This window comes from Rhodococcus sp. OK611, assembly GCF_003050885.1.
GTDB lineage: Bacteria > Actinomycetota > Actinomycetes > Mycobacteriales > Mycobacteriaceae > Rhodococcus_G > Rhodococcus_G oryzae.
In genome coordinates this window covers 1-228499 of the sequence record NZ_QAOZ01000006.1, presented here as the reverse complement: position 1 = coordinate 228499, position 228499 = coordinate 1, and the positions used below count along the sequence as shown (strand labels likewise).

The 228499-nt window shown below is 68.8% G+C and carries 223 protein-coding genes and 3 pseudogenes (1 of these 226 cut by a window edge); 87 read left to right on the top strand and 139 right to left on the bottom strand.

Annotated features, from left to right (window positions below; translation table 11 throughout):
* The 3 genes from C8K38_RS09680 to C8K38_RS09670 all read left to right on the top strand — a co-directional run.
* A protein-coding gene (locus C8K38_RS09680; protein WP_097211277.1) for an ABC transporter permease crosses the window boundary here: on the top strand, positions 1 to 163 show its end. Its footprint begins 677 nt before the window's first position; only the last 163 of its 840 coding nucleotides appear in the window; its start codon lies beyond the left edge, outside the window; the stop codon is at positions 161 to 163.
* Positions 160 to 804 (top strand): SIMPL domain-containing protein, encoded by a 645-nt coding sequence (locus tag C8K38_RS09675; protein ID WP_257017367.1) that lies wholly within the window; start codon positions 160 to 162, stop codon positions 802 to 804. The genes C8K38_RS09680 and C8K38_RS09675 overlap by 4 nt, the downstream gene beginning before the upstream one ends.
* A 93-nt stretch (positions 805 to 897) precedes the next feature.
* Positions 898 to 1113 carry a hypothetical protein gene (locus C8K38_RS09670; RefSeq protein ID WP_143548429.1) on the top strand — a complete coding sequence of 72 codons (216 nt, stop codon included), beginning with the start codon at positions 898 to 900 and terminating at the stop codon, positions 1111 to 1113.
* A gap of 104 nt (positions 1114 to 1217) precedes the next feature.
* Here C8K38_RS09670 and C8K38_RS09665 read toward each other — a convergent pair whose 3' ends face one another.
* From C8K38_RS09665 to C8K38_RS09650, 4 genes are all read right to left on the bottom strand, one after another.
* Positions 1218 to 2807, bottom strand: coding sequence for an MDR family MFS transporter (locus tag C8K38_RS09665; RefSeq protein ID WP_097211276.1), 1590 nt, complete (start codon positions 2805 to 2807; stop codon positions 1218 to 1220).
* Positions 2804 to 3295, bottom strand: a complete 492-nt coding sequence (locus C8K38_RS09660; protein WP_097211275.1) for a MarR family winged helix-turn-helix transcriptional regulator — start codon at positions 3293 to 3295, stop codon at positions 2804 to 2806. The genes C8K38_RS09665 and C8K38_RS09660 overlap by 4 nt, the downstream gene beginning before the upstream one ends.
* A 296-nt stretch (positions 3296 to 3591) precedes the next feature.
* Positions 3592 to 4860, bottom strand: coding sequence for a class I SAM-dependent RNA methyltransferase (locus C8K38_RS09655; RefSeq protein ID WP_097211274.1), 1269 nt, complete (start codon positions 4858 to 4860; stop codon positions 3592 to 3594).
* Complete coding sequence (locus tag C8K38_RS09650) at positions 4857 to 6860, bottom strand: APC family permease (protein ID WP_097211348.1); 2004 nt, start codon at positions 6858 to 6860, stop codon at positions 4857 to 4859. The genes C8K38_RS09655 and C8K38_RS09650 overlap by 4 nt, the downstream gene beginning before the upstream one ends.
* A 171-nt stretch (positions 6861 to 7031) precedes the next feature.
* Between C8K38_RS09650 and C8K38_RS09645 the strand changes: the two genes are divergently transcribed.
* Positions 7032 to 7697, top strand: coding sequence for a potassium channel family protein (locus tag C8K38_RS09645; RefSeq protein WP_097211347.1), 666 nt, complete (start codon positions 7032 to 7034; stop codon positions 7695 to 7697).
* Between the two features lie 70 nt (positions 7698 to 7767).
* Positions 7768 to 8430, top strand: a complete 663-nt coding sequence (locus C8K38_RS09640; RefSeq protein ID WP_097211346.1) for a potassium channel family protein — start codon at positions 7768 to 7770, stop codon at positions 8428 to 8430.
* Between the two features lie 192 nt (positions 8431 to 8622).
* Here the strand turns inward: C8K38_RS09640 and C8K38_RS09635 are convergent, their stop codons facing one another.
* Entirely contained in the window at positions 8623 to 9327 is a 705-nt protein-coding gene (locus C8K38_RS09635; protein ID WP_179800509.1) for a DUF3159 domain-containing protein, read from the bottom strand.
* A gap of 31 nt (positions 9328 to 9358) precedes the next feature.
* The gene (locus tag C8K38_RS09630; RefSeq protein WP_097211272.1) at positions 9359 to 9736 is read right to left on the bottom strand and encodes an OB-fold nucleic acid binding domain-containing protein; all 378 of its coding nucleotides are present in this window, start codon (positions 9734 to 9736) and stop codon (positions 9359 to 9361) included.
* 194 nt (positions 9737 to 9930) lie between these two features.
* Here C8K38_RS09630 and C8K38_RS09625 point away from each other — a divergent pair, with 194 nt between their 5' ends.
* Positions 9931 to 10632: a hypothetical protein gene (locus tag C8K38_RS09625; RefSeq protein ID WP_097211271.1), complete on the top strand. Its 702-nt coding sequence runs from the start codon at positions 9931 to 9933 to the stop codon at positions 10630 to 10632.
* Positions 10633 to 10648: 16 nt separating this feature from the next.
* Here C8K38_RS09625 and C8K38_RS09620 read toward each other — a convergent pair whose 3' ends face one another.
* Both C8K38_RS09620 and dut read right to left on the bottom strand, forming a co-directional pair.
* The gene (locus C8K38_RS09620) at positions 10649 to 11506 is read right to left on the bottom strand and encodes a DUF3710 domain-containing protein (RefSeq protein WP_257017386.1); all 858 of its coding nucleotides are present in this window, start codon (positions 11504 to 11506) and stop codon (positions 10649 to 10651) included.
* A complete protein-coding gene (gene dut, locus C8K38_RS09615) occupies positions 11506 to 11997 on the bottom strand; it encodes a dUTP diphosphatase (RefSeq protein WP_097211344.1) in 492 nt (163 codons plus the stop codon). Before dut ends, C8K38_RS09620 begins: the two co-directional genes overlap by 1 nt.
* A 90-nt stretch (positions 11998 to 12087) precedes the next feature.
* Between dut and C8K38_RS09610 the strand changes: the two genes are divergently transcribed.
* Positions 12088 to 12531 carry a DUF3093 domain-containing protein gene (locus C8K38_RS09610; protein WP_097211345.1) on the top strand — a complete coding sequence of 148 codons (444 nt, stop codon included), beginning with the start codon at positions 12088 to 12090 and terminating at the stop codon, positions 12529 to 12531.
* A 118-nt stretch (positions 12532 to 12649) separates the two neighbouring features.
* On the opposite strand, the gene C8K38_RS09605 is transcribed toward C8K38_RS09610, so the two are convergent.
* Complete coding sequence (locus tag C8K38_RS09605) at positions 12650 to 12952, bottom strand: DUF4193 domain-containing protein (RefSeq protein ID WP_027499550.1); 303 nt, start codon at positions 12950 to 12952, stop codon at positions 12650 to 12652.
* 420 nt (positions 12953 to 13372) lie between these two features.
* On the opposite strand from C8K38_RS09605, the gene cei reads away from it, so the two are divergent.
* Positions 13373 to 14065, top strand: coding sequence for an envelope integrity protein Cei (cei, locus tag C8K38_RS09600; RefSeq protein ID WP_097211269.1), 693 nt, complete (start codon positions 13373 to 13375; stop codon positions 14063 to 14065).
* A gap of 4 nt (positions 14066 to 14069) precedes the next feature.
* On the opposite strand, the gene C8K38_RS09595 is transcribed toward cei, so the two are convergent.
* Positions 14070 to 14978 carry an inositol monophosphatase family protein gene (locus tag C8K38_RS09595; protein WP_373560243.1) on the bottom strand — a complete coding sequence of 303 codons (909 nt, stop codon included), beginning with the start codon at positions 14976 to 14978 and terminating at the stop codon, positions 14070 to 14072.
* 70 nt (positions 14979 to 15048) lie between these two features.
* Between C8K38_RS09595 and ppgK the strand changes: the two genes are divergently transcribed.
* From ppgK to C8K38_RS09575, 4 genes are all read left to right on the top strand, one after another.
* Entirely contained in the window at positions 15049 to 15846 is a 798-nt protein-coding gene (gene ppgK / locus C8K38_RS09590; RefSeq protein ID WP_097211267.1) for a polyphosphate--glucose phosphotransferase, read from the top strand.
* A 120-nt stretch (positions 15847 to 15966) separates the two neighbouring features.
* Positions 15967 to 17334 carry an RNA polymerase sigma factor gene (locus C8K38_RS09585; RefSeq protein ID WP_097211266.1) on the top strand — a complete coding sequence of 456 codons (1368 nt, stop codon included), beginning with the start codon at positions 15967 to 15969 and terminating at the stop codon, positions 17332 to 17334.
* A gap of 141 nt (positions 17335 to 17475) precedes the next feature.
* On the top strand, positions 17476 to 19449 hold the full coding sequence (locus tag C8K38_RS09580; RefSeq protein WP_097211265.1) for an alkaline phosphatase D family protein: 1974 nt from the start codon (positions 17476 to 17478) through the stop codon (positions 19447 to 19449).
* 33 nt (positions 19450 to 19482) lie between these two features.
* Positions 19483 to 19830 carry a hypothetical protein gene (locus C8K38_RS09575; RefSeq protein WP_097211264.1) on the top strand — a complete coding sequence of 116 codons (348 nt, stop codon included), beginning with the start codon at positions 19483 to 19485 and terminating at the stop codon, positions 19828 to 19830.
* Between the two features lie 15 nt (positions 19831 to 19845).
* Here C8K38_RS09575 and C8K38_RS09570 read toward each other — a convergent pair whose 3' ends face one another.
* Genes C8K38_RS09570 through C8K38_RS09560 form a run of 3 tightly spaced genes read right to left on the bottom strand, consistent with a single transcriptional unit; the run spans position 19846 to position 22346 of the window.
* The gene (locus tag C8K38_RS09570) at positions 19846 to 21048 is read right to left on the bottom strand and encodes a cation:proton antiporter (RefSeq protein WP_097211263.1); all 1203 of its coding nucleotides are present in this window, start codon (positions 21046 to 21048) and stop codon (positions 19846 to 19848) included.
* Between the two features lie 54 nt (positions 21049 to 21102).
* Positions 21103 to 21585: a cation:proton antiporter regulatory subunit gene (locus C8K38_RS09565; protein ID WP_077041413.1), complete on the bottom strand. Its 483-nt coding sequence runs from the start codon at positions 21583 to 21585 to the stop codon at positions 21103 to 21105.
* Between the two features lie 59 nt (positions 21586 to 21644).
* Entirely contained in the window at positions 21645 to 22346 is a 702-nt protein-coding gene (locus C8K38_RS09560) for a GAP family protein (RefSeq protein ID WP_097211262.1), read from the bottom strand.
* 109 nt (positions 22347 to 22455) lie between these two features.
* Here C8K38_RS09560 and C8K38_RS09555 point away from each other — a divergent pair, with 109 nt between their 5' ends.
* A complete protein-coding gene (locus C8K38_RS09555) occupies positions 22456 to 23643 on the top strand; it encodes a sensor histidine kinase (RefSeq protein WP_179800507.1) in 1188 nt (395 codons plus the stop codon).
* Positions 23640 to 24281, top strand: coding sequence for a response regulator (locus C8K38_RS09550; protein WP_097211260.1), 642 nt, complete (start codon positions 23640 to 23642; stop codon positions 24279 to 24281). The genes C8K38_RS09555 and C8K38_RS09550 overlap by 4 nt, the downstream gene beginning before the upstream one ends.
* Here C8K38_RS09550 and C8K38_RS09545 read toward each other — a convergent pair.
* Positions 24234 to 24638, bottom strand: a complete 405-nt coding sequence (locus C8K38_RS09545) for a DUF952 domain-containing protein (protein ID WP_097211259.1) — start codon at positions 24636 to 24638, stop codon at positions 24234 to 24236. The two genes, C8K38_RS09550 and C8K38_RS09545, sit on opposite strands and share 48 nt — an antisense overlap.
* A 204-nt stretch (positions 24639 to 24842) precedes the next feature.
* On the opposite strand from C8K38_RS09545, the gene C8K38_RS27590 reads away from it, so the two are divergent.
* Positions 24843 to 25046, top strand: a complete 204-nt coding sequence (locus C8K38_RS27590; protein ID WP_097211258.1) for a DUF7455 domain-containing protein — start codon at positions 24843 to 24845, stop codon at positions 25044 to 25046.
* Between the two features lie 111 nt (positions 25047 to 25157).
* Here C8K38_RS27590 and C8K38_RS09535 read toward each other — a convergent pair whose 3' ends face one another.
* Entirely contained in the window at positions 25158 to 26885 is a 1728-nt protein-coding gene (locus C8K38_RS09535) for a DEAD/DEAH box helicase (RefSeq protein WP_097211257.1), read from the bottom strand.
* A 223-nt stretch (positions 26886 to 27108) separates the two neighbouring features.
* Between C8K38_RS09535 and C8K38_RS09530 the strand changes: the two genes are divergently transcribed.
* Complete coding sequence (locus tag C8K38_RS09530; protein WP_097211256.1) at positions 27109 to 28290, top strand: YihY/virulence factor BrkB family protein; 1182 nt, start codon at positions 27109 to 27111, stop codon at positions 28288 to 28290.
* Here C8K38_RS09530 and C8K38_RS09525 read toward each other — a convergent pair.
* Complete coding sequence (locus tag C8K38_RS09525; protein ID WP_077041408.1) at positions 28263 to 28499, bottom strand: DUF3039 domain-containing protein; 237 nt, start codon at positions 28497 to 28499, stop codon at positions 28263 to 28265. The genes C8K38_RS09530 and C8K38_RS09525 overlap by 28 nt on opposite strands.
* A gap of 80 nt (positions 28500 to 28579) precedes the next feature.
* Between C8K38_RS09525 and C8K38_RS09520 the strand changes: the two genes are divergently transcribed.
* The 3 genes from C8K38_RS09520 (at position 28580) to C8K38_RS09510 (ending at position 31611) form a co-directional block, all read left to right on the top strand.
* Complete coding sequence (locus tag C8K38_RS09520; RefSeq protein WP_097211255.1) at positions 28580 to 28942, top strand: DUF3099 domain-containing protein; 363 nt, start codon at positions 28580 to 28582, stop codon at positions 28940 to 28942.
* A 52-nt stretch (positions 28943 to 28994) separates the two neighbouring features.
* The gene (locus C8K38_RS09515) at positions 28995 to 30482 is read left to right on the top strand and encodes a DUF7782 domain-containing protein (RefSeq protein ID WP_097211343.1); all 1488 of its coding nucleotides are present in this window, start codon (positions 28995 to 28997) and stop codon (positions 30480 to 30482) included.
* Between the two features lie 157 nt (positions 30483 to 30639).
* Entirely contained in the window at positions 30640 to 31611 is a 972-nt protein-coding gene (locus C8K38_RS09510; protein ID WP_077041406.1) for a sigma-70 family RNA polymerase sigma factor, read from the top strand.
* Between the two features lie 165 nt (positions 31612 to 31776).
* Here the strand turns inward: C8K38_RS09510 and C8K38_RS09505 are convergent, their stop codons facing one another.
* Both C8K38_RS09505 and C8K38_RS09500 read right to left on the bottom strand, forming a co-directional pair.
* The gene (locus tag C8K38_RS09505) at positions 31777 to 34458 is read right to left on the bottom strand and encodes a bifunctional acetate--CoA ligase family protein/GNAT family N-acetyltransferase (RefSeq protein WP_097211254.1); all 2682 of its coding nucleotides are present in this window, start codon (positions 34456 to 34458) and stop codon (positions 31777 to 31779) included.
* Entirely contained in the window at positions 34451 to 35737 is a 1287-nt protein-coding gene (locus tag C8K38_RS09500; RefSeq protein WP_097211253.1) for an acetoin utilization protein AcuC, read from the bottom strand. The genes C8K38_RS09505 and C8K38_RS09500 overlap by 8 nt, the downstream gene beginning before the upstream one ends.
* 125 nt (positions 35738 to 35862) lie before the next feature.
* On the opposite strand from C8K38_RS09500, the gene C8K38_RS09495 reads away from it, so the two are divergent.
* The 3 genes from C8K38_RS09495 to C8K38_RS09485 all read left to right on the top strand — a co-directional run bounded on the left by C8K38_RS09495 (position 35863) and on the right by C8K38_RS09485 (position 38629).
* Positions 35863 to 36549, top strand: a complete 687-nt coding sequence (locus C8K38_RS09495) for a metal-dependent transcriptional regulator (protein WP_077043633.1) — start codon at positions 35863 to 35865, stop codon at positions 36547 to 36549.
* Positions 36550 to 36553: 4 nt separating this feature from the next.
* On the top strand, positions 36554 to 37549 hold the full coding sequence (galE, locus tag C8K38_RS09490) for a UDP-glucose 4-epimerase GalE (RefSeq protein WP_097211252.1): 996 nt from the start codon (positions 36554 to 36556) through the stop codon (positions 37547 to 37549).
* A gap of 69 nt (positions 37550 to 37618) precedes the next feature.
* Positions 37619 to 38629 carry a phosphatidylinositol-specific phospholipase C gene (locus tag C8K38_RS09485; protein ID WP_245220906.1) on the top strand — a complete coding sequence of 337 codons (1011 nt, stop codon included), beginning with the start codon at positions 37619 to 37621 and terminating at the stop codon, positions 38627 to 38629.
* Positions 38630 to 38642: 13 nt separating this feature from the next.
* Here the strand turns inward: C8K38_RS09485 and C8K38_RS09480 are convergent, their stop codons facing one another.
* A complete protein-coding gene (locus tag C8K38_RS09480; RefSeq protein ID WP_097211341.1) occupies positions 38643 to 39680 on the bottom strand; it encodes a DUF4192 domain-containing protein in 1038 nt (345 codons plus the stop codon).
* 100 nt (positions 39681 to 39780) lie between these two features.
* Positions 39781 to 40488, bottom strand: a complete 708-nt coding sequence (locus C8K38_RS09475; RefSeq protein WP_097211340.1) for a DUF5642 family protein — start codon at positions 40486 to 40488, stop codon at positions 39781 to 39783.
* Positions 40489 to 40761: 273 nt separating this feature from the next.
* Here C8K38_RS09475 and C8K38_RS09470 point away from each other — a divergent pair, with 273 nt between their 5' ends.
* From C8K38_RS09470 to C8K38_RS09455, 4 genes are all read left to right on the top strand, one after another.
* Entirely contained in the window at positions 40762 to 41712 is a 951-nt protein-coding gene (locus C8K38_RS09470) for a proteasome assembly chaperone family protein (protein WP_097211251.1), read from the top strand.
* A 99-nt stretch (positions 41713 to 41811) separates the two neighbouring features.
* Positions 41812 to 42849 carry an alpha/beta fold hydrolase gene (locus tag C8K38_RS09465; protein ID WP_097211250.1) on the top strand — a complete coding sequence of 346 codons (1038 nt, stop codon included), beginning with the start codon at positions 41812 to 41814 and terminating at the stop codon, positions 42847 to 42849.
* Between the two features lie 26 nt (positions 42850 to 42875).
* A complete protein-coding gene (locus C8K38_RS09460) occupies positions 42876 to 45380 on the top strand; it encodes a DEAD/DEAH box helicase (protein ID WP_097211249.1) in 2505 nt (834 codons plus the stop codon).
* A 5-nt stretch (positions 45381 to 45385) separates the two neighbouring features.
* Complete coding sequence (locus tag C8K38_RS09455) at positions 45386 to 46816, top strand: amidohydrolase (protein WP_097211339.1); 1431 nt, start codon at positions 45386 to 45388, stop codon at positions 46814 to 46816.
* On the opposite strand, the gene C8K38_RS09450 is transcribed toward C8K38_RS09455, so the two are convergent.
* Positions 46813 to 47250 (bottom strand): DUF5997 family protein, encoded by a 438-nt coding sequence (locus C8K38_RS09450; RefSeq protein ID WP_097211248.1) that lies wholly within the window; start codon positions 47248 to 47250, stop codon positions 46813 to 46815. The two genes, C8K38_RS09455 and C8K38_RS09450, sit on opposite strands and share 4 nt — an antisense overlap.
* 55 nt (positions 47251 to 47305) lie before the next feature.
* Between C8K38_RS09450 and C8K38_RS09445 the strand changes: the two genes are divergently transcribed.
* Complete coding sequence (locus tag C8K38_RS09445) at positions 47306 to 48052, top strand: LysR substrate-binding domain-containing protein (RefSeq protein WP_097211247.1); 747 nt, start codon at positions 47306 to 47308, stop codon at positions 48050 to 48052.
* Positions 48053 to 48114: 62 nt separating this feature from the next.
* Here C8K38_RS09445 and C8K38_RS09440 read toward each other — a convergent pair whose 3' ends face one another.
* The 4 genes from C8K38_RS09440 to C8K38_RS09425 all read right to left on the bottom strand — a co-directional run bounded on the left by C8K38_RS09440 (position 48115) and on the right by C8K38_RS09425 (position 52879).
* On the bottom strand, positions 48115 to 49293 hold the full coding sequence (locus C8K38_RS09440; protein ID WP_097211246.1) for an acetyl-CoA C-acyltransferase: 1179 nt from the start codon (positions 49291 to 49293) through the stop codon (positions 48115 to 48117).
* A gap of 99 nt (positions 49294 to 49392) precedes the next feature.
* Entirely contained in the window at positions 49393 to 51582 is a 2190-nt protein-coding gene (locus C8K38_RS09435; protein WP_097211245.1) for a heavy metal translocating P-type ATPase, read from the bottom strand.
* A 6-nt stretch (positions 51583 to 51588) separates the two neighbouring features.
* The gene (locus tag C8K38_RS09430; protein ID WP_077041399.1) at positions 51589 to 51873 is read right to left on the bottom strand and encodes a DUF1490 family protein; all 285 of its coding nucleotides are present in this window, start codon (positions 51871 to 51873) and stop codon (positions 51589 to 51591) included.
* 64 nt (positions 51874 to 51937) lie between these two features.
* Positions 51938 to 52879, bottom strand: a complete 942-nt coding sequence (locus C8K38_RS09425) for a LysR substrate-binding domain-containing protein (RefSeq protein ID WP_097211244.1) — start codon at positions 52877 to 52879, stop codon at positions 51938 to 51940.
* A gap of 188 nt (positions 52880 to 53067) precedes the next feature.
* On the opposite strand from C8K38_RS09425, the gene C8K38_RS09420 reads away from it, so the two are divergent.
* The 3 genes from C8K38_RS09420 to C8K38_RS09410 all read left to right on the top strand — a co-directional run bounded on the left by C8K38_RS09420 (position 53068) and on the right by C8K38_RS09410 (position 54965).
* The gene (locus C8K38_RS09420; protein ID WP_077041398.1) at positions 53068 to 53655 is read left to right on the top strand and encodes a peroxiredoxin; all 588 of its coding nucleotides are present in this window, start codon (positions 53068 to 53070) and stop codon (positions 53653 to 53655) included.
* Between the two features lie 2 nt (positions 53656 to 53657).
* Complete coding sequence (locus C8K38_RS09415) at positions 53658 to 54197, top strand: carboxymuconolactone decarboxylase family protein (RefSeq protein WP_097211243.1); 540 nt, start codon at positions 53658 to 53660, stop codon at positions 54195 to 54197.
* Between the two features lie 93 nt (positions 54198 to 54290).
* A complete protein-coding gene (locus tag C8K38_RS09410) occupies positions 54291 to 54965 on the top strand; it encodes a PhzF family phenazine biosynthesis protein (protein ID WP_097211242.1) in 675 nt (224 codons plus the stop codon).
* A gap of 9 nt (positions 54966 to 54974) precedes the next feature.
* On the opposite strand, the gene C8K38_RS09405 is transcribed toward C8K38_RS09410, so the two are convergent.
* Complete coding sequence (locus C8K38_RS09405; protein WP_097211241.1) at positions 54975 to 55547, bottom strand: TetR/AcrR family transcriptional regulator; 573 nt, start codon at positions 55545 to 55547, stop codon at positions 54975 to 54977.
* A 70-nt stretch (positions 55548 to 55617) separates the two neighbouring features.
* Here C8K38_RS09405 and C8K38_RS09400 point away from each other — a divergent pair, with 70 nt between their 5' ends.
* Positions 55618 to 56196, top strand: a complete 579-nt coding sequence (locus C8K38_RS09400) for a dihydrofolate reductase family protein (RefSeq protein WP_097211240.1) — start codon at positions 55618 to 55620, stop codon at positions 56194 to 56196.
* Positions 56197 to 56218: 22 nt separating this feature from the next.
* Here the strand turns inward: C8K38_RS09400 and C8K38_RS09395 are convergent, their stop codons facing one another.
* Positions 56219 to 56917, bottom strand: coding sequence for a hypothetical protein (locus C8K38_RS09395; RefSeq protein ID WP_097211239.1), 699 nt, complete (start codon positions 56915 to 56917; stop codon positions 56219 to 56221).
* Between the two features lie 17 nt (positions 56918 to 56934).
* On the opposite strand from C8K38_RS09395, the gene C8K38_RS09390 reads away from it, so the two are divergent.
* The 4 genes from C8K38_RS09390 to C8K38_RS09380 all read left to right on the top strand — a co-directional run bounded on the left by C8K38_RS09390 (position 56935) and on the right by C8K38_RS09380 (position 59211).
* Positions 56935 to 57201: a hypothetical protein gene (locus tag C8K38_RS09390; RefSeq protein ID WP_097211238.1), complete on the top strand. Its 267-nt coding sequence runs from the start codon at positions 56935 to 56937 to the stop codon at positions 57199 to 57201.
* Between the two features lies 1 nt (position 57202).
* Entirely contained in the window at positions 57203 to 57517 is a 315-nt protein-coding gene (locus tag C8K38_RS27585) for a hypothetical protein (RefSeq protein WP_257017362.1), read from the top strand.
* Complete coding sequence (locus C8K38_RS09385) at positions 57514 to 58161, top strand: TauD/TfdA family dioxygenase (RefSeq protein WP_257017361.1); 648 nt, start codon at positions 57514 to 57516, stop codon at positions 58159 to 58161. Before C8K38_RS27585 ends, C8K38_RS09385 begins: the two co-directional genes overlap by 4 nt.
* Positions 58162 to 58233: 72 nt before the next feature.
* Positions 58234 to 59211: an Acg family FMN-binding oxidoreductase gene (locus C8K38_RS09380; RefSeq protein ID WP_097211237.1), complete on the top strand. Its 978-nt coding sequence runs from the start codon at positions 58234 to 58236 to the stop codon at positions 59209 to 59211.
* A gap of 25 nt (positions 59212 to 59236) precedes the next feature.
* Here C8K38_RS09380 and C8K38_RS09375 read toward each other — a convergent pair whose 3' ends face one another.
* A complete protein-coding gene (locus C8K38_RS09375) occupies positions 59237 to 60430 on the bottom strand; it encodes an aminotransferase family protein (RefSeq protein WP_097211338.1) in 1194 nt (397 codons plus the stop codon).
* A 35-nt stretch (positions 60431 to 60465) separates the two neighbouring features.
* Positions 60466 to 61167: a Pr6Pr family membrane protein gene (locus tag C8K38_RS09370; protein ID WP_097211236.1), complete on the bottom strand. Its 702-nt coding sequence runs from the start codon at positions 61165 to 61167 to the stop codon at positions 60466 to 60468.
* A gap of 73 nt (positions 61168 to 61240) precedes the next feature.
* On the opposite strand from C8K38_RS09370, the gene hrpA reads away from it, so the two are divergent.
* Positions 61241 to 65149, top strand: a complete 3909-nt coding sequence (gene hrpA, locus C8K38_RS09365; RefSeq protein ID WP_097211235.1) for an ATP-dependent RNA helicase HrpA — start codon at positions 61241 to 61243, stop codon at positions 65147 to 65149.
* 3 nt (positions 65150 to 65152) lie between these two features.
* On the opposite strand, the gene nrdR is transcribed toward hrpA, so the two are convergent.
* Together nrdR and C8K38_RS09355 are read right to left on the bottom strand one after the other, a co-directional pair.
* Positions 65153 to 65617, bottom strand: coding sequence for a transcriptional regulator NrdR (gene nrdR / locus C8K38_RS09360; RefSeq protein ID WP_077041388.1), 465 nt, complete (start codon positions 65615 to 65617; stop codon positions 65153 to 65155).
* A 108-nt stretch (positions 65618 to 65725) separates the two neighbouring features.
* Entirely contained in the window at positions 65726 to 66193 is a 468-nt protein-coding gene (locus tag C8K38_RS09355; protein ID WP_143548428.1) for a LysM peptidoglycan-binding domain-containing protein, read from the bottom strand.
* A 187-nt stretch (positions 66194 to 66380) separates the two neighbouring features.
* Between C8K38_RS09355 and lexA the strand changes: the two genes are divergently transcribed.
* Positions 66381 to 67112 (top strand): transcriptional repressor LexA, encoded by a 732-nt coding sequence (gene lexA / locus C8K38_RS09350; RefSeq protein WP_097211233.1) that lies wholly within the window; start codon positions 66381 to 66383, stop codon positions 67110 to 67112.
* Between the two features lie 78 nt (positions 67113 to 67190).
* Here the strand turns inward: lexA and C8K38_RS09345 are convergent, their stop codons facing one another.
* A complete protein-coding gene (locus C8K38_RS09345) occupies positions 67191 to 68336 on the bottom strand; it encodes an acyl-CoA dehydrogenase family protein (protein ID WP_027499503.1) in 1146 nt (381 codons plus the stop codon).
* Between the two features lie 122 nt (positions 68337 to 68458).
* Positions 68459 to 69736 carry a uracil-xanthine permease family protein gene (locus C8K38_RS09340; RefSeq protein ID WP_373560242.1) on the bottom strand — a complete coding sequence of 426 codons (1278 nt, stop codon included), beginning with the start codon at positions 69734 to 69736 and terminating at the stop codon, positions 68459 to 68461.
* A gap of 147 nt (positions 69737 to 69883) precedes the next feature.
* Between C8K38_RS09340 and C8K38_RS27580 the strand changes: the two are divergent.
* Positions 69884 to 70543: pseudogene (locus tag C8K38_RS27580) on the top strand (pyridoxamine 5'-phosphate oxidase family protein); the annotation flags it as partial.
* Between the two features lie 282 nt (positions 70544 to 70825).
* Here the strand turns inward: C8K38_RS27580 and C8K38_RS09330 are convergent.
* The 3 genes from C8K38_RS09330 to C8K38_RS09320 all read right to left on the bottom strand — a co-directional run bounded on the left by C8K38_RS09330 (position 70826) and on the right by C8K38_RS09320 (position 73842).
* Positions 70826 to 71836, bottom strand: coding sequence for a PHP domain-containing protein (locus C8K38_RS09330; RefSeq protein WP_097211231.1), 1011 nt, complete (start codon positions 71834 to 71836; stop codon positions 70826 to 70828).
* A 60-nt stretch (positions 71837 to 71896) separates the two neighbouring features.
* The gene (locus tag C8K38_RS09325) at positions 71897 to 73225 is read right to left on the bottom strand and encodes an alpha/beta hydrolase (RefSeq protein WP_097211230.1); all 1329 of its coding nucleotides are present in this window, start codon (positions 73223 to 73225) and stop codon (positions 71897 to 71899) included.
* 83 nt (positions 73226 to 73308) lie between these two features.
* Positions 73309 to 73842, bottom strand: a complete 534-nt coding sequence (locus C8K38_RS09320) for a PadR family transcriptional regulator (protein WP_097211229.1) — start codon at positions 73840 to 73842, stop codon at positions 73309 to 73311.
* Positions 73843 to 73939: 97 nt separating this feature from the next.
* Here C8K38_RS09320 and C8K38_RS09315 point away from each other — a divergent pair, with 97 nt between their 5' ends.
* Positions 73940 to 74500 carry a hypothetical protein gene (locus C8K38_RS09315; RefSeq protein WP_097211228.1) on the top strand — a complete coding sequence of 187 codons (561 nt, stop codon included), beginning with the start codon at positions 73940 to 73942 and terminating at the stop codon, positions 74498 to 74500.
* Between the two features lie 37 nt (positions 74501 to 74537).
* On the top strand, positions 74538 to 75833 hold the full coding sequence (locus tag C8K38_RS09310; RefSeq protein ID WP_097211227.1) for a carotenoid oxygenase family protein: 1296 nt from the start codon (positions 74538 to 74540) through the stop codon (positions 75831 to 75833).
* 26 nt (positions 75834 to 75859) lie between these two features.
* Here C8K38_RS09310 and C8K38_RS09305 read toward each other — a convergent pair whose 3' ends face one another.
* The 8 genes from C8K38_RS09305 to C8K38_RS09270 form a co-directional block, all read right to left on the bottom strand.
* Positions 75860 to 76918 carry a beta-ketoacyl-ACP synthase 3 gene (locus C8K38_RS09305; protein WP_077043629.1) on the bottom strand — a complete coding sequence of 353 codons (1059 nt, stop codon included), beginning with the start codon at positions 76916 to 76918 and terminating at the stop codon, positions 75860 to 75862.
* A gap of 94 nt (positions 76919 to 77012) precedes the next feature.
* Complete coding sequence (locus C8K38_RS09300) at positions 77013 to 78068, bottom strand: hypothetical protein (RefSeq protein WP_257017357.1); 1056 nt, start codon at positions 78066 to 78068, stop codon at positions 77013 to 77015.
* Entirely contained in the window at positions 78061 to 79002 is a 942-nt protein-coding gene (locus C8K38_RS09295; RefSeq protein WP_097211226.1) for a hypothetical protein, read from the bottom strand. The genes C8K38_RS09300 and C8K38_RS09295 overlap by 8 nt, the downstream gene beginning before the upstream one ends.
* A gap of 86 nt (positions 79003 to 79088) precedes the next feature.
* Positions 79089 to 80588, bottom strand: coding sequence for a GTPase HflX (hflX, locus tag C8K38_RS09290; protein ID WP_097211225.1), 1500 nt, complete (start codon positions 80586 to 80588; stop codon positions 79089 to 79091).
* 45 nt (positions 80589 to 80633) lie between these two features.
* Positions 80634 to 81503 (bottom strand): diaminopimelate epimerase, encoded by an 870-nt coding sequence (gene dapF / locus C8K38_RS09285; protein WP_097211335.1) that lies wholly within the window; start codon positions 81501 to 81503, stop codon positions 80634 to 80636.
* A 134-nt stretch (positions 81504 to 81637) separates the two neighbouring features.
* Positions 81638 to 82483, bottom strand: a complete 846-nt coding sequence (locus tag C8K38_RS09280; protein WP_097211224.1) for a TrmH family RNA methyltransferase — start codon at positions 82481 to 82483, stop codon at positions 81638 to 81640.
* On the bottom strand, positions 82480 to 83397 hold the full coding sequence (gene miaA, locus C8K38_RS09275) for a tRNA (adenosine(37)-N6)-dimethylallyltransferase MiaA (RefSeq protein ID WP_097211223.1): 918 nt from the start codon (positions 83395 to 83397) through the stop codon (positions 82480 to 82482). Before miaA ends, C8K38_RS09280 begins: the two co-directional genes overlap by 4 nt.
* Positions 83394 to 84107, bottom strand: a complete 714-nt coding sequence (locus C8K38_RS09270) for a class III extradiol dioxygenase subunit B-like domain-containing protein (RefSeq protein WP_097211222.1) — start codon at positions 84105 to 84107, stop codon at positions 83394 to 83396. The genes miaA and C8K38_RS09270 overlap by 4 nt, the downstream gene beginning before the upstream one ends.
* 161 nt (positions 84108 to 84268) lie before the next feature.
* On the opposite strand from C8K38_RS09270, the gene C8K38_RS09265 reads away from it, so the two are divergent.
* On the top strand, positions 84269 to 85618 hold the full coding sequence (locus C8K38_RS09265) for a DUF349 domain-containing protein (protein ID WP_097211221.1): 1350 nt from the start codon (positions 84269 to 84271) through the stop codon (positions 85616 to 85618).
* On the opposite strand, the gene C8K38_RS09260 is transcribed toward C8K38_RS09265, so the two are convergent.
* The 4 genes from C8K38_RS09260 to C8K38_RS09245 all read right to left on the bottom strand — a co-directional run bounded on the left by C8K38_RS09260 (position 85615) and on the right by C8K38_RS09245 (position 89265).
* Positions 85615 to 86556: a tellurite resistance/C4-dicarboxylate transporter family protein gene (locus C8K38_RS09260; RefSeq protein WP_097211220.1), complete on the bottom strand. Its 942-nt coding sequence runs from the start codon at positions 86554 to 86556 to the stop codon at positions 85615 to 85617. The genes C8K38_RS09265 and C8K38_RS09260 overlap by 4 nt on opposite strands.
* A 97-nt stretch (positions 86557 to 86653) precedes the next feature.
* On the bottom strand, positions 86654 to 87229 hold the full coding sequence (locus tag C8K38_RS09255) for an Rv2732c family membrane protein (RefSeq protein ID WP_097211219.1): 576 nt from the start codon (positions 87227 to 87229) through the stop codon (positions 86654 to 86656).
* Positions 87226 to 88776 carry a tRNA (N6-isopentenyl adenosine(37)-C2)-methylthiotransferase MiaB gene (miaB, locus tag C8K38_RS09250; protein WP_097211218.1) on the bottom strand — a complete coding sequence of 517 codons (1551 nt, stop codon included), beginning with the start codon at positions 88774 to 88776 and terminating at the stop codon, positions 87226 to 87228. The genes C8K38_RS09255 and miaB overlap by 4 nt, the downstream gene beginning before the upstream one ends.
* A 57-nt stretch (positions 88777 to 88833) precedes the next feature.
* Positions 88834 to 89265 carry a group III truncated hemoglobin gene (locus tag C8K38_RS09245; protein WP_097211217.1) on the bottom strand — a complete coding sequence of 144 codons (432 nt, stop codon included), beginning with the start codon at positions 89263 to 89265 and terminating at the stop codon, positions 88834 to 88836.
* A gap of 167 nt (positions 89266 to 89432) precedes the next feature.
* On the opposite strand from C8K38_RS09245, the gene C8K38_RS09240 reads away from it, so the two are divergent.
* The 4 genes from C8K38_RS09240 to C8K38_RS09225 all read left to right on the top strand — a co-directional run bounded on the left by C8K38_RS09240 (position 89433) and on the right by C8K38_RS09225 (position 92754).
* Positions 89433 to 90161, top strand: coding sequence for an amino acid ABC transporter ATP-binding protein (locus tag C8K38_RS09240; protein WP_097211334.1), 729 nt, complete (start codon positions 89433 to 89435; stop codon positions 90159 to 90161).
* 73 nt (positions 90162 to 90234) lie between these two features.
* Positions 90235 to 91068, top strand: a complete 834-nt coding sequence (locus C8K38_RS09235) for a glutamate ABC transporter substrate-binding protein (protein ID WP_097211216.1) — start codon at positions 90235 to 90237, stop codon at positions 91066 to 91068.
* A gap of 100 nt (positions 91069 to 91168) precedes the next feature.
* Entirely contained in the window at positions 91169 to 91849 is a 681-nt protein-coding gene (locus C8K38_RS09230) for an amino acid ABC transporter permease (protein WP_097211215.1), read from the top strand.
* The gene (locus tag C8K38_RS09225; RefSeq protein ID WP_097211214.1) at positions 91846 to 92754 is read left to right on the top strand and encodes an amino acid ABC transporter permease; all 909 of its coding nucleotides are present in this window, start codon (positions 91846 to 91848) and stop codon (positions 92752 to 92754) included. The genes C8K38_RS09230 and C8K38_RS09225 overlap by 4 nt, the downstream gene beginning before the upstream one ends.
* 20 nt (positions 92755 to 92774) lie before the next feature.
* On the opposite strand, the gene C8K38_RS09220 is transcribed toward C8K38_RS09225, so the two are convergent.
* A complete protein-coding gene (locus C8K38_RS09220; RefSeq protein WP_097211213.1) occupies positions 92775 to 93476 on the bottom strand; it encodes an alpha/beta fold hydrolase in 702 nt (233 codons plus the stop codon).
* 165 nt (positions 93477 to 93641) lie between these two features.
* Here C8K38_RS09220 and C8K38_RS09215 point away from each other — a divergent pair, with 165 nt between their 5' ends.
* The 3 genes from C8K38_RS09215 (at position 93642) to C8K38_RS09205 (ending at position 95238) form a co-directional block, all read left to right on the top strand.
* Positions 93642 to 94100 carry a pyridoxamine 5'-phosphate oxidase family protein gene (locus tag C8K38_RS09215; RefSeq protein ID WP_097211212.1) on the top strand — a complete coding sequence of 153 codons (459 nt, stop codon included), beginning with the start codon at positions 93642 to 93644 and terminating at the stop codon, positions 94098 to 94100.
* 50 nt (positions 94101 to 94150) lie between these two features.
* A complete protein-coding gene (locus C8K38_RS09210; protein WP_097211211.1) occupies positions 94151 to 94633 on the top strand; it encodes a hypothetical protein in 483 nt (160 codons plus the stop codon).
* Positions 94634 to 94797: 164 nt separating this feature from the next.
* Positions 94798 to 95238, top strand: coding sequence for a hypothetical protein (locus tag C8K38_RS09205; RefSeq protein ID WP_097211210.1), 441 nt, complete (start codon positions 94798 to 94800; stop codon positions 95236 to 95238).
* Here C8K38_RS09205 and recX read toward each other — a convergent pair.
* From recX to C8K38_RS09175, 6 genes are all read right to left on the bottom strand, one after another.
* Positions 95235 to 95795 carry a recombination regulator RecX gene (gene recX, locus C8K38_RS09200; RefSeq protein ID WP_097211209.1) on the bottom strand — a complete coding sequence of 187 codons (561 nt, stop codon included), beginning with the start codon at positions 95793 to 95795 and terminating at the stop codon, positions 95235 to 95237. The two genes, C8K38_RS09205 and recX, sit on opposite strands and share 4 nt — an antisense overlap.
* 7 nt (positions 95796 to 95802) lie before the next feature.
* On the bottom strand, positions 95803 to 96846 hold the full coding sequence (recA, locus tag C8K38_RS09195) for a recombinase RecA (protein WP_077041372.1): 1044 nt from the start codon (positions 96844 to 96846) through the stop codon (positions 95803 to 95805).
* A 234-nt stretch (positions 96847 to 97080) separates the two neighbouring features.
* The gene (locus C8K38_RS09190; protein WP_097211208.1) at positions 97081 to 97275 is read right to left on the bottom strand and encodes a DUF3046 domain-containing protein; all 195 of its coding nucleotides are present in this window, start codon (positions 97273 to 97275) and stop codon (positions 97081 to 97083) included.
* A gap of 22 nt (positions 97276 to 97297) precedes the next feature.
* Positions 97298 to 98446: a glycosyltransferase gene (locus tag C8K38_RS09185; protein ID WP_097211207.1), complete on the bottom strand. Its 1149-nt coding sequence runs from the start codon at positions 98444 to 98446 to the stop codon at positions 97298 to 97300.
* A gap of 37 nt (positions 98447 to 98483) precedes the next feature.
* Complete coding sequence (locus C8K38_RS09180; RefSeq protein ID WP_257017355.1) at positions 98484 to 98717, bottom strand: hypothetical protein; 234 nt, start codon at positions 98715 to 98717, stop codon at positions 98484 to 98486.
* A 28-nt stretch (positions 98718 to 98745) separates the two neighbouring features.
* Positions 98746 to 99729, bottom strand: coding sequence for an LLM class F420-dependent oxidoreductase (locus tag C8K38_RS09175; protein ID WP_179800505.1), 984 nt, complete (start codon positions 99727 to 99729; stop codon positions 98746 to 98748).
* A gap of 165 nt (positions 99730 to 99894) precedes the next feature.
* On the opposite strand from C8K38_RS09175, the gene C8K38_RS09170 reads away from it, so the two are divergent.
* A complete protein-coding gene (locus C8K38_RS09170; protein ID WP_097211205.1) occupies positions 99895 to 100515 on the top strand; it encodes a pyridoxamine 5'-phosphate oxidase family protein in 621 nt (206 codons plus the stop codon).
* On the opposite strand, the gene C8K38_RS09165 is transcribed toward C8K38_RS09170, so the two are convergent.
* The 3 genes from C8K38_RS09165 to C8K38_RS09155 all read right to left on the bottom strand — a co-directional run bounded on the left by C8K38_RS09165 (position 100512) and on the right by C8K38_RS09155 (position 103309).
* Positions 100512 to 101066 carry a DinB family protein gene (locus C8K38_RS09165; protein WP_097211204.1) on the bottom strand — a complete coding sequence of 185 codons (555 nt, stop codon included), beginning with the start codon at positions 101064 to 101066 and terminating at the stop codon, positions 100512 to 100514. The two genes, C8K38_RS09170 and C8K38_RS09165, sit on opposite strands and share 4 nt — an antisense overlap.
* A 123-nt stretch (positions 101067 to 101189) precedes the next feature.
* Positions 101190 to 102695, bottom strand: a complete 1506-nt coding sequence (locus tag C8K38_RS09160; protein ID WP_097211203.1) for a glycerol-3-phosphate dehydrogenase/oxidase — start codon at positions 102693 to 102695, stop codon at positions 101190 to 101192.
* An 8-nt stretch (positions 102696 to 102703) separates the two neighbouring features.
* A complete protein-coding gene (locus C8K38_RS09155) occupies positions 102704 to 103309 on the bottom strand; it encodes a TetR/AcrR family transcriptional regulator (protein ID WP_097211202.1) in 606 nt (201 codons plus the stop codon).
* Positions 103310 to 103395: 86 nt separating this feature from the next.
* Here C8K38_RS09155 and C8K38_RS09150 point away from each other — a divergent pair, with 86 nt between their 5' ends.
* Positions 103396 to 104976 (top strand): FAD-binding oxidoreductase, encoded by a 1581-nt coding sequence (locus C8K38_RS09150; protein ID WP_257017382.1) that lies wholly within the window; start codon positions 103396 to 103398, stop codon positions 104974 to 104976.
* Positions 104973 to 105857 carry a diacylglycerol kinase gene (locus C8K38_RS09145; protein ID WP_097211200.1) on the top strand — a complete coding sequence of 295 codons (885 nt, stop codon included), beginning with the start codon at positions 104973 to 104975 and terminating at the stop codon, positions 105855 to 105857. Before C8K38_RS09150 ends, C8K38_RS09145 begins: the two co-directional genes overlap by 4 nt.
* Positions 105858 to 105919: 62 nt before the next feature.
* On the opposite strand, the gene C8K38_RS09140 is transcribed toward C8K38_RS09145, so the two are convergent.
* The 3 genes from C8K38_RS09140 to C8K38_RS27090 all read right to left on the bottom strand — a co-directional run bounded on the left by C8K38_RS09140 (position 105920) and on the right by C8K38_RS27090 (position 107362).
* Complete coding sequence (locus tag C8K38_RS09140; protein WP_097211199.1) at positions 105920 to 106351, bottom strand: hypothetical protein; 432 nt, start codon at positions 106349 to 106351, stop codon at positions 105920 to 105922.
* Between the two features lie 84 nt (positions 106352 to 106435).
* Entirely contained in the window at positions 106436 to 107143 is a 708-nt protein-coding gene (locus C8K38_RS09135) for a PIG-L deacetylase family protein (protein WP_097211198.1), read from the bottom strand.
* Between the two features lie 45 nt (positions 107144 to 107188).
* A complete protein-coding gene (locus C8K38_RS27090) occupies positions 107189 to 107362 on the bottom strand; it encodes a hypothetical protein (RefSeq protein ID WP_169310579.1) in 174 nt (57 codons plus the stop codon).
* A gap of 227 nt (positions 107363 to 107589) precedes the next feature.
* Here C8K38_RS27090 and C8K38_RS09130 point away from each other — a divergent pair, with 227 nt between their 5' ends.
* The 3 genes from C8K38_RS09130 to C8K38_RS09120 are packed head-to-tail and all read left to right on the top strand — an operon-like array spanning position 107590 to position 109486.
* Positions 107590 to 108195, top strand: a complete 606-nt coding sequence (locus tag C8K38_RS09130; protein WP_097211197.1) for a biotin transporter BioY — start codon at positions 107590 to 107592, stop codon at positions 108193 to 108195.
* Positions 108196 to 108203: 8 nt separating this feature from the next.
* On the top strand, positions 108204 to 108884 hold the full coding sequence (locus C8K38_RS09125) for an energy-coupling factor ABC transporter ATP-binding protein (protein ID WP_097211196.1): 681 nt from the start codon (positions 108204 to 108206) through the stop codon (positions 108882 to 108884).
* The gene (locus tag C8K38_RS09120; RefSeq protein ID WP_097211195.1) at positions 108881 to 109486 is read left to right on the top strand and encodes an energy-coupling factor transporter transmembrane component T family protein; all 606 of its coding nucleotides are present in this window, start codon (positions 108881 to 108883) and stop codon (positions 109484 to 109486) included. Before C8K38_RS09125 ends, C8K38_RS09120 begins: the two co-directional genes overlap by 4 nt.
* Here the strand turns inward: C8K38_RS09120 and pspM are convergent.
* The 5 genes from pspM to pgsA all read right to left on the bottom strand — a co-directional run bounded on the left by pspM (position 109483) and on the right by pgsA (position 112985).
* Positions 109483 to 110334 carry a phage shock envelope stress response protein PspM gene (pspM, locus tag C8K38_RS09115; protein ID WP_245220902.1) on the bottom strand — a complete coding sequence of 284 codons (852 nt, stop codon included), beginning with the start codon at positions 110332 to 110334 and terminating at the stop codon, positions 109483 to 109485. The two genes, C8K38_RS09120 and pspM, sit on opposite strands and share 4 nt — an antisense overlap.
* A 23-nt stretch (positions 110335 to 110357) precedes the next feature.
* Positions 110358 to 111191: a PspA/IM30 family protein gene (locus C8K38_RS09110; RefSeq protein WP_097211193.1), complete on the bottom strand. Its 834-nt coding sequence runs from the start codon at positions 111189 to 111191 to the stop codon at positions 110358 to 110360.
* A gap of 186 nt (positions 111192 to 111377) precedes the next feature.
* On the bottom strand, positions 111378 to 111755 hold the full coding sequence (locus C8K38_RS09105) for a helix-turn-helix domain-containing protein (RefSeq protein ID WP_097211192.1): 378 nt from the start codon (positions 111753 to 111755) through the stop codon (positions 111378 to 111380).
* A gap of 91 nt (positions 111756 to 111846) precedes the next feature.
* Entirely contained in the window at positions 111847 to 112347 is a 501-nt protein-coding gene (locus C8K38_RS09100; RefSeq protein ID WP_097211191.1) for a CinA family protein, read from the bottom strand.
* The gene (gene pgsA, locus C8K38_RS09095) at positions 112344 to 112985 is read right to left on the bottom strand and encodes a CDP-diacylglycerol--glycerol-3-phosphate 3-phosphatidyltransferase (protein ID WP_097211333.1); all 642 of its coding nucleotides are present in this window, start codon (positions 112983 to 112985) and stop codon (positions 112344 to 112346) included. Before pgsA ends, C8K38_RS09100 begins: the two co-directional genes overlap by 4 nt.
* Positions 112986 to 113132: 147 nt before the next feature.
* Between pgsA and C8K38_RS09090 the strand changes: the two genes are divergently transcribed.
* Positions 113133 to 113657, top strand: a complete 525-nt coding sequence (locus C8K38_RS09090; protein ID WP_077041355.1) for an amino-acid N-acetyltransferase — start codon at positions 113133 to 113135, stop codon at positions 113655 to 113657.
* Between the two features lie 34 nt (positions 113658 to 113691).
* The gene (locus C8K38_RS09085; RefSeq protein WP_097211190.1) at positions 113692 to 113973 is read left to right on the top strand and encodes a YciI family protein; all 282 of its coding nucleotides are present in this window, start codon (positions 113692 to 113694) and stop codon (positions 113971 to 113973) included.
* An 81-nt stretch (positions 113974 to 114054) separates the two neighbouring features.
* On the opposite strand, the gene C8K38_RS09080 is transcribed toward C8K38_RS09085, so the two are convergent.
* The 3 genes from C8K38_RS09080 to C8K38_RS09065 form a co-directional block, all read right to left on the bottom strand.
* Positions 114055 to 115035, bottom strand: a complete 981-nt coding sequence (locus C8K38_RS09080) for a TerC family protein (protein WP_097211189.1) — start codon at positions 115033 to 115035, stop codon at positions 114055 to 114057.
* A gap of 202 nt (positions 115036 to 115237) precedes the next feature.
* Positions 115238 to 117898: a DNA translocase FtsK gene (locus C8K38_RS09075; RefSeq protein ID WP_179800504.1), complete on the bottom strand. Its 2661-nt coding sequence runs from the start codon at positions 117896 to 117898 to the stop codon at positions 115238 to 115240.
* A 61-nt stretch (positions 117899 to 117959) separates the two neighbouring features.
* Positions 117960 to 118583, bottom strand: coding sequence for a TIGR03085 family metal-binding protein (locus C8K38_RS09065; RefSeq protein ID WP_097211188.1), 624 nt, complete (start codon positions 118581 to 118583; stop codon positions 117960 to 117962).
* Between the two features lie 80 nt (positions 118584 to 118663).
* Between C8K38_RS09065 and C8K38_RS09060 the strand changes: the two genes are divergently transcribed.
* The gene (locus C8K38_RS09060; RefSeq protein WP_179800513.1) at positions 118664 to 119428 is read left to right on the top strand and encodes a sulfite exporter TauE/SafE family protein; all 765 of its coding nucleotides are present in this window, start codon (positions 118664 to 118666) and stop codon (positions 119426 to 119428) included.
* A 67-nt stretch (positions 119429 to 119495) separates the two neighbouring features.
* On the opposite strand, the gene C8K38_RS09055 is transcribed toward C8K38_RS09060, so the two are convergent.
* The 3 genes from C8K38_RS09055 to thyX form a co-directional block, all read right to left on the bottom strand.
* Positions 119496 to 121526 carry a ribonuclease J gene (locus C8K38_RS09055; RefSeq protein ID WP_097211186.1) on the bottom strand — a complete coding sequence of 677 codons (2031 nt, stop codon included), beginning with the start codon at positions 121524 to 121526 and terminating at the stop codon, positions 119496 to 119498.
* Positions 121523 to 122428 carry a 4-hydroxy-tetrahydrodipicolinate synthase gene (gene dapA, locus C8K38_RS09050; protein ID WP_097211185.1) on the bottom strand — a complete coding sequence of 302 codons (906 nt, stop codon included), beginning with the start codon at positions 122426 to 122428 and terminating at the stop codon, positions 121523 to 121525. Before dapA ends, C8K38_RS09055 begins: the two co-directional genes overlap by 4 nt.
* A gap of 67 nt (positions 122429 to 122495) precedes the next feature.
* The gene (gene thyX / locus C8K38_RS09045) at positions 122496 to 123248 is read right to left on the bottom strand and encodes an FAD-dependent thymidylate synthase (RefSeq protein WP_097211184.1); all 753 of its coding nucleotides are present in this window, start codon (positions 123246 to 123248) and stop codon (positions 122496 to 122498) included.
* A 166-nt stretch (positions 123249 to 123414) separates the two neighbouring features.
* Between thyX and C8K38_RS09040 the strand changes: the two genes are divergently transcribed.
* The 3 genes from C8K38_RS09040 (at position 123415) to C8K38_RS09030 (ending at position 125269) form a co-directional block, all read left to right on the top strand.
* Positions 123415 to 124221, top strand: a complete 807-nt coding sequence (locus tag C8K38_RS09040) for a tyrosine-protein phosphatase (protein WP_218840961.1) — start codon at positions 123415 to 123417, stop codon at positions 124219 to 124221.
* Positions 124222 to 124268: 47 nt separating this feature from the next.
* The gene (locus tag C8K38_RS09035) at positions 124269 to 124745 is read left to right on the top strand and encodes a toxin-antitoxin system HicB family antitoxin (protein ID WP_097211183.1); all 477 of its coding nucleotides are present in this window, start codon (positions 124269 to 124271) and stop codon (positions 124743 to 124745) included.
* An 89-nt stretch (positions 124746 to 124834) separates the two neighbouring features.
* The gene (locus C8K38_RS09030) at positions 124835 to 125269 is read left to right on the top strand and encodes an SRPBCC family protein (protein ID WP_097211330.1); all 435 of its coding nucleotides are present in this window, start codon (positions 124835 to 124837) and stop codon (positions 125267 to 125269) included.
* Between the two features lie 27 nt (positions 125270 to 125296).
* Here the strand turns inward: C8K38_RS09030 and C8K38_RS09025 are convergent, their stop codons facing one another.
* A complete protein-coding gene (locus tag C8K38_RS09025) occupies positions 125297 to 126511 on the bottom strand; it encodes a winged helix-turn-helix domain-containing protein (RefSeq protein WP_097211182.1) in 1215 nt (404 codons plus the stop codon).
* Between the two features lie 195 nt (positions 126512 to 126706).
* On the opposite strand from C8K38_RS09025, the gene C8K38_RS09020 reads away from it, so the two are divergent.
* Complete coding sequence (locus C8K38_RS09020) at positions 126707 to 127225, top strand: DUF2231 domain-containing protein (protein WP_097211181.1); 519 nt, start codon at positions 126707 to 126709, stop codon at positions 127223 to 127225.
* 135 nt (positions 127226 to 127360) lie between these two features.
* On the opposite strand, the pseudogene C8K38_RS27575 reads toward C8K38_RS09020, so the two are convergent.
* Positions 127361 to 127582 (bottom strand): annotated as a pseudogene (locus tag C8K38_RS27575) (glutathione-dependent formaldehyde dehydrogenase); the annotation flags it as partial.
* A 164-nt stretch (positions 127583 to 127746) separates the two neighbouring features.
* A complete protein-coding gene (locus C8K38_RS09015; protein WP_097211180.1) occupies positions 127747 to 128079 on the bottom strand; it encodes a MerR family transcriptional regulator in 333 nt (110 codons plus the stop codon).
* A 393-nt stretch (positions 128080 to 128472) separates the two neighbouring features.
* Between C8K38_RS09015 and C8K38_RS09010 the strand changes: the two genes are divergently transcribed.
* The 4 genes from C8K38_RS09010 (at position 128473) to C8K38_RS08995 (ending at position 130799) form a co-directional block, all read left to right on the top strand.
* Positions 128473 to 128919, top strand: coding sequence for an STAS domain-containing protein (locus C8K38_RS09010; protein WP_097211179.1), 447 nt, complete (start codon positions 128473 to 128475; stop codon positions 128917 to 128919).
* A gap of 21 nt (positions 128920 to 128940) precedes the next feature.
* Positions 128941 to 129123, top strand: a complete 183-nt coding sequence (locus tag C8K38_RS27370) for a hypothetical protein (protein ID WP_097211178.1) — start codon at positions 128941 to 128943, stop codon at positions 129121 to 129123.
* 216 nt (positions 129124 to 129339) lie between these two features.
* Complete coding sequence (locus tag C8K38_RS09000) at positions 129340 to 129873, top strand: phosphodiesterase (RefSeq protein ID WP_257017337.1); 534 nt, start codon at positions 129340 to 129342, stop codon at positions 129871 to 129873.
* Between the two features lie 503 nt (positions 129874 to 130376).
* Complete coding sequence (locus C8K38_RS08995) at positions 130377 to 130799, top strand: Hsp20/alpha crystallin family protein (RefSeq protein WP_097211329.1); 423 nt, start codon at positions 130377 to 130379, stop codon at positions 130797 to 130799.
* Between the two features lie 522 nt (positions 130800 to 131321).
* Here C8K38_RS08995 and C8K38_RS08990 read toward each other — a convergent pair.
* From C8K38_RS08990 to C8K38_RS08960, 7 genes are all read right to left on the bottom strand, one after another.
* Positions 131322 to 131957, bottom strand: a complete 636-nt coding sequence (locus tag C8K38_RS08990; protein WP_097211176.1) for a superoxide dismutase family protein — start codon at positions 131955 to 131957, stop codon at positions 131322 to 131324.
* Between the two features lie 46 nt (positions 131958 to 132003).
* Positions 132004 to 133152, bottom strand: coding sequence for a carboxylate-amine ligase (locus C8K38_RS08985; protein WP_097211175.1), 1149 nt, complete (start codon positions 133150 to 133152; stop codon positions 132004 to 132006).
* 81 nt (positions 133153 to 133233) lie between these two features.
* The gene (locus tag C8K38_RS08980; protein ID WP_097211174.1) at positions 133234 to 133716 is read right to left on the bottom strand and encodes a CinA family protein; all 483 of its coding nucleotides are present in this window, start codon (positions 133714 to 133716) and stop codon (positions 133234 to 133236) included.
* Positions 133706 to 134215, bottom strand: coding sequence for a flavodoxin family protein (locus C8K38_RS08975; protein ID WP_097211173.1), 510 nt, complete (start codon positions 134213 to 134215; stop codon positions 133706 to 133708). Before C8K38_RS08975 ends, C8K38_RS08980 begins: the two co-directional genes overlap by 11 nt.
* A 40-nt stretch (positions 134216 to 134255) precedes the next feature.
* Positions 134256 to 134726: a hypothetical protein gene (locus C8K38_RS08970; protein ID WP_097211172.1), complete on the bottom strand. Its 471-nt coding sequence runs from the start codon at positions 134724 to 134726 to the stop codon at positions 134256 to 134258.
* Positions 134723 to 135466: a 4-hydroxy-tetrahydrodipicolinate reductase gene (dapB, locus tag C8K38_RS08965; protein ID WP_097211328.1), complete on the bottom strand. Its 744-nt coding sequence runs from the start codon at positions 135464 to 135466 to the stop codon at positions 134723 to 134725. Before dapB ends, C8K38_RS08970 begins: the two co-directional genes overlap by 4 nt.
* 79 nt (positions 135467 to 135545) lie before the next feature.
* Entirely contained in the window at positions 135546 to 135995 is a 450-nt protein-coding gene (locus C8K38_RS08960) for an SgcJ/EcaC family oxidoreductase (protein ID WP_097211171.1), read from the bottom strand.
* A 91-nt stretch (positions 135996 to 136086) separates the two neighbouring features.
* Here C8K38_RS08960 and C8K38_RS08955 point away from each other — a divergent pair, with 91 nt between their 5' ends.
* Positions 136087 to 136590 (top strand): MarR family winged helix-turn-helix transcriptional regulator, encoded by a 504-nt coding sequence (locus C8K38_RS08955; protein ID WP_097211170.1) that lies wholly within the window; start codon positions 136087 to 136089, stop codon positions 136588 to 136590.
* Here C8K38_RS08955 and C8K38_RS08950 read toward each other — a convergent pair.
* The 8 genes from C8K38_RS08950 to C8K38_RS08915 all read right to left on the bottom strand — a co-directional run bounded on the left by C8K38_RS08950 (position 136538) and on the right by C8K38_RS08915 (position 145300).
* Positions 136538 to 137461, bottom strand: a complete 924-nt coding sequence (locus C8K38_RS08950; RefSeq protein ID WP_257017335.1) for an esterase/lipase family protein — start codon at positions 137459 to 137461, stop codon at positions 136538 to 136540. The genes C8K38_RS08955 and C8K38_RS08950 overlap by 53 nt on opposite strands.
* A gap of 58 nt (positions 137462 to 137519) precedes the next feature.
* Complete coding sequence (locus C8K38_RS08945) at positions 137520 to 138626, bottom strand: alcohol dehydrogenase catalytic domain-containing protein (RefSeq protein ID WP_097211168.1); 1107 nt, start codon at positions 138624 to 138626, stop codon at positions 137520 to 137522.
* A gap of 4 nt (positions 138627 to 138630) precedes the next feature.
* Positions 138631 to 139008 (bottom strand): VanZ family protein, encoded by a 378-nt coding sequence (locus tag C8K38_RS08940; protein WP_257017334.1) that lies wholly within the window; start codon positions 139006 to 139008, stop codon positions 138631 to 138633.
* A gap of 3 nt (positions 139009 to 139011) precedes the next feature.
* Positions 139012 to 140343, bottom strand: a complete 1332-nt coding sequence (locus C8K38_RS08935; RefSeq protein WP_097211167.1) for a M16 family metallopeptidase — start codon at positions 140341 to 140343, stop codon at positions 139012 to 139014.
* A 136-nt stretch (positions 140344 to 140479) separates the two neighbouring features.
* Complete coding sequence (locus tag C8K38_RS08930; protein WP_097211166.1) at positions 140480 to 142762, bottom strand: polyribonucleotide nucleotidyltransferase; 2283 nt, start codon at positions 142760 to 142762, stop codon at positions 140480 to 140482.
* Between the two features lie 374 nt (positions 142763 to 143136).
* Positions 143137 to 143406: a 30S ribosomal protein S15 gene (rpsO, locus tag C8K38_RS08925; protein ID WP_097211165.1), complete on the bottom strand. Its 270-nt coding sequence runs from the start codon at positions 143404 to 143406 to the stop codon at positions 143137 to 143139.
* A gap of 135 nt (positions 143407 to 143541) precedes the next feature.
* Positions 143542 to 144522: a bifunctional riboflavin kinase/FAD synthetase gene (locus C8K38_RS08920; RefSeq protein ID WP_179800502.1), complete on the bottom strand. Its 981-nt coding sequence runs from the start codon at positions 144520 to 144522 to the stop codon at positions 143542 to 143544.
* A gap of 43 nt (positions 144523 to 144565) precedes the next feature.
* Complete coding sequence (locus tag C8K38_RS08915) at positions 144566 to 145300, bottom strand: TetR/AcrR family transcriptional regulator (protein ID WP_245220901.1); 735 nt, start codon at positions 145298 to 145300, stop codon at positions 144566 to 144568.
* A 177-nt stretch (positions 145301 to 145477) separates the two neighbouring features.
* On the opposite strand from C8K38_RS08915, the gene C8K38_RS08910 reads away from it, so the two are divergent.
* The 4 genes from C8K38_RS08910 to C8K38_RS08895 all read left to right on the top strand — a co-directional run bounded on the left by C8K38_RS08910 (position 145478) and on the right by C8K38_RS08895 (position 148327).
* Positions 145478 to 146203 carry a metal-dependent transcriptional regulator gene (locus tag C8K38_RS08910; RefSeq protein ID WP_097211163.1) on the top strand — a complete coding sequence of 242 codons (726 nt, stop codon included), beginning with the start codon at positions 145478 to 145480 and terminating at the stop codon, positions 146201 to 146203.
* 13 nt (positions 146204 to 146216) lie between these two features.
* The gene (locus C8K38_RS08905; protein ID WP_143548427.1) at positions 146217 to 146588 is read left to right on the top strand and encodes a hypothetical protein; all 372 of its coding nucleotides are present in this window, start codon (positions 146217 to 146219) and stop codon (positions 146586 to 146588) included.
* A 123-nt stretch (positions 146589 to 146711) separates the two neighbouring features.
* On the top strand, positions 146712 to 147476 hold the full coding sequence (locus tag C8K38_RS08900; protein WP_097211161.1) for a DsbA family protein: 765 nt from the start codon (positions 146712 to 146714) through the stop codon (positions 147474 to 147476).
* Positions 147476 to 148327 carry a cytochrome c biogenesis CcdA family protein gene (locus C8K38_RS08895; protein ID WP_097211160.1) on the top strand — a complete coding sequence of 284 codons (852 nt, stop codon included), beginning with the start codon at positions 147476 to 147478 and terminating at the stop codon, positions 148325 to 148327. Before C8K38_RS08900 ends, C8K38_RS08895 begins: the two co-directional genes overlap by 1 nt.
* Positions 148328 to 148343: 16 nt before the next feature.
* Here C8K38_RS08895 and C8K38_RS08890 read toward each other — a convergent pair whose 3' ends face one another.
* Positions 148344 to 150293 carry a BTAD domain-containing putative transcriptional regulator gene (locus tag C8K38_RS08890; protein ID WP_257017331.1) on the bottom strand — a complete coding sequence of 650 codons (1950 nt, stop codon included), beginning with the start codon at positions 150291 to 150293 and terminating at the stop codon, positions 148344 to 148346.
* A 111-nt stretch (positions 150294 to 150404) separates the two neighbouring features.
* Here C8K38_RS08890 and C8K38_RS08885 point away from each other — a divergent pair, with 111 nt between their 5' ends.
* Positions 150405 to 151283 (top strand): alpha/beta fold hydrolase, encoded by an 879-nt coding sequence (locus tag C8K38_RS08885; protein ID WP_097211325.1) that lies wholly within the window; start codon positions 150405 to 150407, stop codon positions 151281 to 151283.
* A 3-nt stretch (positions 151284 to 151286) separates the two neighbouring features.
* Here the strand turns inward: C8K38_RS08885 and truB are convergent, their stop codons facing one another.
* The 11 genes from truB to rimP all read right to left on the bottom strand — a co-directional run bounded on the left by truB (position 151287) and on the right by rimP (position 162052).
* A complete protein-coding gene (gene truB / locus C8K38_RS08880; protein WP_097211158.1) occupies positions 151287 to 152207 on the bottom strand; it encodes a tRNA pseudouridine(55) synthase TruB in 921 nt (306 codons plus the stop codon).
* 11 nt (positions 152208 to 152218) lie between these two features.
* Positions 152219 to 152887: a 4'-phosphopantetheinyl transferase Npt gene (npt, locus tag C8K38_RS08875; protein WP_097211157.1), complete on the bottom strand. Its 669-nt coding sequence runs from the start codon at positions 152885 to 152887 to the stop codon at positions 152219 to 152221.
* Positions 152884 to 153810 (bottom strand): metallophosphoesterase family protein, encoded by a 927-nt coding sequence (locus C8K38_RS08870; RefSeq protein ID WP_097211324.1) that lies wholly within the window; start codon positions 153808 to 153810, stop codon positions 152884 to 152886. Before C8K38_RS08870 ends, npt begins: the two co-directional genes overlap by 4 nt.
* Before the next feature lie 5 nt (positions 153811 to 153815).
* Positions 153816 to 155183, bottom strand: coding sequence for an MATE family efflux transporter (locus C8K38_RS08865; protein WP_097211156.1), 1368 nt, complete (start codon positions 155181 to 155183; stop codon positions 153816 to 153818).
* Between the two features lie 6 nt (positions 155184 to 155189).
* Complete coding sequence (locus C8K38_RS08860) at positions 155190 to 156170, bottom strand: DHH family phosphoesterase (RefSeq protein ID WP_097211155.1); 981 nt, start codon at positions 156168 to 156170, stop codon at positions 155190 to 155192.
* 8 nt (positions 156171 to 156178) lie between these two features.
* Positions 156179 to 156652: a 30S ribosome-binding factor RbfA gene (gene rbfA / locus C8K38_RS08855; RefSeq protein WP_077041329.1), complete on the bottom strand. Its 474-nt coding sequence runs from the start codon at positions 156650 to 156652 to the stop codon at positions 156179 to 156181.
* 76 nt (positions 156653 to 156728) lie between these two features.
* Entirely contained in the window at positions 156729 to 157019 is a 291-nt protein-coding gene (locus C8K38_RS08850) for a DUF503 domain-containing protein (RefSeq protein WP_097211154.1), read from the bottom strand.
* Positions 157020 to 157096: 77 nt separating this feature from the next.
* Entirely contained in the window at positions 157097 to 159958 is a 2862-nt protein-coding gene (infB, locus tag C8K38_RS08845; RefSeq protein WP_077041327.1) for a translation initiation factor IF-2, read from the bottom strand.
* Positions 159959 to 160027: 69 nt separating this feature from the next.
* A complete protein-coding gene (locus tag C8K38_RS08840; protein WP_097211153.1) occupies positions 160028 to 160402 on the bottom strand; it encodes a YlxR family protein in 375 nt (124 codons plus the stop codon).
* A 44-nt stretch (positions 160403 to 160446) separates the two neighbouring features.
* Entirely contained in the window at positions 160447 to 161478 is a 1032-nt protein-coding gene (gene nusA / locus C8K38_RS08835) for a transcription termination factor NusA (RefSeq protein ID WP_097211152.1), read from the bottom strand.
* Positions 161479 to 161482: 4 nt separating this feature from the next.
* Positions 161483 to 162052, bottom strand: coding sequence for a ribosome maturation factor RimP (rimP, locus tag C8K38_RS08830; protein ID WP_097211151.1), 570 nt, complete (start codon positions 162050 to 162052; stop codon positions 161483 to 161485).
* A 164-nt stretch (positions 162053 to 162216) separates the two neighbouring features.
* Here rimP and C8K38_RS08825 point away from each other — a divergent pair, with 164 nt between their 5' ends.
* Together C8K38_RS08825 and C8K38_RS08820 are read left to right on the top strand one after the other, a co-directional pair.
* Positions 162217 to 162732: a hypothetical protein gene (locus tag C8K38_RS08825; RefSeq protein ID WP_097211150.1), complete on the top strand. Its 516-nt coding sequence runs from the start codon at positions 162217 to 162219 to the stop codon at positions 162730 to 162732.
* A complete protein-coding gene (locus C8K38_RS08820; protein ID WP_097211149.1) occupies positions 162729 to 163187 on the top strand; it encodes a ferritin-like domain-containing protein in 459 nt (152 codons plus the stop codon). The genes C8K38_RS08825 and C8K38_RS08820 overlap by 4 nt, the downstream gene beginning before the upstream one ends.
* A gap of 11 nt (positions 163188 to 163198) precedes the next feature.
* Here the strand turns inward: C8K38_RS08820 and C8K38_RS08815 are convergent, their stop codons facing one another.
* On the bottom strand, positions 163199 to 164632 hold the full coding sequence (locus C8K38_RS08815) for a DHA2 family efflux MFS transporter permease subunit (protein ID WP_097211323.1): 1434 nt from the start codon (positions 164630 to 164632) through the stop codon (positions 163199 to 163201).
* 146 nt (positions 164633 to 164778) lie between these two features.
* On the opposite strand from C8K38_RS08815, the gene C8K38_RS08810 reads away from it, so the two are divergent.
* Positions 164779 to 165405: a TetR/AcrR family transcriptional regulator gene (locus C8K38_RS08810; RefSeq protein WP_097211148.1), complete on the top strand. Its 627-nt coding sequence runs from the start codon at positions 164779 to 164781 to the stop codon at positions 165403 to 165405.
* Between the two features lie 58 nt (positions 165406 to 165463).
* A pseudogene (locus C8K38_RS28065) lies at positions 165464 to 165939 on the top strand (IS21 family transposase); the annotation flags it as partial.
* Here the strand turns inward: C8K38_RS28065 and C8K38_RS26850 are convergent.
* From C8K38_RS26850 to C8K38_RS26840, 21 genes are all read right to left on the bottom strand, one after another.
* The gene (locus C8K38_RS26850; protein ID WP_143548426.1) at positions 165915 to 166706 is read right to left on the bottom strand and encodes a hypothetical protein; all 792 of its coding nucleotides are present in this window, start codon (positions 166704 to 166706) and stop codon (positions 165915 to 165917) included. The pseudogene C8K38_RS28065 and the gene C8K38_RS26850 overlap by 25 nt on opposite strands.
* A 278-nt stretch (positions 166707 to 166984) precedes the next feature.
* A complete protein-coding gene (locus C8K38_RS08800; RefSeq protein ID WP_097211147.1) occupies positions 166985 to 167428 on the bottom strand; it encodes a hypothetical protein in 444 nt (147 codons plus the stop codon).
* Between the two features lie 26 nt (positions 167429 to 167454).
* Positions 167455 to 167805 carry a phage tail fiber protein gene (locus C8K38_RS08795; RefSeq protein ID WP_097211146.1) on the bottom strand — a complete coding sequence of 117 codons (351 nt, stop codon included), beginning with the start codon at positions 167803 to 167805 and terminating at the stop codon, positions 167455 to 167457.
* 63 nt (positions 167806 to 167868) lie between these two features.
* Positions 167869 to 168204 carry an LtfC-like domain-containing protein gene (locus C8K38_RS08790; protein WP_097211145.1) on the bottom strand — a complete coding sequence of 112 codons (336 nt, stop codon included), beginning with the start codon at positions 168202 to 168204 and terminating at the stop codon, positions 167869 to 167871.
* On the bottom strand, positions 168201 to 168593 hold the full coding sequence (locus C8K38_RS08785; protein WP_097211144.1) for a hypothetical protein: 393 nt from the start codon (positions 168591 to 168593) through the stop codon (positions 168201 to 168203). The genes C8K38_RS08790 and C8K38_RS08785 overlap by 4 nt, the downstream gene beginning before the upstream one ends.
* Before the next feature lie 139 nt (positions 168594 to 168732).
* Entirely contained in the window at positions 168733 to 170091 is a 1359-nt protein-coding gene (locus C8K38_RS08780) for a DUF7257 domain-containing protein (protein ID WP_108168810.1), read from the bottom strand.
* Positions 170092 to 170103: 12 nt separating this feature from the next.
* Positions 170104 to 171456, bottom strand: a complete 1353-nt coding sequence (locus C8K38_RS08775) for a hypothetical protein (protein ID WP_097211142.1) — start codon at positions 171454 to 171456, stop codon at positions 170104 to 170106.
* Entirely contained in the window at positions 171453 to 171773 is a 321-nt protein-coding gene (locus C8K38_RS08770; RefSeq protein WP_143548425.1) for a hypothetical protein, read from the bottom strand. The genes C8K38_RS08775 and C8K38_RS08770 overlap by 4 nt, the downstream gene beginning before the upstream one ends.
* 188 nt (positions 171774 to 171961) lie before the next feature.
* On the bottom strand, positions 171962 to 172375 hold the full coding sequence (locus C8K38_RS08765; RefSeq protein WP_097211140.1) for a phage gene 29 protein family protein: 414 nt from the start codon (positions 172373 to 172375) through the stop codon (positions 171962 to 171964).
* 41 nt (positions 172376 to 172416) lie between these two features.
* The gene (locus C8K38_RS08760) at positions 172417 to 174087 is read right to left on the bottom strand and encodes a Gp37-like protein (protein ID WP_143548424.1); all 1671 of its coding nucleotides are present in this window, start codon (positions 174085 to 174087) and stop codon (positions 172417 to 172419) included.
* Between the two features lie 5 nt (positions 174088 to 174092).
* Positions 174093 to 174863 carry a phage tail protein gene (locus C8K38_RS08755; RefSeq protein ID WP_258195858.1) on the bottom strand — a complete coding sequence of 257 codons (771 nt, stop codon included), beginning with the start codon at positions 174861 to 174863 and terminating at the stop codon, positions 174093 to 174095.
* A gap of 148 nt (positions 174864 to 175011) precedes the next feature.
* Positions 175012 to 175410 carry a hypothetical protein gene (locus C8K38_RS26845; RefSeq protein WP_143548423.1) on the bottom strand — a complete coding sequence of 133 codons (399 nt, stop codon included), beginning with the start codon at positions 175408 to 175410 and terminating at the stop codon, positions 175012 to 175014.
* A gap of 27 nt (positions 175411 to 175437) precedes the next feature.
* Complete coding sequence (locus C8K38_RS08745) at positions 175438 to 175827, bottom strand: hypothetical protein (protein WP_097211136.1); 390 nt, start codon at positions 175825 to 175827, stop codon at positions 175438 to 175440.
* Entirely contained in the window at positions 175824 to 176270 is a 447-nt protein-coding gene (locus tag C8K38_RS08740) for a hypothetical protein (protein ID WP_097211135.1), read from the bottom strand. The genes C8K38_RS08745 and C8K38_RS08740 overlap by 4 nt, the downstream gene beginning before the upstream one ends.
* Positions 176271 to 176308: 38 nt before the next feature.
* Positions 176309 to 176641, bottom strand: a complete 333-nt coding sequence (locus tag C8K38_RS08735; RefSeq protein ID WP_097211134.1) for a hypothetical protein — start codon at positions 176639 to 176641, stop codon at positions 176309 to 176311.
* A 27-nt stretch (positions 176642 to 176668) separates the two neighbouring features.
* Positions 176669 to 176842, bottom strand: a complete 174-nt coding sequence (locus C8K38_RS27085) for a hypothetical protein (protein ID WP_179800501.1) — start codon at positions 176840 to 176842, stop codon at positions 176669 to 176671.
* A gap of 140 nt (positions 176843 to 176982) precedes the next feature.
* The gene (locus tag C8K38_RS08730; RefSeq protein WP_097211133.1) at positions 176983 to 177645 is read right to left on the bottom strand and encodes a phage tail tube protein; all 663 of its coding nucleotides are present in this window, start codon (positions 177643 to 177645) and stop codon (positions 176983 to 176985) included.
* A gap of 101 nt (positions 177646 to 177746) precedes the next feature.
* Entirely contained in the window at positions 177747 to 178196 is a 450-nt protein-coding gene (locus C8K38_RS08725; protein WP_097211132.1) for a phage tail termination protein, read from the bottom strand.
* Positions 178196 to 178429 carry a hypothetical protein gene (locus C8K38_RS08720; protein WP_143548421.1) on the bottom strand — a complete coding sequence of 78 codons (234 nt, stop codon included), beginning with the start codon at positions 178427 to 178429 and terminating at the stop codon, positions 178196 to 178198. The genes C8K38_RS08725 and C8K38_RS08720 overlap by 1 nt, the downstream gene beginning before the upstream one ends.
* 243 nt (positions 178430 to 178672) lie before the next feature.
* Complete coding sequence (locus tag C8K38_RS08715) at positions 178673 to 179338, bottom strand: hypothetical protein (protein WP_143548420.1); 666 nt, start codon at positions 179336 to 179338, stop codon at positions 178673 to 178675.
* Positions 179339 to 179487: 149 nt separating this feature from the next.
* Entirely contained in the window at positions 179488 to 179895 is a 408-nt protein-coding gene (locus C8K38_RS26840) for a hypothetical protein (RefSeq protein WP_143548419.1), read from the bottom strand.
* A gap of 490 nt (positions 179896 to 180385) precedes the next feature.
* Here C8K38_RS26840 and C8K38_RS26835 point away from each other — a divergent pair, with 490 nt between their 5' ends.
* Complete coding sequence (locus C8K38_RS26835; protein WP_143548418.1) at positions 180386 to 180562, top strand: transposase; 177 nt, start codon at positions 180386 to 180388, stop codon at positions 180560 to 180562.
* Positions 180563 to 181039: 477 nt separating this feature from the next.
* On the opposite strand, the gene C8K38_RS08705 is transcribed toward C8K38_RS26835, so the two are convergent.
* The 3 genes from C8K38_RS08705 to C8K38_RS08695 all read right to left on the bottom strand — a co-directional run bounded on the left by C8K38_RS08705 (position 181040) and on the right by C8K38_RS08695 (position 186260).
* Positions 181040 to 181540, bottom strand: coding sequence for a DUF6301 family protein (locus tag C8K38_RS08705; protein ID WP_097211128.1), 501 nt, complete (start codon positions 181538 to 181540; stop codon positions 181040 to 181042).
* Positions 181541 to 181570: 30 nt separating this feature from the next.
* On the bottom strand, positions 181571 to 184333 hold the full coding sequence (locus C8K38_RS08700) for a hypothetical protein (RefSeq protein WP_143548417.1): 2763 nt from the start codon (positions 184331 to 184333) through the stop codon (positions 181571 to 181573).
* 1147 nt (positions 184334 to 185480) lie between these two features.
* Positions 185481 to 186260 carry a peptidoglycan recognition protein family protein gene (locus tag C8K38_RS08695; RefSeq protein WP_097211126.1) on the bottom strand — a complete coding sequence of 260 codons (780 nt, stop codon included), beginning with the start codon at positions 186258 to 186260 and terminating at the stop codon, positions 185481 to 185483.
* A 391-nt stretch (positions 186261 to 186651) separates the two neighbouring features.
* Between C8K38_RS08695 and C8K38_RS08690 the strand changes: the two genes are divergently transcribed.
* Together C8K38_RS08690 and C8K38_RS26830 are read left to right on the top strand one after the other, a co-directional pair.
* Positions 186652 to 186867, top strand: coding sequence for a hypothetical protein (locus C8K38_RS08690; RefSeq protein ID WP_097211125.1), 216 nt, complete (start codon positions 186652 to 186654; stop codon positions 186865 to 186867).
* Positions 186864 to 187106 (top strand): DDE-type integrase/transposase/recombinase, encoded by a 243-nt coding sequence (locus C8K38_RS26830; RefSeq protein WP_143548416.1) that lies wholly within the window; start codon positions 186864 to 186866, stop codon positions 187104 to 187106. Before C8K38_RS08690 ends, C8K38_RS26830 begins: the two co-directional genes overlap by 4 nt.
* A gap of 41 nt (positions 187107 to 187147) precedes the next feature.
* Here the strand turns inward: C8K38_RS26830 and C8K38_RS27560 are convergent, their stop codons facing one another.
* Positions 187148 to 187297 carry a hypothetical protein gene (locus tag C8K38_RS27560; protein WP_245220898.1) on the bottom strand — a complete coding sequence of 50 codons (150 nt, stop codon included), beginning with the start codon at positions 187295 to 187297 and terminating at the stop codon, positions 187148 to 187150.
* On the opposite strand from C8K38_RS27560, the gene C8K38_RS28060 reads away from it, so the two are divergent.
* From C8K38_RS28060 to C8K38_RS08670, 3 genes are all read left to right on the top strand, one after another.
* Entirely contained in the window at positions 187272 to 187610 is a 339-nt protein-coding gene (locus tag C8K38_RS28060; RefSeq protein WP_373560241.1) for an integrase core domain-containing protein, read from the top strand. The two genes, C8K38_RS27560 and C8K38_RS28060, sit on opposite strands and share 26 nt — an antisense overlap.
* A 135-nt stretch (positions 187611 to 187745) precedes the next feature.
* Complete coding sequence (locus C8K38_RS08675; RefSeq protein ID WP_097211122.1) at positions 187746 to 187940, top strand: hypothetical protein; 195 nt, start codon at positions 187746 to 187748, stop codon at positions 187938 to 187940.
* A gap of 76 nt (positions 187941 to 188016) precedes the next feature.
* On the top strand, positions 188017 to 188577 hold the full coding sequence (locus C8K38_RS08670) for an ImmA/IrrE family metallo-endopeptidase (RefSeq protein WP_097211121.1): 561 nt from the start codon (positions 188017 to 188019) through the stop codon (positions 188575 to 188577).
* Positions 188578 to 188613: 36 nt separating this feature from the next.
* On the opposite strand, the gene C8K38_RS08665 is transcribed toward C8K38_RS08670, so the two are convergent.
* The 3 genes from C8K38_RS08665 to C8K38_RS26825 are packed head-to-tail and all read right to left on the bottom strand — an operon-like array spanning position 188614 to position 189640.
* Entirely contained in the window at positions 188614 to 189144 is a 531-nt protein-coding gene (locus C8K38_RS08665; protein WP_097211120.1) for a DNA-binding protein, read from the bottom strand.
* 60 nt (positions 189145 to 189204) lie between these two features.
* The gene (locus C8K38_RS27080) at positions 189205 to 189357 is read right to left on the bottom strand and encodes a hypothetical protein (protein WP_179800500.1); all 153 of its coding nucleotides are present in this window, start codon (positions 189355 to 189357) and stop codon (positions 189205 to 189207) included.
* A gap of 13 nt (positions 189358 to 189370) precedes the next feature.
* Complete coding sequence (locus C8K38_RS26825) at positions 189371 to 189640, bottom strand: hypothetical protein (protein ID WP_143548415.1); 270 nt, start codon at positions 189638 to 189640, stop codon at positions 189371 to 189373.
* A gap of 254 nt (positions 189641 to 189894) precedes the next feature.
* On the opposite strand from C8K38_RS26825, the gene C8K38_RS08660 reads away from it, so the two are divergent.
* Positions 189895 to 190275, top strand: coding sequence for a helix-turn-helix domain-containing protein (locus C8K38_RS08660; RefSeq protein WP_097211119.1), 381 nt, complete (start codon positions 189895 to 189897; stop codon positions 190273 to 190275).
* Between the two features lie 167 nt (positions 190276 to 190442).
* Here C8K38_RS08660 and C8K38_RS08655 read toward each other — a convergent pair whose 3' ends face one another.
* On the bottom strand, positions 190443 to 191546 hold the full coding sequence (locus C8K38_RS08655; RefSeq protein WP_097211118.1) for an AMP-binding protein: 1104 nt from the start codon (positions 191544 to 191546) through the stop codon (positions 190443 to 190445).
* 463 nt (positions 191547 to 192009) lie between these two features.
* Between C8K38_RS08655 and C8K38_RS08645 the strand changes: the two genes are divergently transcribed.
* The 3 genes from C8K38_RS08645 (at position 192010) to C8K38_RS08635 (ending at position 194813) form a co-directional block, all read left to right on the top strand.
* The gene (locus C8K38_RS08645; protein ID WP_097211117.1) at positions 192010 to 192510 is read left to right on the top strand and encodes a nuclear transport factor 2 family protein; all 501 of its coding nucleotides are present in this window, start codon (positions 192010 to 192012) and stop codon (positions 192508 to 192510) included.
* A complete protein-coding gene (locus C8K38_RS08640; RefSeq protein ID WP_373560239.1) occupies positions 192507 to 193355 on the top strand; it encodes an SDR family NAD(P)-dependent oxidoreductase in 849 nt (282 codons plus the stop codon). The genes C8K38_RS08645 and C8K38_RS08640 overlap by 4 nt, the downstream gene beginning before the upstream one ends.
* 147 nt (positions 193356 to 193502) lie before the next feature.
* The gene (locus C8K38_RS08635) at positions 193503 to 194813 is read left to right on the top strand and encodes a condensation domain-containing protein (protein WP_097211116.1); all 1311 of its coding nucleotides are present in this window, start codon (positions 193503 to 193505) and stop codon (positions 194811 to 194813) included.
* Between the two features lie 38 nt (positions 194814 to 194851).
* Here C8K38_RS08635 and C8K38_RS27075 read toward each other — a convergent pair whose 3' ends face one another.
* Both C8K38_RS27075 and C8K38_RS08630 read right to left on the bottom strand, forming a co-directional pair.
* Positions 194852 to 195013 (bottom strand): hypothetical protein, encoded by a 162-nt coding sequence (locus C8K38_RS27075; protein ID WP_179800499.1) that lies wholly within the window; start codon positions 195011 to 195013, stop codon positions 194852 to 194854.
* Positions 195014 to 195255: 242 nt separating this feature from the next.
* Positions 195256 to 196677, bottom strand: a complete 1422-nt coding sequence (locus tag C8K38_RS08630) for an MFS transporter (protein ID WP_257017319.1) — start codon at positions 196675 to 196677, stop codon at positions 195256 to 195258.
* 100 nt (positions 196678 to 196777) lie between these two features.
* Here C8K38_RS08630 and C8K38_RS08625 point away from each other — a divergent pair, with 100 nt between their 5' ends.
* The gene (locus C8K38_RS08625) at positions 196778 to 197434 is read left to right on the top strand and encodes a TetR/AcrR family transcriptional regulator (RefSeq protein WP_245220896.1); all 657 of its coding nucleotides are present in this window, start codon (positions 196778 to 196780) and stop codon (positions 197432 to 197434) included.
* 118 nt (positions 197435 to 197552) lie between these two features.
* Here C8K38_RS08625 and C8K38_RS08620 read toward each other — a convergent pair whose 3' ends face one another.
* Genes C8K38_RS08620 through C8K38_RS27070 form a run of 3 tightly spaced genes read right to left on the bottom strand, consistent with a single transcriptional unit; the run spans position 197553 to position 224999 of the window.
* Positions 197553 to 224390, bottom strand: a complete 26838-nt coding sequence (locus C8K38_RS08620; RefSeq protein WP_257017318.1) for a non-ribosomal peptide synthase/polyketide synthase — start codon at positions 224388 to 224390, stop codon at positions 197553 to 197555.
* Positions 224391 to 224403: 13 nt separating this feature from the next.
* Positions 224404 to 224844, bottom strand: a complete 441-nt coding sequence (locus C8K38_RS08615; RefSeq protein ID WP_257017317.1) for a tail fiber domain-containing protein — start codon at positions 224842 to 224844, stop codon at positions 224404 to 224406.
* Between the two features lie 14 nt (positions 224845 to 224858).
* Positions 224859 to 224999, bottom strand: a complete 141-nt coding sequence (locus C8K38_RS27070) for a hypothetical protein (protein WP_169310410.1) — start codon at positions 224997 to 224999, stop codon at positions 224859 to 224861.
* A 576-nt stretch (positions 225000 to 225575) separates the two neighbouring features.
* Between C8K38_RS27070 and C8K38_RS08610 the strand changes: the two genes are divergently transcribed.
* Complete coding sequence (locus C8K38_RS08610) at positions 225576 to 226220, top strand: FHA domain-containing protein (RefSeq protein WP_097211113.1); 645 nt, start codon at positions 225576 to 225578, stop codon at positions 226218 to 226220.
* Here the strand turns inward: C8K38_RS08610 and C8K38_RS08605 are convergent, their stop codons facing one another.
* Positions 226221 to 227189: an alpha/beta fold hydrolase gene (locus C8K38_RS08605; protein ID WP_097211112.1), complete on the bottom strand. Its 969-nt coding sequence runs from the start codon at positions 227187 to 227189 to the stop codon at positions 226221 to 226223.
* Between the two features lie 200 nt (positions 227190 to 227389).
* On the bottom strand, positions 227390 to 228499 hold a 1110-nt coding region (locus C8K38_RS08600; protein WP_218840960.1), incomplete at its 5' end, for an HNH endonuclease signature motif containing protein.

The following is a 228499-nucleotide window of genomic DNA, read 5'->3' as shown; positions in this document are numbered from 1 at the left end:
CTTCGTGAACGTCAATCCGATCAGCAAGTTGGTGACCGCGATCCGCGGATTGATGGCGGGCACCGTCGAGCTCGGCGATCTGGCCATCGTGCTCGGCTGGTGTGCCGGTTTCATCCTGATCTTCGGGCCCATCACGATGCGCCTGTACAACCGGAAGTCGTGACCGCGCAGATGACATCGTCCGTCACCGTCCTCGGCCACGGCTCGGCGGCCGCCTCCCCCGATATCATGCGGATCACGGTGTCCGTGGAGGCGCGCAGGCCCGAGGTGACCAGTGCGTTCGACCAGGCTGGGCACGCGGCTCGGGCGGTGTCCGAGGCGCTCCGCGCGGCCGGGGTGTCCCCCACCGACGTCTCCACCACGGGACTGTCCGTGCACGCGGACACCGTGTGGCAGGAGAACCAGGGCCAGCAGGTGGTCGGCTACATCGCCAGTACCGCGCTGTCGGTGACGCTGCGCGATCTGTCGGACCCCGGTCGGGTCATCGCCGACTGCGTCGGCGCGGGCGGGGACGACGTCCGGCTCGGCGGTCTCGAGCTGGGGATCGCCGACCAGGCCGGGCTGCTGGGTCAGGCCAGGGACGCGGCCTTCGCCGACGCCCTCGCGAAGGCGAAACAGTACGCGGGCCTGTCGGGGCGCGAGCTCGGCACGGTCGTCGAGGTCTCCGAGGACGTCGATTCTCCGCCGATGCCGATGCCGAGGCCGATGGTGCGGGCGATGAAGGCGTCCGCCGATGCCATGCCGATCGAACGCGGCGAGACCGAGCTGTCGGCGACGGTGCGGGTGCGCTGGACCCTGATCTGAACCCCCGAAAGTGCCCGTGACCTGCATCACCTGTGCCGAAGATCTCGTTCCCAGAGTTTGGGAAGGTGCGGGTCGGTCGGCGACACTGGTGACGTGATCCCCTACCTCGTTCTTTCCTCGGTATTGATCGCGCTCATGGGCGTGGTCGTCATCGGCCGCCGGACCAACGGCGGGCAGGCCTTCAACCTCGACCAGTTCCGCTCGCAGGCTCCGCTGGCCGGCGTCCTGCCCGCGGACAACCGCCCGCGACGCGAGTACCACGATCTGGTGGCGGCATACATCAATGCCGACGTGTTCCGGGCGGCCTGAGCCGGCCGCCATCTGAGCCACGACGCAACAGTGCGGCCCACCCGATCGGGTGGGCCGCACTGTTGTGTCGTGTCCCGGACTGTGTCGTGTCCCGGACGGGCCGACTAGACCTTCTCGTACTCCACGTCCGCGACGGACGGCTTGAGGTCGATCGTGGTGCGGAGCGGCTTGTTCGGCAGGAAGATCACCGCGATGACGGTGACCACCGCAACGGCCGCCGCGATGAGGAAGATCCGACCGGTCGCGTCGCCGTAGGCCATCCGGATCACGTCCTGCACGGGAGCGGGCAGCGCCTTCAGGTTCAGGTTGCCACCGCCACCGGGCGTGTGCGAGTCGATGCCGAGCTTCGCGAATCCCTCCGCGGTGAGGTCGGTGACCCGGGTGGCCAGCACCGAGCCGAGCACCGAGACACCGATCGCGCCGCCGAAGGTCCGGAAGAAGGCGACCACACTGCTGGCGGCACCGATGTTGTGGACGCTCACCGTGTTCTGCACCGCCAGGACGACGTTCTGCATCAGCATGCCGGTACCGAGGCCGAGCAGGGCGATCATCAGCCCGATCAGCCACATGTGCGTCTCGTGGTCGATCGTGCTCAGCAGCAGGAAGCCGATGAGCTGCAGGATGGAGCCCGCGACGACGAAGCCCTTCCACTTGCCGAACTTGGTGATCAGCTGGCCCGAGCCGACGGTGCCCACCAGCATGCCGAACACCATCGGGATGGTCAGCAGGCCGGCCTCGGTCGGGGTGTGCCCGCGCGCGGTCTGGAAGTACTGGCCGAGGAACGTGGTGGCACCGAAGAGTCCGACACCGACCGCGACCGAGGAGATGATGGCGAGTGCGGTGGTCCGCTCGGTGACGATCTTGAGCGGGATGATCGGCGAGGTTGCCTTGCTCTCGACGAAAACGGTGGCGATCAGCAGCAGGACACCGACGCCCACCAGCGCCGCCGACTCGGCGGAGATCCAGTCGTAGTAGGTGGCCTTGCCCGCGAAGGACACCCAGATCAGCAGCACCGAGACGCCCGCCGTCAGCAGGGTCGCGCCGAGCCAGTCGATGGTGACGCCCTCCTTGCGGTCGGTCTCGATGTGCAGCGTCTTCTGCAGCAGGACGAGCGCGATCACGGCGAGCGGGACGCAGACGAAGAAGCACCAGCGCCAGCCGAGCCCGTCGGCGATCACGCCGCCGAGGACTGGGCCGCCTGCCATCGACACCGCCATGACCCCACCCATGTATCCGGAGTACCGGCCGCGATCGCGCGGCGGGATGATGCTGCCGATGATGGCGACGACGAGCGCGGTCAGACCGCCCATGCCGATGCCCTGGATCACGCGGGCACCCAACAGGACCGGCACGTTCGGAGCGAAGCCGGCGATGATCGAGCCGACCACGAAGATCACGATCGCCGACTGGACCAGGACCTTCTTGTTGTAGAGATCGGAGAGCTTGCCCCAGATCGGCGTCGACGCCGCGGTGGCCAGCAGCGCCGTGGTGATGACCCAGGCGAACTGGGTCTGGCTGCCGTTGAGATCACCGATGATCGTGGGCAGGGCCGTCGAGACGATCGTCGAGCTGAGCAGCGCGGTGAACAGCGCCGCGAGCAGCCCCGCGAGGACCTCGAGGATCTCGCGGTGAGTCATCAGCACCTCATCGCCCGGCGGGGCGGCGTGGCTTGGCTTGTTTTCGGTTTCGGTCATAGGTGTGTTCTCCCCTGGTTCTGAGAAACGGCGTCGGACACGGCTCTCCGTACCGGCGGGGTCATGAAGGTGTGCTTGAGTCGACGGAGCGATGTCACGGCCTCGTGGGCCTCTTCCTCGCTCCATTCGCCCAACAGGGTGCGTAGGCGTTCGGCCCGGCGTTCTCTGTTCGCCCTCAGCAGCTCTGTCCCGGACTCCGACAGCCGCACGAGCGAGACCCGCCCGTCTTCCGGATCGGCGTGCCGCTCGACGAACCCGGCATCCACCAGATCCGCGATCTGTCGACTGAGCGACGACTGACTGACACACAGGTTGGAGGCGAGCTCCATCTGTCTGCACTGGCCGACGGTGGCCAGCACGTGCAGCACCCCGAGAAGTGCAGGCGGAAGTCCGCTCGTGTCGGCGCCGCCGAGAATATTGCGCAACGCCCTCCCGAAGAGAAAGACCTCCTCGACGAGGTCCTCCGCGGTGGCGGTCTGCACGGCCATGGGCTCCCCTGAACAGAGTGATTGATGCTTGCGGTCTGCAACTATATATTGGTTGCATTACCCATGCAATTTATTTGCCACGAGACTTGAGTCACTTCCGGACGCCGTGGCCCCAGTAGAATCGGTGGTGCACACGATCATGTGCGAGTGGATCACCACCACCGGGAGCGGAGGTGAGACACATGATGTGGCAGGAAATGATGGACATGTTCATGTCCTGGATGCAGCAGATGGGCTGGCAGATGCCCATGATGCCGATGAAGTGACGCCTTGCCAGGGTCCGCGCGGAGCGACCGCTACCGCACCAGCAGCGCGAGGCACTCCACGTGATGGGTCATCGGGAAGGCGTCGAAGGCGCGCACCTGCTCGAGCCGGTACCCCTGCGCGAGGTACAGCCCGACATCGCGCCCGAATGCCGACGGATCGCAGCCGATGTGGATCACCCGGCCCGGGCCCGCGGTCGCGAGCGCGTCGATGACCTCACGGCCCGCCCCGGACCGCGGCGGGTCGAGCACCACCGTGCCCACCGGAACCGGCAACTCCCCCACCACCTTCTCCACCCGGGCCGCCCGCAGGTGCACCTGCCCGAGATCCGCCAGCGCGCGCCTGCCGTCGTCGACCGCGCCGCGGCCCGACTCGACCGACACCACCTCGCCGTCCGGCCCCACCTGGTCGGCCAGCTCGGCGGCGAACACGCCGACCCCGCCGTACAGATCCCAGGCGATCGAGCCGTGAGCGGCCTCCGCCCACTCCCCGACCACCGTCGAATAAGTCTGTGCCGCACCACGATGCGCCTGCCAGAAGCCGGTCGCCGACAGCTCCCACGAACGCCCACCGACCCGCTCCACGGCGCGGCCGCTGCCCTCCACCACATGCTCGCGGCGCGGACCCGCCTGTGCGGCGCGCCTCGCGGTGGCACCGCGTCGGCCCGGACTTCGGCGGCCGGTGCTCGAGACCTTCGCGGGCTCGATCTCCACCACGTGCCGGGCTCCGTCGCCGTCGACCGTCACCTGGATCTCGCCGCCCGGTCGCCAGTCACGCTCGGCCAGGCCCTGGTACGTGCCCAGTACCGGCTGCGGGCACAGCAGGTCAGTGATCACCTGGGAGCTGCGGTAGCCATGGAAACCGGCCCGTCCCGCAGGGTCGACCGCGAGCCGGAGCCTTGTTCGCCACCCGGTGCCGTCTCCGGTGCCGGGCAGCTCCTCGACCTCGACCTCCCGCTCGACGCCTGCGATCCTGCGGAGCTGCTCGGCGACCACCGACGATTTCATCGCGCGCTGGGCGTCCGGGGTGGCGTGCGAGAAGTCGCAGCAGCCGGCCCCGCCGGGCCCGGAGATCGGGCATCGTGCCGTCACTCGCGCCGCTGAGGCCTCCACGATCTCGACCGCGTCCGCGCGGCAGAACGAGCCGCCGCGATCCTCGGTGATCTCGGCCCGGACGAGCTCACCCGGCAACCCGTGCCGGACGAACACCACCCGGCCCTCGTGCCTGGCGACACAGAAACCGCCGTGACCCGGGTTCCCGAGCCGAACCTCGATGCTGCGGCCGTACCAGCTCTCGCTCATCGACGGCCGTCCTCTGGGGCGTCGAAACCACGCCTGGTGCCGCCGGGCACCGCCTGGATGCGCTCGCGCTTGGCCCGCTCCGAGGAGCTGAGCTGCCACGGCACGCTCGTCACCATCACGCCCGGCTGGAACAGCAGGCGACTCTTCAGTCGCAGCGCACTCTGGTTGTGCAGGATCTGCTCCCACCAGTGCCCCACCACGTACTCCGGGATGAACACCGTCACGACCTCACGGGGCGAATCGCGTCGCACCCGCCTGACGTAATCGAGGACAGGCTTGGTGATCTCGCGGTAGGGCGACTCGATCACCTTGAGCGGCACGGTGATGTCGCTGTTCTGCCACTCGCGGACCAGAGTCCGGGTGTCGGCCTCGTCGACGTTCACCGTGACCGCCTCCAGGGTGTCCGGTCGGGTGGCACGGGCGTAGGCGATGGCGCGCATCGTCGGCATGTGCAGCTTCGACACCAGCACGATCGAATGGGTCCGACTCGGCAGCACGCCGTCCCACTCCTGCTCGTCCAGCTCTGCCGCGACGCTGTCGTAGTGCCTGCGGATCGACTTCATCACGACAAAGATCGCGATCATGGCGACGATCGCGATCCAGGCGCCTGCCGCGAACTTGGTGAGCAACACGATGACCAGCACGGTTGCGGTCATGGCGAGACCGATGGAGTTGATGACCCGCGAGCGCTTCATGCGGCGCCGCGCCGCGGGGTCGGTCTCGCTCTTCAGGTGCCGGGTCCAGTGCCTGATCATGCCCGTCTGGCTCAGCACGAACGAGACGAACACGCCCACGATGTAGAGCTGGATCAGCTTCGTGACCTCGGCCCCGAAGAAGACGACGAAGGCGATCGCGGCGCCGGACAGGAACAGGATGCCGTTGCTGAAGGCCAACCGGTCGCCGCGCGTGTGCAGCTGCCGGGGCAGGTAGCGGTCCTGCGCGAGGATCGAGCCGAGCACCGGGAATCCGTTGAAGGCGGTGTTCGCCGCGAGCACCAGGATCAGCGCCGTGACGATAGCGATGAAGTAGAAGCCGATCGGGAAACCGGAGAAGACGGCCTCGGCGATCTGTGCGATCAGCGTCTTCTGCTGATAACCCTCCGGCGCTCCGGTGAGCTGCGTGGCCGGGTCGTGCGCGTACACGATCCCGATCTTCTGGGCCAGCGTGATGATGCCCATCAGGAGCACGATCGCGATCGCGCCGAGCAGGAACAGCGTGGTGGCCGCATTGCGGGACTTGGGCTTCTGGAAGGCCGGCACCCCGTTGCTGATCGCCTCGACACCGGTCAGCGCCGCACAACCCGACGAGAACGCGCGGGCGATGAGGAAGGCGAACGCGACACCGTAGAGCTGAGTGTTCTCGGCGTGCAGGTCGAAGCCCGCCGACTCGGCCTTGACGTCGTCGCCGAGCACGAAGATCCGGAAAAGCCCCCACCCGAGCATCAGGAACATGCCGACGATGAACGCGTAGGTGGGAATGGCGAACGCGGTCCCGGACTCTCGGATACCACGCAGATTGATCGCGGTCAGGATCACGATGGCGGCGACCGCGAAGAGCACCTTGTGCGTGGCGACGAACGGTACCGCGGAACCGATGTTCGATGCGGCCGAGGAGATCGAGACGGCCACGGTGAGCACGTAATCGACCATCAGCGCGCTACCGACCGTCAGGCCGGCCGTCGGCCCGAGATTCGTGGTCGCCACCTCGTAGTCGCCGCCGCCCGAGGGGTAGGCGTGCACGTTCTGTCGGTAGCTGGCCACCACGACCGCCATCACCGCGCAAACGGCCAGGCCGATCCAGGGCGTGTACATGTACGCGGAGATACCCGCCACGGACAGGACGAGGAAGATCTCCTCCGGCGCATAGGCGACCGAGGACATCGCATCGGAGGCGAAGACCGGCAGGGCGATTCGCTTGGGTAGCAGTGTGTGCCCCAGCTTGTCGCTGCGGAACGGTCTACCTACCAGCAGCCGCTTGGCAGCGGTCGAGAGCTTTGACACCGGCAAAGCGTAATCCGTCCGAACCGATCCAGTGCCATCCGCCGCCCACTTCGCCAAATCGCGATGTGCGCGGACGGCACGGAACCGGGGACGGTACCGTTCGAATCGATGGTTGCCGCCGCCGCGGCGACCGCGGCACAGCGTCGGAACGCCGACGAGCGGAGGCAAGCGGTGTACGTAGTCGTGATGGGGTGCGGCCGGGTCGGATCGGCCCTCGCGGCCGGGCTGAACCGGATCGGCCACGAGGTCGCGATCATCGACCGCGACCCCGACGCGTTCCGACGCCTTGACCCCGGATTCACCGGGCACCGCATCGTCGGCATGGGATTCGACCGCGATGTCCTGCTCAAGGCGGGCATCGAACGGGCCGAGGCATTCGCGGCGGTCTCCTCCGGCGACAACTCGAACATCATCTCCGCCAGGGTGGCCAGGGAGAACTTCGGCGTGAGCCGGGTCGTCGCGCGGATCTACGACGCCAAGCGCGCGGCCGTGTACGAACGCCTCGGCATCCCGACCGTGGCCACGGTGCCGTGGACCACCGACCGCTTCCTGCACCATCTCACCCGCGAGAGTCACACCACCAAGTGGCGCGATCCCTCCGGCACCGTCGCGGTCGCGGAACTCGATCTGCACGAGGACTGGGTCGGCCACCAGGTCACCGAGCTCGAGGAGCACACCGGGTCCAGGGTCGCCTTCCTCATCCGTTTCGGCACCGGGGTGCTCCCCGACCGCCGCACGATGATCCAGGCCGACGACCAGGTCTATGTCGCCGCGGTCTCCGGGACCGTGGCCGAGGCGGTCGCGCTGGCCGCAACCCCGCCACCCGCGGACTCCTGATGAACACCGTCCCTCAGGCGTCGCCGACCGCGGCGCACGATTCGACCACAGACCCGAACGGATGGACCCGATGAGAGTCGCAATCGCCGGAGCAGGCGCGGTCGGCCGATCGATCGCGCGCGAGCTGATCCGAGGCGACCACCACGTGATGCTGCTCGAGCGCAATCTCGAACACGTCGACCCCGAGGCGATCCCGGACGCCGTGTGGGTTCACGCCGATGCCTGCGAGCTGGCCCTTCTGGAGTCCGCCGAACTCGAGTCCTACGACGTCGTGATCGCCGCGACCGGCGACGACAAGGTCAACATCGTGGTCAGCCTCCTGGCCAAGACCGAGTTCGCAGTGCGGCGCGTCGTCGCCCGGGTGAACGACCCCCGCAACGAATGGCTCTTCGACGACTCGTGGGGCGTGGACGTCGCCGTGTCCACCCCGCGGATGCTCGCCTCGCTGGTCGAGGAGGCCGTCTCGGTCGGCGACCTGGTCCGCTTGATGACCTTCAGGCAGGGTCAGGCGAACCTGGTGGAGATCACCCTGCCCGACGACACCGAACTGGCAGGCAAGCCGGTCCGCAAGATCCAGCTGCCCCGCGACGCCGCCCTTGTGACCATCCTGCGGGGCGGCCGGGTGATCGTCCCGCAGCAGGACGACCCGATCGAGGGCGGCGACGAGCTGCTCTTCGTCGCCTCCGTCGAGGTCGAGGACGAGCTCCGCGCGGCGGTCGGCGTCAAGCGCTGATACAAAAGTTCCGAATTGTCACGTAACTGAATTTGATGACCGCATTGTCCGGAATCGGGCAATGCGGTCATCAATTTTGAGAACCGGTGAATTTCGGCGGATGCAATTCACGGAACGTGCGGAAGGTCACAACCGATGCGACGGCGCACACAATTGCGGTGCACCCATTACCGGTGACCCGGGCGCCGTTCGCTAGGAACGCTCGTCACCCGCACCATTCGGCTCGGCGCCGCGATCCTCCGACTCCACCACGGCGTCCGGCTCGGTCTCGGTGTCGGGCCCTGCCTCCACCACGGCCTCGGCAGCACGGTCGGCGCGCCGGACCAGCCAGACCGTCGTCACCAGGACCAGCGCCGTCAGCGGCCAGCCCATCGCGATACGCGTGACCGCGAGCCACCCGGTGTGATCGGTGTCGTAGAGCTGAGACTGGACCAGATAGCGAGCCCCGAACACCAGCGCCCACGCGGCGGTGGCCAGGTCGTAGGCCCTGACCGCGGCTTTGCTGCCCCGCCACGAGTTGCCATGACCGTTGAGGAAGCCCCACAGGACGCCGACCAGCGGCCACCGGACCACGATCGAGAGCAGGAAGACCCCGGCGTAGGCGAGGCTCGTGTAGATCCCGAACAGGAAGTACCCCTTGGCATCCCCGGTCCGGTACGCGATGAACGCGCAGATACCGACGCCCAGGAAGCCCGAGATCGCGGGCTGGATGGCGCCCTTCGCGATCACCCGCCACACGAGGATTGCGGCCGCCACACCCAGGGCGGCCCAGATGGCCGCGGTGAGGCCCCAGAAGCTGTTGATCGGGACGAAGACCAGGACCGGCAGGGTCGAGTAGACCAGCCCACTGACTCCACCGAGCTGTTCGAGTACGGACTGCTGCTGCCTGTCGGTCACCCGACGAGACTGCCACATGTACCGGCGATGACTACGAATCCCCTCGAAGCTCGTAGTACGGGTTGTAGATCACCTTCTGGCCGTTGCGCTCACCGACGCGTCCGCGGACGAGCAGGGTCTTGCCCGGCTCGATCCCCGCGATCCGGCGCCTGCCGATCCACACCAGCGTCACGGCGTCGGTTCCGTCGAAGAACTCGGCCTCCATGTTCGCGGTCGAGGCCTTGGGACATGTCTCGACGCTGCGCAGCCGCCCGAGCATGGTGACCTCCTCACCGCGACTACAGTCGCAGGCGCGCTGTGCGCCCGATGCCTGCGACGATTCCACCATTGCCTCTGCATCGAGTTGATCGAGGTCCTCGGTGAGCCGGCGGGTCAGCCGACGAAAATAGCCTGTGGCCGCGAGTGCCATAGCGCGCTCCTGGAGCAGGTGCGGTGCGACTGTCGCCCCGCTTGTAGGTCTGTGTGATCGCCACTGTAGACCCATCCCGAACCGGGAACCACACGACTGTGAGGAGTGTCCCGGCCACCGGGCGGATAGCCCGTTCGCGGCCCCGACAGCACCCGTATGGCACCCGCCCCCGGCCTCGGTGCGACCATCGACGGATGCAGGAGATGACATGGCCGCAGGCGGCGGTGGTGCTGCCGGGAACCGGGTCAGACGCACACTTCGCAGAAAAGGCGTTCTCGGGCGCGTTGACGCAGGTCGGGGTGGAGATCATCGCCGTGGAACCCGACCCGCGGCGGGTGGTCGAGAGCTACCTCGAGGCGATGGACGCGGCCGCGGACCGGTATGGGCGGATCCTCGTCGGCGGCGTGTCGATCGGTGCCGCGGTGGCGGCACAGTGGGCCGCTCGCAACGAGTCCCGTGCGGCCGGGGTGCTCGCGGCGCTGCCCGCCTGGATCGGCGACCCGGCCGAGGCCCCAGCGGCGCTGAGCGCGACGATGACCGCGCGCATGCTCCGCGCGGACGGCCTCGACGCGGTGACCAGCGCGATGATCGAGACCAGCCCGGCGTGGCTCGGCGGTGAACTCGAGCGGTCATGGCGATCGCAGTGGCCGCACCTGCCCAATGCCCTCGAGGAGGCCGCGGCCTACCACGGCCTCGTCGAGGAACACCTCGCAGGGATCACGGTGCCGGTGGGCATCTGCGCCGCCACCGACGACCCGGTGCACCCCATCGCCGTCGCCCGGCGATGGGTGACGGTGCTCCGGTCGGCCACGCTGGCCACCGTCACCCTCGACGAGATCGGCGCCGACGCCGGCATCCTCGGCCGGTCCTGTCTGGCAGCCCTGACCTCGCCCTGATCGGCCGCGGGCCGGATCAGCGACGCAGCTGCTGCATCGCCGACCCAGAGCCGCCGGGACGCTCCTCCGGCGGCACGGTGTGATCCTGGGCGGCGGCCGCTGCTGCCTCGGCGGCGGCCGCGGCCTCGGCGACGGCGGCCTGCTGGACCTCGGTTGTCTGCTCGGCCTGCGCGGCCTGCTGCTGCGCCTGCATCTGCTGCTGCTGGGCCGCGATCAGCTGCTCGGCCAGCATCTGCGGGAGCACGACCGGGAGGGGCGTACGCACCGGGTACGGCTCGGCGCCGCGGTTGACCACCGTGCCGGCGAGGATCTCCCTGGCGATCGCGGTCAGCGGCGCCTCGAGGCCGGCCGATCCGACCGGGCCGGCCACCACGCACCGGATCATCCAGCGCGGGCCGTCGACGCCGATGAAGCGCAGGTCGGCGTTCGGGGTGACCGCGTGCAACTCGCGACCCCATGGACCGGTCTGCACACTGATCTCCGCCTGATCGGCACGCAGCGACTCGGCCAGGTCGCCCGCGACCTCGCGCCACTGTCCCGGCGACTTCGGCGCGGCGTACGCGGCGATCGTGACCCGACCGTGCTCGGTCACCAGGTGCACCGCCTGCGGGGTGCCGTCCTGGGCCATCTCCACCTGGATCTGTCCGCCCTCGGGCAGCGGGACCTGCACCGACCCGAGGTCGAGCCGCGATTGCGCGGCACCCTCCGGGTCGTCGAGTTCGTCCCGGTCGTACGGCCCGCCCTCGGGCCGCTCCTCGACATCGAACTCGTCGACCTCGAACTCGTCGCCCTCGGCCTGCGCGTCGACGTCGTCGCGGAGGTCCTCGAACTGATCGAGGTCCTCGTCCACGGCCTTCTTCTTGCGTCCGAAAATCATCGTGCCCCTTCCTCGGGGAGTGCCGACACCGCGTGCAGGCTGGCATGTCCACCACTGGATCCGTATCCACCCGCGCCCCGCGTCGTCTCGTCGAGCGACTCGACCTCCACGAACGAGACCAACTCCACCCGCTGCACCAGCAGCTGAGCGATCCGGTCACCGCGAGTGATCGCAATGGGCGTGCGCGGATCGTGATTGATCAGACACACCTTGATCTCCCCGCGGTATCCCGCGTCGACCGTCCCCGGCGTGTTCACCACGGACAGACCGGACTTGGCCGCCAGTCCCGACCTGGGGTGGATCAGCCCGACGGTGCCGACCGGGAGCGCGACGGCGATTCCGGTCCCCACCAGGGTCCGCTCCCCCGGCTCGATGGTCACGTCGACTGTGGAACAGAGGTCGACACCCGCGTCGCCCGCGTGGGCACGCTGTGGGATCGGCATGTCGGGATCAAGGCGCAGCAGCTCGATGGCTGGAAGATCGCTCACGCGCACCGAGACTACTCTGGATACGTGCCCGAGAACCCTCAACCTGCCTCGACCGCCGCCACCGGTGGCAAGACCGACCCCACCGCACCGATCTACTCGGAGCGACTGTGGGTACCGCTGTGGTGGTGGGCCGCCGGCCTCGCCGTCGCCGGTCTGCTCGCCGCGGAGGTTCACATGGGCAACCCCGGCCTGCTGGCCTGGTTGCCGTACGTGCTGCTGCTGCCCTTCCCGGTGTGGGTCCTGCTCTGGTTGAGCCGGCTCCGGATCGAGGTCGCCGACGGCCCTGGCCGCGGTGAACTGCGCGTCGGCCGGGCGAACCTGCCGCTGGACGTGATCTCCCGGGTCGCGGTGGTTCCCGCCACCGCCAAGTCGGCGGCGCTGGGCAGGCAGCTGGACCCAGCCGCCTATGTGCAGCACCGGACCTGGATCAAGACGATGGTCCTGATCGTTCTCGACGATCCGGAGGATCCCACCCCGTACTGGCTGGTCAGCACCCGCAGGCCCGCCGAGCTGGCAGCACTACTGACTCCCTGACGGGTCCGGGTGCCCCGGAAACCACTGTGCCCGGCCTGCGAACAGGCCGGGCACGACTTTTGATACCAGGCCGGGGCAACTCGGTGCCCCGGTCGGATCCACTACCTCAGTAGCGCTGTCAGGCTGCGCAATCCATGCAGATGAGCACGCCACCGGCGTCGCTGGCGAGCCTGCTCCGGTGATGCACCAGGAAGCAGCTCGAACACGTGAACTCATCGGCCTGCTTCGGAACGACCCGGACCGACAGTTCCTCGCCGGACAGATCTGCTCCGGGCAGCTCGAACGACTCCGCGGTGTCCGACTCGTCGACGTCGACGACCGCGGACTGCGCCTCATTGCGCCGGGCCTTCAACTCTTCGAGCGAATCCTCCGAAACCTCGTCGGATTCCGAACGCCTCGGTGCGTCATAGTCGGTTGCCATCTCGTCTTCCCCTCGTCTTCTCTCGTCATCGATTCCCCCGGCCACACACCACAGCCGAATACACGAATCAACCCGTGTGGCTGCATAACGCTCGGGGGCGCCGAATAGTGCCCAAAAGTTAGCGCAGGTAATATGATCTGCACCACATTTGACCCTTCCGTCCGGTCCTCCAAACGCCTGTCGTGTACGACTGCGGCCGCCAGACAATAGCCGAACTCTGGAGAAAAGTCGCGGGCCATTCACCACACGTCGGAAACTGTCTGAAAATCGACACAAACGGCGGGTCGACCGTGACATTTCCGCGACATTCCGAGTCGCGACCGCGTCGACGACGATCCCGGCGCCGCACTCTAGAGTGGGTGCGCACCGGCGCCACAATGGCGCCGATCGGCGGGCGCGGCGGAGAGGTCGGGACGAATCGTGGTTTCACTGATCACACAGGGTCACTCCACCGATGAGCAGGGCCGTCCGTTCCGCAGGCGGCGCGCCATGCCCGTCGTCGTGCTGATCAGCATCCTCGCCCTGCTCGGCTCGGTGCTGTGGGTTCGCATCCTCACCAAGGACGAGGAGGTCTCCGCCGCGGTGACGTGCAACATCCCGAGGCCGGCCTCACAGTCCGCTGACCCGAACGACCCCGCACCGCAGCCGCTCGGCCAGAAAATGGACCCGACGACGCTGATGGACGTGGAACCCACCACCCTCGCGGCGACCAGGGTCCGCGTCTTCAATGCCAACGGCGAACGCGGCCAGGCCGCACAGGTGGCCGCGCAGCTCAGTGAGTACGGCTACGCCAGCGCCCCCGACGTCCAGGTCGGCAACGACCCCGTCTACGTCGACCAGAACATGCAGTGCCACGGCCAGATCCGTTTCGGCGCAAACGGTCTCGCCGCCGCCAGTGCCCTGTGGCTGGTTGCGCCGTGCGCGGAGCTGATCGAGGACCAGCGCCAGGATGACACCGTCGACCTGGCGCTGGGCACCTACTTCAACGAGCTGCGCCCGAACACCGACGCCGAAGAGGTGCTGGCCGTACTGAAGGAGCCCGCGCCAGGAGGCATGGCCGCAGCGCCGGTCGACATCAGCCTCCTCAAGGCCGCCCGCACCGCTCGCTGCTGACGGCTCAGTCCGGGATCGGGTCGAACACACCCGCCTCGGCGAAGACCTCGTCCAACTCCGCCGCGATCCCCGGGGCCGCCGCGACCACCACCTCGCCTTCGGCGCTCATCGAATGCGGCGCGGGCGTGCGGACCCGGGCACCAGCCTCGCTCGCTATCAGCGCTCCCGCCGCCCAGTCCCACGGGCTGAGCCCGTGCTCGAAATGCGCATCGACGCGTCCCGAGGCCACCATGCACAGGTCGAGGGCCGCGGAGCCGATCCGTCGGATGTCGCGCACCTGGGGCAGCACCCGCCCGATCAATGCGCCCTGCGCCTGCCTGCGGGCCCGTCCGTAGCCGAATCCCGTCGCGAGCAGGGCCACCGACACGTCAGACACCGGGTTACACCGCAGCGCGTGCTCGGTGCCGTCCGCCTCGAGCAGCGTCGCGCCGTGGCCGAGGGCGGCCGAGTAGACCGCATCGGCCGGGACGTCCACCACCGCACCCGCCACGGAGACACCGTCGATCTGCGCGGCGACCGACACCGCAAACGCGGGGATGCCGTACAAGAAGTTCACCGTCCCGTCGATGGGGTCGACCACCCAGCGCACGCCCCGGATCTGCTCGGCCTGTCCCCCGCCCTCCTCACCGAGGATGGCGTCGTCCGGGCGCAGGCCCGCGAGCAGTCCGCGGATCAGTTCCTCGGTCTCGGTGTCCACGACGGTGACCGGATCGGTCGGGTGGCTCTTGGTGGCGACCGAGCTGTCCTCCGCGAGGACGCCCGTCGCGGCGAACACCTCTGGGCGGCGGGCACGCACGTGCCTGGCGGCGGCGACGGCCACCCGGACCGCAACGTCGCGCAGCGTGCGCGGATCGTCAGGACCGCCGGTGGCGTCATGTTGGGGGGTGGTGGGGACAGGAGCATCTGACCGCAAAGAAGGCACGCCCCATGGTGCCTCATCTCCCCACTCCCGCGTCGTCGTCCCGACGATTAGGGTTTGCGCCATGACTGAATCGACCCCAGCCCTGCCCTCCGACGACAGCAACGGCAGCAGCCGACGCGGGTTCGGCGTCGACGTCGGCGGAAGCGGAGTCAAGGGCGGCCTGGTCGATCTGCAGACCGGCGAGCTGATCGGCGACCGGATCAAGATCGAGACCCCGAAGCCCGCCACCCCCGAGGCCATCGCGGACACCGTCGCGGAGATCGTCACCCGGGCCGGCTGGGACGGGGCGGTCGGAATCACGCTGCCCGCCGTGGTCACCGGCGGGGTCGCGCGGACCGCGGCGAACATCGACAAGTCCTGGATCGGAACGGACGCGGCGGCCCTGTTCGGGCAGGCGCTCGGCGGCAGGCCCGTCACGGTGCTCAACGACGCGGACGCCGCGGGCGTGGCCGAGGACACCTACGGCGCGGGCAAGGACGTCGACGGCGTGGTCGTGCTGCTGACGTTCGGCACCGGGATCGGATCCGCGATCCTGCACCGGGGCGTCCTGCTCCCCAACACCGAGTTCGGGCATATGGAGGTCGGCGGCAAGGAAGCCGAGCACCGCGCCGCGTCCTCGGTGAAGGAGACCAAGGATCTGTCCTACAAGCAGTGGGCGGCGGAGGTCTCCCGGGTGCTCAGCACGTTCGAGGATCTGCTCTGGCCCGACCTGTTCATCGCGGGCGGCGGGATCAGCCGCAAGAGCGAGAAATGGATCCCGTTGCTGACCAATCGCACCCCCGTCGTGCCCGCTGCGCTGCTGAACACGGCGGGCATCGTGGGCGCCGCACTCGCCGCGCAGACCAGCATCGCGTCGTAACCCCCGTTGCGATAGTTACAATGGACACGTCCGGCTCTCAGCCGGCCGAACTCAACTGACCTCTCCGCCGGAAAATCACTCTGGCGTGACGCCGCACGACACCGTCACGAAAGGGCGTACGTGGCCGCCTCCGATACAAGTCAGACCGCTGAACCGAGCACCGAATCGGCGTCCGCCGCGGCGACCAACGGCACCGCCCCCGCGAAGAAGGCCGCGGCGAAGAAGGCTCCAGCCAAGAAGGCCGCTGCTAAGAAGGCCCCGGCCAAGAAGGCCGCAGCCAAGGCCCCGGCCAAGAAGGCCGCGGCGAAGAAGTCCCCCGCCAAGAAGGCGAGCAGCAAGGCCGACGGCGTCGATCTCGAGGACGCGCCCGACGAAGCCGACATGGCCGATCTCGAGGTACCCGAGGGTGACCTCGCCGTCGACGAGGTGGTCGAGGTCGTCGCCGTCGGCGAGGACGAGGAAGAAGCCGCGGAGCCGACCGACAAGGACAAGGCCTCCGGGGACTTCGTCTGGGACGAGGAGGAGTCCGAGGCGCTCCGGCAAGCCCGCAAGGACGCCGAGCTCACCGCCTCCGCCGACTCGGTCCGCGCCTACCTCAAGCAGATCGGCAAGGTCGCCCTTCTCAACGCCGAGGAGGAGGTCGAGCTGGCCAAGCGCATCGAGGCCGGCCTCTACGCCACCCAGTTGATGGCCGAGCACGCCGAGAAGGGCGAGAAGCTCCCCGTCGCGCAGCGCCGCGACATGAACTGGATCTGCCGCGACGGCAACCGCGCGAAGAACCACCTGCTCGAGGCCAACCTGCGACTGGTCGTCTCGCTGGCCAAGCGCTACACCGGTCGTGGCATGGCGTTCCTCGACCTGATCCAGGAGGGCAACCTCGGCCTGATCCGCGCGGTCGAGAAGTTCGACTACACCAAGGGCTACAAGTTCTCCACGTACGCCACCTGGTGGATCCGCCAGGCCATCACCCGCGCGATGGCCGACCAGGCCCGCACCATCCGCATCCCGGTGCACATGGTCGAGGTCATCAACAAGCTCGGCCGCATCCAGCGCGAACTGCTCCAGGACCTGGGCCGCGAGCCCACGCCAGAAGAGCTCGCCAAGGAAATGGACATCACGCCGGAGAAGGTGCTGGAGATCCAGCAGTACGCGCGTGAGCCCATCTCCCTCGACCAGACGATCGGCGACGAGGGCGACAGCCAGCTCGGCGACTTCATCGAGGACTCCGAGGCCGTGGTGGCCGTCGACGCGGTGTCGTTCACCCTGCTGCAGGATCAGCTGCAGTCGGTGCTCGAGACGCTGTCCGAGCGCGAGGCGGGCGTGGTCCGGCTGCGCTTCGGCCTGACCGACGGCCAGCCCCGCACCCTCGACGAGATCGGCCAGGTCTACGGCGTGACGCGTGAGCGGATCCGTCAGATCGAGTCGAAGACGATGTCGAAGCTGCGGCACCCGTCGCGTTCGCAGGTGCTCCGGGACTACCTGGACTAGTCGGTCCCGACCAGACGACGAATGCCCCGTCACCTCGAAGGTGGCGGGGCATTCGTGTGTCCACCGACAGTTCACCCGGCACACGCCGGGCCGTCATCGGATCCCCACCGTGCACGCCCCGCGGTGGGCGAAACTTGCCGGATGAGTGAGCAGTCCCCTCTCGCCCCGACCTCCCCGCGCGGCCCCTCCCGCCGCACGTTCCTGCGCGGCTCCGCCCTCGGCGGCTTCGCGGTCGCCGGTCTCCGACACGCCCCGTCCGCGGCCGCCGCGGCGCCGTCCGCCGATGCCGCCCGTGTCGACTACCCCACGTGCTGCCCCGGACCGTTCGCCAACGGCGTCGCCAGCGGCGACCCGCTGCCCGACCGCGTCATCCTCTGGACCCGTCTCATGCCCGAGCGCGTGGCCGGCGCCCCCGGCCCCGTGCGGTGGGAGGTGGCCACCGACCCAGCCGTGACGGCCCTCGTCCGCTCCGGTGAGCAGACCCCGGTGGCGGAGCACGACTTCACGGTGAAGGTCGACGTCACCGGCCTGGCCCCGGCCGCGACGTACTACTACCGCTTCACGCATTCCGGCGCCCACTCGATCACCGGGCGAACGCGCACGGCGCCTGCCCCGGGTGCCGCCGTCGACCGGGTGCGCATCGCCGCGATGTCGTGCAGCTCCTACTGGTCTTCGTACTGGAGCGGGTTCGAGCACATCGCCGCCAGGGACGACCTCGATCTCGTGCTGCACGTGGGCGACTACATCTACGACTTCCCCGACAAGGACGAGCTGGTGCGCTCGCGCGTCGGCTTCGCCGACATGGACCACCCGGACAACCGGGATTGGCTCGACCTCGCCGAGGTGCGCAGGCGGTACGCGCTGTGGCGCTCGGACCCCCAGTTCATCCGGGCCCACCAGCAGCACCCGTGGATGATCGTGTGGGACAACCACGACATCGACGTCGCCTACGGCAACGAGGTGAACGCGCCCTTGACCGACCCGGCGTCGGCGACCACGACCCTCTCCGACACGGTGCGCGCGTTCCACGAGTGGACTCCGACCCGGCCCGTGCGCGCCGACGGCAGCGGCGAGTTCGTGCTCGTCGACGACGGCTCCTATCCCACACCGGAGGACCCGTTGCTCGTCTACCGGACGCTGCGTTACGGCGACCTCGTCGACATCGTCGGGATCGACGCCGAGTTGCGCGACGTGCGCGGGCAAACTGCCGACTCCTCGCATCTGCCCCCCGGGCAGCGGAGCCTCCTCGGTCGGCGGCAGTACGAGTGGCTCACGGCCACGCTCACCGACTCGTCGCACCGGAATACCCGGTGGCGGGTCATCGGGAACCAGGGGTGGTTCGCTCCGACCGACATCCCGGAGGTCGTGCAGGGGGTGAAGATGCCGAAGCTCGGCATCGGCCGCTGGGGCAAGTACGCCGCCGAGCGCGAGGCGATCGTCGACCACCTCAGGGGCGCACGCGGCGAGCGGATCTGGCGGAACGTCATGGTGACCGGCGACGCGCACGGGAATTTCGCATCCGACGTGATCTCCACGGAGTACCTCGGCGACGGGTATCTCTCGGGGATACCCGGCCGCAACACCCGTAACGGTGCCGAACCGCATAACCACGGCGCCGGGGCGCTGCGGATGAGCACCGGCAACGGTGGCCCGGTGCCCACAGGCGCGGACGACCCCGCCGACGTCCGAGGCCTGTCCGTCGGTGTCGAGTTCGCCCCCACCTCGATGGGACGCGGCGGCGCCGACGACATGATCCGCGGCGCCACCGGCCTCGGGCCGGCGGAGTCCACCGAGATCGCGCGCGCCGCCGAGGCTTCGATCCTCACGCTCAACCGCAACGCCCAGTTCGTCGAGTGGGTCGACCACGGCTACGGGATCATCGACCTCGACCGCGACCGCGCCGTGTTCGAGTTCTGGTGGCAGGACAAGCACGTGCCGCGCTCGCCGGACGTCCTCGGCCACCAGATGGTGGCGTTCGCCGAGGAGGACCGATCGGCGGTGCCGCCGCGGTTCCGGGATCAGATCGATGGCGTCGAGCTGCACGGGCTGCCGTATGCGCCGACCTCCGGGGCGCCGCACGGCCCGCCTGCGCCGTGGTTCCCGCCGGAGGCCTAGACCGACCTAGACTGGATCGCGAGGTGACCCGAGATGACGACCGAAGACCGGCGGCACGACCACCCGGACACGGTGGTGTTCGGCAACACGCGGGAGATCGCCGATCGCATCATGGCGTTGCCCGATCGGGTGGTGCGGGCGCTCACGGTCGCGAAGGACCGCTGCGCCCACGGCAGCCTGAGGCTGCAGATCTTCCACAACCTCTACAACCCCGAACTCGGCATCGGCCGCTACCTCTTCGTCCCCGGCGACGACACCGAGCCGCACTGGGTGGAGACGCTCGACGGCACCGTGACGCTCCGTTGCCCGTGCTGCCAGGACGAGGTCGCGAAGGTCGGCGACGTCGTCGAGCGGTTCCGCAACGCGCGGCACAAGCGGTGAGCCCGGCGGACGACGTCAGGTCGTGAGGTAGGGGTCGCTCGACTCCCCTGACGGCTTCTGCGGCCGCCGCAACGCACTGACGAGTGGCTCGACCACCCGCGCCGCAACCGGGCCGAGGATCGCCATCAGCAGCACGTACGCGGTCGCCAGCGCCGCGAGCTCGCCCTCGACCGCGCCCGCCGCCACCGCGAGGCCCGCGATGACGATCGAGAACTCGCCGCGGGCGACCAGGGCGGCGCCCGCCCTCGCCCGGCCCATCACGGCGACGCCCTGCCTGCGGGCGGCCCACCATCCCGTCGCGATCTTGGTCGCGGTCGTCGCCACCGCCAGCAGGACCGCCCAACCGAGGACAGGCGGAATGGTGCCCGGATCGGTGTTCAGGCCGAACACCACGAAGAACATCGCCGCGAACAGGTCCCGGAGGGGCTCGAGCACCTTCGCCGCGTTGCGGGCGGTGGACCCGGAGATCGCGATGCCGAGCAGGAACGCCCCGACCGCGGCCGACACCTGCATCGCCGAGGCGATCCCGGCGACCAACAGTGCCGCGCCCAGCAGCTTGAGGAGGAAGACCTCCTTGTCCTTGCTGTCGACGATCGCCGACACGTAGTGGCCGTAGCGCAGCGCGATCACCAGCACCAGGGTGACCACGCACAACGAGATCGCCAGCGCCTGCAGGCCGCCGAAGAAGCCGACCCCGGCCAGGATCGCCGTCAGGATCGGCAGGTAGACGGCCATGGTCAGGTCCTCGAACACGAGGATCGCCAGCACGACAGGGGTTTCGCGGTTGCCGAGCCTGCCCAGGTCGCTGAGGACCTTCGCGATGATGCCCGAGGACGAGATGTAGGTGACGCCGCCCATCACGAGGGCACCGACCGGCCCCCACCCGAGCATGAACGCGACGATCACGCCCGGCACCGCGTTGAGCACGATGTCCACCGCACCCGCCATCCACGACTTGCGCAGCCCGGTGACCAGCTCGCTCGCGGTGTACTCGAGGCCGAGCAGCAGGAGCAGCAGGACCACGCCGATCTCACCGGCGAGGTGCCCGAAGTCGCCGATGCCGTCGAGCGTGAAGAACCCACCCTCGCCGAAGCAGAGGCCACCAACCAGATAGAGCGGGATCGGCGACATCCCGATTCGGCCCGCCAGGCGCCCGAGGACACCCAACGCGAAGAACACCGCGCCGAGCTGGATCAGCGAGAGCGCGGTGCTAGTCATGGTGCCCCGGGTGGTTGCCGGAGCTCATCCGGTTGTCTTGGTCTTCGCCGGAGCTCATCCGTGGTGCAGGATCTTGGCCGCACCGTCGAGCCCGTCCGAGGTACCCACTGCGACCAAGAGGTCTCCCTCGGTGAGGTTGAAATCCGGATTCGGCGACGGGTACACCTGTCCGGCCCGCATCACCGCCACCACCGAGACCCCGGTCCTGGTTCGCATCGCGGTCTCCCCCAGCGTCCGGCCGTCGAAGGGCGAGTCCTCGGTGATCGGCAGTTGCCGGGTGTTGATCCCCGGCAGGTCACGGTGTTCCTCCCGCAACTGCGAGACCAGCTGCGGGGCGCCGAGCAGATTGCCCAGTACAGCGGCCTCCTCGTCGGTCAGCGGCACCGAGGCGGCACAGGCATCGGGATCGTCCTTCTTCGAGACGATGAGGTCCGTCCCGCCGTCCCGATGGGTGACCACGCCGATGCGCCTGCCGGTCGACAGCTCGAAATCCTTCCGGATGCCGATCCCAGGAAGGGGAGTCACTTCCACGTTCATGACTCAACGGTAGCGCCGCGCGCGGGATCGGTGCCGCGACGCGCGATATTCGCAGGTGATCAGCGAAAGAAGAGCTGGACGGCGGCATCGCGGGCGATCAGGAATCCCGCGATGCCGAGCACCCAGCCCAGTGCACTGTCCGCATGTCTGGACAGGAAGCCGTCCGCGCGCGCCAGCCAGGGCTCGACCCGCGTGTGCGCCACGGTCCTGGCGAGGATCAGCAGGCAGGCGGGGAGCACCATCACGACGCAATAGCCGGCCAGCAGCCCCGCCGAGACCGCTGGGGACAGCCCACTCGAGATCATCAACCCGATCGCCGCGAGGTACGGCAGCATCGTGACCAGTTCGAGGGCGCCCGCGCTCATCGCCAGGACCGCGACGCCTGATCCGGAGGACTGCGCATCCAGAGCCCTTGCCCGCCACCGGGTCACCCGACCGCCATCGCCACCGCCGGCCTTCGCCCTGGAGTCGAATCGCCAGCTGATGGCGAACAGGCCGGCACCGAGCGCCAACTGCACACCGAGCGCGACGGGTCCGCGCAGCACAGACCCTGCCGCGGCGATTCCGGTCGACGCCGTCAGCAGGACCAGCACCCCCACCGCGAAGTAGAAGCCCGCGATCGCGCCCAGGTACGCGACCATCCGGCGCACCGGCGGCCGCTCCGGGGACATCAACAGCCACAGCGGGATCACCAGCGTCCCCAGGCTGGTGCTGTCCACCAGAGCGAGCGCGACGAGCCCGAGCACGAGTGCCATCTCCATGCAGACGATCATCACCAGCGCGACACCGCCGCGACATCGCCCGTACGCCGGATCCGGCGTCCTCCCTTGGGAGGACGTCACGGGGTTCTCGGTGTGCTGTGATGATGGCGTGTCACGTTGGACCGCCCTGTCCTCATTCGCGCAGAGTGCCCTGATCGCGCTCCTCGCGTTCGCCGCGGGCACCGTGCTCTACTCGACCGCCCTGTACTCGCTCGCGCCGATCTCCGCCGGGGTCCCCGTCCCGATCAGACTGGCGCTGCTGGCCGCGATCTGCGGTGCGGCCGTGTTCCGGCGGGACCGCCCGGTACTGGCGATCTGGCTCGCCACGATCCCCCTCGGCATCGATTTCGCGCTCGGGCCGACCCTGCCGATCTGGCTGGTCTTTTCCGACCTCGTGTACGCGGTCGTGCTGTACGGCACCGCCAGGCAGTCCCGCGCCATGGTCGGCGTGGCAGCGGCGGGCACGACCGTGTGCCTGGCCATCGTGCTGGTCCTCACCAGGAGCTGGCAGCCGTTGGTGATCGGCACGATCGCGGCCTTCGCGTTCGTCGGCACCCCGCTGTGGTGGGGGCGCGCGGTGCGGCTGCACAAGGACGTCGCCGACTCCGAGCGTGCCCGAGCCGAGGCGCTGACCACCATCGCGGCCCTGGATCGGCAGGCGGCGATCGCGGACGAGCGGAATCGGATGGCCCGGGATCTGCACGACGTCATCGCGGGCCACCTGTCCGCGATCGCCATCCAGTCCGAGGCCGCCCTCGGCATCACCGGCCAGGAGTCCGACGAGCGCCTGCTCCGGATCCTGGAATCGGTGCGCGGCAACAGCATCGACGCGCTCGAGGAGATGCGCTCGATGATCGGCCTGCTCCGGACGGACATCGTCGACGAGGCGGCGGCGCCTGGCCGTCTCCGCCAGCTCGCCAAGCTGGTCGACTCCGCACAGGCCGCGGGCACCGAGGTCGCGGTGCTCGACGACCTCGCACCCGGCCAGCTCCCCACCGCGGTGGACCACACCGCCTATCGGATCGCCCAGGAGGCCCTCACCAATGCCATCAAGCACGCACCGGGCCATCCGGTCGAGCTCACCCTTCGGTCGCAGTCCGGGCAGTTGCTGATGACGGTCAGCAATCCGCTTCCTCCGCGAGGGTTCCCGTCGGATCCGCCACGCCAACGCACCGGGCTCACCAACATGCGCGAGCGCACCGAGCTGCTCGGTGGCCGGTTCAGCGCGGGACCTGCCCCCGACGGCTGGCGGGTCGCGGTGTCCATCCCGGTCGACGGACCGGCGGCGGGCGCATGATCCGGGTGGTGGTCGCCGACGACCACGCCGCGATCCGGTCCGGGTTGTCGATGATCCTCGGGTCCGCCGATGACATCGAGGTGGTCGGCGAGGCCGCCGACGGCGAGGTGGCGCTCGGCCAGGCCCGCGCGTTGCGGCCCGACGTGGTGCTGATGGACATCCGGATGCCCGGCACCGACGGCATCGCGGCGACTCGGGAGATCACCGCGGCCGGCCTGGCCCATGTTCTGGTGCTGACCACCTTCGACATCGACGAGTACGTGTTCGGGGCGCTGCAGGCGGGCGCCTCCGGGTTCCTCTTGAAATCGGCGACGGCCGCGGAGTTGACGGCGGCCGTCCGCGCGGTCGCCGCCGGGGACGGCGTGCTGGCCCCACAGGTGACGCGCACCCTGATCGACGCCTTCGCGGCGGTCCCGCCGACCCCGGCGCCCCGGCCCGCGGGCCTCGAGGACCTCACCGACCGAGAGCGGGAGGTGCTCGATTGTCTGGGCGACGGTCTGACGAACCAGCAGATCGCCGGGCGCCTGTTCATCGGGGAGACCACCGTCAAGACCCATGTGTCCCGGGTGCTCACCAAGCTCGGTGTCAGCTCACGCGTCCAGGCCGCGATCATCGCCAGGGAACTCCCCGCGTCCTGAGTCCTCCTGCGTCCCGAACCTGCCGTCGGGACCGGGTCGATACGCGCGCACCCCGATGATCGCCACCGCCGGGAGCGGCCCGTACAGATGCGGGAACCGCATCGACTCCGGGTCCGTCGGCACGCCCGGTTCCCAGCGGACCTCGGCCCCGAGTCGCTCCCGGTCCAGGTACAACAGCACGAGATCGGTGCGGCCGGCGAACAGCCGGTTGGCAGGCAGGTGCACCTGTTCGATGCTCGAGAGGTGCACGAACCCGTCGGCGTCATAGGTCTCGGGCAGCCGCGCCCCCGCCCGCTGCGCCTGCCGCCACTGTTCGGCGGTGCAGATGTGTACCAGGGTGCTGTCCGGATGAGTCACCCCCGCAGGCTATCCGGGCACCCCGGCAGTGATCTACGTCACGCGCGAGGCCCGTGTTCCCTGTTAGTGAAACCACAAAGAAACGCCGACGGGAACAACTCCTGAAGCCCAAACGTCTGACAGAGTGGATTCACCGCGCCATCCCGGTGCGGCGGACCAGGCCCCAGGCACCCGGCTTCGGCCGAACGCCAGTACGGAGGAGTCATGCCCGGAACACTGACCAGCCCCCCATTGACCGCTGCCGACCGGTGCGACCGGTGTGGTGCGGGAGCCCGCGTGCGCGCGGTCCTCTCGACTGGTGGAGAACTTCTCTTCTGCCAGCACCACGCCAATGAGCACGAGGATCGACTCCGCGCGATGAACGCCACCATCGTCTCCGATGCCGTACTCGATGAGGCGACGATCTAGGCCGTCAGCCAAACCGGGCGCCCGTTCGGGGCACCCCAGTCAGCACAGAGCCCGCACCTCCCGGTGCGGGCTCTGTCCGGTTTTCAGCGTTGCCGTCTCACCACTGCCGTCTCACCACTGGCGGAGCATCGCGATCCGTTCGGTGAGCTGCTCGACCGTGGCGATCGCCGTCGGCGGACCGCCGCAGACCCGACGCAGCTCACCGTGGATCCACCCGTGCGGCTTGCCGGTCCGATGGTGCTGCATCGCGACGAGTCCGTTGAGCTCCTTGCGCAGCTCCGCCAGCTTGCTCGCGGACGAGACCCGGTCGGCCACCGCGGCCGGCGCCTGGACCGGCGCCGGCTCCCTTGCCCCCTTGTCCAGCTGACCGGCCTGACGCTCACGCAGCAGGGCCCGCATCTGGTCGGCATCGAGCAGCCCCGGCAGGCCAAGGTAGTCCGCCTCCTCGTCGCTACCCGAGAAGGTCGCCGTCCCGAACGAGGATCCGTCGTAGATCACCTGGTCGAGCTCTGCGTCGGCACCGAGCGAGGTGAACGCCTTCTCCTCCTCGCCCGGTTCGTCCTTCTGCTTGTTGGCGTCGACGAGCAGTTCGTCGTCGAGGCCGTCCTTCTCCCTGTGCGGCTTGCCGAGCACGTGGTCGCGCTGCAGCTCGAGCTGGCTGGCGAGGTCGAGCAGCACCGGCACGGAGGGCACGAAGACGCTCGCCGTCTCGCCCTTGGCCCGCATGCGCACGAACCGGCCGATGGCCTGCGCGAAGAACAGGGGGGTCGAGGAGCTGGTGGCGTAGACGCCGACGGCCAGGCGCGGCACGTCGACACCCTCGGACACCATCCGCACCGCCACCATCCACGGCTCGGAGCTCTCGCTGAACTCGGCGATCTTCTTCGAGGCGGTCGGGTCGTCGGACAGCACGACGGTCGGCGCCCGCCCGGTGCCTGCCTCGAGGATCTTCGCGTACGCCCGCGCCACCGTCTGGTCCGTCGCGATGACCAGACCGCCCGCATCGGGCATGCCACCGGCGCGCAGCTGCTGCAGCCGGGTGTTGGCGGCGGTGAGCACCGACGGGATCCAGTCGCCGTTCGGGTCGAGAGCGGTCCGCCACGCACGCGCGGTCTGCTCGGCGGACAGCGGCTCGCCGAGCCGGGCGGCGAACTCCTCACCGGCGTTGTTGCGCCAGCGCGCCTCCCCCGAGTACGCCAGGAAGACCACGGGCCGCACGACGCCGTCGGCGAGGGCGTCCGAGTAGCCGTAGGAATGGTCGGCCTTCGACCGCATCAGACCCTCGCGGTCCGGCTCGTACTGCACGAACGGGATCGCGCTGTCGTCGCTGCGGAACGGGGTACCGGTCAGGGCCAGCCGGCGGGTGGCGGGCTCGTACGCCTCCCGGATCGCGTCGCCCCAGCTCTTGGCGTCGCCGCCGTGGTGGATCTCGTCGAGGATCACCAGGGTGCGCCGGTTCTCGGTACGCACCCGATGCTTGGTCGGATGCGAGGCCACCTGCGCGTAGGTGACGACCACGCCGTGATACTCGGCGGACGTCTGCCCCGTCGAGTTGGTGAAGTTCGAGTCCAGCGCGATGCCAACCCGGGCGGCGGCCCCCGACCACTGGTGCTTGAGGTGCTCGGTGGGTGCGACGACGGTCACCTGGTCGATGGTGCGGTCGCGCAGCAGCTCCGCGGCGACCCGGAGCGCGAATGTCGTCTTGCCTGCGCCGGGCGTCGCCACCGCGAGGAAGTCGCGGGGCCCGGTGGCCAGGTATTTGGTCAGCGCGCGACGCTGCCACGCTCGGAGGGTGGCGACGGGTGCGGGTGGTGTCGATTCGGTACTACCCGTGAGCACTGTCGCTGCCGCTCCTTCTGCACTGTGTCGTGATGCGATCGGTCGCCGTGATTCGATCCTGGAGGAGCCTAACGCCGACCACCGACGTTCCCCGCATCACCGGCGACCGCGCGTCGCGGCGTGGTCGCGGACCGGCGGCGATCTCTGGTAGCGGCAGATTTCTCCCGACACGGGGGGCCTCAATGCGCGGCGATGTGGCCGCGTCGGGAATGCTGGAACCATCATGGACGAGCCGAGCAACGGAGAGCCGGGCGGCGACCAGCCTGCCGGGCGTGCCGATGCGCGCTCGGGATTCCATCCGTTCCACCGGGCCTGGCAGGTCATCGCGAGAACCGCGACGAAGGCCTGGGGCGACTCGATCTTCGGCAAGGCCGCGACGGCCGCCTTCTGGCAGACCCTGTCGCTGCCTCCCCTGCTGCTCGGACTGCTCGGCAGCATCGGCTACGTGGGCGGCTGGTTCGGCCCCGACACGGTCGAGATCATCGAGTCGAAGATCATCACCTTCAGCCGCACGGCCTTCAGCGAGAGCGTCGTCGACCAGCTCATCAGCCCGACGGTGAACGATGTCCTCGGCCAGGGCCGCCCCGAGATCGTCTCGGCCGGTTTCCTGCTGTCGCTGTGGGCGGGCTCGTCGGCGATCTCCACGTTCGTCGACTCCATCGTCGAGGCGCATGGTCAGAAGGACGTGAGACACCCCGTCTGGCAACGTATCTTCGCGCTGCTGCTCTATGTGATGTTTCTCATCGTCGCGGTGTTCGTGCTGCCGCTCGTCGCACTGGGACCCACCCTGATCGGGCAGGTGCTGCCACGATCCTGGTACTCGTTCGGGACCGAGGCGGTGGATGCCTTCTACTACCCGGCCGTCGGCCTGCTCCTGATCATCGGCCTGACCACCCTGTACAAGGTGGCGCTGGCCAAGTCCCTGCCCTGGCACCGACTACTCGGCGGATCGCTGCTCGCGGGCGTCTTCTTCATGGGCGCGAGCACCGTCCTGCGCTGGTATCTCTCCTGGATCACCCAGACCGGCTACACCTACGGCGCGCTGGCTGCGCCGATCGCCTTCTTGCTGTTCACGTTCTTCCTCGGCTTCGCGGTGGTCCTCGGCGCCGAGTTCAACGCGACCATCCAGGAGTTCTGGCCGGCCAGGGCCACCCGGATGGAGCAGATGCGGGAGTGGCTCGCCGCACAGGCCGCGGCGGCCGCACGGGCGCCAGACGGCGCGTCCGTCGGGCCCGTCACGAATCTCACCAGGCGCCTCGCCGGCGGCCCGATGCGGATCACCGGACCGGACCGGGGCAAGCACGAGGCCGCCGAGGACGCGCCCACCGTCGACGAGGCCGAGGGCACCGACGGCGGCCGCTGTCCGGTCGTGGCGGCTCAGTCGCCCGCGCGCAACCCGTCGTAGATCTTCTTGCATTCGGGGCACACCGGCGAGCCGGGCTTGGCCGATTTGGTCACCGGGAAGACCTCACCGCACAACGCGACGACGTGGGTACCCATCACCGCGCTCTCGGCGATCTTGTTCTTCTTCACATAGTGGAAGAACTTGGGGCGGTCGTCATCGGTGGACTCGTCGGTGGTGGTGTCGGGACGTTCCTTGGTCTGAGTGCTCACCCGTCCATGATGACGCACTCCCGCGCGGTGGGCGAGCCCCCGGTAGTGCATTCGACTGCGGAGAGTGGGAAGGTGGACAGATGGCATCGAGTTCGGATTTCGACCGCGCGAAGGGCAACGACGACGCGTCGGGAAACCCGGTTCTCATCACCGATGCGGCCCAGTCGTTCTACGACGAACAGCGCATCCGGGTCCGCAAGTACACGATCCTGATGGCGATCCGGATCCCGGCACTGGTGCTGGCCGCGCTGGCCTACAGCGAATGGGCCAACCCCTGGATCAGCCTCGCCATCATCGGCATCTCCGTCCCGTTGCCGTGGATCGCGGTGCTGGTCGCGAACGACCGCCCGCCGCGCAAGTCCGACGAGCCGCGCCGCTACGACCACCAGGCCCCGACCCCGCCCGCGATCGAATCACAGCAGCACCCCACGATCGAGGGCTGACGTTTCGGCGTCGACCGCCGGCCCCGCCGCCACGAGCTGACAAACTGTGGCGGTGAACCGAGAACTGCTCTCCGCCTGCGCTCCGCTCCGCGAGGCCCTGCACCGCACCGAGTACACCGCCGACGCCCTGCTGGAGATGCTCGGCTCCGACGCCCACGACGCGCTCGGCCGCAGCGAGCCCGTTCCTGTCCGCCTGGCCAGCCGCAGCGCGGGCGATCTCGGGGTACTGACGAGGCTCTTCCTTTTGACCGATCCCTGCCCCGCGGCGGAGGTCGCGCACGCGCTGCGGCCGCTCGATCTGGACCGGGCCGTGGCGGTGGGACTGCTCGAGCGCTCGGGCGACGAGGTCCGGGCGGCGCTCGACCTGCGGCCGCTCGATCTCGGCGCGGGCAACCGATGGGTGCTCTCCGACCTGGACGGCAGCATGGGTCCGCGGACCACGGCGCCCGATCACGTCCTCGGCGTCGGGCACGCGTCGCTGTCCCTGCTCCGCGCCACCCCGACGACCCCGACCGGGTCGGTGCTGGACCTGGGCACCGGCTGCGGCATCCAGGCGCTGCACGCCGCCGGGTACGCGCGGTCGGTCACGGCCACCGACATCAACCTGCGCGCGCTCGACCTGTCGGCTGCGACGTTCGCGCTCAACGAGATCGACGTCGAGGTGCTCGGCGGTCCGTGGTTCGAGCCGGTCGACGGCCGCCGATTCGACCGGGTGGTCGCCAACCCGCCGTTCGTGGTCGGCCGCGGCCGGGTCGAGCACACCTACCGCGATTCCGGGCTCGATCTCGACGGCGCAAGCGAACTGATGGTCTCGAACGTGCTCGACCACCTCGAGCCGGGCGGCACCGCCTCCATGCTGGCGTCCTGGGTGCACGCGCACGGCGAGGACTGGCGGTCGCGGATCGCGTCCTGGCTGCCCGCGCACGGCGTGGACGCCTGGATCGTGCAGCGCGACGTCGCCGACCCCGCGCTGTACGTGGGCACGTGGATGCGCGACGGCGGCCTGGATCCGCGGGATCCGGCGACCGCGGCGCAGGCCGAGGCATGGTTGGCCCATTTCGAGGCGGCCGACGTCGAGGGCATCGGCTTCGGCTTCGTCTACCTGCGCCGCACGGACGAGCCGAGCGATGTGCTCGCGGAGGACCTGCGGCACGGCTTCACCGATCCGCTCGGCGGCGAGGCGCTCGGCTATTTCGACCGGCTGGCCTGGTTGCGCGAGCGTGACGTGCTCGAACGGCGCTTCAGGCTCGAGCCGACGACCGCCCTCGAACGGGTGTCGCTGCCGGGCGAGGAGGGCTGGCAGCAGGTCGTGGCCCGGGTGCACCGCGGCAGTGGGCCGAACTGGCAGCACGAGGTGGACGACCTGACCGCCGCGCTGCTCGGCGGAATGCGGCCGGACTCGCTGGCGTTGAACGAGCTGCTCGAACTGCTGGCGGCCGCGAACGGCGAGGATCCCGACGAACTCGCCGCCGCCGCCATCCCGCTGGTGCACTCGCTGGTTCGGCACGGGCTGGTGCTGCCCGCAGAGTTCCCGCGGTAGTTCCCGGCCGGTTCCCCCGGCCCGTCTTCTCAGCAACTTCTCAGGACCGCCGGCGCAAAAATGCAGGTCAGAAGGAATTCCGTGGATCACACGCGGGAACTTTGCACGGTGGCGCGGCGTTGAGCCATATGAGACACCACCGATGAGGAGGCAGGTCATGACAAGCCCCACCACCACCCGCCGGCTGCGCCCCAGCGCCGAGGATCTGGACGCCCAGAGCCCCGCTGCGGACCTGGTTCGCGTCTATCTGAACGGGATCGGCCGCACCGCGCTGCTGACCGCCGCGGATGAGGTCGAGCTGGCCAAGCGGATCGAGGCGGGTCTGTACGCCGCACACGTGCTCGAGACCGGTAAGAGGCTGACCGCCGCCAAGAAGCGTGACCTCGCCACCATCGTCCGCGAAGGCCAGTCGGCGCGCAGCCACCTCCTCGAAGCGAACCTGCGGCTGGTGGTGTCACTGGCCAAGCGGTACACCGGGCGCGGAATGCCGCTGCTGGACCTGATCCAGGAGGGCAACCTGGGCCTGATCCGCGCGATGGAGAAGTTCGACTACGCCAAGGGCTTCAAGTTCTCCACCTATGCGACCTGGTGGATCCGCCAGGCCATCACCCGTGGCATGGCCGATCAGAGCCGCACGATCCGGCTGCCAGTGCACCTGGTGGAGCAGGTCAACAAGCTGGCCAGGATCAAGCGTGAACTGCATCAGCAGCTCGGCCGCGAGGCCACCGACGAGGAGCTCTCGAACGAATCGGGCATCGCGGTCGCGAAGATCGCGGACCTGCTCGACCACAGCCGGGACCCGGTCAGCCTCGACATGCCGGTCGGCAGCGACGAGGAGGCGCCGCTCGGCGACTTCATCGAGGACGCCGAGGCCACGTCTGCCGAGAATGCGGTGATCGCGGGGCTGTTGCACAGCGACATCCGGTCCGTACTCGCCACCCTCGACGAGCGCGAGCAGCAGGTGATCCGGTTCCGGTACGGTCTCGACGACGGCCAGCCCCGCACCCTCGATCAGATCGGCAAGATCTTCGGGCTCTCGCGCGAGCGCGTCCGCCAGATCGAGCGTGAGGTGATGGGCAAGCTCCGCGAGGGCGACCGCGCCGAGCGGCTGCGCTCCTACGCGAGCTGATCCCCACCCGGGCACTCACAGTCCGGTGCGCTGACCATCCCCCTGAGTGTCAGCGCACCCCGCGCCGGTCGATCCGACCCGCTCCTCCCCCTCGGAGCGCAAGGATCGGCCGGCGCGACTACGTTGCGGCGCTGTCGGTTGCGGGGCCCTATCGGTCGCGGGGCCCTAGCGCAGCCGGCGTGGACCCAGGTCGGCCCGGCTCGGCTCCGGGCCGATCCGAACCCGGGTGTCGGTGATCTCGGCCCCCATCGCACTGGCCAGCACCGGCTCGCAGACGAGCTCGCGCACCTCGGGCAGGTCGTCGGCGAGCGCGGAGACCCGCTGCACCAGATCCACAAGGGCGCTCTTGTCGACCGGCGCCGCGTTCCGGTAGCCGGACAGCAGCGGCGCCGCCTTCGGGGCGTCGATCAGTTCGGTCGCCTCGTCCTCCGTCAGCGGCAGCACGCGGTAGGCGCGGTCACCGAGAAGATCCGAGATCACCCCCGCGAGTCCGAACGAGATCAGCGAACCGAAGGACGGGTCGTCCTGCACCCCGACGACGCAGCCGATTCCCTTGGTCGCCATCTTCTGCACGTGCAGGAGCGGTTCCGCCGACGCCACCGAGAGCGCGCGATAGGCGTCGCGCACCGCGTCTGGGGTGCTGACGTCCAACCGCACCCCGCTGAGGTCGGGGCGGTGCCGCCACCCCTCGCGGGTCGCCTTGACCGCGACGGGGAAGCCGAGCGCCTGCGCCGCGGCGACCGCCTCGTCCTCGGACCGTGCCAGCGTGAAATCCACCACCCGCAGGCCGTAGCAGGCCAGCAACTCCGACGCCTCGAAATCGGTCAGCCAGCGCCCCTCGCCCGCGCCAAGCCACGACTGCACCAACGCCTCCGCGCGGTCGGAGTCGATACCGCTGGGGCGGACCACCTTCGAGGCAGGCCGCGACTTCCACTGGGCGTAACGCCAGGCGCGTGAAAGCGCCAGGGCGGCACGCTCCGGCCCGGGATACGACGGGACCGATCCCCTGGTGGGATGACCGTCCTCCCCTCGGACCGCCAGCACATCCGGGATACCCTCCGCGGCAAGAAATGTCGTCACGATCGGCTTGCTGCTGTCCCGGGCGGCATCGCGCAGCGCCTTCGCGTACGGCTCGACGTCCACGCTCACCGGCGGCACGAACACCGCGAAGACCGAGTCCACCTCGGCCGACTCCAGCGCGGCGCTCACCGCACCGGCGAACTCCGCCGGCGTGGACTGCGCGGCCAGGTCGACGGGCTTCGCAGGCTCGAGTCCCTCGCTGCGCGCCGCTCCCGCGGCCAGCACACCGAGCGCCGACGAGTTGCCCACCACCGCGACCCTCGGCCCCGCGGGCAAAGGCTGGTAGCCGAGCAGCACCGCGCAGTCGAAGAGCTGGGCGATCGAGCCGACCTGCACGACACCCGCCTGGTCGAACAGTGCCGACACCACCGAGTCGTCGATCTCGACCCCGTTCGCGGCGAGCGCCTCGGGCACGGCATGCCTGCCGGACTTCACCGCCACGATCGGCTTGTTCCTGCCGACCCGGCGCGCGATCCGGGAGAACTTGCGCGGGTTGCCGAAGCTCTCCAGGTACAGCAGCACCACCTCGGTCTCGGGGTCCGAGTCCCAGTACTGCAGTAGATCGTTGCCGGAGACGTCTGCGCGGTTGCCCGCCGAGACGAAGGTGGACAGACCGAGCTGACGGCGCGCCGCCTCGTCGAGGATCGCGATGCCGAGCGCGCCGGACTGGCAGAAGAACCCGACCCGGCCCGGCGGCGGCAGCTCGGGCGCGAGGGTGGCGTTGAGCCGTACGGCCGCGCTGGTGTTCGCGACGCCGAGTGCGTTGGGACCGACCAGTCGCATCCCGTGCGCTCGTGCTGCGTGCACCAGCCGTCGCTCGGACTGGCGTCCGTCCGGTCCCGCGTCGCTGAACCCACCGGACACCACGACCAGCGCCTTGACGCCCTTCGCGAGGCAGTCGTCCAGGACCGAGTCGATGGCCTCCGCAGGAACCGCCACCACCGCGAGGTCCACGTCGTCGGGAATGTCGTGCACCGTCGGGTAGGCCCGCACCCCGCGCACGGAGCGGTTCTCGGCATTGACCGGGTAGACCGGACCGGTGAACCCGGCCCCGAGCAGGTTGCGCAGCACCGCGTTGCCCACCTTCGCAGCGTCGGTCGACGCGCCGATCAGTGCGACCGACTGCGGGCTCAGCAGGTTGCGGACGCTCCGGGCCTCCGTGGCCCTCTCGCGAGAGTTACGAACCGCGACAAGGGTTTCAGTCGGATCGATGGCGAACTCGAGCCGCAGCACTCCCCCCTCGTAGGTCCGGCTGACCTGATACCCGGCCTCCCGGAACACGGTCACCATGTTCCGGTTCTCGGCGAGCACCTCGGCCACGAACATGGTCAGGCCGTTCTCGGCGGCGGCCGCGGCCAGGTGCTCGAGCAGGATCGGTCCGAGCCCGCGCCCCTGGTGCGCGTCGGCGACCACGAACGCGACCTCCGCGGACCTGCCGTCACCGACGTCGAGCAGCCGCTCGTACCGGCCGACCGCGATGATCTCGTCGCCGAGCACGGCCACGAACGCGACCCGGTCCTTGTGGTCGACGGTGGTGAACCGCTTGAGGTCACGCTGCGACATCGTCGGGTACGGACCGAAATAGCGCAGGTAACGGGTGCGCTCGGACAACTTGGCGTGGAACGCGATCAGCCGGTCTGCGTCGTCCGGCGAGATCGGCCGCAGGGCCGCGACTCCGCCGTCGGTGAGCAGCACGTCCGCCAGCCAGTGCTTGGGGAACGGTACACGCGGTTCGGCGTCGGTACCCCCGGTCGCGGGCTCAGTCACGGGGATCCTCCGGGTCGAGGCCGAGCAGCGGGAAGGCAGCGCGACGGGTTGCGGCGATCGCCGAATCCACCCGGACCAGAGCGCGATCCATCGATTCGACGCCGGTCTCCGGGGTGCCGCCGGGTCCGTCCCAGGACAGGTAGGTCGCCTCGCTGCCGTCGCCCATCGTCTCCGGCAGCTCGACGCTCGGCGCCAGCGTCGAGACCCGGTCGCGCCAGGACTGCGGCACCGCGAGCGCGGGATCGATGTCGCGGTCGAGCGCCGCGGCGATCAGGTGCGTCCACGCGCGCGGGACCACCCGCACCAGCCCGTAGCCGCCGCCGCCGACGGCCAGCCAGCGACCCTCCGCGTACCGATCCGCGAGCTGCCGCATCGCCAGGAACGCCGCCCGCTGCCCGTCGACCGTCAGCGAGAGGTCCGCCAGCGGGTCCTCCCTGTGGCTGTCCACGCCGCACTGGCTGATCACGATCTGGGGCTTGAATGCCGCCATCGCCGCCGGAACGACGGCGTGAAAACCCCTCAGCCACACCGAGTCCACGGTTCCGGGCAGTACCGGCAGGTTGATCGTCGCACCCTCGGCCGCGCCCGATCCGACCTCGCTCGACCATCCGGTGTTCGGCCACAGCGTGGCCGGGTGCTGATGGATGGACACGGTCAGGACCCTGGGGTCACCGAGGAAGGCATGCTGGACGCCGTCCCCGTGATGGGCGTCCACGTCGATATAGGCGATGCGATCGAAACCGTTGTCGAGCAACCAGGAGATCGCGATCGCGGCGTCGTTGTAGACGCAGAACCCGGAGGCCCAGTCGGACATCGCGTGGTGCATCCCGCCGCCGATGCTGACGGCCCTGCGGGCCCGGCCCGACGCGATCTCCTTCGCCGCGGTGAGCGTTCCACCTGCGAGAATCGCGCTCGCCTCGTGCATTCTGGGGAAGATCGGGTTGTCCTCGGTACCCAGTCCGTGCGGGGCCACATCGCCGTCCGCGCGGGCGTCCGCCAGTCCCTGCAGCGGCCCGGCTCCTGCTGCCTTGACCGCGGCGACATAGGCGGGGGTGTGGATCCGCAGCAGGTCCGCGTCGGTGGCGGCGGCGGGGCGGACCAGCTCGGCACCCTCGATGAGACCCAGGCTCCGCGCGAGGTTCATCGTCAGCTCGAGTCGGGTGGGGTTCATCGGGTGGTCGGCGCTCCACCGGTAACTGAGATAGTCCGGACTCCAGACCACGGCCCGGTCCGAATTCGGGTGCGCATGCCCCACCGGGGGGCTGGAGGTCGAGGCCATACGATCCACGCTACTTGCGCGCCGCGGGAAGAGGCGAGGGGCGGGTGGCGTTGCGTCAGAGTGAGTGCAACGCCGATTCCCGCACGCATGCCGGTAGAATCGGCCACAGACGAAGGGGCGTGCAGGTGAAGGATCTTGTCGACACGACGGAGATGTACCTCCGTACCATCTACGACCTTGAAGAGGAAGGCGTGGTGCCGCTGCGGGCACGTATTGCCGAGCGGCTCGAGCAGAGCGGTCCCACGGTGAGCCAGACGGTCGCCAGGATGGAACGCGACGGTCTCCTACTGGTGGCCGGTGACCGCCATCTCGAGTTGACCGACAAGGGTCGTGGACTCGCGATCGCCGTGATGCGCAAGCACCGGCTCGCCGAGCGACTGCTCGTCGATGTCATCGGACTCGACTGGGACCAGGTGCATGCCGAGGCCTGCCGCTGGGAGCACGTGATGAGCGAGGAGGTCGAGCGCCGTCTGGTCGAGGTGCTCAACAACCCCACCACCTCGCCCTATGGCAACCCGATCCCCGGCCTGGACGAACTCGGGCTGAACCGGCCCGCCGACAACGGCGAAACCCTGATCCGCCTGACCGATGTGCCGCCCGGGCAGCCCACCGCCGTGGTGGTGCGCAGGCTGGCCGAGCACGTGCAGTCCGATCCGGAGGTGATCGGCCGCCTCCGCGAGGCGGGCGTCGTCCCCGACGCACGCGTGACGGTGGAGACCAAGCCGGGTTCGGTGACGATCACCGTTCCTGGACACGAGGGTTTCGACCTGTCCGAGGAGATGGCGCACGCAGTCCAGGTCAAGCAGGTCTAGCGGCGTGCGACTCCTGGTCACCGGCGGTGCCGGCTATGTCGGCAGCGTGTGTGCCACCGTCCTGCTCGAACGCGGCCACGAGGTGGTCGTCGTCGACGATCTGTCCACCGGGAACGCGGATGCGGTACCGACCGGGGCCGAGTTCGTCGAGGGCGACGTCGCCGAGGTCGCCTCGTCCGTTCTCGGCGACGGGTCGACGGAGCCCCGCTTCGACGGCGTGCTGCACTTCGCGGCGCAGTCGCTCGTCGGCGAATCGGTCGTCGCGCCCGAAAAGTACTGGCGCGGAAACGTCGTCGCCACGATCGAACTCCTCGAGGCGATCCGGGTCTCCCGCACACCGAAGCTGGTCTTCTCCTCGACGGCCGCCACGTACGGCGAACCGGAGCGCTCCCCGATCACCGAGACGGATCCGACGAGGCCGACGAACCCCTACGGTGCCACGAAGCTGGCGATCGACCACGCGATCACCTCGTATGCCAACGCGTACGGGCTCGCCGCAACCAGCCTTCGCTACTTCAATGTCGCGGGAGCGTACCGAGGCGCCGGCGAAAACCGGTTGGTGGAAACACATCTCATCCCGCTCGTGCTGCAGGTTGCCCTCGGTCAGCGGGACAAGATCTCGGTCTTCGGCACCGACTGGCCGACCCAGGACGGCACCGCGGTCCGCGATTACATCCACGTCCTGGACCTCGCCGAGGCGCACCTGCTGGCGCTGGGGGCCGCGACCCCGGGCACACACAGCATCTACAACCTCGGCAGTGGGGCCGGTTTCAGTGTCCGCGAGGTGATCTCGGCCTGCCAGCGCGTCACCGGACTGCCGATCACCGTGGAGGACGCCCCGCGCCGTGCGGGCGATCCGGCGGTCCTCATCGCCTCCAGCGAGCGGGCCATCGCCGACCTCGGCTGGCAGCCGAAGCACACCGACCTCGACGAGATCGTCGCGGATGCCTGGGAGTTCTTGCAGCAGTTGGGCGACAGGTCGCACGCACACCGCGGCTGACCCACCCGTTCGGCCTCCGATCACGCCGATACCACCCCACGGGCGGTATCGGCGTGCCAGGCTGCCACGATGAGTTTCTCCGTCCGCAGGCGCGGGTTCGTCCGCGCCCTGGTGGGTATCGCGATCGCGACCGTGGTGCTGCCGGCCCCGCTCGCGTCCGCGACCACCGGATCCGATGCCGGATCGACCACCGGATCGCTGCACTCGAGCGGGCTGGCCGAGGCCGTCCACCCGGACTGGATGGCCGGACTACCCGACGGGGCCGGGCTCGCGGATTTGTCGCTCCCCGGCACCCACGACACGATGGCCTCCGGGGCCTCCGTCTTCGCCCTCACCCAGGACGCCGATCTGCCGACCCAGCTGAGCGCCGGGGTCCGCGTCGTCGACATCCGCACCCGGCATTTCCGGAATGTCTTCCCCATCCATCACGGGATCGAGTACCTGAACTCGAACTTCACCGACGTGGTGGTCGCGCTCACCGACTTCCTGCGCGCCCATCCCTCCGAGGCGATCGTCATGCGACTCAAGGAGGAGGACACCCCGGCGGAGAACACTCGTAGCTATGAGGACACGCTGAACTGGTACATCGACGAGAACCCCGGGACCCGGGATCGGTTGCGCGAGCATCTGTGGCGCCCGTCCGATGGATACAGCGGAGGCCTGCCCGGCCTCGGCGAGGCCCGCGGCAAGCTCGTCGTGCTCCGGGACTTCGACGCGGTCGCGTGGCCAGGGCCGCGGTTCGGCGATGCGAGCATGGCGATCCAGGACACTTACGAGCTGACCGGCCTGGGCGACGTCGGCCGCAAGTGGGACCTGATCCGCGCACAGTTCGAACGAGCCCGCACCGGGTCCCCCGACCTCCTCTTCATCAACCACCTCAGCGCCACCGGGAACCCCGCCGCCCTGGTGACAGGCACGGTCCCGGTCACGGTCGCGCGCGGCATCCCCGGCGTCGTCGGGATCCTCCCCCGCACCCAGGAGTACCTGGAGACCGTCGGCCCCGGACGGCTGGGCGCGGTGATGGCCGACTTCCCAACCGCCGCACTTGTGACCGAGATCATCGAGCACAACTTCCGCTGACCTGCCACGACACTCAACCGCCGTCGATCGGCGGCGGCATCTGCACCCCGATCCTCGCCGCCTCCTCGAACCCGGTCACCGCGAGCCCCGAGATGGTCTCCGGCCGCATGCCGGACTGCAACGCGGCGTCGAGCATGCCCGCCAGCCGGTGCCGCGGGTTCGCCTCCAGCGCCGCGACGAGGGCCACCCCCGCCATCGGCCCGTCCCCGCGCGCGTAGGCGCTGTAGCCGAGCAGCGCCGCGGGCTCGGCCCGCTCCGGATCGGGCAGCGCCCGTGCCAGCAGGATCCACAGCTGCTCGGCCGCGTCGGCCTCGGCGGTCACCGCGAGCGACAGCAAGGCGTCGCGCACCCGCGGGTCCGACAGCGCCCTGGCCAGGTCCGCGAGGTCGTCGAGGTGCGGCGCCTGTCCGGAGGCCAGCTCCGCGATCCGGGTGAGCACCAGCCGCAGCGCGTCGCGCGGGCGCGAACGGCCGGTGGGCCGGCCGCGCAGCAGCTCCGCGACACGGGCGCGCTCCGACTCCGGCCGCGGGGCCACGACCGCCTCCAGTTCCTCGCGCGAGGACCGGATCGCGCGCCCGCCGAGCACCTGGGCGAGCGCGACGCCGGACGCGGCCGGGTCCGGGAGCCGTCCGCGACGGGGGTCGCCGCACAGCCCTCGCCATGGGCGTCCCGCCACGATCTCGGGGACGACGAGTGCTCCCACCAGAACGACGCCGCGAGCGCTCAGGTACAGCTCGAGTTCACCGACCACGGCGCGGTGCACGCCGGTCACCCGCCGCTCGTCGATGATCACCGCGATGACCGAGCCGATGTCCTCTCGCGCGCAGACGAGGGACATCCGTTCGATGGCCTCCCGGTCGAGCGGGCCGACCGCGCAGTCCGGCAGGTCGTGCCGCATCACCGCCCGCACCCTGGCAGGCCCGTCGCCGCCGTCGAGGCAGACGAGGACCAGCGAATGTGCGGGCCGAAAGCCCAGCATCGCGGGGATCGCCGCGATCAGGTCACCGGGGTCGCCGATTCGGACCGGCTGGCCCGGATGCATGGTTGTCATGGCCAGGACCATGCCGCCCCGATCCGACCGGGCCGCGGTCGCGACCTGCGGCTTCGCCGGGCCTGTGGACGGAAACCGGACTATCCACAGGCGCGGCCGGTCAGGCCGCGTTGACCCGCTGCACAGCCTCCGTGAACACCTGGTCCAGCACCACCGTGTCGGGCTTGCCGTCGCCGAACGACATGTAGGTCGCCGAAACCCGCACGTCATCGATCTGCGCGACGAGCGTGAGCATCGACTGGGTCACCTTCCCGGCACCCTTGCCCGAGGTCACGGTCTGTCGCATGGCGATGGTGTCGTCCGCGTTCAGCGGCGGCGCGGGCAGGATCTCGGTCCGCACGACCGCCTCGGCGCCGTCCTTGGTGGTGGTCACCTCCAGGCACCGCTCGATCTCCGTGGTGCGCTTGTCGAGCGGCAGATCCGATCGCATCAGCTCCACCGAGATGGTGGACCGGTTCGCGTTGTCGGTGCCGACGATCATCGCGGTACCGTCCGGGCCGTAGTCCTGGGCGGGCGGCTTGCACCCGGGCGGGTCGACCTTCGCACCCGGCGGGATCCCATCCAGGTCCGCGGCGGCCTGTGAGACTGCGTGTGGCGGCAACACGATCGCCTGGTAAGGCGCCGGAAAATCGGTGGGGGTCAACAACATCGACTCCAGGGTCGCATCCACCCGGCCGTCCTCGCCGGTCCCGTCGGCACCCGCCGACGACGAGGGGCCGGATGCGGACGAGGGGCCGGCGGCGGCCACCGGGCTCGCCATGCCGTCCACCGTGGACGAACACCCGGCGACACCCAGGCATGCGCCCATGGCGAGGCCCGCGATCAGGATGCGGCGCTTCAACGGAAAGTCCTCCAGTACTCGCGGGACACTGCCCCACCACTGTGCCACCTCCGCAGGCCGGGCCGCCGCAGGCCGGCTGCGGTGTCGTCGAACGGCAGTTCGCTGTCAGCACAAAACGCACACAAAATGCCGGTTCCGGGAATGAATGTGACGCCACGGCACGTTTTTCCGATATCGGATGTGGGTGCTCGCAGCCGGGTGGGGGACACTGAGAGTGAACGAAACGCGAAGGGATCACTGATGGACGATCAGTCGAGGATGTACGAGCTGGAATTCCCGGCGCCCCAGGTGTCCGCGGGCGACGGCCGAGGGCCGGTGCTGGTGCATGGTCTCGAGGGATTCTCCGACGCGGGACACGCGGTGAAGATCGCCACCACCCACCTGCGCGAGAGCCTGGAGACCGAACTCGTCGCGTCGTTCTCCGTGGATGAGCTGATCGATTATCGATCCCGTCGACCCACGATGACCTTCAAGGCGGATCACTTCTCCGACTACGACCAGCCGGAGCTCAACCTGTACGCGCTCCGCGACACCGCCGGAACGCCGTTTCTGCTGCTCGCGGGCCTGGAGCCCGATCTGAAGTGGGAACGGTTCACGACGGCGGTGCGGCTGCTCGCCGAGCAGCTCGGGGTGCGGCGCACCATCTCCCTCGGCGCGATCCCGATGGCGATCCCGCACACCCGCCCGCTCGGGGTGACGGCACATTCGACGAACAAGGACCTGATCGGCGAGAACCAGAGCTGGTCAGGGGAACTGCAGATCCCGGGCAGCGCCTCCGCGCTGCTGGAGCTGCGGATGGCTCAGCACGGTCACGAGTCGATGGGCTACTCGGTGCACGTGCCGCACTACCTGGCACAGACGGACTATCCGGCGGCCGCGGAGACGCTGCTGGAGAACCTCGGCGAGATCGCCGACCTGGAGCTGCCGCTGGCCGCCCTCGGCGAGGCGGCCGCCCGCGTCCGCGAGCAGGTCGACGCGCAGATCACCGGCAATGACGAGGTCCAGTCCGTCGTCTCCGCCCTCGAACGCCAGTACGACTCGTTCGTCGCGGCGCAGGAGCGCCAGTCCACCCTGCTCGCCGGGGAGGCCGACCTGCCCAGCGGCGACGAACTCGGCGCGGAATTCGAGAAATTCCTCGCTGAACAGGCCGGACTGGACGAGAAGACCGACCGAGACGAGCCTGATCTGTGACTCGGTTGCACAGTTACCCGGCGGGCCGACCCCCTGAACTATACGATCGCCCAAGTCAGTGACTTAGGGGTCGGCACAGCCGGCGACAGAGGAGGCGACATGAGTGAACGCAAGGGCCGCGCCTTGCGGCCGGTTCCGAACACCGAACCGCGCCTCGTCTTCCGGACCGTGCACGGGTACCGGCGGGCCTTCCGGATGGCGGGCGAGGGTCCGCCGATCCTGCTGATCCACGGCATCGGCGACAACTCGTCGACCTGGAACGACATCATCCCGCACCTCGCCAAGCACTTCACGGTGATCGCGCCCGACCTGCTCGGCCACGGTCGTTCGGACAAGCCGCGTGCCGACTACTCCATCGCGGCCTACGCGAACGGGATGCGGGATCTGCTCACCGTGCTCGGCTACGACCGCGTCACGGTCATCGGCCATTCGCTTGGCGGCGGCGTCGCGCTGCAGTTCGCCTACCAGTTCCCGCAGATGATCGAACGCCTCGTGGTGGTCTCCACCGGGGGCGTGACCAAGGACGTCAACCCCGCGCTGCGCTTCGCCTCGCTGCCGATCGCGAACCAGTCGCTGCGCCTGCTGCAGGTCCCCGGCACCATCTCCGCCCTCGGGGTGCTCGGCAAGATCGCCGACCAGTTGTACCGCGGGCCCTTCAAGGCGGTGCGGGTCTTCCACGACGCACCCGACCTGGTGCGGGTACTCAGCGACCTGCCCGATCCCACCGCACGGGAGGCCTTCCTGCGCACCCTGCGCGCGGCCGTGGACTGGCGGGGACAGGCGATCACCATGTTGGATCGCTGTTACCTGACGGCCGACCTGCCGGTGCAGATCATCTGGGGCGACGTCGACTCGGTGATCCCGGTCAGCCACGCCCACCTCGCCCACTCCGCGATGCCGGGCTCACGCCTGGAGATCTTCCGCGGTAGCGGCCATTTCCCGTACCACGACGATCCCATCCGGTTCCTGCAGGTGGTCGAGGACTTCATCGCGAGCACCGCGCCGCTGGAGTTCGATCCGGCAAAGTGGCGGCAGATGCTCGTCGACGGCGTCGGCGAATCGCAGATCACCGGCACCGATTCCACCCGCGAGGCCGTGCTGGAGGCGATGGGCTCGGACGAGCGCAGCGCGACCTGACTCCGGCCAGGCCGTAACCTGGGTCGGTGCTGCTCTCCGACCTGGTCCCCACGAGTCCCGATGCCGACTCGCTCTTCGACGCCTTCTCACGGTGGACTGCCGAACAGGGCCTGACCCTGTATCCGGCGCAGGAGGAGTCGCTGATCGAGGTCGTCTCGGGCGCGAACGTCATCCTGTCGACACCGACGGGGTCCGGCAAGTCGATGGTCGCGATCGGCGCCCATTTCGCGGCGCTCGCCGAGGGCAGGCGGACCTACTACACCGCACCGATCAAGGCGCTGGTGAGCGAGAAGTTCTTCGCCCTCTGCGAGGTGTTCGGCGCCGAGAACGTGGGCATGATGACCGGCGACGCCTCGGTCAACGCAGGCGCGCCGATCATCTGCGCCACCGCGGAGATCGTGGCGAACCTGGCGCTGCGGCAGGGCGCCGACTCCGACATCGGCCAGGTCGTGATGGACGAGTTCCACTACTACTCCGAGCCGGACCGCGGATGGGCCTGGCAGGTCCCGCTGATCGAACTCCCGCACGCCCAGTTCCTGCTGATGTCCGCGACGCTCGGTGACGTCTCGTTCTTCCAGGAGGACCTGACCCGCCGGACCGGGCGCCCGACAACGCTGGTCGGCGGCACCGAACGGCCGGTGCCGCTGTCCTTCTCGTATGCCCGCTCCCCCATCGGCGAGACCATCGAGGAGCTGGCCACCACCAACCAGGCGCCCGTGTACGTGGTGCACTTCACCCAGGCCGCGGCGCTCGAACGGGCGCAGGCGTTGACCAGTGTCAACATGAGCAGCCGGGAGGAAAAGGACGCCATCGCGGAGGCGATCGGGAGTTTCCGGTTCAGCACTGGCTTCGGAAAGACGTTGTCCCGCTTGGTCCGGCACGGCATCGGCGTGCACCACGCAGGCATGCTGCCCAAGTACCGCCGACTCATCGAGAAGCTCGCACAGGACGGGCTGCTCAAGGTCATCTGCGGAACCGACACCCTCGGCGTCGGCATCAACGTGCCGATCCGGACCGTGCTGCTGACCGGGCTCACCAAGTACGACGGCACCCGGACGCGGCACCTGCGGGCCCGCGAGTTCCATCAGATCGCGGGCCGGGCGGGCCGGGCCGGCTACGACACCATGGGCACCGTGGTGGTGCAGGCCCCGGAGTACGAGATCGAGAACCACCGGCTCGTGGCGCGGGCGGGCGACGACCCGAAGAAGCTCAAGAAGATCCAGCGCAAGAAGCCGCCGGAGGGCTTTGTGTCCTGGGGAGAACCGACGTTCGAGCGACTCGTCTCCGCGTCCCCCGAGCAGCTCACGTCCCGGTTCCGGGTCTCGAACTCGATGCTGCTCAACGTGATCGCCCGCCCGGGCAACTGCTTCGACGCGATGCGTCACCTCCTCGAGGACAGCCACGAGACCCGTCCCCAGCAGCGCAAGCACATCCTCCGGGCGATCGCGCTGTACCGGGGGCTGCTCCAGGCCGGCATCGTCGAGCAGCTCGATGCGCCGGACCCGGACGGGTCATGGGCCAGGCTGACGGTGGACCTGCAGCGCGACTTCGCACTCAACCAGCCGCTGTCGCCCTTCGCGCTTGCCGCGATCGAACTGCTCGACCAGGAGTCGGTGACCTACGCCCTCGACGTGGTGTCGGTGATCGAGTCCACCCTGGACGACCCCCGCCAGATCCTGATGGGCCAGCAGCACCACGCCCGCGGTGAGGCGGTCGCGCAGATGAAGGCCGACGGCATCGAGTACGACGAGCGGATGGAGCTGCTCGAGGAGATCACCTGGCCGAAACCGTTGGAGGAACTGCTCTATCCCGCGTTCGAGATGTACCGCGGCGGGCACCCATGGGTCTCCGAGTTCTCCCTCTCCCCCAAGTCGGTGGTGCGGGACATGGTGGAGAACGTGATGACCTTCGCCGAGCTGGTCAGCCACTACGGGCTGGCCCGCTCCGAGGGCCTGGTGCTGCGCTATCTCGCCGACGCCTACCGGGCGCTGCGTCAGACCGTGCCCGACGCGGCCCGCACCGAGGAACTCGAGGACATCACCGAGTGGCTGGGCGAGCTGATCCGCCAGGTCGACTCGTCGCTGCTGGACGAGTGGGAGCAGCTCACCAATCCCGGCGTGGAGTCCGACGATCAGCAGATCGCGTTCGGCGCCGACGTCCCGCGCCCGGTCTCCGCGAACACCAGGGCCTTCAAGGTGATGATCCGCAACGCGATGTTCAAGCGGATCGAGCTGGCCTCGCGCAAGCGCTGGGACGCGCTCGCCGAACTCGGCGACGGACTGGAGTCTGAGGACTGGTCCGATCTCATGGAGCTGTACTTCGACGAGTACGACGAGATCGGCACCGGACCCGATGCCAGGGGACCGCAACTGTTCTCGGTCCAGGTGGAGCCGGAGCTGTGGCGGGTGCGCCAGACCATCGCCGATCCGCAGGGCGATCACGGTTGGGCGCTGGTCGGCGAGGTGAACCTGGCGGAGTCGGACGCGGCAGGCGAGGTGGTGTTCGACGAGTTCGAGGTCGTCGAGGGGTGAGCGCGATGCTGCTGCGGGGGGCTCGGTTGGCGCCCGGCGAGGCGCCGACGGATCTGATGGTCATCGGCGACCGGATCGCCGGCGACGGTTCCGCCGCGTCGGACGTCGTCGATCTCGGTGGGCGGCTGGTGCTCCCGGGTCTGTGGGACGCGCACGTGCACCTCGACCAGTGGGCACTCTCGCGCGCCGCGCTCGACGTGTCGGGGGCGACCTCGGCCGCGCACGCCGTTCGACTGATCGCGGAGCATCTGCCGTCCGCCGACACCGACGTCGTCGTCGCGCACGGGTTCCGGGACGGCCTGTGGCCGGACTCCCCCACCGCCGCGCTGCTGGACGCGGCCACCGCGGACCGCCCGGTCGTCGCGTTGAGCGGCGACCTGCACAGCGGGTGGTTCAACACCGCTGCGCTGCGGCGCTTCTCGCTCGCGCCGCACCCGAGCGGCCTGCTCACCGAGACCGAGTTCATGCCCATCATGAACGACGTGCAGCGCGTCGACCCGGCGGTGCTCGATCGCCGGGTCGACGCTGCGGTACGGGCCGCGGCCGCGCGCGGGGTGGTCGGGGTGACGGACTTCGAGATCGCCGACAACCGCGCGGTGTGGGCGCGGCGGATCGCCGCGGGCACCGACCTCCTGCGGGTTCGGTGCGGCGTCTGGCCGCGGTGGCTCGACCAGGCGATCGCCGACGGTGCGGGCACCGGGGACCCGGTGCCGGGCACCCGCGGGCTGGCGACGGTCGGGCCGCTGAAGGTGATCGTGGACGGATCGCTCGGCACCAGGACCGCGTACTGCCACGACCCGTATCCGGGCGGCGGGCACGGGGTGCTGTCGGTCCCGCCGCGCGAGTTGATCGGGCTGATGTCGCGGGCCACCGGTCACGGGCTCGAGTGCGCGATCCACGCGATCGGCGACCAGGCCTGCGAGCACGTACTCGACGCCTTCGCGGCCACGGGTGCACGCGGGTCCGTCGAGCACGCGCAACTGGTGGCGGAGAAGGACTTTCGGCGCTTCGCCGAACTGGGCGTGACCGCGAGCGTCCAGCCCGCCCACGTACACGACGACGCGGACCTGGCCGAACGCTACTGGCCCGGCCGCACCGGCCGGGCGTTCCCGTACGGCACGCTGCTGTCCTCGGGCGTGCGGTTGGCGCTGGGCTCGGATGCCCCGGTGGCGCCGCTGGACCCGTGGCTGACCCTCGCCGCCGCGGTGGACCGCACCCTGCCGGACGGCCGGGCGTGGCACCGCGAGCACGAGATCCCGTGGGAGGTTGCCCTCGCCGCCTCGACCGGCGGCCGCGTGCGGGTCACGACCGGCGACCTCGCGGACCTGGTGGTGCTGGACACCGACGATCTTCCGACCACCGGCGCCCGCCTGGCCTCGATGCCCGTGTGGGGCACGATGCTCGGCGGGCGGTGGACCTACGAACCGGCGGCCTAGTCCTCGTTCGGGTGGTGGATCGGCTTCGCGAACCGCTGCTTGCGGTTCGACTGCTCGCGCCGGGTCGCCTGCTGCTCCTTGATCCGCTTCTCGTCCTTGCGGACCTCCACCAGCGACTTGCGCTCGGCCTGCAGCCAGTCCGGCTGATCGGCGAGCAGCGCCTCGATCTGAGCGGTGGTCAGCGCCTCCTCCACGCCGCCGCGGGCCAGTCCGGCGATCGAGACACCGAGCTTGTCGGCGACCACGGACTTCGGGTGCGGGCCCTCGGCGCGCAGGTCGATCAGCCACTGCGGCGGGTTGGTACGCAGCTCGGCGAGCTCGTCGCGAGTCACCACACCGTCGCGGAACTCGGCGGGGGTTGCCTCGAGGTAGACGTCCAGCTTCTTCGCGGCGGTCGCCGGCTTCATCGTCTGGGGTGTCTTCTGCGCGCTCATGGGGTTCAGCCTATCGAGCTGCCACCCGAGCTCCCCGCCCCGGTAGCCTGGCGGAATGACCGAGCCCGATGCACCCACCCCGTTCCGGCTCGCCTATGTGCCCGGCGTCACGCCGTCCAAGTGGGTGCGGATCTGGGGCGAACGCCACCCCGACGTCCGGCTGGAGCTGGTCGTCACCACCGCCGCCGACGCGCCGACCTTGCTGCGTGACGGCCTCGCGGACGCCGGCCTGGTGCGGCTGCCGATCGACAGCGGCGGCCTGAGCGTGATCGCGCTCTACGAGGAGACCCCGGTCGTGGTGGTGCCGAAGGACCACGTGGTCACCGCTGCCGACGCCGTGTCGACGGCGGACCTGGAGGGCGAGATCGTGCTGCACCCGCTCGACGACGCCCTGGACTGGGAGTCGCTGCCGGGGACGCCCGCGGCCCAGCGGCCCGCCACCACCGCCGACGCGATCGAGCTGGTCGCGGCCGGGATCGGGGTGCTGGTGCTGCCGCAGTCGCTGGCCCGGCTGCACCACCGCAAGGATCTCACCTACCGCACCGTCACCGATGCGCCGGAGTCGCCCGTCGCGCTGGCCTGGCCGCAGGACGCGACCACGGACCGGGTTGAGGAGTTCGTCGGGATCGTGCGCGGGCGCAGCGTCAACAGCTCCCGCGGTCGCGACGCGCAGGAGCCCGCCCCCAAGCGCACCGCCTCCCAGAAGGCCGCCGCGAAACAAGCCGCGCGCGTCAAGGCGGGCAAGAACCCGACCCCCCGGAACACCAAGGGCGGCAAGCCCGCCAAGCGCGGCAGGCGCTGACGCGCCCGTGCGCGGTTGACGAGTCCTGACACTCGTCAACCGCGCACAGGCGGCGCAGCCGCCTAGACCTCGATGATCATCGCGATGCCCTGGCCACCGCCGCCACAGAGGGCCGCCGCGCCCTTGCCGCCGCCGCGCGCCTTGAGCGAATGCGCCAGGGAGAGGACGATCCGCGCGCCGGACATGCCGACCGGGTGCCCGACCGCGATGGCACCGCCGTGGATGTTGACCTTGTCCGCGGCGACGCCGAGCTGACGCATCGACGCGATCGCGACACCGGCGAAGGCCTCGTTGATCTCGAGCAGGTCGAGGTCGGCGACGGTGGTCTCGCCGTCACGCTTCAGCGCCGCCTCGATGGCGTTGGCGGGCTGGTGCAGCAGGGAGGTGTCGGGGCCCGCGACGAGGGCGTGCGCCTTGATCTCCGCGATCCACTCGATGCCGCGGGCCTCCGCGACGTCCTTGCGCATCACGATGACCGCGGCTGCGCCGTCAGACAGCTGCGAGGACGCGCCCGCGGTGATGGTGCCGTCCTTCGCGAACGCCGGACGGAGCTTGCCAAGGGAGTCCACGGTGGTCCCCGCGCGGATGCCCTCGTCGTCGGCGACGGTGACGGCGCCCTTGCGGGACGCGATCTCCACCGGCGCGATCTCGGCCGCGAACGCGCCCGACTCGGTCGCGGCGGCGGCGAGGCGGTGCGACCGGGCCGCGAACTCGTCCTGCTCGGCGCGGCTGATGTTCTCCGAGGCCTGGTAGCTCTCGGTGGACGCGCCCATCGACACGCCGTCGAACGCGCACACCAGAGCGTCGCGGTCGAGGGCGTCCTCGAAGCCGGTGGTGCCGTACTTCAGTCCGGTCCTTGCGCCGCGCACCAGGTACGGCGCGTTCGTCATCGACTCCATGCCGCCCGCGACCACGACATCGGCGGCGCCGGTGGCGATCAGCCGGTCGGCCTGCATGATCGCCTCGAGGCCGGACAGGCAGAGGTTGTTCACGGTGGTGGCGGGCACCGTCATCGGCAGGCCTGCTGCGACCGCCGCCTGCCGCGCCGGGTTCGGGCCGACACCGGCCTGCACCACGGTGCCCATCACCACTGCGTCGACACCGTCGGTACCGAGGCCGCTGCGTTCGAGGGCGGCGGCGATCGCCCGCCCACCCAACTCCGCCGCCGTCAGCGACGCCAGCGCGCCGGAGAGCTTGCCGATCGGGGTCCTGGCCCCTGCCACGATGACACTGGTGCTCACGCCTGAATCTCCTTCGTCGTTCGATCACCGCACACGGGTGCGGGTTCGATCCATCGTCCCATCCGCTCCCCTGGGCGACCGTCGTGGGCGGTGACGGCCTCAGCGTTCCCCGTCGACGCGGTAGCGGATCAGGCGGGAACTGTTGGCGACCACGGCGACCGAGGACGCGTTGTGCAGGATCGCCGCGAACACCGGGGACAACGCGCCGCCCGCCCCGACCAGCAGGCCGAGCGCGTTGACGGCGATGGACATCGAGTAGTTCTGCCGGATCAGGCGGACCGCGTGACCGCCGAGGTCGCGGACCTCGAGCAGTCGGGTCAGATCGTCGCTCGCGAGCGCGACGTCGGCGGTCTCGACGGCGACGTCCGTACCCGCCAGGCCCATCGCTATCCCGATGTCGGCCGCGGCGAGCGCCGGTGCGTCATTGGTGCCGTCGCCGACCATCGCGACCACATGGCCCTCCGCCCGCAGCCGCTGCACGACCTCGAGCTTGTCGTCGGGGAGCACCTCGGCCCGCCACTCCTCGATACCCAGCTCCGTGGCGACCGCGGCGGCCGTCTCCGGATGGTCGCCGGTGAGCATGATCACCCGCCGCGCCCCGGTGGCCCGCAATCGGTCCAGGACCGACTGCGCCTCCGGTCGCAGCTCGTCGCGCAGGCTGATCAGGCCGACCAGCCTGCCGTCGACGGCCAGCAGCAGCGGAGTCTCCGCCCGGCGACGTAACCTGCCGACCCAGTCGGCGGCCCGTTTCGACACCCGCACGTTCTCCGATTCGAGCAGCGACACGCTGCCGAGCAGCAGTGTCCTGCCGTCGGCCCAGGTGCGCATGCCCAGCCCGACGAGCACCTCGCACTCCTGGTGCGGCGGGATCTCGATGTGCCGTTCCGCCGTCGATCGCAGCACCGCCTCGGCCAGCGGATGCCGCGAGTGGATCTCGGAGCTCGCGGCGTAGGCCAGCACCTGATCGGGTCGCCAGTCCCTCGCCAACGCGACGATATTGGTCACCACGGGCCTGCCGACGGTCAGGGTTCCCGTCTTGTCGAAGACGAACGCGTCCACCCGGCCTGCGTCCTCGAGGTGCGAGCCGCCCTTGATGAGGATCCCCCGCCGGGCGCCGTTGCCGATGGCCGCGCTGATCGCCGTCGGCGTCGCGAGCCCGACCGCGCACGGGCAGGCGACCAGCAGCATGGTCATCGCCCGGCGTACGTCCCGCGTCACCGCCAGTGTCAGCGCGGAGAGTACGAAGGAGGCGGGGACGAACCGGCGCGAGAAGTTCTCCCCCACCGTCTGGATCGCGGCCCGGTCCTCCTGCGCCTCCTCGACGCGGGTGATGATCCGACCGATGGTGGTGTCATCACCGACCGCGTCCGCCCGCACCAGCAGCCTGCCCCGCATCACGACCGAGCCGGCGTGCACCCTCGCCCCCGCGACGATGCTCGCGGGCAGCGTCTCGCCGGTGATCGCGGACCGGTCGACGATGGCCTCACCCTCGATCACGATCCCGTCGACCGCGAGGGCGACGTGCTCGTGCACGATCACCTCGTCGCCGATCTCCAGTGCGTCGATCCCGACCTGGACCTCGCTCCCGTCGGCGGTCCGGACCCAGGCGGTGTCCTGGGTGCCCTTGAGCAGGTCCGAGATGGCGCGTCGGGTGCGGCGCAGGGTCAGATCCTGAAGGTACTCACCGATGTTCAGGAGCCACAGCACGGTGAGGGCGACGACGTTCTCGCGGAGCACGAGGCTGGCGACGGTCGCGGCCGAGACCAGCGCGTCGGTGCCGGGCGCCCTGCTGCCGCGCAGCGCCCGCAGCGCCCCACGCAGGAAGGGGTATCCCGTGAACACCGTCGCCCCGGTGGCCACGGCGCGTCCGGTGGGGCCGAGCAGCGCGGGCCTCCCGAGTGCGTACCCGCGGAAACCGAGCAGCACCAGCGCCACCCCGCCGACCGCCATCCGCACGACGTCGGCGTTGCCGATGTCGGCGGAGGTGGGCGCCCGATCCGGCACCAGGGCGTCGGGGATGAGCCTGCTGTCGCGGATGGCCGCCGCGAATCCGTCCCGGTCGGCGGTGCGGGGCGAGTACCAGATGACAATCGAGGCGGTGCGCGGATAGGCGTGCACGGCCCGCACCCCGGTCAGGGCGCCGACGGCGTCCTCGACTGCGACCGCCCGTGGCCTGCTGCCCCGCAGCCACGGCGCGTGCATCCGCACGCGCCCACCGGCATCGGAGAGGACGGTCAGGTCTCCGACTGCGGTCGGAACCTGATGCAGGACTGCCGGTTCCGCGGACATCTCACCCTAGTGAGCGTGCCCGTGGCCCGCGTCCGCAACCCCTGGCGGCGGCACCTCTTCGCCGAGCCGCTCGCGCGCTTCGGCCACCACGTCTGCCATCGTGAGGCGGGCGGACTCCGCGCCTTCCTCCGCCTTGCGCGCTCCGCGCAGGCCCCACTCGGTGGCCGTCACGGCGGCCTCCCGCAACGGCGCCCTCGCGACGATCCGCCGCGCCCCGTTGTAGGCGGCGACCCCCACGGCCCCGGTGACCACGGTCGAGGCGGCCTTGATGATCAGTCCGTGCAGAGGCATCGTCGTTCCTCCTGCTGGTGCGGCGTACGTCCATTGTGACGCACCGACCCGCGATCGCGGAGCCCTATCGGGAACCCACGGACGGCGTCGCGGCAGCGCCCGGCGCGACCGACCGCACCACATCGGCGAGCCTGCGGTAGCCGTCGACGCGCCCGCTGGAGGAGCGGAACACCAGGCCGATCGTCCGGCCCGGCGCCGGGCTCGCGAACCGGGCGGTGGCGAGGTCGCCGCGGCGGGTCTCCACCGGGACCGCCGAGTCCGGCACCAGGGTCACCCCGAGGCCGCCGGCGACGCACTGCACCACGGTCGCGAGCGAGGTAGCCCTTGTGTCCCCGGACGACGGGTGCGCGTCCACCGAGCGGCACAGGTCGAGGGTCTGGTCGCGGAGGCAGTGCCCCTCGTCGAGCAGCAGCAGCGGCAGGTCGTCGAGCACCTGTGGCGACAGGTCGACCCGACCGGCCAGCTCGTGGTCACCGGGCACCACCATCACGAAATCCTCTGTGTAGAGGGGGATCTCCACCAACCCGGTCGCCTCCGACGGGAGCGCAAGGACCGCGACGTCCAGCACGCCCGCGCGCAGCGAATCCAACAGCCGGGCGGTCTGGTCCTCGATCACCTGGGGCACCACGGCCGGCAGCTCCGCACGCATCGCAGGCAGCAGGGCGGGCAGGACGTACGGCGCGACGGTCGGGATCAGACCCATGCGAAGCGGGCCGCCGAGCCGGTCCCCCACGCCGGCCGCTGTGGCGACGAACCCGTCCGCGGCCTCGAGGATCATCTTCGCCTGCGCGAGCAGCTGGGTGCCGGCGTCCGTCACGAGCACCCGACGGGTGCTGCGCTCGATCAGCTGCACCCCGAGCCCGTTCTCGAGCGCCGCCAGCGCCTGCGACAACGTGGGCTGGCTCACATTCAATCGCGCTGCCGCGGTACCGAAGTGGCGGTATTCGGCCACCGCGACGAAGGCACGCAGCTGCGACAGTGTGGGTTGATAAGTCTGATCAGCCATGCCTATCAGTGTAGTGGCATATATCGCCTTTACCTTTTGAAAGGTTTCGGGCACTATGGACTCATACCAAAGAGCGCAGGTCAGCGGGGAACCGCGAGACCCGCTCCCGGTATCGAAATCACCCCGGCGCAGCCACCAGTGTGGTTGCCCGTGCCCGAAGATCCATCACAAGTAGGAGGACGAGACATATGGCTCTGCTGACCATCGGCGACCAGTTCCCGGCGTACAACCTCAAGGCCGTCATCGGCGGGGACCTGTCCAAGGTCGACGCCCAGCAGCCCGACGACTACTTCACCCAGGTCACCAGCGACGACTACGCGGGCAAGTGGCGGATCGTGTTCTTCTGGCCCAAGGACTTCACCTTCGTGTGCCCCACCGAGATCGCCGCGTTCGGCAAGCTGAACGAGGAGTTCGCGGATCGCGACGCCCAGGTGCTCGGCGCCTCGGTCGACAACGAGTTCGTGCACTTCCAGTGGCGCGCACAGCACGACGAGCTCAAGACCCTCCCCTTCCCGATGCTCTCGGACCTCAAGCGTGAGCTGGCCGAGGCCACCGGCGTCCTCAACGCCGACGGTGTCGCGGACCGCGCCACCTTCATCGTGGACCCGAACAACGAGATCCAGTTCGTCTCCGTGACCGCCGGTTCCGTCGGCCGCAACGTCGACGAGGTGCTGCGCGTGCTCGACGCACTGCAGTCCGACGAGCTGTGCGCCTGCAACTGGAAGAAGGGCGACCCGACCATCAACGCCGGCGAGCTGCTGGCCGAGAGCGTCTAGTCATGAGCGTCGAGAACCTGAAGAACTCGCTGCCCGAGTACGCCAAGGACCTCAAGCTGAACCTCAGCTCGCTGTCCCGGTCCACCGAGCTGAACGAGCAGCAGCTCTGGGGCACGTTCCTCGCCGCAGCGGCCGCCACTCGGTCCGCGACCGTGTTGCGGGAGATCGCGGAAGAGGCCGCCGACAACCTGTCGGCGGAGGCATACAACGCCGCCCTCGGCGCCGCGTCGATCATGGGCATGAACAACGTCGCGTACCGCGCAAAGGGCTACCTCGGTGAGGATTACACCCAGGTGCGCATGGGCCTTCGCATGAACATCATCGGCAGCCCCGGCGTCGAGAAGGCCGACTTCGAGCTGTGGTCGCTCGCCGTGTCGACCATCAACGGCTGCGACCATTGCACCGGCGCCCACGACGCGGTCGTCCGCAAGGAGGGCCTGACCAAGGAACAGGTCTGGGAAGCCGTCAAGGTCGCCGCGACCCTCCAGGGCGTGGCCCAGGCGGTCACCGCCAGCGAGGCCCTCGCGGGCGCGAGCGTTTAGCCCGGCTTCACCCGTCACATCCCGAAGGTGTCTTTTGTGCGATCGGATAGCACAAAAGGCACCTTCGGTCGTTACCGGCGGTATCGTTTAACGATGAGTATCGAGGTTGACGTCGTCAGGGTCTTCACCGATGCGAACGGCCACCACGGCAACGCATTGGGCATCGTGGATGCGGCACTGGTGCCGGCGGATCGCAGGCAGGGCCTGGCCGCCGAACTCGGGTTCAGCGAGACGATTTTCGTCGAGCTGCCCGGCCCGGGCGCCGCGAGCACGCGGGCGCAGATCTTCACCCCAGCCACCGAACTGCCCTTCGCCGGGCACCCGACGGTGGGCCTGTCCTGGTGGCTGCGCGAACGGGGCGCGGCGGTCGACGTCCTCGAGGTCCCGGCGGGCCCGGTCACGACCTACGTCGATCACGGGATGACCTGGGTACGCGCCAAACCCGACTGGGCGCCCGAGTTCACCCTGCACCCGAAACCCGACTCCGCCGCGGTGGTCTCCACCAGGGCGGACTCGTTCGACTCCGGACACCACTACGTCTGGGCCTGGGCCGGCGAGGGTGCGATCAGATCCCGAATGTTCGCCCCGCTCATGGGGATTCCGGAGGACGAGGCCACCGGTGCGGCTGCGGTCCGGATCACCGAGCACCTGCGTCGAAGCCTGCACATCACCCAGGGGCGCGGCTCGCAGATCTACACCGTCTACTCGAAGGACGGATGGGTCGACGTCGGTGGACGCGTACACCCGGACCGCACGCTGAGCGCGTAGACCGACCGGCTACCCGGACAACGCGCGATCGACCGCGGCCTCGATGAGTTCGTCGATCTCGCTCTCCGAGAACAACTCCGGCAGCGTCAGCCGATCGACGATCAGCCAGTTCAGCGCGAGGTAGAGCAGGCGGACCGTGGTGGCGTCGCCCGGCATGCCCGCCTGCAGGTGGTTGGTGACGTTGAAGTCCAGGTCGGCCCGGATCCGTTCGGTCAGCACCGCGCGCAACTCGGGTCGCCGGGTCGCCTCGAGCCTGAGCTCGAGCAGGGCGAGGAAGCCCGTGCGGAACTCGGTGATCCTGCCGACGACCTCGCGCATCAGCCCGACCAGATGATCACGGTCGTGCGGACCCCCGAGGCTCTGCGCCAAGGACTCGTCGTCGGGGGTCAGCCGCTCGTAGAACCGGCCTCCCGCCTGAGCCAACAGGTCGTCGCGGTTGGCGAAGTAGTTCGACGCCGTACCCGGCGGCACCCCCGCTCGCGAATCGACGGCCCGGAAGGTGAGCCCGCGCGCACCCAGTTCCGCCAGGACCTCTATCGCGGCGTCGACCAATGCCGCTCGTCTCTCCGGATTACTCCGCACTTGACACCACTCCATCCGTAGTACTACGTTCAGACCACTCCAAACAGAGTACTACGGACGGAGCAGCTGTATGCGCAAGCTTGTGTACTACGTGGGAATCTCGCTCGACGGTTACATCGCCGGCCCGGGCGGCGAGTGGGACTTCATGCTCTTGGACGACGTGACGACATGGATCACCCAGCGATACCCCGACACCGTCCCCACCCACATCCGCCCGCACGTCGGCCTCGAGGGCACCGACCGCCAGGCGTTCGACACGGTGGTCATGGGCCTCGGGACCTATCAGCCCGGACTCGACGTCGGAGTCACCAGCCCCTACGCCCACCTGAAGCAGCATGTGGTCTCGACCACCCTCGGCGAGATCGCCGACCCGGCGGTCGAGCTGGTCACCGGCGACCCGCTCGGCCTCGTCCGCGAGCTCAAGGCCCAGGAGGGGATGGACATCTGGCTCGCGGGCGGCGGAAAGCTGGCGGGCACCCTGCTGCCCGAGATCGACGAGCTCGTCATCAAGCGCTACCCCGTGATCGCGGGGGCAGGCATCCCGGCGTTCGACGGGGCGTTCCTGCCGACGCGGTTCACCCCGACCCGCACCGAGTCCTTCGACAGCGGCGCCTCGGTCAGCTGGTTCTCCCGGACCCCGGCGGCCTGACCCGACACGGGGCCGGTCGCCGTCAGCTCTCCGGCGACCGGCCCGCCGCCAGATCGGCATCGCTGAGCAGCACCTCGATCTCCCCGCCCAGCGTCACCCCCGGGGCCAGCGGCAACCGGTCGCCGCTCCAGAATCGGCCCGGGTCATACCAATTCGTCTTGCGGCGCTCGGTGAGCAGCCCCATGGACTCGTAGGTCTGCGCGACCACCTCGGCGCAGTACGCGCTCTCGAGCCCGGCCGAAGCCTCCGCGGAATCCCGGGCCGAACTGCGCCGCAGCGACGGCAGCCGGCCGCCGAACCAACGGGTGACCAGCTTGGCCGTGGACGGGAACGGCGTGCCGTCCAGCCGCGCGACGGTGCGCATCAACGCGTCCTCCTGCTCCCGGGTCACCGGCTCCTCGAGCTGCCGCAGCCAGCCGCGCTGACCGTACTTCGCACCCCACACCTGAACCGCCTGCCGCAGGTCGTGCAGCTGTACCCCGCGCTGGAACCGTCCGGTCCACATGTCCTGCAAGGAATGTCCGAGCTCCGCGTGCCACATCAGCGGCGGCATGTCGTCGAGAACCACCGACATCCCGACGTGGTTCACCGGGCTGTTCGTCAGCGTCTGGATCGCCCGATCGGCGCCCGAGTGCCCGCGGAAGATCCAGATGTCCCCGGTTCGGGTGGCATCCACGGCCTCGTCGAGGCTCACCTGCGATTCGTGCATCCGGCGACTCATGCACCTAGCCTAGAGCGATGCGCATGGACGGCAGGAACGTGTGGAAGCTCGTCGGACTCGCGGGCGTCGTCGGGGTCGCGGCAACGGGGGCACTCGCCGCGCGCGCCGAACGCAAGCGCCGCGCCTACACCCCCGACGAGGTCCGGTCCCAGCTGCACGCCCGTTTCGCGCAGGCCACCGCCGCGGCCGACCTCCCCCGGGTGGATCTGATCGAGGTGAAACCCACTCTGCGCGAACGCCTGTCGGGCCTCTTCCGGCGAGTTCCCCGACCAGGCGGGAAATGACATGACCGATCGTATGGCCCGAACGCCGCAGGTTTCCGACGCGGTCTGGGATAGATCGGACTTCCCCGACGGTTCGACATGGACCGTGGTCCTCACCGGAGCCGAGCGGTCGGAGATCGTCGGGGCGGCTAGATCCGACGCCGCCGACGCCTCACGCCTGTTCCCCACCCTTCGGGCCCGGTGCGCCCAGTGGGCGCACACGCTGAACTCGGGATGCGGATTCGTACTGCTGCGCGGATTCCCGCTCGACGAACTCGGAACCGACGAGATCGAGCGGGCCTACCTCGCGCTGGGTCCAAGCTCGGAGATCCGGTGAGTCAGGATCGCGACGGCTCGGTGCTCACCCACATCCGCGACGAGCGGATCGAGCGAACCGATCCCACCGTCAGGCTCTACCGGACCAGGGAGCGCCAGGATTTCCACACCGACGGTTCCGATCTCGTCGCGCTGCTGTGCCTGGCCAAGGCGGCCACCGGAGGCGAGAGCTGGATCGCCAGCTCGGCAGCGATCTACAACGAGGTGCTGCGGCGGCGGCCGGATCTGCTCGAGGTCCTCTACTCCCCCATGCCCTGGGATCGCAACGGCGAGGAGGCCGCGGGCGACCCCCAGTACTTCGAACTCGCCCCACTCAATGACATCGGCGGATCACCCCGCCTGTTCTACATCAGCTGGTACATCCGCGACTCCCAACGGCACCCGCAGGCCCCACGCCTGACGGCCGAGCAATACGAGGCCATCGAACTCATCGAGGCCATCGCCAACGAGCCGCGCTTCCACGTCGAGATGGTCTTCGAACCCGGCGACGTCCAGATCCTGAACAACGGGCGCATCCTGCACGCCCGCAACACCTACCAGGACCATCCCGATCTCGACAGGCGCAGGCACCTGCTGCGATTGTGGCTGTCGGCCGCCAGCGCACACAGCGTCGCGGAACCGCTGCGATCGGGCATCCCGCGCTGACCCAGGCGGCGATCCCGGCAGGGGGTCGTAAGGCCCTAGCCGTGCCCGATCCCCGGGCAGATAATTGGCTGCATGGACTACGCGGTACCGGACACCGGCGTCATTCAGAGCGCGGTCGATCTTGCGTGCCGCGCGCCATCGGTGCACAACAGCCAGCCCTGGCGGTGGCGATACTCCGCGGGTCGGCTCGACCTGTTCAGCGAGCGCACCCGGCTCCTGCCCTCCGCCGATCCGTCCGGACGCCAGCTGCACATCAGCTGCGGCGCCGCGCTCCATCACGTGGAGGTCGCCCTCACCTCGCTGCGCTGGCGATCGGACATCGCCCTCCTGCCGGAGCCCAGCCTGCCCCGGCTCGTCGCCGCCATCCACTGTCACAGGGACGCGACCCCGCGCTCACACGACTTCGACCTGGTCACCGCCATCCGCCACCGCCGCACCGATCGCAGACCCTTCGGCCCACTCGCCCCGGAGACGGGGCCGGCCGCGCGGCTGGGCGATCAGGCGGGCAGGTTCGGCATCACGCTGACGGTCCTCGCGCCCGAGGCGAGGACAGCGCTGGCCGCCGCGACCGATGCCAGCTCCGCGGCCAGGCGCTACGACGCCGATTACCAGGCCGAACTGCACTGGTGGGCCGGGCACTCCCTCACCGGTGAGGGGATACCTCCCGAGTCGCTGGCGACCACCGGCGAGAGCGCACACGTCCCGATCGGACGAGCGTTCCCTCGCCCCGGCAGGCAGGAGTCGACGCCCCGGCCGGGTGTCGACGAGTCCACCGTGCTGATGCTGAGCACCGATTCCGACTCACCTGCGTCCTGGACGCGGTGCGGGCAGGCGCTGTCCGCGGTCCTGCTCGAGGCGACATCGAGAGGGATCGCGACCTGCCCGCTGACGCACCTCACCGAGGTCGGTCGGAGCCGGGACATGATCGCGGCGCTTGCGCCCGGCGCCGGACTCCCCCAGGTCCTGCTGCGGATCGGCTCGGTCACCGGCTCGCCCCCGGCGGGGCGCACGCCGCGCCGATCGACCGCAGAGGTTCTCACCCTGCACTGAACCGTCGACCGGCCGGCGCGAGCGCTCAGCCGAGCGCCTTGAGGACCCCCGCCGCCATCTCGGCCACCTCGTCGTCGGTCATCACGAAGGACGGCGAGAACTGCATGGCGCCGACGCCCGCCGCGCGACCCGAGATGCCGTGCTCCCGAAGGGTCTTGACGAACGGCAACGCCTCCGCGGGGTCCGCGAGCTGCACCGCCGCCACCGCACCGAGACCGCTGCGCACCTCCGCGACCCGCGGGTGTTCGGCCAGCGGGGACAGGTGCTCGTGCAGCGAACGCTCGAGCCGGGCGGACTCCTCGAGGAGGTTCTCCCGCTCGAGGATATCGAGGTTCGCCAGCGCCGCGGCTGCCGCGCCCGCGTGCCCGCCATAGGTGTACCCGTGCCGCCACCACACGCCACCGGAGAAGAAGGGCTCGGCGACCCGGGGCGCGATGAAAACCGCACCCATCGGGACGTATCCGGAGGTGAGGCCCTTCGCCGTGGTCACCATGTCCGGCTGCAGGTCGAAACGCGTCGAGGCGAACCACGACCCACCGATCCGGCCGAAGCCCGTGACCACCTCGTCGACGACGAACAGGATGTCGTGCTCGCGGCAGATCTGCCGAACCTCGGAGAGGTAGCCCTCCGGCGGCAGGTAGATCCCCCCCGCGCCGATGATCGGCTCGACGAAGAAGGCCGCGATCGTGTCCGCGCCCTCCCGCTCGATGAGTTCGAGCAGGCTCTTGCCGTTGTCCCACTCCACCGTCCTGGCATCCGGCATCAGCTCGCCGTAGCCTTCCCGGTTCACCGGGATGCCTGCCAGCGCGGTGCCTGCAACGTGCATGCCGTGGTAGGCCTTCTGCCGCCCGACCACGATCCGCTTGTTCGGCTTGCCCATCTCGTGCCAGTAGCGCCGGGCCAGCTTTGCCGCGGTGTCGACGGAGTCCGAGCCGCCCGAGGTGAAGAAGATCTTGCTACCGGGCACCGGCGCGATCGCGGACAGGCGCTCGGCGAGCGCGAATGTGGTCTCAGGCGCGAAGTCGCCGAAGTTGGAGAAGTGCGCGATCGACCGGAGCTGCGTCGCGACCGCGTCCGCGATCTCGGCGCGGCCGTGCCCGACGTTGGTGAACCACAGGCCCGCTGTCGCGTCCAGGTAGCGGTTGCCTTTGTCGTCCCAGATGTACGCGCCCTCGCCGCGGCTGACGACAAACGGACCGCCCTCGCTCACCGCGCCCATGTCCGCGAATCCGTGCCACAGTGCCTGGGTGTTCGTCACGCCATCTCCTCGCTCTCGCCGGTGGCGATCCCTTCCGCCGCCATCCGGCGCTCGGTTCCACCGTATCGCCACCGCTGGGCGAGCCTGCCCGCGGCGTTGACCGCGAACGACATCAGCACCATGGCCAACAGCAGCACCACCAGCCCGATGGACATCTGCAGGTAGCCCTGCACGCGGGGATCGATGAACGGATACGGGTACCAGTCGACGATCGGGCCGCGGACGAGTGTGTAGACGCCGTAGACGACCGGGAACGTCAGCCAGGTCATCGACTGCCCGTCGGTGATCCGCATCCGCGGCGGGTTGATCAGCCAATCGAGGAAGATCGCGAGCGGCAGGATCTCGTGAAGGAGGACGTTGATCCATTTGTCCTGCAGCATCACATCGACGTTGGCGAGCAGGACCGCGTAGATGATCCCGGTGATGACCATGTACACGGTGGTCGCGCCGCGAAAGAGCTGCCAATTCCGCGACTGCGGGTCCCCGAACGCCCCGGCGAGGAACACGATCACCGTCAACACGTTGCTGAGGATGGTGAAGTAGCTGAAGTAATTGGTGGTCGAGAACGTCTCGCTGTCGATGTTGCGCAGCGGGATCCAGACCAGCGCGAGGATCCCGAGACCGGCGAACACCAGCCGCAGCGCCCGCCAGACCGGATTCGTGTGTGGGTAGACCGGGGTATCCGTGGCAGCAGTCACCCGCAGATGTTCGCACAGGGCAACAACGGGCTGCGGTATTTGAGTGGCGGCCTTTCGATAGGCTGGTCCGAGCATGTCCACCACACCTTCGCCCGAGCTGCCCGACGTCGACCGGCGCGAGCTCAAGCGCCGCCTGGCCCACCTCTCCCTCCGAGACGAGCACCGACTCCGACGCCGTCTCGACCGCGCCTCGAACCCCGAGGCCCTCACCGGGGTCCTCCGGGAGGTGTCGCAGGCGGAGGCGCGCATCGCCACTCGCCGCGCCAACACCCCGAAGACCAGCTACCCGGACAACCTTCCGGTCAGCCTGCGCCGTGACGACATCGCCGCCGCGATCGCGGCGAACCAGGTCGTCATCGTGGCCGGCGAGACCGGATCCGGTAAGACAACCCAGATCCCGAAGATCTGTCTCGACCTCGGGCGTGGGGTGCGCGGGCTGATCGGGCACACCCAGCCGCGCCGGATCGCGGCGCGCACCGTCGCCGAGCGCATCGCCGAGGAGTTGGACACCCCGCTCGGCGGGGCCGTGGGGTACACGGTCCGCTTCACCGACCAGGTGTCGGACGGCACCCTGATCAAGCTGATGACCGACGGCATCCTGCTCGCCGAGATCCAGCGCGACCGGATGCTGCGCCGGTACGACACCCTCATCATCGACGAGGCGCACGAACGCAGCCTCAACATCGACTTCATCCTCGGCTACCTCAGGGAACTGTTGCCGCGGCGGCCCGATCTGAAGGTGATCATCACCTCCGCGACGATCGACCCGGAGCGCTTCGCACAGCATTTCGCCGTGAACGGGGTGCCCGCACCGATCGTGGAGGTCTCGGGACGCACCTTCCCGGTCGAGGTCCGGTACCGGCCCCTGAGCGTCGACGTCGGCGAGCAGACCATCGATCGCGACCCCGTCGACGCGGTCGGCGAGGCGGTCGAGGAACTGCTCGGTGAAGGCGACGGCGACATCCTGGTGTTCCTCTCCGGCGAACGCGAGATCCGCGACACCGCCGACGCGCTGCGGGACCGCAAGCTGCGCGGCACAGAGATCCTGCCCCTGTACGCCCGGCTGTCCGCGGCCGAGCAGCACCGGGTCTTCGAGCGGCACACGGGCCGCCGGGTGGTGCTCTCGACCAACGTCGCGGAGACCTCGCTGACGGTCCCCGGCATCCGGTATGTCATCGATCCCGGCACCGCCCGCATCTCCCGGTACTCCGTGCGCACCAAGGTCCAGCGGCTGCCGATCGAGGAGATCTCGCAGGCCTCGGCCCGCCAGCGGGCCGGACGCTGTGGCCGTGTCGCAGACGGCATCTGCATCCGCCTCTACTCCGAGGACGACTTCGAGTCACGTCCGGCCTTCACCGAACCCGAGATCCTGCGCACCAACCTGGCGTCGGTGGTGCTGCAGATGACCGCCCTCGGCCTCGGCGACATCGCCGCCTTCCCGTTCGTGGAGGCGCCGGATCCGCGCGCCATCCGTGATGGCGTCGCGTTGCTCGAGGAACTCGGGGCGATCAAGCCGGGCGCCAAGGACGGCGTCACCGAGCTGACACCGGTGGGGCGGGAGCTCGCCCAGTTGCCGGTGGACCCCCGGATGGCCCGGATGCTCGCTCATGCGCACAACACCGGGTGCCTGCGCGAGACCCTCATCATCGTCGCCGCGCTGTCGATCCAAGACGTGCGCGAGCGGCCGGCCGAACACCAGCAGGCCGCCGACGAGAAGCACGCCAGGTTCACCGTGGGCGGCTCCGATTTCCTCGCCTACCTGAAGCTGTGGGAATACCTCGGCGAGCAGCGGAAGGAGCTGTCCTCCAACCAGTTCCGGAAGATGTGCAAGAACGAGTTCTTGCACTGGCTGCGGATCAGGGAGTGGCAGGACCTGCACGGCCAGCTCGCGCAGATCACCCGTGGGCTCGGCTGGACCGGCAACGACCAGCCCGCCGGCGAGGCCTCGGTGCACCAGGCGCTCCTGTCCGGGCTGCTCTCCCACATCGGCCTGCGCGAGGGCGACAAGCGAGACTTCCTCGGCGCCCGTGGCGCCCGGTTCGCGGTGTTCCCCGGTTCCTCGCTGTTCAAGAAGCCGCCACGCTGGGTGATGGCCGCCGAACTGGTGGAAACCTCCAGGCTCTGGGGCCGGATGGCGGCCGGCATCGAGCCCGAGTGGGCGGAGAAGCTGGCGCCGCACCTGATCAAGCGCACCTACTCCGAGCCGCACTGGTCGACCAAGCGCGCCTGCGCGATGGCGTACGAGCGGGTCACGCTGTACGGCATCCCGCTGGTCGCCAAGCGGGCGGTCACCTACAGCTCGATCGACCCAGAGACCTCGCGGGAGCTGTTCATCCGGCACGCGCTGGTCCAGGGCGAATGGCAGACCCAGCACAAGTTCTTCCATCAGAACCGGGCCCTGCTCGAGGACGTCGAGGAGATGGAGACCAGGGCACGCAGGCGCGACATCCTGGTCGACGACGAGGCCCTCTACGAGTTCTACGACCAACGCGTCGGCCAGGAAGCCGTGTCCGCCAGGCACTTCGACACCTGGTGGAAGCGCGCCAGGCGCACGGAACCGGACCTGCTGAACTTCACCGCGTCGACCATCGTGAACGCCGATGCCGCCGGGGTGCTCGGCGGTGATTATCCGAACACCTGGCGCCAGGGCGAGATCTCGTTCCCGCTGACCTACCAGTTCGAACCCGGGACCGAGGACGACGGCGTCACCGCACGCATCCCCGTCGCGCTGCTCGCCCAGGTCCGCCCGGTCGGCTTCGACTGGCTGGTGCCCGGCATGCGCGAGGACCTGGTCACCGCGCTCATCAAGACGCTGCCGAAACCGTTGCGCCGCACCGTGGTCCCCGCGCCCGACTACGCCAGGGCGGCGCTGTCGGCCGTCAAACCGCGATCCGAGGCGTTGACCATGGCGATCGCCAGGGAACTGTCCCGAATGGCAGGCGTCCCGATCTCGCCCCGCGACTTCGACCTGAGCGCGGTCCCCGATCACCTGCGGATGACCTTCGCCGCGGTCGACGGTTCGGGCAAGGTACTGGGCCGGAGCAAGAGCCTGACCGGGCTCTCCGCCTCGCTCTCGCCCCGCGTCGACGTCGAGGTGGCCAAGGCCGCCTCGAGCACCGAGCGTCCGGCCGCCGCGGTCTGGACGTCGGAGACACTCGGTACCCTGCCGGACAGCGTGACCCGCACCATCGCGGGCCAGAAGGTGGTCGGATACCCGGCGCTCGTCCCCGAGAAGGAGGGCGTCGCGGTCCGGGTCCTCAGCACCCCGCTCGCGCAGCGCCAGGCGATGCGCGAGGGCACAAGGGCCCTGCTGCTGAGCGCCATCGTCACCCCGACCAAGTCCGCGATCTCCGGCCTCGGCACCCGGGATCGGCTGGCCCTGAGCCAGAATCCGCACGGCAGCGTGGAGGCCCTCGTCGAGGACTGCCGGGCCTGCGCGGTGAATGAGCTGATGGACGCGAACGGCGGGCCGACCCGTACCCCTGAGGCGTTCGAGAAGCTGCAGGCCGCGGTGCGAGCCCAGCTCGCCACCCGGGTGGCGGTACTGGTCCGGTTGGTGGTCCCCGCGCTGTCCCGTGCCCAGGAGCTGCGCGTGATCCTCGATCGCGCCACGGGAGAGGCCGCCGACGATGTGCGCGAGCAGCTCGAGACGCTGATGTATGCCGGATTCGTCACCGACACCGGCACCGACCGGCTGCGGGAGCTGCCCCGGTACCTGGAGGGCGCCATCCGCCGTCTCGAGGCGCTCCCCGCGAGCGCGGGGCGCGACAGCCAGGGCTTGGTGATGCTGGACGCGGTGTACGAGGACTATGGCCGGTTGCTCGCCCGTCTGGACGAGCGCAGACACCACGACCCGGATGTGGACGCGGTCCGCTGGATGATCGAGGAACTGAGGGTCGGCCTGTTCGCGCAGTCGCTCGGTACCCCGTACCCCGTGTCCGAGAAGCGGATCCGAAAGGCGATCGCCGCGATCACCAGGTGACGGTCAGTCGGTCGCGGATTCTTCGCGATGCACGCGCAGGTCCTTGATCTCGCGCTCGAAATCCTCGGCGGAGCTGAAAGAGCGGTACACCGAGGCGAATCGCAGGTAGGCCACCTCGTCGAGGTCGCGGAGCGGGCCGAGGATCGCCAACCCGACCTCGTTGCTGGGGATCTCGGCCGATCCGGCCGCGCGCACGGCCTCCTCGACCTTCTGGGCGAGCTTGTAGAGCGCGTCCTCGTCCACCGCCCGGCCCTGGCAGGCGCGCCGGACGCCGCGGACCACCTTCTCGCGGCTGAACGGCTCGGTCACGCCGCTGCGCTTGACCACCGAGAGCACCGCGGTCTCGACGGTGGTGAACCGCCGACCGCATTCCGGGCACGATCGCCGCCTGCGAATGGCGTTGCCCTCGTCGGCTTCACGAGAGTCGACCACGCGCGAATCGGGATGCCTACAGAACGGGCAATGCATGGCGAATCCTTCGTCGGAACCGAGGAGCCCTGTACGACCACTGGATGTGGTGGGGCTGACAGGGTTCGAGGATACCGCCGCCGGGCGCCCGAGGGCGCGCATCGGGGTTCAGTCCACCGGTCCGACGGGCACCACCAGCGATTGTCCCGCCTGCACCGAGGCTCCTGACATGGCGTTCAGGTCGAGAATCCGCGCCACGACCTGCTCGACACGGCCCTCCGGTGCGACGCGCGACGCGACGTCGCTGAGCGTCTCTCCGCCCTGCACCTGCACCACCGCGGTCTCGCCGAGGGCGAACTGCGGGTTCGACCGGGCCTGCGCGATCCCGAGCAGGCCGGCCACGGCGACCGCCGACAGCAGCATCCCCACGACCAGCGCGCCGAGTCCGCTCTCCCGCTCGCTCTTGCCGTGAACCGCCCTCGACACCGGCATCGGCGCCCGGCCGTATTCGACGAAGCCGTCCACCCGGCGCCTGCGTGCGACCACCTGTCGCGATCTGCCGCCGTTCGGGACCGTGTTCTTCGGGACCGCCCTGCTCGTGGGAACTGCCATGCTCATGGGGACTGCCATGCTCATCGGAACCTCCGCCGGTGATGGTTTCGCTTCATTCGTTCACACGTTCGAGTGAACGCATGTTCGATTTCTACCACGACGGTCCGACAAAGTCTCGACTTGACGCGACACATCTCGAACAGATGTTTGAAACATGCTGGAATCCGGTCTAGATTCGTGTCAGAACCCACATCGACACGGGAGGCCCTCCATGAAGGACGACAGCTCCAACGACGGCTCGGCCGCCACCCCAGGCGGAACCGACCTCGCGGCGGGGCTCACGGATCGACAGCGCCGGGTGCTGGAGGTGATCCGCGCCTCGGTCAGCGAACGCGGCTACCCGCCGAGCATCCGCGAGATCGGCGACGCGGTCGGGCTCACCTCGACCTCGTCGGTCGCGCACCAGCTCCGCACGCTCGAACGCAAGGGATTCCTGCGACGCGATCCCAACCGTCCGCGCGCCGTGGACGTCCGCGGGCTGGACGACGGTGTGGCGGCCTCCGACACCGAGGCCGGATTCGAGCACGCGGCGCAGCCCGCGGGCGAGGGCACCGAGACCCAGCTGCCGAAGCCGACTTTCGTCCCCGTGCTCGGACGGATCGCCGCAGGCGGTCCGATCCTCGCCGAGGAGGCCGTCGAGGACGTGTTCCCCCTCCCCCGCGAGCTCGTCGGCCAGGGATCGTTGTTCCTGCTGAAGGTGGTCGGCGAATCGATGATCGAGGCGGCGATCTGCGACGGCGACTGGGTGGTCGTCCGGCAGCAGAGCGTGGCCGACAACGGCGACATCGTGGCCGCGATGATCGACGGCGAGGCGACCGTCAAGACATTCAAGCGGAGCAAGGGCGAGGTGTGGCTGATGCCGCACAATCCGCTGTTCGAACCGATCCCCGGCAACGACGCGGCCATTCTCGGCAAGGTCGTCACGGTGATGCGCAAGATCTGATCGGCCGAGACCGAACCCCGGTACGCACGAGAAAGGCCGCGGCACCCGGTGCCGCGGCCTTTCTCGTGTCCGGTCCGATCAGGACAGGTTCAGTCCCCGGCCGATGATCTCCTTCATGATCTCGGTGGTGCCGCCGTAGATGGTCTGCACGCGAGAGTCCATGTACGCCTTGGCGATCGGGTACTCGCGCATGTAGCCGTAGCCGCCGTGCAGCTGAAGGCAGCGATCGATCAGCTTGACCTGCGCCTCGGTGGTCCACCACTTGGCCATCGCGGCCTCCTGGACGGTGAGCTTGCCTTCGTTGAGCTGCTCGATGAACTTGTCCACGAGGATCCGCACGGCGGTGGTCTCGGTGGCGAGCTCGGCGAGCACGAAGCGGGTGTTCTGGAAGCTGCCGATCGGCTTGCCGAACGCCTTGCGGTCGCGGACGTACTGCATCGTCATCTCGAGGCAGGATTCCATCGCTGCGGCGGCGACGACGGCGATCGACATGCGCTCCTGCGGCAGGTTCTGCATCAGGTAGATGAAGCCCATGCCCTCCTCGCCGAGGAGGTTGGCAGCGGGGACCCGCACGTCGGTGAAGCTGAGCTCGGCAGTGTCCTGCGCCTTGAGGCCGATCTTGTCCAGATTACGACCGCGCTCGAAGCCCTCCATGCCGCGCTCGACGACGAGGAGCGAGAAGCCCTGGGCGCCCTTGTCCGGGTCCGTGCACGCGACCACGACCACCAGGTCGGCGTTGATCCCGTTGGTGATGAAGGTCTTCGAGCCGTTGAGGACCCAGTGGTCGCCGTCGCGCACCGCGCGGGTCTTGATGTTCTGCAGGTCGCTGCCGGTTCCTGGCTCGGTCATCGCGATCGCGGTGATGATCTCACCGGAACAGAAACCGGGCAGCCAGCGCTTCTTCTGCTCCTCGTTGGCCAGCTTGAGCAGGTACGGCGCCACCACGTCGTTGTGGAGCATGAAACCGACGCCACTGAAACCACCACGGGTGGTCTCCTCGGTGATGATGGCGTTGTAGCGGAAGTCCTCGACGCCGCCGCCGCCGTACTCCTCGGGCACGTCCATGCCGAGGAAGCCCTGCTCGCCCGCCTTCTTCCAGACCTCACGGTCGACGATGTTCTGCTCTTCCCACTTGTCGTGGTTGGGAGCGACCTCCTGCTCGAGGAACTTCTGGTAGGACTCCCGGAAGAGAAGGTGCTCGGGCTCGAAAAGCGTGCGTTCCATCAAGGCTCCTGTGTGTCGACGTAGCTGCCTGCCAGGCTAGGCGTCGTCCGACTCGGCGGTCGATGACCCTAGCGAGCGCAATCTGTGACCAACAGCGACTCCCGGCCGCGGCGACGAGTGGGTCACCGACGCAGCCGCGCCAGCGCCCGCATCAGCGGGTACCCGACGAGGATCCCGACCGAGCCCCACGCGATGCCGCCGAGCTCAACCGAGCCGACCATCAGGGTGAGGTTTCCGATGCCTGCCACCAGCGCCGCGGCGACCACCGTGAGATTCACCGGATCGGTGAAGTCGACCATGGCCTCCATCCAGATCCGCACGCCGAGAATGCCGATGAGCCCGTAGAGCACCAGCGTCGCGCCGCCGATCACGCCGTCCGGCACGGTGAACACGAGGGCACCGAACTTCGGCGAGAACGCGAGCACGATCGCCGTCGCCGCCGCCACCCAGTAGGCGGCGGTGGAGTACACCCTGGTCGCCGCCATCACGCCGATGTTCTCCGCATAGGTGGTGGTGCCGGAGCCACCGCCCGCGCCGGCGAGGGTGGTGGCGAGACCGTCCGCGAAGAGCGCGTCGCCCGCGACGTCGTCGAGCGACCGACCGGTCATCGCCGCGACCGCCTTGACGTGACCGACGTTCTCGGCGATCAGCACGATCACCACTGGGAGCGCGAGCGCGATCGCCGACCACTGGAAGCTCGGCCCCCGCAGGTGCGGCAGGCCCACCCAGGCCGCCTCACGCAGCGCGTCCACCCGCTCGGTCGACAGGCCGCCGGTGACCGCCGCGAACACCCACCCGATCACCACGCCGACGAGGATTCCCAGCCTGCCGAGCAGCCCAGGACCGGCGGCGGTGACGACGAGGATCGCGACGAGGGTGACGGCCGCGATCAGCGGCTGGGCCTGAAACGAGCCGACCGCCGCAGGCGCCAGGTTCAATCCGATCAGCATGACCACGGCACCGGTCACCACCGGCGGCATCACGGCGTCGAGCACCCTGGCGCCCGCGAGCTTGACCACGATGCCGACCAGCATCAGCACGACGCCGACGGCCAGCACCGCGCCGAGCTGCGCGGCGGGTCCGTCGGCCGCCGAGGCGGTGAGCGGAGCGATGAAGGCGAACGACGAACCGAGATAGCTCGGGATCCGGCCCCTGGTGATGACGAGAAACAGCACGGTGCCGATCCCCGAGAACAAGAGCGTGGTCGTCACCGGGAATCCGGTGATCGTCGGCACCAACAATGTCGCGCCGAACATCGCGATCACGTGCTGCATGCCGATTCCGACCGTGCGGGGCCACGACAGCCGCTCGTCGGGTGCCACGACAGCACCGTCTGCGATTCGCTTGCCGTCGCCGTGCATCTGCCAGCGGAATCGGGATCCGCCGGCGCCCGTCGTCATCTCCTGCTCAGTCACGGGGGCCAATTCTAGGACGCGACACCGCATTCGCGCCCATGGAGGAAACGGTGCGATCGATCGGCCCCTCGGCTAGCGTTACCGCCCATGAACGGGCCAGCTGGTCCGTGACTTCCGTTCCCGAGGAGTTCCATGTCTATTCGTCCCACTTTGGGGAGTGTTGGCGAACATGAACTGCAGAACGAATTCGGCACGACAGAACGTGCCGAGCGGTTCTATTCCGATCAGATGCTCAATCACCTGAACCCGACAATGATCGAGTTCGTAGCCCGGCAGGAAATGGCGTTCATCGCGACCGCCGATGCACACGGCGAATGCGACTCCACATTCCGGGCGGGTGAACCGGGCTTCATCCACGTCATCGACCCGCGGACCGTCGCGTATCCGGAGTATCGCGGCAACGGGGTGATGGCCAGCCTCGGCAACATCAGGGAGAACCCTCATGTCGGGATCCTGATGATGGATTTTGTCCGCGACCTGATCGGTCTCCACGTCAACGGTTCGGCCCGCATCGTCGAGGACGTCGACCTCCGTGCCCAGCTGGCCGACCTGCCCGACACACACGCCAACGGCCGCACGCCCGAACGCTGGGTGGTCGTGGATGTCGAAGAGGCATACATTCACTGCCGCAAGCACATTCCACGGATGGCGCCCGTCGACCGGGATCGGTCCTGGGGCACCGATGACGTGCGCCGAAAGGGTGGCGACTACTTCGACGCCAAGGGAACCCCGCACGAGCTGCCGGAGCCGGTCGCGCCGGCCGCAGAGATCCCGGCCGAGCCCGCGAAGGCGCCCGCGCGGAAGCGGACCTCGAAGAAGGCGGCCAGCGGAAAAGCCCCTGCCAGCAAGACGACTCCGGCGACCAAGACTCCGGCCACAAAGACACCGGCGGCCAAGACACCAGCCAAGAAGGCCCCCGCACGAAAGGCCGCTCCACGAAAGGCGGTCGCCGCGACGGCTGCCACCTCACGGACCCCGGTCAAGAAGAGCGTCACCCAGAAGACCACCGCCGCACGCATTGCGGCGAAGCGGGCGGGCGCTTCGGAGCCGGCCGTCAAGGAGTGACCGGAGGATCTACTGCCGGGTCCAGGCGATCAGATCGTCGGCGGTCCACGTGTTGACCACCCGGTCGGTCCCGATCCCGGCCGCCTGAGCCCGCTCACACCCGTATCCCTGGAAGTCGAGCTGGCCGGGCGCGTGCGCGTCGGTGTCGATCGCGAACAGGCAGTCGCGTTCGAGTGCCAGCTCGATCAGGCGCGCGGGCGGATCACGACGCTCGGGCCTGCTGTTGATCTCCACCGCCGTGCCGAACTGGCGGCACGCCTCGAACACGACCTCCGCGTTGAACTTCGACTCCGGCCTGGTCCCTCGGGTGCCCTCGACCAGCCTGCCGGTGCAGTGCCCGAGCACGTCCACATGCGGGTTCGCGACGGCCCGCACCATCCGTCTGGTCATCGCGTCGGACTCCATCGCGAGCTTCGAGTGCACGCTCGCGACAACGATGTCGAGTTCGGCGAGCAACTCCTCCTCCTGATCCAGGGAGCCGTCATCGAGGATGTCCACCTCGATCCCGGTCAGGATGCGGAACGGCGCGAGCTCCGAGTTCAACTCCGCCACCACCTCGAGCTGTCGGCGCAACCGCTCCGCGGATAGTCCGTTCGCCACCGTCAGCCGCGGCGAATGGTCGGTCAGTGCGCAGTACTCGTGACCGACCATCGCGGCCCGGCGCATCATCTCCCCGATGGGGCTACCGCCATCGGACCAGTCCGAGTGCGTGTGCAGGTCGCCGCGCAGCGCCGCGAGCAGCGCCCGCCCACCCTCACCGATCTGGCCGGCCTTCGACTTCACCTCGGTCAGGTAGGCGGGCACCCCGCCCGTATACGCCTCCGCGATCACCGCGGCCGTCTTGGGCCCGATCCCGCTCAGCGCGGCCCAGGTCCCGGTGCGGCCGAGCCGGTCCCGCTGCTCGTCGCTCAGTGCCTCGACGATGTCCGCGGCGCGGCGGTAGGCCTTGACGCGGTGCGTCTCGGCCCGCGATCGCTCGAGCCAGTATGCGATCTCCCGCAACGCCTCGACAGGGTCCATGTGTACATCCTGAGCCTTCGGTGGTGGCCTGGCCACCGATTACGAACAACGCCCGTCGTTCTACTGCGCGAGCAAGCCCGTGCGCTCGGCGACCCAGTCGAGCTCGCGGGCCAGCGCTGGTCCCCACACCTGCGGGCTGTGGCCCCCGGGCAGCTCGTAGTAGCGGACGTTCATCCCGGCGGACCTCGCTGCCGCGAACATGCGCTGCTGTTGGGGTCGGTACTCCTCGTCACCGCTGCCCGACACGAACACCCCGGCCAGCTGCGGCATGGAGGTCACGGCCAGCAGGTCGCGCGCGTTCACCGCAGCGAACGCGGACTCGTCGCCCCCGAACGTCGCGGCAACCGTGCTCGCGTGGTCACCGAGGGACGGCTCGTCCTGGCCCGAAATGTCCACGAAGGTCGGATAGACGTCCGGGTGGCGGACCGCCAGCTGGACCGAGCAGGTCCCGCCATAGGAGAAGCCCCCGATCGCCCGGTGCTCGGGATCGTTGTCCACCTGGAGGTGGCCTGCGATCCAGTCCGGCACGTCCCGCGCCAGATAGGTGTCCACGTTTCCGAGCTGTGAATCCAGGCACAGCGGCAACGCATCGGTGGCGCCGAGCGCGTCCGGGACCACGACGACCGGGGCGAGTCCGTCGTGTTCGGCGGCGAATGCGGTGACCGTCTCGGCCAAAGCGCCGAGGGTGAGCCAGTCGTCCGGCTTCCCGGGATTGCCCGCCACGAGTACCAGCACAGGAAGCATCGCCCGCGGGGAATCCAGATAGGCGGGCGGCAGGTAGAGCAGCGCGGGCCGTGACGCGAAACCCGACACCGCGCCAGGGATCTCGACGTGCGTGAGCATCCCGTCCCGGGTCGAGCGCAACGGCCGTCGCCAGACACTGGCCACGGGATCACCCGTCTGGACCGCGGCCTGTGGTCCTGGCACCGCGGCGAAATCCGTCGCCAGAGCGCCGGGGGGCGCACGATGGCCGATCACCGCACCGAGGGTGGGAAAGGTGCCGAGATCCTCGTTCACCACTCCTGCACCGCACGCGAGAAGCGCCGTGGCCGTCGCGAACGCAAGCGCCACCCTCCCACGACCCCGGGGACGAAGCAGGCAGACCGCTGCCGCGAACACGCCGAAGAGGCCGACTGCGATCCCCAGACAGCTCTGCACCGACAATTGAGGTGGCAGCGGTCGCAGTGCCGACCACACCGCGACCGCGATGCAAGCGGATGTCGCCACGGCGAGGCCCGCGACCGTCCCACGCACCCGAATCGAGACCCCTCGCAGCGCCGTGCTCGCGCCGACAAGCCCTCCCACCCCAAGAACGACAACAGCGGTCGCTGCAAGGGCGCCGGTCATCGACACCTGCGAGAGCGCGCTCAACACGGCATTGGCGTACATCGGACCAGTATCACGAGCGGTCCGGTCCCGACACCAATCGGACAATCGTGGCCGCCTGCGCCGGCGTGGCGCTCGGCGTCGAATCAGGTCCGACGACTGGCGCGGGGCGGTAGCTGAGTTTGCGCCCACTCCGCCCACTCGCGGTTCATGGTGTGGAAGCGTTCGCCCCACTCCATGGCGATCCGACCGTAGACCGACAGATCGGTGTCGTCCCAGTCGATGGTGGTCTTCAGTGCGGCCAGCTCGCCGTGTGCTTTGAGTGAGCGATCCTCGACATCGCGGAGGTACTGGCGAGCATGCTCCTGGGAGTCGACGCCGAGGAAGAACACGCGCAGCAGCATTTCGTTCCGCGCCACCCGCTTGGGTTTCGTGGTGGTGAGCCAGGTGCGCAGGTCGTCGAGCCCGGCGTCGGTGATCGTGTATTCCTTGCGCCCGCGCGGACCCTCGTCGGTGACGGCGATCAGTCCGGTATCGGCGAGTTTGGTGAGCTCGGTATAGATCTGGCTCTGGGTCGCGGGCCATACGTTCGCGAGGGACTCCTTGAAGCGCCGTAGCAGGTCGTAGCCGCTGGCCGGTCGATCGGACAGCAGCCCTAGCAGCGCGTAGCGGAGACTCATGACATTCACTCTACATTCCAGTATTGACATGTCGAGACTGGAGGCTCATTGTTTGACATGTCAGAACTGGAATGTCAACGGCTAGGAGCCTGACGAGATGACGTACCTTCGCACTTTCGCCCCGTGGATCGTCTACGCCGTGATTCCGTCGCAACACTGGCAGTGGTCCGCGGTGATCGCGCTCGTCATCGCGCTGGCCGGTATCGCCCAGCAGATCCGCGCCGGGCAGCGATGGGACGCGCTGATCATCGATATCGGATCGGCGGTGTTCTTCACCGCACTGACGGTCCTGGCGCTCACCGATCCGGACACCGCGCTGCATCCGTACATGCCCGCCATCTCTTCCGGGGTGCTCGCGCTGATCGCCGGCGTCTCGCTGCTCGTGCGGGTGCCGTTCACCCTGCCGATCGCCAAACAGACTACGCCGCAGGAGTTCTGGGATCAGCCGATGTTCATCCGGACCGCCTACATCCTGACCTCGGTGTGGACGGCGAGCTTCGCGATCGGCTGCATCGCGCTGACCGCGCTCGCCCATTCCTCCTCGGGCCTGCGCACCACGGTGCAGGTGCTCGCCTTCGTCGTCCCGGTGTTGTTCACCCTCCGCTACGTCGCCCACATCCAGGCCAAGGCGAAGCTACTCGGCCAGCCCGCAGCCTGACCCTTCGCGAATCCCTTCGAAAGAACAGGTACGGATCATGACCGTCCCACATCTGACCGGCAATTACGCACCGGTCACCGAGGAACTCACCGCCTACGATTTGCCCGTCACCGGAACCATCCCGGCCGAGTTGACCGGCTGGTACCTGCGCAACGGCCCCAACCCACACGCCGCGGCCTCCAAACACTGGTTCCTCGGCGACGGCATGGTGCACGGCGTGCGTCTCGAAGGCGGACGTTCAGTCTCCTACCGCAACCGGTGGGTCCGCACCACGACCTTCACCGAGGGCGCACACGGTCGTGACAGTCGGGGCAATCGGGATCTCGTTGCCGGCGTGGCCAATACCCACGTCATCCGGCACGCGGGGCGCACCCTCGCACTGGTCGAATCCTCGTACCCGTACGAATTGACCTGCGACCTCGACACTGTCGGCCCGCACGACTTCGACGGCAAACTGACGACCGCCATGACCGCGCACCCCAAGACGTGCCTGATCACCGGTGAACTGCACTTCGTCGGCTACGACGTCTTCGAGCCGTATCTGACCTATCACCGCGCCGATGCCGCAGGCAACCTCGACGTGAGTCGAGCGGTCGAGGTGCCGGCCGCCACCATGCATCACGACTTCAATCTCACCGCGCAGCACGTCGTATTCATGGATCTCCCGGTGTGTTTCGACCTGGAGTCCGCGCAAGCCGGAACGGGTATGCCGTTCCGGTGGAACGACGACCATCAGGCCCGGCTGGGCGTACTGCGCCGCGATGATCCATACGGTGAGATCCGCTGGTTCCCGATCGACCCTTGCTATGTCTTCCACGCGCTCAACGCGCACGACGAGCCCGGACGAATCGTCCTGCACGTCATGCGGTATCCGAGCATGTGGCGGGCCGATTCGCACGACTTCGAGCAGGCCACACTGTGGCGGTGGACCATCGATCTGGTCGCCGAAACGGTTCAGGAGGAGCAGCTCGACGACCGTGTCGCGGAATTTCCTCGGATCGACGATCGGCTCGCCGGTCTCGACACCCGATTCGGACATGCCAGCGTCTCGGGCAGCAGTGGCGCACTGATCCGTTACGACTTGCACAAGGGGTTCAGCTCGGCTCACGAATTCGGCCCCGGCCGGATTCCGGCCGAGGCGTCATTCGTCGCCGCCGATGAAAACCCCGGCGGCGACGGCTACCTCATGACCTATCTCTACAACGCCGACAGCGATCGCAGTGATCTGGTCATCCTCGATGCGGGCGATCTCGCCGCACCGGCGGTTGCGACCATTCACCTACCGAGCCGGGTGCCCTACGGGTTCCACGGTAATTGGCTCGCCGACAACTGAGGTCGATCGGCGCGCTGCGTGTCAGCTCAGAAGCTCGTTTCGACGGGCACCGGCGGCAAGGTGACGACCTGGCCCGCGTAGCTCAGCCCGGCGCCGAAGCCGAGCAGCAGGGCCAGCTGTCCGCCCTTCGCCTTGCCCGTCACCAGCATCTCCTCCATCGCGAGCGGAATCGACGCGGCGGACGTGTTGCCGGTGTTCTCGATGTCGTTCGCGACGGGCACGTCGTCCCCGAGGCCCAGGTTCTTCTTCATGAGGTCGTTGATCCGGGCGTTCGCCTGGTGAGGGACGAAGACCTCGATGTCCTCGATCGCGACGCCGGACTCCGACAGGATGCTGCCGAGGGCCTTGGGCAGGGTGATTGCGGCCCATCGGAAAACCCGGGGGCCCTCCATCGACACCACCATGCGGCCGATCTGCTCGGCGTCCGCGCCCTGGGCCTGCAGGGCCTCCGCGCGGTCCATGTAGGCGGGGATGTCGTAGTTCTGGCTGATGGCGGCGGAGTTCTCGCCGTCGCTACCCCACACCGTCGGCGAGATGCCGTTCCGCTCGCTGGGGCCGACCACCACCGCACCCGCGCCGTCGCCGAAGATGAAGGCGGTGTTGCGGTCGGTCGGTTCCATCACCACGGACATGGTCTCGACACCGATGACCAGGACATACTCGGCCGAGCCGGACCGGATCATGTCGGTGGCCACGCCCAGCCCGTAGCCGAAGCCGCCACAGCCGGACGCGAGGTCGAACGCCGCGATGCCGTTGATCCCCAGCTCGTGCGCCACCTGCGGGGCGCCGTGCGGGATCTTCGTCTTCCAGCTGCCGGTGGCGAGGACGAGCGCGCCGATCTGCTCCTTGTCGATGCCGCTGTTCTTGATCGCCCGCTCGGCCGCGGCAACGGCCATCGACTTCGCGGTCTCGTCGCCGCTGATCCAACGACGGTTGCGGATCCCGCTGCGCTCGTAGATCCACTCGTCCGACGAGTCGAGTACCTCGCACACCTCGGCGTTGCTGACGATCCGCTGGGGCCGGTAGGCGCCGATACCGAGCAGCGACACGTTCTCGTGCCCCTTCTTGACCGCAATGTTGAACATCTGGAGCTTGCCCCTTCGCCGCTGTGAGAGTTGTCCGCCGTTCGGCTGACGTGTGAATCGGCATGGAGCCTACCGACCCGAACCCGACAACTGTTCAGTTCCGTCGACGCCGCGAGCGGATCCGCCACCACAGCACGCCGCCGACGATGACCACGAGCCCGGTGCCGACGGCCGCGGCGATCAGCGCCGCGGGGTCCACCTGCAGCGCGTACCCCACCGACACGGCCCCGGGGGTGACCAGCCCCTCCGCCCCGTACAGGACCCGGATCGGTGGCAGCGGTCCGCCGTTCGCCTCGGACGCGCTGAGCAGGTCGCCTGCCGGGGTGAAGGCGATGGCCTCACCCTGCGGCTGGTCCGGCATCGGCACCCGGGTCGGTTCGGCACCGGTCAGCGCCGCCACGACGTCGCCGTCCGGCGCCGGGTACAGGTACACGTCGGTGTAGGTGCGCAGCGCCACCACTGTGCCGTCCGCGCTGACCGCGCCGCCGGTGATCATGGTCGAGGCAGCGAACGGGATCGGGCCGCCGGGCGTCTCGGTGGGCTCGAATCCGATCTGCCCCACCCGTTCCAACGCGGTGGGTCCCGGGCTCGGCAACTGCTCGGCGCGTAGTGCGCCGGCGGGACGGTAGATGCCGCTCGCGCCGAACAATTCCTTCGTCACGAGCACCGGGACCCCGTCGCTGCCAAGGAGGATCGCCTCCGCGTCGTGAGCGCCGTCCGGGTAGGTGAGCCGGCGCAAGGTGCCTGCGCCGGTGCCGGTGTCCATGTCGGTCAGCGCGACGGTGGTCCGCGCACCGGCGTTGTCGCCGGTGTCCGAAAGCCACAACCGCCCGCCGGCCTGGGCGAGGTCTTCCACGTCGAACGGGTCGACGGGCAGGGGCAACGTGCCGGTCACCCGGCACTGATCGTCGAGGACCCGGATCGCATCGTCCGTCCCGCTGTCGGCTGCCGCGTAGATCCCGTCGTCGGTGACGGCCAGACCGGACACCTCCTCCAACGCGGGATCCGTTGGAGTGCAGAGGTTCTCCCACGCGACATCGACGGTCTCGATGGGCCCGGGCGCCGAGCTCGGCTGGGCCGCCGCGGGCAGCGTGCTGAGAACGGCCGAACCAAGGACAGTGACGGCCACCGCCGCGAGGCGGCTACGCACCGAGGTCGACCAGTCCGGTGGCGCCGCGCAGGACCTGAATCGGCGGCAGCGGACCGCCGTTCGTCTCGGACGCGCTGAGCAGGTCGCCGTCCGGGGTGAACGCGATGGCCTCACCCTGCGGCTGATCCGGCATCGGGACCCGCACCGGCGTCGCGCCGGTCAGCGCGGCCGCGATGTCGCCGTCGGGCGCAGGGTAGAGGTAGACGTCGGTGTAGGTGCGCACCGCGACGACCCGGCCGTCGGCGCTGACCGCGCCACCGGTGACCAGGATCGACCCCGCGACCGGCATCGGGCTGCCGGGAGTGTCGGTGGGCGCGTACGCGATCTGCCCGATGCGTTGCAGCGGCGCCGGGCCGGGGCCGAGCTGGTCCAGGGTTGCGCCGCTCGCCGGTCGGTAGATACCGCTGGCCGCGAGGATCTCCTTGGTGACGATCAACGGTCGGCCGTCGTGGCCGACCAGCAGCGTCTCCGCGTCGTGCGCGCCGTCCGGGTAGGTGAGCAGGTGCCTCGCGCCTGCGCCGGTGACGGGGTCCACGTCGGTCAGCGACACCTGCTGGCGGACCTTGGTGTTGTCGCCGGTGTCCGAGAGCCAGAGCCGACCGCCCACCATGGCCATGTCCTCGACGTCGACCGGGGTCGGCGGCACGGCCACCGTGCCTGTGACCCGGCACTGGTTGTCGAGCACCCACACGACGTCGTCGGTGCCACTGTCACCGATGGCGTAGATCGTCTCACCGGTAGAGACCAGCCCGGAGATCTCCGCGAGCCCGGGATCGGTTGGGGTGCAGAGCGTCTCGAAACGCGCGTCGGACGCCTCGGAACCGGTCGAGGAGCCGGCGGACCCGCTCGAGCCCGGCGCGGCCCCGGCCGAGGCCGCGGTCACCACGGCCGACGCGACCACCGCCAGCGCGAGTACCGCCAGCCTGCTATGCATCGGCGCAGCAGCAGGATCCGGCCGCGGTGCCCGCAGCCTCGAGACAGGCAGCAGCGCCCGGTTCCGTCATGTCCGTTCCCGTCCGGTCAGGCGCTGTGTCGGTACTCCTGGAGTGCGGAGGCCAGCGCCTCCGGCACCTTCGCGCGCACCAGTGTGCCTTCCGCCTCGTGCGAAGACCCGAGAATTCGCCCATCCGAGTGGATGCGGGCCACCAGGTCGCCGCGGGTGTACGGCACCAGCACGGTGACCTCCACCTCCGGCGCCTTCACGATCTCGGCGAGGCACTCCCTCAGCTCGGCGATCCCCTCACCGGTCCGCGCGGAGACGAACACCGCACCGGGCAGCAGCCCCCGCAACTGGGTGAGCATCACCGGATCCGCGGCGTCGATCTTGTTGACCACCAACAGCTCGGGCGGCGCAGGCGAATCGGTCTCGCGGAGCACCTCGGTGACCACCTCGCGCACCGCCTTGATCTGATCGGTCGGCAGCGGGTCGGAGCCGTCGACGACGTGCAGCAGCAGGTCGGCGTCGGCGACCTCCTCCAGCGTCGACCGGAACGCCTCGACCAGCTGGGTCGGCAGGTGCCGGACGAAGCCGACGGTGTCGGTCAGCACGTACTGGCGGCCGTCCTCGAACTCCGCCTTGCGGGTGGTCGGGTCGAGGGTGGCGAACAGTGCGTTCTGCACCAGCACGCCCGCCCCGGTGAGCGAGTTGAGCAGGCTGGACTTGCCGGCGTTGGTGTATCCGATGATCGCGACCGAGGGCACCTCGTTGCGCAGACGCTGGGTGCGTTTGGTGTCGCGGGCGCCCTTCATCTCCTTGATCTCGCGGCGCAGCTTCGCCATCCGCTCGCGGATCCGGCGGCGGTCGGTCTCGATCTTGGTCTCGCCCGGTCCGCGCGTTCCCACGCCGCCGTCCTTGCCCGCGCGGCCACCCGCCTGCCGGGACATCGACTCACCCCAGCCGCGCAGCCGCGGCAGCATGTACTGCATCTGCGCGAGCGCGACCTGCGCCTTGCCCTCGCTGGAGGTGGCGTGCTGGGCGAAGATGTCGAGGATCAGCGCGGTCCGGTCGATGACCTTGACCTTCACGACCTTCTCCAGCGCGTTGAGCTGCGCGGGGGTCAGCTCGCCGTCGGCGATGACGGTGTCGGCGCCGGTGGCGAGCACCACCTCACGCAGTTCGTTGGCCTTGCCGGAGCCGATGTAGGTGGCGGCATCGGGCTTGTCGCGGCGCTGCACCAGCCCCTCGAGCACCTCCGAACCCGCGGTCTCGGCGAGCGCGGCCAGCTCGGCCATGCTCGCCTCGGCCTGCTCGGCCGTGCCGTGGGTCCAGACGCCGACCAGCACCACCCGCTCGAGGCGGAGTTGTCGGTACTCGACCTCGGTGACGTCGGTGAGCTCGGTGGACAGTCCGGCGACCCGGCGCAGCGCCGCGCGCTCGTCCAACTGCATCTCGCCGACCGAGGGGTCATGGCCCGCCCAGTCGGTGTCGCGGTCGGTGGCGTCGTGGCCATCGGCGCCGTCGTGCTCGGCGTCGATGTGATCGAGGATCGGTGTCTTCGTGATACGCGGTGTTTTCGTCATACAAGACCCATGGTCCCACGACCGACCCTCCTGGTGCACGCGCATTTACGCGAGCGCGTTCCACCAGTCGTCGTCGATGCGCCCGGAGCCGACCAGAACCGACGGCCCCCGCAGTTCGGCGGCGCCGTCGCGCACGGCGACCAGGACCTCCCCGCCCGGCACCCGCACCCGGACCTCGCCCTCCTCGCGCCCGTCGGCCCGCAGCGCAGCGGCGGCGGCCGCGACGGTGCCGGTACCGCAGGACCGCGTCTCGCCGACCCCGCGCTCGTACACGCGCATGTCGACGACGCCGTCGACGAGCGGCGTGAGGATCTCGATGTTGACCCCGTGTGGGAAGAAGTCCGCCGCGAACTCGGGCGCGGCGGTCAGGTCGAGCGCGGCGAGCTTGTCGGCGGTGAGCGACTCCTCGACGCAGGCCAGGTGCGGATTGCCCACGTCGATGCCCAGCCCGGTGAACGTCTGGCCGCCCACGGTGGCGCTGGAGGACCCGAGCTCGGTGACCGTGCCCATGCCGACGCTCACATCAGCCGTCCATCCGTCGCAGCGGTGCACGACCACGGGCCTGGCACCCGCGCGGCTGCCGACCACGAATTCCGCGGCTCCCTCGAGGCCGGTGGCCCGGAGGTAGTGCGCGAACACCCGGACCCCGTTGCCGCACATCTCGGCGATCGAACCGTCGCCGTTGCGGTAGTCCATGAACCAGTCGTCCTCGCCGACGCCCTCGGGCAGCGCGTCGAGGACGCCTGCCGCGCGCAGGGCGCCCGCCCTGGCGACCCGCAGGACGCCGTCGGCGCCGAGTCCTCGACGCCTGTCGCACAGCGCGGCCACCCGATCGGCGCGAAGGTCAAGGCGCACGTCGAGGTCTGGCAGCACCACGAAGTCGTTCTCGGTGCCGTGGCCCTTGCTGAATTCCATGCCGATCATGCTACCGAGCGGCGGGTACGGTTCGCCGACCCCGGCGAACAGCGCCATCCGCGCGGCGAGCCGGCCCGCGAGGGCCGCCGACGACCCGTCCGGGTGCGACGTCCAGTCCGAATCCCACTCGTCGCTCATCCGCGCTGCCTCGCAATCTCGTAGAGGCAGACCGCGCCCGCGCTCGGCGCGCCGAGGGAGCTGGCCGCACCGCCGATCGGGATGCTCACGGTGACGTCGCAGGCCGCGCGCCAGGAGGCGCTCATCCCGCGGGTCTCGTTGCCGATGACCAGGATCGTGCCCCCGGTGAAGTCGTGCTCGAAGATCGGCACGTCGCCGTCCTCGTCGGTGCCGACGATCCGCAGCTCGGTGCCGCCGTCGCGGACCCGCGCCCGGTAGGCCAGCACCTCGTCGGCGTCGGAGGCCGTCAGCACGGGTACGGCGAACAACGATCCCGTCGAGGCGCGAACGCACTGCGGGTCGTAAGGATCGGCCGCGTGCCCGGCGACGATCACCGCGTCCGCGCCGAAGGCATTGGCCGACCTGATGAGGGTGCCAAGGTTGCCGGGCGAGGAGGGCCGGTCGAACACCACGAGCAGGGGCGACGCACCGGTGAGGTCAAGCGAACCCAGCCCGCGATGCCGCTGCTTCGCGACCGCGATCAGTTCGGGTGAGGCGTCCTTCTCCCCCAGCTCCGCCATGAGTTCGCCACTGACGCCGACCTTCTCGTGCTGCCAACCGTCGAGCACCCCGCGGGCCCAGGACGAGAGCGGTGGCCCGTCGATCCGGTACAGCAGAGCCTCCAACGGCCAGTCGTGCTCGATCGCGAGCGTCAGCGGTCGCACGCCCTGAATCAGGAACCGCGCCGACTTCGTCCGCTTGGCGCGGGTGTTCAGGTACGACTCCCACTGCTGAAAGCGCGCATTGCGCACCGTGACCCGCGCCTCACGGGCCGCGAGTCTGCTCACCGGCTTCTTGCTCACTGGCTCCCCACAATCGTCATTGCTCTAGAGATCACATCGCGGTCACCGCCGTCGAGCCAGTGCACCCGCTGGTCGCGCCGGAACCAGGAACGCTGCCTGCGGACGTACCGCCTGGTCCCGATCAGGGTCCGCTCCCTGGCCTCGTCCATGTCGTACTCGCCGTCGAGGGCGGCCAGCACCTGGGCGTAGCCGATGGCCCGCGGGGCCGTCACACCCTCGCGCAGTCCCACCTCGATGAGGCCGAGAACCTCCTCGACGAGACCGCCGTCGAACATCAACCGGGTGCGCAACCCGATTCGTTCGTCGAGCTCCGCGGTGTCGCGATCCACACCGAGAATAACCGTCCCCCAACGCGGTTCGCCGATGGCCGGTGCGGAGGCCGCGAACGGCCTGCCGGTGAGCTCGACGACCTCGAGGGCCCGGACCATCCGCCTGCCGTCGGTCGGCAGGATCGTCGCGGCGGCCTCGGGGTCCGCCTTGAGGAGTTCCGCGTGCACCCCCGCCACCCCGCGCTCGGCCAGCACGGCCTCCCAGCGTGCCCGCACGGTGGGATCGGTTGCGGGGAACGACCAGTCGTCGAGCAGGGACTGCACGTACATCATCGAGCCGCCGACGATGATAGGCACCGCACCGCGGGCTGCGATCTCCTCCACGTCCGCCCTCGCCGAACTCTGGTAGTTCGCGACGGTGGCCGTCTCCGTGACGTCGAGCACGTCGAGCTGGTGGTGCGGGATGCCGCGGCGCTGATCCGGTGGCAGCTTGGCGGTCCCGATGTCCATGCCGCGGTACTGCTGCATCGCGTCGATGTTGACGATCTCACCGCCGAGCCGCTCCGCGAGGTCGAGTCCGAGGTCCGACTTCCCGGTCGCGGTCGGGCCGACCACCGCGACCGGTACGGGTGTGCGCTCGCTCACGGCAACCACATGCCCACGTGGTAGCCGACGCCGAACGGCGCGCCCCGGTAGTAGGTCCGGCACTCGCTCGGAGCGCCCCTGAACAGCCCGGCCAGCACCTGCCAGGCCGCGCGCCCCTCGATCCCGATGTCGAGGCAGACCACCGGATCGAGTTCCGCCAGGTACTCGGCGTCGCCGGAGTCCAGTGCCCGGTCCAGCTCGGCCTGCGCCTCGGGCGCCCGCTCGTCGAACGAGCCCGGCGCCTTGGCCGTGAGCGTCCGGGCGCCGTCGGCTACCACCAGCACGCCGTGGGGTCGGGGGTCGGCCTCGAGGCGATCACGCAGCCGGGCGCCGAGTTCGGCGCAGTACACCGGCGAGGTGTCCTCGGCCACGATGATCGCGTCCACGACGGTCTCGGCGGGCGCCGCGGCTCGCAGCCAGCCGGCCATCAACGCGGCCAGCGGCAGCTCCGGGTCCAGGCCCGCGGCGGCGGGCGACAGCGCGACGCGCACGTCCGCCCCGTAGCCGCGGAAGGTGCCCGCCGCGGTCGCCGGGATCTCGCATTCGGTGCGTCCGACGCCGATCGCGGTCCAGCGGGTCGCGAGCGCGCCGAGCCGCGCGGCCACGTGCTTCGAGGCCAGTCGCAGCTCGTCCGTCTCGGTCGCCGCGCCGCCCGCCAACTCGGGTATCAGCAGGGGTGGCGAGGGGATGAGAGCCGCGGCGGTGAACACACTGGGCCACGGTAGTCGACGGCGGAATCCCCGACTTCGGGGTCTGACCTGTTTCAATAGTCCTGGCCACGTGCAGCGGGTTGAATGGAACCCACATGTACGAGTGGCACTGAGACCTACGACGCAACGGCAGCCGTGACGCGCGGCAGAGATGAGGAGTCATGACCGACAGCAGCGCACCCAAGCCAGGCGCCCCGAAGCCAGGAGCGCCCAAGCCCGGCGCCCCCAAGCCCGGCGCGATCAAGCCGTCGGCCGCCGCCCCCGCCGTGGCGCACCCGCCCACCCTGGCTCCGCCGAGCGACCCGAGCCTCTTCGGCCGGGTGGACGAGGACGGCACCGCCTGGGTCAAGACCACCGACGGCGAGCGCCAGATCGGTTCCTGGCAGGCCGGTGACGCGGCCGAGGGCCTTGCCCACTTCGGTCGCCGATACGACGACCTTGCCACCGAGGTCGGATTGCTGGAGGCCCGGCTCGCCTCGGGCGCCGGCGACGCGAAGAAGACCAAGGCCGCCGCCGTCGCGCTCGCGGAGTCGCTGCCGACGGCCTCGGTGATCGGCGACATCGATGCGCTCGCCCGCAGGCTGGACGTGATCGTCGCCGAATCCGATCAGGCCGCGGCGGCCGCGAAGGTCGAACGCGAGCACGAGCGGGAGGAGCACACCCACCGCAAGGAGGAGCTCGCCGCTGAGGCCGAGCAGATCGGCGCCGAGTCCACCCAGTGGAAGGCCGCGGGCGATCGGCTGCGCGAGATCCTCGACGAGTGGAAGACGATCCGCGGCGTGGACCGCAAGATCGACGACGCGCTCTGGAAGCGGTACTCGAAGGCCAGGGAGGCGTTCAACCGGCGTCGCGGCGCGCATTTCGCGGAACTCGACCGCGACCGTGCCTCCGCGAAGGTCGTCAAGGAGGAGCTCGTGGTCCGCGCCGAGGCGCTGTCCGACTCCACCGATTGGGGCCCGACGGCCGCCGCCTTCCGCGATCTGCTCACCGAGTGGAAGGCCGCGGGCCGGGCGCCGCGCGACGCCGACGACGCCCTGTGGAAGCGGTTCAAGGGCGCCCAGGACGTGTTCTTCGCAGCCCGCAACGCCGCGGCGTCCGAGCGCGACGCCGAGTTCGACGAGAACGCCACCGCGAAGGAGGCGTTGCTGCGCGAGTTCGGCGACATCAATCCCGAGAAGGACCTCGAGGCCGCCCGCGCCGCGCTGCGGGACCTGCAGGACAAGTGGGACGCCATCGGGAAGGTGCCGCGCGAGCGCATGCACGATCTCGAGGGCAAGCTGCGCGCGATCGAGAAGAAGGTCCGCGACGCCGTCGATTCCCAGTGGCGCCGGACCGATCCCGAGGCCATGGCCAGGGCCGCGCAGTTCCGCGAGCGGGTCGCGCAGTTCGAGGACCAGGCCGCGAAGGCGACCGCCGCGGGCAAGACCAAGGACGCGGAGAAGGCCCTCGCCCAGGCACAGCAGTGGCGCGAGTGGGCCGAGGCCGCCGAGGGCGCGGTCAACGGGCTCTAGCCGGCGCTGGTGTCCGCGGATCCCGCGGACACCAGGTGCCCGGCCGAGGCCACCAGCAGGATCACGCACACCACCGCCGCGGGCCAGATCAGCACCAGCCCGATCGATCTGAGCCAGGGCGCTCCGATCGCGTCGGCGACCGTGATCGTGGCCGCGGCGGTCATCCCCATCGGAAACGCGGTTGACCAGCGCCGCACGTCGAATCCCAGGCGTGGCCACCGCACCTCACAGATCACCAGCGCCACGTACCCGGCGAGGTCCAGGGCCAGGATCACCGCCGCGGCGACCCGGATCACGGTGTGCGGCCAGCCATTCCAGCCGGCCGCGTCCATCGCGACGATGAGCTTGCCCGCCGCGAGCGCGCTGATGGCCAGTCCACCCGCGCACACCCAGTGGTCACCCGCGCCGGTCTTGAACTGCGCGAACGAGAACCGCGAGAGCACCACGAGGTACGCGATCAGTCCGAGGACGAAGGTCGCCGCCGCCACCGGGGTGAGCCAGGACGCCGGGAGCGCCACCGCGAGGGTCGCGCCGAGGACCACCAGTCCCTGCGTCGCCACGCACAGCAGGAAGTGCGCCCCGACGGTCGGTCCGGTCCAGTGCCCGATCACGGCGGGCATCAACACCGCCCAGACGAGAGCGGCCAGGCACAGCGCGAGCACCGCGATCGCGTCCCAGCCGAGCGGGGCGACCCGGGTGCCGAGGACCGTGGTCGCCGCGACCGCCGTCAGGGCTGCCGGGGTGTCGGCCTCCGCCACCCAGCGGGCCCGGTCCCCGACCAGTCGCGTGAGGAAGACGCCGACGAGCACCGCCCAGATGCCGGCCCCGATGACCAGCCAGATCCTGGAGAACCACTCGATGTCGGCCAGGTGCAGCGCGACCGACACGATCCCGGTCGCCATGGCGGCGGCACCGGCCCCAGGCGGCACGGCGCTCATGGCGCGGTCCGCGGCGACTACATCGTGATGGTGACTGCGCACCGACCCAGCATGACGGCAGCCACGGCGCCGCGCCGGACGAATCCGGTCGGGCCGGTCAATCCTTCTGGTCGCCCCAGATCGTCCGCTGCTCTGCCTCGGCCGTCTTCTGCCTGCGTTCCTGCTCCGCGGCCAGCTGCAGCGAGGTGCGGCTCCAGACCACCTTGAGCCAGTGGAAGGTCAGCACCAGCACCGCGATCCAGCCGAGGATCAGGCCGATGCCGGGCCCGCCGCCCGTGCTGGTCGGGGGCAGCGTCTGCCGCGACCAGATGGCCAGCATGCCGAACACGAAGGCCACCGCGCAGCCGGCCGACGCGATCCAGGCCAGCGCCCAGCGGCGGGTGACCAGAGCAAGCACGCTCACCCCGACGCCGAACACCATGGCGAGCCACACGAATATGCGGGACGGCAGCGCGATCGACTCGGCGATGGCGGTGTCGTCGCCCGCGAGCACGTCCCACCCGTTCGCGGACCCGGCGTGGGGCAGCATGAACGAGAGCAGGAGCACCAGCACGGCCACCGCGACGACGACAGCGCGCATCCCGGGGTCGATCTCCCCGGCGACCTTCCGCTCGGCCGCGTCGATGTCCTTGCGGTACTGCTCGATGGGGTCCTCGTGCGCGTCTTTGCTCATGCTCCACATCCGGTTGCGGTGGGCAGCGGCGCGGGCGCGCCGATCTGCGGTAGGCCCAGCCCCACGCCGATGGGCGGCGTCTTGGGGGTGATGCCACGTTCGTGCGAGTCGCCCGCCCTGGTGCGGCGGTGGCTGAGCACCGGGCCGTCGGCGATCAGGTGGTGCGGGGCGGCGCCGGTGATCGTCGCGGTGATCACGTCGCCGGGGCGGATGACGCCGTCGAGCCTGCCCTCCGGGCGGAAGTGCACCAGCCGGCCGTCGCGGGCGCGCCCGCTCATCCGCTGGGTCGCCTCGTTCTTGCGGCCCTCGCCCGCGGCGACGAGCAGCTCGACCTCGGCGCCGAGCAGCTTCTGGTTCTCCTCGAGGGTGATCTGCTCCTGCAGCGCGATCAGCCGCTCGTACCGTTCCTGGACGACCGCCTTCGACAGCTGGCCCTCCATCTCGGCGGCGGGGGTACCGGGACGCTTGGAGTACTGGAAGGTGAAGGCGCTGGTGAAGCGGGCCTTCCGGACCACGTCGAGGGTCTCCTGGAAGTCCTCCTCGGTCTCCCCGGGGAAGCCCACGATGATGTCGGTGGTGATCGCGGCGTGCGGCATGGCCGCCCGGACCTTCTCGATGATGCCGAGGAACTTGGTCATGCGGTAGGAGCGGCGCATCGCCTTGAGCACGCGGTCGGAGCCGGACTGCAGCGGCATGTGCAGCTGGGGGCACACGTTGGGGGTGGTGGCCATCGCCTCGATCACGTCGTCGGTGAACTCGGCGGGGTGCGGGGAGGTGAAGCGGACCCGCTCCAGACCCTCGATGTTCCCGCAGGCGCTGAGCAGGGCGGCGAAGGCGCCCCGATCCCGGGGGACCTCGGGGTCGGCGAAGGAGACGCCGTAGGAGTTGACGTTCTGGCCGAGCAGGGTGACCTCGAGGACACCCTCGTCGACCAGGGCCTGCACCTCGGCGAGGATGTCGCCGGGACGGCGGTCCACCTCCTTGCCGCGAAGCGCGGGCACGATGCAGAACGTGCAGGTGTTGTTGCAGCCGACCGAGATGGACACCCAGCCCGCGTAGGCGGACTCCCGCTTGGCGGGCAGGGTGGAGGGGAAGGCCTCGAGCGACTCGAGGATCTCCACCTCGGCCCTCTGGTTGTGCCTGGCCCGGTCGAGCAGGGTGGGCAGCGAGCCGATGTTGTGGGTGCCGAACACCACGTCCACCCAGGGCGCCTTCTTGACCACGGTCTCGCGGTCCTTCTGAGCCAGGCAGCCCCCGACGGCGATCTGCATGCCCGGGTGCGATGCCTTGGTGGGTCGGAGCATGCCGAGGGTGCCGTACAGCTTGTTGTCGGCGTTCTCGCGGACGGCGCAGGTGTTGAACACCAGCAGGTCGGGCTCGGCCCCCGGCTCCGCCTTGGTGTATCCGGCGTCCTCGAGCAGACCGGACAGGCGCTCGGAGTCGTGCACGTTCATCTGGCAGCCGAACGTGCGTACCTCGTAGCTACGCGCCACCTGGTCGTCGGAGTCGCTGTACGCCGCGGGGGTCTCTCGGTCGATCGTGTCCACGTCAACAAGGGTACGGCCCCGTCAGGGGGCGCTCGCACGCCCACGTTTGCCTGCGGCTCAGGCCGGCGGGGCCGACCCCGGTACGCCGAGCCGCAGTGCTTCCGCGGCGACGCTCGGCAGCCCCGACAACCGCCGGTTCATCGAGGTCGCGATCCCGGCGCCCTGGACCTTGGCCCGGTCCGCGTGCGGACCCGCGAACATCTCGTCGACGGTGCGGTGCCAGAGCTCGAGCCAGCGGTCGAAGTGGGCGGCCCCGAACGGATGCTGTGACCGGACCCGCTGGTGCACCCGGAACGCGCTCCCCCGGTACGTCCCGGCGCCGAACAACACCGTCTCCCAGAAGTCGCACATCACCGGCAGGTGGGACTCGAGGCCCTGTTCGCGCACCTCCGTGAACGGCTCCGCGAGCAGGTCGTCGACCAGGGCCCGGCCGTAGAACCGTCGGAGCAGGGCCTCCACGTCGGCCCGGCAGGTCAGGTCCCCGGTCATGCGCTCCCCTTTGCTTCCTGGCGTGTTCGGCCCGGCAAACCTACCGGGACCACGGCGCGGCGCGGCCCGCAAAGGTCGCGGTGCGCCGTCCCGACCCCCTAGGGTCTTGGGCTATGACGAACGCGGGTGAATCGGGGGCTGCCACCTCGGTGGCCGACTCCCCCACCATGATCTCGATGAAGTCGGTCCAGAAACACTTCGGTGACCTGCACGTGCTTCGCGACATCGACCTGGAGGTCCCGACCGGTCAGGTCGTGATCGTGCTCGGGCCGTCGGGGTCAGGAAAGTCCACGCTGTGCCGAACGATCAACCGGCTCGAGCCGATCGACTCCGGAACGATCGCGATCGACGGCAAGGAGTTACCCGCCGAGGGCCGGGCGCTCGCCGCGCTGCGGGCCGACGTCGGGATGGTGTTCCAGTCCTTCAACCTGTTCGCGCACAAGACGATTCTCGAGAACGTGATGCTCGGGCCGATGAAGGTGCGCAAGAAGAGCAAGAGCGAGGCCAAGCAGCGGGCGACGGAACTGCTCGAGCGGGTCGGCATCGCCAACCAGGCGGACAAGTATCCGGCCCAGCTCTCGGGCGGGCAGCAGCAGCGGGTGGCGATCGCGCGGGCGCTCGCGATGAACCCCAAGGTGATGCTGTTCGACGAGCCGACCTCCGCGCTGGATCCCGAGATGGTCAGCGAGGTCCTCGAGGTGATGATCTCGCTGGCGAAGGAGGGCATGACGATGCTCGTGGTCACCCACGAGATGGGGTTCGCGCGCCGCGCGGGCAATCGCGTCCTGTTCATGGCCGACGGCCTGATCGTCGAGGACACCGATCCCGAGACCTTCTTCACCGCACCGGAGACCGACCGCGCCAAGGACTTCCTTGGCAAGATCCTGGGCCACTGAGCTCGGGACACTCCTCCTGGCAGGGCCCCACCCGCCACCCTTCACCACCGTTCTGACCACAGAGAGGAACACCATGAGGATCACTCGCGCACTACGACTCGGCGTCGGCATGGTCGCGATCGCCGTCGTCGCCACCGCATGCGGAGGCGACGAGCAGAAGAACGCCTCGGAGAGCGCCGAGAGCGGCAAGCTGACCGTCGGCATCAAGTTCGACCAGCCCGGACTCGGCCTGCGCAATCCGGACGGCACGTTCACCGGCTTCGACGTCGACGTCGCCACCTACGTGGCCGACAAGCTGGGAGTGCCCGCCAGCGGGATCACCTTCAAGGAGTCCCCCTCCGCCCAGCGCGAGACCCTGATCCAGAACGGCGAGGTCGACTACATCGTCGCGACGTACTCGATCACCGATGCCCGCAAGGAGAAGGTCGACTTCGCAGGCCCGTACCTGACCACCGGCCAGTCCCTGCTGGTGCGCTCGGACAACACCGACATCACCGGCCCCGAGTCCCTCAACGGCGGCAAGAAGCTGTGCTCGGTGACCGGTTCGACGCCCGCACAGAAGGTCAAGGACAACTACGCCAAGGACGTGCAGCTGCAGGAGTTCGACACCTACTCGGCCTGTGTCGAGGCGCTCCGCAACGGCGCGGTGGACGCGGTGACGACCGACGCGGTCATCCTGGCCGGCTACGCCGCCCAGTACCCCGGCCAGCTCAAGGTCGTCGGGCAGCCGTTCACCACGGAGAACTACGGCATCGGACTCGCCAAGGGCGACACCGAGACCCGCAACAAGATCAACGACGCGATCGAGGCGATGATCGCGGACGGCTCCTGGCAGGCGGCGCTGGAGAAGAACGTCGGCCCGTCCGGCTACCCGATCCCGGCTCCGCCCACCGTCGACCGCTACTAGCCGGCGCTACGCGCCAGTGGTGCGGTTACGGAGGGCCTGCTCTCTGTAACCGCACCACTGCGGCGCAGCCGCATCATCTTCACGACTCGGGAGAGGCCGCGTGGACATACTCAGTGAGTATTGGGATCAACTGATCTCCGCATTCTGGATGACGATCAAACTGACCGCTCTGTCCGCGGTTGGCGCGCTCGTCCTCGGCACGATTCTGGCCGCCATGCGTGTCTCCCCCATCCCGGTGGCCCGGTGGATCGGCACCGCCTACGTGACCATCTTCCGCAACACCCCGCTGACGCTGATCATCATCTTCTGCTCGTTCGGCCTGTATCAGACGATGGGCGTCAGCCTGGCCCCGGAGAACTCACCGACCTTCCTCGTCGACAACAACATTCGGCTCGCAATCCTGGGCCTGAGCGTGTACACCGCCGCGTTCGTCTGCGAGTCGCTGCGCGCCGGGATCAACACCGTGCACGTCGGACAGGCCGAGGCCGGGCGCTCGCTCGGCCTCACCTTCGCGCAGAACCTCCGGTTGATCGTGCTGCCGCAGGCGTTCCGGTCCGTGATCGCGCCCCTGGGCAGCGTCCTGATCGCGCTGACCAAGAACTCGACGATCGCCTCGGTGATCGGTGTCGCCGAGGCGTCGCTGCTGATGAAGTCGATGATCGAGAACGAGGCCGCGATCTTCGTGGTCGGCGGCATCTTCGCCCTCGGGTTCGTGATCCTGACACTGCCGATGGGACTGCTCTTCGGCTATCTGGGCAAGCGGCTGGAGGTCGCCCGATGAGAGCCGAACCGACCCTCCTCTACGACGTGCCCGGCCCGAAGGCACGCAATCTGTACCGACTGCTGTCGGTGGCGGTGGCGGTGGCGCTTGGCGTCATCGGATACCTCGTCTACCGCGCGCTGGACTCCAAGGGCCAGCTCACTTCCGAGAAGTGGAGCCCCTTCACCGAATCCACCTCGTGGACGACGTACCTGCTCCCCGGAATCCGAGGCACCCTGATCGCCGCTGCCCTCTCGATCGTGCTGGCGCTGATCCTCGGCGCGGTGCTCGGCATCGCCCGACTGTCCGATCATCGGGTGATCCGGAGCGCGGCCGGTTTCTTCGTCGAGCTGTTCCGCGCGATCCCGGTGCTGATCCTGATGATCTTCGCCTACCAGCTGTTCGCCGACTACCAGGTCTTCAAGGCGAAATATCTGGCGCTCGCGGCCGTGGTCACCGGACTGACGCTCTACAACGGCTCGGTCATCGCCGAGATCGTCCGCGCGGGCATCAAGTCGCTCCCGAAGGGTCAGACCGAGGCCGCGAAGGCGCTCGGCATGCGCAAGAGCATGATCATGCGGACCATCCTGTTGCCGCAGGCGGTGACCGCGATGCTGCCCGCACTCATCTCCCAGATGGTGGTCGCGCTGAAGGACTCCGCGCTCGGTTACCTCATCGGCTACGTCGAGGTGGTCCGCTCGGGGCAGCAGCTCGGCTCGTTCTATGGCAACTATCTACCGGCCCTGCTGGTGGTGGCCGCGATCATGATCGTGCTGAACTCGGCGCTGACCCTCCTCGCCACCCGGGTCGAGAAGCGGTTGCGCACCGGCAGGCGCGGCCGCGCCGCTGTGGTCCCGACCGCCGTCCCTGTCACCGCTGTACCGGGGATGGACCTGACCGGCAACGAACCCGAGGTTCGCGGCTAGCCGGCGAACCCGAGACTCGTTCAGTTCGACTCCGGCGCAAGATCGTTCGCCACCAGCGCGAGAATGTCGTCCGCATGGCTGACGGCGATGAAATGGCCACCTGCGTCGATCGGGTGCCAGAGCGCCCCCGGGGTCTTCTCCGCCACCGTCTTGTTGATGATCTCGGGCACCAGGGCGTCATCGCTGCCCTGCCAGAAATGCACCGGGCGCGTCACGCTGGTCATGTCGAACGGCCAGGCCTCGTAGAGCATGGTGGCGTCTACCACGAGGCCGTCCGCGCCGTGCAGGAAGCACTCCCGGCTCGCGCCGAGAAACAGCCCGAGGACGTCCTCATCGGCCAACACCTCCCGATCCGCGATGCAGGCGACGTGGACGAGGCGCGCGGGGTCCAGGTACGCGGCGGCCGCGAGGGCCCACGGTCCACCCTCGGACCAGCCGGTCACCGCGAATCGGTGTGCGCCCAGGGAGTCGGCCAGTAACAGGAGGTCATCGGTCCAGCCCTCGAAGGTGCGGCCGGGCTGAGGATCGGACCCGCCCATGCCCGGCCGATCCGCGCACACGAATCTCACTCCGTTGGCCTTCGCGGACGAATCGAACAGCTCGGCCTCGAGTCGACTCGAGGGTCCACCGTGGTTGTGCAGGACGAGCGGGCCGCCCGGGTCACCGACTTCGAGATAGGTGACGGTCCGGTTGCCTGTCCGGATACTTCCCTCTCGAGTCATGTGGACGCCTCACAGTGTTGGCCGGACACTCCCACTGGGGTGGTCAGGCGTCGAAACTGCAGGTACTCCGATCTCCTCCATCGTAGGCACCACCGAGGCCCTGGTCGGACCTCCGGAGGGTGAGGTTGTCGGAATACCTGGGCGCACACGAAAGTTGACCACGTCATGGCTCAAGGTCCAGCACCCCGCACCCTGTCCGACGACGCACTCTCCGAGCTGCTGCGCACTCAGCAGTTCGGCACCCTTGCCACCAATAAGCGCAGTGGCCATCCCCATCTCACGACCATGCTCTACAACTGGGACGCCGAAGCGCGCATCGTGCGGTTCTCCACCACGGCCGACCGCATCAAGGTCACGCAACTTCGACGTGACCCGCGCGCGGCCGTACATGTTCCTGGCGGCGACGTATGGTCGTTCGCCGTGGCCGAGGGCGAGGCCGAGATCTCCGAGATCACCACGACGCCGGGTGATGCGATCGGGCGAGAGCTACTCGCGATGGTTCCCGAGGCCGCGAAGCCGGAGGATGAGGATGCGTTCCTCGAGCAGTTGGTCGCCGAGCGTCGCGTGGTGATCCGGCTGAAGGTGGATCGGCTGTACGGGACGGCACTCGACATCGACGGCTAGGAGACCTAGTCGTCGAGCCCCGAACCGGCCTACCCACCTAGAGTTGGATCGTGAGCAACATCGATCTGAGTTTGCAGGTGGACGAGGACGGTTTCGTCTGTGTAGTCGCACCGGATACCTATCGCGGGTTCGTAGATGAGGATTGGGCACTCGACGACCTCCTTGCGCGTTTTGTGGAGCAGATGAACCGAGGTTCACTATTCGTCGCTTATCCTGGCTCCGACAACGCGAACAGCAACCTGATTGTTGAGTCCGAGCCTTCGCCCGTGCAGGCACTCCGCGAAGCTTCTGGCATTGTGCAAGTCGGCGCTGAAGGCCTCTGGGTCACGGACTACACCCAGTTGTCGATGGCCGCTCAGTTCGCAGATGAGTCGCCGCTCGCAGGATATTCGCAGCGACTTCCGGCAGAGCCTGGGATGTATAGGGTCACTCTGCGCGAGGACGCCGAGAACGGCTCCACATTCTTGCTCACCATATCGCTGACAAGCGCGGACACGGCCTTGGAGCACCTCTCGGTCCCCTGGTTCGACTAGATCAATCAGCGACTGCGTCGCTCGCAGCGTGAGCAACGATCTGAGGAACGATTCGCCCAAGGTTCGCGCACGATGAGTGTCGATGACCTTAGGCACTTCTTCACTAGCCGCAGTGCGGCGCGCCTAACGCCGAATCGTCTTCCGCCACGGTATAATTAGAGTGCATGCAATCATGCGATTCTGCTCAGATCGAAGCCTTCCTCGCGCGCTACGCCAACGCTGACAGCGCCGAACAATTCGCGCCGCTCTACGAAGACCAGGTACTGGTCGGAGATCCGGACGGCAACCAGCACATCAGCCGCGAACAGTTGCTCGCCGGCATCTCCGCACGTTCGGAGCTGTTCGAGGCGATCGGCTACGGCGGCACCACCCTCGCCTCGCACTCCGCTACCTGGCTGGGCGAGCACTACTGTCTCGCCAGCACCACCTGGTCCATCCCGCTACGGCCACGCTCCTCGGACCCCGTCACCCTCACGATGGCTTCGGACTTCCTGCTGCGCCGACGCGGCGATGAACTGCGGATTGCGGCGTACCTGACCCGCACGTCGATGCTGGACGAGCTCAGGAGGGTGGGGGTCCTCCCGGCCGCGGGAGGGACGCCCTAGCCGTCCACCAGGCCGTCGAGCTCCGAACCGGCCTGCGCGAGTTCGCTCTTCACCACATCGAAGGCCATCGACTGCGGGTAGCCGCGGCGGGCCAGCATGGACACCAGCCGGCGTACGGCCCGGTCCCGTTCGCTGCTGCGCCCGCCAGGTCCGTCCACCTCGAAGTCCAGGGACATGGTGCGCAGCTTCCGCTGCACCAGTTCGATGGCGCGGGCACGCTCGTCGTCACCGTCGATCTGGTCGAGCGCCTGCGCGGCGATCTCCGGCGCGACCCCCTTGGTGCGCAGTTCCATCGCAAGCGCGCGCTTCCCCTTGCCGGAGAAGGTGTGCCGCGAATGCACCCATTGGGCGGCGAAGGACGCATCGTCGATCAGGCCGACCACGGTGAGCCGATCGAGCACCCGCACGGCGACATCCTCGTCGAAGCCCTTGTCCGCGAGCTTCTTCGCCAGCTCCGCCCGGCTACGCGCCCGATCCGTCAAGAGGCGCAGGCACACATCCTTTGCCTGCGCCTCCTGAGCGGCGGGAGTCCGGGGGGCATCGTCACCGGAGCGCACGGTGGTCCTAGAAGTCGACCGGGGCAGCAGGCGCCGCGTCCGCCGTCACGTCGGCGCCGATGCCCAGCTTTTCCTTGATCTTCTTCTCGATCTCGTCGCGGATGTCGGTGTTCTCCAGCAGGAACTTCCGGGCGTTCTCCTTGCCCTGGCCCAGCTGGTCGCCCTCATAGGTGAACCAGGAGCCCGACTTCCGGATGAAGCCATGCTCGACGCCCATGTCGATCAGCGAGCCTTCCTTGCTGATCCCGTGACCGTAGAGGATGTCGAACTCGGCCTGCTTGAACGGCGGCGCCATCTTGTTCTTGACGACCTTGATGCGGGTGCGGTTACCGACCGCGTCGGAGCCGTCCTTCAACGTCTCGATTCGCCGGATGTCCATGCGGACGGACGCATAGAACTTCAGCGCCTTACCACCGGTGGTGGTCTCCGGCGAGCCGAACATGACACCGATCTTCTCGCGCAGCTGGTTGATGAAGATGACGGTGGTGCCGGAGTTGCTCATCGCACCCGTGATCTTGCGCAGCGCCTGGCTCATCAGGCGGGCCTGCAGACCGACGTGGCTGTCGCCCATCTCGCCCTCGATCTCGGCGCGCGGCACCAGCGCCGCCACCGAGTCGACTACCAGGATGTCGAGCGCGCCGGAACGGATCAGCATGTCCGTGATCTCCAGCGCCTGCTCACCGGTGTCCGGCTGGGAGACCAGCAGCGCATCGGTGTCGACGCCGAGCTTCTTGGCGTAATCCGGATCGAGCGCGTGCTCGGCGTCGATGAAGGCCGCGATTCCGCCGTTGGCCTGTGCGTTGGCGACCGCGTGCAGGGCGACCGTGGTCTTACCGGAGGATTCCGGACCGTAGATCTCGATCACACGACCGCGCGGCAGACCGCCGATGCCGAGGGCGACATCCAGCGCGATCGAGCCGGTCGGGATCACCGCGATGGGCTGACGAGACTCGTCCCCGAGGCGCATCACCGAACCCTTGCCGAAGTTCTTGTCGATTTGCGCCAGTGCGAGCTCGAGCGCCTTGTCGCGATCGTGTGCCTGTGGTGCCATCTTCGGTTCTCCTTAAGTCAACGACTCGTCCAGCGATCTGGGATTCATCAGCGATCTGTTTCAAGCGATGCCGTCACGTTAGAGCGGGGTACCGACAAGTTCGTGATCAGTCGACTTGTCCAGGGACAAGGTCACCGATCCGGGCGATCACCGAACACACCCCAGCATAGGGGAACACCTGTTCGAGTCAACATCCGCGGCGGCGTGGCGCCGGACCGATCGACGGATCCGGTTTCACCAGCGGGCGCGCGGGACCTCGAACTCGGCACACAGCGCGCGCCAGACCTCGCGGGGATCGCGACCTGCCTCGATGGCCTCGGCCGCGGTCTTGCCGTCGAGGCTGATCAGGACGTGGTCCAACAGCAGCGAGTCGCCGTACAGTCGGCCGAACTCGCTGTGGACCATCTCGTTGAACTCGGTCAGTCGCACACGGCAACGGTAGCGCGCACCGTCACCGGGCCGCCGCCCTGCACACCGCCACCGGGTCCGCCACCTCGGTCAGGCCTGCCGCCGCGCCCGCCGCGGCCGCTCCGAACCCGGGTTCGGACAGCACGCGCAGGACGGCCTCGCGCAGGGCGTCCACCCCGAGCGGGCGCACCACCACCGCGCTGCCCTGCCTGGACGCGCGGTTCGCCAGTTCCCATTGGTCCCCTCCGCCGGGCACCGTGACCGCGGGAACCCCGGCCAGCAGGGTCTTGGCGAGCATGCCGTGCCCGCCGCCGCACACGACAGCGGCGGACTGCGCGAGCAACGCGTCCTGCCTGCCCAGCCCGGCTCGGGCCCAGTCGGGCAGGTCGGTCGGCGGCGCGTCGAGCATCGAGGCGACCACCCGCACGCCCGCGCCGTCGAGGGCCTTCAGCGCCGTCTCCAGCATGCCCTCGGCGCCGGTGAACGCGGTCGAGGGCGCGATCATCACCAGCGGCTCGTCGCCCGGCGGCGGCGTCAGCAGGTCCGAGGTCGGCTCCCACAGCAGCGGGCCGACCACGTGCGCGTTCTCCGGCCAGTCCGGCCGCGGTACCTCCAGCGCGGGCAGGGTGGCGATCAGCCGGGCGACCGGGCCGGGGTCCGTCGCGGGCAGCCCGACGCCGACCCGGGCGGCGGATCGCTGGCGTGCGCCCTGGCGGATCGAGCGCGCGGTGGCCGCGCGCATCAGCGCGTCCCTGGCCTGGCCACGCAGGCCCTCGCCCGGCGCGAGGCCGCTGCCGATGGGCGGCAGCCCCTTCGATGCCGAGTACAGGGGGTGCGGCGACAGCTCCACCCATGGCACGTCGAGGCGTTCGGCCGCCATCCCGCCGCCCGCGGTGAGGATGTCGGACACCACCAGGTCAGGGAGCATCGCGCTCAGGTCCGGCAGCACCTCGGTCGAGATGTGCGCCGCCCGCGAGTGGATGCGCTGACCCGCGTCCATGTCGTCGTCCTCGGGGCGCGGCGCCAGGCCCTTGAGCTTGCGCGCGGTGATGCCGGCCTCCCGCGCCGCCTCCAACCAGCGGACCCCGGTGAAGAGAACGGGATCGTCACCGGCCGCAATGAATCTCAGGCAGAGCGCAATGGCTGGAATGGCATGACCCGGATCCGGTCCGGCGACGACGGCGACTCGCATCCGATCAGCGTGCCACAGCGGCCAGAGCGCCCCGACCTCAGTGACGTGCTTCGAGTCCGACGGCGTCGCGGAGCCGTGTCGCCGCCTCACGCAGCGCCGGGTCGTGCGCCGCGGACGAGTCCATCAGCGCGGCCAACGCCTCGGCGATGACGTTGAGCTTCTCCTGCGCGGCCTCGTCTGCCCGGCGGCTCGCATTCTCCAGCAGCACAACCAGTAACAGGGTGAAGACGCTCGCGACGGTATGGATGGCGACCTGGGTCTGTGCCGTCACTCCTGCGCTCCACCCCGCTCGCCTCCTCTCAGCGGCGCACCAACCCGCCCAGGGTCCGGCCCGCCAGCTCGACGATGCCCGGCTCGTGGCCGTTCGCGACCAGGTTGATGATGACGCCGTCGATCCCGCGATCGAGGACCCGCGACGCGATCTGCTCGGCCACGTCGTCGGGATCGCCGACGAACTGCCGGTCCGTCGCGGCGGCGCGTTCGTCCTCGTCGAGCGCGCTCAGGTCGATGCCGCGGGCGAGCAGGAAGTCCCGTTGCAGGCGGCGGGCGCGATCGCCGTCCTCGTCGATCATCACGAACGCCAGGAAGCTCGTCTCCAGCGTGCTGCGGTCCCGGCCGATCTCCGCGCAGCGCGCCTCGAGCGCGTCGAGTTTGCGGGGCAGCTCGGATGCGTTGCAGATGACGTTGAGATGGTCGGCGAACCGGGCGGCATATGCGAAGGTCTTCTTCTCTCCGCTGCCGCCGATCAGGATGGGGAGATCGTCGCGGATCCGCGGTTCGTTGATCGCCGCCTCGGTCCGGTACCACTTGCCCTCGAACGTCGGCCGCTGCCCGCGCAGCATCGGCACGATGATCTCCAACGCCTCGCCGAGCCGCTCGAAGCGATCGGTGAAAGTGCCGAACTCATAACCGAACTGGCGGTGTTCGAGCTCGAACCAGCCGGCTCCGATGCCCAGCACGGCCCGCCCGCCGCTGACGACGTCCAGGGTCGTCACCGTCTTGGCGAGCATGGGCGGGTTGCGATAGGTGTTGCCGGTGACGAGCGCCGAGAGCTGGATGCTCTGGGTCGACGCCGCCAGCCCTGCCAGCGCGGTGTAGGCCTCGAGCATCGGTTCGTCGGGCTCCCCGATGCCGGGCAGCTGATAGAAGTGGTCCATCACGAACGCGGTGTCGAATCCGGCCGCCTCGGCCTCGCGGGCTTGGGCGATCACGGTGGGGAACAGCTCCCGCACCGACCGCGAGTAGCTGAAGTTGGGCATCTGATATCCGAGTCGAATGCTCACGAACTCCGACGCTACTCCCGGCGGGCCCGATCCGCGCGGCACCGAGGCGGGCCACCCCGAGGGTGGCGGATCGTCACCCCAGGGTCGGTGGTGGCGGACCCTGGGGCGGACGGAGCATGAGGGTGATCGCTTCGCACCACATGCCTCGACTCGAGGAGAACCACGATGTCCAGCGCCGAACTCCCGGCGAACGGAACCAACGGCGAGCGGACGATGCAGGACGACCTGGGGACCTCGTTCCGCGCCGACCGTTTCTACGACCGCCAGATGTGCGCCCACCTGAACCCCGCGATGATCGAGTTCATCGCGAGAATGGACCTGCTGTTCGTCGGCACGTCCGCGTCGGATGGAACCTGCGATGTGTCGCTGCGGGCCGGCCCACCGGGCTTCGTCCAGGTCTTCGCCACGGACCTCGTCGGATATCCCGAGTACCAGGGCAACGGCGTGATGGCCAGCCTGGGAAATATCGTCGAGAACCCGCACATCGGGCTGTTCATGGCGGATTTCGTCACCGATCTGATCGGCCTGCACGTCAACGGCACGGCGCAGATCGTCGCCGATGACGAGCTGCGCCGCGCGCACCCGGACATTCCGACGGAGCGGGTGCGCGGCCGCCGCGCGGAGCGGTGGGTCCTCGTTCACGTCGAGGAGGCATACATCCACTGCCGCAAGCACATCCCCCGATTGGTGCCGATCGACAGGGTCCGCGCGTGGGGCACCCACAACCCGGAGCACAAGGGCGGCGACTACTTCGGAGTCGCCGCCGAGCGCGACCTCCCCCGCTAGAACTCCATGCCTGCGTCGGCCCCCATCTGCATGGTGGTGTTCCCGCCGTCGAGCGACTCGCGGATGATGTCCGCGTGACCCGAGTGCTGCGCGGTCTCCCGGAGGATGTGCAGCAGGATCTTTCGGGCCGTCCACCACTCGCGCTCGGGGGCCCACGGCGCGGTCGGCATCGGGATGAGCGCGCCCAGGTCCGGCACCCCCGACACCGCGGCCTCCGTCGCGCGCGCGACTGCCGCGTAGTCCTCGAGCAGCGAGGCCAAGGTCTCGTCCTCGCCCACGGTCCACGCCGCGGTGGCGGTCTCCATGTCGAACTCGGCGTTCTCGTCGGGCTCGAGCATCGTCTCGATCCAGTGCCGCTCCACGGTGGCGACGTGCTTGACGAGGGCGATCAAGGTGAGTTCGCTCGCCGTCGACCGCGTCCGAGCCTGCGCGTCGTCGAGTCCCCGAAATGTGATGAGGAACGTCTGGCGCTGATCGGCCAGCATCGCCAGGATGTCGGCATGCTCTCCGGTGACGGTGGACTGTGCGGCGGCGTTCTGAACGGTGCTCATGTGATCGGCCTTCCCTTGTCTGTTGGTAGGGATGACGCTACGAGCAATTGCGGTCAGAAACGGTCCTCAATTGCCGGGGTCGCGGAGAAAACCCGAAGATCCTCGCCGTCAGCCGTTCAGCCGTCAGCCGTTGAGCGCGGCCTCGGCCGCCTCCGTTGCACGTTCGCGATCCGCGGGCACCAGCCCGATCCGGGTCCGCCGGTCCAGCAGGTCGTCGACGTCGAGGGCGCCCTCGTGGCTGACCGCGAAGGCCAGCTCGGCGTGCGTGACGTCGATGCCCTCCGCGATCGGGGTGAGCTCGCCCGCAGCCGCCACCTGTGCCGACTCGCTGCCGTAGCGGGCGACGAGCGAGGCGGGCAGGTCGCCGGTGACCGGCCCCGCGCCGACCACCGGGAGCTTCGTGGTCACACACGGCCGCGCCACGAGACCTCCCGCGCGGACGGCCGCGTCGACCGCGTCCTGCGCCATCTTCCGATAGGTGGTGAGCTTGCCGCCGACCACGCTGATGACGCCGTTCGACGAGCGGAGCACCGCGTGGTTGCGCGAGAGATCGGCGGTGGAGCCCTCACCGGTGTCGAGAAGCGGCCGCAGGCCCGAATAGGTCGCCAGCACGTCCGCTCGGGTCAGCGGCGTACCCAGCGCGGTGTTCACCGTGTCGAGCAGGAAGTCGATCTCGAAGTCCGCCGCCTGTGGCACGTCGGGGATCTCGCCCTCGATCGCCTCGTCGGTCAGGCCGAGGTAGACCCGCCCGAGCTGCGCGGGCAGCGCGAACACGAAGCGGTTGGTCTCGCCCGGGATCGGCACCGTCAGCGCAGCGGTGGGATTCCCCAGCGCCTGCGCAGGCAACACCAGGTGGGTTCCCCGGCTCGGCTTCAGCCGGATGTCGGGATCGACCTGCCCGGCCCAGACCCCCGCCGCGTTCACCACCGCGCGCGCCCGGATCGTCAGTTCCTCGCCGGTCTGCTCATCGCGCAGCCGCGCCGAGGTACCGGTCACGTCGTACGCGCCCACCCGGGTCAGCACGGTGGCGCCGTGCTGCGCAGCGGTGCGCGCGATGGCCACCACCAGCCTGGCATCGTCGATCAGCTGGCCGTCGAACGCCAGCAGCCCGCCGCGCAGGCCGTCCCGCCGGACCGCGGGCGCGAGCTCCGCGGCGCGGTCGGCGGACACCCGGCGCGAGCGCGGCAACACCTTCGTCGACGTCCGGGCCGTCGCCCGCAGCACGTCGCCCGCCAGGAATCCGGTTCGCACCAGGGTCTTCTCGAAGGCCCCGACCGACGGCAGCAGCGGAACGAGCTGCGGCATCGCCCGCACCAGGTGCGGCGCGGTGCTCGTCATCAGGATCCCGCGCTCGACGGCGCTCTCCCGCGCGATGCCGACATTTCCCGAGGCCAGGTAGCGCAACCCGCCGTGGGCGAGCTTGGAACTCCACCGGCTCGTCCCGAACGCCAGGTCGTGCTTGTCGACGAGCACCACCCGCAGGCCGCGCGAGGCGGCGTCGAGGGCGGTACCGACACCGGTGATGCCGCCGCCGACGACGAGCACGTCCACCGCGGTCCCGTCGCCGAGCCCGGACAGTTCCCGGCTGCGCCGGTCCGCGTTCAGCACCGACTTCGATTGCTGGTTCACCGTTGCTCCTATGTGAGGGGTGGTCTGAGGTACGCGTCGACCGCGTGCGCAAGCTCCGCGATCAGCGCCTTCGGCGGCAGGATCTCCGCGACCATGCCGGCGGACTGCACGGCCGACTGCGCCATCAGCAGGATCATGGTGGCGATGCCGGTGGCATCACCCGCGCGAATCGAGCCGTCGCGTTGCCCGACCAGAACGACCGGGGTGAGCGTCTCGACGATCGCCCGCTGGCTCGCCCCGAGCCGGTCGACGATGTAGGTGATGAGCAGTTCGGGGTCCGAGCGCAGGATCTTGACGAACAGCGGGTGGGTCCGGACCGTCTCGGCGGTCTCCGCCACGCCGCGCACCAACAGCTCACGCGCATTCCCCGACCCGGACATCTCCGGCAGCGCCTGCTCGATCTCCCTGGTCAGCAGGTCCGCGACGACGGCCTTGGTGTCGGGCCAGCGGCGGTACACGGTGGGTCGGCTCACCCCCGCGCGGCGGGCGATCTCGGCCAGGGTGGTCCGTCTCAGGCCGAACTCGAGCACGCAGGCTCGGGTTGCGTCGAGAATGAGGTCGTCGACGGTGGGCGCTGCAGCTGCAGTCTGCGGATCAGCGTTACGGATAGACATCGTATGTAACACTGTAACGCATGTCCGACACCGCAGCTCCGCAATCAGCCTCCACTCCGCAGTTCCCCGACACCGCGGCACCCACCATGGAGTGGGACGCCTGGGGAGTCGCCGAGTTCCGCAAGCAGCTCTCGCCGCAGGTGCTCACCCTGCTCCGATCCGCACTCGGCGTCAGCGCCGAGCAGTCGCCGCCGCCCGAGGAGTCGGCCGCGGTGCTGCGCCCGACCAGCCTGACCGAGGGCCACCGCACCGACCTCGACGAGCTGATCGGCTCCGAGCACGTGCACACCGACGACGCGACCCGGCTCCGCCATGCCGGCGGCAAGAGCACGCCGGACCTGTTGCGCCGCAAGGATACCGAGCCGCAGGATGCCCCCGACGCGGTGGTCATGCCCGGCTCACACGACGAGGTGCTCGCCCTGCTGCGGTACTGCGCGGCCGAGTCGATCGCGGTGGTGCCCTTCGGCGGTGGCACCAGCGTCGTCGGCGGCGTCGACCCGGCGCGCGGCGGATTCGACGAGGTGATCGCCCTCGACCTGCGCCGCCTGGACGCGCTGCTCGAGCTCGACACCGTGTCCGGCATCGCGACCCTGCAGGCAGGCGTCACCGGCCCGCAGGCCGAGCAACTCCTCGGCACGCACGGCTTCTCGCTCGGCCACTTCCCGCAGAGCTTCCAGTTCGCCACGATCGGCGGGTTCGCCGCGACCAGGTCCTCCGGCCAGGCCTCCGCCGGTTACGGCCGCTTCGACGACATGGTCCAGCGGATCCGGGTCGCCACCCCCACCGGCGATCTCGATCTCGGCCGGGCGCCCGCGTCCGCCGCCGGACCGGACCTGCGCGAGCTGTTCGTCGGGTCGGAGGGCGCGTTCGGGATCATCACCGAGGTCGCCGTTCGGGTGCACCCGGTCCCCGAGACCACCGCCTACCGGGCCTGGTCGTTCCCCGATTTCGAGACCGGTGCCGCCGCGCTGCGCACGGTGATCCAGACCGGCGCGACCCCGACCGTGATGCGACTGTCCGACGAGGCCGAGACCGGCCTCAACCTGGCGCTGGCGGGCGACGTCGGCGGCGAGAGCCCCGCGGCGGGCTGCCTGGCGATCACCACCTTCGAGGGCACCACAGCGCACGTCGAGTCCCGGCACACAGAGGCGAGCGCACTGCTCGCCGCCGCGGGCGGCACCGACCTGGGCGAGCAGCCCGCCAGGTCCTGGGAGCACGGCCGCTACGACGCGCCGTACCTGCGCGATGCGCTGCTCAACGCGGGCGCCATCGTGGAGACCCTGGAGACGGCCACCACCTGGTCGAACCTGTCGAACCTGCGCACCGCCGTCACCAGCGCGATCACCGAATCGCTGACCGCACAGGGCACCCCGGCGTTGGTGATGTGCCACATCTCGCACACCTACCCGACCGGCGCCTCCCTCTACTTCACCGTGGTCTGCGCACAGACGGCCGATCCGCTGCCCCAGTGGGCGGCGGCGAAGAAGGCCGCGGGCGACGCGATCGTCTCCGTCGGCGCCACCATCACCCACCACCACGCCGTCGGGCGCGATCACCGTCCGTGGATGTCGGACGAGGTCGGCGAGCTGGGCGGACGGGTGCTCCAGGCAGTCAAGGACGCCGTTGATCCCACCGGAATCCTCAACCCTGGCAAGCTGATTCCATGAGATCAGTCACGGTTCTGACGAACCCCGCCGCAGGCAATGGCCACGCCCCTGAGGCCGCCGCGGCCGCGATCGCCCGACTACGCGAGCTCGGCGTGCAGGTCTCCGAGATCGAGGGAGACTCCGCGGCCGAGGCACTCGAGCTGGCACGGAAGGCGGTCGCCGACGGCACCGACGCATTGGTCGCGGCCGGCGGCGACGGGCTGATCAGCATCGCCTGGCAGGCCCTGGCCCAGAGCGGCATCCCGCTCGGCATCATCCCCGGCGGCACCGGCAACGACCACGCCCGGCTGTTCCACATCCCGGTCGACGACCCGGCCGCCGCCGCCGATGTCATCGCCCGCGGCACCACCGAGACGATCGATCTCGGCAAGATCGGCGACCGCTGGTTCGGCACCGTGCTCTCCAGCGGCTTCGACTCGCTTGTCACCGACCGGGCGAACCGGCTGCGGTGGCCCCGCGGTCCGATGCGCTACAACGTCGCGATGCTCGTCGAGCTGGCGCAGCTGCGCCCGATCCCCTACCGGATCGTGCTCGACGACCAGACGATCGAGCTGGACGCGGCGATGGTCACGGTCGGCAACGGCACCTCCTATGGCGGCGGCATGCTGATCACCCCGAACGCGGAGGTCACCGACGGACTGCTGGACGTCACCGTGGTGGCGGCGAGCAGCCGGTTGCGGCTGGTTCGCCTGTTCCCGACGGTCTATAAGGGCACCCACGTCGACCTGGACGAGGTTCAGACGTTCCGGTCCCGCCGGGTCCGGCTCGAGGCGGCGGGCATCACCGCGTACGCCGACGGCGAGCGGGTCGCCCCGCTGCCGATCGACATCGAGGCGGTCCCCGGCGCCGGATCCGTCATCGTCGGGGCACCGATCCGCTGACGGTCCGCTCGCCGAGGTGGGCGTTCAATCCACCTCGGCGAGTGCATCGGCCGACTGGTCGATCAGGAATCCCGCGGACGGATGGCGGTGGCGATTTCCTCAGCGCTGGGGTCATACCAGTCTCCGCCCGGACTTCGGCGACGGTTGAACAGCTGTGGACGGTATCGGGTGCAATTTCGACGCAACAGCGCGGCATACCAGCGATCGAGATACGGACCGAAGCTGCCGGCGAAACCGTCTGCGATGGGCACCGGGTGTGTCATCGCCCGGTGAACCAGTGTTGTCAGCTCGGCATATGAGATGTCTTCCACGACTGGCGGATCCGGGAGACTGAGCCGAAAGGCGAGGACCTCCTCGCCTTCGCTTTCCCATGCGTAGAGAAGCTCGGAAGGCTCGACCGTCTTGGACGTGAGCCGTCTGATGTCTTCTGCGGCGCGTTCAGACGCCGGTCCCCCATCACCGTGCTCGTCGACCTCGCGCATCAACTGCGTCATGCGGGCGAGAACCCTTGGATACAACCTCTCTGCTTCGTCCATGTTCGGTTCGAGTTCCACACGCAGTTGCCCATCCACTGGTCGTCAGAACTGGAACAGCTCGAAACCGACGGCACGATCGGCCGCGAAACCGTCCCTCGGACCGGTCGCCATCTCGATCTGCGCCCGCGCCTGGTCCAGCACCGGGACGTCGCTGAGCGCCTGCAGGTAACGGCTGTGTTCGGCGAGCGACGCCACCGCGGTGTCGATCGCGGCGCTGACGTCGACGGCGTGCGTGGCCCCGACCATGACGTTGACCGCCACCCACTGCACGCCCGTCCACTGCGGTTCGGTGAGCTCGGGAAAGATCCACTCGTTGGCCGCGTCGGACACCGCGTCGAGCACGCTCTGCCCGAGCGCCCGATGGTCAGCACTGTTGAGGAAGCCCGGCCCCCAGGTCTCGCGATGATTCATGGTGAGCACGAACTCGGGCCGATGCCGCCGGATCGCCCCCGCCAGATCGCGTCGCAGGTCCAGCCCCTCCTGGAGTCTGCCGTCGGGGTGGCCAAGGAATTCGACCTCGTCGACACCGACGACGGCCGCCGAGCGACGTTCCTCCTCCTCGCGCAGCGGCCCACACTCGGCGGGCGGCAGGCCCGCGATGCCCGCCTCACCGCTGGTCGCGAGGACGTACCGGATGTCCTTGCCCTGTCCGGTCCAGCGGGCCACCGCCGCGGCGGCCCCGTACTCGATGTCGTCGGGGTGGGCGACGATGACGACGCCCCGCTTCCAGTCCTCGGGAATCGGCTCCATGCGCCTCAGCATGCCCGGCCCCGGGCGGTACCGCGCGGCGCCGCGCTAGAGCCGGGTGACGTCCTTCGTGTCGCTGTCGGACATCGCCTTGAAGAGCAGGTACAGCCCGAATACCACCGCACCGACGACCAGAACCCAGAACAGCCCCTTGACCAGCGCGCCGACCACGGCGAGCGCGATCCAGACGAGGGCGACAATACCTACGATCTTCCAGAACACCGGGTTCTCCGTTCACTCGATCCGACCGCCGCACTTGACGGCCCGATGCGTCCAGCCTGGCAGGACTCGATAAGAAAAGCACCAGCTCAGAGGCAAGATCAGGGAAAGATCAGGGTGATCCCTTAGGGCGCCGACGTCGCGGCGGTCCGGGTGAACACCGCGGGTACCTGCCGCTGGCATAGGCTCAGCGGGTTGTCCCCACGTACTCGCAAGGAGCTCGACCGCTCGTGTCTACACGCACCGCAGGCGCCCCCCGCAACACCGCTCGTGACCTCGCCCAGGTCGCGGTGTTCGCCGCCCTGATCATCGCCCTCGGGCTGCCCGGCACGATCACCATCGGCTCCTCCGGCGTCCCCATCACGCTGCAGACGCTGGGCGTGATGGTCGCGGGCGCGCTGCTGGGACCCCGCAAGGGCGTCCTGACCGTGCTCACCGTCATCGTGCTCGGTCTGGCCCTGCCGGTGCTCGCGGGCGGCCGGACCTCGCTCACCTCGCTGTCCAGCGTCACCGGTGGATTCCTCATCGGCTGGATTCCGGCTGTCGCGCTGATCGGCTGGCTCACCGTCAAGATGCTGCCCCGCTACAACGTCTTCATCGGCATCGTCATCAACGCGCTCGGCGGGATCGTGGTGATCTACGCCTTCGGCATCGCGGGCATGATGCTCCGCAGCGACCTCACCTTCTGGCAGGCGCTGAGCGCCAACGGCACCTTCGTCCCCGGCGACCTCCTCAAGGCCGTCATCGCGGCGGTCGTGGCCGCCCAGGTGCATCGCGCCTACCCGGCGTTGCTGACGTCGGCGGCACCCGCCCGCACGCCCGCCGACGTCGTCTAGTCCCGCCGATGCCCGAGATCCGCTTCGAGTCCGTCGCCCACCACTACGGTGAGCGCGCCGTGCTCGCGGATGTCGATCTGGTCCTCACCGAGGCGCGGATCGGGGTCATCGGCGCGAACGGCAGCGGCAAGTCCACCCTGGCCCGGATGATCAATGGCCTGGTGACACCGAGTGGCGGTCGGGTCACGGTGGACGGCCTCGACACCGCGCGCGAGGGCCGCAAGGTGAGGCGCAAGGTCGGCTTCGTGTTCACCGACCCTGACCATCAGATCATCATGCCGACGGTCGCGGAGGACATCGCGTTCTCGTTGCGCCGCAGCTCGATTCCCGCTGCCGATCGGGCGGCCCGGGTCGCGACGGTGCTCGAGACGTTCGGGCTGGCCGGGCACGCCGAGCACCCGACACATCTGCTCTCCGGTGGCCAGAAGCAGCTGCTCGCCCTCGCCGCGATCATGGTCACCGACCCCGAGCTGATCGTTGCCGACGAGCCGACCACACTGCTCGACCTGCGCAACACCAGACTGGTCGCCGAGACCTTTGCGACGCTGAGCCAGCAGGTGATCGCGGTGACCCACCAGCTAGACCTGCTCGGCGACTTCGACCGGGTGCTGGTGATCGATTCGGGCCGCGTGGTCGCGGACGGCGCCCCGGACGAGGCGATCGGCTTCTACCGGCGACTGATCGGATGACCACGCTCGGCATCTACCACCCTGGCTCCTCGCTCCTGCACCGAGCGCCCGCAGGAGCCAAGCTCGCCTGCCTCGTCGTGGCGCTCATCGCGCTCGCGGCGGCGGTGCGCTCCCCCTGGCAACTCGTCCCCGCCGCGCTGCTGGTGGCGGCGGGATTCGCGACGGCGCGCATCCCATGGCGGCTCACCCTCGGGCAGCTGCGCCCGGCCATCTGGATGCTCCTGTTCGTCGGCGCCTTCCAGGTGATCTTCACCGGTTGGCAGCGCGCACTGGTGGTGTGCGGGGTGCTGCTGCTGTCGGTGGCGCTCGCCGCGCTGGTCACGCTCACCACGAGGGTGATGGACATGCTGGACGCGGTGGCGCGAATGCTGGCCCCGCTGAGGCGGTTCGGCGTCAACCCGGAGCGGGTGGGACTCGTGCTCGCCATGACCCTCCGGTGCATCCCCCTGCTCAGCGGCCTCGTCTCCGACGTGACGGAGGCGAGAAAGGCCAGGGGCCTGGGATTCTCGCTGCGCGCACTCGCGGTGCCGGTCGTGGTGGGCGCGCTGCGCACGGCCGACGCGATGGGCGAGGCACTGGCCGCGCGCGGCGTCGACGACTAGGCGCGGTGCCTGCGCCTGATCGCCTCGATCTCCTCGAGCGCCCCGGCCAACCCCTCCAAACGATCCGACGCCGACAGCATCTCGGACCGCTGCCTTTCGAGGGCTCCGAGCGAATCGGCCGTGGCAGGCACCGTCATCTTCGCCACGGAGGCGAGGAGCTCCTCGTACTGCTCCACGCCTGCCGACAGCCGGGCCGCCGTGGCCTCGATCGCGTCGCCGAGCTGCAGCCCGGCCGTCGTCGCACCCGCCCGTTCCATCGCGATGACGTCATCGGCGACCGCGAACAGCGCCTCGGCGGCCGACGCCGCGGTCTCGCCGATCTGCTCGATGTCCTCCTCCGCGACCAGCGCGGACCTGGTGAGCACTCCCAGCAGCTCCTGCAGACCCGTCTGTGCGCCGAGCAGCCGACCAACCGGCTCGCGTGCCGCCGACCCGACCGGTGGCAGTGCCCGTCGCGCCGGGGCGCGCGCGGGCAACGGAATCTCGTTGAGCCGCCGGTAGGTTCGCCATGCGGCGACCGCAGGAACCGCGAACAGCGCGGTGGCGCCGCCACCCACGATCAGCGACCATTCCGGCGCCGACGCCACGGCCAGGCCCACCGTGCCCACCGCCGAGGCACCCGAGACGGTGCCGTACCGCATCCGACGCCGATTGGCGCGGCGCCGCCTGCGGAGCAACTTCGCACGGGGATCGGACCATTTCCGCACGGCCGACGCCACCGACCCGCTCACGGTGCGGGCCGCCTCGGAGGCCGCGACCACGCTGGAGGCGCCGTTCGCCGCGACGGCGAAAAAGGCAGCGGCCGAACGGGAATCACTTCCCGCTCGGCCGCGCCTCGAACTCGTCATCTCACCCTCATCGGACCACGCGACTACTGCGCGGCAGGTCCCGCTGCATCGGGCTTGGCCGCCGGGGTGGCGGGTGCTGCCGGGGTGGCGGGGGCTGCGGCGGGGGTCGCCGTGCCGCCGGTGGGCAGCGCGTCGCCCTTCATCGAGGCCCGGATCTGCTCGAGCCGGCTGTGCCCGGCCATCTGGACGCTGGCCTGCTGGACCTCCATCATGCGGCCCTGCACCGAGTTCTGCGCCAGCTCGGCGGAACCGAGCGCATCCGCGTAACGACGCTCGATCTTGTCGCGGACCTCGTCCAGGTTCGGGGTGTTGCCCGGCGCGGAGAGCGTGCTGTCCATGGAGCGCAGCGAGTCGCTGACCTTCTCCTGCATCTTCGCCTGCTCGAGCTGGCTCAGCAGCTTGGTCCGCTCGGCGACCTTGGCCTGCAGGGCCATCGCGTTCTGCTCGACGGCCTTCTTGGCCTGGGTGGCGGCCTGCAGCGACTGGTCGTGCAGCGCCTTGAGGTCCTCGACGCCCTGCTCGGCGGTGACGAGCTGCGCGGCGAACGCCTCGGCGGCATTGGTGTACTGGGTGGCCTTCTCGACGTCACCGGCCGTGGCGGCCTGATCCGCCAACGTGACCGCCTGACGGGCATTGGCGTTGAGCTTCTCCACCTCGTCGAGCTGGCGGCTGAGCTTCATCTCCAGCTGGCGCTGGTTACCGATCACCGACGCGGCCTGCTGGGAAAGTGCCTGGTGCTGACGCTGCGCGTCCTCGATCGCCTGCTGAATCTGAACCTTCGGGTCGGCCTTCTCGTCGATCTTCGCATTGAAGAGCGCCATCAGGTACTTCCATGCCTTGACGAACGGATTAGCCATGGGTTGATCCTGCCTCCATTTGATGCGCCGCGCGATGCGCGACCCGATGCGCGACCGTCACGCACCGGAACACGGGCACTGCCCTACCTGCTGGTCGGACCCACCAGTCGAGCACTGGTGGTCACACACAAATCTATCGGTTCGGACGACCGCTGGCATCCTCGCCACGGCCCAATTGTCAAGAACTTATGCGGCGGCGAGCGCGGTGGCGTTCGGAGCCGGGATCACCATGCGGGTGTCCTCGGCGATGCGTGGCGAACCGCCTGCCACACCGGGGGTCGCGCTCGCGGGGGCCACGTTGGAGTTCGCCGGGGCGCCGCGATCGGCGGCGGAATCCGACAGCGACTCGCTGACGTCGTACAGAACCTCGGACAGGGGCACTTCGAGGGCATCGCAAATGGCCGCCAGCAGCTCGCTGGAGGCCTCCTTGCGCCCGCGTTCCACCTCGGAGAGATAGCCCAGGCTCACCCGCGCCGTGCCCGAGACCTCACGCAGGGTTCGGCTCTGCGAGACCCTCGCACGCCGCAGACTGTCACCGATTGCTTCACGCAACAGCACCGCCATGTGGCTCCTCCTTCATCTCCGCCCAACAGCTTGTTCAACGCCCGAGGGTTCCGAAATGGTTCCCGGTGGCCGCGGCTTGAGCAAACCGAGCCTATCCCGCCGCGGCCGCGCGCATGCGGACTAGGAGTGCCGACACGGCCGATCTGACCGCGCCGCTCCGAATCGCCCACCGATCACCGGCGAGTTCGAGCCGCTCCGCCGAGACCCCGTCGGGTCCGGCGATACCGAGGTAGACCGTGCCGACCGGCCTGCCATCCTGCGGGTCGGGTCCCGCGACACCGGTCAAACCCACACCCCAGTCGGCCCCGCACCGGGCCTGCGCGCCCACCGCCAGCGCCCTGGCCGTGCTCGCGGCGACAGGACCGTCCGAGGCCAGCACCGCGGGATCGACGCCCGCGAGGCCGGCCTTGAGATCTGTCGCGTACACCACCAGGCCGCCGCGCAGCACCAGGCTCGCGCCCGGAATACCGGCGATGGTGGCCGCGAGCAGCCCCGCGGTCAGCGACTCCGCGGTGGCGACCGTCTGGCCCCGCGAGGTGAGAGCGGACACCAGATCAGCCGCCTCGGTCCCGGCGACCAAGGGGTCGGTCATCGCCCGGGTTCGTGCGGGTGAACGCCTGCCCTGAGGCGAACCGCCTGGATCACGTAGTCCAGTCCGGTCACGACCGTGAGGAAGACCGCCAGGCCCATCGCGATCGCGCTCACCGTCGCCCAACCGGCGGGCAGCGGCAGCAGATACATGCCGATGGCAAGGGATTGCACGAGCGTCTTGAGCTTGCCGCCCCGTCCCGCGGGAATCACTCCGTGCCGCAGGACCGCGAAACGCATCAGGGTGATCCCGAGTTCGCGGGCCGCGATGATCGCCGTGACCCACCAGCTGAGATCGCCGAGCACCGACAGCCCCACCAGTGCGGCACCGATCAGGGCCTTGTCGGCGATGGGATCGGCGAGCTTGCCGAAGTCGGTGACGAGTCCGTACTTCCGCGCGAGCTGGCCGTCGATCCGGTCTGTGATCGCCGCGACCGCGAAGACGATCGTGGCGATGATCCGCCAGAAGGTCGAGTGCCCGCCGTCCATGAACAGCGTCACCAGGAAGACCGGGACCAGGAAGATGCGGAGCACGGTGAGGATGTTGGCGATGTTGACCACGGGCACCGGCTTCTCGTGCGGCACGCCGCCGGAGACCGGTGCCACCTCAGTCCCCGAGTCCCGGCGCCCGCCGGACGCCATCTCGTCGTGCGACTGCGCGGTCACCGGGCCGCCACCCACGCAGCGCGAGACGCCACCCCGTAGAAGAGGGTTTCGTCGCGGGAGCTGTCCAATCGGGCGGGCACATGGCTAAGAATATCGGTTGGCTCCATGACTACTCTTCACCACATGACCTCTGGGCCCATGACCTCCGATCCAGACGCTCCGACCGTCCGCCGCGCGCGAACCTCCGACGTGCCGCAGATCAAGCGCCTGATCGACATCTACGCGGGCCGGATCCTGCTCGAGAAGAACCTCGTGACCCTCTACGAGGCCGTTCAGGAGTTCTGGATCGTCGAACTCGACGGCGAGGTGATCGGTTGTGGCGCACTGCATGTCCTGTGGGCCGACCTCGGCGAGGTACGCACGGTCGCCGTCGACCCGAAGGTCAAGGGCCGCGGCATCGGGCACCTCGTGGTCGCACAGCTCGTCCAGGTCGCGCGCGAGCTCGAACTCGGGCGCGTGTTCGTGCTCACCTTCGAGGTCGACTTCTTCGGCAAGCACGGTTTCGTGGAGATCGAGGGGACCCCGGTGACCGCGGAGGTGTTCGGCGAGATGTGCCGGTCCTACGACACCGGCGTGGCGGAGTTCCTCGACCTCAGCTACGTGAAGCCGAACACGCTCGGCAACACCCGCATGCTCCTCACCCTCTAGAGACCCGCCAACCCCTCACCGAAAGCGAGCCCCCATGCCCATCGTCGCCGTCGAGTACACCTACAGCGAGGCCACCACCGCCGCCAGGGACGAGATCCGGCCCGACCACCGCGCGTGGCTGTCCGGACTGGTCGAGCGCGGCACCGTGCTGACCACGGGACCGTTCGCGGACGGCAGCGGCGCACTGATCCTGGCGACGGCCGAGGACGTCGCGGCCGTGCGCTCGCTCTTCACCAACGACCCGTTCGCCAAGGCCGGCCTCGTCGAGGCCGCACGGTTCACCGAATGGACGCCGGTGATGGGCGCATTCTCCTGATACAGCTGCGCCGCGGGTGGTGCGGTCACGAGTCCTCGGACTCCGTGATCGCGCCACCGCGGCGTCAGCGTATTGCTCGGCTTACTTGGCGGCGGTGTTGCGGGTCTTGAGCAGGCTCGCCACCGCGGTCACCACCAGCACACCGAGGATCACGAGCAGCGAGAATCCCGTGGAGATCACGGGGACGCTCACGGGCTCGCCGCCGTTGATGAACGGCAGGGTGTTCTCGTGCAGCGCGTGCAGCACCAGCTTCACGCCGATGAACGCGAGGATGATCGAGAGGCCGTAGGACAGGTACACCAGCCGCTCGAGCAGCCCGCCGATCAGGAAGTACAGCTGCCGCAGGCCCATCAGCGCGAACGCGTTCGCGGTGAACACGATGTACGGCTCCTTGGTGAGGCCGTAGATCGCCGGGATGGAGTCGAGCGCGAACAGGATGTCGGTGAACCCGATGGCGACGAGAGCCAGGAACAGGGGCGTGACCAGACGCTTGCCGTCGATCCTGGTGGTCAGCCGGTCGCCGTCGAACTCCTCGGTGGTCGGCAGGAACCGCTTGGCCAACGCGATGATCTTGCTCTCGCGTTCCTCCTCGACCTCCGCCTCGTGACCTGCCTCGCGGATCAGCTTGTACGCGGTGTAGACGAGGAAGATGCCGAACAGGTAGAAGACCCAGCTGTACGCGTTGATCGCCGCCGCGCCGACGGCGATGAAGGCACCGCGCATCACCAGGGCCATCACGATGCCGATCAGCAGCACCTTTTGTTGGTACTGACGGGGAATGGCGAAGGTCGACATGATGATCACGAACACGAACAGGTTGTCGACCGAGAGGGCCTTCTCGGTGACGTACCCGGCGAAATACTCACCGCCGTAGGTGCCGCCCCAGCCCCAGATGATCACGAAGCCGAACAGGATCGCGATGCAGATGTAGACGGCCGACCAGAAGGCGGATTCGCGGAAGGTGGGCTCGTGGGGGGTGCGCACGTGCGCGAAGAAGTCGAATACGAAGAGCCCCAGGATCACCAAGATGGTGACGATCCAGATGAGCGGAGTGACATGCATCAGCCAACGACCTCCGGTTGCCGATAGGTAGGGCACCGGAGGTCTCTCCCGCCGACGGTGCAGTCGACCGGCAACCCCGGAGCGGCAATGGTGCCGTTCGTGCTGACGAGGTTGCCACAGGAATGGGGGATACTCCCCTCCAAGGCCCGTTCATTCAACCACAACGCGGCCGGCCCGCCGGTCAGGCGCGAGCCGTTCCGACTCAGTCCTCCGGCTCGGACTCCGGGTCCCCGCCGCGGATCGACCACAGCAGCCCGTCCAGCTCGTCAGGCTTGATCAGCACGTCGCGGGCCTTGGAGCCCTCGCTGGGGCCGACCACTCCCCTGGTCTCCATCAGGTCCATCAGGCGACCCGCCTTGGCGAAGCCGACCCGGAGCTTGCGCTGCAGCATGGAGGTCGACCCGAACTGGCTGGTGACCACCAGTTCGACCGCCTGCAGCAGCACGTCCATGTCGTCACCGATGTCGGGATCGACGTCCTTCTTGTCTGCCGCCTTCGAGGCCGTGACGCCCTCGGTGTACTCGGGCTCGGCCTGGTTCTTGGAGAAGTCGACGATCGCGGAGATCTCTTCGTCGGTGATGAAGGCGCCCTGCAGACGGGTCGGCTTGCCTGCCCCCATCGGCAGGAACAGCGCGTCGCCCATACCGATCAGCTTCTCCGCCCCCGGCTGGTCGAGAATGACCCGCGAGTCCGTGAGCGAGGACGTCGCGAACGCAAGGCGGGAGGGCACGTTGGTCTTGATCAGTCCGGTGACCACGTCCACCGACGGACGTTGGGTGGCCAGCACCAGGTGGATGCCCGCCGCGCGCGCCTTCTGCGTGATCCGGACGATCGCCTCCTCCACGTCCCTCGGCGCCGTCATCATCAGGTCCGCGAGCTCGTCGACGATGGCGAGGATGTACGGGTACGGCCGGTACACGCGCTCGCTACCGAGCGGCGCCGTGATCTCCCCCGAGCGGACCTTCTTGTTGAAGTCGTCGACGTGCCGGACCTTGTTGGCCTGCATGTCCTGGTAGCGCTGCTCCATCTCCTCGACCAGCCACGCCAGCGCGGCCGCCGCCTTCTTCGGCTGGGTGATGATCGGGGTGATGAGGTGCGGGATGCCCTCGTACGGGGTCAGTTCCACCATCTTCGGGTCGATCAGGATCATCCGGATCTCGTCCGGGGTGGCCCGGGCGAGCAGCGAGACCAGCATGGAGTTCACGAAGCTGGACTTACCGGAGCCCGTCGAACCCGCAACCAGCAGGTGTGGCATCTTCGCCAGGTTGGCGCTGACGAAGTTGCCCTCGATGTCCTTGCCGAGGCCGATCACCAACGGGTGGTGATCCTTCCGGGTCGACGGCGCCGACAGCACATCCGCCAGGCGCACCATCTCCCGGTCCGAGTTCGGCACCTCGATGCCCACCGCGGACTTGCCGGGAATCGGCGCGAGCAACCGGACGTTGTCGGTCGCCACGGCGTACGCGATGTTGCGGGCCAGGGCGGTGATCTTCTCGACCTTGACGCCGGGACCGAGCTCCACCTCGTATCGGGTGACCGTCGGGCCGCGGGTGAAACCGGTGACCGCGGCGTCGATCTTGAACTGCTCGAGCACCTCGGTGATGGCCTCGATCATGGTGTCGTTGGCCGAACTGCGGGTCTTCGGCGGATCGCCCTCGATCAGCAGCGACGTCGGCGGCAACGTGTAGTCGCCCTCGATGACGCGGTCCGGGATCAGCATCGCGGGCGTCGTGTCCTCGGCCGCGGCCGGGGCGGGGGTCGGCTTCGGCTTCGGCCGCGGTCGGGCCGGGGGCGCCGGAGCGGCGGGCGGCGCCGCGATGACCTCGGTGACCGCCTCGTTCGCGGTCTCCCCGACCGGGTAGTTCGCGGCGGGCCCCACCGGCTCCTCCACCGGGTAGCCGTCGGCGTCGAACAGGGCCGGGTCGAAGTCCGACGGGTCCTGGCGCGCCCGACGGGATCGGCGCGCCGGCCGCAGGTTTCGCAGGTCCTCGAGGTCGTCGTGCCCCAGGTCGTCGTGCCCGTGGTCGTAGCCGTCCTCCGGGTCGTACGGCTCGTACTCGTCGGCGTGCCCGTGCACGCCGAACAGCGTCCGCATCCGCTCCGGGACCTCACGGACGGTGGTGCCGGTGACAAGCAGGACCCCGAACCCCATCGCCAGGATCAGCAGCGGGATGGAGAGCCACATGGTGAGGCCGTCGGTCAGCGGTCCACCGATGACATATCCGAGGAACCCCGCCGCGCCGGCCCTGCCCTCCGCATCGACGGGCGCCCCGCTGATGACGTGCCACACGCCCAGCGCGGGCAAGCCGATCAGCAGCGAACCGAGGATCAGCCGTGGCCGCACCTCCGGGTGCGGTTCCGAACGCATCAGCACCACCGCGATCGCGCCCGCGATGATCGGCAGGACCGCGCCCGCGCCACCGAAAAGCGCCCGCACCCCGGTCTCGATCCAGTCCCCGACCGGGCCGCCCGCGGCGAACCACATGGCGGCCGCGACGATCGCGCTGCCCGCGACGAGGCCGAGCGCGATTCCGTCCCTGCGGTGTCCCGGCTCGATGTCGGCGGCCTTGCTGACCGTCCTCGTCGTCGCGCCGACGCCGCGCGCCATCAGGGCCCAGCCGCGGCCCAGCCCTCGCCCGGCGGCCTTGAGCGGGCTCACCGGCGCCTTGGCGGCCGGCTTGCGCCTCGCCGCCTGTGCGTTGCTGCGCGGCGCCGTCGGCCTCCGCGGGGTGGTCACCGTCTTGGTGGTCCGGCCGCCCGACCGCGCCTTCGAACCACCCGACGCCGACGATCCCGAGCTCGCGGAGGACCGCGGCGAGGATGACGCGCTCTTGGTAGTTCTGGTCCCGGTCTTACCTGCCATGCACGTCAGGTTAGTCGCTGAGGCCCCATCGGGACCATCCGCAACACCCGCAACAGGGCTTCTAGATGCCGCGATCGAGCGACATCACACCCTGGACGGCCTGATCGGGGCCGGTGGCCTCGAGCCGGACCGCGTCGCGCCCGAAGGCGTGCAGGGCGAGCTCCGCGGGGTCACCGCGCAGCACCACGGTCTCGCCGCCTGCGCTGCGCACCGTGGCCCGACGTCCGTCCGGGCGCTCCAGCACGACCGAGCAGGACGCCAGTCGATATGCGCGCCTGCCCATCCGCCGGGCAACCGCCCACAGCGGACCCGCCCAGGCCGGATCGAGGATCCGGGGCTCCCAGTCCGGACCACCGCGCCGCACGTCCTCGTGGTGGACGAACATCTCGGCCAGATTCAGCTGCTCGTCGAAGGGCCGCATCAGCGACCACACGGGCGGACCCGTCCTGATCTGCTCGAGGAGGTCCTCGAAGGAACCGCGGGCGATCGACGCCTGCACCCGCTCGGTGTACCCGGAAAGGGCGGAGACCATGATGCCCGCGGCCGCATCGGGCCGTCGTTCGCGGAGCACCAGGTGTGCGGCCAGATCCCGGACGGTCCACTCGCCGCACAGCGTTGGCGCGTCGGGCCCGAACTCGGCCATCGTGACCACGAGCGCGAGACGCTCGTCGTGGGCCAGCTTCATGCCCGCCACGCTACTGCCGCGGCGGCCCGTCCGCGCGCTGACACGCACCCAGTACCGTCCCTGCGGTGCCCATCACCGAGATGATCGTCATCGCCCTCGCCGGTTTCGGCGCGGGCGCGATCAACGCCCTCGTCGGCTCGGGAACCCTGATCACCTTTCCCACCCTCGTCGCGTTCGGCTATCCGCCGGTGGTCGCCACGATGTCGAATGCGGTCGGCCTCGTTGCGGGTGGCGTGTCGAGCACCTGGGGATACCGCCGCGAGCTCCGCGGCCAATGGGACCGGCTGCGCTGGCAGATCCCGGCATCGCTGGTGGGAGCGGGCCTCGGCGCCTGGCTGCTGCTGCACCTGCCCGAGAAGGCGTTCGTCACGATCGTGCCGGTGCTGTTGGCACTCGCACTGATCCTGGTGGTCGCCGGTCCGCGGATCCAGGCCTGGGCCCGCGAGCGCGCGGAGGCCCAGGGCCGGGACGCCGAGCACGTCGGGCCTGGCCGGATGGCCGCACTGACCGCGGGTACCTTCGCGGTCGGGGTGTACGGCGGCTACTTCACGGCCGCACAGGGAATCCTGCTGGTGGGCGTGATGGGCGCCCTGCTGCCGGAGTCGATGCAGCGGATGAACGCCGCGAAGAACCTGCTCTCACTGCTGGTCAACATCGTTGCCGCCACGGCGTACACCCTGGTGGCCTTCGACCGGATCAGTTGGGCCGCAGCGGGACTCATCGCCGTCGGATCGCTCATCGGCGGAGCCATCGGCGCCAGGTACGGCCGACACCTCTCCCCGACGGCGCTCCGCGCCGTCATCGTCGTCGTCGGCCTGATCGGACTGTGGCGACTACTGTTCTGACACCCGCGCGCGGGCCGGCCCGGTGATCGAACCGGGCCGGCCGTCGCGAGGAGTGGTGGTGCGGCGGCTAGACGCCGATGACGGTCGGCACGATCATCGGCCGACGCCGGTACTTGTCCGCCACCCAGCGACCGACCACGCGCCGAACCGCCTGCGCGATCCGATGGGTGTCGGTGATGCCCTCGGACGCGAGCCGGGCGAGCTCCGCCTCGACGAGCACCGCGGCCTCCTTGAGCGCCGCCGGGTCGTCGGAGAAGCCGCGCCCGTGCACCTCGGGGGTGCTGACGGCCTTGCCGGTGTGCGTGTCCACGGCGAGCGAGATCGAGATGAATCCGCCCTCGCCGAGCACGAGCCGGTCCGAGAGGGTCGAGTCACCGACGTCGCCGACGGAGTTCCCGTCCACGTAGACCATGCCGACCGGGACCCGGCCCACGATCTCCGCGAGGCCGTCGACCATGTCCACCACGACGCCGTCCTCGGCGAGCACGATGCGCTCCTCCGGGACACCGGTGGCCTTGGCCAGCGCCGCATTGGCCCGCAGGTGCCGCCACTCGCCGTGCACGGGCATCGCGTTGGTCGGCCGCACCGCGTTGTACAGGTACAGCAGCTCGCCCGCCGAGGCGTGACCCGAGACGTGCACCTTCGCGCTCTGCTGGGTGACGACGGTGGCGCCGCGCTTGGCGAGGCCGTTGACCACCGCGAACACCGAGTTCTCGTTGCCGGGGATCAGTGAGGACGCGAGGACCACGAGGTCGTTCGCGCGGACGTTGATCTGCCGGTGCTCCCCGCGGGCCATCCGCGACAGCGCGGAGAGCGGTTCGCCCTGCGAGCCGGTGGAGATGAGCACCAGCCGGTCGTCGGGCAGGTTCGCCGCGGTGTCGACGTCGACGACGACGCCGTCGGGAACGGACAGATAGCCGAGGTCCTGGGCGATCTGCATGTTGCGGACCATGGACCGGCCGACGAACGCGATCCGGCGGTTGTACCGCACCGCGACGTCCACCACCTGTTGGATGCGGTGCACGTGGCTGGCGAACGACGCGACGATGACGCGCTGTTTGGCCTTGCCGATGACGTTGTCCAGGACACCGCCGATCTCCCGCTCGGGAGTGACGAAGCCGGGCACCTCGGCGTTGGTGGAGTCCACCAGGAACAGGTCGACACCCTCGTCGCCGAGCCGCGAGAAGCCCGCGAGGTCGGTCAGGCGGCCGTCGAGCGGCAGCTGGTCCAGCTTGATGTCGCCGGTGTGCAGCACGACGCCCGCGTCGGTGCGGATGGCGATGGCGATGGCGTCCGGAATCGAGTGGTTGACGGCGAAGTACTCGCACTCGAACGGGCCGTGCGTGGTGCGCTGACCCTCGATGACCTCGATCAGGTTCGGCCGCTGCCGGTGCTCGCGGCACTTGGCGGCGACCAGCGCGAGGGTGAACTTCGAGCCGATGACCGGCAGATCCGGGCGCAGGCGCAGCAGGAACGGGATCGCGCCGATGTGGTCCTCGTGACCGTGCGTGAGCACCACGGCCTCGACGTCCGCCATCCGGTCCTCGATGTACGCGAAGTCCGGGAGGATCAGGTCGACACCGGGCTGCTGGTCCTCGGGGAAGAGGACGCCGCAGTCGACGATGAGGATCTTGCCCTTGTGCTCGAAGACCGTCATGTTCCGGCCGATCTCGCCGATGCCGCCCAGCGCGACGACCCGCAGGCCGTTACGGGGCGCCTTCGGCGGGAGGCCGAGCCGTTCGGTCGGGTCGACGCCGACGCGGCCGTCCGGGCGCTGCCCACCGCCCGCGTTCTTCGGCTGCCGCTGCGGACGTCCCGAACCGCCCTGCGAACGAGACTTGGGGGCGTTGCCACCCTGCGACTTGGCGGCGGCGCCGCCCTGCGACTTCGCGCCACCGCGGCGACGCTTGGGTGCCTGCTCCTGCGCCGCAGGTGCCGACTCGGCCGGTGCCTGCTGCTGCGGCTGTTCGGGAGCAGGGGCCGGCGCCTGCTGCTGCGGGGCGGGGGCCTGCTGCTTCGGGGCGGCCTCGGGAGCCGCTGTGGGAGCCGGGGGTCCGGCCTGACGGCTGGCGCTGCGACGACGCGGCGGGCGAGTCATGACAGCACCCCTGCCGCGCGCAGGTCGGCGGCGAGGACCTCGACCTGATCCGGGCTCGGCGGCACCTGTGGCAATCGTGGGTCACCGACGTCGATGCCCTGCAGTCGCAGCCCGGCCTTCGAGGCCGAGACGCCACCGAGCAGGCCGAGCGAACGGATCAGCGGGAGCAGGCTCACGTTGATCTCACGGGCGCGGTCGTTGTCGCCCGCCAGGAACGCATCGCGCAGCTCGCGCAGGCGCCCCGGGACGAGGTGACCGATCACGCTGACGAAACCGGTGGCTCCGACGGAGAGCCACGGCAGGTTCAGCGGGTCATCGCCGGAGAAGAACTGCAGGTCCGTGTTCGCGATCAGCTCCGCGCCCGCGTTCAGGTCGCCCTTCGCGTCCTTGACCGCCAGGATCCGCGGGTGCTCGGCGAGCCGGTAGATCGTCTCGGTCTCGATCGGCACCACCGAGCGCGGCGGGATGTCGTACAGCATCACGGGCAGGTCCGTCGCGTCGGCGACCGCGGTGAAATGCGCCAGCAGGCCGGCCTGCGGCGGCTTCGAGTAGTACGGGGTGACGACGAGCAGTCCGTGCGCGCCCGCCCGAGCGGCGTCACGCGCCAGCTCGACGCTGTGTGCGGTGTCGTTGCTGCCCGCGCCCGCGATGATCCGGGCCCGGCTGCCGACGGCGTCGATGACCGCGCGCATCAGCTCGAGCTTCTCGTTCTCCGTGGTGGTGGGAGATTCACCGGTGGTGCCCGCGAGCACCAACCCGTCGCAGCCGCCGTCGACGAGGTGCGTCGCCAGCCGAACGCCCGCATCGACGTCCAGCTTCCCGTCGCCGGTAAACGGGGTCACCATCGCGGTCAGGATGGTGCCGAACGGATGCTCGACGGGGGCGGATTCACCGTTGGTCATGGTCAGAAGGTTACCCGGTGGGCAGGTGAAGATTGAACACCGCAGTGCCCGTGCCGAATCGCCCCGCTCAGTCGCGGTTGTCGAACTCGCTCACCGCGACCTCGGTGCCGTCCGGCAGTGTCGCGATCTCGAAGTCTCCGAACACATTCGGTGCTGCCTCCGTGAGCTGACGAAGGCATTCGATTGCCAGGCTGCGAATCTCCACGTCGGCATGCTCGGAGGCACGCATCGCGATGAAATGCCGCCACGCCCGGTAGTTGCCGGTGACGACCACCCGGGTCTCGGTCGCATTGGGCAGCACGGACCTCGCCGCCTGCCGTGCCAGGCGCGCCCGCAGCGACCCGTTCGGGACGTGCGCGAGCTTGGTCTCGAGCGCCTCGAGCAGTTCCACGTAGGCGGCGCGGCTGGCATCGGTCGCCGCCACGAACAGCGCTTCGAGTTCGGGGTCGCCGACCACGGCGGGCGGCACCACGACGTTCGCGTCCCGCTCGGTGACCGATCGCTGCGAGAGCTGCGAGTACGACAGGTGCCGATGCCGGATCAGCTCGTGCGTGCAGGAGCGCGAGATCCCCGTGATGTAGAAGCTCACGCTGCCGTGTTCGAGGACCGACAGGTGCCCGACCTCGAGCAGGTGACGCAGGTAGCCGGCATTGGTCGCGGTTCTCGGGTTCGGCTTCGACCAGCTCTGATAGCAGGCCCGACCGGCGAACTCGACGAGCGCCTCGCCGCCGTCGGCATCGGTCTCCCACGGCACGTCCGCCGGTGGGGCGAACTCCGTCTTCGCGATGAGTTGCACTTTCAGGGACACCGCTTGCCGCACTGCGTTCCTTCCTTGTCCTGCTCGTCCTGCTGAGTACTGCTCGCCGAATCACCGCACCCTATCGGCGCGACTCCTCGCGTTCACCTGAACGGTGTACCAACTCCTGTGTCCGAACGTCTTGGATCACCGCGCCGTGATCCGCGCCGACCCCCCATGGAGACACCTCGTGGCCCTCACCCCGAACCGTGCCCGCGTCCTGCGCGCGGCCGCCGCCCTCGCCGTCGGAACCTCGATCTTCGTCGGTTCCGCCGCAGGCACCGCACTCGCCGCGGCACCGGCGGCCGTCGAGCAGTCGACCTTCGACCGGTCTCTGCACCTCGAGGGCGCCAAGAACGCCCGCGACGTCGGCGGATACACCACCGTCGACGGCCGCACGGTCAAGACCGGGCTCGTCTTCCGCACCGATGCGCTGAACAAGCTGTCCCCCGCCGACCTCGCCAGGCTCGAGGGCCGCAACGTCAAGGCCGTCGACGACCTGCGCACCGTCTACGAGCGGGCCCTGCAGCCCGACCTCGTACCCGCAGGCGCCAAGGCCAACTGGTACGACGTGCTCGGCGCCTCACCCGTCACCACGCTGGTCGACCTGAACTCGGCGTACCGCGCCTTCATCACCGGCCCCGGTGCCAACCAGGCCTTCGCCGCCGTGCTCCGCGACATCCGCGACACCGACGGCGCGGTGCTCTTCCACTGCAGCGCGGGCAAGGACCGGACCGGCTGGACCGCGGCGGTGCTGCTGACGATCCTCGGTGTCGACCGCGCGACGGTGAACGCCGACTTCATGCTCAGCAACGTCTACCGCGGGGTCGACGCAACCAGCCCCACCGCGATGCTCGACGGCGTCAAGCAGGAATGGCTCGACAGCGCCTTCGCCACCGCCGACGAGCGGTACGGCAGCTTCGACAACTACGTGTACCAGGGCCTCGGTCTGACCGACTCCGACATCGCCGCACTCAAGGCGAAGCTGCTCGCCTGACGCCATGGCATCTTGACCGACGTCAACAATGGCGTCACACTGACGTCATGGAACTGTCGGAGTACACCACCACCCTGCGTGACGACCTGATCGCGGCGGCCGCCCTCGGCGACGAGAACACCAAGAGGATCGCCGAGGCGCTGGCCGTCGCGGCCGAGAACTCGGCGCGATTGATGCTGCTGTCCGCGCTCTCCGACCTGGCGGCGGAGGTGTCGACCGCGCTCGGCGACCGGACGGTGCACGTGCGACTCGACGGCGATCGAACGCATGTCGAGGTGGCTCGCCGTGCGCGGCCCGGATCCGGCCCGCGCGGCGAGAGCACGACGAGCGACTACATCAATGACGCCGTTGATGACGTCACCGGTGACATCTCCCGGGTGACCCTGCGCCTGGTGGATCAGATGAAGTCACGCGCGGAGGAGGCGGCATCCGAGAACGGGATGTCACTGAATTCCTGGGTGTCGCAGGCCGTCCAGGGCGCGCTCCGGGACCAGGTGCGCAAGGGCAGGCGTACGGAGGAATGACCTGGACGCGCGTCCGCAACCCAGGACGGTCCCGGAGTGATGTAATGACGCACTGAGTTTGGACGCAATCGCATTAAGGGGTGGGCTCGATGGCCGTGTCAGGCAACAAGGAATTCCACATCAAGGCCGATCCGGCCAAGGTGATGGAGGCGATCGTCGCGGTGGAGCGAGTACCGGAGTGGTCGTCCTCGCACAAGTCGGTGATCGTCGAGAGCACCCACCCCGACGGCCGTCCGCTGCGCGTGCGCATGAAGGTCTCGGTGCTGGGCGTCAACGACGAGCAGGTCGTGGACTACCAGTGGGTCGGCGACGAGAAGGTGAGCTGGAGCCTCGTGGAGAGCGACCAGCAGAAGACCCAGGACGGCTCGTACACGCTCGTCGCGGACGGCGACGGCACGAACGTGACCTTCGATCTGACCGTCGACCTGAAGATCCCGATGCCCGGGTTCATCGTCAAGCGCGGCCAGAAGATCGCCCTCGAAACCGCCTCGAAGGGCCTGACGAAGTTCGTCGAAACCCTCTGACCGACAACCGGATCCGATCCGGCGTGATCAGACCCGATCGGCGAGCGCGGCGGCGAGATCGCCGCGCTCGCCGACCCTGACGTCCGAGAGCCCGAGCCAGTCCGCCATCTCGCGCAGCGACGAGGCCAGCGACTCCACCACGCGCCCGTCCCCGCCCTCGCCCTCCGCGAAGGCGCCGTGCACCTGGAGCGCGTCGGCGCCGCGATCGGCCTTCAGATCCACGCGGGCGACCAACTCGCCGTCGAGCAGGAACGGGAACACGTAGTACCCGTGCACCCGCTTGTGCTGGGGCGTGTAGATCTCGAGCCGGTAGTGGAAGTCGAAGATCCGTTCGGTTCGCGGACGGAAGAACACCAACGGGTCGAACGGGCACAGCAACGCCGCTCCGGTGATCCGACGCGGCGTCCGCGCCTCGACGTGGCGGTAGGCGGGCGCTCCCCAGCCGCGCACGGTCACCGGGACCAGAGTCCCCTCGTCCACCAGGTCCGCGATCGCGGCGGCGGCCTGGGCGCGCGAGAGCCGGTAGTAATCGCGCAGGTCCGGCTCCGTTCCGACGCCGAGTGACCGCGCGGCGCGACGGATCAGTTCGCGCACCGCGTCCGCGTCGTCGATCCGGCTGGACACGACGCCTGCCGGGAGCACCCGGTCGGCGAGGTCGTAGTGCCGGACGAAGCCGACCCGCCTGTCCACCGACAGCGCACCCGCCGCAAAGAGTTGCTCGCAGATGACCTTCGTATCGCTGCGATCCCACCACGGCCCGGCCCTGCGACCGCGGTCGATCTCGAGGTGCCGCTCGATGTCGCCCGCGCTCGCCGACCCGACAGCCGAGATCACGTCGACGACGTCGCGAATCAGGGCCGGGTTCCGCTCGAGCACCTGACGTTCCCCGGCCCAGCGACCGCCCTCGTAGGCGCGCATCCGCCAGCGCAGCAGCGGCCAGTCCCCCACCGGGATCAGCGCGGCCTCGTGGGCCCAATACTCGACCAGCGCACGGGGCTTCGCGGCGGTGTGCCGCCACGCGGCGTCGTCCAGGAGGCCCCGGTCGTAGGCGCCGATCCGGCTGAACACCGGCATGTAGTGCGCCCGTACGGCCACCGCGACCGAATCGATCTGCAGTAGCGAGGTCGTACCGACCGCCTTGAGCAGGTGCCTGCGGGTGGGCGCGGTGGTCGGGCGCGCGTCGGCGAACCCCTGCGCGGCCAGCGCGGTTCGCCTGGCGGCGGCGGCCGTCATCTCGAGCATGTCCCCACCCTGCCATCGGGGTCCGACATCAGCCCGAGAGCGAGGGGCAGATTCACCGCTGCAGACGGGATCTCAGGTTGGACAAGGGTAAGGGTCGTGAGGATTACCGAACGTCGGTGTGGGTACCCGCTGGAAGGCCAATGGTGATGTGACGGTGGCCCTGACCGGGCCGGCCCCGAACAGAAAGTCGATGTGATGAAGGTTCATGAACTCCTCGACCTGCCCGAGTCGGTCGACGCGCTGGATCGGGTCAGCGCACCTCTTCAGCAGCGTCTCGACGGACTGCTCGATCACGGTCCGACCGCCGGGTTCCTGCGCGGTTCCTGGCTGGGCCACCCGATACACCCGATGGCGGTCACCGTCCCCGTCGGCGCATGGACAGCGGCGGTCGTACTGGAGACCGTCATGCGCGACCACCACGCGGCGCGGCGCCTGATCGGTCTCGGGCTCGCCGGAGCGCCATTCGCGGTCGTGACCGGATGGGCGGATTGGGTGGAGCGTGACGAGGCAGACCGCCGGGCCGGGCTGATCCATGCGCTCGGCAATACGGCGGCGGCCACCGCGATGCTCGTCTCGTTTCGGCTGCGCAGGCGCGCACCGAGCGTCCGCGCGCAGGCCTGGAGCTGGACGGGTCTGGCGGCAGCTGCGGCCAGCGGCGCCCTCGGCGGTCACATCGCGTTCGGGTCGTCCCGTCGGGCAACGGCCTCCGAGTAGGCAGGGTGCGGGTCGACAAAGCTCCCGCGCGCGACATCAACGGGGCTGCCACGCCAGAGGGCAGCAGTCCTGCCGCCGTTACACCGGTTCCATCCCCGCTATACCGCCCGTCGCAGGCGATCGGGCACCAGATCACCCGGGCACGGCGACGGCATCGTCGGCCGGGATGTCTGCGTCCTCGACTGCCTGAAATACGGTCGGCAACACGTCCGAGAGGAATCGAATCGAGAATCTTGTGGGCCCTCGGACACCAGGACGTGGGTCGAGTCCGCGAACGGGTTTCTGGGGTACTCCGAAAAGCGCTGCCCCAGTGCCATACTCGCGAACCTGGGTGGTCTCGCACTGTGATTGCAGTCCTCGCGCAGAATCCGATCGTTTCGGCACCACCGCACGGGAGGCCGAGTTCGGTGAGACCCTCGATGAGCGGCTCGCCCAGGAGGAGCCCAAGGACGGGTGATTTTAGGTGGCGCGCCCTGTCAGGTCGACGTCTTGCTGATGCAGTTCATGACCGTCTGGACCACTCATTTGACGCGCTCGTTGTCGACCGGCCGGGCTTCGCGCTCTGCCCGTAGGTCTGCGTTCTCGATCTCCAGTCGGAGTTTTTCGGCCTCGAGCTGCAGGATCCGCGCAATTCCCGCAAGGTTGATTCCGCCGGCGACGAGTTCGGCGATATGACGCAAGGCCATCAGGTCGTCGTCACTGTAACGCCGAGTGCCGCCCTCGGTCCGGGCCGGGGCGAGCAGTCCCCGCTGCTCGTACAGACGCAATGTCTGCGGATCGATGCCCGACAGTTCAGACGCGACCGAGATGCCGTAGACGCCCAGCCGCGAACGAGGGGTGGACTCTTGCGTCATTGCGGTACCTCCAGCGTCTGATGTCCTCTTGCACCAGGCTAGCAGCAGTGGCACCATAATCTGTGCCCGCGATGAGAGATAACTTTACACTTGAAGCTTTGATTATCCAGAGCCGCTTCCATCAGTATTGACCCGCCTGGAGGTAACGGTGATGTTGATGCCCGCAGACCAGTTTCGCGGAAGCGACCGCCTCGCTCGGCAGAAGGTGCAGAGGGTGGCTCGTCCGGCAGTGATACCAGCGGACATGTGGCGCACCGCGCACAGGACCTGACTCCGATCGCATTTCAGCGCTATTCGATCTCGCGGCTACTCACGCACGATCCCTGACCCTGTTCGGCTACCGATGCCTGCTACTCGCTCTCACAGCGCGACCCGAGTGGAGGAGGTCTGGAAATGCACATTCACATTCGTCAGTACAGCCGCTTGGATGACTGTCTCTGCGAAGCACGGGGCCGAAGCCGGGGCCCTGGATCAACTGTTGTCGAAGTCGGCGGTGAACTCGACTACACGTCCGTCGAAGCTCTGCGATCGGCCCTCGAAACCGGCATCGACACAGCGGTCATGAGCCTGATACTGGATCTGACCCACACGACTTTTCTCGGGATTTCTGGTGCACAGTTGCTGGCGCGAGCGAACATCCGCGCCTCCGCCAATGGCCTCCAACTCCTTCTCGTCGCACCTGCGCGCGGTGTCGTGCGCGCGCTTGATGTGGCCGGCTTGGCGAACCAGTTCCGAATCTTCACGACGATTCAGGACGCGGTCGATGAGAACCGGCGCCTACGCCTGGCTCCAGCCGAAACGCCAGAAGTGCAACTTTTCCCAGCCCCAAGAGGGGCATGAGATCGCCCTGGCAGACTCGACCTGATCTGGTTCACGGAAGCGTGTCTGACCAATGCACTCGAGATGGATTCCTTCATCTCTGATGCCGAACGTTGCGGCGACACGGAAGTGGCCGACTTCTTCCGACGCGCGCAGGCAGACAGCAGGAAGGGCGCGGAGCAAGGCAAGCAACTGATGCTCAGCAGACTTGGCGCCACTGGCTGAGTCCTTCGGCTCCCGAACTCCGGCATGCTCGCCCGATTGCATCCCGCTTTCGCGGGTACCCGGTCTGGCATGAAGGAACTCGATGCAGTGCTAGGTGCCCCGTTCACGTTCGCCTCAGCGTTCCGCCGAGCGCGTATCTTCCACCCGCGTGGGGTGCTCACCCAGGGGCACGCGGAACTGGGAGCGCACTGGTGGCCGGTTCAAGGACGGATACCGGTGACCGCCCGACTCTCCCGGGGAATCGGTCTCCCCGGCGTGCTACCGGACATGATGGGTCTCGCAATTCGTTTACACCTGATCGGTGGGCCGTGGGACCTGCTGCTGGTGTCGGCCCAGCTGTCCACGCGGGTGGTGCTGTGGCCGGCCCGCGGCTGGTCCAGCGCAAGATACAGCAGCGTCACCGCCTATTGCGCGGAGGACGGACCTGCCACCTGGGTTTTCGCCGTGCCGGACCACGGGCAACCACGAACGGGTTCGACGTCGGCGCTGATCGACGGCGGCCCCTTGCACTTCACGCTCTCCCTGGCGACTGCCCGCGGCAAGGCGACCCCGGCGGGCCGGATCTGGCTGGACTCTCCGAGCGCAGTCGCCGACGACGCGCAGCCCGCGTTCGATCCCGTGATCAACCTCCCGCCCGAGCTGCGGATGTGGCCGGAATGGCTTGCCACCCCGCGGAGGACGGCGTACTGGGCGAGCCGAGTCGGGCGCGGCGCCGCGCTCCCCGTACCCGAAGCCGAACCGCGCGCGTAGCGCGCCCTCCCGGCACTGCTTACCGCCAGCCCGCGCGTCCGGAACAACACTCATAGAGGTCGTTCCCACACCACCGCGCCCTGCTCACTTGAGGTCGCCTCTGTGCAGTGAAGTGTCATCTTCGGGTGAGTCGTCACCGCTCGAACCGTCGATTCCCTCTTCTGCTTGCTCTCCATTGCCCACGATGTCCCCGTCCATGAAGAGGATCCCGTGTGCGACAGCCCTCCATTTCGGAATCGATCGCAGAAGAAATCCAGGTCCATGCTGAAGTGCTGGTCAAATCGCATGCTGGCTCCTCTGGATGTGCACCCGCACTCGAGGGTTCCATGGGCGTCCCGCGGCGCGTCAGCGGTATCGGGAGGGCGAGTACGCGGGAGGCTCCTGCATCTCTTGCACCAGGAAGGTGAGGAGTGCCAAAATAATCTGTGGTGGGAATAGAAGATAACCTAAGTACGTTGACACTGGTATCAACTGTTCATTTGGGAAGTTGCCTGGAGGTGACGATGATGTCGATGCGTACTGATCCCTTCCGTGACTTCGACCGGCTCGCCCAGCAGGTCTTCGGCACAGTGGCGCGTCCGGCTGCGATGCCGCTGGATGCATGGCGCGACGGCGACAGGTTCATCGCCGAATTCGACCTTCCCGGTATTGAGGCCGACTCGATCGATCTCGACGTCGAGCGAAACGTACTCACCGTTCACGCGGAACGCCCAGAGTTGAGCGGGGATTGCGAACTGGTCTCCGCCGAGCGGCCCCGTGGCGTGTTCAGTCGACAGCTGTTCCTCCGCGAAACCCTGGATACCGACGGCATCGAGGCGAGCTATGAGGATGGCGTCCTGAGGTTGTCCATCCCGGTGGCGGAGAAGGCGAAGCCCCGCAAGATCGAGATCGCAGGCAAACATGAACAGAAGGTGATCGACGCCTGACAGGCGCGTTGTCCCCAACAGTCCAGGTGCTCTTGAAGTTCAGGCGAATGCGGAATCGAAACCATCGCCGCGGCTCCCCTGGCACTGCCCTGGCGGCTGGAGCCGGTTTGAGCGGTGCCATACGAGGGCATTCCCAGCTTCGATCGATTCGCCACGGATGCTGCGGAATTCACTTCCCGCGCTTGGTTCTTTGCATTGTGCGCGTTCCTCGTGGTCTTCTGGGTGCCGTCGATTGCCGGTGCCACCCACGTGGCTGTTGCGCGCCGCTATCAGATTTACGCGAACCTTCTCCCGGAATGTCGGACGGGCCGTCGTGATCGAAAACCACCCGAGACCACCACCGGTCGAGGGGGCTCGATTCCGGCCAGATCACTGAGTCCTGGGCTGTCTCTGGCTGGCGTCGCTCACCCGTACGGGACGACCGATGCGTTGTACGGTCCACAACCTCGCCTCCCCATCTACCCCGCGCAGAAATACCATCGTTCGCCGGTTCGGAACCGGCACAGCGGCTTTGGCGAACCGTCACAGATCCTCGTCGATACAGGCCAGGCGGTCACCGGCCATGCCGGCCACGCCGGGACCGGTCATGGTGCGCTGTGCGTGGAGGACGACGGAATTGGCCTCGTCGTCGCGAAACTCCCAGTTGACGGCCGTCGACGACTGCGCGTTGCCGTTCCCATCGGTGGTGACGTCGAGCCAGATCTCGTTCTGTGGGTTCGCGTAGGCAGGATCCGACGACGGCGATTCCGGGGTGGCCATCGGATCGACATCGTTCTGATAATGCGGACCCGAATCCGACGGTTCCCGCCCACACGCCCGCGTGTGCACGTGCACGCCGAAGTCGCGGTTGGGCGCGAGGCCGGTCGCGCTGAATGTGACCGTGGTGCGGCCATCCTGCTCCTCGGAGTCGACGTTCACCGACGAACCCACCGGGACGGCGGCTTCGTCGTAGGTGAAGGCATTGTCGGTGCCGCCTTCCACCGGCAAAGTGAAGCCGCCGCGGGGGGTGAGCAGGCTGGTGGTCGCCGTTTCGAGCGACGTCGGAGGCGTCTCGACTGTCGCGCTGTCGTCAGTCGATTCATCGTCGTTGCCGCACCCCGCGACGACGAGGACAGTCACGGAAGCCCCTGCAATCAAGGTCGCGCATCGTGTGTACATGACTAGGCACTACCCACAATGCGGGGTGCTGAACCACGACCGGCGCTCACCAGCGTGCGATGTCCTGAACCGTGCGGGTGACCGCGAGTTTCACGACCTGCGTGAGGTCACCGGATCGGAGCAGGGTTCGATGCTGCCAGTCGGCGCCGTTGCCGTCCTCGAGCCGGTTCGCGAGGGCCGACTTCACCCGTCGATATTCGCCGAGCTCGTCGAGCGCATCGTGTACGTGATCGAGCAGGGCTCCTACGAGGGCGGCCGGCGTCTTCGGTCTACCGGTGTGCGGGTCCAGGGCCGTTCCGGACACTCCCACCCGCGCGGCCGCCCAGCTTGCCGCGCGCAGTGTCTCGAGCGCAACCGGCGGCGCACCTGCGCCACGTTCGATCGCGCGAGTCGCAGTCATCACGAGCGCCCGGACGATGGTGGCCAGAAGCACGGCGTCATCGACCGTCGGCTGCACGTCACTGACCCGGACCTCGACCGTCGGAAGATGACTGGACGGTCGAACGTCCCAATACACCATCCGTTCATCCATGATCGTCCCGCTGTCGACCAGCATGTCGACGAGTGCCTCATAGTGTCGCCGTGAGTCGAAGTAGGGTGGCGGCCCCGACACCGGCCATCGAGACCACAGGATCCATCGCCAACTGGCGAAACCGGTGTCCAGGTCCCGGTGGATCCGTGAGTTTCCTCCGAGGGCGAGGAGAATCGGCAGCCACGGCCGCACATGGTTGCAGACCTCGATCGCCGTCTCGCGCTCCGGGACGTCCACATGGACGTGGCAACCACAGATGCCCTGCTCGAGTGCAAGCGCGCCATACCTCTCCGCCATGGCGCGATAACGATCGGAGTCGGTGACACTGATCCGCCACGGACCGATCAGGGGTGCCGCCGTGGCCACCAGCCGGCAGTCGTGGCGCAGAGCTGCGGCCGCGGCCACTGTGCGCATCCGAAGTAGGTGCGCGCGCAGTTCGCGGGCATCGTGGCAGATGGGGGTGTTCGTCTCGACCTGGCATTGGGTGAGCTCGAGTTGCAGCTCGAGTCCGAGTTCGGAAGCGCTACGGGCGACGGCAGCGTTGTCCATACGCAGCATTGCCGTGTGTGCGTCGACGAGCAGGAATTCCTCCTCGACGCCGATCGTCGGGCCACTCGAACCCTGCCGAGATGCCCGGGAACCGCTGCCCAGAATTCTGCTCATCCCCGCGACTACCCGCCCGAAAGGTCCCGGAAACGTGATCGGCGATGTTTGAAGGGACGCCTGTTCAAGCGCTGTGGTTGATCATCCGATCGCACACTGCGCCAGCAATTCCAGTGCCCGCTCCAGCGATGCCTGCACCACCTCCGCAGGTGTCCCATCGAAGCGGCTCATCTCGCAGAACTCGGCGACGGGCGAGGTCACCGCCAGCCAGACGGTGCCGGGTTCCTGCCCGTCTTGCCCCTCGGGCCCACCCGCGCCCGTCACGCTCACAGCAAGATCGGCGCCGAGCAATCGGGCGACCCCCGTGGCCATACTGCGCGCCGCGGCCTCCGATACCACCGGCCCGTCGGGCACCCCGAGCACCGACCGCTTCACGTCGCTCGAGTAGGCAACGACTCCACCACGGAACCACAACGAGGCATCGGGCGCCGCGCCGAGTGCGGCCGCCACCTGTCCCGAGGTGAGGGATTCCGCGGTAGCGACGGTCCAGCCCCGTCCGGAGACTGAGCCGGCGACCCGTTCCGCCAGATCACTGACCGAGACCGATTTCGATTCATTTCCCATCGCGACCTCCCGATCGGCGTGCCGCCTGGGCTTCCGCCAGCGTCACCGCAACGGTCGCCCCCAGCTCGTAACAGAGTTCGCGGGCGCGGGCATCGATCCCGTCGGTGACCTCCACCGTCTGCGCCACCTTCGTCAGCGCGAGCCCGGCGACGATCTTGTCCACCGACCGCACCGCCCCGGCGGTGTCGTTGTTGCCGTGCACCCACAGCCCGTACGGGCGGCCCGCGACGGCGTCGAGGCACGGGTAGTAGACGGTGTCGAAGAAATGCTTGAGCGCCCCCGACATGTAGCCGAAGTTCGCCGAGGTGCCGAAGACGTAGCCGTCCGCGGCCAGCACATCCGGGATGGTGGCCCCGAGCGCGGGCAGCGAGCGCACGGTGACCCCCTCGATCTCCGGGTCGTTGGCACCGCCCAGCACCGATTCGAGCAACTCGCGGGTGGCGGGCGAGGGCGTGTGGTGCACGACCAAAAGGGTTGGCTGCCTGCGCTCGTCCGTCACGCGGTCCAGAGTACGGCCGAGGCGGGACCGACGGTGCGGGTCAGCCCTGCTCCCGCTCGGCCTGCTCCAGCGCGACGGCCCGGCGCATGGTGTCGCGGGCCCGGCCGCGATCGCCCGCGTAGTCGTACGCCCGCGCGAGCCGGTAGGAGTTGCGCCAGTTGTCCGGATCGGCCTCCCACTCCGACTTCACCTGTGCGAAAAGCTCATCCGCGGCATCCCTGTCGATCCGACCCGAGGGCCGCCTCGGCAGCTCCGACACATCGAGCTCGAGTCCCTCGTCCGCGATGCGCTGCGCGAGGTGCTGGTGCTGGAATCCGGCACGCAGCGTCACCACCACGATCCAGACCCCCAGCACCGGCAGCAGGAGCACGCCGATGCCCAGTCCGATCGGCGCCACTCCCCCCTCCCGGATCAGGTCGAGGCCGCGCTGGCCGAGCAGCACGAAGTAGAAGCCGAGCGCGAGGACGATCGCCGCGATGGTGACGACGACCTTGGTGGTGCCGTTCTTCACAGGTCGAGCAGGGGGTCGATGCCGACGGTGAGCCCCGGACGACCCGCGATCTCCCGGACACCGAGCAGGACGCCGGGCGCGAAGGAGTTGCGGTCGATCGAATCGTGCCGGATGGTCAGCGTCTCGCCCTGGGTTCCGAGCAGGACCTCCTGGTGCGCAACGAGTCCCGCGAGGCGGACCGAGTGAACCCGGACCCCGTTCACGTCGGCGCCGCGCGCACCCTCGAGCTCGGTGGAGGTCGCGTCCGGGCTCGGCCCGCGGCCGGCCTTCTCGCGTGCCGCCGCGATCAGCGCGGCGGTGCGGTAGGCGGTGCCCGACGGGGCATCCGCCTTGTTCGGGTGGTGCAGCTCGATGACCTCGACCGAGTCGAAGAAGCGCGCTGCCTGCTCGGCGAACCGCATGGACAGCACGGCGCCGATGGCGAAGTTCGGCGCGATCAGCACGCCCACCTCGGGGTTCTCCACCAGCCAGGACTGCACGGTGGCCAGCCGTGCGTCATCGAAACCGGTGGTCCCGACGACCGCGTGGATGCGGTTGGCCACCAGGAACTCCAGGTTGCCCATCACCACGTCGGGGTGGGTGAAGTCGACCACGACCTGTGTACGGGTGTCGACGAACGTCTCGATCCGGTCGCCCTGGTCGACCTGCGCGACGAGTTCCAGATCGGGCGCGGCCTCCACTGCCTCGCAGATGGCGCGGCCGACCTTGCCGCTGGCACCAAGAACACCGACCCGGATCATCGTCACTCGATTCACTCTCCGTCTATCACGTTGACTCTCGAAGGAAGCCTACGCAATCGCACCGGGGGTGCGAACGGCGCTACCGATCCGCCGCGGGCACCAGGCCGGGCGCGGTCCGGAACGAGATCCGCTCCATCAGCGGCCTGCGCTTGGTGTTGTGAAACGCCGCGATCCGCCACCGCCCGTCGGCCTCGCGGACCATCGCGTACGTCTGGACCTTGCTGAGCTTCGCGGGCGGATCGCCCTTGTAGGTGTCGCCGCGGCCGGTGACCACGGCGGCGTCCGCGCCGAGGAACCTGACGTCGAGCACCCGGTCCGCCAGGCGGGTCCCCTTGACGAACTTGTCGAACAGCACCCGATGGCTCTCGACGATGTCGGCGCGGCCCCGGTAGTAGGTGCCGACATAGGTGACGTAGGTGGCGTCGTCGGTGAACTGCGCGCCGTAGGCATCGGCGTCGTGGCGCCCCCACGCGTCGACGAGCGCATCGATGACCTGATCGATCGCGGCGCGATCCTCGGTGGTGCCCATACCGTCCTCCTCCTCGTTAGACTGGAGCAGATACTGCACATGAGCATTATCTGCATACGTGCAGATATAATACTAGGAGGGATGCACGGTCATGGCAAGCGACACCGAGGCGAACCGGCATGCGATCTTCCGCGAATACCTCGACGCCGTCGGCCTCAACGGCCTTGCCGGCGCGGAAGCGGCGGGGCTGCACACCTCCGAATGGCACGCCATGAGCAGGATCGGCCTGCACGGCAGCCTGACCTCGGGTCAACTGGCGGCCGAAACCGGCCTCACCACGGGCGCCACCACCCGCCTGATCGACCGACTCGAACGCGCCGGGTACGTGCGGCGCGCGGCCGATCCCGCCGACCGCAGGCGGGTGATCATCGAACCGGTCGCGGAGGCCCTACCCGAGATCGACGAGGTGGTGGGCCCGGCCCGCCGACACCTGGCCGAGGTCCTCACCCGATACTCCCCCGAGCAGCTCGACCTGCTGTTCGATTACTTCGCGCACGCCGCGCCCGCCTTTCGCGCGGCCACCGAGGAGATCCGCGCCGCGACTACTTCCCGGAACAGCGGTCCGCGGAGAAGCTCGGGTCCAGCGCCTTCCTGACGATATAGGCGGCCGTCGGCGAGGTGGCGAGCGCGATGTGATCGGAGTGGTCCGCGGCGCACAGGTCCTGGATCCACAGATTCTCGACCGTGGCACCGGGGCCCGCGGCGAGGAAGGTCGCCTCGGGCGGCGTGGAGATCGAGTCGTTCCGGCTGGCGACTACCGTGTAGTCGATCCCGGGCATGGTGTCACCACCGGAGTTCAGTGCGGTGATCACCGGGCTGTCCACGAGCTGCTGGACCGAGGCCTTGCCCGCGACGCCCTCGGCCACACCGACCATCGGCGGGATCCGCTTCGCCAGCTCGGACATCCCGGACATCGTGGTGCCGTGGTTGGTCGCGCCCAGCGTGATCAGATTGCGCACCTTGTTGCGCGATGGATCCTCGGCGTTCGCGCCGCCCTCGAACTTGAGGAACTGGCGGGCGACCACCCCGCCCTGCGAATGCGCGACGACGTCCACCTGATCGGCGCCGGTGCTCTGCAACACCCGACCGACGAACGCACCGACCTGCCTGGCCGACGTCGGGATGTCGCCGGTCGCGTACATGCCCATCGCGCCCATCATGCTCGTCGGGTCCTTGCCGTAGTTCAGCGTGAAGACGCAGTACCCGTCCGCCGCGAGTTCGGGCGAGAGACCGTCCCAGCTGTTCTGGTTGCTCATGGTGCCGTGCAACAGGACGACGGGACGCGGATGATCGGCGGTGGGCCTGCACTCCCAGAGGTTTGCGCCGGGCGGTGCCTCCGCGGGCTCGGAATCGCCGACCGACCCGGCGCCCGCCGGTCCCGCGATGGCAAACGTCAACGCGCCCAGTGTGATCAACGCTGTTCCGGCCCGACGGATCAGGGTCCAGGCGCTCGTAGGTCTTGTCACGGCTGGACAGTAACGGAGATCACAGCATCTCGCGCGCCGGAGCGGCCGGCTCGCCGGCTCAGTCGAAGACGATCACCTGACGGATCGCCCGGCCCTCGGCCAGCTCGTCCATGCCGCGATTGATGTCGTCGAGCGTGATCTGCGAGGAGATCAGCCGCTCGACGGGCAGTCGGCCCTCGCGCCACATCTGCGCGTACCTCGGGATATCCCTCGAGGGCACGGCCGATCCGAGGTAGCTGCCGACGATGGTCCTGGCCTCGGCGACCAGCAACAGCGGCGAAACCGAGGACCTGGCCTCGGGACTGGGCAGCCCGACCGTGACGGTGGTGCCGCCGGGGGCCGTCGCCGCCACCGCGGACTCGAAGGCGCGCGCGTTGCCCGCCGCCTCCACCACCAGCGATGCCCGCACGCCGCGCTCCGCCAGCTCGCCCGGGGTGTACACCTGCGTGGCGCCGAGTTCGGTTGCCACCGCGAGCTTCTCGGGCATCGCGTCGACGCCGATCACCTCGCCGAGGCCGAGCGACACCGCGGTCAATATCGCGGCCATCCCTACCCCGCCGAGGCCGACCACCATGATCGAATCCCCCGGCGCTGTCCGTGCCGCGTTCAGCACCGCGCCGCCGCCGGTCAAGACGGCGCACCCGAGCACCGCCGCGACCGCGGGTGGCACGTCGTCGCCCACCGGGACCACCGACCGGCGGTCGACCACCGCATGCGTCGCGAACCCCGACACCCCGAGATGGTGGTGCACCGGCTCGCCGTCGCGGTGCAGGCGCTCGCCCCCGCCGAGCAGTGTGCCCGCGTTGTTCGCGGCACCGCCCGCGCTGCAGGGCATCCGGCCGTCGGTCGCGCAGCCCGCACACTCACCGCAGCGCGGCAGGAAGGTCATCACCACGCGCTCGCCGACCCGGACGTCGGTGACGCCGTCGCCGACCCTCTCGACGCGGCCCGCGGCCTCGTGACCGAGCAGCATCGGCACCGGACGCACCCGGTTCCCGTCCACCACGGACAGGTCCGAGTGGCACAGGCCCGCCGCCTCGATGCGGACCAGCAGCTCGCCGGGGCCGGGCCCGTCCAGCTCGAGCTCCGAGATCGAGATGGGCCGCGACTGTGCGAACGGACGCTCCCGACCGATCTCCTCCAGCACCGCACCACGAATCCGCATGCCGCTACCTCTCTTCGTCGCGACCGCCCGTCGCCGGTCGCCCCCGTCCAGCCTGCCACGCCCGGAAGATCAACAGCCCGACTGCCACACCCACGATGTCCGCGACCCAGTCCCAGACCGACGCGCTCCGGTGGATCGGCAGCAGGCCCTGCAGAACCTCCGACGCCGCCGCGTAGAGCCCGGCCCAGACGATCACCGCCGTGACCCCGACGCCCGCGAACCGCGCGCTGTAGGCCAGTGCCGCGAACATCAGCAGGTGGGTCACCTTGTCGATGTTCGGCGGCCCGCTCGGCACCGTGGAACCGGGAGAGAACAGCATCACGAGGGTGATGAGCGTGACGACGGCCAGCGGCACAGCACGCCGCGACCGGAAAAGCGCCACCGGTCAGACGATTCCGCGGACGGCGGCGGGCAGGTCCCTCTTGCGCTTGTATGGGCCGACGACCGAGGCGCCGTACGGGCGGCTCAGCAGCATCGCGGCGACCTCACGCACCTCCTCGGTGGTGACCTCGTCGATCCGGGCCAGCGTCTCCGTGATGCTGCGATGGTTGCCGTAGTTCAGTTCGCTTCGGCCGATCCGGTGCATCCGGGAGCCGGAATCCTCCAGTCCGAGAACCAGTCCCCCGCGGATCGAACCCTTGGCCCGCGCGCATTCGTCGTCGGTGATGCCGTTGGCCGCGACGTTCGCGAGCACCTCGCGGATCACCGTCGTGACCTCGCCGAGGTTCTCCGGCTGGCATCCGGCGTACACCGAGAACGCCCCACTGTCCGCGAACGTGTCGATGCTCGAGTACACCGAGTACGCGAGGCCCCGCGACTCCCGGATCTCCTGGAACAGACGGGAACTGAGCCCACCACCGACGGCGGTGTTCAGCACGGACAGCGCCCAGCGGTGACCCTCGTGCCGCCCGAAGGCGCGCACACCCATGCACAGGTGCGCCTGCTCGCTGTCGCGCCCACGCAGGGTGAGCTCGGGGACCGTGCGCAGCCGCAGCCGGCCCTCGCGCCGCTCCGCCGGTTTCGGCCCCCTCGTCAGGTGCCCCTTGAAACTGCGCTTCACCAGTGCGACGGTCTCGTCGTGGTCCACGTTGCCCGCCACCGCGACGACCATCCGCGGCGGCGTGTACCGGCGGACGTGGAACGAGTGCAGCTGGGTCCGGGACATCGACTCGATCGACTCGACGCTGCCGATCACCGGGCGGCCCACCGGGTGGTCACCGAAGAGCGCGGTCAGGAAGTCGTCGCCGAGCAGGTCCTCGGGGTCGTCGTCGCGCATCGAGATCTCCTCGAGCACCACCTGGCGCTCGACGTCGACGTCGTCGGAGCGGCAGCGTCCCCGCAGCACGACATCGCTGACCAGGTCGATGGCCAGCGGCAGGTCGTCGTCGAGCACGTGCGCGTAGAAGCAGGTGTGCTCGCGGGAGGTGAAGGCGTTGAGCTCGCCGCCGATGCCGTCGACCACCTGGGCGATCTCCAGCGCGCTTCGGGTCGGCGTCGACTTGAAGAGCAGGTGCTCGAGGAAGTGCGCGGCCCCCGCCACCGACGGTTGCTCGTCGCGAGACCCCACGCCCACCCACACGCCCACCGATGCGGAGCGGACGCCCGGCATGTGCTCGGTGACCACCCGGAGACCGCCGGGGAGCACGGTGCGTCGGACTCCGAAGTCCTCGGATCTGGTCGTCAATGCGGAGGTTCGACTGCGATTGTGTGCGGCCATGAAGTGGGTCTACGGTCCTCGTCAGCTGTGCGGGTGTGAGGCTCAAACAGTACACACCGGGCGGGATACGAAAACACCGGTGCTCCCGCGCGAGCGCGCGGGAGCACCGGTGTTCAACCAGCCGATAGGGCCGGATCTACTCCGAGTCGGTCGCCTCGTCGGCGGCCGCGTCAGCAGGCGCGTCCGATGCCGAGGACTCGTCCTCGACGGGGATCAGCGAGATCTTGCCACGGTTGTCGATGTCGGCGATCTCGACGCGGAGCTTGGAGCCCACGTTGACCACGTCCTCGACCTTGGCGATCCGCTTGCCGTTGCCCAGCTTCGAGATGTGCACCAGCCCGTCGCGGCCCGGGAGCAGCGAGACGAACGCGCCGAAGGCGGTGGTCTTGACGACCGTACCGAGGAAACGCTCGCCCACCTTGGGCAGCTGCGGGTTGGCGATGGCGTTGATCATGTCGATCGCGGCCTGCGCAGACGGACCATCGGTGGCGCCGACGAACACGGTGCCGTCGTCCTCGATGGAGATGTTCGCACCGGTCTGCTCGGTGATCGAGTTGATCATCTTGCCCTTGGGCCCGATGACCTCGCCGATCTTGTCCACCGGCACCTTGATGGCCGTGACGCGCGGGGCGTACGGGCTCATCTCGTCCGGGGTGTCGATGGCCTCGGCCATGACCTCGAGGATCGTGGTGCGGGCATCGTGCGCCTGCGAGAGCGCGCCTGCCAGCACCTTGGACGGGATGCCGTCGAGCTTCGTGTCCAGCTGCAGCGCCGTGACGAAGTCCTTCGTGCCCGCGACCTTGAAGTCCATGTCGCCGAACGCATCCTCGGCACCGAGGATGTCGGTCAGCGCCACGTACCGGGTCTCACCGTCGACCTGGTCGGAGACCAGGCCCATGGCGATGCCCGCGACCGGAGCCTTCAGCGGCACACCGGCGTTGAGCAGCGACAGGGTCGAGGCACAGACGGAACCCATCGAGGTGGAACCGTTGGAGCTCAACGCTTCCGAGACCTGACGGATCGCGTACGGGAACTCGTCCTGGCTCGGCAGCACCGGCATCAGGGCGCGCTCGGCGAGGGCGCCGTGGCCGATCTCGCGACGCTTCGGCGAGCCGACGCGACCGGTCTCACCGGTGGAGTACGGCGGGAAGTTGTAGTGGTGCATGTAGCGCTTGCTGGTCTCGGGCCCCAGCGAGTCGATCTGCTGCGCCATCTTGACCATGTCGAGGGTGGTGACGCCCATGATCTGGGTCTCGCCACGCTCGAACAGCGCGGAGCCGTGGGCCCGCGGGATGACCGCGACCTCGGCCGACAGCGAACGGATGTCCGTGATGCCGCGGCCGTCGATCCGGAAGTGGTCCTTGAGGATCCGCTGGCGCACGAGCTTCTTGGTCAGCGAGCGGAACGCCGCGCCGATCTCCTTCTCGCGACCCTCGAAGTTCGGGGCGACCAGCTCGAGGACCTCGACCTTGATCTCGTCGGTCTTGTCGTCGCGCTCCTGCTTGCCCGCGATGGTCAGTGCGGCGCTGAGCTTGTCGGCTGCGGCCTTCTCCACGGCGGCGAAGACGTCGTCCTGGTAGGCCGGGAACACCGGGTAGTCGCCGGTCGGCTTGGCGGCCTTGACGGCGAGTGCCTGCTGAGCGGTGCACAGACGCGCGATGAACGGCTTGGCCGCCTCGAGGCCCTCGGCCACGATCGCCTCGGTCGGCGCCTGCGCGCCGCCCTCGATCAGCTCGATCACGTGTGCGGGCGCCTCGGCCTCGACCATCATGATCGCGACGTCGGCGTCGTCACCGGAACCGGAGACGATACGGCCGGCGACGACCATGTCGAAGACCGCGGTCTCGAGCTGCTCGACGGTCGGGAAGGCGACCCACTGGCCCTTCTTGTTCTCCTCCGAGGTGAGCAGCGCGACACGAACGCCACCGACCGGGCCGGAGAACGGCAGGCCCGCGATCTGCGTCGACGCCGAGGCGGCGTTGATCGCGACCACGTCGTACAGGTCCTTCGGGTCCAGGCTCAGGACCGTCACGACGACCTGGATCTCGTTGCGCAGACCGTCGACGAAGGACGGGCGCAGCGGCCGGTCGATCAGGCGGCAGGTCAGGATCGCGTCCGTGGAGGGGCGGCCCTCACGACGGAAGAAGGAGCCGGGGATGCGGCCCGCGGCGTACATACGCTCCTCGACGTCCACCGTGAGGGGGAAGAAGTCGAAGTGCTCCTTGGGGTGCTTGCTGGCCGTGGTGGCCGACAGCAGCATGGTCTCGTCGTCCAGGTAGGCGACGACCGCGCCTGCGGCCTGCTGTGCGAGACGACCGGTCTCGAAACGGATGGTGCGGGTGCCGTAGCTCCCGTTGTCGATCACGGCGGTGGATTCGAACACGCCCTCGTCGACCTCTACTGCGGAATTCTCTGTCATCTTTTCTCTTCTCGTCCTCTCGTCTTTTGCCGTATCCGTGTGTGGGCGTCGCAGCCCTCCTGGCTGCGACGCGCACCATCACGACGGTCCAGCGCCCGAGGCGGGCGGGAACATCGCTGCGCGGAGGCGGTCATCGATCGAAGCCCTCCGGATTGGCGCCGTCGTGAGATCGACGCGTCCGAGTGACCACTACCGAGGACCGACGCCACGGCTTCAGGTACGTACGGCTGGATCCCGTGGATCCGATGCTAAAGCTGCGGCGTGAAAAACGCCGGTAGCCAGCGAGGCCAAGTCTATGCACTCGGCTCGCTGGCTACCGGGAAGTTCACGTCCAGATGACCCGCAACGTGTCGCGGGTCACCGTGTACGCCGAATTATCGACGCAGGCCCAGACGCTCGATCAGCGAGCGGTAACGCGCGATGTCGACCTTCTGGACGTACTTGAGCAGACGACGACGGCGTCCGACCAGCAGCAGCAGGCCGCGGCGGGAGTGGTGGTCGTGCTTGTGCTTCTTCAGGTGCTCGGTGAGGTCGACGATGCGCTTGGTGAGCATCGCCACCTGCGCCTCCGGCGAACCGGTGTCGGTCTCGTGCAGTCCGTACTCGCCGAGTACGGCCTTCTTCTCTTCGGTGGTCAATGCCACTGTGAATCTCCTGTAACTGACGTCCGCGTGATTGGAACCGGGGCTCACACCCGAAGATGTTCGCCCCAGTTGGTGCGGCCACCGCGGACCGCAGCACACACCGACAGGAGATACTACCAGGGCATACGAGGCGAACTACTCGCCGTGACGCAGGTCGGCCTCGATCAGGATCTCGCGCGAGCGATCCGCGTCCCGGCCCATCTCCGCGACGAGTTCGTCGACCGAGTCGAACTTCTCCATGCCGCGCAGTCGCTCCACGAAGTCGACCGCTACGTGCTGGCCGTACAGGTCGGCCTCACCGTCGAGCACGAACGCCTCGACCGTGCGGGTGCGTCCGGAGAAGGTCGGGTTGGTGCCCACCGACACCGCCGCCTGGTGCCGCTCGCCGGGAACGACGGTTCCGGTCAGTGGTCCGGCGCCCAGGACGGTGAACCAGGCCGCGTACACGCCGTCCGCGGGGATCGCCGAGTACATCGGGGGCGCGATGTTCGCCGTGGGGAAGCCGAGCTGGCGGCCGCGCCCGTCGCCGTGGACCACCACACCCTCGACCCGGTGTGGTCGACCCAGTGCCTCGGAGGCGGCCGCGACATCGCCCGCGTCCACGCACGAGCGGATGTACGTCGACGAGAAGGTCACCGCGTGTTCGGCCAGCAGGCTGACCCCGTCGACCGCGAAGCCGAACCGTTCGCCGGTCTTGCGCAGCAGGTCCACGTTGCCTGCCGCCTTGCGCCCGAAGGTGAAGTTCTCGCCGACCACCACCTCCGCGACGTGCAGCCGCTCCACGAGGATCTCGTGCACGTAGCGCTCGGGGGTCAGCTTCATGAACTCCGGGGTGAACGGCATCACGCAGAAGACGTCGATACCGAGTTCCTCGGCCAGTTCCGCCCTGCGCGCGAGCGTCGTCAACTGCGCGGGGTGACTGCCCGCGCGCACCACCTCGGCCGGATGCGGATCGAAAGTCATGAGCACACTTGCGATTCCACGCTCGCTGGCAGCCTTGACCGCCCTGCTGATCAGTTGCGCGTGCCCACGGTGCACGCCATCGAAAACGCCGATCGTGAGAACGCAACGACCCCAGTCGGCAGGCACTTCGTCGAGACCACGCCATCTCTGCACGAGTGGCAGCCTACGGCCCCGGTCCGAGTGCGTCACCTTCGGCTCAGGACTCGACGGCCTTCGCGGCGATCGCATTCGCGACCTCGGCGAGCCCGAGGGCGATCGCATCAGTATCCCGATCGACCAACCAGCGCAGCACCAGACCGTCGACGATGGACAGGCTGCGGTGCGCGATCGACGCGACCGGCTCCGTCCAGACCATCCCGGTGCGGTCCGCACACTCGACGAGAAACGCCGTGACCTCGCGGTCCATCATCCGGTACTGCTCGCCGACGACATCGCCCGCATCCGGCGATCCCGCCTCGCGCAGGCGCATGGCATGCGTGGCGATCTCATAGGTCAGCAACCTGCGGTTCGGATTGGCCTCGACGATCGACCACATGGCCTTCAGCCCGATCCGGACCAGCTCACGCAGGCCCGCCCGGCCGTCCGCCTGCGTTGCATCGCCCACCGCGGCCAGCACCATCTGCGAAGCAGTGCTCAGCTCGTACACCAACCGCTCCGCCATCTCCGTGAGGAGCGCTTCCTTGCTCGCGAAGCAGTAGTGCACCATCCCCAGGGATATGCCCGCCTCCCGTGCGATCGCCCGCACCGTGACCGCGCCGATGCCGCCGCGCTCGGCGACGTCCAGCGCGCACTCGATCAGTTGGCGGCGGCGCTCGTCAGCGGAGAGCCGGGCTGTCGAGACCGGGGCGGAAGCCGCGGGGCCACCCGAGGGCGCCGACTGAAGCGTCACCGCGCCGGTCGCCATCGTGTCGGTCATCATCGTGGAGGTCATCGCATATTGATACCAGCGCTAAGGGGCTCTGGTGGGATGCCGGACACGCGTTAGGGGTCGAATAGGGGCAGGCCCGTGTCCCCAGCCCCTATCCCCCGCGAATCCCCCTGTCCGGTCCCCCGACCCCGGGTCCCGAGAGTGTCGGCTCACACCCGCAGGCGTGCATTGCCTAAGCTCATGATCGTGGCCGAGAGCAAGAGTGGACCAAGCGAGACCGGGAGCGCGGCGGCGCCGGAATCCCTGACCACCGTCGCGCAGGACTACCTCAAGGTGATCTGGACGGCCGGCGAATGGTCCGGCGAGCACGTCTCGACGAAGATGCTCTCCGAGAAGATCGGGGTGTCTGCCTCCACCGTGTCCGAGGCGATCCGCAAGCTCGCCGGCCAGGGTCTGGTCGACCACGCCCGTTACGGATCGATCGCGCTGACCGACCGGGGCAGGACCGCCGCGATCGGCATGGTCCGCAGGCATCGGCTGATCGAGACCTTCCTGGTCAACGAGCTCGGCTACGGCTGGGACGAGGTCCACGACGAGGCCGAGGTCCTCGAGCACGCGGTCTCGGAGCTGATGATCGCCCGGATCGACGCCAAGCTGGGCCATCCGGAGCGGGACCCGCACGGCGACCCGATCCCGACCGCCGACGGCGCCATCCCGACCCCGCCCGCCCGGCAGCTCAGCGATTTCGCGGACGGCGAGAGCGGCCGGGTTGCACGGATCTCCGACTCCGACCCGGCGATGCTCCGGTACTTCGACACGGTGGGGATCGCCCTCGACCTGACGATCACGGTGGTCGAGCGGCGCGATTTCGCAGGCACCGTCTCGGTCCGTCTCGGGGACGGCGTCGACGACACCGTGGACCTGGGCAATCCGGCCGCCGAGGCGATCTGGCTCGTCGAGGGCTGACCGGGTGCGGCGAGTGAGGACCATGCGGCTCGGCGGCGTGCTGACCGCGATCATCGGACTGTTCATCGGGATCATCGCGGCCTGCCCGCTCGCCGAGCGGACCGTGCTCGCCGAGGGTTCTCCGCTCGCTCATACCGCGCCGGCCACCGCCGACCAACGCGATGCCATCGGCAAGTCGCCCGGCTGCCGCAAGGACCCGGCCGCACCGGTCGCGCCGATCCAGGCGGGGGTTCCCCATCGCGAGGACCTTCGGATTCCGCTCGCCGCCCACCACGCACCCGCGCCGGTGATGCTCGGGCGCTCGATCCGCACCGGCTCCGGACCGGTCGACACCAACGGTCCGCCGTCGCCTGCCCTGGACCTGACCACAATTCTGCGAATTTAGACGACCGTTCCCGGCCTCGACGTCGCCCCGATGGGCGGTGCTCGGGCCGGGCTTCGTCATGTCCTCAATTCGCGGTTTCGCGTGCCAACCGAGTCGGCGCGCGCCCAGTCAGGAGCCAGCCCCATGTCCAACCGTTCCCAGAGTCGTGCCAGAAAGTCCACTCCCGCACCAGTTCGCAAGATCGGCGCGGCGCTCGCCCTCCTCGCGGCAGTCGGATTGCTCTTCCTCGCGATCTCACAGATCGGTGATCGCACCGAGTCCGAACAGCCGGACAAGGCCGCGGCGACGCAGTCCGGCGACAGCGAGATGTACCGACAGCTGGCCGCATTCGCGCGCCGCGATGCGGCCGATCCGATGGCACGGGGCTCGGTGACCGCACCCGTGGTCATGATCGAGTACTCCGATTTCCAGTGCCCGTTCTGCCGCCAGTTCGCACAGAACACCGAGCCCGAGCTGATCGAGAAGTACGTCGACAGCGGCCAGTTGCGGATCGAATGGCGCAACCTCGCCATCTTCGGCGAGGAATCCGAACTCGCGGCGCGCGCCGCCTGGGCGGCCGGGCAGCAGGGCAAGTTCCCGGAAATGCACGCGATCATGTTCGAGCACTCGCCCGCCAAGAAGAACACCGGCGTCTACACCGCCGATCAGCTGACCGAATGGGCCGGGCAGGCCGGAGTCGCGGACCTGACCAGGTTCCGCGCCGACATGGATTCCGACGCCGCACGCGCCTCCGTGAACACCGATGTCGACGAGGCGGTCGGCATCGGCATCAATTCCACCCCCGCTTTCCTGATCAACGGCAGGCCGGTCCTCGGCGCGCGTCCGATCGAGCAGATGATCGCGGTCATCGAAGCCGGACTCAAGGACGACACCGAGGCGGGCCGGTAGTGGGCTTCGGAATCGGATACGGCGCGGCCTTCCTCGGCGGGCTGCTCGCCCTGCTGAGCCCGTGCAGCGCGCTGCTGCTGCCCAGCTTCTTTGCCTACTCCTTCAACTCCACCGGCAAGCTGCTCACCCGCACCGGCACGTTCTACCTGGGCCTGTGCACAACGCTCGTACCGCTGGGCGCGGCCGGTTCCCTCCTGGGAGGGGTGCTCACCCGGCACCGCGACACGGTGATCACCATCGGCGGGGTGACCATCATCGTGCTGGGCATCCTCCAGATCCTCGGCCGCGGTTTCTCATTCGAGTTCGCGCAGCGCACGATGGCCGAGCACGGCCGCTCCGACAGGGGTGGCGCCGTCTATCTGCTCGGCATGGTCTACGGCCTGTCCGGGTTCTGTGTCGGGCCCATTCTCGGCTCGATCCTCACCGTTGCTGCGCTGAGTTCCTCTCCCCTCCACGGTGGTTCGCTGCTGGCCGTCTACGCCCTCGGGATGGCCATGCCGCTGTTCCTGATGGCGATCCTCTGGGACCGCTTCGATCTGGGTCATCGCCGCTGGCTGCGAGGTCGCGCCATCACGGTCGGCCGCTTCCACCTGCACACCACATCGCTGATCTCCGGCGTCTTCTTCATTGCCGTCGGCGTCCTGTTCCTCGTGTCCGACGGCACCTCCGCCCTGGCCGGAACCGTCGGAGCCGATACCGGTTTCACGCTGGAGACCCAGGTCATGCGGCTCGGTGATGCCGTCCCGACGACGGCCCTCCTGCTCCTGCTCGGCGTCGCGGCGCTGCTGGTGCTGGCCTGGCGACTGCTGCGGCCGGGGGTGCGGGTCGAGGATTCGCCCGATTCGGGCTAGCGGTCGCGCGGCGCCGTCAGCACCCCAGCCGCGCGAGCCAGTCCGCGACCGGTCCGAACGTCAGCATCCCGCTGCCCGCGCCCGCGACCTCGTCCCGCGCGGGGGCGAGGGCCGCGCGTGCGCGGTCCGCCGCGCCGTCGTGACCCGTCTCCAGCGCCGCCTGCGCGACGACGCACCACAGCGCCTCGAGCAGCAGACCGGGCGGCGGGTCGGCGAGGCCGTCGAGCAGCGTCCACGCCGAATCCGGGTCGCCGCCGCGCGCCACTGCGAGCGGTCGCACCCACGGGGCGTACGGTCCCCAGCCGTCGGTCGCGACTTCGGTTGTGCGCCCGCGGATCATGTCGAGCCCCAGCAACGCGAGCGGGAGCAGGCCGTCCGCGACGCCGGGCATCCCCGCTCCCCGGAGCGTCCGGTCGGCCAGGGCAAAGCGGTCCGCGGCATCCGGCGCCCCGTCCTGTGCCGCGCGCATCGCGCGGTACCAGGCGACGAGGACGGGTGCGCGCGGGCGCTCGTGGCGGGCCGAGACGGCCTCGATCTCACGGGCGAGGGCGTCGCCGTCGTCTGGCCTGCCAAGGGCCCCCGCCGCCTGTAGGCGCAGCAGCAGCCCCTGCACCTCCGGGGTCGGGAGGTCGTGCGTGCGTGCGAGCGGAATGATCTCCGCGCCGATCCGGTCGCGCTCGGCGGCGAGACCGGCGCGGCTGCAGGTGTGCACGGCGAGGGCGCCGAGGGCGGAGCACAGCAGCGCCGGGTTGTGCAGCTCACGGGCGAGGCGGACCGCTTCCTCGGCGTGGGCGCGGCCCGATGTCCCTGGCAGTCCGCGCGTCTCGACGGCGGCCAGCACGTGCAGCCGCGCCCGCGCGGTCGGCGCGGCGTCGTCGGGCAGGGCCGCCAGGGTGCGCCCGGCGAGCGCGGCGAGCTGCCCGGAGCGTTCCGGGTCGTCGCTGCGCGGCCAGACGCTCGGCACGTCGAAGCCCCCGAGGACCCGCGCGGTGAGGGCCGGGTCCCCGAGCTCCTCCGCGGCCGTCCCGGCGGCGAGCAGATCCTCGTGCGGCTCGGCGGGAGCGGGGGCGGACACGGCCATCCGGCGGAGCATGCTCACGGTGGTCTCGAGCCGGGCACGCGATCCAGGGCCGAGCACGCGCAACGAGTCGTCCGCGACGCGCCGGAACACGTCCTCCGGCCCCCGCACCCGCGGGTCGTGCCGCAGGATGTCCGCCTCCAGGCCGGTGAGCGCCGCGGACGGGTCGAGGCCGAGCTCGTCGCGCAGGACCGCCCGCGCGCGGCGCAGGACGTCGAGGGCGTCGGCCTGCCGTCCCGCGCGGTAGAGGGCCAGGGCCAGCAACCGCCAGCCCTCCTCGCGCCACGGGGACGCGCCGACGTACGGGGTCGCCAGCGTCACGGCCTCGTCGGCGCGCCCGGTCTCCGTGAGCGCGCCGACCAGCCGCTCGACCGCGGTCGCGCGCAGCGCTGCGAGGCGCACCTGCTCGGGCCCCGCCCATGCACGGTCCGCCACGTCGGGGTAGGCGTCGACGGGCCAGTCTGCGACGACCGGCCCGAGCGCACGCACCACGCGCTCGGCGGGGGCGTCCACGGAACCGGCCACCGCGGCGTCGGCACGCCAGGCGTCCACGGCCGAGTCGGGCAGCCGCAGGGCGTACCCGCTGCCCTCGGTCACCAGGACGCGCGCGGGAGAGCGGGCCGGCCGCGCGGGCTCGAGAGCCGCCCTCAGGTCCGCGACGAACGTGCGCACGGTCCCCACGGCGCGGACCGGAGGCGAGTCGCCCCACAGGTCGTCGACCAGGCTCGCCACCGGCACGACGCGTCCGTGCGCGGCAACCAGCCGGGCCAGGAGCTCCCGGTGCCGCGGACCGCGCAGGTCGATTCGGGCCCCGTCGTCGTCCCAGGCGGCGGTCGGCCCGAGGACACGGACCCGGGCCACGCCGCTCGCCCGCCCGTCGTCCCGCACCTCGCCAGCGTAAACGCGGGACCCGGCGGACATGCCCGCCGGACCGGCACTGATCCGGTGCTGATCGGCGCGCCGGAGGCTCGTGCCACCCCCCTCGACGGAAGGAACTCCATGACCACCACCATCCCCGGCTTCGAGACTCGACGCGTGCCCACGGCCGACGGCGTCGCGCTCCACACCGCGGTCGGAGGACAGGGCGACCCGATCGTCCTGCTGCACGGCTTCCCACAGACGCACCTCATGTGGCGGCACGTCGCCGCCGACCTGGCGCGCGACCACACGGTCATCTGCCCCGACCTGCGCGGCTACGGCGCGAGCGACAAGCCGATCGCTACGGACGAGAGCACCTACGCCAAGCGCACGATGGGTTCCGACGTCGTGGCGCTCGCCCGCGAGCTCGGGTTCGAGCGGTTCGCCCTCGCCGGGCACGACCGCGGCGCCCTCGTCGCGTTCCGGACGGCGCTCGACCACCCCGGCGCGGTCACGCACCTGGCGACCCTCGACGTGCTGCCGACGCTGGACATGTGGGAGATCCTGCGCGGTGCCGACGCGCGGGTCGCGTGGCACCTGTATCTCATGGCCCAGCCGGCGGGTCTGCCCGAGGCGATGATCGAGAGCACGGCCGACGCGTTCTTCGGGTCGTTCCTCGACGGCTGGACCGGCCGTCCCGACGCCATCCCGGCGGAGGTCCGCGCCGAGTACCTGCGCGCGTCGCGCGACGCAGTGCCGTCGATCGTGGCGGACTACCGCGCCTCGGCGGGCGTCGACCTCGAGCACGACCGCTCGGACCGTGCGCAGGGCCGGACCCTCGCGATGCCGACGCTGGTGGTCCAGCAGGACTGGGGCGCCCGGCTCGGGTACGACGCGGCCGCCCTCTGGGGCGCCTGGGCCACCGACCTCGTGCACCGCACGCTCGCCGTCGGCCACTTCATGGCGGAGGAGTCGCCCGAGACGATCTCGGCCGAGCTGCGGGGACTCCTCACCCGCTGAGCGTCAGTGCTCCCGCAGAGTCGCGGGGCGGACCACCATCACCGAGCTGGCGCGTCTTCCGCGCTCCTGCAGCAGTGCGATCGTGTGGCCGCCCGGGTCGATGGCCGCGTAGGTGCCCGGGATCCCGATCGGCTCGAGCCACCGACCCTGGCTGATCGACTCGGCCTCGTCCGCGGTGACCTGCCGGTGCGCGAACGCGGTCTGGGCGGCCTGATCGATGTCGAGGCTGACCGCCGGGTCCTCGGCGAGCGCCTCGAGGGTGCGCGCGTGCTCCAGGGTGAACGGGCCGACCCGGGTGCGCCGCAGCACCGTCAGGTGTCCGCCGACGCCGACCGCGGCACCCAGGTCGCGGGCCAGCGCCCGGACGTAGGTTCCGGAGGAGCACTCGACTTCCACGTCGAGATCGACGAACGGCCCCTCGCGCCTGGTCTCGGTCAGCGCGAACCGGTCCACCGTGACGGGCCGGGCCTTGAGTTCGAACTCCTCGCCGGCGCGGATCAGCTTGTGGGCCCGCTGCCCGTCCACCTTGATCGCGCTGACGCTGGCCGGGACCTGGGAGATGTCGCCGGTCAGCGTGGCCATCACGGCCGCGATCTCGGCGTCGGTGACGGCGGAGGCGTCGGCCTCCGAGATCAGTTCGCCCTCGGCGTCATCGGTGGTCATCGCCTGGCCCAGCCGGATCGTCGCCGTGTACGCCTTGGTGGTCAGGGCCAGCAGCCCGAGCAGCTTGGTGGCCCGCTCGACGCCGAGCACCAACACGCCTGTGGCCATCGGATCGAGGGTGCCCGCATGCCCGACCTTGCGCGTGTTCAGGATCTTGCGACACCGCGCCACGACGTCGTGGCTGGTCATCCCCGCGTCCTTGTCGACGATCAGCAGCCCGGCGCCAACGAGGCCGGAGGACGGTTTGCGGTGAGAAGACACGGGTTTCGAGACTACTGGACGGTGATCGCGGTGATCACCAGGCCGTCGGCGACCATCCAGCGGCCGTCGAAGGAGGACAGCGGCGGGCCCGACGTCGCCTCCCCCGGCACCAGCAGCTTCGAGTGGAAGGTGCCCGCCGCCGCGCCCTCCCCGGCCTCGGACAGGGTGAAGGTGATGTGCGCGTCCTCGAACCCCAGCCAGCGACCGGTCACCGGGAACCATGCCTTGTAGGTGGTCTCCTTGGCGCAGAAGAGGATCCGGTCCCAGTGCACGATGCCGGGTTCGGCGGCCGCGATCGCGGTGCGCTCCTCCGGCAGGCTGACGGCGTCGAGGACACCGTCCGGCAGCGGGCCGTGCGGCTCCGCGTCGATGCCCACCGATCGCACCTGCATCGCGTAGCCGAGCACCGCAGCGCGGTATCCGTCGCAATGCGTCAGGCTGCCGACGACCCCGCGCGGAAACAGCGGAACGCCCCGTTCGCCTCTCAGGATCGGTGCCGGGTCCATGCCGAGCTTGTCGAGCGCGACCCGCGCGCAATGCCGCGCGCTGGTGAACTCGCGGCGGCGCTTCTCGACCGCCCTGGCGATCAGCGACTCCTCCTGCGGGTGCGGCACGAGACCCGGCGGATCCTCGAAAAGCTCGGCGGATACGACGCCTGTAGGCAGAATCTTCTCGATCACGCGCGCCCCGCCCTCATCGCATCGAACTCGGCTTCCTGCTCCGGGGTGACCTTGAAGTGGCCGCCCCACTTGTTCAGCGTGCCCGGCGGGTACTCCGGCACCGGCAGGATCTGGCGCAGCAGCCGCTCGGGCATCCCGCGGCGCTGCCACTCACGCGGATAGCCGAGCGAGACCTCCTCGAAGCGGACGCCGTCGTAGTAGGTGGTGCGCGGGATGTGCAGGTGGCCGTACACGCTGCAGATGGCGTTGTACCGGGTGTGCCAGTCGGCCGTCAGCTCGGTGCCGCACCACAGCGAGAACTCCGGGTAGAACAGCACCGAGGTGGGCTCGCGGACCAGCGGGAAGTGATTGATCAACACCGTCGGGATGGTGGGGTCCAGCGCGTCCAGCCTGGCCCGGGTCGACTCCACCCGGGCGTGACACCACGCCTCCCTGGTGCTGTACGGCTCGCAGGAGAGCAGGAACTCGTCGGTGGCGACCACGTTCTTGTCCCGCGCGATCTGCAGCGCGTGCGCCTTGGAGATCGATCCCGGCGGCCGGAACGTGTAGTCGTAGAGCAGGAACATCGGAACCAGGGTGGCCGGACCACCCTCGCCCTCCCACACCGGATAGGGATCCTCGGGCGTGATCACGTCGAGCTCGCGGCACATCGCGACGAGGTAGTCGTACCGGGCCGCGCCGTGGATCTGGACGGGATCCTTCGCCGTGGTCCACAGTTCGTGGTTGCCGGGCACCCAGATCACCTTCTCGAACCGGCTGCGGAGCAGTTTCAGCGCCCACGCGATGTCGTCCGTCTTCTCCGAGACGTCGCCCGCCAGGATCAGCCAGTCCTCCGGCGAATCCGGGTACAGCTCCTCGGTGATCGGACGATTCCCCCGATGCCCGACATGGGTGTCGCTCACCGCCCACAGCTTGCGTGTCACGTGCACTACCTTCCCGCCTGAATATCGGCACCGGTCACTGCCCATCGCCCGGAACCCACCCGCCACACGACGGCCAGCATCCGCAGCACCATGAACACCGTAAGCCCCGACCAGATTCCCGCCAGACCCCAGTCCCGCACGAGCGAGAGCCAGATCAGCGGCAGGAACCCGACGATCGCACAACCGAGCGTCGCGTTGCGCAGGAACGGCGCGTCGCCCGCGCCGAGCAACACCCCGTCCAGCGCGAAGACCACCCCGGCGACCGGCATGATCGCGACGAAGAACCACCAGATGACGTCGATCTGGCCGAGGACGGCGGTGTCGTCGGTGAACAGCTCCGGAATCACCGTGTGCCCGAGCGCGAATGCCGCGGCGAGCGCCACCGCGAACACCGTCGACCACTCGGTGAGCCGGCGCGCGAGCCCCTTCGCCTGGGCCGCCCTGCCCGCACCGAGCGCCGCACCGACCAGCGTCTGCGCCGCGATCGCGAGCGAGTCCAGGGTCAGCGCCACCAGGTTCCAGAGCTGCAGCACCACCTGATGGGCGGCGACCGCGGCAGCCCCGAACCGGGCCGCGACGGCGGCCGCCGACAGGAAGCAGGCCTGGAAGGCGAGGCTCCGCAGGATCAGGTCTCGGCCCAGCACGATCTGGGCCCGCATCACCGCGGAGTCGGGCCGCAGGGAAACCACCGATCCCGAGGATCGGGCCTGCCGCAGCAGCGCCACGACGAAGAACACCGCGGTGACGGCCTGGCCGACGACATTGGCGACCGCGGAGCCGATCAACTCCCAGCGCGGCGCGCCGAGGAGTCCGTGCACCAGAACCGGGCACAGCACGGCGGACAGCCCGAGTCCCACCAGCACGAAGCGCAGCGGGCGCACCGTGTTCTGGACCCCGCGCATCCAGCCGTTGCCCGCCATCGCCACCAGGATCAGGGGCGCGCCGAACACCGCGATGCGCAGCCACGACAGCGCCTCGGCGGCGATGTCGCTGCCGCCTGCGATCAGCGAGGTGACCGGCTCGGCCAGGACCTGGACCACGGCGATGATCGCCAGCCCGATGCCAACGGCCAGGTAGGTGGCCTGCACGCCCTCGCGGACCGCGCCCGCCTCGTCGCCCGAGCCGTGCATCCGGGCGGCGCGGGCGGTGGTGCCGTAGGACAGGAAGGTGAGCTGGGTACTGACCTGCGCCAGGATCAGCCCACCGACGGCCAGCCCGGCGAGCGCGAGCGCGCCGAGCCTGCCGACCACCGCGATGTCGAAGAGCAGGTACAGCGGTTCGGCGGCCAGCACGCCGAGAGCGGGCAGCGCGAGCCCCAGAATCCGCGAGGCGGACGGTTCGGCCCGGCGCCGCCGGGCGGTCTGCTCAGCCAATGTCTCTCAGGAGAGGGCGCCGAGCAGCGCGGCGACGACGTACTCGCTGTCGCCCTCGGCGGTGTACCCGGACGCGAACCGGTGACCGCCCCCGCCGAGCCGAGCGGCGACGACGGACACGTCGACGGCGGCCTTCGACCGCAGCGACACCGACCAGTGACCGGGTGCGGTCTCCTTGAGCACCGCGGCGACCTCCGCCTCCGACGTGGTCCGCACGATGTCGATCACGCTCTCGATCTCCTCGGAGCGCATCCCGATGGTGTCCTCGTGGCGGAGCAGCGCGTACACGAGCCCCAGCCCCTCGGCGGAGTCGGGGACCAACTGCGCCGACCCGAGCACCGCGGCGAGCATCGGCAGCCAGCCGAATGGATGGGTGTCGAGCAGCACGCGGGCGATCTCCGCCGAATCGATGCCGGTGTCGATGAGCCGCTCGGCCAGCAGGTGGGTACCGGGCTGGACCCAGCGGAACGAACCGGTGTCGGTGACCAGGCCTGCGTACAGGCAGTGCGCGATGTCCCGATCGATCTCCACGCCCCACTCGTCGAGGAGGCGCGCGAGGATCGCGGTCGTCGACTCGGCCGATTCGTCGACCAGGTTGTGCTGGGCGTACCGGGTGTTGGAGCGGTGGTGATCGATCACCAGACTGGTGCGCGCGCCGTCGAAGCGATCGGCCAGGTGACCGAGCCGACCGCGGCTACCGCAGTCGACCGTCACCAACAGGTCCACCTCGGGGTTGACCTCCGAGGCCGCCGCCAGCAGGTGTGTTCCCGGCAGGCCGCTCATCGACTCGGGCAGGTCGTCCGGGCGGGCGAACGCCACCTGAACGGGGATGCCCTTGCGCTCGAGGACGATCGCCAGCGCGAGTCCGCTGCCGATGGTGTCCGCATCCGGCTGGATGTGGCACAGCACCGTCACCGATGCGGCGGCGGACAGCAACCCGACCGCGCCTGCCAGGTCGACGTCAGAGTTCTGCTCGGTCACGGTCATCCCGGGCCCTAGTCGTCCTCGCCGGCCCGGTCGTCGTCCTCGTCGTCCACCGAACGCGGCTCCTTGTACGGATCGGCCTCGCCAGCATGCGTTGCGTTCGCCCTGGCGCGCGCCACCTCGTCGTCGGCCGCGCGGGCCTTGGCGAGGAGCTCCTCCATGTGCCGGGCCGTGTCGGGCACGGTGTCGGCGACGAAGGTCAGCGTCGGGGTGAACCGGACGCCGGTACCCGCGCCCACCTTGGAGCGCAGCGATCCGGTGGCCTTCGCGAGGCCGGCCGCGGCACCCTCGTAGTCGGGTTCGGTCTCGAGGTCGACACCACGAACCGTGTAGTAGACGGTCGCGTCGTGCAGGTCCGCGGTGACCTTGGCGTCGGTGATGGTGACGAAGTCGAGGCGCGGATCCTTGATCTCGCCCCCGATCGCCGACGCGACGATCGTCGCGATGCGCTTCGCCAGCTTGCGCGCTCTCGCCGGATCTGCCATGACGGGATGTCCCTTCTCGAAATCATCCGACGGCAGTGCCGTCGTTGAAGCCATTCAATTCCATGCGGACACCGAGTCAATCCTCGGGTCCGAAGATCCTTCGCCGTACCGCGAGCAACTGCAACTCGGGTCGGCCCGCCACATGACGCTCGCAGGTGTCGAGCACCTCGGTGAGATGGCCGACGTCGGCACTCGCGACCGCGACACCGAGCAGTGAACGCCGGTAACGGTCGTGCTCGCCGGTCTCGGCGACGGACACCCCGTATCGGGCAAGGGCAGCGATCACGGGCTTGACCACAGACCGCTTCTCCTTGAGCGAACGCACGTCGCCCAGCAGGATGTCCAGCTCAAGAGCACCGAGATACAACGAGCCTCCCGCCGGTCTGCCCAGTGCGCGCCCCGTCGACCAGCGGTCGACGGGGCGCGCACAAGGTGTCACACTGCTCAGTCGCGCGGCTTCTCGCGAAGCTCGTACGCCTCGATCACGTCACCGACCTTGATGTCGTTGTAGGTGACGGTCAGGCCGCACTCGTAGCCCTCGCGGACCTCCGTGACGTCCTCCTTCTCCCGCTTGAGCGAGGAGATGGTGACCGTCTCCGCAACCACGACGCTGTCGCGGAGGAGGCGTGCCTTGGCGTTGCGCTTGATCGACCCGGAGGTGACCAGGCAGCCGGCGATGTTGCCGACCTTCGAGGAGCGGAACATCGCACGGATCTCCGCCTTGCCCAGCTCGACCTCTTCGTAGATCGGCTTGAGCATGCCCTTGAGGGCCTTCTCGATCTCGTCGATCGCCTGGTAGATCACCGAGTAGTACCGGATGTCGACGCCCTCGCGGTTCGCCAGCTCCGTTGCCTTGCCCTCGGCCCGGACGTTGAAGCCGATGATGATCGCGTTCGAGGCCGAGGCCAGGTTCACGTTCGTCTCGGTCACGCCACCGACACCGCGGTCGATGACGCGCAACTGCACCTCGTCGTCGATCTGGATGCCGAGCAGGGCCTCCTCGAGCGCCTCCACGGTGCCCGAGTTGTCACCCTTGAGGATGAGGTTGAGCTGACTGGTCTCCTTGAGCGCTGCATCGAGATCGTCGAGGCTGATCCGCTTGCGGCTGCGTGCGGCCAGCGCGTTGCGCTTACGCGCATTGCGACGATCCGCGATCTGCCGGGCGATGCGGTCCTCGTCGACCACGAGCAGGTTGTCGCCTGCACCGGGGACCGACGTGAAGCCGACCACCTGGACGGGACGCGAGGGCAGCGCCTCGAGCACGTCGTTGCCGTGCTCGTCGACCATCCGGCGAACGCGTCCGTAGGCGTCGCCCGCCACGATCGAGTCGCCGACCCGCAGCGTTCCGCGCTGGATGAGCACGGTAGCGACGGGGCCGCGGCCACGGTCGAGGTGCGCCTCGATGGCGACACCCTGGGCGTCCATGTCCGGGTTGGCGCGCAGATCCAGGGAGGCATCCGCGGTCAGCAGCACCGCTTCCAGGAGGGCATCGATGTTGGTGCCCTGCTTGGCCGAGATGTTGACGAACATGGTGTCTCCGCCGTACTCCTCGGTGACGAGGCCGTACTCGGTGAGCTGCTGGCGGATCTTGTCGGGGTTCGCCCCCTCCTTGTCGATCTTGTTCACCGCGACCACGATCGGCACGTCGGCCGCCTGGGCGTGGTTGATCGCCTCCACCGTCTGCGGCATGACGCCGTCGTCGGCCGCGACCACGAGGATCGCGATGTCGGTGGCCTTCGCACCACGGGCACGCATGGCCGTGAAGGCCTCGTGACCGGGGGTGTCGATGAAGGTGACCAGGCGCTCGTTGCCGTCCAGCTCGGTCAGCACCTGGTAGGCGCCGATGTGCTGGGTGATGCCGCCGGCCTCGCCCTCACGGACGTTGGCCTTACGGATCGTGTCGAGCAGTCGGGTCTTACCGTGATCAACGTGGCCCATGACGGTGACCACCGGCGGACGGGACTCGAGGTCCTCCTCGCCACCGGCATCCTCGCCGTAGGTCAGGTCGAACGAGTCGAGCAGCTCGCGGTCCTCGTCCTCCGGGCTGACGACCTGGACGACGTAGTTCATCTCGCCGCCGAGCAGCTCGAGGGTCTCGTCGTTCACCGACTGGGTGGCCGTGACCATCTCGCCGAGGTTGAACAGCGCCTGCACGAGTGCTGCGGGGTTCGCGTCGATCTTGTCGGCGAAGTCGGACAGCGACGCGCCGCGGGCGAGACGGATGGTCTCGCCGTTGCCGCGAGGCAGCCTGACGCCACCGACTGCGGGAGCCTGCATGCTCTCGTACTCGGCGCGCTTCGCCCGCTTCGACTTACGGCCACGACGAACGGCGCCACCGGGGCGACCGAACGCGCCTGCCGCGGCACCACGCTGGCCGGGACGGCCACCGCCGCCACCGGGACGACCGCGGAAACCACCGGCGGGAGCGCCACCGGCGGGAGCGCCCGTGCCTGCACCTGCGCCGGGAGCTCCGCCACCGCGGTATCCGCCGCCACCGGGCGGACGCCCGCCCGGACCGCCGGGACGACCGCCGCCGCCGGGCCTACCGGCACCGGGAGCGGGACGTGCCGAACGAGACGGCATGGCACCCGGGTTCGGGCGAGGAGGCATCGAGCCGGGGCTCGGACGCGGGCCACCCTGGCCGGGAGCCGGACGGGGACCGCCCTGACCTGCGGCCGGACGCGGTGCGCCGGGCGCGGGACGGGGACCGCCCTGGCCGGGAGCCGGACGCGGGGCACCCGGACGGGGTGCACCCGGGGCCGGACGCGGCGCGGGACGCTCGGCCGGGGCCGAGGAGTACGGGTTGTTACCGACGCGCGGCGGCTTCGGGCCGGGCTTCGGACCTGCGGGGGCCGCAGGAGCGGCCGGAGCCGCGCTCGCGGCGGGTGCCGCAGGCGCTGCCGGTGCCGCGGGTGCGGGGACCGGCGGGGCAGCCGGGACCGGCGCCGCGGGCGCGGCCGGACGCGGTGCCGGCTGCTGGGCGACGGGGGCCGGGGTCGGCGCTGCCGGGGCCGCGGGGGCGACCGGCTGAGCCGGAGCTGCCGGTGCGGGTGCAGCCGGCTTCGGGCCGGGGCGCGGGGCACCGGGCTTCGCCGCGCTGGGCGACGGGGTCTTCGGCTTTGCTGCCTCGGCATCTGCCGACTGTGCGCCGGGGAATGACTCCCTGATGCGCCGTGCAACCGGGGCCTCCACGGTGGAGGACGCCGACTTCACGAACTCGCCTTGCTCCTTGAGCCTCGCGAGTAGTTCCTTGCTTGTGACACCGAGTTCTTTTGCCAACTCGTGCACGCGGGCCTTGCCTGCCACTGCTCTCCTCACTGAGAGGTCGAGCGCGGCTGGGTGCCCGCACGACCTCGGGTTATCTCCGATGGACGATCATCGCTGGTGCTTCACGGTGTGCTCATGATGTGTTTGCCTGACTTCTCGAGAGGTACTGCTCTGTTGTGGGAGCGATTCGATCATGTGATCGAGGGCCGCCGTGTCCAGGCTTCCGGACACTCGCAGTGCTCTGCCGAATGCTCGGCGCTTCTCGGCCTGACTCAGACACTGCGGGTCGGGGTGCAACCAGGCACCTCGCCCCGGGAGTCTGCGTCGCGGGTCGGGCACCAGCGTCCAGCCTTCTGGCTGCACCTCTCGCGCAACGATCCTCAGCAGATCAGCGGCCAACGCTTGTTTACGGCATCCGATGCATGTGCGGACCGGTTTCCCGGGTTTCGCACGCGCCTGTACCGAAAGCTCACGCTGAGCCATTGACCACTCTACCGCTGTTCGGGCCAGTTTCCCGCATGCCGCCCCTAGACACGCGAGGAAGCGGGTCCGGCAGGCCGATCCTGGGAGGGTTCGGCGTCACTGCGGATGTCGATTCGCCACCCGGTCAACCGCGCTGCCAGGCGGGCATTTTGCCCTTCCTTGCCGATGGCGAGGGACAACTGGAAATCAGGGACGACCACCCGGGCTGCACGCGCATCCGCGTCCATGACTGTGACCGACACCACTTTCGACGGCGAGAGTGCGTTTCCGACGAACCGGGCCGGATCCGGGTCGTAGTCGATGATGTCGATCTTCTCGCCCGCGAGTTCGCTCATCACATTGCGCACCCGCTGACCCATCGGACCGATGCACGCACCCTTGGCATTGAGACCCTGGACGCGCGACTGCACCGCGATCTTCGACCGGTGACCGGCCTCGCGGGCGACGGCGATGATCTCGACCGAGCCGTCCGCGATCTCCGGGACCTCGAGCGCGAACAGCTTGCGGACGAGGTTCGGGTGCGTCCGGGACAGGGTGATCTGCGGACCACGCTGGCCGCGGGTCACGCCGACCACGTAGCACTTGATCCGCTCGCCGTGCTCGTAGGTCTCCCCCGGCACCTGCTCGGCGGCCGGGATGATGCCCTCGGCGCCGCTGGCCTCGCTGCCGATGTGCACGACGACCATGCCTCGGGCGTTGGCCCTGGTGTCGCGCTGGATGACGCCGCCGACGATTTCGCCTTCGTGCGTGGAGAATTCACCGAAGCTGCGCTCGTGCTCGGCGTCGCGCAGACGCTGCAGGATCACCTGGCGAGCGGTGGTCGCGGCGATCCGCCCGAAGCCCTCGGGGGTGTCGTCGATCTCTTCGCCGATCATGTTCCCGTCGGCGTCGACGTCATGGGTCATGACCCGGACGACACCGGTCTTGGTGTCCACGTCGATCCGTGCGTGCGCATGGTGGCCCTCGGTATGCCGGTACGCGGTCAGCAGCGCGGTCTGGATCGCCGCGATGATGGTGCCTGCGGAGATTCCCTTCTCCACCTCGATCGCGCGCAGCGCGGCAATGTCGATATTCACTTGTCTACCCCTCTACCTCTTCATCAACCTGAAAATCTGTCTCATCGATCTGCGCCGAGGCCACCCGACCCTCGGCCACGCCACCGGCCAGTTCGAGCTCGCGCTCGTTCGGGGGCGAGAACTCCACCTGCACGACCGCCTTGTCGATGTCCGCGAGCGCGATCTCGCGCACCGACGGACCACCCTTGCCGGGCAGCACGATCGCGATCACGCCGTCACCGAGCACACCGATGCGACCGGTCACGCTCTCGTCGGCGAGGTCGATCTTGACCTTGCGGCCCCGCGCCCTGCGCCAGTGCCGGTCCTCCGTCAACGGACGGTCGATCCCGGGAGAGGTGACCTCGAGCGTGTAGGGCGCCTCCCCGAATTCGGGTGTCGCGTCGAAGATCTCGGAGATCGTCCGGCTGAGCTCCGCGACGTCGTCGAGGTCGAGGCCGGTGTCGCTGTCGATCATCACCCGGACCACACTGTGCTTGCCCGCGAGGGTGACCGCCACATCCTCCAGGTCGTATCCCTGGCGATGAACCAGATCGGAGAGAAGCTCGATCACCCTCTCCTTCGGCGGAACCGGCATCAGTGGAGCTCCCTCGTTCAGTTGTGGTCGGCAGGTCTCGTGTGCACAAGTCGTGCGCGCCCGAAAATGGTTTCCGGCGCGATGATCAAGGATATCGCGCATTCGACCGCTCCGTGACCAGCCTCGGTCGCCGCGATCGACGGGGCACCTGCCAAGATGGTCGGGTGCCTGTAGCCGTCACCCCGTCACCGATCTCCCGGCGTTCGGCCTTCCGGATCGCGGGCGCCGCGTCGGTCGGACTGACCGCGCTCGCGCTGTCCGCCGGGTGCACGTCCAACTCCTCCGACCGGGACTCCTCCGAGCCCGATCCCCTCATCTCCGCGGCGGAAACGGCGCGCCGGGACGCGGCCACCGCGACCGCCGCGACCGCCCTCGCGCCCGAGCGTGCCGGGGCGCTGAGTGTCATCGCGAGCGAGCGGGGTGCCCACGCCGACGCACTCTCGGCCGAGGTCGCGCGCGCGGCCGGGGTCGATCCGACCGCGATGCCCTCACCCAGCCCGACCGGCTCCCCCACCGAGCCGGCACCGCCCCCACCGACCATCGACGAGTTGCGCACACAGCTGGCCACCTCCCAGCGCGACGCCGCGGGCCTGGCCCGTCGCCTGTCCGGATACCGGGCCGGCCTACTCGGTTCGATCAGCGCCGCCGTCGCGGCAGAGCAGGCGGTGTTGCTGCTGTGACCTCCCCCAGCCCCACCTCGTCACTCGGACCGGAGCAGCAGGCCCTGTCCGATGCACTGCGCGCCGAGCACGCCGCCGTCTACGCCTACGGCCTGATCGCCGCGTTCTCGAACCCCGCGCGGATCGGCGACATCACGACCGATGCAGCGGCCCACCGGGCCAGGCGCGACGCCACCATCGATGCGCTCACCGCAGCCGGGGTCCGTGCGCCCGCGGCCGAGTCGGGCTACACCATGCCCTTCCCCGTCGTCGATCCGATCTCCGCGATCCAGCTGGCGGCGGCGGTCGAGGCCGATACCGCGGTCGCGTGGCGGTCGGTGATCGAGCGGGCCGAGTCCGAGCACACCCGCCAGGCGGCGGTCGACGCACTGACGGAAACGGCTCTGCGCGCGGCGAATTGGCGCGCGATCCTGGGAACGGCACCTCCGACGGTGCCGTTCCCAGGCCAGCCCTGACCGTCCTCCGGCTAGACCTGCTGCGCCTGCCTGCTCGGCATGAACAGTGCCGCGACGATCGCGACCCCGACGGCGCCCGCGCCGACGAGCAGCGCCGGCTGCAGTCCCTCCGCGTAGCCGGCCGGGGTGAGGCTGCCGCCGTTGCCGAGGAACACCGCCGTGAGGATCGCGATGCCGAGCGCAACACCGATCTCCCGGATGGTGGAGTTCGCGGAGCTGGCGGTCGCGTGGTCCACCTCCGCCATGTCCGCGAGCACCGCGGTCGCGCTCGGGGCGAAGGTCAGTCCCATGCCGACGCCTGCCATCACGAACGCGGGCACCATCTCGCCGTAGGCGGCGCCCGGCTCGAGCAGCTGGGACATCCACACCAGTGATGCCGCCTGCAGGGCGAGACCGAGGATCAGCAGCGGCCGCAGGCCCACCCGCGGCGCCAGGATGCCCGCGATGGGTGCCACCACCATCGGCGCGGCCGTCCACGGCAGGGTTCGCAGGCCGGCCTCGAAGGGGCTGTACCCCATCACGATCTGGAGGTACTGGGCCAGCAGGAACACCGCCCCGAACATGCCCAGCGTGAACGCGAGACCGATGATGTTGGCCATCGAGAAGCTGCGCGAACGGAACAGCCGCAGCGGCATCACCGGGTTCGACGTCCGCGCCTCGCGGAACACGAACGCGGCGAGCGTGACCACCGAGCCGGCCAGCGCGCCCAGCACGCTCGCGGAGGTCCAACCGTCGTCGTTGCCGTGCACGATTCCCCAGACACCCAGGAAGACGCCCGCGCCTGCCAGCACCACGCCGAGCACGTCGAGTCGCTCACGCCTGCCGCGGGATTCGCTGAGCGCGTAGAGCGCGAGCGGCACCGCGATCAGCGCGACCGGGACGTTGAGCCAGAAGATCGCCTGCCAGGAGACGCCGTCGACCACGGCCCCGCCGACCACCGGGCCGAGCGCGACGCCGAGACCGGACACCCCGCCCCAGACACCGATGGCGAGCGCCCGCTTGGCGGCGGGCACCGCACCCGCGAGCAGGGTCAGCGACAGCGGCATGATCGCGGCCGCGCCCGCTCCCTGCAGTGCGCGCGAGGCGATCAGCAGCTCCGGCGTCGTGGACAGCGCGGAGGCGATCGAGGCGACCGTGAACAGCCCGATGCCGAACAGGAACATGCGCCGCCTGCCCCAGCGGTCCCCGAGCGTCGCCGCCGAGAGCATCAGCGTCGCGAAGCACAACGTGTACGCGTTCATGAACCACTGCAACTGCCCGACCGAGGCGCCGAGATCCGCCTGGATCACGGGCAGCGCGCTGGTCATCACCAGGTTGTCCAGGGTCGCCATGAACATCGGCAGCGAGGCCGCGAGCATCGCCAGCCAGATCGGCACCCGGCGCCCGGCCTGCGTTCGAGACGGGCTCTCGATCAGGACATCGAGCTCATCGGTTGTTGCGGTCATCACCACTCCTCGAAGCGAAGATCTGACTTGTAAGCATCGAATGATTACTTAAATGAAAACGCTAAGGCATCGAGTGATAACCTGTCAACATGGCAGTGCAAGGCGGCTCCGCTGAGTCGACGAAGTCCCCCCGTCCCGCGACCCGGATGAGCGCGCCGGAGCGTCGCGAGCTCGTGCTGGCCGCGGCCTCCCGGGCGTTCGCGCGCGGCGGCTACGCGGGCACCAGCACGGACGCCGTCGCCAAGGAGGCGGGCGTCTCACAGCCCTACGTGGTGCGGATGTTCGGCTCCAAGGCGGAACTCTTCCGCGAGGTCTTCGCCCGGGCTCTGCAGCGCATCGTGGCGGCCTTCGACCAGGAACTGGACCGGATCGCGGCCGAACCGGGCGGCGGCATCGATCCCCAGAGCGAGGACTTCTGGTCCCGACTCGGCGCCTCATACGGCGAGCTCGTCTCCGACGGCGACCTGCTGCTGGTGATGATGCACGGCTTCTCCGCGGGCGGAACCCCCGAGATAGGCGCGCAGGCGCGGGCCGCGATGTCGGAGATCTACACCCAGATCCGTACCCGCACCGGGTGCACCCCGGAGGAGGCGCGGGAGTTCATCGCGAAGGGGATGCTGCTCAACGTCCTGCTCGCCATGCAGGCGCCCGAGCATTTCGACGAGGACCCAGCGCTCGCCGAGCTCTCCGAGTGCGCCTTCGGCCAGACCCTTGACGCAGCGATCTCGGGTTCGGCGGCCATCCTGAACGCCGCCGCGGCCGGTCGGGGCTAGAGAGTGTCTCCCAATCGGCGAGGCGCTTGAGCCAAGCACACCGCCGATAGGAGCACGGATCCCGGGCGGGCACGGCCAGACGCGGGTGCTGCCGGTGCTGGTGATGACGGCGGCGTATTCGCTTCATGACCGCGATGATGTTGCCATCGCGACAGAGCGGCGATCGGCTCGATCGGGAGAGTGACCCCGCACCACCAGCGGCTTTCGCGGGAACACTGGCCACGAAGATCGTGTTGCCCCCCTCCCCGGGATCCGGAATTCAAGAGAATGGTCGAGCGTTGCAACGGTTTCCTGGAGACCTCGTTCCTGCCCGGCCGAAGTTTCGGTTCGCCGGCCGATTTCAACACTCAACTCGGTGAATGGCTCGCTCGCGCGAATACGCGCACGGTCCGGGCGATCAGCGGCCGTCCGGTCGATGTCCTCGATATCGATTATTCGGCGATGACTCCGTTACCGCCGGTCGATCCGCTCATCGGGTTCAATCAGCGAATCCGGTTGGCACGTGACTATTACGTCCACGTCGACACCGTCGAGGCGGGTAACGGGGGGGTCTTTCCGTCCGCGTCAGTGATGATGGTGTCGCGATACCACTCACCCGGACTATTGCCACGGAACTCGTCGGTGAGCTTGCCGTTCTCGTCCATCCGGAAGTGGTGTACGCCCGAGTCGGTCTCTTCGGTTCGCGTCAGGACCGTCTTGCCTTGGCTGTCCGAAGACACCTGCCATCGCTGCGGGCCATCCTTACCCGAGATGTCCCGCCAGCCGTTGCCTTCGCTATCGACCTGACCGGTGAATGTACTGACGAGCCCCCCACTCTCGTCTCGGGTGGTCTCTGAGAATGTCTTGTTGCCGTAGTTGTCGACATGAACGTTGTCGTACAGACCGCCCTTGTTCGCGACACCCACATCGGTGCCCACCCGGTTCCCGTCTTCGTCGTAGGAAGCGGTATAGGTCTGTTTGTAGTCGGTGGACATCCCGAACTCGTGGCTGGCGTTGCCCGTAGTCGATGTCCCGGGATTGAAGTGCTGGCCGTAGACCTCGGTGCCCTGCCCGTCCTTGCCGGCGTAGGAGGAGGTGCCGGTGGAGTCGTCGTTCCACCGCTGCCACCCGCCCGCTCCGTTGTCGACTGCACGCGAACTGGTCGTGCTGCCATCAGGATTGGTGATGACCTGATCGACAGTCTGATTGCCGTTTCCTATTGGGATGGTGTTCGCAACGGTTCGCCCGTCGGGCAACGTCGTAATCCACGTATCGCCCTCCTTGCGTCCGTAGGTGTCGGGCAGACCGTAGATATCTGACACGGCTCATCGCCTCCTCAAAGATTTCAGGCGCGTCGCGACAGGACTCGAAATGCTGCAAGCAACGCGGCACCCGGATGGGTAGCGACGGCGAGCAATTCGGCGTGCGCGCGCAGAGAATTTGTCGACCGGTCTGTGACAAGTCGAGAAAAGACATGTGCCGCGCTCAACCAAAGGTTGAGCGCGGCACATGAAGAACGCGATCCCCGACATCGGGAATGGCTTTACACCACTAGATGTGGTGTAGCCCGAGTGCGCGGAGTGCGGGAATAGGCACCGAGTTACGGTGCGATCGCGACGGTGACCGAAAGGTCTCCGGCAGCGGTGGTGACCGCGTTGGCGGTGCGGGCCGTCACCGCGGCGCCGAAGCCCGCGTCCAGGACAACCTGGCCGCCGGACCCGACAGCGACACGAGCCGTGGCCGATCCTTCACTGCCGAGCGAAAGAGTCACCTGCGGTACGGGTTTCGTAGCGAAAGTCAAAGACCCGAGCCCGGTCGCCTCGGCGGCGAGCTTGGCCGAGGGCTTGAAGGTCACGGCTGGGGTGGTGGTTCCGCCGAACGCGGCGTACACGAATACCGGGATGACCGGGACCTGTGCACCGTCGACCCTGCTGACCGGCGACCCCGGCAGTGCCACCACCATCGTCGGTGGCGCCGCGACCGCGGTGAGCACTGTCGGTTGCGTGGGCAGTGCGGCCACGATCGCCTGTGCTGGTGCTGACATAGCAGCCTCCAAATCGAAGAGGTGAATCAGCTCACGGCGAAGGTCGGGGTGATCAGCAGGGTGCCCTGGGCGCCCAGCGTGGTCGGGGCGATCGCGACCTTGTCGATGAACGTGCCTCCGGTGGCGGCGCTCCACAGACCGGCGTGGGTGTAGGTGCCGGCGGGCAGGTTCACTGTGACCTGGCTGCCGGTGATCTGGCCGTTGGCCGGCGCGCCCCAGGTGGTGGCCACACGGACATAGGCCGGCGCACCACCCGAGGCTTCCGCGAGGCCGGTGGGGCCCGGGTCGCCGGTATGGACCGAAACGTACACAGTAGTCGCCGTAGCGGCGTAGGCGGCGCACAGAGCGTTCTTGGTCGACGTAACAGCGATAGCCATGATGTTCTCCTTGAGAATTGTTTCTTTGCAATGAACTTCGCCGCTGTCGAGCGGCGAAAGAGGTCAGTTGCGGATGACGGAGCCGACGTACCAGGCGTAGGTGGTGGCCGGGGTGGTCGTGTAGGTGACCAACATCGTGTAGCGCGAGTTGGTGGGGATCGGATCGGACGTGGCCGCGGGTACGGTCCAGCTGGCCGCGGTCGGGCTGACGGTGGCGGGCCAGGTACCCAGCGAAGCGCCGCCTGGCGCGGTCAGCACGATGGAGACCGTTGTTCCGGAAGGGAATACGGCCCCATCGGAGGGCTGAATGGTCTGCACGAAGCCGGCGCCGGTGGTGAGTTTGAGTGGTTCGATCTTCGGCTGGTAGCCGAGGTATCCGGGATCGATCGGTGATGTCATGTGATTCCTCTGCTATGTTCGACCTCGTCCATGAGTTCTCTGGACAGGTTCAGTTCCGGGATGCGGCCGTGCTGGGCCGCTTCGATCACGCCGCGCAGAACGGCGAGCGCCTCGCGGAAGAGGCCGGTGACACGGTCCAATTCCTGCATGGACGCCGCTTGCGCGGCCTCTACTCCGTCGAGCCGCAGGGAGACGACCCGCAGTTCTTCGGACACACGGGACAGGGTCGCCAAGGCGATGTCGTTGACCTGTTTGGCGGCGGACACTTCGTGGCGAATGTTTTGTGCTGGTCGTGCTTTCCGGACCTGAAGCCAGGAGTAGAAGCTGGTGGCGCCCGAGCCACCCAGAAAGGTGGCGGCGCTGATCAGCGTGGTTTCGAGAAGAGGCATCAGGTCCCTTCGGACCTGGGCACGGCCGGCTGGTGATGGCTCTGCGCCATTGTGGACTCCAGGGGCTAGTAGGGTCGCCAACGGGAGAGGGCTCGACCGAGTCGGCCCTGCGAAGGCATCGGGGTTGAGTTGGGCACCGCTAGGCGCGGTTGATCAGGGCCCCGTCGAAATAGGTGTTGGAGCCGACGAGATTGTTGTTGTCACTGGAGCTGTAGCCAGGAGCGACGACTGCCCCCGCGGGCAGGTAGACGACGAACGTGGCCTCGACGCTCCAGGCGTCGTCGGTGTCAACGGTCTTGGGCCCGGTGCGCAACTGCTGCCAGGTCGCGCCGGGGCTCCGGGCCCACCAGAGATCGGCCCCGATCTGGGTGGTCAGCGCCTTGGCGTAGGTCAGGCCGAGGCTCATCCGGTACCAGCCTGAGACCGGCACCTGAACTTGTCCGGGCCCCAGGGCGGAGACCGTCACTGCCGAGCTGTGCCGAACGGTGTCGAAGGTACCTGCCGCGACGGCACGGGACCCCGCTGGCTGGAGCGCGTTCGTGGAACTGATGCGGGCCAGCGCCCAGCCGATACCGGTGACCGGCGGGGACGCGAGGTCACTAGCCGTCAACGCGGCGACGGCGAAGGAGAAGTACCCGAACAGGCCCGACCAGTAGTACCAGCTGTCGAATCCGAAAGACCTGTTCCCCACCCCGACGGGTGAGCTCTTGGCACTGTCGTTGTAGGCCACGGCCGGGACCCCGTTGATCAGCACCTGGTAGTTCGCTCCGACAGCGTGCAGGGTGACGGTATCGCCGGTTCGGACGGGAACTTTCGCAGCGACCCATTGCGTGTAGTTCAGCCCGGTTGTGCGGGTGCCTCGTCCGAGCAGCACTTCATCGTCCTGTATGAAGAGGTAGACGAAGGTGGCCAAGTCGGGCGCGGCACGAATGTAGAGCGTGGTGGTCGCTGTGCCGGCTTGATTCGCACGGCCCATGACCGCCGAGACCGATTGATCGTCGGTTCGCAGCACCGTCTTCGACAGTGCGACGACGTTGCCGGTGCCCTTGTCGCCTTGCTGGTTCAGTTGAACCTGACCGCCGACAATGGTCAGGTCTGCGACTTGACCGAATTTATAGGTGGTGTAGCCGGATCCGAGCTCCGTGCGCTCGAAGTCATCAGAAAACGTGGTGCCAGTGGGCTGTTCGCCAGGCGGAGGCGGTGTCAGGGCCTCGATAGTGGCTTTGGTGCCATCGGCAACCGCCTGCGCACTGGCGACTGTGGAGTTGGCATCGGAGGACCGCGTTTGCGCTGTTGTGGTGGCGGATTGGGATTTGTCGGTGATCGCCTTCCAGTTGCCGCCGATGGCGGTCACGCCCGCGAACGAGCCGATGACACCGGAAACAATCGACGCTCGGGCACCCTCCCAGGTCAGCTTCTGGAGGTTGCCGATGTTGTTCGAGGCTGCCGCGTCGCCCACGTACGCGCCGCTGGGGACCGATTTGTCAGGTGAGGTCACAGTCATGCTCCATCAGTAGCTCAGCATTGCGCCATCGAAATAGGTTGCCGTGCCGACGAACCCGTTGTCACCACTGAGGTAGTAGCCCGGCGCCACCACCGATCCCTGCTGCAGAAAGACGGTGAATGAGCTGCCGAAGCTGTAGGACCTTTCGTTTTCGGACGTGCTAGCGCCGACCCGCGCCAACGACCAGGTTCCGCCGGGCGCCGGCGCGGTCCACAGTCCGACCCGCGCTCTTTCGGTATACGAAAACAGGGCATATGCGGTCGTGATCGCGTACCAACCCGATTTCTCGATCTGCACCTGGCCGCGTCCGAGATCGGGTACAGCGATGTTTCTGGCGGGGCCGAGGGTATCGAAAGTGTTTGCCGCCAAGCGTGCTTCACCGGCCGGCTGGGTGGCCTTCTCGGGGTTGAGGCGGTACAGCGACCATCCGGTGCCGACGATCGGCGGCGAGGAGAGATCGGCCGCGGTGAGCGCGTTGATCGCGAACGAGAAGTATCCGAACAGCCCGGTCCAGCGGTACTGGCAGCCGAAGCCGAAGGACCGGTTGTTCGCCCCGATCGGAGATTTGGGGGGGTCGGCGGTATCCCCATCCGTGTGACCGGCGACGAGAACGCCGTTCACCAGGACCTTGTAGGTGCGACCCACGGCTTCGACGGTGACAGTATCACCGGTACCTACCGCGGTGTCCCCCGACTTCCAAAAGTTGTACACGGTGGTGTTGCCACTGCGCGTGCCCCAGCCGAGATGAACGCTGTCTCGATAGACATGCGCGTACACGAAAGTCGACAGGTCCGTCGCGGAGCGGACGATGATCCGGGCAGCGGCGCTGTGGTGCTCCTGAATCCGGCCGACCACCACGGACACGCGCTGATCATCGGTGCCCGTCACGGTTTTGGACAGGGCGACAACATCGCCGGTGTTCTTGTCACCGGAGCGATTGAGTTGCACCTGGCCGTCGATGACCACCAGATCCGCCACCGGGCCGGTCTTGAATGTGGTGTAGTCCGGACCCAACTGACTGCGGTTGAATGCGTCGGAGAACGCTGTACCGCCCGTGGCTTGGCCGTACTGAGTGGCAACCAGCCCCTCCAGGGACGCGGCGTTATCGGTCGTGGTCTTTTGCACGGCCACAGCCGACGCCTGCGCCTGGGTGGCGCCGGACTGCGCGTCGGTGGCAGCGTTCAACGCCAGCTTGGTCGCCGAGTTCAGATTCGAGCCGATCGCCCCCACACCGGCGAACGACGCTGTGACGCTGGACAGGATCTGCGACCGGGCCGAGTCCCAGGTGACCTTCTGCAGGTTGCGAATCGAGCCGCCGGTATACGCGCCCGACGGTACGGCCCGGTCCGGGCTGGTCATCGGGCACCGCCCGTGGAAGTATGTCCCGCCACCACATGGTCGGAGTCCGAGACTCCGACCATGTCGGTGAACGATTCCACCAGCTCGGCCGCAGCGTCCGCAGCGGCTTCCAGCACCGGCTCGTTCTTGACGATCCACACGTTGACGGTGCGCAGCACTTCGAGTGCGGTGAGCACTGCAACGCTCGCGCCGACCGCGGAAGCCGGCGCGTACTGAAGCAATGCCACCGAAACGGTGAGCACGCTGATGATGCCGCCGATCAGCGACACCACCGCTTTCGCGTTGCGAGCGACGAAAGCTCCAACGTTCTGAGCCATGAGCAACTCCTAGGGAGACAATTGCGCCGGAAGGCGCGAGAAGTGAATTGGAGGCGGGCCTGATCTGGACAGGATCGATGCCCGAGCCGAGTCCCAGCTGACCTTGTGCAGATTCCGGATCGAGCCGCCGGTTTGCGCACCGAGGGGAAGGGGTCCATTCGGGCTCGTCATCAGCTGCCGTCCGGGCACTATTCGGCAGAACCGACTTTCGCGGTGTTCAGGTCGAGATCACGCGGGTCCACCAGGTGCTTGAGTTCACCGGATTCCCTGAGCTGCTCTACCAGGTGAGCCCTTTCGTCCGGCGTCAGCTCGGTGACATCCGGTACCGAACTCTCCGGCGGACACGGCGCGCCCTTCTCCGCCCATTGGCCGGCGCCGTTGAGCCAATGCGAGAGACCGCGCGCGGGCGGGTGATATTCCTTGGTCTGCTCGCCGGCGTAATGACGAAATCCTAGGTCCCACAAGTGTTTCGACCACTGCCGCAATACGTCGGGGTGCACGAGAAGTGGTGAGTTCTGGGGTCCGGGTAGGCCGACCAGCGCCCATACGAAGGCCTCGCTGGGATCGTCGGGGTTGCACTGCTCGAGGGAAGGGATGGACATGTTCTCTCCGGTGGGTTTCGATAGGGATTCGGCGGGCGGAACTACATCTGGACGGCCAGTGCGTGGATGTCGTCGACGATGTCGGCGACCACGCGCATGGACTTGGCGAAGGGCATGTCGTGGTCACGTTCCGAGCCAACGGTGACCTGCCAGGCCGGGCTCGCGGTCCGCGACCAAGCCAGTTCGAGTTCGGTGACCTGGTCGACGTACACCGAGCCTTCGGGCATGCCCTTGACGGTGGAACCGACACGATCGCCGAGGAAGAAGTGCCCCTGACCCTGGTCGCCGATCAGATACGGCTCGCCGTTGGCGACGATGAACTTGTGGGTGAAGTGCTGGCGGGTCTTCCACATACCCTCACCCAGGGTCAGCAACGCGCCGAGGGTGTAGGCCCGGTCGGCACTGTTTTCGAAGTGCTCCCAGTAGTGCGACCAGCCCGCGTCCCGGACGCGCTGTCCCGACTTGTGTTTCTGCCAGGCCATCAGCGTGTCCGACAACAGCGACGTCGCGATCGTGTTCGCCACCGCCGTGGAGGCGTTCACCACACCACCGGCGATGGAACCACCGAACGGAATCTCACCGAGGGCGCCGGCGACCAGCATGCCGACCACCTGGATCGCCGAGGAGATCGCCTCGTTCACACCGGGCATCGAGTGACCGCCGGTGAGAACCTGCACCGCCGATGAGGGGTTGACGATGAACTGTGAGGTCTGGATGCCCGTGTTGTCGTTCTGCCGGTAGACCACCCACGGATTCGACGGGAGCGTGCCCATCCAGCCCGGATTCTTGTACAGCTCAGGCACATTCTGATCCGGCAGCACACTTGGGCTGTAGTCGAGCATGGTGTTGTCGTACACCTGCTTGGTGCGCTCGAGCCCATCCCACATGTCGCCGCCGGTGCTCGTACCGGTCCAGAAGCCGGACTTGTCGACGATGTCGACAACCAGGCAGCCGTGCCGGACCTGCGCGCCCGGCCACGGTGGCGGATCACCCTGCAACCAGCGCCGCGTGACGATCGCCAGCTGAGCCGTTTCCAGGGTGCCCGCCGAGGCTTCGTGGAAGTTCTGGAAGCGAGAGCCGAAGATCGTCCACATCGACGTATCAGATCGGAACTCGCCAGGTTTCACCACGACACCCCACGTGGACTGATCAAGGCTGCCCCACTGACTGGGATCCATCGGATCGTCGGGCAACGTCCACAGCCCGCCTTGCAGGCGGAGCAGATTCAAATGCAACGCGGTCTTGAGCACCCAGACGCTGGGCCCCGCAAGCAGGAACTGCCGCGGGAACTGAACCTGTTCCGGCAGAAACGGATTCGACCAGCAGTAGATGTGCTTGAGATCCTGGTACGAGTGCATGAACAGTAGCTCGACGGTGGTGACACCCTGCCCGTCGGTCTTGATGACAGCCTTCTCCAGCCGCCCGTCCCAGCGCGCGCCATCCTTGTCGACCGTGATGTGCACGTTCTTCTTGGTGCGGCCATTGATATCAACCGCCCACTTCGCCAAGTAGTAGTCGTAGGGCAGCACCAGCAGACCGGTGCCGGCCTGGTTCAGAATCCAGCGGAAATCAGCGCTGATCTCCGCGCCGCACACACCGCGCAGGTTCCAGTCGCCATCCCACAGGCGGATCAGAGGCCGCGAGAACCGCTGCTGCTTGCGCACCGTCTTGGCCGATTGCGCATCCGCGTAGATCGCGGGGAGGTCCAGCACCGAAGTCACTGCAGCCCCCACGGGCGCGACCAGTTACGCGGCTGCACCACCAGCACCGACGCGCCGGTCGGCGCACCACTCACCGAAACCGGGACCGCGGTGGCCGGCGTGTACGGGGGCACCGGATAGAGGAAGCTGACGCCGTTCATCAGCGCCCAGACCTGGGAGCCGTCCTTGGCGACGATCATCTCTTCCATCGGGTCGGTGTCGACCGTCAGATCCTTGCCCGCGGCGGTCAGCGGCAAGGTGATCACCCGCGCGCCGTCGCGATCGACCGCACCCCACGAGAAGTCCGGCAGTGTCCACTTACCCGGCGCCGAACACACCCACTTGAGCCACATCGGCTGATCGGTCGGGTTGGCGATGGTGATCGTGCCGGACTGGCTCTTGCCCGCGCCGGTGGTATCGGTCGTGGAGGTCCAGGCCCCGGTCACATCGGACTCGACCCACCACGGATTGCCCGCTGTACAGGTCATGACGACCTTGCCGATCGACTTCAGATGCGGATCCTTGTCCGGCTTGAAGTCCGGCTGCTCCGACATCCGCAGTTTCAGCGTTCGCGTGCCGAAATCGGTCGTGATCGTCAACGTCGCGTCGCGATCGTAGGCCCAGGCCTTGCGCCACGCGGAGTCCACCGCCTCCCACGAACTACCGGCGGTCTGAGAGACATTGACCGCGAATACGACATCGCGCTTGTTCGTCCGGTAACCACCGAACGAAGAACCGGCCTGAAACGCCGACTGATTCCAAATCGTCGTCACCGGCGCGTCGTACAACCCGGTCGGCGACGTAGCCAGCTCTACACCCTCACGACCACTCCCCTGACCGGCGATGGTCCATCGTGAACCATCGACTCCGGTCACCGTGATCATCGCAGCATTGGACGCCACAGATTCACCTCAATCCATATCATTGCCGCGGCGACTAATGAGACAATTCCCATTGCGCCGCAAGAATTTTCAGTCTTCCGATGATGTCTTCATTGCTCGACATCGAGATATTCACCGTCGCCGGCTGCCCGCCGGGAGCCGGCTGGGCCGGGCCGCTACCGCCGCCGGATCCCCCGCCCGGCGAACGCGCCGCCAACATCTTCTGCAAGAAGGACGGATCGGCGTTCAACGCCTGCAGGAACGGGCGGTTTGCCGCGGTCGATCGTGCGTTCATCACGAATTCACCGTCGGAAAGGTAGGCCGGAATCTTGTCGCCGATCGACGATCCCGGCCCCTTGATATCGCCGCCGGTGGCGTAAGCGGGCACATTTCCGCTCTGTCGCAAGAAGCTCTGCAGCCTCCTGCTCGCGTCACTACTTTCGTTCATAGTCATATCGATTCGTTTGCCATCGTCTGCGCGTCAGCTCACGAAGACCGACACGAACAGCCCATTGTCGATGGCCAGCCCCGTGCCGTTCTGGTGCAGTCGCACGTCCAGCACGTCGCCGGAGCGCAGTACCGGTTGCGCGGTGAGCGGAATGGTGACGGGGATTTCCGCGGCCAGATTCAGGTCGGCGGTCAGCGTGAGGCTCGCAAAGGTCTGCAGCACAGCGCCATCGCGGAGCTGGCGGACAGAGATGGTGGCGTTGTTGGTCGCGGCGCCGGTGACAGTGGCAAACCCCGGCGGTGCGACGAGCTGGACGTCGGTGACGGTGTCGCCGCTGTAGAAGGCCGGGGAATAGACCCCGGCCAGGGTCGTGGTGTCGGCCGCGCCGGCGGCTTGGGCCGGCAGCGTTGCGGAATAGATCATTCGTCCTCCCAGGTGGATCCGGTGAACTGGTCGATGAGGCCTTGCATCGACTCGTCTCGTTGTGCGTCGCGGACGATGTCCACCGCGGTGACCGGTCGGGGCATCGGCGTCATCCGGGGCGGATCGCCACCGGCGGCGGCGATCACCGCGGCCTGCACGCCCTGGAGTGCGTCGATGATCGACAGCAGCAGATAGCTGTCGATGGTGTACCCCTCCGGAGCCGGGCCGGCGGGTTCGGTCTTCTCTTCGTACAGGTCGAGTTCGGCCTCGGCTTGTTCAGCGGCGAGCATCTGCTCGGCCAGCTCGCGATCCATCGCCAGCGCCGAGCGATATTGTGAACCGTGCGGCAGTCTGTCCTTGAGGGACCAGATCGTGCGCCAATCACGGTTGCGAATGGTGTGGGGCCCGAAGCATTCCCGGATGTCGATGCCGCGCTCGAGCAAGTCGTAGTCGAGCGCGGCACCGAAACGTTCCCAGAACTCTACGAGCCCTGCGATCCCCCCGGCAGCTCCGAGGAACCCTGGCCGAAGAGGTGGGCGTAAAGGTCCTTCTGGAAGGCGAACCACTCGTCGAGCGGCCGATCGGCGAACAGTTCTTCGACGGCTTCGTACTGGTCGCCCAGCACGATGACCATCTGTTCGTCATCGCTGGCGGTCCCGCGCAAGGCCAGGACCTGGCTGCGGGTGACCGGTGCGATCGCGATGTCGTCGGTCAGGCGGTAGGGCGCGCGTCGGCGCGCGGCGAGCTCTTGCTGCAGCTCGTAGAAACGACCGCCGACCTCGGCCTGGTCGGCCGCTTCGGGTGTGGATGCCATGATGCTACTTCTCCGGGTTATGTTGTGTTACTGGGACTTCGAGGCACGGCCACTGGCCGGCTTGTCGACGGCTTCGACCTCGGCCTTCTCGGCGTGGCCGAGCTTGAAGACCGCGGTGACGTATTCGGTCGCGTTGGCAACGAGGTAGTCGTCGACGCCGTCGGTCATGGTGACGGGGTACTCGGTGGGGATGGCGGACACGGTGGACCCGCTTTCTTCTCCGGCAAGAATGGATAAGGAATGAGTGGGGCGTGCCATGACCGGAGACACATGACACGCCCCACGCCCAAGTCCGTAGACCTGGGAGATCGAGAAACCGTCAGGAGACGGTTGGGGGTGCTTTACGCAGCGTTCGGGATGTTGGTCTGGGTCAGGATCTTCTTCCAGCCCGAGCCGCCGAAGCCATGGGCGATGGCGTAGCCGGCGGTATCGTCCTTGAAGGCGACCATGGTCAGCTTCTGGGCGAGGACCTCGGTGGGGTTCCACTGCTCGCCGCCGTACTTGCTGACCGCGACCTTCGGCAGCACCTTGTAGACGTAGATCGGGTTGGCGTCGTTGCCGTCCTTGCCGATGATGATCGCCGAGTAGTAGGTGATCTCTTCCGAGGTCGGCTGGGCGAAGAACACTTCACCGGAGGCGGCATTGGCCTTGATCGCCGACAGCGCGGTGCCAGTGGCCAGGTTCAGCGTCAGCGCGGTCGTCTGCTGCGGCTGGAACTCGATGGTGGTGATATCGCTGGTGACGTCGTTGCGCACCGGCTGCAGTTCACCGTAGGACTCGATCGGCGCGGCGGTGATGCCACGAGCGAAGGCCACACCGGTCTTCTTGTCGATCAGGCCGACAGGCTGGTAGGCCGGCGGCAGCGTCTGCAGGGCACCGGAGGCGTCGGTCAGCGCGGACGGCGCCGCGGTGTAGTGCGGTGCGATGAAAACGGCCGCGTCGAGCGGCTTGAGCAGCAGCGACCGCTGCGCGTTCTTCAGCGCGGTGAGGTTGGTGGCAGGCATGTGTCTCCATTCGAGCGCCCGCGGATGCGGGCATGGTTAACAGGAATCGGCACCGAGTGGCGCCGGTGAAAGCCCCGTCAAGGACGGGATTCACCCACCGCCTACTGGCGGCGAGCTTCGATCGAGAACGCGACCTCGACCATCTGGTTGAGCGGGTCGAGGTCGGGCACCTCGGTGAGACCGCGGCTGCGACGCAGGATCGGCGGATGGAACTTCGGTTCCTCCGCCGCGATCTCCTCGGTGTAATCGACGAGCACACCGTTGACCCGGTTGGCCGGGGCATCGAGCATCGCCGTTCGGATCTGCACCGAAAGCTGCTGCGCCTGAGCGCGAGTGGCACCGAAGGCCACCACGCTTACTTTCGCCTTGTAGGTGATCGCATTGATGTCGAGCGTTCCCCCGGTGGTCCGCACCCAGATCAAGGGCAGGTTGGACTGCAGGTCCGCCGAGGTGGCGGGCAAGGTGGTGACGGTGGTCGCGGTCGGGGTGAACAGGTCGACCATGAACTGCTCGAAGTCGGGGAACTCCCCCGGTGCGGGATAGGTCGGCATCACGCTGCTTCCGGTGCCGGGCCGACTGTCACCTCGGCGCCGAGCGCGCCCTCGGGGGCACCCTCGGACGTCTCCGGCGGCGGAATGGCCGCGGCCACTGTCATCGCGACACCCTGGGCGAGGTTGGACAGCACATTGACATCGGCCTTCAACGTCGCGAGTCGCGCGACCACGGCCTGCACGTCGGTCTGGATGCGTTCGGCGAGACCACTGGGATCATCGGAACTGGGCACGAGATTCTCCAAATGTTGGGTTCACGGGTGATCCGTGGAAGCGAATGGTTCGGATTCGGTCCGGAGGCATCGACTGCGCTCTTGGACCCAGCGGGGGTTCCACGAACCCCGTTCTGGCACTGCGTGTTAAATACCGAGAAGCGGAAGCAACAGCGGAAGGATCACGCTGACAATTCTGAGGACATCGACGACGGCACCGAGCATTTCTCATCACCCCCTTTCACTCTTGCGAGCGGGAGCGCTTCAGCGCACGTGGCTCAGATAGGTTGCGAGTCGGTCGCGCAACGGGTCGTTGGTGAAAGTCGCACTGTGGGGGGCGGTCTTGATCACGTTGATGGTGGTACTCCGGTCGATCTCCGGTCTCATACGCCCTTTGGGGGTGCGCCATTGGGGCTGCGCCAGCTTCGGGGTGTTCTGGCGGCGGTTCCGCGATGCTGAGGACAGGGTCTGCACCACGGTGCTGACCGTGCTGGTCAACGCCGTGGCCGCGCCCGCGGCAGCGGCTCCGGCCGGGCCGGTGACGGCGCCGACCATAGCCGTGATGGCGGCTTCGCCACCTGCGGAGACGACTTCGTCCCGCGTGCCCTTGTAGATGTCGTACCAGTTGTGCCACTGCAGGAAAGGGAACAGCGAGCCGACCGGAGCCGTGGAGAGGAAGCCGCCGGCGTCGGTGGGACCGTGTTCATCCTCCACTTCGCCACCGGAAGCGTAGGCCTTCACATTGACCATTGCCTTGGTCGGGCCCTTCAGCGCACTGCGGGCAAGCGACGCCCACTGCAGGAAGGGAAGCGGTCGGCCGGGTTGTGAGACCGACAGTGCGCCATCGTCATAGCCTGTGCGGCGGCCTTCCCATTCGCCGTCGGCGAAACGCACGAACTGTGCGTCATCTCGTACATCTTCGAAAGACATTGTCGACCATCCATTTGGTTCTAGGCGGTGACCGCGGGTCGGTGCGCATTGAGCAGCACGGCGAGCCGGTCGCAGTAACCATCGGTTCGGTATCTGACGTTGTGGGCGCCGCCGCGGACGTAACCGTCCATCAGCGCGGCGGCCTGAGATCACAACTGCCAGTGGTGGATCGGGTCACGCCACCGGTCCCGGTGGTTCAGCTGCCAGCGGTTGCCGCGGATATGTTCGGCCAGTGCGCTCCCCCACCCGCCCAGGGCGGCGAAGCTGAAAGCCGACATGGTGTCGGCAAGCGTGGGAAGCGGCGAATCGGCAGGGCAGCAGTTGATTCCATCGGCGACGTGGGCTACTTGTATCCGAGGATCCCCACACGGTTCGGGGTAGCGCGGATTTCCGCGACCAGCGCCCGAGCGCCCCATCGCGACCGACTGTTCCTCGGAGCAACCGGCAAAGAGGTTCTGCGGATTGGAGGGACCGACACTGGCCGGGTAGTGGACGTCGGGGCCGATCAGGCACTTGCTGCTGTCGAGCCGGCGCGTGACGCACGAGAGCATATTCACCGGTGCGCCTCGCACGCTCTCCGGTGCCGCGACACGTCAGAACAGTGATCACGCCGTCGACCTTTCTGTGTTGCGGAACTCCCTGTGCGGGAATCCATTCGATGAGTTGGAGAAGTCCCGCCCCCGGAGTCGAGGGGAATGCTCCGGGGGCGGGACTATGACGCCCCTGCGCTGCGACGACGTCTGCGACCGCGGAACACCCGCGGGAGACGGGCGCGCAAGGGGCGGGGCATGCGGAACGCTCTCAACCCGCTTTTCAACCAGATAGTTGTTCGGGGGCGAGCCGCATGGGCTTGGAGTGACGGGCTATCAGCCCCGTCGAGATTGTTGTAATCGAGAGGTGAGAAACTTTGGAAGGAGTTCCGATTCGTTTCTTGCCTGTGGCTCAAGCCTACAACGGGGTATGTGACAACTCGCCGAAAAGCGACCAACAGTGCAGGTAAATAGTGGTTTGAACCACCCCGCGGTTTGCGGAGGCTTCATTCCTTGGATGGCCGCCGAGATCCGCCACGAACACGGCTCGGAGTGGGCGGCAATCGAGTCCGTCGCAGGCAAGTTCGGGATAGGTAGTGCTCAGACGTTCCACAACTGGATCCGAAAGGCGCAGGCCGATTCGGGGCAACGCGCCGGCGTGACCTCCGCCGCTGCGGCCGAGTTGCGCAAGTGAGAATCGAGAACTCGAGCGGCCAACGAGCTCCTGAAGTCTGCATCGACCTTCTTCGCGGCGGAGCTCGACCGCCAACGCAAGTGATCGCCGACTACATCGACAGCCACAGGGAGGAGTTCGGCGTCGAGCCGATCTAGTGAACATCCCCGTGGACATGGACGTGCGTCTCAAGTCTCGGTACGAGTCGTGTTCGCACCCGGATTGCGATCGAGCCGAGCATCCACCGCGATCGTGAACGGCCGGTCGCCGTGCTCGAGGAGCCATCGGTACTCGATTTCGCAGAACAACGTGTCACACCCCGGGTTCCGCTCCCGACTGGGCATCGATCCGATCAGGAGGTTTCCCGGGACCGGTCGCACCCCAGGCCGTCAGTACCGGGTGTTGCATCGACCAGTTGAACTCGCCCAGGTATACCCAGTCAGCAGCCGTCGATATCGGCGTGCAGGGATCGAGGTGCTTGATCGACGCGCTCGACGATCAGTCGTCGTCGTCCTCGTCCTCGTCGTCGTCCCATTCATCTTCGGGTTCGTCGGTCCATGCTTGGTGCTTGGGACTGACGAGGCGCATGGCGACGGACCCGAGCCCCGCCGAGAGGATGATCACCACGTTCGGCAGATCCCAACGAAGTTTCTTGACGATACCGGAGGTAACGGGGGTTCCCTCCCCGAATTCCGCGGCCATCGGCACGCTCAACTCACCCAGTAGCTCCGCCATCACCTCCGGCATCCTCGTACCAGGGTCGGCTACGTCGGTCACCCACAACCGTATGATTTGGAGGGGTCCCCAAATCAGTGACGCGTCGCCGCTGCGACGGTTGATGTCGAGGTTCGTCGTGAGAGTGGCTGCGTTGTCGGAGAAGCGCTCTGCCTGCCAGCCCGCGGCGGCGCAGAAGCGTTCGAGGTCCTCGGAGTCCCAGGTCCAGTCGAAATGGGCTGCCAGGCGCGCGGTCCGGACCGCGCCTTCGATGTCGGCGTGCATGATCAGGAATCTACCCTTCGATCGGTGTGGTTACAGGTGGGCCGCGGTGCCCCAGACCCGAAGATCTTCCGGCGACCACGCTGAGGTGTCGGGGCGGGTGGTGATGGTGACGTTGAGGCTTTCGTCGACGGGTGAGGGCTGGAACAGGGTCTGGTATATCGCTGGGATCGACGCGAGGGCAGGCAACGCGAGCATCGACAGACCGCTGAGGAAATCGGCTGCGGGTTTCACCAGGCCGTCGAACGGCGACCCGCCACCGCCCCCGGGTGATCCAGACACCTGGTGCACCGGACCCGCGAAAGGAACGGGGGACGCGACCGGCCTGAGGCCGAGCGGTGATGCCGCCGCTGGTGCGGGGATCCGGTATTTCGTGTTCGGGTCCAGTGCGGCGTCCCATTCCCACACGTTGCCGTTCGTGTCGGTCTTTCTGACCTTGTAGACGACGTTGGCACGGCCTTCTCGTAGCGCGTCGGCAAGGGCGGCATATTCGGGGGTGTTGAGTTTGGCGGCCAGGTCGGGGTCGTTGGCGAGGATGTCGTCGAGGTATTCCTTGGTGCCCTGCCCGACCCACTTTTCCTTGCCGTCGATCACGACCTTCCTTCGCCCCATCTTCAAGGCTCCGGGTTTGCCGCCCTTGGCTTCGATGATGTAGAGGGTGAGGTTGTTCGGGTCACTCATGTCGGCGGCGGCGATATCGACCCGGCCCTGCTCCCTGGGTTTGGGCTCACCAGGTTTGCGGGCCGGAGGACGCTCACCACCGATCAGAATGTTCCTCTTCGCCTCAGCGGGCAGGCCGTCACGACCACCGATCATGCCCAGTTCCGCCTTCTCACCGGTGAGAGCGTTATAGGAATCGATCCGTGTTTCGACCAAATTCTCTAGATGAACCCGGTCCGCGTCGCTAACCCCGGAGTTCTTAAGCCCTTCCAGGATGTCGTCCAGGTCTTGTCGTTTGATGAGTCCTTCGAGTTGTTTACCGCCTCCCAGTTTGATTCCGAGCCCGTCAGCAACCTGCTTAATATGGAGTTTCTCATAGAAATTCGATTCACTGCCCTTGAGGCTCGCGAATCGATCCTCTTCGAGCTCAATAACGGACAGTTGCGAATCGATTTCCTCAACCGCCTCCTTAGAGAGTGCCTGTTGTTTACCACTGGCCCCGTTGGTGGTGTGGTAGAGGCTCATCTGGTCGTCGACGTAGCTCTTCGTCTTCGATTCCGGATTGCCGGAGGGCTTCTTCAGCCCCGGCGCCTTCGCCTCCGCGCCGCCGCCATTTCCGTGCTGGCCGGGGCTTCGTCTCGGAATTATGGAACGACCCGGGTTCGGCCCTACATCGAGCATGCCGAGGCCATCCCACTCGTCGGCTAGGGGATTCCTGAGGCCGGGACCACGGACAGGGCCGGGACCACGGACGGGTGGGATGGTGCGTGGTGGCGCGACCGCCACGGGGGCCTCGATGCCGGGGGTGTGCCAGGGCAGCTCCTCGGGTTTCGGGTAGTCCACGATGCTGGGGCGAGAACCAACTGCTGCACCGTCGGCGAGGAAGGGCGTAGGTACGTCCGGGATCGCCTGTGCCACACCGGGTAACGCTCTGATGGGAAACTGGGAAAGCCCGATGGTCGCTTGTGCGGCAACCTCGGCTTCCGCGACTGTCAGCGCCTCGGGTGCGGCCTCGAGTCCCTTTTCGGCCCACTTCACGACACCGGCGCCTACCTTGCCGGCTACCTTGCCGATCCCGCGCCCGATCAGGGTGCCGACACCCGGGACGAAGGTCAGAGCGGTCATCGTGCCGCCCCAGACGGCTTGTCCCCAATTGCCGTCCTCGATACCCTCGGCGAAGTCTTTCAGGCCGGTGAACTCACCGGCCAGGTTGCGGAAATCTTCCCCCCTTTGACCCCGCTTGGAGGACTCACCGAGTTTCGGCTCGTACGGGGTGTCGTCGGGGGTCAGTGATGTGTTCGGGTCGGCCGAATACATCCTGGGTGTGTTCTCGAGTTGCTTGGCCTGTTGAGGAGACAGGAGCCCGATCTCGGCGCGGGCGAGTCGACTACGGGCGTCAAGGGACTTTTGTAAGATCTCATTCTGTGCCTGAGCAGGGCTCAGGCCCTGTGCGAGTAGACCTTTGATCTTCGGGTCGTCGACCGGCAGGCATAGGATCTGCGCCGCGATCTGATCGTCGTCCTGTTGCTTCTTGGTATAGGCATTCTTCTCGAGCCGGTGCTGGGCATCACTACGCAACTGAGTGCTGCGCTCGTCCAAATTGCCTGTAGTCGAGGCCAAACTCAGGTCGTTCGCCAGCTGCGCCGCGCTGTAGTCGAGCCTGGGCATCACGATGCTGCCGTCAGCGAAGGCAGGCAGCGCGGATTGGTCCCAGTGCGCGTTCAATCGTGCGGTCGCGTCCTGGCGGGCGGCTGCCTCCGCCGCCAAACCGGCCTCGGTGTACGGGCCCTGCACACGAGGACCGTTGAGCAAGGCCAGATCCCGGTCGCGGTCGGCGGGCGTGTACGCCGCGTCCGTGGCGAACAGCCCCGCCATCTGCTCGGGTGAGATCGCCAACCCGGGAGTGGACACCACCCTTGGGCTCCCGTTGGGAAGGGCGACCGTGGTCGTCTCTCCGATCAGTCCGTTCACCATCCTGGCCTGATCTGTCTGGACAGTGGTGCCGCTGGGCAAGGTCACCGGCTGGCCTGTGGGTGTCTCGTCCTGCATATACGCCAGCAAGTCCTCCGTACCACCGGCCGGCGGCGGCTGCTGCGGTTGGCTCGCCGGTCCCTGCACCAACATCAGATCCGCCAAGTTCTGCTGCTCTTCGGTAAGAGGCGCCGGGGTGGCGGGCACAGGGGTTCGGGGCTTGCCCCGACTCTCGGCGAGAGTCGGGCCATAAACTGGAGGGTTGGGTGCCATGGGAGTACCTCGGTGTTTCATGAAAGAGGCCGCACCCCAAGGTGGGGAGCGGCCGAAGAAGGGAGGGCGGAAGAGGAAAGCGCGGTACCCGACCGAAGGGGTATCTACCGGTGCGGAGTCGATGGGATGTCGGTCATGTGGACCGCGGTGTGCTCAAAGGAGTGAAATGGGTTGGCAGCCAAGGCCGTTTCGCCCGAACACGCCAGGCCGGAAGCGAAGAGAGGACATGAAAAGGCCCAAGCAGCCTGCGTCGGAAACACTGCTTGGGCAATGTGATTCATGACCAGTCGAAGTGTTCTCGAATCTCGATCGGCCACCACGGACCACCTCACACCGAGGGCATCAGCCCATCGCGTGTTTTGTGACAGCCCTATGGAAAGCGACCAACAGTGCAGGTAGAGTACTGTTTCGGCAACCTGCTTCGGCAGGCCGCGTGGCCGGTCTGTGCCCAGCGGGATTGCCCGGGTTTTGGTTGACTTCTGACTGGTGAGGATGCGTCCTTGGCCAGTCGAGTTCGAGGCCCTCCACTACCGCAATCACGAACTCAGTAGGTCTCCGGACTCGCCGGGGCGGTTCACCCCTATCCGGAAATGGCTTTCCGTCCGGACCGACACCGATCATGTCGTATGGATTGACATTCGCTGGTTTGCTGGGGCCGGGTGCGGATGGGCCGGTCGGCTTCCAGGAGTTACTGGTTCCGGAGACATGAGGGTTCTCGCTGTTTCCTGCGCGAGGACGCGACCACAGAGCAATTCACCGAACTCCGAGATGACGGCGATCATGCGGCGAAGCGTCTGGCGGGATCGATCCGGCACAAGATCCCTCAGCAGGGAGTCGGATCAGAAAGAGGAGTAGTCCCGCCCCGGGGCATGTGCCGGCCCGAGGGCGGGTTACCTGGGCGCCCCCGGGCGGCGGCGTCTGCGACCGTGGACTTGCACGGGAGACGGATGCGCAACGGGGCAGGCCTGAGCGGACGCCAGGCCCGGCGGCTGTTCAGCGGAGCTTTGGGCGATGTCGCGCGGGGCGGGGCGCGTGGGGGTTAGGGGGCGGGCGGGATGAAGCGGCTTTCGAACTTGTCCAACCGGCCGATGACGTCAGCGAGGGCGTCGACAAGGGTGTGGCCGCCGAGCTGCGGCCAGCCGGCGTACTGGCCCAGGTCACGTTGGCCCAGGCCGCAGAGCTGTTCGCGGATGTCCTTGACATCGCTACTAATCGGGCCGCAGAACTTGGTGATGAAGTCCTGGAGCTGGGTGACTTCTGAGGCGCTCATCGGCGCGTCCTTTCTCTCAAGGAAGGCCGCTACGTCGCGGCGGAATTCGTTCATGTCGATGCCGGCAGGGTCGATTTTTCCCTCTCGGCTGTACTCCCGGTGGGCTACGCAGTCATCGGCGGTGCGGCCGATGCGTCCCAGAATGGCGGCGCAGCCGCGTTTGTAAGCGTCGAGCTGGGCTGGGGTCCAGTCGGTTCCGTCGCCGCGGGAGACGGCTTCGATGCCGATCACGTGGTAGTTGGCGTTGTCGGTGGGCCAGCCAGGCCAGGAGCCGCGGCCGGCGTGCCAGCAGACGCCCGCGGCGATGACGCGGAAGGTGCCGTCACGTTCCAGCACCAGCTGGGCGAGGGGGCCGTCCAGGTCGGGGCGGCCGTACTGGACGATGCGCCAGTCCTCGGTGCCGCCGCCGGCGGTGTGGTGGCACAGCACGCCGCGCAGGTCGCGGAAGTCGCCGTGGCCCCGGTCACGCCAGCCTTCGTGCTCGATCACCCGCAGGCCGGCCGCGCGCAGCACGTCAGCCAGCCAGATCGGGTCTCCGGTCCAAGACATCGGGTATTTCCTTTGCTGTGTGTATTCGTTTGCAGGGACATTCAGTGGCCCTGCAGCACTGAACGTGTGGAAGAGGGCGTGACTCCGCGGGCCGGCCAGGAAAGTGGCGCCGACTCGGTGGAGGACGAGCCAAGGAAGCGAATGATGTTGGCAGACAACGGCACAAACATCGTATGACGGAAATGACATCGAAATATGTTGCTATACAACAGATCTGCATCCACAACAATCCGACGGCCCAAGCCTATCAGCGGGTCCGTGACGAATCCGGGAAAACTGGCCAACACCCCAGGTAAATAGCCATTTTGAATCGTCCCGGTGAGTCTGGAGACTAACGAGTTCCCTATCCGACAGACTCCTGTGAGACGCAGGACCTGGCCGAGTTTTAGCGATGAGCCGGACCGCGTACCAGGCCTGGCAGGCAGAAACCGTCGAGGACCTCCTCTCGCTGGTGGGTGCGGTGACCGCGTGCCGGCTGGTGGGCCGTTCGCGGGCCACCCATCACCGGCAGGCCAACCCGAAGCCGTCGATGCTGGGCCCGCGACGCAGGCCACAGCACCCGGGCGAGCTCACCGCGACAGAGCGTGAACCAGGTCTGGGCGCGTGAGCTTGACGAGGGCCGCTACTACTGTTCGGCCCGGACGATGTACCGCGTCCTGGCCGCCGCGGGCAATCCCGGAACTGGTCGCGACCGGCCCGAATGCCATGTGGTCGTGGGACATCACCAAGATGCGTGGGCCGTCCAAGGGGATCTGGTACCACGCCTACGTCGTCATCGACATCTACTCCCGCTACGTGCTCGGCTGGCGCATCGAGGCCGTCGAGGACGGTGACCTGGCCGCCTAACTGGTCGCGGACATCGTCGCCGAGCAAGGCACTGCGCCGGGTCACCTGCACGCCGACGGCGGGGCGGCGATGACCTCCAGGCCGCTGGCCTCGCTGCTGGTCGACCTCGACGTGCGCCGGTCCCACAACCGGCCCCGCACCAGCAACGACAATCCGTTCAGCGAGGTGCAGTTCAAGACGATGAAGTACATGCCCGACTACCCAGAGCGGTTCGCGTCCATCGGCGAGGCGCGAGCATGGATGCATGCCTTCACCAGCTGGTACAACCACGAGCACCGCCACAGCGGCATCGGGCTGCACCCGCGCCAGCGTCCACTACGGCACCGCCGACGGAATCCAGCACGCTCGTCAGCGGACCCTGGACGCGGCCTACGCCGCCCACCCCGAGCGGTTCCACCGACGCCCGCAGGCACCCACACCGCCCGCACGCGTCACCATCAACGACCCCGCCACACGCGAGGTAAGAACTCCAGCAACAAAATTGGCTGGACACGTCTCATTTGACTTGACATCTACCGGTCACACCGCCCCGATCGCAGGGGACGGACGGCCCTTGGCCGGATCCGTCAACCTGCGACCCGGCTGCAGGGCAACCCGGCCCGTGCTCGCGCCGCAGGGGTGAACGGTAATCTCGCAACTATGACATACGAGTTGGACCCGCAGACCCCCGACGAGTTCGATGGTGACATCACCTCGACCTTGGATTCGGGACTGGTAGGTACGGCCGGCTACCACGGGCGATCAAACGGCATCCCCCCAAGGGCCGGTGATTTGTCCGACCTGAACGAGGACGACAAGCGCCTGTACGACGAGTTCCTGGCCACTCTGAGGTAACGGCGGCAACATACGCACGAATCCAGCAACCCATGAGGTCTCCATAGATCCAATTTCGAACGAGGTGTCAGCAACAATGGCCAGCCGCAGGGCCAGCAACCGGTACGACGCGCGCGTCCAGGCGGCGAAACTTGACGTCACGATCGGCCATGCCGGCTTCGCAGCACCGATCGTCATCTGGCAACCCGAGTTCCGGGCGATACTAGTCACCGCGGACCTGACCCCAGTGGATCGTCGAGAAGCACTCGCCCACGCGCTCGCGCACGCGCAACTGGAGCACTCGGAGACAGTCCGAAAAGCACGTGCCGGCCGCGAATCTCGTCAGAGGGTGGAACTCCGCGTTTACGAGCTGGCGTGTCGCAACCTGATACCTATCGCGGATCTCAGAGATGCACTCGCGCGTTATATCAGCGTCAAGGACGTTGCCGACTGGCTCCAGGTGAATCCCGATACGGTGCGCTATCGACTCCACCACCTGTCGCGCACGGAACGGCGAGTGCTGCCCCCGGACATCCTGAATCGTCTCGACTGGTATGCAGACGCGAAGTACCCGCTGCCGGTCAGCTGCATCTGGACCAACTCCGCGCCGCTGCCGGCATACCGGAAGCTGCCCGAGGTCCTCAGACAATTTCGGTAGTCCCAATGACAGATGTTCCCTGAAATCTGTTGCGAATCAGGCCGATCGGCGATGGTCCCCCTGCGGCAGCGCACAGAGTTCGATCACGTCGCCCAGCCGGTACACGGTGCCGTTTCCTACTACATGGCCAGTCAGCTTGCCTCGACGGGCCCACTGCCTGATCCGCTCGGCGGAGATGCGGTCACCGGAGCTGTCGGACAGCAGCCTCGCGAGTTGAGCCGCCGTACCCATGATTTCGTAGGCCTGGTCCATCATTTCACGGCGGCGACGCCGCACCGCGACGACGGTCCCGCAGCCCTCGCATCGGACGAGGTCGGCATCGGACTGGGCGGAGAGTCCCCGGCCGCACTCACAGTTGCCAACACCGACACGAGATTCCGGGCGGTCGATCGTGCGATATCCCAACCGAATAGCCCTGGACAATGCGGCATCCAATCCGACGAGGGCATCCGAGTCATCGGGAATAGGGGGCAGGTGACGGATGAGGAACTGGCACTGCTCTATCGCGGTGACCGGAGCACGCTGCGCGATGGCAGCCGAGACCTTCGCGGCATAGTTGGTCAGCACCCCCGCGATGTCTCGGTGCGCTTTCGCGGCACCGCTATTGAACGGCAGGACCTGCTCAGCTCACGTCGTGCGCACATACCCCAGCGAACCCGCGGAGGTGATGGCGTCTGTGCGACTGAGAGTGATATCGAGTTCCGCCAACAGCGTTGGGACGACCTCGAGGGCCGCCATGACAGCGGCGCGACGCTCGGAGGTGAGATGTTCGGTGTACATATGACCTTCTTGACTAGGCGATCAGATCCTGCGCCGCCGCGGGTTGCTGCGGGTTGTATCGGACATACACGACTCCTGCGCGCACCTCCGACTCGAAGCCCGGACCGAACGCGGCCGCCATTCCGGTGCGGAGACGATGTTTGGTGGAGTGCGGGTATCGCGTCGGCCACGGGTACATCGCCCACCGCCCAGGACGACTGCGCAACTCTTCGGCAAACTGCCGATTCTCGCGTTCACGGGCACGGGTCTGCGGAGGAGGCAGCTGGACAGGGTTGGTGGACATGAGATTCCTTCTGGATGCACAGCGCAAGTCGGGGATCACCGATGCCACCTGGACGGGCACCAACCCTCGCGACAGCGCCGTCGCGGGGCGCGACGCAGCACCCAGGTTACAATGACACATGCAACTCTGCAATATATGCAGCGGCACCGGGCCGACGAAGCGGCCTATTGCCCTTCCCACCAGGCGTTTGAACACACTCAATCGAAGATGTATTAGATGTGTGTAATTGTTGGTAATGATATAGAATCGGATGCATGAGCAATCGTCAAAGCGCCCCGGTGCCCAGGGAGGTCAGCGAGGCGATCCGTAGCGCGAGGCAGGCCAAGGGCCTGTCCCGTGATGCTGCAGCACGAGCGGCCGGGGTCAGCGTCAGCCTCTGGACGCAGGTCGAATTGGGCACCCAGTACAAAGGCGAGAAGAAGGTCGACGCCCGAACCACAGCGCGCACACTCCAGGCCATGGCCGAGGCCGTGGGGGTGGATCCTGCGCCATTGCTGCGCAAGACGGGATTGGACAAGCCCGCGACCGGCACCCCATCCACTTCGCGTCCGCAGCCCGTCCTTGACTTGACGGGATTGTCGAATGAGGACCTGGGCATGGTCGCCGCGTTCGTCGCCGGCCTCAGAGCGCGCTGAATTTCCTACATTGACTACAAGTTCGGTGCATACAACTTGCAATTCATGTTGTAGCCTAGCGCTATGAACGATCAACCACCTTGCCTTGGACTACCTGGATTCCTGCGGCCCAAGGACACGAGCGGCTGGCAGGTACTGCCGGCAACCATCGCTGCGAAGGCGCTGTGTCAGGACAGATGTCCGCGCGACATCTTCCTGGCTTGCGCGCGTTCAGCTTTGACCGCCGGGACCTGCTTTGGGGAAGAAGAGCCCCGCGTCGCTGACGGCGTGGTGATGGCGGGAATCGTCTGCCGCGGCGATGCCCTGACCGAGAAAGCGCTCCGCCGCGTAATCAAGCAACTCGCGCAAGCGCCGACGGCGCGCCCTACCCATTGCCGGAATTGCCACAAGCCTATGACCACGCGCCGTGGCAAGCTGGTCGGCCACGTCGTCCATGAAGGGGGCGGAATGTGCACAGGGTGCCGCCGTGCAGAGCAACGATCTGCGTGACTCGACGCACAGTGCAGCACTTGCGACCACAAGCCGATCAACCTCTTTCCGGGTCGATCACCGACGACTCGTAGCCTAGGCCCGCGACTGTGCCTGATTCGGTCCAAAGTGGGACAGTGCAGGTAAACAACCATTTCGGTGTGGCCCGCTCCGCGTGTCGGTTCAATGCTTCGTTGCAAGGAGTGCGCGGGCGCTGGATCGGCGCAGTTTGCCGGAGGTGGTTTGGGCAGGGTTCCGGGCGCAAGAACGGTCACCGTCCGGGGAGGGATGCCCACGGCTTTTGAGACCGCTGTGCTGATGGCGCGTCGCAGTTGCAGGGTGGGGGCCTCGTCGTTGTGGTGGGCGGATTCGGCGAGCACGGCGAATCCTTCGCCGGGGCTGCCTGCGGCGAAAGTTGCCGCGATGGCGTTGGCGGTGCGGACGCCGGCAACGCGTTCGGTGGCCCGTTCGATATCGGTCGGATACAGGTTGCGCCCAGAGATGATGATGACGTCCTTGCGGCGTCCGCAGATCACGGTTTCACCCTCCTCGGTAAAGCATCCGAGGTCACCGGTCTGAATCCAGCCATCGGCATCCTGGGCGGCGACGCTCCCGCGGGCGGTGAGGTATCCGCTGGTGATGCTCTCGCCACGCAGTTCGAACTCGCCTACCTGCCGGATCGCGAGCGGGGTACGCGTGTCCGGGTCGACGACCCGCACCTCCATCCCGGACAGCGGCTTTCCGAGTGTGGGGTAGGCGGGACCATCGGCCGCGGATGCGGCGATGCCTTCGACTTCAAGCACCTGCCGGTCGACATGGTCGGCCCGCAGACGGTGATGACGACGGCCTTGGGGTCGCCGGTGGTCCCCGAGGACAGATGTAGCAGAGCCGCATCGTCCTCGGCCGGCATCAATGGTTCGGCGTCTGGACCCGTAGCGAGGTCGCCCATTTGTAGCACCGATACAGCCAGCCTGCCTTCGGGCAAGGCGGCTTCGAATGGCGAACCCACGACCAGCACCGCAGCCTCGATAGTCCCCAGCACGCGCTCGGTCTCTGTGACCCACTGGCCTAGGTCGGTGCGGGAGGTGGGCTGCTGCGGCATCCTGAAGGCCCCACCACGCATCCAGATCGCCTGCACCAAATGGGCAACATCTCCCGCGCCCCCCTGCACTTGCCCGCACTGTGGGAAGGATTGCTGCGCGGTGTGACCGGGGCCACCTATCGTCCAGGTCACAGAAGATCAGTGACCAGAGAACGGGACACACCTTGGACCTCGCGCAACGGATCGCCGCCCTCGAAGCGATCGAAGCGATCAAGAACCTCAAGCACCGATACTGGCGGGCGTGCGACGGCAAGGACCCGAAGTCCTTCCGCGCCTGCTTCATCCGTTCGGGAGCGAACATCGACTACGGCCGGCTCGGCGCGTTCGACGACGTCGAGCCGATGGCCGAGATCTTCGAGAAGATCGCCCTGCACCGGGTCGGCGGCAAGCACGTCATCCTCGACATGCACCACGGCATGCACCCCGACATCACCATCACCGGCGAGGGCACCGCGACGGGGCGGTGGACGCTGCGCTTCCGTCAGTTGAACCTGCTCGAGAACACCGAGACCGTCTCGACCGGCGAATACGACGACGAGTACGTGCTCGAGGACGGCGAGTGGCGCATGTCGAAGTGCCACTTCACCGAGACCTGGTCACTGACCCGCCCGCTCTCCCCCGACGCCGTGGTGTCCGAGGGCAAGTTCGCGGGGGTGGCGCAGTGAATATTCATGAAGCAACGAGTGAGCGGCGGGTCGCCCTCGTCACCGGCGCCAGCCGAAGCGTCGGCAAGGGCATCGCGCTCGCCCTCGGCTCGGACGGCTGGACGGTCTACGTCACGGCCCGCGGCGAGGTCGGGACCGACGGCCCCCTCGACGCGACGGCGGCCGAGGTCACCGCGCGCGGCGGCACCGGGATCGCCGTGCAGTGCGACCACACCGACGACGCGCAAATCGAGGCGCTGTTCGCCCGCATCGCCGACGAGCAGTCCGGGAGGCTGGACCTGCTGGTCAACAACGTCTGGGCGCACCCAAAGGGTTTCGCCGGCTTCTCCGACCCGTTCTGGAAGCGTCCCATCAGCGACTGGGACACGCTCATCGGCGTCGGACTGCGCGCGCACTACGTCGCCAGCGTCGAGGCCGCCAAGCTCATGGTCCCGCGCGGTTCCGGCCTCATCGGCAACATCTCCTCGTTCGGCACCCGCGGCTACCTGCACTCGGTGCTGTACGGGATGTCCAAGGCCGGCCTCGACAAGATGGCGGCGGACATGGCGGTCGAACTCAAGGGCACCGGCGTCACGGCCCTGTCCTTCTGGCCCGGACTGGTGCGCAACGAGGCGATGCTGGCGAGCGGGATGGAGAGCTTCGCCGGCTTCCCCCTCTCCGAGGCGGAGACCCCCGAGTTCATCGGCCGGGTGATCGTCGCCCTCGCCAACGACCCGGAGGTCGGCAAGCTCAGCGGGAGCACCCAGATCACCGCGGAGACCGCGCTCGAGTACGGGATCACCGACGTGGACGGCGCCCAGCCGGCCTCGCACCGCGCCGCGTTCGGCGGCGGTCCCCTGTTCTGACACCGACGCCACCCAGGGTGGTGAATCCATCACCCTGGGTGTCTCCCGCCCCACCGCTTGGGGGCCTGTCCGCACCCTCCCCCTCCGACGAGACTTTGAGACCAGAGCAGTTCCCGGTCACCGAAGTCCGAGTCGAGGGAGAGTTTCGTGAACCAGCCAGTGCAGCCCACCAGCATCTCCGGTTGCGGTACCCGGGCGCGGGTCATCGCGCTCTCCGCCGCCGCGCACTCGGTCTGGTTCTCCCAGCGCGTCTCCGGTGACGCGCCGATCTCCGTCGCGCAGTACGTCGACATCCGCGGCGCGCTCGACATCGACCTGCTCATGGACTCGGTCCGATGGGCGGGACGGGAATTCGGGGCGGGACGGCTGCACGTGGTCGAGGTCGACGGGTTCCCGTACCAGACCCTCGCCGCCGCCGCCGACGACTTCGTCGCCGCGGTCGACTTCCGCGGCCGGGTGAACCCGGTGGCCGCCGCACAGCAATGGATGCGCGAAGAACAGTCCCGCCCGGTCGACATGTCGGCCGACCAGCTCATCGTCGCGGCCGTGCTGCGGATCAGCGAGGTGCACACCTACTGGTACGTGCGAGCACACCAGGTCGCCCTCGACGCCTACGGGCTGCGCACACTGATCGAACGCTCCGCCGAGCTCTACACCCATGCATTCGTCGGCGCCTCCGCCAGCCCGTCCGAGGCTCTCGACCTCGAGGCCGTGGTGGCATCCGACGCGACCTACCGGACATCCGACCGTTTCGAGCGCGACCGCGAGGCCTGGGCCGAGCATCTCGCAGGCGTCCCGGATCCGGTCACGTTCGCAGGCGCGGCGGCACCGGCACAGTCCGAGCCCGTGGTGATCGGCGGCGAGCTGGCGCCCTCGGGCCCCGGTGCCGCCCTGTCGGCGCCGACAGTGGTCGCCGCGTTCGGGGCCTTCCTGGCGCAGCACACCGGACGAGACGAGATCACCGTCACGCTCCCGACCCCCGCCCGGGGCACCGCGGCACTGCGCCGCTCGGGTGGATCGCTCGCCAACGTGGTCCCACTGCGCCTGTCCTCGGGCGCGGGGATGACGGTCGGCGACGCGAGCATGGCGGCGGGCCGGGAACTCGCGGGAGCACTGAGCCGTCAGCGCCACCGCCAGGAGGACATCGCACGCGAGGTCGGCGTGATCGGAGACCGCGCGGCCTCCTTCGGCCCCACCATCGAGCTGATGCTCGCCGACAGCGAGGTCCCGCTCGGACCGCTGGACGGCGCGCTCCACGTCCTGACCACGGGCCGGGTCGACGACCTGACCGTCCGGGTCCGACCGGGCGCGGTCGAGGGCGCCACCCGGATCGACTTCCTGGCGAACCCGGACCTGTACTCGGAGACCGAACTCCGCCGGCTGCACCAGCGGTTCCTGGTCTTCGTCGAGGGCTTCCTCGCCGCGGACGCGGACAGCCCGCTGTCAACGGTCGTCTGACCCCACCCACCGCGGCGGTGGGTGAGGGTGCTGGGCGGTCAGGCTGCGAGTTCTTCGATGTCGTACTTGACGTTCCTGTCGCTGATGAGCAAAGCGAATCCGAGTCCGAGGGCGGCGCCCGCGAGTCCGAGCGCGACCCCGCCAAGGGCGAGCCCGACGCCGAGCGCCGCCCCGCCGAGGCCGATGATGAGTCCGAGCATGATGAATCTCCTCAATGAATGGCTGGTTTCCGGGCCCGTGCGTACGGGTGGGGCATCACCGGAATTCCAGAACGCGTGAACACGCGCGGTCCACCCGAGAGCTCAGACGTACGAACTCCATCGAAATCACCTCGGCTGCGAACGTCCTCAGAAGACGCCGTCGAATTCGGCCCGACACCCGTCGCGGTCACGGATCTGTGCTCTGGGCGGCTCCTCGAGCCCGGTGTCGCGCCCGCAGCTCGCTACCGAGCGGTGCGCAGCCCGGCCGCAGTGCCCGCGCCGAGCAGGCTCAGCACAACTGCGACCACGAATGCACCTACGTACGCCGAGCGGTCCTGGCCGCCTGCGACGAGCACGGCGGTGGTGACCGGCGCGCTGATCGCCGACCCGATCGTGCGGATCACGCTGTTGAGGCCGCTCGCCGCCGCCATCTCGGTCGGCGGCACCAACACGGCCAACAGCTGCGCACAGATCGCGTATCCGAGTCCGTTCCCCAGGCCGATAAGACTGAAGAACACCACTAGCGACCAAATCTGAGTGGGCCACACGGCCATCCCGGCCGCTCCGAGCCCCATCAGCACCATCGCCGCAACGGCCGGCGTCCGCAGGCCGAACCGCGCGGTGATGCTCGAAGCAATCCGCCCGCCGAGGAAGACCATTACCGCCGACGGCAACAGTGCCAGCCCGGTCTGGACCACCGTGAACCCGCTGCCGTAGCCAGTTGCATGCGGGGCCTGCAAGATGCGCGGGATGCACAGATAGAAGACGTACGGAATGAAGCCCAGCACGAGGGTGACCAGGCTGGTCAATGCCATCGGCGCGTCCACGAGGCTGCGGACGTCCACCAGCGGGTTCGGCTGGCGGAGTTCAGCTACGACCAGCGCCACCGCCGCGAGCAGTGCGACTGCGAACAGCCCCAGGGTCGCCGGTGCCGTCCAGCCCCAGGTGCCGCCCTGCGTCGTCGCGAGGAGCAGCGCGACCAGTGAGCTGCTGAGGAGCACCGTACCGACCCAGTCGGTCCGTGATGCGACCTCGGCGCTTTCAACCTGCGGCACCCATCGCGCCACCATGGCCAACGCAACAAGGATCAGGATGCCGGTACCGACGAACAGCCACTGCCAGCTCAGGTACTCCAGGATCAGTCCGCCGAGGACGAGCGCAGCACCCGCGCCGAGACCGAGCATGCCGGCGACCCAGCCGATGCCGGCCGCCATGGCGGGACCCGACAGGTTACGCCGCAGCACCGCCAGCGCCAGCGGGAAGGCCGCCGTGCTCACACCCTGCACCATGCGCATCACCACCAGCATCTCGATGGTGCTGGCGAGCGCGGCACCGAAGGTGGCGGCCGCGAACACCACCAGCACGGCCAGCAGGACGCGCTTGTCGCCGTATCGGTCGCCGAGAGACCCGATCACCGGAGCGAGCACCGCCCCTGCCATCAAATAGGCGGTGAGGATCCACCCCGTCGCCGGAACCGAGGCGCCGAAGGTCTCGCCGAGCACCGGCAGCGCCGGTACCAGGAGCGTCTGCATCATCGAGTAGATCAGCACGGTGAAGGCCAGCGCCACCACGAGCAGTCCCGGGTGCACCGATGTCGACGACGCACGTGAATGCTTCGGCGACGACGCACGTGAGTGCTTCGGCGCAGTCAGTGGCATGTTCATGGAGGTCCCTTCGGAGCAACGAGCTTCTCGGCCATATGGATGCAAATCGGAACGGAGCGTTCCGGTCCGAAATCAGAACACGGATTGATAGCCTCTGGCAATGCGACAGGACGAGATGCACGGACCCGACCGGGCCCCGACCGGGCCGGGACGGGCCCGGGAAGCACGGTCGAACGACATCGGCGTCTTGCGCGCCGCCCGCGAGATATTCGCCGAGCGCGGCTGGGATGCACCGGTTTCCGCGATCGCCGACCGGGCCGGAGTAGGCGTCGGCAGCATCTACCGCCGATACCGCACCAAGGAGGAACTCGCCCAGTCCCTGCGTGTGTATGTCATCGATCACCTCACCCAACTGGCCCGTGACTGCGTCGCGCGCACCGACCCCGACCAGCGACTACTCGAGGTGTTCTTCCGTCGCCATCTCGCCGAGTTGGACAGCCCGCTCATCCCGACACTCGGCGGACACCTCCCCCGCGACCCAGAAGTGGACCGGGCCACCGGGGACCTTTCGTCGGCACTCGAGGCACTGATCGACCTCGCCCGCGACCGAGGCCAGGTACCGGACAGCTTCACCGCTGCCGACATAATGCTCATGACGGTGCACCTGCGTCCCCGGCTGCCCACGACCACCGAACGCGCCCGCGAACTGCACGAGCGCTACCTCGACTTCATGCTGATGGGGATCGCACACGCCGCGGACCGCGCGGAGCATGGGCCGAGCTGGGACGAGTGGTATGCGATGTGGCAGCCGAACTGACCGCCGCCGTCGCAGACCGCACTCGGCCGCCCCTATATTGGGCGGTGGGCGTGTCTCGAACCATCCCGTTTCACCCGGATGACTTCATGCACAACCAATTACCTGGAAACCGGATGCTCTAGTCCCCCTCCGCGGCGATCCAGCTTTCCGTGGCCATCCCGCGCCCGCCCGGGGCATCGAGGTGCTCCGCCAGCACCGGACCGATCACCGCGACCGCCTCTGGCTCGATCATCTGGTTGTGTTCGCAGTCCACCTCGATCTCCAGGAGCTCGCCGGTGATCGCCTGCCGCCATTCCTGGGCGGAGTGCCCGCTCTCCGACCTCACCGCGGAGAAGAACAGCAGGTCACCGTCGAAGAGCGCCGGGCTGAACCGGGACATGTTCTCGGCGGAATCGGCGAAGCCGTCGGCGATCCGCTCGAGGTGCGCCGCGGTCAGTCCCATGTCCTGGCCCAGCGAATCGTTCAGAAGCTCGGCGGCGCGCTCGTAGGTCAGGCCGCCGTTGCCCGTGTCCTCGGCCTCGAGGCCGAGGCCGGCGAGCAGTTCCTCGGCAGTCAGCCGCGGCTGGACGGGCTCCCCGGTCACCGCGTAACTGTCCAGGAGGGCCAGGGTCGCCACCTCGTTGCCTGCCCCGCGCAGTTCGACCGCCATCGCGTGCGCCACACACCCGCCCAGTGACCAGCCCAGCAGGTGGTACGGGCCCTGCGGCTGGATCGAGCGCAATTCCTCGACGTAGCGGTGCGCGAGCTGCTCCACCGAATCGAAGTGCACGCCCTCGCTGATGGTCGGCAGCTGCAGTCCGTAGACGGGCCGATCCGCGGTGAGCTGCGCGACCAGGCCGGCGTAGCCCCAGGACAGACCGATCCCGGGGTGCACACAGAACAGCGGCGCCTTGCTACCGGTCGCGCGCAGGGAGATCACCACCGACAGCGCCTCTTCGAGGCCCGACGCGCCGACCCCTGTGACCTCACCGTCCAGGTCCGCGATGCGCCGGGCGAGACCCGCGGGTGTCGGATCGAAGAACATCAGTTGCAGCGGGATCGGCCTGCCGAGCCGCTCGTGCAGTTCCGCCATCACCCGGGTGGCGACCAGCGAGTTCCCGCCGAGGTCGAAGAAGCTGTCGTCGACGCCCACCCGCTCGAGGCCGAGGATCGCCTCGAAGGCGCCGACGACGGCCTCCTCGAGCGGACTGCCCGGCGCCCGGAACCCCTCCGCCCGCGCCCCGAATTCGGGCGCGGGCAACGCATTTCGGTCGAGCTTTCCGACCGGTGTCAACGGGACCTCGCTCAGCACGCGGATCGACGAGGGCACCATGTACCCGGGGAGGAACGCCGCGGCGTGGGCCTTGACCTCCCCCGGCTCGAGGGTGACGCCCTCGTGCGGGAGCACGTACGACACCAACACTGTGTCGCCGGTGGGTCCGGCGTGCCCGATCGTGGTCGCGAAGCTGACCCCCTGGTGACCCATCAGCACGGCGTCGATCTCGCCCAGCTCGATCCGGAACCCGCGCACCTTGACCTGGAAGTCGCTGCGGCCGAGGTAGTCGAGGGTGTGGTCGGGCAGCCATCGCACGAGGTCCCCGGTCCGGTACATCCTCGACCCATTCGCTGAGACATTCCCCGTCGCTTCGCTCGCCCCGCGGAACGGATTGGCCACGAATCGCTGGGCCGTCAGCCCGCCCTTGCCGTTGTAGCCGCGAGCGAGGGCGGGACCGAACACGTACAGCTCGCCGGACACCCCCATCGGTACGGGCCGCAGGCGGGAATCGAGCACCGCCACACCGAAACCGATTGCGGGCCCACCGATGTCCACCGGCTTCCCGGAGATCATCGGCCCGCCGACCGCTGCCTGAACCGTCGTCTCGGTGGGGCCGTACCCGTTGTACATCCGGCGTCCCGGCGCCCAGCGCGCGACGAGTTCCGGCGGGCACGCCTCCCCCGCTACGACGAGGACCTCCACGTCCTCGAGTCCGCGGTGGTCGATCGACGAGAGCGCCGTCGGGGTGACCAGGGCGTGGGTGACGCCCTCCTGGCGCAGCAGGTCGGCGAGCTCGGCGCCGCCGAAGACGGTGGGCGGGACGATCACCAGGCACGCGGCCGCCCCGAACGCCATCAACAACTCGTACACCGACGCATCGAAACTGGGCGACGCCAGGTGCGAGACCCGCGACTCGTGCGTCACCTCGAAGAGCTCGCGCTCCTGTCTCGCGAGGTTCGCCAGCCCGCCGTGGGTGACCACGACGCCCTTGGGCACGCCGGTCGAGCCGGAGGTGTAGATCAGGTAGGCGGGGTGCACGTGCCGCAGCGGGGAGATCCGGTCGTGGTCGGTCAGCGGCGCGGCCGAGTAGCCATGAACCCAGGCCTGCACCTCGGCAGCATCGAGCGCCAGCCACGGCACGAGGTCCGGCAGGTTCGCCCTGCTGCCGCTCGCAGTCAGCCCCAGCAGCGCCCCGGAATCGGTCAGCATGTGGCCGATGCGCATCGCGGGATGGTTCGGGTCCACCGGCACGAAGGCGGCGCCCGCCTTGGTCACGGCCCACACCGAGAGCACCGATTCGACGGATCTCGGCAGCCCGAGCGCCACCACCGACTCGGGTCCGACACCCCGGTCGACCAGGGCGCGCGCCAACCGGTTCGAGCGCTCGTCCAGCTCGCGGTAGGTCATCGAGGATCCCCTGTAGGTCAGCGCCACCGAGTCGGGCCGGGCCGCGACCGCGTCAGCGAGCAACTCCGGCCAGGTCCGCGGCGGCTCGCCCGGCAGTCCCATCGCGGGTGCCAGGTCTGCCCGTTCGCTGCCGTCGAGTATCTCGATGTCACCGACCGGCCGAGCCGGATCCGCGGTGACGGACTCGAGGATGCGCAGGAACCGATCCGCGAAGCCGCGCACCGTGCCGGGGTCGAACAGATCGGTCGCGAAGTCGAAGCCGGCCGCCATCCCCGCGGGGGTGCCGTCGGTGCCGAGCTCCTCGGACAGCAGCAGTTCCAGGTCCTCCTTCGCCACGTTCACCTCGAGTTCGACGCCGGACACGGTCAGTCCTGGCAGTTCCAGGCGGGGACGGAGGTTGTTCTGGAACTCCAGCGACACCTGGAAGATCGGCGAATAGGAGGTGGATCGGATCGGGTTGAGCGCCTCGACGATCCGCTCGAACGGGACGTCGGCATTGCCGAACGCCGCCAGATCGATCTCGCGCGCACGGGCGAGCAGTTCGGTGAACGACGCGGCCCCGTCCACGCGGCTGCGGAGCACCAGCGTGTTGACGAACATTCCGACGAGGTCGTCGAGTTCCTCCTCCCCCCGGCCCGCGACCGGCGTGCCGATCGCGACGTCCTCGGTGCCGCCGAGCCTGCTGAGCAGCACGGCGAGCGCGGCATGGACGACCATGAACACGCTCGTGTTGTTCTCCCGCGCCAGCGCGACCAGCCGGCGGTGCAGGTCGGGTTCGACGGTGAAGTCGACACGATCGCCGTGGAAGGACTGCTGAACGGGTCGGGGCCGATCGGCCGGCAGCTGCAACACGTCGGGCAGACCCGCAAGCGTCTCGGTCCAGAAGTCGAGCTGGCGCGACGCCAGGCTGCCCGGATCGTCCGCGGAGCCGAGCAGTTCGTGCTGCCAGAGCGCGTAGTCGGCGTACTGGATCTCCAGTGGCGCCCAGTCCGGCGCGCGGCCGTCGATCCGACAGGTGTAGGCGGTCATGACGTCGCGTGCCAGCGGCGCCATCGAGAACCCGTCGGCGCAGATGTGGTGGACCACGATCGCCAGCACGTGCTCGTCGGGCGCCAGCCGGAACAGGGCGATGCGGTGCGGGATGGCGGTGGTCACGTCGAATCCGGTCGCCATGAACCGGCCGAGGCGATCCGGCAGATCGGTCTCGTCGCCGAGATCGATGGGGGTCAGATCGGGCACGATGCCGGTCGCCGGGTGGATCACCTGGCGTGGCCCCTCGGTCGACTCCGGGAAGGTGGTCCGCAACGACTCGTGTCGGGCCACGACATCGGCGAGCGCGATCTGCAGCGCAGGCAGGTCGAGATCGCCGGAGAGGCGGACCGCGAGCGGGATGTTGTACGCGGCCGAGGACGGGTCGAACTGGTTGATGAACCACATCCGCTGCTGGGCAAGGGAGAGCGGGATGTCCGCGGGGCGCGGGCCCGCGGACAACGCGGGCCTGGCGGTGCCGACCCCCGCGTGTCGCTCGACACGGTTGGCCAGCTCCCACACCGTGGGGGCCTCGAACAGCGCGCGCACGCCGATCTCGGTCTGCAGCGCCGCGTTCAGGCGGGCCATCACCCGGGTGGCGGTCAGCGAGTTGCCACCCAGATCGAAGAAGTTGTCGTCGAGGCCCGCGCGATCGCATCCGATGACGGCGGTGAAGACGTCCGCGACGGTCTCCTCGATCGGCGTCGTCGGGGCGCGGAACTCGGTGGTGGCGAAGACGAAGTCGGGTTCCGGCAATGCCTTTCGGTCGAGCTTGCCGACCGGGTTCAACGGGATCTCGTCGAGCACGGTGATCGCCGATGGCACCATGTGCGCGGGCAGCCGACTCGCGAGGTGCTCGGTGAGTTCGCGGGTCGCCACCGGCGCGCCACCGGCGGGCAGCACGTACGAGACCAGCACGGTGTCGCCCGATCGTCCGGTGTGCCCGAGAGTCGCGGCGAAGGCGACGTCGGGATGATCGGTGAGCGCCGTGTCGATCTCGCCGAGCTCGACGCGGAACCCGCGGACCTTGACCTGGAAGTCGCTGCGGCCCACGTACTCGATCGCCAGGTCGCCACTCTCGGTGTCCCTCGTCCACCGGACGATGTCCCCGGTCCGGTACATCCGGGCGCCCGGCTCGAACGGGTTGGCCACGAAGCGGCCCGCGGTCAGCGCCGCCCGCCGGTGGTAGCCGCGCGCCAGCCCGACACCGGCGAGGTACAGCTCGCCCGCGACGCCGACCGGCACCGGTTGAAGCCTGGAGTCCAGTACCAGCTCCGCGACGCCGCGGAGCGGCCCGCCGATGGTGATCGGCTCCCCCGGGGTCATCGCCACGCTGATGTTCGACATGACGGTGGTCTCGGTCGGGCCGTAGGCGTTGAACAGCCGGCGCCCCGGCGCCCACCTGGCCACCAGGTCCGGCGGGCAGGCCTCGCCGCCGAAGACCACGAACTGGAAGTCGTCGAGCCCGGCGGGATCCATGGTGGAGAACGCCGCGGTGGTGATGAACCCGTGCGTGACCCGTTCCGCCGCCAGCAGCCGGGTCAGCTCGATGCCGCCGTAGACAGTCGGGGGAACCACCACCATGGTCGCGCCCGCTCCGCAGGCCTGCAGATATTCATAGATCGACCCGTCGAAACTCGGCGAGGAGAAGTGCAGGGTCCGCGACGCGGGCGTGGCGTGGAACCGCTCGGTCTGCATGGCCGCGAAGTTGTCGAGCCCGCGGTGGGTGACGACGACGCCCTTCGGCACGCCGGTCGACCCCGAGGTGTAGACGATGTACGCGGCGCAGTCCAGGGTGATCGGCGACGTCCGGTCCGCGTCGGTCAGGTCCGTGCAGGAGGTTTCGGCACAGTCCGACTCGAACGCGGGGTCGTCGAGCGCGATCCAGTGCGCAGCTGCGGGAAGTCGATCCCGCTCGGCCGCCGTCGTCAGACCGAGGGTGGCGCCTGCGTCGGTGAGCATGTGCTCGATCCGCTCGGCCGGGTAGTTCGGGTCGACCGGCACGAAGGCGGCCCCGGTCTTGGCGACCGCCCAGACCCCGAGTACCGATTCCACCGATCGTGGGATGCCCAGCGCGACAAAGGTCTCCGGCCCGGCGCCCCGTGCGATCAGCAGGCGGGCGATCCGGTTCGAGCGCTCGTCGAGTTCGCGGTAGCTGACGTCCCGGCCCTGGAAGCTCAGTGCGATCGCCTCGGGGTCCCTCGCCGCGGCGTCCGAGAAGATCTGCGGCAGCGTGCGGATCGACCCGCCGGGGTGCCCACGCACCGGCGCCAACTCGCGGCGCTCGCGCTCGTCGAGCACCTGTATCCGGGCCACCGGCTGGTCGAGGTCCAGGAGGTCGAGCACGCGCACCACCCGCCGCGCGATTGACTCGACGCTGTCGCGGTCGAACAGATCTGGGAGGTACTCGAGCTTGAGGTGCATGCGCGAGTCCACGGACGCGACGAGGCACAGCGGGTAATGCGCGGAGTCGGATCCCTCCACGTCGACCACCCGCATGCCCGCGATGTCCGTCTCCTCGGACAGTCCCGAGCGGTCCACGGGGTAAGACTCGAACACGGCGAGCGTGTCGAAACCGAGCCCCTCCCCGACCGCGCGCTTGATCTCGGGCAGGCCCATGTAGTGGTGATCGAGCACGGCGGCCTGTTCGGTCTGGACCCGGTCCAGCAGTTCGCCGAGGGTCTCCCTCGGCAGCAGCCGGACCCGCACCGGGATCGTGTTGATGAACAGTCCGATCATCGATTCGATCCCGGAGATCTGCGGCGGGCGGCCGGACACCGTTGCGCCGAAGACGATATCGTCGCGGCCGGTCATGGTGCCGAGCACGATGGCCCACACGGCCTGCACGACGGTGTTGAGGGTCAATCCGCGCTCGCGGGCCACCGACCGCAGACGATCGGTCTGCTGCTCGGTGAGCGAGAGCTCCACCTCGTTCGAGACCGTGGACACCTCCCGGCCCGGATCGGCGGGGACGATCAGGGTCGGATCGGTGACCCCCGTCAGGGCGGTCGTCCATGCCGCGGTGGACTCGGCGGCATCGCGCTCCGACAGCCATTCCAGGTAGTCGCGGTACGAGCGGACACGCGGCAGGACCTCCTGGTCGCCGTCCGTCGCGTAGAGGACCAGTAGTTCGCGCAGCAGCAGCGGGGTGGACCAGCCGTCGAGCAGTACATGGTGGTTGGTCATCACCAGGCGGTAGTGCTCCGGCGCCGTCCTGATCATCGTGAACCGCAGCAGTGGCGCCCGTGCCATGTCGAAGCTGGTGACCCGGTCCGCGGCGAGTCGTGCCGTCAGCTCTGCCTCGCGCACCACCGGATCCAGGGCCGAGAGGTCGACCTCGGTCCACGGCAGTGTCACCCGGTCCTGGATGACCTGTACCGATCGGCCCTCCTCGTCCTGGACGAAGGCCGCCCGCAGGTTCGCGTGCCGGTCCAGCAGCGCCTGCCCGGCCCGTCGCATCCGCTGTGGGTCGACGGCACCGCGCAGTTCCAGCCCGAGCTGGACCAGATAGGAGTCGACGCTGTCGTCGGACAGCAAGGCGTGGAACAGCATTCCGGATTGGAGCGGCGACATCGACCAGACATCGGCCAGGTCGGGGTACCGGCTCTCGAGGCGATCGATCGCGGACTGGTCGAGATCCACGAGGTCCAGGTCCGAGGAGGTCAGCCCGCCCGCACGGGGGCCCGCGGCGTGTGTCGCCAGGGCTCGGAGCGCGCGGATCCACAGCTCCGCGACATCCTCCACCTCGGCCACGGTGAGCACGCCGCCGGGGAACGACCACGTCGCCCGCAGCTGCGGACCGTTCTCGGTGGTCCTGGTCATGGCGTTGATGTCCAGTACCGCCGCGACCGGCATCTCCGGGTTGTGGGGGTCGCCGAGCCCCGCGTAGTCGACCGGCAGCCATGCCGCCTCACCGGAACCGCCCGCCGTGGCCGTCGCGAACCGGCCCAGGTAGTTGAAGCTGACCTGTGGCACCGGCAACTCGCGGAGCACGGCCGCCGACGCGTCGTCGAGATACCGCAGCATGCCGAAACCGATGCCGTGGTCCGGGATCGCCAGCAGCTGCTCCTTGACCGCCTTCACGGCTGCGCCCGCTGCGGGCCCGCCCGCGAAGGCGTCGTCGAGGTCGATGCCCGAGAGATCCAGGCGGACAGGGAATATCGTGGTGAACCAACCGAGGGTCCTGGCGAGGTCGGCGCCGGGAACGACCTGCTCCTCGCGACCGTGACCCTCGAGGTTGACCAGCGCACTGTCGGCCCACACTCCCCGCTCGCGCCGCCACCGGGTGATCGCCATCGCCAGCGCGGCGAGCAGGGCGTCGTTGACGCTGCCGTGGAACGCCTGCGGCAACGAGGTCAGGACCGCGTCGGTCACGTCGGTCGGCACCGAGACCTGAACTTTCTGCACAGTCGCGTTGAGATCGAGGGCGCGGTCCCGCGGCCTGCTGCCGAGCACCGGGTCCTCGGCCGCCAGCATCTCCCGCCACAGGTCCAGCTCCGCGATGCGCTCCTCGCGGTGCACCACCTCGGTCAGTCCGTGGGCCCACCGGCGCAGGGATGTCCCGACCGGCGCGAGCACGGGCTCGGCGCCGGAGGCGATCTGCGCCCAAGCGGCGGCCAGATCCGGTACCAGGATGCGCCAGGACACCCCGTCGATCGCGACGTGGTGCGCGAGCACCAGCAGCCGGCCCTGCCCCTCGGGCGGGTCGAACCAGACTGCCTGCAGCATGATCCCGGCCGCGGGGTCCAGCCGGTCGGCCGCCGCGTCCAGTTCGGCGGCGGCGATCGCGGTGAACCCCTCTCCCACCACCGACGGCACGGCGACCCGGCGGAGCATCCGGTCCCCGTGCTCCGAGCCGATGGGCTGCACCTCAAGGAACCAGTCGCCCCGATCCGACCGCAACCGCGCGCGCAGCGCGTCGTGGTGGTCTACGACGGCCTGCACGGTGCACCGCAACGAGACCTCGTCGATGTCGGGTGGCAGGGCCAGCACCGCCGCCTGCGCGTAGCGGTGGAACTCACCGCCGCGTTCGAGCATCCAGCGCACGATCGGTGTGAGCGGAACCGTTCCGACGCCGCCGTCGGGGAGTTCCTCCAGCACCTCGGCCCCGGCGGCCTCCGCGACGCGGGCCACCTCGGCGAGCGCGGCGACCGTCTTGCGCTCGAAGACATCTCGGGGCGTGATGACGACCCCTGCGGACTTCGCCCTGGCCACCAGCTGGATCGACATGATGCTGTCGCCGCCGAGCGCGAAGAACGAGTCCTCGACACCGACCGACTCGAGCCCGAGCGCCTCCGCGAACAGCTCGGCCAGCACCCGTTCCGCCTCGCTGACCGGTGCCCGGCTCGCCGTCACCCGTGCCCCGAAGTCCGGCGCGGGCAGCGCCTTCCGGTCCAGCTTGCCGTTCGCGGTCAACGGCAACTCGTCGAGGACCACCAGCGCGGCGGGCACCATGTGCGCGGAGAGCACCTCCGCCGCGAAATCGGAGACGGCGCCGACGTCGAGAACCGTGCCCGCCTCCGGCACGAGGTACCCGACGAGGCGGACTCCACCGCTGCCGTCGTCGCGGGCCAGCACCACGGTCTGCGCGACGCCAGGGCAGCGCAGCAGCGCAGATTCGATCTCGCCGAGCTCGATCCGGAACCCGCGGATCTTCACCTGGAAGTCGCTGCGGCCCAGGTATTCCAGCTCGCCATCGGTGTTCCACCTGGCCACGTCCCCGGATCGGTACATCCGCGCGCCGTCGCCGCGGAACGGGTCGGCCACGAAACGGCCGGAGCTGAGCCCGGTCCGGCCGAGGTAGCCGCGGGCGGCCTGGGCACCCGAAACGTACATCTCGCCCGAGACGCCGGGAGGAACCGGGTGCAGTCGCTCGTCGAGCACGTACACCCGGAGCCCGGGCAGACCCCGGCCGATGACGGACGCGGACGCCTGGGCCGCGAACTCCCGGTCCAGGGGAATGTGGCTGACGTGCACCGTGGTCTCGGTGATGCCGTACATGTTGACAAGCGCGGGGGCCCGGTCGCTGTGCCTGGCGTACCAACGGCCGAGCTGACCGAGGTCGAGCGCCTCGCCGCCGAAGATCACGTACCGCAGGCTGAGCCCGGCCGGGTCGCCGCGCTCCGCCGCCACCCGGTCGGCCTCGGCCAGCTGGTAGAACGCGGTCGGCGTCTGATTGAGCACCGTCACCCGCTCTCGCCGCAACAGCTCCAGGAACATCTCCGGCGCGCGGGCGGTGAAGTAGTCGACGACCACCAGCGTGCCTCCGTACACGAGCGGGCCCCACAGCTCCCACACCGAGAAATCGAAGGCGTAGGAGTGGAACATCGTCCACACGTCCGTGTGGTCGAATCCGAACATGCCCTCGGTGTTGGCCATCAGCGTCGCCACGTTCCGATGCGAGACGACCACGCCCTTCGGTCGCCCGGTCGACCCCGAGGTGTAGATCACGTACGCCAACGACGCCGGTTCCAGCACCTCGCGGCGATCCGCGTCGGTGATCGGCGCGGAGGGCAGGGCGTCGAGCCGGCTGACGATCTCCGGCGCGTCGAGCCGGACGGTCGGGATCGCCGACCCGGGTACCGACTCGGCGTCGTCCACCGTGGTCAGGACGCACACGGGCCGCGAGTCCTCGAGCATGAACGCCAGCCGTTCCGCTGGATAGGTCACGTCCACCGGCAGGTAGCCACCGCCCGCCTTGATCACCGCGAGGAGCGCGACGACCAGCTCGGCGGAGCGCGGCATCGCCACGGCCACCAGGTCCTCCGGTCCCACCCCGAGCGAGATCAGGTGCCGCGCCAGGCGGTTGGCGCGGTCGTCGAGCTCCGCGTAGGTCAGGGAGGTGTTCTCGTAGGTGACCGCGACGGCTCCTGGATGCTCCGCGGCGCTGCGCGCGAACAGGTCCGCGAGCGTGACAGAGGGGACGGCGACGCCCTCCTCGCCTGCGAGCATCCGGTCCCGCTCGGCGGGGTCCACGATGTCGATGTCGCCGATGGTGCGGTCCGGGTCGGCCGTGACCGCTTCGAGGATGCGTAGGTACCGTTCGGCGAAGGTCGCGGCGGTTTCCCGGTCGAAAAGGTCGGTGGCGAAGGTGAACCCGGCGCTCATGCCCGCGGGCTCGCCGTGGTCGTCGTGTCGTTCGCCGAGGGTGAGCTGCAGGTCGAACTTCGACACGCCCAGGTCGTGGTCGACCGCGTCGACGGCGAGTCCGGGCAGCTCGAGGTGGGCGGACAGGTTGTTCTGGTACTCGATCAGCACCTGGAACAGCGGAGAGTGCGCGGTGGAGCGTTCCGGCGCCAGCACGTCGACCAGTCGCTCGAACGGCAGGTCCGCGTTCCCGAACGCCGCCAGGTCGGTCTCGCGGACCTGGGTCAGCAGGTCGGTGAAGGTCGCCGTGGCCGGGGCGTCGCTGCGCAGGACGAGGGTGTTGACGAACATCCCGACCATGTCGTCGAGCTCCGCCTCGCCACGTCCGGCGACGGGGGTGCCGATGGCGATGTCGGCGGTCCCGGACAGGCGGGCGAGCAGCACCGCGAGGGCGGCGTGCGCCACCATGAACAGTGTCGAGTTGTGCTGCCGGGCAATCGCCGCCAGCTCCCGGTGGATGCGCGGGCCGATCTCGAAGTCGACCACCTCGCCACGGAAGGACCGGGCGAGCGGGCGCGGGCGGTCCGCCGGGAGCTGCAGCAGATCGGGCAGCCCGGTGAGGTTGGACGTCCAGTACGCCAGCTGCTGGGAGATCACCGAGTCGGGGTCGTCCTCCGATCCGAGCAGCTCGTGCTGCCAGAGCGTGAAGTCGGCGTACTGCACGGCCAGCGGGGCCCACTCGGGCTCCCGCCCCTCCACCCGGGAGCTGTACGCGGTCATGACGTCGCGGGCCAACGGCGCCATCGAGAAGCCGTCCGCGGCGATGTGGTGCACCACGACCGTGAGGACGTGATCGTTCTCGCCGAGTTCGAAAAGGCCCGCGCGTAACGGGACCTCACGCGTGACATCGAATCCGGCCGAGACGAAGGACGCGATCCGGTCGGCCAGGTCCGCCTCGGCCACCTCCACAGGAACAAGATCCGGCCCGGCCTGCGCGGCGTCCACGATCCGCTGGACCGGCTGCCCGTCGATGGTCGGGAACTCGGTGCGGAGCGATTCGTGCCTGGTCAGCACGTCGCGGATCGCGGCGCGCAGAGCGACCAGGTCCAGGCGGCCGGTGAGCCGGATGGCAAGCGGGATGTTGTACGCCGACGAGGCGGTGTCGAACTGGTTGATGAACCACATCCGCTGCTGCGCCAGCGAGAGCGGGATGCGGTCGGGGCGAGGGACCGGACGCAGCACGGGGCGGTCCCGCCGGTCGGCGGTGTGGTGCTCGATGGCGGTCGCCAGGCGGTGCACGGTGGGCGCCTCGAACAGCACGCGCACGCCGATGTCCGAGCCGAGCGCCTCGTTGACCCGGGCGATGACGCGGGTGGCGGTCAGCGAATTGCCGCCGAGATCGAAGAAGTCGTCGTCGACGCCGATCCGATCGGCGCCGAGGACCGCGACGAACACGTCCGCGATGGCTTCCTCCGCCGGGGTCGCCGGCGCCCGGAACTCCGCGGTGGACAGCACGTACTCCGGTGCGGGCAGCGCCTTTCGATCGAGTTTGCCGACCGGGGTCAGGGGGATCTCCTCGATCATCACGATCGAGGACGGCACCATGTGTCCGGGCAGCCGGGTGGCGGCATGTGCGGTGAGCCGGGCGGCGAGATCGGCGGCTGATCCGTTCGCGGCGGCCGCGTCCGGGGCGGGCAGCACGTAGGCAACCAGCCTGGTGTCCCCGGACGGACCGGTGTGACCGACCGTCGTCGCGAAGTCGACCTCCGGGTGATCGGTGAGTACGGCGTCGATCTCGCCGAGCTCGATCCGGAATCCGCGGACCTTCACCTGGGAGTCGGCGCGCCCCAGGTACTCGAGTCTGCCGTCATCCGTCCACCGGGCCAGGTCGCCGGTTCGGTACATCCGCGAACCGGGCTCACCGTGCGGGCTCGCGACGAACCGCGCGGCGGTCAGCGGCCCGCGGCGGTGATAGCCCCTGGCCAGACCTGCTCCGGCGACGTACAACTCGCCCGGCACACCCACCGGAACCGGCTGCAGCCGGGAGTCGAGGACGACCTCGGCGACGCCACGGATCGGGCCACCGATGGTGACGGGCTCCCCCGCCGACATCGCGTCGCTCATGTTCGTCGCGACGGTGGCCTCGGTGGGGCCGTACGCGTTGAACAGCCGTCGCGTAGGTGTCGCCCACTCGCCGACCAGCTCGCGCGGGACGGCCTCGCCGCCGACGATCACGGAGGTGAACTCGTCGAGGCCGTCGGGTTCGATGGAGGCAAGGGCGGACGGGGTGAGGAAGCCGTGCGTGACCCGCTGGGCGCGCAGCAGTTCCGCGAGTTCGGCGCCGCCGTAGACGGTCGGCGGCGCGATCACCATCGTCGCGCCCGGCCCGAACACCAGCAGGTACTCGAGGACCGAGGCGTCGAAGCTGGGCGAGGAGAAGTGCAGCACCCGTGAGGTCGCCTCGGTTCGGCAGCGGGCCCGCTCCTCGGCGGCGAAGTTGTCCAGCCCCCGATGCGTGACCACGACGCCCTTCGGCATGCCCGTCGATCCCGAGGTGTAGATCAGGTAGGCCGGGTGGTCGAAGCGAAGCGCGGTGCGACGGTCGGCGTCGGTGACGGGGGCGGAGGACATGCGCGCACAGTCGCGCTCGAGATCGGGATCGTCGATCGCCATCCAGTCAACCCGGCCGGGCAGCGAGTCGCGTTCGGTCGTGACCGTCAGCCCCTCGGTCACGCCAGCGTCGGTGAGCATGTGCACGATGCGCTCCGACGGGTAGTTCGGGTCGACCGGCACGAAGGCCGCACCGCTCTTGGCCACCGCCCACACGGCGAGCACGGACTCGATCGATCGGGAGATCGCCACGGCCACAAAGGTCTCGGCACACGCTCCGCGTTCGATCAGGACGCGGGCCATCCGATTCGAGCGTTCGTCGAGTTCATGGTAGGTCACCGAGTCGTGGGCGCAGATCACCGCGATCGCGTCGGCCCGGCGGGCCGCCGCGTCGGCGAGCAACTGCGGCAGCAGCCGGATGGACAGCCCCCTCGGCCCGTACACGGGCGCGAGCCGATCACGCTCGGCGGTGCTGAGCAGGTCCAGCGCGGCCAGCGCCGTGCCGGGATCGGCGGCAACCGCCGCCAGTACCCGGACCACCCGGTCGGCGATGGATTCCACCCCTGCTCGATCGAGCAGGTCCGGCAGGTAGGTGAGCCGCAGCCGCAGTTCCGCGTCGGCGGAGGCGATGACGGTCAGCGGGTAGTGCGTCGCGTCGCCACCTTCGATCACATCCGCGATCCGCATCCCGGCGATGTCAGTGACCTGGGACAGCCCGGCCCGGTCGACGGGATACGACTCGAACACGGTGAGGGTGTCGAAGCCGAGCCCGGATCCGACAGCCTGGGCGATCACCGGCAGGCCGAGGTGGTGGTGGTCGAGCAGGGCGGCCTGTTCGGTCTGGACGCGGCTCAACAACTCACCGAGAGTCTCGTTGGGGTCCAGGGTGATTCGAACCGGCAGCGTGTTGATGAACAATCCGACCATCGTCTCGACGCCCGCGATCTGCGGCGGCCTGCCGGAGACGGTTGCCCCGAACACCACGTCGTCCCGACCGGTCAGCATCCCGAGCACGATCCCCCATGCCGCCTGCACCATGGTGTTCAGCGTGACCCCATGCGTCCGGGCCACCTCACGCAGCGCATCGGTCTGCTCCTCGCTGACCGAGGCGTACGCCTCCCCCGGGATGGTGCTCACCTCGCGTCCCGGCTCCGCGGGGACGAGCAGCGTCGGGTCCTCGACGTCCGCGAACGCGCGTACCCACGCGTCCGTCGACTCCGCGACATCTTGGCGCGCAAGCCATTCCAGATAGTTCCGGTAAGGCGCCACCCGCGGGAGCACGCCGGCATCGCCATCGGTGGCATAGAGGACGAGCAGCTCCTTGAGCAGCAACGGTGTCGACCAGCCGTCGAGCAGGATGTGATGGTTGGTCATATAGATCCGGTGCCGGTGCGGTGCCGTCTTGATCAGCATGAACCGCATCAGCGGCGGCGTCGCCATGTCGAAGCTGGTGGCGCGGTCCGCCGCGAGGATCGTCGCGAGCCGTGCCTCGAGCACCGCAGGAACCTCCTCGGACAGGTCCAGTTCGACCCACGGCACCTCCACGTGCTCGGCGATCAGCTGCACGGGCTCGGCGTCGCCGTCCTGGTGGAAGGCGGCACGCAGATTGGGGTGCCGATCCAGCAGTGCCTGCGCGGCACGCCGCATCCGCTCCGCGTCGACGACGCCGTCCAGCTCCAGTCCGAGCTGGACGAGGTAGGCGTCCACCGACCGATCCGACAGCAGCGCGTGGAACAGCAGACCCTTCTGCAGCGGCGCCATCGTCCACACGTCGGTCAGGTCCGGGTACCGGATCTCGAGCCGGTCGATCGCAGCCTGGTCCAGCGACACCAATCCGAGGTCCGAGGGCGTCAAGCCACCCGCTCCAGGGGATTGGGCATACCCGGCGAGCGCCGTGAGCGCCGTGACCCACAGCTCGGCGAGCTCCTCGACCTCGTCCTCGGCGAGGACTCCGATGGGGAACGCCCAGGTGGCCCGCAGCTGGGGGCCTGCGGCGGTCGTCGCGGTGACCGCGTTGACATCGACGGCCGCCGCGACGGGCAGCCGAGGATCCGTGACGCCGCCGAGGTCCCCCGCGTCCTCGACCGGAAGCCAGCCGGTGTCACCGTGATCGGATGTGGCCGTGGCGAACCGGCCGAGGTAGTTGAAGCTGATCTGGGGTGTGGCCAGCTCGCCGAGCACCGAGGAGGCGCCGTGGTCGAGATGGCGCAGCATCCCGTACCCGATGCCGTGGTCCGGGATCGCCAGCAGTTGCTCCTTCACGGACTTGATCGCCGCACCGGCCGCCGGTCCGCCTGCGAACGCGTCGTCGAGGTCGATGCCGGACAGGTCGAGGCGCACCGGGAACACCGCGGTGAACCAGCCAACCGTGCGGGTCAGGTCTGCGCCCGGGACCACCTGCGCCTCACGACCGTGGCCCTCGAGGGTGACGAGCGCGCCGTTCGCGCGCACGCCGCTGTTCTCACGCCACCGGGTCAACGCCAGAGCCAGTGCGGTGAGCAGGCCGTCGTTCACGCTGCCGTGGAACGCCGAGGGCAGCGCGGTCAGCACCGCCTCGGTCACCGCGGGCGGGAGCTCGATCTCGACCCTGGCCACCGTGGCATTGATGTCGACGGCCGGATCGAGCGGCCGCGACCCGAGCAGCGGGTCCGGCTCGGCGAGCATCCGGGTCCAGGTGTCCAGCTCATCGGAACGGTCGCGCGCGGCGTCGACCAGCGCGTGCGCCCAGCGGCGCATCGAGGTACCGACGGCGGCGAGGTCCGGCCGCTCGCCCGCCTCCAGCTGTGCCCATGCGGTCGCGAGGTCGGGTATCAGGACCCGCCAGGACACCCCGTCCACCACGAGGTGATGCGCGACCACGAGCAGTCGTCCGACCCCGGCGGGGGTCTCGAACCAGACCGCCTGCACCATGTTCGCTGCGGACGGGTCGAGTCGGCCCTGTGTCTGCGCGAGTGTGTCGGCCACCACGGCCGTGAACTCCGGGCCGGTGACCGCGTCGACCGGGATCCGGCGCAGCACCGTCTCCGCCGACACCGATGCGGTCGGCAGTACCTCGAGCCCCCAGCCTCCCGGCCCGCCGTGCAGTCGGGAACGGAGCATGTCGTGGCGGTCCAGCACCGCCTGCAACGCGCGTTCGAGCACGTCGCGGTCCATGCCGGGCGGAAGTGTGAGCAGCACGGACTGGGAGTAGCGGTCGAAGTCACCCCCGCGGTCGAGCAGCCAACGCACGATCGGCGTGAGCGGGACCTCGCCCACCCCGCCGCCGGGGAGCTCGTCGAGCGTGGGCACCTCGGCGGTCTCGCCGACCACGGCCACCTCGGCGAGCGCGGCGACGGTCTTGTGCTCGAAGACATCCCGCGGCGACAGGAACATCCCGGCCGTCTTGGCCCGCGAGACCAGCTGGATCGACATGATGCTGTCGCCACCAAGGGCGAAGAAGGAATCGTCGACACCGATCGACTCCACCCCGAGCACCTCGGCGAACAGCTCGGCCAGCAGGCGTTCGGTCTCGGTGACCGGAGCCCGGCTCTCGGTGGTGCGGGCGCCGAAGTCGGGCGCGGGCAGCGCCTTCCGATCGATCTTGCCCGCGGGCGTCAGAGGAAGCTCGTCCAGCACCACCAGCGCGGCGGGCACCATGTGCGGCGCCAGCACCTCCCCGACCGAGGCCAGGATCTCCGTGGCAGCGAGCTCGGCGCCCTCCTCGGGCACCACGTAACCGACCAGTCGCCCTACGCCGCGACCGTCGCCGGAGACGGTGGCCACCGCGTCGGCAACCCCGACGCAGCCCCGCAAGGCGGATTCGACCTCGCCGAGTTCGATCCGGAACCCGCGGACCTTCACCTGGAAGTCGCTGCGACCCAGGTAGGCCAATTGGCCGTCGGGTCGCCAGCGCACCACGTCTCCGGTGCGGTACATCCGGGATCCGGGGTCGCCGAAGGGATTCGCCAGGAACCGGTCCGCGGTCGCCCTCGCCCTGCGGTGGTATCCGCGGGCGAGCCCGGGTCCCATGACGTAGAGCTCACCCGCGACACCCACAGGAACCGGGTGCAGGCGCTCGTCGAGGACCGCGACGCCGCACCCGACCGGGGGCCGCCCGATCGCGACCGCCGTGCCAGGGACCATCGGATCGCTGACGGCGGCGACGACGGTGGCCTCGGTCGGACCGTAGGCGTTGAACATCGTCACAGCGGCCCACTGGCGCACCAGTTCCGGCGGGCAGGTGTCGCCGCCGGTCACCACGCACTCGAGGGCATCGAGCCCGGCCGGGTCGACGGACGCCAGCGCGGCGGGGGTGACGAAGGCGTGGGTGACCCGCTCGCGGGCGAGCAGTTCGGCCAGCTCCGCGCCGCCGTAGATGGTGGGCGGTGCGATCACCATCGTGGCACCCGCGCCGAAGGCCAGCAGCAATTCCAGCACGGACGCGTCGAAGCTCGGCGACGAGAAGTGCAGTGCCCGCGCGGCCGGGCCGACGCCGAACCTGGTGCGTTCGTCGGCCGCGAAGTTCGCGAGGCCGCGGTGCGTGAGCACCACGCCCTTGGGGACACCGGTCGAACCGGAGGTGTAGATCAGGTAGGCGGGGTGCCCGAGCAGCAGCGGCGCATGCCGGTCGGTGTCGGTGACCGCCGTTCCCGGCTGCCCGTCGATCTCGGCGCCGAATCCCGGGTCGTCGAGGACCAGCCACTGCGTCGTGTCCGGCAGGTGCGTACGCGACCGCGAGACCGTGAGACCCAGCGCGGCCCCGGAATCGGTCAGCATGTGCTCGATGCGCTCGGCCGGATAGCTCGGATCCACCGGCACATAGGCGGCCCCCGCTTTCGCCACGGCCCACACCGACAGCACCGACTCGATCGACCGCGCCATTCCGAGCGCCACGATAGATTCCGGGCCGACGTCCAGGCCGATGAGCACGCGCGCCAACCGGTTCGAGCGTTCGTCCAGCTCGCGGTACGTCAGGCTGTCGCCCTCGCAGATCACCGCGACGGCATCGGGATCGATCGCGGCGGCGTCCGAGAGCAAGTGGGGCAGGGTGCACGGCGCCGCCCCTGCGGGTCCGGTGACCGGCGTCAGCGACCGGCGCTCGCTCGGATCGAGCAGCTCGATGTCCCCCACCGCGATCGACGGATCCGCGGTCGCGGCCTCGAGGACCCGGACGAACCGCGCGGCGAGGCCGTCGATCGTCGCCGCGTCGAAGAGGTCGGTGGCGAAGGTGAACGCGGCCGCCACCCCCACGGGGGCGCCGTCCCTGTCGTAGCGCTCGTCGAGGGTCAGCTGCAGATCGAAGTTCGCTGTGACGGAATCGAGTTCGACGGGTTCGATGACGAGCCCGGGTAGCTCCAGCCGCGCCCGTTCGGTGTTCTTGAACTCGAGCATCACCTGGAACAACGGGGAGTGTGCGGTCGACCGTTGCGGGGCGAGGACGTCCACCAGGCGCTCGAACGGGAGGTCGGCGTGACCGAACGCGCCGAGATCCGTCTCGCGCACGGAATCGAGCAACTCGGCGAAACTGGTCGAGCGATCGACGCGGGTGCGCAGGACGAGGGTGTTGACGAACATGCCGACGAGGTCGTCGAGCGCGGCCTCGCCGCGGCCGGCGATCGGCGTGCCGACCGCGACATCGTCGGTGTCCGCCAGCCTGCTCAGCAGCACCGCCAGGACGGCGTGCATCGCCATGAACACGCTCGAGCTGCGCTCCCTCGCGGTCGCGACGAGCCTGCGATGGGTATCGGCGTCGATCGAGAACTCCACCCGGTCGCCGCGCAACGAGCGCTCCGCGGGCCGTTGCCGGTCGACCGGCAAGGCCAGCACCTCGGGCAGGCCGGACAGCGTCCGCGTCCAGTAGTTCAGCTGCCGCGCGATCAGGGACTCGGGGTCCTCCTCGGAGCCCAGCATCTCGCGCTGCCAGAGCGCGTAGTCGGCATACTGCACCGGCAGCGGTGCCCACTGCGGGGACTCGCCCGCCATCCGGGAGCTGTACGCCGCCATGACATCCCGAGCGAGCGGGACCAGTGAGAAGCCGTCGGCCGAGATGTGGTGCACGACGACGACCAGGATGTGCTCGGTCTCGTTCAGTTCGAACAGCGCCGCCCGCAACGGAGCCGAGGCGGTCACGTCGAAGCCGGCGGCGACGAACCGGGCGAGTTCTCCTGGCATCGCATCCGGTGACACCGCGATCGGTGACAGGTCCCCCACCACGTCGTCGGCGTCGACGATCACCTGGATCGGTTCCCCGTCGACGAGCGGGAACATCGTGCGCAGTGCCTCGTGCCGGTCGACGACGTCGAGGATCGCCTTGGCCATGGCATCCGCGTCGAGCGCACCGGAGAGCCGGACCGGCAGTGCCACGTTGTAGGCGGCGGAGGACGTGTCGAACTGGTTCATGAACCACATCCGTCGCTGCGCGAGCGAGACGGGCACCCGCGGCGGACGAGCGGCCGCCTGCAACGCGGGGCGCGGAACCGCCCGTGAACTCTCGGTCTCGGCGCACACGGCGAGCGCGGCCACCGTCGGGGAGTCGAAGAGCTCGCGCACCCCGATCCGGGTGTCGACCGCCGCGTTCACCCGGGCCACCAGCCTGGTTGCCACCAGCGAGTTCCCACCGAGGTCGAAGAAGTTGTCGTACACGCCGATACGGCCGAGGCCCAGCAGGTCCGCGAAGATCGACGCGATGATCTCCTCGATCGGGTTCCGTGGCGCCACGAACTCGGAGGTCTTGGCCGCGAACACCGGTTCCGGCAGCGCGGAACGGTTGAGCTTGCCGGTCGAACCGAGGGGGAACTCCTCCAGCACCATCAGCTGCGCGGGAACCATGTAGCCGGGCAGCCGCGAGGCAACGCGTTCGAGCACATCGTCGGTGTCGATCTCCAAGCCGCGCTCGACGACCAGGTAGCCGATCAGCGAGTCGCCCGTGAGCGCGTCGCTGTGCATCGTCACCGCCGCCTGCACCACCGCCGGGTGTTCGAGCAATGCCAGCTCGATCTCGGACAGCTCGATGCGCAGTCCCCGCAGCTTGACCTGGAAGTCGGTGCGGCCGATGTACTCGATGTTCCCGGTCTCGTTCCACCGCACCAGGTCACCGGTGCGGTACATCCGCTCACCCGGCGCGAAGGGATCCGCCACGAAGCGGTCCGCGGTGAGGTCCGCGCGACCGACGTAGCCGCGTGCCAGCTGGACACCGCTCAGATACAGCTCGCCCGCGACACCGACCGGGACCGGGTTCAACCGGCCGTCGAGCACGTACACCCGGGTGTTCCACACGGGCGCGCCGATGGGCACGACCACCTCGTCCGCGGCGCTGCACGCCCAGTGCGTCACGTCGACCGAGGCCTCGGTCGGCCCGTACAGGTTGTGCAGTTCCGCGACGCTGAACTCACGGAACGCCTCGGCCGCCGACGGCGCGAGCGCCTCGCCGCTGCAGAACACCCGGCGTAGCGACCGGCATCGGGCCGGATGCGCGCCCGCGGTGAAGGTCGACAGCATCGAGGGCACGAAGTGGATCGTGGTGACCCGCTCGCTCTCGATCAGCCGCGACAGGTAGTCCGGATCCCGGTGACCGTCCGGGGCGGCGACCACCAGCCGGGCACCGGTCTGCAGCGGCCAGAAGAACTCCCACACCGAGACGTCGAAGGTGGCCGGGGTCTTCTGCACCACCACGTCCTCGGAGGTGAGGGGGTACCGGTGCTGCATCCACGACAACCTGTTGGCGATCCCGGCGTGCGTGACCGCGACGCCCTTCGGCCTGCCGGTCGAGCCCGAGGTGTAGATCACGTACGCGACGTCGTCGGGGCGCAGGCAGCCGAGCCGGTCGGCGTCCACGATCGGCGACGGGTCCTGCGCGCCGAGGTCGAGCCCGTCGATCTCCAACGCCTGCAATGACTCCGGGAGTGCGCCGCGATCGGCGTGGGTGGTGAGCACGCACACCGGCTGGGCGCTGCCCAGCACATATGCGGTCCGGTCCGCCGGATGGTCCGGATCGATCGGCACGTAGGCGCCGCCCGCCTTGACCACCGCATACATGCCGACCACGAGCTCCAGGGAGCGGCGCATGGCGAGGCCGACGGTCGACTCCGGTCCGACCCCGAGCGAGATCAGGTGACGGGCCAGGCGATTGGCCGCAGCGTCGAGCTCGGCGTAGGTCAGCCGGTCCTCGCCGAACACGACGGCGACCGCGTCGGGCGTGCGCGCGACCTGCGCGTCGAAGAGGTCGCCGAGGGTGGTCGCGGGCAACTCCTGCTCGGTGGCGTTCCAGTCGGTCAGCACCTGCGAGCGCTCGCTCCCGGCGAGGAGGTCGACATCACCGACCGTCACCGCGACGTCCTCGGTGACCGATTCGAGCACCCGGACGAAACGCTGCGCGAACCGGCGGACGCTCGGCGCGTCGAACAGGTCGGTGGCATAGGAGAACGCAGCATGGATCCGGCCCGGCGCGCCCTGGCCGTCATAGGTCTCGGTCAGGGTGAGCTGCAGGTCGAACTTGGCGGTCCCGTTGTCCAGCGCCTCGACGTCCACGATCAGGTCGGGCAGTTCGAGTCGCGTGTGGCCGGTGTTCTGGAGCACCAGCAGCACCTGGAACAGCGGGGAGTATGCGGTGGACCGCGTCGGGTTGAGCACCTCCACGACCCGCTCGAACGGGACGTCGGTGTGGCCGAACGCGTTCAGGTCCACCGTGCGGGTCTGCCTGACCAGCTCCGAGAACGTCACCCCGGCTTCGACGGGTGTGCGGAGCACCAGGGTGTTGACGAACATGCCGACCAGGTCGTCGAGCGCGGCCTCGCCCCTGCCCGCGATCGGCGTCCCGATGGAGATGTCGGAAGACCCGCTCAGCCGCGCCAGCAGGACCGCCAAGGCGGAGTGCAGCACCATGAACAGGCTCGAATCCATCTGCCCGGCCCGCGAGATCAGCTTGTTGTGCAGTTCGGCGGAGATCGTGAACTCCTCGATCGCGCCCCGGAACGACTGCTCAGGGGGGCGGGGACGATCCGTCGGCAGCTCGAGCACGTCGGGGGCGCCCGACAGCGCGGTCGTCCAGTAGTCGAACTGGCGAGAGATCAGGCTGTCGGGGTCGTGTTCGTCACCGAGCAGCTCGCGCTGCCACAGGGAGTAGTCGGCGTACTGCACCTCGAGCGGAGCCCAGTCCGGCTCGCTGCCGAGCCTGCGGGAGTTGTACGCGGCCATCACGTCCCGCGCGAGCGGTGCCATGGAGTAGCCGTCGGCGGCGATGTGGTGGACGACCAGGACCAACACGTGCTCGGTCGGTCCGAGGCGGAGCAGCTCGGTCCGCACCGGGAACTCGGTGGTGACATCGAAGCCGGTCGACGCCAGCCCGGTGACCATGTCGCGCAGTCCGCTCTCGGACACGGGCACGGGCGTGAGATCCGGCACCACCTCGGCGGCGGGCCGGATCAGCTGGAAGGGGCCGTCGGGAGAGTCGGGGAACACGGTGCGCAGCGACTCGTGCCGTTCGACGACATCTGCCAGCGCCCTGGCCAACGCGTCGGGGTCCAGTTCGCCCGCGAGGCGCACAGCGATCGGGATGTTGTACGCCGCCGAGGACGGGTCGAACCGGTTGATGAACCACATCCGTTGCTGCGCAAGGGAGACCGGGATACGGTCCGGCCGCTCCCCCGCTGCCAGCACGGGCCGGTCCGAGTCCCGGCGACCGATCGAATCGATCCGCGCGGCGAGCGTCTCGACCGTCGGCGCCTCGAACAGATCCAGCACCCCGATGTCGCTGTCGAGGACGGCGTTGATGCGCGCGACGACCCGGGTCGCGATCAGCGAGTTGCCGCCGAGGTCGAAGAAGCTGTCCCTTGTGCTGATCCGCTCGACGCTGAGGACCGTCGCGAAGACCCCGGCGACTGCCTCTTCGCTGTGGGTTTCCGGTGCTCGGAACTCGGCGGTCGAGGTGACGAAGTCCGGTGCGGGCAGCGCCTTCCTGTCGAACTTCCCCGCGGGAGTCATCGGGATCTCGTCGAGCAGGACGATGCTGGACGGCACCATGTGCCCCGGCAGCCGGGCGGCCAGGTGCGCGGTCAGCTCTGCGGCGGCGATCGCGGCGTCGTTGGTCGGGTGCACGTACGACACCAGCACGGTGTCCCCGAACGGGCCGGGGTGGCCGACGGTGGCGGCGAAGCTGACGTCGGGGTGTGTGGTGAGGGTGGCGTCGATCTCGCCGAGCTCGATCCGGAAGCCCCTGATCTTCACCTGGAAGTCGCTGCGTCCGAGGTACTCGAGGGTGTAGCCGTACCCGTCCTCGGTTCTCGTCCAGCGCGCGAGATCTCCCGTCCGGTACATCCGGGTGCCGGGCCCACCGAACGGGCTGGCCACGAAGCGGTCCGCAGTGGGGACCGGCCGCCGGTGATAGCCACGGGCGAGACCGGTGCCGGTGACATAGAGCTCACCGGGCACCCCCGCGGGCACCGGGTGCAGCCTGCCGTCGAGCACCACCTCACCGCACCCGAGCGGCGGCCTGCCGATGGTGACCTGTTCACCGGGGGTCATCCGGTGGCTGATCGACGAGACGATCGTCGTCTCGGTCGGGCCGTACGCGTTGAACATCCGATGGCCGGGCGCCCACTGCTGCACCAGTTCCGGCGGGCAGGTGTCGCCGCCGGTGACGAGGCACTCGATGTCATCGAGGCCGGCGGGGTCCACGGAGGCCAGCGCAGCCGGGGTGACGAAGGCATGGGTGACCCGGCGGCGCCCGAGTAGTTCGGCCAGTTCCGCGCCGCCGTACACGGTCGGCGGGGCGACCACCATCGTCGCGCCCGCACCGAAGGCCATCAGCAGTTCGAGGACAGACGCGTCGAAACTCGGCGACGAGAAATGCAGGGTTCGCGACGCCGGGGTCACGGCGAACCGGTCACGCTCCTCGGCGGCGAGGCTGGCGAGGCCGCGGTGGCTCAGCACCACGCCCTTGGGCACACCCGTCGAGCCGGAGGTGTAGATCAGGTAGGCCGGGTGCGTGAGCAGCAGCGGGGCACGGCGGTCCTCGTCCGTGACCTGCGCCGGGGAGTAGCGCTCGAGTGCCGCCTCCAGGTCGGGTGCGTCGAGGACCAGCCACGGCACCGCGTCGGGAAGTCGATTCCTGCGTTCGTCGACGGTCAGGCCGAGCGCGGCACCGGAATCGGTGAGCATGTGCTCGATGCGCTCCGCCGGATAGTTCGGGTCGACCGGCACGAAGGCGGCGCCTGCCTTGGCCACCGCCCACACCGACAGCACGGACTCGACGGACCGGGCCATGCCCAGCGCCACTATCGATTCCGGGCCCGCTCCCCGATCGATCAACATCCGCGCGAGCCGATTCGAGCGCTCGTCGAGTTCGCGATACGTCAGGCTCACGTCCTGGAACACGAGCGCCGCCGAATCGGGGTCGATGTGCGCGGCGTCGGCGAACAGCTCCGGCAATGTCCGCGGCGGCACCTCCGGCCCCCCGAACACCGGCGCCAGGGCGTCGCGTTCGTCGGCGTCGAGTAGTTCGATGTCGCCCACCGCGATCGACGGATCCGCGGTCGCGGCATCGAGTATCCGGACGAACCGGGTCGCGAAACGCTCGACGGTGTCCGGATCGAACAGGTCGGTGGCGTAGGTGAACGCGGCCGACATGCCGGCAAGGGCGCCGTCCGCGTCGTGCCGCTCGGCGATGGTCAGGCACAGATCCACCTCGCCCGCGACGCCGTCGGCCTCGGCGTATTCGACTGTGAGCCCAGGCAGTTCGAGGTGTGGTCGCCGCGCATTGCGTACCTCGAGCAACACCTGGACCAGGGGCGCATAGGCTGTCGAGCGGACCGGACACACCGTCTCGACGAGACGCTCGAAGGACTGCTCGGCGTGGTTGAAGGCGCTGAGCTCGCCGAGGCACGCCTCGTGCAGGAGTTTGCCGAACGAGTCGCCGCCGTCGACCCGCGTGCGCAGGACCACTGTGTTGTCGGAGGACTCGACGGTGCCGTCCACGGTCGCGGCGCGAACCGTGACCGGGGTGCCGATGGCCACGTCGTCGGTGTCGCCGAGCCTGCTCAGCAGCACCCCCAGCGCCGCGTGCACCGCGGAGAACACACTCGAACTCCTGTCCCGGGTCAGCGAGATCAACCGCTCCTGGAGATCGGCGCCGATGTCGAACTCCACACGATGGCGTCGGTCCGACAGCACGATCGGGCGGGGTCGATCCGCGGGCAGCGTCAGCACCTCGGGCATCCCCGAGAGGACTCGCGACCAGTGCGCCAGCAACGACGCGGCTTTGTGCTTGCGCCCGGCCATCCGGAAGCTGCGCGCGTGGATCTCCATCAGCCTGGTGTCGGGATCGGCAGCGACGAACCCCTCCAGCATCTCGACGAAGGCGTGGTGCCGCGATCGCAGGTCGTCGTCCTCGTAGAGGTTCGGGTTGCCCCGGAAGTCGATGACGGTGCTCGGCGGGCTGCCGCTCTGATAGATGTTGACCAGCAGGTCGTCGACCGGGCCCGAGGTCATGATGCGGTTCTCGCCGACGACGGAGCCGAGCGTGACCTGTTGGCTGAACAGCATCACGTTGACCATCGGCGCGTGCAGGGAGCGTTCCCCGCTGCGCCCGGCGTCCCTGCGGATGTCCTCGAGGCTGCAGCGCTGATGCCGCAGCGCACCCATCAACTCGAGGTTGACCCGCTGCACCAGCTCGGCGACGGTGTCGCCTGGCCGCACGCTCAGCCGCAGCGGCACCACGTTGACGAGCATCCCGCCGGATCGGTGCAGAACCGAGGTGGTCCGCGCCGAGACGGGGATGTTGACCAGGACATCCTCGGTACCGGTCATCTGGGACAGATAGCAGGCGAATCCCGCGATCACCACGGCCGCCGACGTCGCGCCGCGCCGGAGGTCGGAGTCCTCGAGCAGCAGGACAGCGTCCTCGGTCAGCGGCGCGCTCGCGAGCCGGCTACGGGCGGCGGCGGGCGCGACCTCCGCCACCAGGCTCGAGCCCTCCTCGATTCCACGGATCCGATCGGCCCAGAACTTGCGGTCCGACTCGAACCGGCTGGAGGTGCGGTACTTCACGTCGAGCTCGTACAGATCCGTCAGCGGAGAGCATTTGGCCGGACCGGCGTCCCCGCCCTCCACCGCGGCGGTGTACAGCGCGGCGATCCGGTTCATCACGGTCGCGCCGCCGTAGCCGTCGAGGGCGACGTGGTGAATTCGGCTGTACCAGAGGTAGTCCCGGTCGCCGACCTGCAGGACGGTGATGTCGAACAGGCGGTCGGTCGAGAGGTTCACCGGGGTCGCATAGTCCCGGTGCATCCACTCCACGGCCGCCGCGGCCGGATCGTCCTCACCCCGGAAGTCCACGAAGCCGAGCGGTAGGCCGATCGATTCGTCGACGAGCTGGAACGGTTCACCGTCGACCTCGATCACCCGGAGATAGGGCGACTGGAACTCGTGTGCCGCCGTCTTCGCCGCCTGGTGCAGCACCTCGAAATCGAGATCCCCGTGCAACTCGATGTACTGGGCGATGGTGATCGGGACCGTCGGGGTGAGCTGCTGGGCGAACCACATGGCACGTTGCGCCGCGGAGAGGGGGAACGCTCCGGCTGGAATGTTGGTAGCCACCGACGGGCCCCTTTCAGAGTTCCTCACGGGCCGAGCGCAGCCGCGCCACCTCGGTCTCGAGTTCTACGAGGCGCCGATGGAGTGCCTGGATGGCGGCCATACACACCCCGTTCGCGTCGGCGACGGAGATCCGCCGGTCCGTGGATCCCAGCCCGAACGCCGCGGCGAAGTCCTGTGCCATCGGGCCCATATGACGCACCGACGGGTGATCGAACCCGTAGGTCCACACGCTGAGCGGCATCTCGGCCAGGCGTTGCAGGACCTCGTCGGCGCCTGCGGGCACGGACCGGCCGGTCTGGACCCCTCGCCGGTGGCTGAGGGCCGAGTTCAGCCAGGCCAGCGGGTGCCGGGTCCGGGCGGAAAGACGCGCACGCGCTCGCCCCCGGCCGGTGTCCACCCACTGGCCAGGGGCGTCCTGCGCGCGCTCGGTGCTCGCTTTCATGGCTTCGGTCACCGAATCGCCTCGGTTCAGTCCGTGAGTTCTGTGACGTCGTGCTTGATGGTCGCGTCGCTGAGCAAGAGCCCGAGCCCGAGCCCGATCGCTCCGAGTCCGAGTCCGAGCCCGATACTGAGCGCCGCGCCGCCGAGTCCGATTACAAGTCCGAGCATGATTCCTCCTGATTGTCGTCTGGTGTCGGAAGTCGGCCGATGTGCCGAACTCCCTGTTGTGAACACCTACAACCCTGATTCATCGACGCGGGCGCCGAAACCAACCCAAGGGGTGGTGACGCCCACCCTTCCCGAAACCCGTGCGGCGGAACCCAACGACTGAAACAGCTGTGCCACAAGAGAGTTGATGGCTGTACCTTGGTCAGGGCGTCATCAGATCATCACCAGAAATCCTGTGCGTGAGCATGCTGGGGCGACCATCCCCGATTCTTGGCCCGGTCCCCGATCGGGACCGAATCCGGGGCGTGATGTGCGTCTGCCGCCCGCTGTTCGAATAGGCGGGCGCCGCGCCGGCGGGTCTGCCGGCCTGCACGTACGCGTTCATCACAACCACCTTTGACGCAGGTCTTTCACGATACGCCGAAGCCCCTGTGCGCGGTCAGCGGCGAGTTTCCCGATTCGACCCTCACGAAAAAGTATTCGACGTGGTCGAGGTGGGCGTCAAGGCGATCAAGGTTGTTCCTTACCTCAGCTATCGAGAATTCGATCTTGCTGCGCGCACCTCCGGAGGGCACGATGGAAACGTGCCCTGGGGTTGTCGTGGACCGAGCAACTGAGTCTCGCCTGATCTACTCGGACAGGGAAGGTCGACAGCACAAGCTGGACCTCTCCCCCGATAGCCCACGCCTGACCGTCGGGCGCTCACCCGATTCCGGGCTGCCGTTGACCGCCGACGAGGAGGTGTCGCGGCTGCACGCGGTCATCGAATGCGTTGGCAGCCACTGGACCGTCGTCGACGACGGCATGTCCCGCAACGGCACCTTCGTCAACGGCGAGCGGATCACCGGGCGCCGACGACTGCGTCAGGGCGACAGCATCAGGATCGGCGGAACCCTGTTGACCTACAACGAGTTCGGCGGCGCGGTCGACGACGCGACCATGGTCGCCGCGAACATGCCGAACGTGCGGTCGTTGACCGAGACGCAACGCGCGGTGCTGACGGGGCTGTGCAGGCCGTACAAGCACGGGGCGACGTTCGCCAATCCGGCGTCGAACCAGCAGATCGCTGCGGAACTGTTCCTCAGCGTCGATGCGATCAAGACGCACCTGCGGGCACTGTTCGCCAAGTTCGATGTCGAGGACCTCCCTCAGAACCAGAAACGGGTGCGGCTGGCCGAGCTGGCCATGCAGAGCGGCATCATCAACGAGCGCGACCTGTGATCAGCCGGCGTTGGCGAGGATGCCCTTGTCCGTCGAGGTAGCCGACCCGCCGTGACCTGCGCGGGCGACCAGCGCGGCCACCGCGTGCGCGACCTCGGCCGCGCGCTCCAGGATCACCGAGTGACCGGCCCCGCTGATGCGCACCAGCTCGGAGGCAGGCAGCCGGGACGCGATGGCTGCGGAGTGCTCGAACGGGGTCATCACGTCGGCGTCGCCGCACAGGACCAACGAGGGGATCCCCACCAGGGAGGACAGCGACTCCGACTCGTCGAAGCCGATCAGGGATTCCAGGAAGCTGGACATCGTGACCACCGAGGTGTCGTTGACCATCGCGGCCGCGAGCGCGACGACCCGCGAATCCACCTGGCGGTTGCCGCACCCGATCACCCGGACGATTCCGGCGCACAGCATGCGGCTGAGCTGCTTGGAGCCCTGCATCATCCGGGGCGCCCGGCGGACCGCCTTCCGGAAGGCGGACACGATCGGGGAATGGAGGAGCCGGCCGAGGCCGGCGTCCGTGAGCCCGTTGGCGGCCGATGCGATGAGCGCCATCCCGACGATTCGCGAGCCGATCGAGTCCGGGTACTGCCGCGCGTAGGCCAGGGCCGTCATGCCGCCCATCGAGTGGCCGATCAGCACTACGGGGCCCTCGGGGACCACCGTGCGGATGACTGCGTCCAGATCGTGTCCGAGCTGGTCGATCGTGTAGGTGTCGACGGGGCCGTGGCCGGAGTCGCCGTGCCCGCGGTGGTCGTAGAAGACCATGCGGACGTCGGCGCCCCAGGAGTAGGAGAGGTATTCGCGGAGGAAGGACCACGATTCCGTGCGCAGGCAGTGACCGTGCACGAACACCGCGGTGATGGGGGCGTCCACCCGGCCGTACTCCTGGACCGCGAGGGGGACGCCGTCGTCGGCGAGCACCGTGATGCGGCGACCGGCATGATCTCGTGCGCTCGGCGTGCTCAACATTGCGTCCTCCGTGCCTGGGTTCGTCCTGTTCCGCCCTCGTCTGCGGGTACTTACCAATCTGCTATCTGCGGTGATACGGAGCCAGCTACCCAAGTACTCGCTATATCGACCTGAGGGTGAAGTTTCTTACACCTGGGGTGGAATCCGCGGAAATTTTGCTCGACTGGAGTCGTTCCAAGCAGGGGCGGAATCCCTCACCCTCAGAACGGTGGGGGTCGGCGCTTCTCGCGTGCGCCCAGGATCGCGAGGTGTTCGGCGTGGTGGGCGCGCAGTTGTGCGCACCGGGCGAGGTGGCCGGGGTCGGTGATGGTGGCGAGTTCCGGGAGCGTCGGCGGTAGGTCGGTGGGGTGCATGTGGGTTTCCCACCAGGTCGGTTCGTAGATGCCGGGGTCGGGTGGTTCGGGTGGCGGTGGTGCGGGTGTCGGCTTCGAGGTCGGCCGCGCTGCGGGTTTCTTGGTGCGGGCGCTGGGTCGTTGTTCGGCCGGCAGGGGCAGGGTGACCCCGATTGCGCCGTGTTGGCCGATCCAGACGATGACGTCGCCGTCGAGGCGGACGACGCGGAAGAGTCGGTCGGTCTTGGCCTGGTGGTGCCAGATGCAGGCGGGTTCGCCGTTGCTCTCGATGGTCCAGCCGCCCGCGAGAGGGTTGTCGGGGTCGAATTCGACGATGTGGTCGAACTGGCAGTCGCGGGCCTTGACGGTGCAGCCGGGAAACGTGCAGGTGTCGTACTTGTCGAAGACCGCGGCACGGACGCTGTTGCTGGGCCGGTAGGTCAGGGCTCCGCGGGGCGGGTGGGCGTATCCGCCGTGCCCGTCCGGGTACTGGCCGTCGAGCAGGGCCGGGTTCGCGGTGATCGCATCGAGGATGTCGGTAATCCTGGGCTCGCGAGTGCCGACGCCGGGTGAATACGGAGGCGGTGTCGACGAGTCCTGTCGGGGCGGCAATTGCCCTGCCTTCCTCCGGCGCAGTCGATAGCGGCTCGGGACGCCAGGTGTGGCGGTCTGGACAGAGCTGTCCCCTGAACCGATGTCCACTGAATCAATGTCGCCCTTCGGTTCTCGTGGCGAATCATCGTCGTCAGTGTCGCCATGGCTGCCGTTCTCGCCCTCATCGTTGGCGGCAGCGTTGTGCTCCGCCTGGATGCGCCGAGCATCGGTGATCACCGCCTGCCACGTCGCATCCCCGGCGAGCAACCTCGCCAACTCCGGATCGATAGGCCCGTGACCCTCCACATGCCCGGGATGATCCGCCAACCGCAGCAGACTCTCCAGATCGATATGGATATGCACCTCGGGTTTCGGCCGCTCGGT

Bases quoted from the DNA above. Each gene is read 5' to 3' on its own strand.
- C8K38_RS08800 (WP_097211147.1), bottom strand. From the start codon at position 167,428: ATGTCAGCACCAGCACAGGCGATCGTGGCCGCACTGCCCACGCAACCG.
- C8K38_RS08990 (WP_097211176.1), bottom strand. From the start codon at position 131,957: ATGTACACACGATGCGCGACCTTGATTGCAGGGGCTTCCGTGACTGTC.
- C8K38_RS09305 (WP_077043629.1), bottom strand. From the start codon at position 76,918: ATGTTCAACATTGCGGTCAAGAAGGGGCACGAGAACGTGTCGCTGCTC.
- C8K38_RS09415 (WP_097211243.1), top strand. From the start codon at position 53,658: ATGAGCGTCGAGAACCTGAAGAACTCGCTGCCCGAGTACGCCAAGGAC.
- C8K38_RS09325 (WP_097211230.1), bottom strand. From the start codon at position 73,225: ATGTACGCCAATGCCGTGTTGAGCGCGCTCTCGCAGGTGTCGATGACC.
- C8K38_RS09110 (WP_097211193.1), bottom strand. From the start codon at position 111,191: ATGGCTAATCCGTTCGTCAAGGCATGGAAGTACCTGATGGCGCTCTTC.
- C8K38_RS09560 (WP_097211262.1), bottom strand. From the start codon at position 22,346: ATGGAGATGGCACTCGTGCTCGGGCTCGTCGCGCTCGCTCTGGTGGAC.
- C8K38_RS09570 (WP_097211263.1), bottom strand. From the start codon at position 21,048: ATGACTAGCACCGCGCTCTCGCTGATCCAGCTCGGCGCGGTGTTCTTC.
- C8K38_RS09120 (WP_097211195.1), top strand. From the start codon at position 108,881: ATGACCACGCTCGGCATCTACCACCCTGGCTCCTCGCTCCTGCACCGA.
- C8K38_RS09080 (WP_097211189.1), bottom strand. From the start codon at position 115,035: ATGCATGTCACTCCGCTCATCTGGATCGTCACCATCTTGGTGATCCTG.
- C8K38_RS09625 (WP_097211271.1), top strand. From the start codon at position 9,931: ATGCAGGAGATGACATGGCCGCAGGCGGCGGTGGTGCTGCCGGGAACC.
- C8K38_RS09500 (WP_097211253.1), bottom strand. From the start codon at position 35,737: ATGGCCTCGACCTCCAGCCCCCCGGTGGGGCATGCGCACCCGAATTCG.
- C8K38_RS09655 (WP_097211274.1), bottom strand. From the start codon at position 4,860: ATGAGCGAGAGCTGGTACGGCCGCAGCATCGAGGTTCGGCTCGGGAAC.
- C8K38_RS08960 (WP_097211171.1), bottom strand. From the start codon at position 135,995: ATGGGCACCACCGAGGATCGCGCCGCGATCGATCAGGTCATCGATGCG.
- C8K38_RS08730 (WP_097211133.1), bottom strand. From the start codon at position 177,645: ATGCCTGCCACCAACCTCACCGCGCTGAAGAACGCGCAGCGGTCGCTG.
- C8K38_RS09340 (WP_373560242.1), bottom strand. From the start codon at position 69,736: ATGACGACGGGCGCCGGCGGATCCCGATTCCGCTGGCAGATGCACGGC.
- C8K38_RS09580 (WP_097211265.1), top strand. From the start codon at position 17,476: ATGAGTGAGCAGTCCCCTCTCGCCCCGACCTCCCCGCGCGGCCCCTCC.
- C8K38_RS09435 (WP_097211245.1), bottom strand. From the start codon at position 51,582: ATGTCCGCGGAACCGGCAGTCCTGCATCAGGTTCCGACCGCAGTCGGA.
- C8K38_RS09055 (WP_097211186.1), bottom strand. From the start codon at position 121,526: ATGACTCGCCCGCCGCGTCGTCGCAGCGCCAGCCGTCAGGCCGGACCC.
- C8K38_RS09395 (WP_097211239.1), bottom strand. From the start codon at position 56,917: ATGAGTCGCCGGATGCACGAATCGCAGGTGAGCCTCGACGAGGCCGTG.
- C8K38_RS09565 (WP_077041413.1), bottom strand. From the start codon at position 21,585: ATGAACGTGGAAGTGACTCCCCTTCCTGGGATCGGCATCCGGAAGGAT.
- rbfA (WP_077041329.1), bottom strand. From the start codon at position 156,652: ATGGCAGATCCGGCGAGAGCGCGCAAGCTGGCGAAGCGCATCGCGACG.
- C8K38_RS08935 (WP_097211167.1), bottom strand. From the start codon at position 140,343: ATGGCCGCACACAATCGCAGTCGAACCTCCGCATTGACGACCAGATCC.
- C8K38_RS09450 (WP_097211248.1), bottom strand. From the start codon at position 47,250: ATGAGCGCGCAGAAGACACCCCAGACGATGAAGCCGGCGACCGCCGCG.
- C8K38_RS09530 (WP_097211256.1), top strand. From the start codon at position 27,109: ATGGACGAGCCGAGCAACGGAGAGCCGGGCGGCGACCAGCCTGCCGGG.
- lexA (WP_097211233.1), top strand. From the start codon at position 66,381: ATGAAGGACGACAGCTCCAACGACGGCTCGGCCGCCACCCCAGGCGGA.
- C8K38_RS26845 (WP_143548423.1), bottom strand. From the start codon at position 175,410: ATGACTATGAACGAAAGTAGTGACGCGAGCAGGAGGCTGCAGAGCTTC.
- C8K38_RS08630 (WP_257017319.1), bottom strand. From the start codon at position 196,677: ATGAACATGCCACTGACTGCGCCGAAGCACTCACGTGCGTCGTCGCCG.
- C8K38_RS09310 (WP_097211227.1), top strand. From the start codon at position 74,538: ATGACCGTCCCACATCTGACCGGCAATTACGCACCGGTCACCGAGGAA.
- rimP (WP_097211151.1), bottom strand. From the start codon at position 162,052: ATGCCGGTTCCGCCGAAGGAGAGGGTGATCGAGCTTCTCTCCGATCTG.
- C8K38_RS26835 (WP_143548418.1), top strand. From the start codon at position 180,386: ATGGCCGCCGAGATCCGCCACGAACACGGCTCGGAGTGGGCGGCAATC.
- C8K38_RS26825 (WP_143548415.1), bottom strand. From the start codon at position 189,640: ATGTCCACCAACCCTGTCCAGCTGCCTCCTCCGCAGACCCGTGCCCGT.
- C8K38_RS08995 (WP_097211329.1), top strand. From the start codon at position 130,377: ATGATGTCGATGCGTACTGATCCCTTCCGTGACTTCGACCGGCTCGCC.
- dapB (WP_097211328.1), bottom strand. From the start codon at position 135,466: ATGATCCGGGTCGGTGTTCTTGGTGCCAGCGGCAAGGTCGGCCGCGCC.
- C8K38_RS09170 (WP_097211205.1), top strand. From the start codon at position 99,895: ATGTCCAGCGCCGAACTCCCGGCGAACGGAACCAACGGCGAGCGGACG.
- C8K38_RS09235 (WP_097211216.1), top strand. From the start codon at position 90,235: ATGAGGATCACTCGCGCACTACGACTCGGCGTCGGCATGGTCGCGATC.
- C8K38_RS09060 (WP_179800513.1), top strand. From the start codon at position 118,664: ATGATCGTCATCGCCCTCGCCGGTTTCGGCGCGGGCGCGATCAACGCC.
- C8K38_RS27070 (WP_169310410.1), bottom strand. From the start codon at position 224,999: ATGCTCGGACTTGTAATCGGACTCGGCGGCGCGGCGCTCAGTATCGGG.
- C8K38_RS27585 (WP_257017362.1), top strand. From the start codon at position 57,203: ATGACCGATCGTATGGCCCGAACGCCGCAGGTTTCCGACGCGGTCTGG.
- C8K38_RS08930 (WP_097211166.1), bottom strand. From the start codon at position 142,762: ATGACAGAGAATTCCGCAGTAGAGGTCGACGAGGGCGTGTTCGAATCC.
- C8K38_RS27590 (WP_097211258.1), top strand. From the start codon at position 24,843: ATGCCCGGAACACTGACCAGCCCCCCATTGACCGCTGCCGACCGGTGC.
- C8K38_RS08670 (WP_097211121.1), top strand. From the start codon at position 188,017: ATGGCCAGCCGCAGGGCCAGCAACCGGTACGACGCGCGCGTCCAGGCG.
- C8K38_RS09215 (WP_097211212.1), top strand. From the start codon at position 93,642: ATGGCTCAAGGTCCAGCACCCCGCACCCTGTCCGACGACGCACTCTCC.
- C8K38_RS08675 (WP_097211122.1), top strand. From the start codon at position 187,746: ATGACATACGAGTTGGACCCGCAGACCCCCGACGAGTTCGATGGTGAC.
- C8K38_RS08900 (WP_097211161.1), top strand. From the start codon at position 146,712: ATGTCCAACCGTTCCCAGAGTCGTGCCAGAAAGTCCACTCCCGCACCA.
- recA (WP_077041372.1), bottom strand. From the start codon at position 96,846: ATGGCACCACAGGCACACGATCGCGACAAGGCGCTCGAGCTCGCACTG.
- C8K38_RS08945 (WP_097211168.1), bottom strand. From the start codon at position 138,626: ATGCGGATTCGTGGTGCGGTGCTGGAGGAGATCGGTCGGGAGCGTCCG.
- C8K38_RS27080 (WP_179800500.1), bottom strand. From the start codon at position 189,357: ATGTACACCGAACATCTCACCTCCGAGCGTCGCGCCGCTGTCATGGCG.
- C8K38_RS09220 (WP_097211213.1), bottom strand. From the start codon at position 93,476: ATGACTCGAGAGGGAAGTATCCGGACAGGCAACCGGACCGTCACCTAT.
- C8K38_RS09455 (WP_097211339.1), top strand. From the start codon at position 45,386: ATGCTGCTGCGGGGGGCTCGGTTGGCGCCCGGCGAGGCGCCGACGGAT.
- C8K38_RS08840 (WP_097211153.1), bottom strand. From the start codon at position 160,402: ATGGCTCAGCGTGAGCTTTCGGTACAGGCGCGTGCGAAACCCGGGAAA.
- C8K38_RS09255 (WP_097211219.1), bottom strand. From the start codon at position 87,229: ATGAGCAAAGACGCGCACGAGGACCCCATCGAGCAGTACCGCAAGGAC.
- C8K38_RS08775 (WP_097211142.1), bottom strand. From the start codon at position 171,456: ATGACCAGCCCGGACCGGGCCGTACCGTCGGGCGCGTATACCGGCGGC.
- C8K38_RS09375 (WP_097211338.1), bottom strand. From the start codon at position 60,430: ATGGGCGCGGTGAGCGAGGGCGGTCCGTTTGTCGTCAGCCGCGGCGAG.
- C8K38_RS09295 (WP_097211226.1), bottom strand. From the start codon at position 79,002: ATGCATAGCAGGCTGGCGGTACTCGCGCTGGCGGTGGTCGCGTCGGCC.
- C8K38_RS08695 (WP_097211126.1), bottom strand. From the start codon at position 186,260: ATGTCTTGGACCGGAGACCCGATCTGGCTGGCTGACGTGCTGCGCGCG.
- C8K38_RS09010 (WP_097211179.1), top strand. From the start codon at position 128,473: ATGCACATTCACATTCGTCAGTACAGCCGCTTGGATGACTGTCTCTGC.
- C8K38_RS09075 (WP_179800504.1), bottom strand. From the start codon at position 117,898: ATGGCAGGTAAGACCGGGACCAGAACTACCAAGAGCGCGTCATCCTCG.
- dapF (WP_097211335.1), bottom strand. From the start codon at position 81,503: ATGGAATTCAGCAAGGGCCACGGCACCGAGAACGACTTCGTGGTGCTG.
- C8K38_RS09575 (WP_097211264.1), top strand. From the start codon at position 19,483: ATGACGACCGAAGACCGGCGGCACGACCACCCGGACACGGTGGTGTTC.
- C8K38_RS09480 (WP_097211341.1), bottom strand. From the start codon at position 39,680: ATGACAACCATGCATCCGGGCCAGCCGGTCCGAATCGGCGACCCCGGT.
- C8K38_RS08980 (WP_097211174.1), bottom strand. From the start codon at position 133,716: ATGGGAAATGAATCGAAATCGGTCTCGGTCAGTGATCTGGCGGAACGG.
- C8K38_RS08955 (WP_097211170.1), top strand. From the start codon at position 136,087: ATGGCAAGCGACACCGAGGCGAACCGGCATGCGATCTTCCGCGAATAC.
- hflX (WP_097211225.1), bottom strand. From the start codon at position 80,588: ATGACGAAAACACCGCGTATCACGAAGACACCGATCCTCGATCACATC.
- C8K38_RS09150 (WP_257017382.1), top strand. From the start codon at position 103,396: ATGGAGTGGGACGCCTGGGGAGTCGCCGAGTTCCGCAAGCAGCTCTCG.
- C8K38_RS09100 (WP_097211191.1), bottom strand. From the start codon at position 112,347: ATGACCGACCCCTTGGTCGCCGGGACCGAGGCGGCTGATCTGGTGTCC.
- C8K38_RS09205 (WP_097211210.1), top strand. From the start codon at position 94,798: ATGCAATCATGCGATTCTGCTCAGATCGAAGCCTTCCTCGCGCGCTAC.
- C8K38_RS09430 (WP_077041399.1), bottom strand. From the start codon at position 51,873: ATGCCTCTGCACGGACTGATCATCAAGGCCGCCTCGACCGTGGTCACC.
- C8K38_RS09485 (WP_245220906.1), top strand. From the start codon at position 37,619: ATGAGTTTCTCCGTCCGCAGGCGCGGGTTCGTCCGCGCCCTGGTGGGT.
- C8K38_RS08765 (WP_097211140.1), bottom strand. From the start codon at position 172,375: ATGTCCATCCCTTCCCTCGAGCAGTGCAACCCCGACGATCCCAGCGAG.
- C8K38_RS08605 (WP_097211112.1), bottom strand. From the start codon at position 227,189: ATGTTGAGCACGCCGAGCGCACGAGATCATGCCGGTCGCCGCATCACG.
- C8K38_RS09470 (WP_097211251.1), top strand. From the start codon at position 40,762: ATGGACGATCAGTCGAGGATGTACGAGCTGGAATTCCCGGCGCCCCAG.
- C8K38_RS09135 (WP_097211198.1), bottom strand. From the start codon at position 107,143: ATGGAGCCGATTCCCGAGGACTGGAAGCGGGGCGTCGTCATCGTCGCC.
- C8K38_RS09090 (WP_077041355.1), top strand. From the start codon at position 113,133: ATGACCTCTGGGCCCATGACCTCCGATCCAGACGCTCCGACCGTCCGC.
- C8K38_RS09445 (WP_097211247.1), top strand. From the start codon at position 47,306: ATGACCGAGCCCGATGCACCCACCCCGTTCCGGCTCGCCTATGTGCCC.
- C8K38_RS08815 (WP_097211323.1), bottom strand. From the start codon at position 164,632: ATGACCGCAACAACCGATGAGCTCGATGTCCTGATCGAGAGCCCGTCT.
- C8K38_RS08785 (WP_097211144.1), bottom strand. From the start codon at position 168,593: ATGCCTCTTCTCGAAACCACGCTGATCAGCGCCGCCACCTTTCTGGGT.
- C8K38_RS09630 (WP_097211272.1), bottom strand. From the start codon at position 9,736: ATGGCACTCGCGGCCACAGGCTATTTTCGTCGGCTGACCCGCCGGCTC.
- C8K38_RS09510 (WP_077041406.1), top strand. From the start codon at position 30,640: ATGACAAGCCCCACCACCACCCGCCGGCTGCGCCCCAGCGCCGAGGAT.
- C8K38_RS09410 (WP_097211242.1), top strand. From the start codon at position 54,291: ATGAGTATCGAGGTTGACGTCGTCAGGGTCTTCACCGATGCGAACGGC.
- C8K38_RS09390 (WP_097211238.1), top strand. From the start codon at position 56,935: ATGCGCATGGACGGCAGGAACGTGTGGAAGCTCGTCGGACTCGCGGGC.
- C8K38_RS09605 (WP_027499550.1), bottom strand. From the start codon at position 12,952: ATGGCAACCGACTATGACGCACCGAGGCGTTCGGAATCCGACGAGGTT.
- C8K38_RS09465 (WP_097211250.1), top strand. From the start codon at position 41,812: ATGAGTGAACGCAAGGGCCGCGCCTTGCGGCCGGTTCCGAACACCGAA.
- C8K38_RS09265 (WP_097211221.1), top strand. From the start codon at position 84,269: ATGACCGACAGCAGCGCACCCAAGCCAGGCGCCCCGAAGCCAGGAGCG.
- C8K38_RS09020 (WP_097211181.1), top strand. From the start codon at position 126,707: ATGAAGGTTCATGAACTCCTCGACCTGCCCGAGTCGGTCGACGCGCTG.
- C8K38_RS27075 (WP_179800499.1), bottom strand. From the start codon at position 195,013: ATGCTCGGACTCATCATCGGCCTCGGCGGGGCGGCGCTCGGCGTCGGG.
- C8K38_RS08690 (WP_097211125.1), top strand. From the start codon at position 186,652: ATGAGCCGGACCGCGTACCAGGCCTGGCAGGCAGAAACCGTCGAGGAC.
- C8K38_RS09165 (WP_097211204.1), bottom strand. From the start codon at position 101,066: ATGAGCACCGTTCAGAACGCCGCCGCACAGTCCACCGTCACCGGAGAG.
- C8K38_RS09425 (WP_097211244.1), bottom strand. From the start codon at position 52,879: ATGGCTGATCAGACTTATCAACCCACACTGTCGCAGCTGCGTGCCTTC.
- C8K38_RS09320 (WP_097211229.1), bottom strand. From the start codon at position 73,842: ATGAGTCTCCGCTACGCGCTGCTAGGGCTGCTGTCCGATCGACCGGCC.
- C8K38_RS09015 (WP_097211180.1), bottom strand. From the start codon at position 128,079: ATGACGCAAGAGTCCACCCCTCGTTCGCGGCTGGGCGTCTACGGCATC.
- C8K38_RS09085 (WP_097211190.1), top strand. From the start codon at position 113,692: ATGCCCATCGTCGCCGTCGAGTACACCTACAGCGAGGCCACCACCGCC.
- C8K38_RS09550 (WP_097211260.1), top strand. From the start codon at position 23,640: ATGATCCGGGTGGTGGTCGCCGACGACCACGCCGCGATCCGGTCCGGG.
- C8K38_RS09105 (WP_097211192.1), bottom strand. From the start codon at position 111,755: ATGGCGGTGCTGTTGCGTGAAGCAATCGGTGACAGTCTGCGGCGTGCG.
- C8K38_RS09660 (WP_097211275.1), bottom strand. From the start codon at position 3,295: ATGGCCGTGCAGACCGCCACCGCGGAGGACCTCGTCGAGGAGGTCTTT.
- C8K38_RS08725 (WP_097211132.1), bottom strand. From the start codon at position 178,196: ATGCCGACCTATCCCGCACCGGGGGAGTTCCCCGACTTCGAGCAGTTC.
- C8K38_RS09475 (WP_097211340.1), bottom strand. From the start codon at position 40,488: ATGGGCGCATGCCTGGGTGTCGCCGGGTGTTCGTCCACGGTGGACGGC.
- C8K38_RS09260 (WP_097211220.1), bottom strand. From the start codon at position 86,556: ATGAGCGCCGTGCCGCCTGGGGCCGGTGCCGCCGCCATGGCGACCGGG.
- ppgK (WP_097211267.1), top strand. From the start codon at position 15,049: ATGACTGAATCGACCCCAGCCCTGCCCTCCGACGACAGCAACGGCAGC.
- C8K38_RS09315 (WP_097211228.1), top strand. From the start codon at position 73,940: ATGACGTACCTTCGCACTTTCGCCCCGTGGATCGTCTACGCCGTGATT.
- C8K38_RS08610 (WP_097211113.1), top strand. From the start codon at position 225,576: ATGGAAACGTGCCCTGGGGTTGTCGTGGACCGAGCAACTGAGTCTCGC.
- C8K38_RS08810 (WP_097211148.1), top strand. From the start codon at position 164,779: ATGAGCGCGCCGGAGCGTCGCGAGCTCGTGCTGGCCGCGGCCTCCCGG.
- C8K38_RS08745 (WP_097211136.1), bottom strand. From the start codon at position 175,827: ATGATCTATTCCGCAACGCTGCCGGCCCAAGCCGCCGGCGCGGCCGAC.
- C8K38_RS09065 (WP_097211188.1), bottom strand. From the start codon at position 118,583: ATGAAGCTGGCCCACGACGAGCGTCTCGCGCTCGTGGTCACGATGGCC.
- C8K38_RS08715 (WP_143548420.1), bottom strand. From the start codon at position 179,338: ATGTCTTTCGAAGATGTACGAGATGACGCACAGTTCGTGCGTTTCGCC.
- C8K38_RS08985 (WP_097211175.1), bottom strand. From the start codon at position 133,152: ATGAGCAGAATTCTGGGCAGCGGTTCCCGGGCATCTCGGCAGGGTTCG.
- C8K38_RS08795 (WP_097211146.1), bottom strand. From the start codon at position 167,805: ATGGCTATCGCTGTTACGTCGACCAAGAACGCTCTGTGCGCCGCCTAC.
- C8K38_RS08915 (WP_245220901.1), bottom strand. From the start codon at position 145,300: ATGACCTCCACGATGATGACCGACACGATGGCGACCGGCGCGGTGACG.
- C8K38_RS08660 (WP_097211119.1), top strand. From the start codon at position 189,895: ATGAGCAATCGTCAAAGCGCCCCGGTGCCCAGGGAGGTCAGCGAGGCG.
- C8K38_RS09640 (WP_097211346.1), top strand. From the start codon at position 7,768: ATGAGAGTCGCAATCGCCGGAGCAGGCGCGGTCGGCCGATCGATCGCG.
- C8K38_RS09225 (WP_097211214.1), top strand. From the start codon at position 91,846: ATGAGAGCCGAACCGACCCTCCTCTACGACGTGCCCGGCCCGAAGGCA.
- hrpA (WP_097211235.1), top strand. From the start codon at position 61,241: ATGTCCACCACACCTTCGCCCGAGCTGCCCGACGTCGACCGGCGCGAG.
- C8K38_RS09345 (WP_027499503.1), bottom strand. From the start codon at position 68,336: ATGGAACGCACGCTTTTCGAGCCCGAGCACCTTCTCTTCCGGGAGTCC.
- C8K38_RS08735 (WP_097211134.1), bottom strand. From the start codon at position 176,641: ATGGCATCCACACCCGAAGCGGCCGACCAGGCCGAGGTCGGCGGTCGT.
- C8K38_RS09520 (WP_097211255.1), top strand. From the start codon at position 28,580: ATGGCATCGAGTTCGGATTTCGACCGCGCGAAGGGCAACGACGACGCG.
- C8K38_RS09330 (WP_097211231.1), bottom strand. From the start codon at position 71,836: ATGGACCCTGTCGAGGCGTTGCGGGAGATCGCATACTGGCTCGAGCGA.
- C8K38_RS08770 (WP_143548425.1), bottom strand. From the start codon at position 171,773: ATGGCTCAGAACGTTGGAGCTTTCGTCGCTCGCAACGCGAAAGCGGTG.
- C8K38_RS09145 (WP_097211200.1), top strand. From the start codon at position 104,973: ATGAGATCAGTCACGGTTCTGACGAACCCCGCCGCAGGCAATGGCCAC.
- nrdR (WP_077041388.1), bottom strand. From the start codon at position 65,617: ATGCATTGCCCGTTCTGTAGGCATCCCGATTCGCGCGTGGTCGACTCT.
- C8K38_RS09035 (WP_097211183.1), top strand. From the start codon at position 124,269: ATGGAACTGTCGGAGTACACCACCACCCTGCGTGACGACCTGATCGCG.
- dapA (WP_097211185.1), bottom strand. From the start codon at position 122,428: ATGACCAACGGTGAATCCGCCCCCGTCGAGCATCCGTTCGGCACCATC.
- pspM (WP_245220902.1), bottom strand. From the start codon at position 110,334: ATGACGAGTTCGAGGCGCGGCCGAGCGGGAAGTGATTCCCGTTCGGCC.
- C8K38_RS09025 (WP_097211182.1), bottom strand. From the start codon at position 126,511: ATGCTCGAGATGACGGCCGCCGCCGCCAGGCGAACCGCGCTGGCCGCG.
- C8K38_RS09240 (WP_097211334.1), top strand. From the start codon at position 89,433: ATGATCTCGATGAAGTCGGTCCAGAAACACTTCGGTGACCTGCACGTG.
- C8K38_RS08625 (WP_245220896.1), top strand. From the start codon at position 196,778: ATGCGACAGGACGAGATGCACGGACCCGACCGGGCCCCGACCGGGCCG.
- C8K38_RS27560 (WP_245220898.1), bottom strand. From the start codon at position 187,297: ATGTACTTCATCGTCTTGAACTGCACCTCGCTGAACGGATTGTCGTTG.
- C8K38_RS09245 (WP_097211217.1), bottom strand. From the start codon at position 89,265: ATGACCGGGGACCTGACCTGCCGGGCCGACGTGGAGGCCCTGCTCCGA.
- C8K38_RS08790 (WP_097211145.1), bottom strand. From the start codon at position 168,204: ATGACATCACCGATCGATCCCGGATACCTCGGCTACCAGCCGAAGATC.
- C8K38_RS08885 (WP_097211325.1), top strand. From the start codon at position 150,405: ATGACCACCACCATCCCCGGCTTCGAGACTCGACGCGTGCCCACGGCC.
- C8K38_RS09380 (WP_097211237.1), top strand. From the start codon at position 58,234: ATGGACTACGCGGTACCGGACACCGGCGTCATTCAGAGCGCGGTCGAT.
- C8K38_RS09355 (WP_143548428.1), bottom strand. From the start codon at position 66,193: ATGAGCATGGCAGTCCCCATGAGCATGGCAGTTCCCACGAGCAGGGCG.
- C8K38_RS09030 (WP_097211330.1), top strand. From the start codon at position 124,835: ATGGCCGTGTCAGGCAACAAGGAATTCCACATCAAGGCCGATCCGGCC.
- C8K38_RS09420 (WP_077041398.1), top strand. From the start codon at position 53,068: ATGGCTCTGCTGACCATCGGCGACCAGTTCCCGGCGTACAACCTCAAG.
- C8K38_RS09185 (WP_097211207.1), bottom strand. From the start codon at position 98,446: ATGCGAGTCGCCGTCGTCGCCGGACCGGATCCGGGTCATGCCATTCCA.
- pgsA (WP_097211333.1), bottom strand. From the start codon at position 112,985: ATGGCGTCCGGCGGGCGCCGGGACTCGGGGACTGAGGTGGCACCGGTC.
- C8K38_RS09400 (WP_097211240.1), top strand. From the start codon at position 55,618: ATGCGCAAGCTTGTGTACTACGTGGGAATCTCGCTCGACGGTTACATC.
- C8K38_RS08860 (WP_097211155.1), bottom strand. From the start codon at position 156,170: ATGACCGTGACCGAGCAGAACTCTGACGTCGACCTGGCAGGCGCGGTC.
- C8K38_RS09665 (WP_097211276.1), bottom strand. From the start codon at position 2,807: ATGACCGAAACCGAAAACAAGCCAAGCCACGCCGCCCCGCCGGGCGAT.
- C8K38_RS09140 (WP_097211199.1), bottom strand. From the start codon at position 106,351: ATGACGCAGTTGATGCGCGAGGTCGACGAGCACGGTGATGGGGGACCG.
- C8K38_RS08910 (WP_097211163.1), top strand. From the start codon at position 145,478: ATGATCGTGGCCGAGAGCAAGAGTGGACCAAGCGAGACCGGGAGCGCG.
- C8K38_RS09125 (WP_097211196.1), top strand. From the start codon at position 108,204: ATGCCCGAGATCCGCTTCGAGTCCGTCGCCCACCACTACGGTGAGCGC.
- C8K38_RS09155 (WP_097211202.1), bottom strand. From the start codon at position 103,309: ATGTCTATCCGTAACGCTGATCCGCAGACTGCAGCTGCAGCGCCCACC.
- C8K38_RS08705 (WP_097211128.1), bottom strand. From the start codon at position 181,540: ATGCACGCCGACATCGAAGGCGCGGTCCGGACCGCGCGCCTGGCAGCC.